This is a genomic window from Salipiger sp. D13 (assembly GCF_003703915.1).
Taxonomy (GTDB): Bacteria; Pseudomonadota; Alphaproteobacteria; order Rhodobacterales; family Rhodobacteraceae; genus Salipiger; species Salipiger profundus.
Window position 1 is genome coordinate 108,880 of sequence record NZ_RAPJ01000011.1, and the last position, 176,395, is coordinate 285,274.

At 68.4% G+C, this 176,395-nt stretch carries 169 protein-coding genes and 1 riboswitch (1 of these 170 cut by a window edge); of the genes, 77 read left to right on the top strand and 92 right to left on the bottom strand.

Annotated features, from left to right (window positions below):
* Both D6860_RS20550 and D6860_RS20555 read left to right on the top strand, forming a co-directional pair.
* A protein-coding gene (locus D6860_RS20550; protein WP_076623232.1) for an ABC transporter permease crosses the window boundary here: on the top strand, positions 1-753 show its 3' portion. Its footprint begins 195 nt before the window's first position; 753 of the gene's 948 nt are visible here — the last part of the coding sequence; its start codon lies beyond the left edge, outside the window; its stop codon occupies positions 751-753.
* On the top strand, positions 753-2,042 hold the full coding sequence (locus D6860_RS20555) for an amidohydrolase family protein (protein ID WP_076623231.1): 1,290 nt from the start codon (positions 753-755) through the stop codon (positions 2,040-2,042). The genes D6860_RS20550 and D6860_RS20555 overlap by 1 nt, the downstream gene beginning before the upstream one ends.
* 361 nt (positions 2,043-2,403) lie before the next feature.
* Here the strand turns inward: D6860_RS20555 and smc are convergent, their stop codons facing one another.
* Complete coding sequence (gene smc / locus D6860_RS20560; RefSeq protein ID WP_076623230.1) at positions 2,404-5,859, bottom strand: chromosome segregation protein SMC; 3,456 nt, start codon at positions 5,857-5,859, stop codon at positions 2,404-2,406.
* Between the two features lie 191 nt (positions 5,860-6,050).
* On the opposite strand from smc, the gene D6860_RS20565 reads away from it, so the two are divergent.
* Entirely contained in the window at positions 6,051-6,509 is a 459-nt protein-coding gene (locus tag D6860_RS20565; protein ID WP_076623229.1) for a GNAT family N-acetyltransferase, read from the top strand.
* Between the two features lie 3 nt (positions 6,510-6,512).
* Here the strand turns inward: D6860_RS20565 and D6860_RS20570 are convergent, their stop codons facing one another.
* The gene (locus D6860_RS20570; RefSeq protein ID WP_164845656.1) at positions 6,513-6,887 is read right to left on the bottom strand and encodes a hypothetical protein; all 375 of its coding nucleotides are present in this window, start codon (positions 6,885-6,887) and stop codon (positions 6,513-6,515) included.
* A 251-nt stretch (positions 6,888-7,138) separates the two neighbouring features.
* Here D6860_RS20570 and D6860_RS20575 point away from each other — a divergent pair, with 251 nt between their 5' ends.
* The gene (locus D6860_RS20575; RefSeq protein WP_076623227.1) at positions 7,139-7,696 is read left to right on the top strand and encodes an HdeD family acid-resistance protein; all 558 of its coding nucleotides are present in this window, start codon (positions 7,139-7,141) and stop codon (positions 7,694-7,696) included.
* Positions 7,697-7,699: 3 nt separating this feature from the next.
* Here the strand turns inward: D6860_RS20575 and D6860_RS20580 are convergent, their stop codons facing one another.
* The 6 genes from D6860_RS20580 to D6860_RS20605 form a co-directional block, all read right to left on the bottom strand.
* A complete protein-coding gene (locus D6860_RS20580) occupies positions 7,700-8,509 on the bottom strand; it encodes a division plane positioning ATPase MipZ (protein WP_017468728.1) in 810 nt (269 codons plus the stop codon).
* A gap of 218 nt (positions 8,510-8,727) precedes the next feature.
* Positions 8,728-9,291 carry a F0F1 ATP synthase subunit B gene (locus tag D6860_RS20585; protein WP_076623226.1) on the bottom strand — a complete coding sequence of 188 codons (564 nt, stop codon included), beginning with the start codon at positions 9,289-9,291 and terminating at the stop codon, positions 8,728-8,730.
* A 4-nt stretch (positions 9,292-9,295) separates the two neighbouring features.
* Positions 9,296-9,847: a F0F1 ATP synthase subunit B' gene (locus D6860_RS20590; protein ID WP_076623225.1), complete on the bottom strand. Its 552-nt coding sequence runs from the start codon at positions 9,845-9,847 to the stop codon at positions 9,296-9,298.
* Positions 9,848-9,934: 87 nt separating this feature from the next.
* Positions 9,935-10,159, bottom strand: a complete 225-nt coding sequence (locus tag D6860_RS20595) for a F0F1 ATP synthase subunit C (protein WP_017469695.1) — start codon at positions 10,157-10,159, stop codon at positions 9,935-9,937.
* Between the two features lie 79 nt (positions 10,160-10,238).
* Entirely contained in the window at positions 10,239-11,021 is a 783-nt protein-coding gene (locus D6860_RS20600; RefSeq protein ID WP_076623224.1) for a F0F1 ATP synthase subunit A, read from the bottom strand.
* The gene (locus tag D6860_RS20605) at positions 11,011-11,361 is read right to left on the bottom strand and encodes an AtpZ/AtpI family protein (RefSeq protein ID WP_076623223.1); all 351 of its coding nucleotides are present in this window, start codon (positions 11,359-11,361) and stop codon (positions 11,011-11,013) included. The genes D6860_RS20600 and D6860_RS20605 overlap by 11 nt, the downstream gene beginning before the upstream one ends.
* A gap of 250 nt (positions 11,362-11,611) precedes the next feature.
* Between D6860_RS20605 and D6860_RS20610 the strand changes: the two genes are divergently transcribed.
* Entirely contained in the window at positions 11,612-11,947 is a 336-nt protein-coding gene (locus D6860_RS20610; RefSeq protein WP_076623222.1) for an ArsR/SmtB family transcription factor, read from the top strand.
* Between the two features lie 10 nt (positions 11,948-11,957).
* Here the strand turns inward: D6860_RS20610 and D6860_RS20615 are convergent, their stop codons facing one another.
* The 3 genes from D6860_RS20615 to D6860_RS20625 all read right to left on the bottom strand — a co-directional run bounded on the left by D6860_RS20615 (position 11,958) and on the right by D6860_RS20625 (position 14,168).
* Positions 11,958-12,806: a DMT family transporter gene (locus D6860_RS20615; protein WP_076625326.1), complete on the bottom strand. Its 849-nt coding sequence runs from the start codon at positions 12,804-12,806 to the stop codon at positions 11,958-11,960.
* Between the two features lie 26 nt (positions 12,807-12,832).
* Entirely contained in the window at positions 12,833-13,714 is an 882-nt protein-coding gene (locus tag D6860_RS20620) for a LysR family transcriptional regulator (protein ID WP_076623221.1), read from the bottom strand.
* Between the two features lie 205 nt (positions 13,715-13,919).
* A complete protein-coding gene (locus tag D6860_RS20625; RefSeq protein WP_076623220.1) occupies positions 13,920-14,168 on the bottom strand; it encodes a hypothetical protein in 249 nt (82 codons plus the stop codon).
* A 456-nt stretch (positions 14,169-14,624) separates the two neighbouring features.
* Here D6860_RS20625 and ffh point away from each other — a divergent pair, with 456 nt between their 5' ends.
* The 15 genes from ffh (at position 14,625) to D6860_RS20700 (ending at position 26,915) form a co-directional block, all read left to right on the top strand.
* A complete protein-coding gene (gene ffh, locus D6860_RS20630; RefSeq protein WP_076623219.1) occupies positions 14,625-16,130 on the top strand; it encodes a signal recognition particle protein in 1,506 nt (501 codons plus the stop codon).
* A gap of 7 nt (positions 16,131-16,137) precedes the next feature.
* Positions 16,138-16,668: a GNAT family N-acetyltransferase gene (locus D6860_RS20635; protein ID WP_076623218.1), complete on the top strand. Its 531-nt coding sequence runs from the start codon at positions 16,138-16,140 to the stop codon at positions 16,666-16,668.
* Positions 16,665-17,195, top strand: a complete 531-nt coding sequence (locus tag D6860_RS20640) for a GNAT family N-acetyltransferase (protein ID WP_076623217.1) — start codon at positions 16,665-16,667, stop codon at positions 17,193-17,195. Before D6860_RS20635 ends, D6860_RS20640 begins: the two co-directional genes overlap by 4 nt.
* Before the next feature lie 70 nt (positions 17,196-17,265).
* Positions 17,266-17,871 (top strand): GNAT family N-acetyltransferase, encoded by a 606-nt coding sequence (locus tag D6860_RS20645; protein WP_076623216.1) that lies wholly within the window; start codon positions 17,266-17,268, stop codon positions 17,869-17,871.
* Positions 17,864-18,169, top strand: coding sequence for a chorismate mutase (locus D6860_RS20650; RefSeq protein WP_076623215.1), 306 nt, complete (start codon positions 17,864-17,866; stop codon positions 18,167-18,169). Before D6860_RS20645 ends, D6860_RS20650 begins: the two co-directional genes overlap by 8 nt.
* A 50-nt stretch (positions 18,170-18,219) precedes the next feature.
* Positions 18,220-18,594, top strand: a complete 375-nt coding sequence (gene rpsP / locus D6860_RS20655) for a 30S ribosomal protein S16 (RefSeq protein ID WP_076623214.1) — start codon at positions 18,220-18,222, stop codon at positions 18,592-18,594.
* Between the two features lie 130 nt (positions 18,595-18,724).
* Positions 18,725-19,525: a MipA/OmpV family protein gene (locus tag D6860_RS20660; RefSeq protein ID WP_017468051.1), complete on the top strand. Its 801-nt coding sequence runs from the start codon at positions 18,725-18,727 to the stop codon at positions 19,523-19,525.
* Between the two features lie 75 nt (positions 19,526-19,600).
* Positions 19,601-20,107, top strand: a complete 507-nt coding sequence (gene rimM, locus D6860_RS20665) for a ribosome maturation factor RimM (protein ID WP_017468050.1) — start codon at positions 19,601-19,603, stop codon at positions 20,105-20,107.
* The gene (locus D6860_RS20670; protein ID WP_076623213.1) at positions 20,104-20,910 is read left to right on the top strand and encodes a hypothetical protein; all 807 of its coding nucleotides are present in this window, start codon (positions 20,104-20,106) and stop codon (positions 20,908-20,910) included. The genes rimM and D6860_RS20670 overlap by 4 nt, the downstream gene beginning before the upstream one ends.
* Before the next feature lie 32 nt (positions 20,911-20,942).
* On the top strand, positions 20,943-21,746 hold the full coding sequence (gene trmD / locus D6860_RS20675) for a tRNA (guanosine(37)-N1)-methyltransferase TrmD (protein ID WP_076623212.1): 804 nt from the start codon (positions 20,943-20,945) through the stop codon (positions 21,744-21,746).
* Positions 21,743-22,201: a GNAT family N-acetyltransferase gene (locus D6860_RS20680; protein ID WP_076623211.1), complete on the top strand. Its 459-nt coding sequence runs from the start codon at positions 21,743-21,745 to the stop codon at positions 22,199-22,201. Before trmD ends, D6860_RS20680 begins: the two co-directional genes overlap by 4 nt.
* Before the next feature lie 282 nt (positions 22,202-22,483).
* Positions 22,484-22,867, top strand: a complete 384-nt coding sequence (gene rplS, locus D6860_RS20685; protein ID WP_076623210.1) for a 50S ribosomal protein L19 — start codon at positions 22,484-22,486, stop codon at positions 22,865-22,867.
* An 11-nt stretch (positions 22,868-22,878) separates the two neighbouring features.
* Positions 22,879-23,100 (top strand): 50S ribosomal protein L31, encoded by a 222-nt coding sequence (rpmE, locus tag D6860_RS20690; RefSeq protein WP_076623209.1) that lies wholly within the window; start codon positions 22,879-22,881, stop codon positions 23,098-23,100.
* A gap of 201 nt (positions 23,101-23,301) precedes the next feature.
* Positions 23,302-24,975, top strand: coding sequence for a bifunctional protein tyrosine phosphatase family protein/NAD(P)/FAD-dependent oxidoreductase (locus D6860_RS20695; RefSeq protein WP_076623208.1), 1,674 nt, complete (start codon positions 23,302-23,304; stop codon positions 24,973-24,975).
* A 182-nt stretch (positions 24,976-25,157) separates the two neighbouring features.
* Complete coding sequence (locus D6860_RS20700) at positions 25,158-26,915, top strand: SulP family inorganic anion transporter (RefSeq protein WP_076623207.1); 1,758 nt, start codon at positions 25,158-25,160, stop codon at positions 26,913-26,915.
* Here the strand turns inward: D6860_RS20700 and D6860_RS20705 are convergent.
* From D6860_RS20705 to D6860_RS20745, 9 genes are all read right to left on the bottom strand, one after another.
* Positions 26,862-27,581 carry a metallophosphoesterase family protein gene (locus D6860_RS20705; RefSeq protein WP_017468093.1) on the bottom strand — a complete coding sequence of 240 codons (720 nt, stop codon included), beginning with the start codon at positions 27,579-27,581 and terminating at the stop codon, positions 26,862-26,864. The two genes, D6860_RS20700 and D6860_RS20705, sit on opposite strands and share 54 nt — an antisense overlap.
* Positions 27,582-27,755: 174 nt before the next feature.
* Positions 27,756-29,351: a phosphoglycerate dehydrogenase gene (gene serA, locus D6860_RS20710; protein WP_076623206.1), complete on the bottom strand. Its 1,596-nt coding sequence runs from the start codon at positions 29,349-29,351 to the stop codon at positions 27,756-27,758.
* Positions 29,352-29,457: 106 nt separating this feature from the next.
* On the bottom strand, positions 29,458-30,612 hold the full coding sequence (locus D6860_RS20715) for a phosphoserine transaminase (protein ID WP_076623205.1): 1,155 nt from the start codon (positions 30,610-30,612) through the stop codon (positions 29,458-29,460).
* Between the two features lie 376 nt (positions 30,613-30,988).
* A complete protein-coding gene (locus D6860_RS20720) occupies positions 30,989-32,296 on the bottom strand; it encodes a TRAP transporter large permease (protein WP_017466893.1) in 1,308 nt (435 codons plus the stop codon).
* 16 nt (positions 32,297-32,312) lie between these two features.
* On the bottom strand, positions 32,313-32,843 hold the full coding sequence (locus D6860_RS20725) for a TRAP transporter small permease (RefSeq protein ID WP_017466894.1): 531 nt from the start codon (positions 32,841-32,843) through the stop codon (positions 32,313-32,315).
* Between the two features lie 22 nt (positions 32,844-32,865).
* Positions 32,866-33,984, bottom strand: a complete 1,119-nt coding sequence (locus D6860_RS20730) for a C4-dicarboxylate TRAP transporter substrate-binding protein (protein ID WP_017466895.1) — start codon at positions 33,982-33,984, stop codon at positions 32,866-32,868.
* Positions 33,985-34,070: 86 nt separating this feature from the next.
* The gene (locus D6860_RS20735) at positions 34,071-35,354 is read right to left on the bottom strand and encodes an NAD(P)/FAD-dependent oxidoreductase (protein ID WP_076623204.1); all 1,284 of its coding nucleotides are present in this window, start codon (positions 35,352-35,354) and stop codon (positions 34,071-34,073) included.
* Positions 35,351-37,024: a hydantoinase B/oxoprolinase family protein gene (locus D6860_RS20740; protein ID WP_076623203.1), complete on the bottom strand. Its 1,674-nt coding sequence runs from the start codon at positions 37,022-37,024 to the stop codon at positions 35,351-35,353. The genes D6860_RS20735 and D6860_RS20740 overlap by 4 nt, the downstream gene beginning before the upstream one ends.
* Entirely contained in the window at positions 37,021-39,042 is a 2,022-nt protein-coding gene (locus tag D6860_RS20745) for a hydantoinase/oxoprolinase family protein (protein ID WP_076623202.1), read from the bottom strand. Before D6860_RS20745 ends, D6860_RS20740 begins: the two co-directional genes overlap by 4 nt.
* Before the next feature lie 170 nt (positions 39,043-39,212).
* Between D6860_RS20745 and D6860_RS20750 the strand changes: the two genes are divergently transcribed.
* Positions 39,213-39,788 carry a helix-turn-helix domain-containing protein gene (locus tag D6860_RS20750; RefSeq protein ID WP_076623201.1) on the top strand — a complete coding sequence of 192 codons (576 nt, stop codon included), beginning with the start codon at positions 39,213-39,215 and terminating at the stop codon, positions 39,786-39,788.
* A 116-nt stretch (positions 39,789-39,904) separates the two neighbouring features.
* On the opposite strand, the gene ggt is transcribed toward D6860_RS20750, so the two are convergent.
* From ggt to D6860_RS20765, 3 genes are all read right to left on the bottom strand, one after another.
* Positions 39,905-41,524, bottom strand: coding sequence for a gamma-glutamyltransferase (gene ggt / locus D6860_RS20755; protein WP_076623200.1), 1,620 nt, complete (start codon positions 41,522-41,524; stop codon positions 39,905-39,907).
* 13 nt (positions 41,525-41,537) lie between these two features.
* Entirely contained in the window at positions 41,538-42,275 is a 738-nt protein-coding gene (locus D6860_RS20760) for an IclR family transcriptional regulator (protein ID WP_076623199.1), read from the bottom strand.
* Positions 42,276-42,741: 466 nt separating this feature from the next.
* The gene (locus tag D6860_RS20765) at positions 42,742-43,032 is read right to left on the bottom strand and encodes a DUF2218 domain-containing protein (RefSeq protein ID WP_017467493.1); all 291 of its coding nucleotides are present in this window, start codon (positions 43,030-43,032) and stop codon (positions 42,742-42,744) included.
* 137 nt (positions 43,033-43,169) lie between these two features.
* On the opposite strand from D6860_RS20765, the gene D6860_RS20770 reads away from it, so the two are divergent.
* From D6860_RS20770 to D6860_RS20785, 4 genes are read left to right on the top strand one after another with little or no spacing between them, the layout of a single operon-like run.
* Positions 43,170-44,081, top strand: coding sequence for a siderophore ABC transporter substrate-binding protein (locus D6860_RS20770; RefSeq protein ID WP_076623198.1), 912 nt, complete (start codon positions 43,170-43,172; stop codon positions 44,079-44,081).
* A complete protein-coding gene (locus D6860_RS20775) occupies positions 44,062-45,027 on the top strand; it encodes an iron chelate uptake ABC transporter family permease subunit (protein ID WP_076623197.1) in 966 nt (321 codons plus the stop codon). The genes D6860_RS20770 and D6860_RS20775 overlap by 20 nt, the downstream gene beginning before the upstream one ends.
* Positions 45,020-45,964, top strand: coding sequence for an iron chelate uptake ABC transporter family permease subunit (locus D6860_RS20780; protein ID WP_076623196.1), 945 nt, complete (start codon positions 45,020-45,022; stop codon positions 45,962-45,964). The genes D6860_RS20775 and D6860_RS20780 overlap by 8 nt, the downstream gene beginning before the upstream one ends.
* Positions 45,961-46,716, top strand: coding sequence for an iron ABC transporter ATP-binding protein (locus D6860_RS20785; RefSeq protein ID WP_076623195.1), 756 nt, complete (start codon positions 45,961-45,963; stop codon positions 46,714-46,716). Before D6860_RS20780 ends, D6860_RS20785 begins: the two co-directional genes overlap by 4 nt.
* Positions 46,717-46,903: 187 nt before the next feature.
* On the opposite strand, the gene hypE is transcribed toward D6860_RS20785, so the two are convergent.
* The 21 genes from hypE to D6860_RS20890 all read right to left on the bottom strand — a co-directional run bounded on the left by hypE (position 46,904) and on the right by D6860_RS20890 (position 68,126).
* Positions 46,904-47,947: a hydrogenase expression/formation protein HypE gene (gene hypE / locus D6860_RS20790; RefSeq protein ID WP_076623194.1), complete on the bottom strand. Its 1,044-nt coding sequence runs from the start codon at positions 47,945-47,947 to the stop codon at positions 46,904-46,906.
* Positions 47,944-49,095, bottom strand: coding sequence for a hydrogenase formation protein HypD (gene hypD, locus D6860_RS20795; protein ID WP_076623193.1), 1,152 nt, complete (start codon positions 49,093-49,095; stop codon positions 47,944-47,946). Before hypD ends, hypE begins: the two co-directional genes overlap by 4 nt.
* The gene (locus tag D6860_RS20800) at positions 49,092-49,382 is read right to left on the bottom strand and encodes a HypC/HybG/HupF family hydrogenase formation chaperone (protein WP_076623192.1); all 291 of its coding nucleotides are present in this window, start codon (positions 49,380-49,382) and stop codon (positions 49,092-49,094) included. Before D6860_RS20800 ends, hypD begins: the two co-directional genes overlap by 4 nt.
* A gap of 3 nt (positions 49,383-49,385) precedes the next feature.
* Complete coding sequence (locus D6860_RS20805; RefSeq protein WP_076625324.1) at positions 49,386-50,864, bottom strand: sigma-54-dependent transcriptional regulator; 1,479 nt, start codon at positions 50,862-50,864, stop codon at positions 49,386-49,388.
* Entirely contained in the window at positions 50,864-51,688 is an 825-nt protein-coding gene (gene hypB, locus D6860_RS20810) for a hydrogenase nickel incorporation protein HypB (protein ID WP_017467768.1), read from the bottom strand. The genes D6860_RS20805 and hypB overlap by 1 nt, the downstream gene beginning before the upstream one ends.
* Positions 51,688-52,029: a hydrogenase maturation nickel metallochaperone HypA gene (hypA, locus tag D6860_RS20815; RefSeq protein WP_017467767.1), complete on the bottom strand. Its 342-nt coding sequence runs from the start codon at positions 52,027-52,029 to the stop codon at positions 51,688-51,690. The genes hypB and hypA overlap by 1 nt, the downstream gene beginning before the upstream one ends.
* A complete protein-coding gene (locus D6860_RS20820) occupies positions 52,022-52,918 on the bottom strand; it encodes a hydrogenase expression/formation protein HupK (RefSeq protein ID WP_076623191.1) in 897 nt (298 codons plus the stop codon). Before D6860_RS20820 ends, hypA begins: the two co-directional genes overlap by 8 nt.
* Positions 52,918-53,718, bottom strand: coding sequence for a [NiFe]-hydrogenase assembly chaperone HybE (hybE, locus tag D6860_RS20825; RefSeq protein ID WP_076623190.1), 801 nt, complete (start codon positions 53,716-53,718; stop codon positions 52,918-52,920). Before hybE ends, D6860_RS20820 begins: the two co-directional genes overlap by 1 nt.
* Positions 53,715-54,539 carry a hydrogenase expression/formation protein gene (locus tag D6860_RS20830; protein ID WP_076623189.1) on the bottom strand — a complete coding sequence of 275 codons (825 nt, stop codon included), beginning with the start codon at positions 54,537-54,539 and terminating at the stop codon, positions 53,715-53,717. The genes hybE and D6860_RS20830 overlap by 4 nt, the downstream gene beginning before the upstream one ends.
* 14 nt (positions 54,540-54,553) lie before the next feature.
* Entirely contained in the window at positions 54,554-54,940 is a 387-nt protein-coding gene (locus D6860_RS20835; protein WP_076623188.1) for a thioredoxin domain-containing protein, read from the bottom strand.
* 11 nt (positions 54,941-54,951) lie between these two features.
* Positions 54,952-55,272, bottom strand: a complete 321-nt coding sequence (locus D6860_RS20840) for a HypC/HybG/HupF family hydrogenase formation chaperone (protein ID WP_076623187.1) — start codon at positions 55,270-55,272, stop codon at positions 54,952-54,954.
* A 1-nt stretch (position 55,273) separates the two neighbouring features.
* Positions 55,274-55,882: a HyaD/HybD family hydrogenase maturation endopeptidase gene (locus D6860_RS20845; protein WP_076623186.1), complete on the bottom strand. Its 609-nt coding sequence runs from the start codon at positions 55,880-55,882 to the stop codon at positions 55,274-55,276.
* Positions 55,883-56,161: 279 nt separating this feature from the next.
* Positions 56,162-56,938, bottom strand: coding sequence for a Ni/Fe-hydrogenase, b-type cytochrome subunit (cybH, locus tag D6860_RS20850; protein WP_076623185.1), 777 nt, complete (start codon positions 56,936-56,938; stop codon positions 56,162-56,164).
* A 4-nt stretch (positions 56,939-56,942) separates the two neighbouring features.
* Positions 56,943-57,524: a HupE/UreJ family protein gene (locus D6860_RS20855; protein ID WP_076623184.1), complete on the bottom strand. Its 582-nt coding sequence runs from the start codon at positions 57,522-57,524 to the stop codon at positions 56,943-56,945.
* A gap of 13 nt (positions 57,525-57,537) precedes the next feature.
* Positions 57,538-59,331: a nickel-dependent hydrogenase large subunit gene (locus D6860_RS20860; protein ID WP_076623183.1), complete on the bottom strand. Its 1,794-nt coding sequence runs from the start codon at positions 59,329-59,331 to the stop codon at positions 57,538-57,540.
* 3 nt (positions 59,332-59,334) lie between these two features.
* Positions 59,335-60,420 carry a hydrogenase small subunit gene (locus D6860_RS20865; protein ID WP_076625323.1) on the bottom strand — a complete coding sequence of 362 codons (1,086 nt, stop codon included), beginning with the start codon at positions 60,418-60,420 and terminating at the stop codon, positions 59,335-59,337.
* A 205-nt stretch (positions 60,421-60,625) separates the two neighbouring features.
* Positions 60,626-62,896, bottom strand: coding sequence for a carbamoyltransferase HypF (hypF, locus tag D6860_RS20870; RefSeq protein WP_371683208.1), 2,271 nt, complete (start codon positions 62,894-62,896; stop codon positions 60,626-60,628).
* Positions 62,897-62,978: 82 nt separating this feature from the next.
* Positions 62,979-64,415 carry a nickel-dependent hydrogenase large subunit gene (locus tag D6860_RS20875; RefSeq protein WP_076623181.1) on the bottom strand — a complete coding sequence of 479 codons (1,437 nt, stop codon included), beginning with the start codon at positions 64,413-64,415 and terminating at the stop codon, positions 62,979-62,981.
* A complete protein-coding gene (locus tag D6860_RS20880) occupies positions 64,412-65,401 on the bottom strand; it encodes an NADH-quinone oxidoreductase subunit B family protein (protein ID WP_076623180.1) in 990 nt (329 codons plus the stop codon). Before D6860_RS20880 ends, D6860_RS20875 begins: the two co-directional genes overlap by 4 nt.
* Positions 65,402-66,733 (bottom strand): sensor histidine kinase, encoded by a 1,332-nt coding sequence (locus tag D6860_RS20885; protein WP_076623179.1) that lies wholly within the window; start codon positions 66,731-66,733, stop codon positions 65,402-65,404.
* A 55-nt stretch (positions 66,734-66,788) separates the two neighbouring features.
* On the bottom strand, positions 66,789-68,126 hold the full coding sequence (locus tag D6860_RS20890; RefSeq protein ID WP_076623178.1) for a formimidoylglutamate deiminase: 1,338 nt from the start codon (positions 68,124-68,126) through the stop codon (positions 66,789-66,791).
* 90 nt (positions 68,127-68,216) lie between these two features.
* Between D6860_RS20890 and hutI the strand changes: the two genes are divergently transcribed.
* Genes hutI through hutU form a run of 4 tightly spaced genes read left to right on the top strand, consistent with a single transcriptional unit; the run spans position 68,217 to position 73,405 of the window.
* Positions 68,217-69,401: an imidazolonepropionase gene (gene hutI, locus D6860_RS20895; RefSeq protein WP_076623177.1), complete on the top strand. Its 1,185-nt coding sequence runs from the start codon at positions 68,217-68,219 to the stop codon at positions 69,399-69,401.
* Positions 69,398-70,918 carry a histidine ammonia-lyase gene (gene hutH, locus D6860_RS20900; protein WP_093412028.1) on the top strand — a complete coding sequence of 507 codons (1,521 nt, stop codon included), beginning with the start codon at positions 69,398-69,400 and terminating at the stop codon, positions 70,916-70,918. The genes hutI and hutH overlap by 4 nt, the downstream gene beginning before the upstream one ends.
* Complete coding sequence (hutG, locus tag D6860_RS20905) at positions 70,918-71,712, top strand: N-formylglutamate deformylase (protein WP_076623175.1); 795 nt, start codon at positions 70,918-70,920, stop codon at positions 71,710-71,712. The genes hutH and hutG overlap by 1 nt, the downstream gene beginning before the upstream one ends.
* A 13-nt stretch (positions 71,713-71,725) precedes the next feature.
* Positions 71,726-73,405 (top strand): urocanate hydratase, encoded by a 1,680-nt coding sequence (gene hutU / locus D6860_RS20910; RefSeq protein WP_076623174.1) that lies wholly within the window; start codon positions 71,726-71,728, stop codon positions 73,403-73,405.
* 90 nt (positions 73,406-73,495) lie between these two features.
* On the opposite strand, the gene D6860_RS20915 is transcribed toward hutU, so the two are convergent.
* The 11 genes from D6860_RS20915 to D6860_RS20965 form a co-directional block, all read right to left on the bottom strand.
* Positions 73,496-74,422 (bottom strand): LysR family transcriptional regulator, encoded by a 927-nt coding sequence (locus D6860_RS20915; protein ID WP_076623173.1) that lies wholly within the window; start codon positions 74,420-74,422, stop codon positions 73,496-73,498.
* Between the two features lie 5 nt (positions 74,423-74,427).
* Complete coding sequence (locus D6860_RS20920; protein ID WP_076623172.1) at positions 74,428-75,159, bottom strand: UTRA domain-containing protein; 732 nt, start codon at positions 75,157-75,159, stop codon at positions 74,428-74,430.
* Between the two features lie 8 nt (positions 75,160-75,167).
* Positions 75,168-75,956: an amino acid ABC transporter ATP-binding protein gene (locus D6860_RS20925; protein ID WP_017469376.1), complete on the bottom strand. Its 789-nt coding sequence runs from the start codon at positions 75,954-75,956 to the stop codon at positions 75,168-75,170.
* A gap of 1 nt (position 75,957) precedes the next feature.
* Complete coding sequence (locus D6860_RS20930) at positions 75,958-76,617, bottom strand: amino acid ABC transporter permease (RefSeq protein ID WP_076623171.1); 660 nt, start codon at positions 76,615-76,617, stop codon at positions 75,958-75,960.
* On the bottom strand, positions 76,614-77,258 hold the full coding sequence (locus tag D6860_RS20935; RefSeq protein WP_017467852.1) for an amino acid ABC transporter permease: 645 nt from the start codon (positions 77,256-77,258) through the stop codon (positions 76,614-76,616). Before D6860_RS20935 ends, D6860_RS20930 begins: the two co-directional genes overlap by 4 nt.
* A 61-nt stretch (positions 77,259-77,319) precedes the next feature.
* Positions 77,320-78,141 (bottom strand): transporter substrate-binding domain-containing protein, encoded by an 822-nt coding sequence (locus D6860_RS20940; RefSeq protein WP_017467851.1) that lies wholly within the window; start codon positions 78,139-78,141, stop codon positions 77,320-77,322.
* 253 nt (positions 78,142-78,394) lie between these two features.
* Positions 78,395-79,759 carry an FAD-binding oxidoreductase gene (locus D6860_RS20945; RefSeq protein ID WP_076623170.1) on the bottom strand — a complete coding sequence of 455 codons (1,365 nt, stop codon included), beginning with the start codon at positions 79,757-79,759 and terminating at the stop codon, positions 78,395-78,397.
* A 119-nt stretch (positions 79,760-79,878) separates the two neighbouring features.
* Positions 79,879-81,234, bottom strand: coding sequence for an LLM class flavin-dependent oxidoreductase (locus D6860_RS20950; protein WP_076623169.1), 1,356 nt, complete (start codon positions 81,232-81,234; stop codon positions 79,879-79,881).
* Between the two features lie 103 nt (positions 81,235-81,337).
* On the bottom strand, positions 81,338-81,868 hold the full coding sequence (locus D6860_RS20955) for a carboxymuconolactone decarboxylase family protein (RefSeq protein WP_076623168.1): 531 nt from the start codon (positions 81,866-81,868) through the stop codon (positions 81,338-81,340).
* 75 nt (positions 81,869-81,943) lie between these two features.
* Positions 81,944-83,401, bottom strand: coding sequence for a sensor histidine kinase (locus tag D6860_RS20960; protein ID WP_179949487.1), 1,458 nt, complete (start codon positions 83,399-83,401; stop codon positions 81,944-81,946).
* Positions 83,401-84,135, bottom strand: coding sequence for a response regulator (locus D6860_RS20965; protein WP_076623167.1), 735 nt, complete (start codon positions 84,133-84,135; stop codon positions 83,401-83,403). The genes D6860_RS20960 and D6860_RS20965 overlap by 1 nt, the downstream gene beginning before the upstream one ends.
* A gap of 223 nt (positions 84,136-84,358) precedes the next feature.
* Between D6860_RS20965 and D6860_RS20970 the strand changes: the two genes are divergently transcribed.
* The 4 genes from D6860_RS20970 to D6860_RS20985 all read left to right on the top strand — a co-directional run bounded on the left by D6860_RS20970 (position 84,359) and on the right by D6860_RS20985 (position 88,541).
* On the top strand, positions 84,359-85,603 hold the full coding sequence (locus D6860_RS20970) for an ABC transporter substrate-binding protein (RefSeq protein ID WP_076623166.1): 1,245 nt from the start codon (positions 84,359-84,361) through the stop codon (positions 85,601-85,603).
* A gap of 71 nt (positions 85,604-85,674) precedes the next feature.
* The gene (locus D6860_RS20975; RefSeq protein ID WP_017468098.1) at positions 85,675-86,547 is read left to right on the top strand and encodes a carbohydrate ABC transporter permease; all 873 of its coding nucleotides are present in this window, start codon (positions 85,675-85,677) and stop codon (positions 86,545-86,547) included.
* Entirely contained in the window at positions 86,540-87,439 is a 900-nt protein-coding gene (locus D6860_RS20980; protein WP_076623165.1) for a carbohydrate ABC transporter permease, read from the top strand. Before D6860_RS20975 ends, D6860_RS20980 begins: the two co-directional genes overlap by 8 nt.
* Positions 87,440-87,443: 4 nt before the next feature.
* Positions 87,444-88,541 (top strand): ABC transporter ATP-binding protein, encoded by a 1,098-nt coding sequence (locus D6860_RS20985; protein WP_076623164.1) that lies wholly within the window; start codon positions 87,444-87,446, stop codon positions 88,539-88,541.
* An 84-nt stretch (positions 88,542-88,625) separates the two neighbouring features.
* Here D6860_RS20985 and D6860_RS20990 read toward each other — a convergent pair whose 3' ends face one another.
* On the bottom strand, positions 88,626-89,717 hold the full coding sequence (locus D6860_RS20990) for an ABC transporter ATP-binding protein (RefSeq protein WP_076623163.1): 1,092 nt from the start codon (positions 89,715-89,717) through the stop codon (positions 88,626-88,628).
* A 118-nt stretch (positions 89,718-89,835) separates the two neighbouring features.
* On the opposite strand from D6860_RS20990, the gene D6860_RS20995 reads away from it, so the two are divergent.
* The 7 genes from D6860_RS20995 to D6860_RS21025 all read left to right on the top strand — a co-directional run bounded on the left by D6860_RS20995 (position 89,836) and on the right by D6860_RS21025 (position 96,409).
* Positions 89,836-90,543: a GntR family transcriptional regulator gene (locus D6860_RS20995; protein ID WP_076623162.1), complete on the top strand. Its 708-nt coding sequence runs from the start codon at positions 89,836-89,838 to the stop codon at positions 90,541-90,543.
* On the top strand, positions 90,540-91,448 hold the full coding sequence (locus tag D6860_RS21000) for an alpha/beta hydrolase (protein WP_076623161.1): 909 nt from the start codon (positions 90,540-90,542) through the stop codon (positions 91,446-91,448). The genes D6860_RS20995 and D6860_RS21000 overlap by 4 nt, the downstream gene beginning before the upstream one ends.
* Positions 91,449-91,476: 28 nt before the next feature.
* Entirely contained in the window at positions 91,477-92,691 is a 1,215-nt protein-coding gene (locus D6860_RS21005; RefSeq protein WP_076623160.1) for an ABC transporter substrate-binding protein, read from the top strand.
* A gap of 65 nt (positions 92,692-92,756) precedes the next feature.
* Entirely contained in the window at positions 92,757-93,680 is a 924-nt protein-coding gene (locus D6860_RS21010; RefSeq protein WP_371683206.1) for a carbohydrate ABC transporter permease, read from the top strand.
* Complete coding sequence (locus D6860_RS21015) at positions 93,680-94,513, top strand: carbohydrate ABC transporter permease (protein ID WP_017467650.1); 834 nt, start codon at positions 93,680-93,682, stop codon at positions 94,511-94,513. The genes D6860_RS21010 and D6860_RS21015 overlap by 1 nt, the downstream gene beginning before the upstream one ends.
* Before the next feature lie 16 nt (positions 94,514-94,529).
* A complete protein-coding gene (locus D6860_RS21020; protein WP_076623159.1) occupies positions 94,530-95,417 on the top strand; it encodes a sugar phosphate isomerase/epimerase family protein in 888 nt (295 codons plus the stop codon).
* Entirely contained in the window at positions 95,414-96,409 is a 996-nt protein-coding gene (locus D6860_RS21025) for a Gfo/Idh/MocA family protein (RefSeq protein ID WP_076623158.1), read from the top strand. The genes D6860_RS21020 and D6860_RS21025 overlap by 4 nt, the downstream gene beginning before the upstream one ends.
* A 229-nt stretch (positions 96,410-96,638) precedes the next feature.
* On the opposite strand, the gene D6860_RS21030 is transcribed toward D6860_RS21025, so the two are convergent.
* Both D6860_RS21030 and D6860_RS21035 read right to left on the bottom strand, forming a co-directional pair.
* Complete coding sequence (locus D6860_RS21030; RefSeq protein WP_076623157.1) at positions 96,639-98,135, bottom strand: UxaA family hydrolase; 1,497 nt, start codon at positions 98,133-98,135, stop codon at positions 96,639-96,641.
* A 1-nt stretch (position 98,136) separates the two neighbouring features.
* Positions 98,137-99,237, bottom strand: coding sequence for a mannitol dehydrogenase family protein (locus D6860_RS21035; RefSeq protein ID WP_076623156.1), 1,101 nt, complete (start codon positions 99,235-99,237; stop codon positions 98,137-98,139).
* 127 nt (positions 99,238-99,364) lie between these two features.
* Between D6860_RS21035 and D6860_RS21040 the strand changes: the two genes are divergently transcribed.
* Positions 99,365-100,255, top strand: coding sequence for a GntR family transcriptional regulator (locus D6860_RS21040; protein ID WP_076623155.1), 891 nt, complete (start codon positions 99,365-99,367; stop codon positions 100,253-100,255).
* Positions 100,256-100,270: 15 nt separating this feature from the next.
* Here the strand turns inward: D6860_RS21040 and D6860_RS21045 are convergent, their stop codons facing one another.
* The 4 genes from D6860_RS21045 to D6860_RS25375 all read right to left on the bottom strand — a co-directional run bounded on the left by D6860_RS21045 (position 100,271) and on the right by D6860_RS25375 (position 104,946).
* Positions 100,271-101,956 carry a hypothetical protein gene (locus D6860_RS21045; RefSeq protein WP_076623154.1) on the bottom strand — a complete coding sequence of 562 codons (1,686 nt, stop codon included), beginning with the start codon at positions 101,954-101,956 and terminating at the stop codon, positions 100,271-100,273.
* Positions 101,943-103,019: a caspase family protein gene (locus D6860_RS21050; RefSeq protein ID WP_076623153.1), complete on the bottom strand. Its 1,077-nt coding sequence runs from the start codon at positions 103,017-103,019 to the stop codon at positions 101,943-101,945. Before D6860_RS21050 ends, D6860_RS21045 begins: the two co-directional genes overlap by 14 nt.
* Positions 103,020-103,029: 10 nt before the next feature.
* Positions 103,030-104,478 (bottom strand): hypothetical protein, encoded by a 1,449-nt coding sequence (locus D6860_RS21055; RefSeq protein ID WP_076623152.1) that lies wholly within the window; start codon positions 104,476-104,478, stop codon positions 103,030-103,032.
* Positions 104,479-104,769: 291 nt separating this feature from the next.
* Positions 104,770-104,946 carry a hypothetical protein gene (locus tag D6860_RS25375; protein WP_164845657.1) on the bottom strand — a complete coding sequence of 59 codons (177 nt, stop codon included), beginning with the start codon at positions 104,944-104,946 and terminating at the stop codon, positions 104,770-104,772.
* 486 nt (positions 104,947-105,432) lie between these two features.
* Between D6860_RS25375 and D6860_RS21060 the strand changes: the two genes are divergently transcribed.
* From D6860_RS21060 to D6860_RS21075, 4 genes are all read left to right on the top strand, one after another.
* A complete protein-coding gene (locus D6860_RS21060) occupies positions 105,433-106,008 on the top strand; it encodes a TetR/AcrR family transcriptional regulator (RefSeq protein ID WP_076623151.1) in 576 nt (191 codons plus the stop codon).
* Positions 106,009-106,167: 159 nt separating this feature from the next.
* On the top strand, positions 106,168-107,028 hold the full coding sequence (locus D6860_RS21065; protein WP_076623150.1) for a putative selenate ABC transporter substrate-binding protein: 861 nt from the start codon (positions 106,168-106,170) through the stop codon (positions 107,026-107,028).
* Positions 107,025-107,687: an ATP-binding cassette domain-containing protein gene (locus D6860_RS21070; protein WP_017469105.1), complete on the top strand. Its 663-nt coding sequence runs from the start codon at positions 107,025-107,027 to the stop codon at positions 107,685-107,687. Before D6860_RS21065 ends, D6860_RS21070 begins: the two co-directional genes overlap by 4 nt.
* The gene (locus D6860_RS21075) at positions 107,677-109,179 is read left to right on the top strand and encodes a PhnE/PtxC family ABC transporter permease (protein ID WP_076623149.1); all 1,503 of its coding nucleotides are present in this window, start codon (positions 107,677-107,679) and stop codon (positions 109,177-109,179) included. Before D6860_RS21070 ends, D6860_RS21075 begins: the two co-directional genes overlap by 11 nt.
* An 18-nt stretch (positions 109,180-109,197) precedes the next feature.
* On the opposite strand, the gene D6860_RS21080 is transcribed toward D6860_RS21075, so the two are convergent.
* Both D6860_RS21080 and eutB read right to left on the bottom strand, forming a co-directional pair.
* On the bottom strand, positions 109,198-110,178 hold the full coding sequence (locus tag D6860_RS21080) for a cyclodeaminase (protein WP_076623148.1): 981 nt from the start codon (positions 110,176-110,178) through the stop codon (positions 109,198-109,200).
* Positions 110,171-111,181: a hydroxyectoine utilization dehydratase EutB gene (gene eutB, locus D6860_RS21085; protein WP_076623147.1), complete on the bottom strand. Its 1,011-nt coding sequence runs from the start codon at positions 111,179-111,181 to the stop codon at positions 110,171-110,173. Before eutB ends, D6860_RS21080 begins: the two co-directional genes overlap by 8 nt.
* A gap of 220 nt (positions 111,182-111,401) precedes the next feature.
* On the opposite strand from eutB, the gene D6860_RS21090 reads away from it, so the two are divergent.
* Positions 111,402-113,291 (top strand): elongation factor G, encoded by a 1,890-nt coding sequence (locus D6860_RS21090; protein ID WP_076623146.1) that lies wholly within the window; start codon positions 111,402-111,404, stop codon positions 113,289-113,291.
* Positions 113,292-113,350: 59 nt separating this feature from the next.
* Positions 113,351-113,527, top strand: a riboswitch (FMN riboswitch).
* A gap of 70 nt (positions 113,528-113,597) precedes the next feature.
* A complete protein-coding gene (locus tag D6860_RS21095) occupies positions 113,598-114,071 on the top strand; it encodes a 6,7-dimethyl-8-ribityllumazine synthase (protein ID WP_076623145.1) in 474 nt (157 codons plus the stop codon).
* A gap of 135 nt (positions 114,072-114,206) precedes the next feature.
* Here the strand turns inward: D6860_RS21095 and tkt are convergent, their stop codons facing one another.
* Positions 114,207-116,213, bottom strand: a complete 2,007-nt coding sequence (gene tkt, locus D6860_RS21100; RefSeq protein WP_076623144.1) for a transketolase — start codon at positions 116,211-116,213, stop codon at positions 114,207-114,209.
* 135 nt (positions 116,214-116,348) lie between these two features.
* Between tkt and D6860_RS21105 the strand changes: the two genes are divergently transcribed.
* From D6860_RS21105 to fba, 4 genes are all read left to right on the top strand, one after another.
* On the top strand, positions 116,349-117,116 hold the full coding sequence (locus D6860_RS21105; protein ID WP_017468002.1) for a triose-phosphate isomerase: 768 nt from the start codon (positions 116,349-116,351) through the stop codon (positions 117,114-117,116).
* 15 nt (positions 117,117-117,131) lie between these two features.
* On the top strand, positions 117,132-117,593 hold the full coding sequence (locus tag D6860_RS21110; RefSeq protein ID WP_017468003.1) for a D-erythrulose-4-phosphate isomerase: 462 nt from the start codon (positions 117,132-117,134) through the stop codon (positions 117,591-117,593).
* Positions 117,594-117,677: 84 nt separating this feature from the next.
* Positions 117,678-118,646: a class 1 fructose-bisphosphatase gene (locus D6860_RS21115; RefSeq protein WP_076623143.1), complete on the top strand. Its 969-nt coding sequence runs from the start codon at positions 117,678-117,680 to the stop codon at positions 118,644-118,646.
* Between the two features lie 5 nt (positions 118,647-118,651).
* Positions 118,652-119,686 carry a class II fructose-bisphosphate aldolase gene (gene fba, locus D6860_RS21120; protein ID WP_017468708.1) on the top strand — a complete coding sequence of 345 codons (1,035 nt, stop codon included), beginning with the start codon at positions 118,652-118,654 and terminating at the stop codon, positions 119,684-119,686.
* Between the two features lie 53 nt (positions 119,687-119,739).
* Here the strand turns inward: fba and D6860_RS21125 are convergent, their stop codons facing one another.
* The 5 genes from D6860_RS21125 to D6860_RS21145 form a co-directional block, all read right to left on the bottom strand.
* Positions 119,740-120,195 carry a GFA family protein gene (locus D6860_RS21125; RefSeq protein ID WP_017468707.1) on the bottom strand — a complete coding sequence of 152 codons (456 nt, stop codon included), beginning with the start codon at positions 120,193-120,195 and terminating at the stop codon, positions 119,740-119,742.
* 144 nt (positions 120,196-120,339) lie between these two features.
* Entirely contained in the window at positions 120,340-121,290 is a 951-nt protein-coding gene (locus D6860_RS21130; RefSeq protein ID WP_076623142.1) for a D-ribose ABC transporter substrate-binding protein, read from the bottom strand.
* Between the two features lie 91 nt (positions 121,291-121,381).
* Positions 121,382-122,416: an ABC transporter permease gene (locus D6860_RS21135; RefSeq protein WP_076623141.1), complete on the bottom strand. Its 1,035-nt coding sequence runs from the start codon at positions 122,414-122,416 to the stop codon at positions 121,382-121,384.
* Between the two features lie 11 nt (positions 122,417-122,427).
* Positions 122,428-123,972: a sugar ABC transporter ATP-binding protein gene (locus D6860_RS21140; RefSeq protein WP_076623140.1), complete on the bottom strand. Its 1,545-nt coding sequence runs from the start codon at positions 123,970-123,972 to the stop codon at positions 122,428-122,430.
* Positions 123,969-124,610 carry a DUF2291 family protein gene (locus D6860_RS21145; protein WP_076623139.1) on the bottom strand — a complete coding sequence of 214 codons (642 nt, stop codon included), beginning with the start codon at positions 124,608-124,610 and terminating at the stop codon, positions 123,969-123,971. The genes D6860_RS21140 and D6860_RS21145 overlap by 4 nt, the downstream gene beginning before the upstream one ends.
* A gap of 527 nt (positions 124,611-125,137) precedes the next feature.
* Between D6860_RS21145 and D6860_RS21150 the strand changes: the two genes are divergently transcribed.
* The 5 genes from D6860_RS21150 (at position 125,138) to D6860_RS21170 (ending at position 131,036) form a co-directional block, all read left to right on the top strand.
* Complete coding sequence (locus tag D6860_RS21150; protein WP_076623138.1) at positions 125,138-126,772, top strand: FGGY-family carbohydrate kinase; 1,635 nt, start codon at positions 125,138-125,140, stop codon at positions 126,770-126,772.
* 1 nt (position 126,773) lies between these two features.
* Entirely contained in the window at positions 126,774-128,282 is a 1,509-nt protein-coding gene (locus D6860_RS21155) for a glycerol-3-phosphate dehydrogenase (protein WP_076623137.1), read from the top strand.
* Entirely contained in the window at positions 128,282-129,214 is a 933-nt protein-coding gene (locus D6860_RS21160; protein WP_076623136.1) for a sugar phosphate isomerase/epimerase family protein, read from the top strand. Before D6860_RS21155 ends, D6860_RS21160 begins: the two co-directional genes overlap by 1 nt.
* A gap of 104 nt (positions 129,215-129,318) precedes the next feature.
* The gene (locus tag D6860_RS21165) at positions 129,319-130,254 is read left to right on the top strand and encodes a sugar-binding transcriptional regulator (protein ID WP_076623135.1); all 936 of its coding nucleotides are present in this window, start codon (positions 129,319-129,321) and stop codon (positions 130,252-130,254) included.
* Positions 130,255-130,274: 20 nt separating this feature from the next.
* Positions 130,275-131,036 carry a DeoR/GlpR family DNA-binding transcription regulator gene (locus tag D6860_RS21170; protein WP_076623134.1) on the top strand — a complete coding sequence of 254 codons (762 nt, stop codon included), beginning with the start codon at positions 130,275-130,277 and terminating at the stop codon, positions 131,034-131,036.
* Between the two features lie 10 nt (positions 131,037-131,046).
* Here D6860_RS21170 and D6860_RS21175 read toward each other — a convergent pair whose 3' ends face one another.
* The gene (locus D6860_RS21175) at positions 131,047-132,051 is read right to left on the bottom strand and encodes an Ldh family oxidoreductase (RefSeq protein ID WP_076623133.1); all 1,005 of its coding nucleotides are present in this window, start codon (positions 132,049-132,051) and stop codon (positions 131,047-131,049) included.
* Positions 132,052-132,216: 165 nt separating this feature from the next.
* On the opposite strand from D6860_RS21175, the gene D6860_RS21180 reads away from it, so the two are divergent.
* Genes D6860_RS21180 through D6860_RS21195 form a run of 4 tightly spaced genes read left to right on the top strand, consistent with a single transcriptional unit; the run spans position 132,217 to position 135,445 of the window.
* On the top strand, positions 132,217-132,924 hold the full coding sequence (locus tag D6860_RS21180) for an ABC transporter permease (RefSeq protein ID WP_017469450.1): 708 nt from the start codon (positions 132,217-132,219) through the stop codon (positions 132,922-132,924).
* Positions 132,917-133,672 carry an ATP-binding cassette domain-containing protein gene (locus D6860_RS21185; protein ID WP_076623132.1) on the top strand — a complete coding sequence of 252 codons (756 nt, stop codon included), beginning with the start codon at positions 132,917-132,919 and terminating at the stop codon, positions 133,670-133,672. The genes D6860_RS21180 and D6860_RS21185 overlap by 8 nt, the downstream gene beginning before the upstream one ends.
* 25 nt (positions 133,673-133,697) lie before the next feature.
* Entirely contained in the window at positions 133,698-134,516 is an 819-nt protein-coding gene (locus D6860_RS21190; RefSeq protein ID WP_076623131.1) for an ABC transporter substrate-binding protein, read from the top strand.
* 50 nt (positions 134,517-134,566) lie between these two features.
* Positions 134,567-135,445, top strand: coding sequence for a helix-turn-helix transcriptional regulator (locus D6860_RS21195; RefSeq protein ID WP_076623130.1), 879 nt, complete (start codon positions 134,567-134,569; stop codon positions 135,443-135,445).
* A gap of 19 nt (positions 135,446-135,464) precedes the next feature.
* Here the strand turns inward: D6860_RS21195 and D6860_RS25380 are convergent, their stop codons facing one another.
* From D6860_RS25380 to D6860_RS21235, 9 genes are all read right to left on the bottom strand, one after another.
* Complete coding sequence (locus tag D6860_RS25380) at positions 135,465-135,602, bottom strand: hypothetical protein (RefSeq protein ID WP_164845655.1); 138 nt, start codon at positions 135,600-135,602, stop codon at positions 135,465-135,467.
* On the bottom strand, positions 135,599-136,900 hold the full coding sequence (locus D6860_RS21200; protein ID WP_076623129.1) for a c-type cytochrome: 1,302 nt from the start codon (positions 136,898-136,900) through the stop codon (positions 135,599-135,601). Before D6860_RS21200 ends, D6860_RS25380 begins: the two co-directional genes overlap by 4 nt.
* Positions 136,897-138,108 carry a formate dehydrogenase subunit gamma gene (locus D6860_RS21205; RefSeq protein WP_076623128.1) on the bottom strand — a complete coding sequence of 404 codons (1,212 nt, stop codon included), beginning with the start codon at positions 138,106-138,108 and terminating at the stop codon, positions 136,897-136,899. The genes D6860_RS21200 and D6860_RS21205 overlap by 4 nt, the downstream gene beginning before the upstream one ends.
* Before the next feature lie 190 nt (positions 138,109-138,298).
* Positions 138,299-138,892 (bottom strand): formate dehydrogenase FDH3 subunit beta, encoded by a 594-nt coding sequence (gene fdh3B / locus D6860_RS21210; protein WP_076623127.1) that lies wholly within the window; start codon positions 138,890-138,892, stop codon positions 138,299-138,301.
* A 10-nt stretch (positions 138,893-138,902) separates the two neighbouring features.
* Entirely contained in the window at positions 138,903-141,890 is a 2,988-nt protein-coding gene (locus D6860_RS21215; RefSeq protein ID WP_076623126.1) for a formate dehydrogenase subunit alpha, read from the bottom strand.
* Between the two features lie 128 nt (positions 141,891-142,018).
* On the bottom strand, positions 142,019-142,210 hold the full coding sequence (locus D6860_RS21220; protein WP_017467037.1) for a twin-arginine translocation signal domain-containing protein: 192 nt from the start codon (positions 142,208-142,210) through the stop codon (positions 142,019-142,021).
* Between the two features lie 52 nt (positions 142,211-142,262).
* Positions 142,263-142,868 carry a TorD/DmsD family molecular chaperone gene (locus D6860_RS21225; protein ID WP_076625320.1) on the bottom strand — a complete coding sequence of 202 codons (606 nt, stop codon included), beginning with the start codon at positions 142,866-142,868 and terminating at the stop codon, positions 142,263-142,265.
* Between the two features lie 18 nt (positions 142,869-142,886).
* Complete coding sequence (locus tag D6860_RS21230; RefSeq protein WP_017467035.1) at positions 142,887-143,507, bottom strand: DUF3306 domain-containing protein; 621 nt, start codon at positions 143,505-143,507, stop codon at positions 142,887-142,889.
* On the bottom strand, positions 143,504-144,037 hold the full coding sequence (locus tag D6860_RS21235) for a DUF3305 domain-containing protein (RefSeq protein WP_076625321.1): 534 nt from the start codon (positions 144,035-144,037) through the stop codon (positions 143,504-143,506). Before D6860_RS21235 ends, D6860_RS21230 begins: the two co-directional genes overlap by 4 nt.
* 377 nt (positions 144,038-144,414) lie before the next feature.
* Here D6860_RS21235 and D6860_RS21240 point away from each other — a divergent pair, with 377 nt between their 5' ends.
* Positions 144,415-146,337, top strand: coding sequence for a 4Fe-4S binding protein (locus D6860_RS21240; RefSeq protein ID WP_083697781.1), 1,923 nt, complete (start codon positions 144,415-144,417; stop codon positions 146,335-146,337).
* Here the strand turns inward: D6860_RS21240 and D6860_RS21245 are convergent.
* Positions 146,331-147,002 carry a hypothetical protein gene (locus tag D6860_RS21245; protein ID WP_017469434.1) on the bottom strand — a complete coding sequence of 224 codons (672 nt, stop codon included), beginning with the start codon at positions 147,000-147,002 and terminating at the stop codon, positions 146,331-146,333. The genes D6860_RS21240 and D6860_RS21245 overlap by 7 nt on opposite strands.
* 130 nt (positions 147,003-147,132) lie before the next feature.
* Here D6860_RS21245 and D6860_RS21250 point away from each other — a divergent pair, with 130 nt between their 5' ends.
* Genes D6860_RS21250 through D6860_RS21270 form a run of 5 tightly spaced genes read left to right on the top strand, consistent with a single transcriptional unit; the run spans position 147,133 to position 149,830 of the window.
* Positions 147,133-147,324, top strand: a complete 192-nt coding sequence (locus D6860_RS21250) for a DUF6494 family protein (protein ID WP_017469433.1) — start codon at positions 147,133-147,135, stop codon at positions 147,322-147,324.
* A 4-nt stretch (positions 147,325-147,328) separates the two neighbouring features.
* The gene (locus D6860_RS21255; RefSeq protein WP_076623124.1) at positions 147,329-148,396 is read left to right on the top strand and encodes an Mrp/NBP35 family ATP-binding protein; all 1,068 of its coding nucleotides are present in this window, start codon (positions 147,329-147,331) and stop codon (positions 148,394-148,396) included.
* On the top strand, positions 148,393-149,100 hold the full coding sequence (locus tag D6860_RS21260) for a biotin/lipoate--protein ligase family protein (RefSeq protein ID WP_076623123.1): 708 nt from the start codon (positions 148,393-148,395) through the stop codon (positions 149,098-149,100). The genes D6860_RS21255 and D6860_RS21260 overlap by 4 nt, the downstream gene beginning before the upstream one ends.
* Positions 149,097-149,582 carry a DUF6505 family protein gene (locus tag D6860_RS21265; RefSeq protein ID WP_076623122.1) on the top strand — a complete coding sequence of 162 codons (486 nt, stop codon included), beginning with the start codon at positions 149,097-149,099 and terminating at the stop codon, positions 149,580-149,582. The genes D6860_RS21260 and D6860_RS21265 overlap by 4 nt, the downstream gene beginning before the upstream one ends.
* A complete protein-coding gene (locus D6860_RS21270) occupies positions 149,579-149,830 on the top strand; it encodes a sulfurtransferase TusA family protein (protein WP_076623121.1) in 252 nt (83 codons plus the stop codon). Before D6860_RS21265 ends, D6860_RS21270 begins: the two co-directional genes overlap by 4 nt.
* A gap of 7 nt (positions 149,831-149,837) precedes the next feature.
* Here the strand turns inward: D6860_RS21270 and glp are convergent, their stop codons facing one another.
* The 4 genes from glp to D6860_RS21290 are packed head-to-tail and all read right to left on the bottom strand — an operon-like array spanning position 149,838 to position 153,965.
* Positions 149,838-151,970, bottom strand: a complete 2,133-nt coding sequence (gene glp / locus D6860_RS21275; RefSeq protein ID WP_076623120.1) for a molybdopterin-binding protein — start codon at positions 151,968-151,970, stop codon at positions 149,838-149,840.
* On the bottom strand, positions 151,967-152,458 hold the full coding sequence (gene mobB, locus D6860_RS21280) for a molybdopterin-guanine dinucleotide biosynthesis protein B (protein ID WP_076623119.1): 492 nt from the start codon (positions 152,456-152,458) through the stop codon (positions 151,967-151,969). Before mobB ends, glp begins: the two co-directional genes overlap by 4 nt.
* The gene (gene mobA / locus D6860_RS21285; protein WP_229743282.1) at positions 152,455-153,099 is read right to left on the bottom strand and encodes a molybdenum cofactor guanylyltransferase MobA; all 645 of its coding nucleotides are present in this window, start codon (positions 153,097-153,099) and stop codon (positions 152,455-152,457) included. The genes mobB and mobA overlap by 4 nt, the downstream gene beginning before the upstream one ends.
* On the bottom strand, positions 153,096-153,965 hold the full coding sequence (locus D6860_RS21290; RefSeq protein WP_076623118.1) for a formate dehydrogenase accessory sulfurtransferase FdhD: 870 nt from the start codon (positions 153,963-153,965) through the stop codon (positions 153,096-153,098). The genes mobA and D6860_RS21290 overlap by 4 nt, the downstream gene beginning before the upstream one ends.
* Before the next feature lie 72 nt (positions 153,966-154,037).
* On the opposite strand from D6860_RS21290, the gene D6860_RS21295 reads away from it, so the two are divergent.
* The 7 genes from D6860_RS21295 (at position 154,038) to D6860_RS21325 (ending at position 162,054) form a co-directional block, all read left to right on the top strand.
* On the top strand, positions 154,038-154,550 hold the full coding sequence (locus tag D6860_RS21295) for a DUF2478 domain-containing protein (protein ID WP_017470128.1): 513 nt from the start codon (positions 154,038-154,040) through the stop codon (positions 154,548-154,550).
* 251 nt (positions 154,551-154,801) lie between these two features.
* On the top strand, positions 154,802-155,902 hold the full coding sequence (gene dctP, locus D6860_RS21300) for a TRAP transporter substrate-binding protein DctP (protein WP_076623117.1): 1,101 nt from the start codon (positions 154,802-154,804) through the stop codon (positions 155,900-155,902).
* Between the two features lie 85 nt (positions 155,903-155,987).
* The gene (locus D6860_RS21305; protein WP_017467731.1) at positions 155,988-157,301 is read left to right on the top strand and encodes a TRAP transporter small permease subunit; all 1,314 of its coding nucleotides are present in this window, start codon (positions 155,988-155,990) and stop codon (positions 157,299-157,301) included.
* Positions 157,302-157,303: 2 nt separating this feature from the next.
* Entirely contained in the window at positions 157,304-158,659 is a 1,356-nt protein-coding gene (locus tag D6860_RS21310) for a TRAP transporter large permease (RefSeq protein ID WP_076623116.1), read from the top strand.
* 480 nt (positions 158,660-159,139) lie between these two features.
* Positions 159,140-160,405: a PQQ-dependent sugar dehydrogenase gene (locus D6860_RS21315; protein WP_076623115.1), complete on the top strand. Its 1,266-nt coding sequence runs from the start codon at positions 159,140-159,142 to the stop codon at positions 160,403-160,405.
* Complete coding sequence (locus tag D6860_RS21320) at positions 160,402-160,980, top strand: c-type cytochrome (RefSeq protein ID WP_017467303.1); 579 nt, start codon at positions 160,402-160,404, stop codon at positions 160,978-160,980. Before D6860_RS21315 ends, D6860_RS21320 begins: the two co-directional genes overlap by 4 nt.
* Positions 160,981-161,085: 105 nt before the next feature.
* Entirely contained in the window at positions 161,086-162,054 is a 969-nt protein-coding gene (locus tag D6860_RS21325) for an MYG1 family protein (protein WP_076623114.1), read from the top strand.
* Positions 162,055-162,069: 15 nt separating this feature from the next.
* Here D6860_RS21325 and D6860_RS21330 read toward each other — a convergent pair whose 3' ends face one another.
* From D6860_RS21330 to betI, 5 genes are all read right to left on the bottom strand, one after another.
* A complete protein-coding gene (locus D6860_RS21330) occupies positions 162,070-163,368 on the bottom strand; it encodes a replication-associated recombination protein A (protein WP_076623113.1) in 1,299 nt (432 codons plus the stop codon).
* 132 nt (positions 163,369-163,500) lie between these two features.
* On the bottom strand, positions 163,501-165,159 hold the full coding sequence (betA, locus tag D6860_RS21335; protein ID WP_076623112.1) for a choline dehydrogenase: 1,659 nt from the start codon (positions 165,157-165,159) through the stop codon (positions 163,501-163,503).
* A complete protein-coding gene (betB, locus tag D6860_RS21340; RefSeq protein WP_076623111.1) occupies positions 165,159-166,616 on the bottom strand; it encodes a betaine-aldehyde dehydrogenase in 1,458 nt (485 codons plus the stop codon). Before betB ends, betA begins: the two co-directional genes overlap by 1 nt.
* A gap of 23 nt (positions 166,617-166,639) precedes the next feature.
* The gene (gene betC / locus D6860_RS21345; protein ID WP_017467662.1) at positions 166,640-168,151 is read right to left on the bottom strand and encodes a choline-sulfatase; all 1,512 of its coding nucleotides are present in this window, start codon (positions 168,149-168,151) and stop codon (positions 166,640-166,642) included.
* Positions 168,148-168,720 (bottom strand): transcriptional regulator BetI, encoded by a 573-nt coding sequence (gene betI / locus D6860_RS21350; protein ID WP_017467663.1) that lies wholly within the window; start codon positions 168,718-168,720, stop codon positions 168,148-168,150. Before betI ends, betC begins: the two co-directional genes overlap by 4 nt.
* A gap of 97 nt (positions 168,721-168,817) precedes the next feature.
* Here betI and choX point away from each other — a divergent pair, with 97 nt between their 5' ends.
* From choX to choV, 3 genes are all read left to right on the top strand, one after another.
* Positions 168,818-169,741 carry a choline ABC transporter substrate-binding protein gene (gene choX, locus D6860_RS21355; protein ID WP_076623110.1) on the top strand — a complete coding sequence of 308 codons (924 nt, stop codon included), beginning with the start codon at positions 168,818-168,820 and terminating at the stop codon, positions 169,739-169,741.
* A gap of 119 nt (positions 169,742-169,860) precedes the next feature.
* Positions 169,861-170,697, top strand: a complete 837-nt coding sequence (choW, locus tag D6860_RS21360) for a choline ABC transporter permease subunit (protein WP_017468861.1) — start codon at positions 169,861-169,863, stop codon at positions 170,695-170,697.
* Complete coding sequence (gene choV, locus D6860_RS21365) at positions 170,694-171,722, top strand: choline ABC transporter ATP-binding protein (protein ID WP_076623109.1); 1,029 nt, start codon at positions 170,694-170,696, stop codon at positions 171,720-171,722. Before choW ends, choV begins: the two co-directional genes overlap by 4 nt.
* Positions 171,723-171,926: 204 nt before the next feature.
* Here choV and D6860_RS21370 read toward each other — a convergent pair whose 3' ends face one another.
* Together D6860_RS21370 and D6860_RS21375 are read right to left on the bottom strand one after the other, a co-directional pair.
* Positions 171,927-174,374: a PAS domain-containing hybrid sensor histidine kinase/response regulator gene (locus D6860_RS21370; protein WP_229743289.1), complete on the bottom strand. Its 2,448-nt coding sequence runs from the start codon at positions 174,372-174,374 to the stop codon at positions 171,927-171,929.
* A 68-nt stretch (positions 174,375-174,442) separates the two neighbouring features.
* Positions 174,443-174,958 (bottom strand): putative pterin-binding protein, encoded by a 516-nt coding sequence (locus D6860_RS21375; RefSeq protein WP_093412034.1) that lies wholly within the window; start codon positions 174,956-174,958, stop codon positions 174,443-174,445.
* 487 nt (positions 174,959-175,445) lie between these two features.
* Between D6860_RS21375 and D6860_RS21380 the strand changes: the two genes are divergently transcribed.
* Positions 175,446-176,060 (top strand): response regulator transcription factor, encoded by a 615-nt coding sequence (locus D6860_RS21380; protein WP_076623107.1) that lies wholly within the window; start codon positions 175,446-175,448, stop codon positions 176,058-176,060.
* Positions 176,061-176,395 lie beyond the last annotated feature (335 nt).

Below are 176,395 nucleotides of genomic sequence, written 5' to 3' on the forward strand. Positions count from 1 at the left end.
TGGCTCGGGGTGGCGGTGGCGATGCTGGCGGGCATGGCCTTCGGCGCGCTGCACGCGCTGCTGACGGTGCCCTTCGGCCTGTCGCAGCACGTGGTGGGGCTGGGGATCACCCTTCTGGCCACGTCCTCAGCCTATTATGCCTATCGCCTCGCGCTCCCGGAGGTCACCAACCCGCCCCGCATCGAGCCCTTCCAGCCGCTGCACATCCCCGGCCTGTCCGATCTGCCGTGGCTCGGCGACGCGCTGTTCTCGCAGACGGCCCTCACATGGGCGGCCTTCGCCTGCGTCGCGCTGGTGGCCTTCGTGCTCTACCGCACCCCGCTGGGGCTGGCGCTGCGCGCCGCGGGCGAGAACCCGCAGGCGGTCGAGGCGCAGGGGCTTTCGGTCGCGGCGATCCGCATGGGCGCGGTGATCGTCGGCTCCGGGCTGATGGCTGTGGGCGGCGCGTTCCTCACCATGTCGGCCTTCTCGAGCTTCTTCTTCGAGATGGTCAACGGGCGGGGCTGGATCTGCATCGCGCTGGTCGTCTTCGGCGCGTGGAAGCCCGGCAAGGCGCTGCTCGGCGCGCTGCTCTTCGCGGGCTTCGACGCGCTGCAGATCCGCCTGCAGCAGACCGGCCTCGGGCAGGTGATCCCCTACCAGGTGTTCCTGATGATCCCCTATGTCCTGTCGATCCTCGCCCTTTTCCTGATGTCGCGCCGGGCCGAGGTGCCCGCGGCGCTGATGACCCCCTTCAACCGCGGAGACCGCTGATGGCCACGTTCGACATTCTCGTCAAAGGCGGCACCCTGCCCGATGGCACCGTCAAGGACATCGGCATCACGGGCGGCCTGATCGCCGCCATGGGAGACCTTTCCGGCAGCGAGGCCGGCGAGGTGATCGACGCCACCGGCGACCTCGTGGCGCCGCCCTTCGTCGATCCGCATTTCCACATGGATGCGACGCTCAGCTACGGCACGCCGCGCATCAACGCCTCCGGCACGCTGCTCGAGGGCATCGCGCTCTGGGGCGAGCTGAAACGGGAAGCCACGGTCGACGAGATGGTCGACCGGGCGCTGGCCTATTGCGACTGGGCGGTGAGCATGGGCCTGCTGGCGGTGCGCAGTCACGTCGACACCTGCGACGACAGTCTAAAGGGCGTCGAGGCACTGCTGCACGTGCGCGAGGCGGTGAAACCCTATCTCGACCTGCAGCTCGTGGCCTTTCCGCAGGATGGCTTCTACCGCGACCCGACCGCGCGGGCGAACACGATCCGCGCGCTCGACATGGGCGTCGACGTGGTGGGTGGCATCCCGCATTTCGAGCGCACCATGGCCGATGGCGCCGACTCGGTCCGCGAGCTTTGCGAGATTGCCGCCGAGCGGGGCCTGCTGGTCGACCTGCATTGCGACGAGACCGACGACCCGATGTCGCGCCACATCGAGGCGCTGGCCTTCGAGACACAGCGGCTGGGGCTGCAGGGGCGCGTTGCGGGCTCGCACCTGACCTCGATGCACTCGATGGACAACTACTACGTCAGCAAGCTGCTGCCGCTGATCGCCGAGGCAAAGATCGCGGCGATCCCCAATCCGCTCATCAACATCACGCTGCAGGGGCGGCACGACAGCTACCCCAAGCGGCGCGGGCTGACGCGGGTGAAGGAGATGCAGGCCCATGGCATCACCGTGGGCTGGGGGCAGGACTGCGTGCGCGATCCGTGGTATTCGCTCGGCACCGCCGACATGCTCGACGTGGCCTTCATGGGGCTGCACGTGGCGCAGATGACCTCGCCGCAGGAGATGGCACGCTGCTTCGCCATGGTGACCGAGGAGAACGCGAAGATCCTGCATCTCGAGGGCTACGGGCTGGCGGAGGGCAACACCGGTTCGCTGGTGGTGCTCGATGCCGGCGACCCGATCGAGGCGCTGCGGCTGCGGCCCGACCGGCTCTGCGTGATCTCGAAGGGCAAGGTGGTGTCGCGGCAGGCCCGCAACGATGCACGGCTTGCCTTGCCGGGGCGTCCGGGCACGGTGCGCCGGCGGCACGCGGTGACGGAGGGGTAACGCCGAAGCCGGGGGCCAGCCCCCGGACCCCCGCGGTATTTTCAAAGAGAAGAAGAGCGGGCCGTGGCGCCCTGCCCCCGGCGTCCCACGGGAGCATCTCGGTGGGCAGGGCCTTGGGGACGGGCCACCGAGCCTTTGCAATTCGGCGCATCGGCGCACGCCGGTTCGCGTAGTGCGTTCGTGCTGGCCAAAGCACGGACAGCGTCTTTCCCGCGAGGCGGACAGCGCGGTGCGCGAGGGCGGCGGTACCGCCACACGTGAGGCGCACGGCCGGGGCCTGCATTCTTTGGCCTGTCCGACAGCCGCAGGGCGCGTGCGGCACGACGAGACCTTCCGGCACCTCGAGCGGCGCCGCGTCGGGTCAGGCGACCATTCTCTCGGCCTTCTTGAGGTCCACAGAGACCAGCTGCGAGACACCCTGTTCCTGCATGGTGACGCCGTAGAGACGGTCCATCCGGGCCATCGTCACCGCGTGGTGGGTGATGATGAGGAAGCGCGTCTCGGTGCGGCGGCACATCTCGTCGAGCAGGTCGCAGAAGCGGGTCACGTTGGCGTCGTCGAGCGGCGCGTCGACCTCGTCGAGCACGCAGATCGGCGCGGGGTTGGCGAGGAACACAGCGAAGATCAGCGCCAGCGCCGTCAGCGTCTGCTCGCCGCCCGAGAGCAGCGACAGCGTCGACAGCTTCTTGCCCGGCGGCTGGCACATGATCTCGAGCCCGGCCTCGAGCGGGTCGTCGCTCTCGACCATGACGAGGTTTGCCTCGCCGCCGTTGAAGAGATGGGTGAAGAGCATCGAGAAGTTGCTGTTCACCTGCTCGAAGGCGGTCAGCAGGCGCTCGCGGCCCTCGCGGTTGAGCGAGGCGATGCCGGAGCGCAGCGTCTTCACCGCCTCTTCGAGGTCCTGCTTCTCGGAGACCAGCAGGTCGTGCTCTTCCCGGACCTCGCGGGCGTCCTCCTCGGCACGCAGGTTGACCGCGCCCAGCGAGTCGCGCTGGCGCTTCAGGCGGTTCACCTCGGACTCGATCTGCTCGGACGCGCCCATGTCCTCGGGCGCGATGTCGAGCCGCTCGAGCAGCTTCGAAGGCGTGGTGTCCTGCTCGTCCGCGATGCGTTCGGCGGCGGCATCCACGGTCTCGCGCGCGGCTTCGAGCCGGGCCTCGGCGCGGGCCCGTGCCTCGCGCGCATCCGAGGCCGCGCGTTCGGCATCGCGCTCGGCGACGATGGTGGCCCGCAGCGCCTCTTCGGCGGCGTGCAAGGCCTCTCCGGCGGCGGCCTTGCGGGTCTCGGCCTCGGCGATGGAGCCGCCCAGCTCCTCGCGGCGGGCGGCGAGGTCTTCGGGCACCGTCCTGGCCTCGGACAGTTCGGCTTCGGCGGCGGCCCTGCGTTCCGACAACTCGCTGCTGCGCTTCTCGGCGGTTTCGAGCCGGTGCCGCCAGCCCGCGAGATCCTTGGTGACCTGCTGGAGGCGCGCCTTGCGGGCGTCGCCCTCGCGGCGCAGCTCGTCATGCGCAGAGCGGCGGGCCATCATCGTCATCCGCGCGGCCTCGACCGTGACCTTGAGGTCCTCTACCTCGGCGCGAGTGGCCTCGAGGTCGTCGAGATCACCCACCGCACGCTCGGCCTCGAGCAGTTGCTGGCGGGCGGTGGTGGCCTCGTCCTCGTGGCGCTTCACGGTCATCGCGAGGCTCTCGAGCCTGCCCTCGGCCATGTCGCGGTCGGCCTCGGCACGGTTCATCGCGCGCACCGCCTCGTTCAGGCGCTGGTCTGCCTCGCGCCGGGCCTCGCGGGCGGCACGGTCGGCCTCGGTCAGTTCGGCGAGACGCGCCACGAGCGCCTCATGCGTCGCGCGCGCCGCGTCGACGCGAGCAGAGACGCCGGACAGCTCCTGCTTCAGGGCCTCGAGCTTGTTGAGTTGCTCCAGCCGCAGCGCCGCAGCCGAGGGCGCATCCTCGGCCCACGCCCGGTAGCCATCCCAGCGCCAGAGATCGCCGTCGCGGCTCACCAGGCGCTGGCCCGGCTTCAGGAGCGGCTGCAGGCGGGAGCCCTCCTCGGAGGTGACAAGGCCGATCTGGCCCATCCGACGCGCGAGCACCCCGGGCACCGAGACATGCGCCGTGAGCGCGCTCACGCCGTCGGGCAGCGGCTGGGGCGTGTCGTAGGGTGGCAGAACCGCCCAGCCGGTCGGACCGTCGGACGCCACTTCAGGCGCGCGCAAGTCGTCGGCAAGCGCCGCGCCGAGCGCCTTTTCGAAGCCATGTTCGACCTGCAGGAGGTCAAGCACCTGGCCACCCTCGGCGGTGTCGCGGTCGAGAAGGCGGGCGAGCGCGGACACTTCGGCGCTGAGCGCGCTCTGTTCGCCCTCTGCCTCGGAGCGCTCGGCCCGGGCCTCGGCTTCCCGAGATTGCGTCTCGGTGCGCGCGGCGTCGGCCCCCGTGAGAAGCTCCTCGGCGCGCTCGGCCATCTCCTGCGCCTCCTCGGCATGATCGCGCGCGCCGGTCACCGCCTCGGTGGTGGTTTCCAGCGTCTGCTTCGCGGCCGTGAGCGCCTCGCGCGCCTTCGCTGCCTCACCGTCGTGGCGGTCGAGCGTGCGACGGGCATCGGACAGGAAGCGATGGGCAGACTGGTGGCGGGCAGCAAGCCGGGCGACATCCTCGGTGCGCTGCGACAGATCCGCCTCGCGCGCCTGTAGCATGGCCGAGGCCTCGCTCGCGGCCTCGGCGGCCTCGGCGAGCCGGTCGTCGTGACCCTCGCCGGCGGTCTCGAGCGCGCGCGCCTCGCTTTCGAGCGCGGCGATGGATTCGCCGGCATCGTGATTGAGCCCGGCTTCGCGTTCCATGTCGCGGCTCATCTGCTCGATCCGGCGGGTGAGCGCGGTGATGGTGTCGGCGGCGCGGACCTCCTGCTCGGCCAGCGCGTCGCGCTGCACCGTGAGACGCTGGAGGATGGCGGCGGCGATGGCCTCTTCCTCGCGCAAAGGCGGCAGCGTTTCCTCCTGCCCGGCGCGCAGTTCGGCAGCGGCCCGCGCGGCGCTTTCCGCCTGCGCAGCAGCACTGACGGTCTCGCGGTGGCCGGTCTCGGCGACAAGACGGGCGGCATCGGCCTCCTGCCAGCGACGGTAGAGCAGCATCCCCTCGGCCCGGCGCAGGTCGGTCCCGATGGCGCGGTAGCGGGCTGCCTGCTTCGCCTGCCGTTCGAGCTGGCCGAGCTGGCCGGCGAGCTGCTCGATCACGTCGTCGACACGCAGCAGGTTGGCCTCAGTGTTGTTGAGCTTCAGCTCGGCCTCGTGGCGGCGCTGGTAGAGTCCCGAGATGCCGGCGGCTTCCTCGAGGATGCGGCGGCGGTTCTTCGGCTTGGCGTTGATCAGTTCGGAGATCTGCCCCTGCCGGACCAGCGCGGGCGAATGCGCCCCGGTCGAGGCATCGGCGAAGAGCATCTGCACGTCGCGGGCGCGCACGTCCTTGCTGTTGGCCTTGTACGCCGAGCCCACGTCACGGGTGATGCGGCGGACGATCTCGAGCTGGTCGCTGTCGTTGAACCCCGAAGGCGCGAGCCTGTTGGAGTTGTCGATGGTCAGGCTGACTTCGGCGAAATTGCGTGCGGGGCGCGAGGTGGTGCCCGCGAAGATCACATCTTCCATGCCGGCGCCGCGCATCGCCTTGGCGCGGGTCTCGCCCATCACCCAGCGCAACGCTTCGAGCAGGTTGGACTTGCCGCAGCCGTTCGGGCCGACGACACCGGTCAGCCCGTCCGAAATGACAAGATCGGTCGGATCGACAAAGCTCTTGAAGCCTGTCAGCCTGAGGCGCGAGAATAGCAAGATGGACTGCCCTGATTCCGGTTTTCCGGGCATTTTGCCGGTGCTGCCGGGGGCTCGTCAAACGCTTTGCTCTGGATATCGCGGAGCCTTGCCTATTATCCACAAGATATTGCGGCACTATAGGCCGAAACGCCATCTTGACGTTTTGCATGTTAGCGCTTTTGATCATCAGGCTTGCGAGGAGCTGCCCCATGCCGCTTGCCATACGTCCCGTGTCGCCCCGCGATCCGCGCGCGACCGCTCTTCTGACCGAGAGCCACGCGCTGATGAACGCGCTGTTTCCGCCTGACGAGAACCATTTTCTCGATATCGACGGCCTCTGCGCCGAGGGGGTGACCCTCTACGGCGCGGAAGAGTGCGGTGAGTTGCTCGGCTGCGCCGCCCTCGCCCGCCGCGATGGCTACGGCGAGGTAAAGTCGATGTTCGTCGCCCCCGAGGCGCGCGGAATCGGGGTCGCAAGGCGGCTGCTTCTGCATCTCGAGCGCACGGCCCGCGAGGAAGGGCTGCCGCTCCTGCGGCTCGAAACCGGCGACCGGCTCGACGCGGCCGTGGCGCTCTACGAACGCCAGGGCTTCACGCGCCGTCCGGCGTTTGGCCCCTACCAGGAAAACGCCTCGAGCCTGTTCTACGAGAAACCGGTCGACGCCTGATCGTCACCACTGCGTGCATTCCACCGCCGCGCTGCCACCGAACCGCTCGCTGTAGACGGCATCGAAGATCTCGCAGCTTATGCTCCGGTTGCGAGGTTCGGGGGGTGCCGGCTCGCCGTTGCAGGACAGGCCCATCACCATCATCGCAGGATCGCCCGTCACCCATTCGGGTTCGCAGCCGGTTTCAAGGTGAACCGCCTTCTGCGCCCGCTCGGAGATCGGGCCGAAGCGCGCCGGAAACTCGAAGCTGGTCCGCGTCACCTCGGCCATGCGGTCCTTGACCCGCAGCAGGAAACGCGAGCCCTCGACCTCGCGCGTCACCGGAGTGACGCCACGAAACCCGGGGCCCGCCATGCTGCAGGCCAAGGGAAAACACATCAGGAAAACCGTTAAAAACCGCATGAGGCCAACCAACCGCAGTTTGGTTAAAGAGGCGTTAAATTCGCTCGTGGGCCAACGAATGCCCGCCGGATTCGTGCCGGCTGTGCGCATTCCGCCCAGCCCGGGCCAAGCCTGCCACTGGACCGGCATTAATCAGTCAGGGCGGCCCGCCACCCTCCAGTCGCGGGAATGCGATGGAACCCGCTGTGACGCAGGCATGTTCTCCCTCCAGTAGAAGGAGACGTCGAATGCCCGAACATCCCCCAGGTCGCGGGCCTGCGCGACGCTCCCCTCCCGGACCCGACTGGCGCTGGATCCTCATTCTTGGCGCCCTGCTGATCGTCGGTGGCCTCATGGCCTTCATCAAACCCTTCGCAGCCTCCCTGACCGCCGTCGCCATCGCGGGAAGCATCCTGACGCTGGGTGGCATCGTGCAGCTCTGGATCGCGTTTCAGGACACCGGCTCACGCGGGGCGCGGCTTGTCTCCGCCATTCTCGGGCTGCTCATCCTGGCCTTCGGGATCTCGCTGCTCGCCAATCCACTGGCCGGTATCGTCTCGCTGACCCTGCTGATCGCGGGATTTTTCCTCGCCATGGGTGTGCTGCGCATCTGGCTGGGCCTGCACCTCCGAGCGCGCCGTGGCTGGGGCTGGATGGTCGCGTCGGGCGTCGTGTCGTTCGGTCTCGGCATCGCCGTTGTGCTTGCCGTTCCGCACGCCGCCGGAGGCCTCCTCGGCCTCTTCCTCGGGGTCGACCTCGTGAGTTCGGGAATCGGCGCGACGGCTCTGGCCCTGAAGCTGCGCTGACCGCTAGAAGCGGATCTCGACGCCGGGCAGGTTGATCGCGCTCATCAGGTCCCGCAATTCCTGCCGCGCCGCCACGTTCGAGATATTGAGCTGCTTGACCCCGATGTCCTTTAGGTCGAGCAGTGTCAGACCGCGCGGGAACAACTCGCGGAAGATGACCCGCTCGGAAAACCCCGGCGCGATACGGAAGCCGATGCGGCGGGACAGCCGCTCGAGCGCCTTTTCCATCTTCATCTTGTTGATCATCTGCTGCGCGCCGAGCCGGTTGCGCAGAACGATCCAGTCGATCGGCTTCAGGCCCGCCTGCGCCCGCAGCTGCCGCGCGTTCCAGACCATCTCGGAATAGACCGACGGCCCGAGAATCTTCTCGCCGTCGTTGTCGATCCGGGCGAGCAGATCGAAGTCGATGAAGCTGTCGTTGAGCGGCGTGATCAGCGTGTCGGCGAGCGAATGCGCGACCTGGCTCAGGCGGGTGTGCGAGCCGGGGCAGTCGATGAGAATGAAGTCGGACTCCGCCTCGAGCGACGAGACGGCCTTGCTCAGCCGATGGTCATAGGCGTTCTCGCCGGGAGCAAGCGAATCCTGCTCGGCGGGTGGCAGCGGAATGTAATGCGGCCCCGGAAGCTCCAGCCCCTCGCTTTCGAGAAAGCGGCGGCGGTTGTCGCAGTAGCGGCCCGTCGTCTGCTGCCGGAGATCGAGATCGAGCGCACCCACGCGGTGCCCCATGCGCGCCAGGGCGGTCGCGACATGCATCGAGACGGTGGACTTGCCTGCCCCGCCCTTCTCGTTTCCGACGACGATGATATGAGCCACGCTGTCCCCTCGTGCTTGTCCACATGTTCCGCTTCGGCGGCATTTCGCCCACCGTATATGGTGGCGAAACCCAAGCAAAGTCTTGCCGATGACCCAAAGACATGCGGCGCGGCAACCGTGTTCGCGATGCCGCATCCCCGGCGCAGCCCAGCGAGCATGAACGAAAAAAGCCCGGTCTCGATGACCGGGCTTTTCGAAAGTTCAGGGCCGTGCCGACCTCAGTGAAGCTTGGTGCCCACTTCCGAGATCGACTCGTCGATCATGCGGTTCTTGTCGGCCGCGCTGGTCTGCTGCGCGATCACGTCGCGCGCGGCGGCAACGGCCACCTCGGCAGCGCGATCCCGCACGTCCTTCACGGCAGAGGCCTGCGCCGAGGCGATCTGCTCTTCGGCAGCGGCAAGGCGGCGCTTGATGCTGGCGTCGAGATCCTCGCGCGCCTTCTCGGCGGCGCTCTCGGCCTCCTGGCGGGCCTGCGCGACGATACGGTCGGCCTGCTCGGTCATCTCCTGCTGCTTGCGCTCGTAGGACGCCAGAACGGTCTGGGCCTCTTCGCGCAGCGCACGAGCCTCGTCGAGCTCGTCACGGATGCCTTCGGAACGCTTGTCGAGCATCTTGCCGAGCAGCCCGGGCACCTTGAAGTAGGCAAGGACCGCGAGGAACAGCAGGAACGCGAGAAGCACGACGAAATTCGTGTTGCGCAGCGAGAAGAACGGGCCGCTCGCGGCGAGTGCCGGGGTCGCGAAGCCGGCTGCGATGATGCTGGATGTGATCAGCTTGCGCATTGGCTTACCCTTTCATCCGCTCGTCGACGGCTGCCGAGACGGCGGCCTGATCGGCCTTGCCGCCCAGCGCTGCCACGATGGCGGCTGCGGCGTCCTTGGCGACGATCTCGATGTTCTCGACCGCGCTGGCACGGATCTCGGCGATGGCCTTTTCGGACTCCGCGGATTTCGCGGCGATCTTCTTGTCGGCTTCGGCCGTGGCCTCGTCGAGCTGCGCCTTGATGTCGTCGCGGGTCTTCTGGGCGATGGCCTGCGCTTCCGCGCGTGCATCGGCCAGGGCCTTTTCATAGGCCTTTTCCGCGTCGCCTGCCTGGCGCTTGAATTCCTCGGCGGCGGCGATGTCGTTCGTGATCGTGCCCTGGCGCTCGGCCAGAACGGACGCGATCCGCGGCAGAGCGATGCGCGACAGCACGAAGAAGATCACCACGAGCGTGATGAGGAGCCAGAAGACCTGGTTGGGAATCCAGTCGGCGCAGAGCTGCGGCATGCCGATGGCGGAGCCATGGGAATCGACGCAGACGCCGGCAATTTCTTCGGCGATGGGTTCTGTCGCCATGTCGTCCTCCGTCGGAACGTTGTCGTTACATCGGGCGGGCCGTCAGGTGACGGCACCGCCCGCGCGTAAGGATGGTCGTTCCGTCGATCAGACGGCGAACATCAGCAGCAGAGCAACGAGGAAGGAGAAGATGCCCAGTGCTTCGGCGAATGCGATGCCGATGAAGAGGGTCGCGGTCTGCGACGCGGCAGCCGAGGGGTTGCGCAGGGCGCCGGACAGGAAGTTGGCAGCGACGTTGCCCACACCGAGAGCGGCGAGACCGGTGCCGAGACCTGCGATGCCTGCGCCGATATGTGCGAGTTGACCTTCCATGATGATATCTCCTTACGTCTGGAAGTGGTCGATAGGGGTGTTCTGCGGGGCAAGGCGGGCAAGGGTGCCCACCCTGCGGTCAGTGGTGCGGATGCAGCGCGTCCTTGAGGTAGACGCAGGTGAGGATCGTGAACACGTAGGCCTGGATGAAGGCCACGAGGATCTCGAGCCCGTACATCGCGGTGATCGCGAGGATCGAGAGCGGCGACACCACGGCCAGCGCGGCGAAGCCCGCGAAGACCTTGATCACGGCGTGACCCGCCATGAGGTTGCCTGCAAGACGGATGGAGTGGCTGACCGGGCGGACGAAGTAGGAAATCACCTCGATCACGGCCAGGATCGGCCGCAGCGCCAGCGGCGCGCTGGAGACCCAGAAGAGGCTCAGGAACGAGGCGCCGTTCTTGATGAAGCCCACGACGGTCACGGTCAGGAAGACCGCCAGCGCGAGAACCACGGTCACCGCGAAGTGCGAGGTCAGCGTGAAGCTCATCGGGATCAGGCCGAGGAAGTTGGCGACCACGATGAACATGAACAGCGTCATGATGTAGGGGAAGTAGACGAGCCCTTCCTTGCCGGTGACGTCCTCGACCATCTTGTGGATGAAGCCATAGGCCATCTCGGCGATCGACTGGCTGCGCGAGGGGATGATCGCGCGGCGCGACGTGCCCCAGACCATGAGACCGGCGATGACGAGGATGGAAATCAGCATCCAGAGCGTCACGTTGGTGATGGTGAACATGCCCACCGCGCCGTCTCCAAAGAGCGGCTTGACGATGAACTGATCCATCGGGTGAAACACGAGACCACCGGCTTCGGCGCCGTGTTCTGCCATTTCTGCACCGTGCGTCGCTTCAGTCGCCATCGCGATCCCTCTTCTCGTCCTCTCCGGCCTTGCCTTGGGCCAGTTGTTTCTCTTGGATCTCGTTGGCGGAACGCATCATCACCCGGATGCCTGCCACGATCCCCAGCAATGTGAACAGCACCATGAGCCAGGGTGTCGTGCCAAGCAGCACGTCCAGTCCGTAGCCGATGCCGAAGCCGATCCCCAGACCGGCCACCATCTCGGTTACCATCCGCCAGGCGAGGTTCGCCTGGGAATAGTGTTCCTCCTGGTGGGCCTTGTCGCTTTCCCGTGCGGCTTTTGCCGCAGCGATCTTCGCCTCCAGCGCGTCGAGTTGCCGCTTTGGATCGGGATCACTCACCGTTTCAGCCCCTGAGGAGTTCCGCGATGTTGCTAGTCGGCCCGGCGCCCCGAGTCAAGAACAGGTGACCGTCTTGGTCGAACGCCTCAGGCAATTGATTTTTCTATATATTTTCAGATGGATTTTCTGGCGACCCAGCGCAGTGGCGGGCGGTTAGCGCCAACCTCGCCGCCCGGGCCATATTCAACTCGGGAGTTGAGTTTGCCCGCAGCCGCTTGACGACCCGCCCCGGGGCACGACTTATGGCGCCATGACCGACACGCTCTCTGCCGTCTTCGCGGCGCTCGCCGACCCCACGCGCCGCCGCATCCTCGCGATGCTGCTCGAGGACGACATGGCCGTGACCGATGTCGCCGAGCCCTTCGAGATGTCGCTTGCCGCGGTGTCGAAGCATCTCGGCATCCTCGCGGCGGCGGGGCTCATCAGCCAGGAGAAGCGGGGGCGGCTCCGGTGGTGCAAGCTCGAGCCCGACGCGCTGCGCGAGGCCTCGGTCTGGATGTTCGGCTTCGGGCTGGTGGAGCCGGTCAACCTCGACGCCTTCGAGCGCTTCCTCGCAGAGGAACTCGGGGCGGCCTCCGAAGACTGAGCGCGCGGCGTCACTCCTGCTTCAACAGCAGCGCGAGCGCGAGCACGGTCAAGGCAACACCAACGAGGATCAGCGCCGCCGGTGCCCCCTGCCCCAGCGAGATCTGCCAGAGAATGACCCATGACGGCGTGAGGTAGGTGTAGGCCATCACCTTGGCCGAAGGCAGGCGCATCGCGGCGAACTGCAACAGCACGAAGGTGGCAGCGGTGGCCGCGACCGCCGTGTAGACGATGGTCAGCCAGACGATGCCCGGTAGCGCCAGCCAGTCCGTCGCCATTATGTCGCGCCAGCCCCAGAGCAGCAGCAGCACCATGCCGGCGAGGTTGGTCCAGAGCGTGAAGACCAGCGCCGGCTCGCCCCGGTTCAGCCGCCGCACCATCGGCGTATACAGCGCATGCGCCGCGCAGCCGACGAAGTAGACGAGTTCGCCCCGACCGATCTCGAGCGCGAGAAGCGCACCGGGGTCACCCCGGAAGATCACCCAGAGCGCGCCCGCAGCCCCGACCGCCAGCGCAAGCGCCATGCGGCCCGTCATCCGCTGCCGCATCAAGAGCCAGCCGAAGCCTGCCGCCATGAGCGGGGTGAGCGTGAATACTGCCGAGAGGCTCACCGGCGGCGCGGTCTTGAGCCCTTCGAACATCAGCACGAAATACGAGATCATCAGCCCACCCAGCACCAGATAGCGCCAAGGCGCCACGAGCGAGGTGCGCGTGACCCGGCCGCTGGCGGTCGCGACGACCGTCAGAAGCGCCCCGGCGAGCACGAAGCGCACGGCATTGAGCGCGGTGGGCGAGATATGCGGCGCGGCGAGCGACCCCAGCGCAAAGGACCCTGCCACCATGGCCGAGAACGCGAGCATCGCGAGATGCCCCTGCGCCGATGGGCTCACGGCGCCTCGCTCGCCGCAGCGTAATCCTTGAGATGCTGCAGGAAAGCCTGAACCTTCGGCGTGCGATGCAGGTCGACATGAGTCACCAGCCAGAGCGGCGAAGACCACTCCTCGCGCGGCGGAAGCACCTGCACGAGGTCGGGATACCGCTTCGCCTGCTGCACCGATATGAAGCCGAGGCCGGCACCGGCGCGCACCGCCTCTTCTTGCACGCGACCATCCTCGGTCCGGAAGGTGACGCGCTCGAAGGGCACGCTCTTGCGCAGCCAGATCGCGAAGGGCGCGCGCGATTCCGGGTCGTCGTAGCCGACGAAGTCATGCTCGGCGAGCGCCGACTCGTCAGCGGGCATGCCATGCTTTTCAAGGTAGCTTTTCGACCCGTAGAGCGCGACGGCCTGCCGCGCGAAGGACTGCACAACGTTGTCGGGTTCCTGCGGCGGCGAGCCGGCCCGGAGGGCGACATGCGCCTCACCGTATTCCAGTCGGAACAGCCGTGCCCCGGTCAGGAAGCGAACTGTCAGGTCCGGATGCGCTTCGCGGAAGGTCGCGAGCGCGCCGACCATCAGCGGCGAGAAGTTGATGAGCGAGGTGACCAGAAGCTCCCCCGAAACGCCCTCGCCCCGCCCCTTGATGCGGCCGGCGAGCTGAAGGAACTGGTCGTCGGTGGTCTGCGCGACGCGGGCAAGGTCCTGCCCCGCCTCGGTCGGCGTGTAGCCGCGGGCATGGCGCTGGAACAGCTTGACCCCGAGCCGCGCCTCGAGCGCATCGATATGGCGGATCACCGTTGCATGGTGCACGCCGAGCACCTCGGCCGCGCCGCTGACCGTGCCCAGCCGGGCGACCTGGTAGGCGGTGCGGATTTCGTCCCAGTTGGTCATGCGTGCCTTCCGTGCGAGACGCCCCGTTCCCCGCAGTTATGCGGCGCGGCATATGCGAATTGCAAGCAGACGCCCGGCCGCACCACGACATCGGCGCGCGCGACGTGCCGGAAGGCAGGCAAAAAAGAACGCGCCCGAGAATACGGGCGCGTTCAAAAATCTTGTGGCGCGAAGCGAAAGCTCCGTCGCTATCCCTGCGGATCGATCAGCGATCGGTTTCCACGGTGCCGGTGGTCGAGCTGGAGCTCGAGTCGCCACCCGAAGCCGCAACCGCGACGAGCACGGCGGTACCTGCGATGGCACCGGCGATCAGGCCGGGGGACATCGAGGGCGCTGCTGCGAGCGCATAGGGATCATCTTCTTCTTCGACGACGACGGGGCTGCCGGCATAAGCGGCCGATGCCGCCAGCATGCTGGCGAGGGCGGCCGAAGTCATAAGAGCTTTCAGTTTCATTGCGTCACCTTCAAATGAACGGTCTGGTTATCACCATTAGCGGCAGATTGCCGAATCAGAAAGCCCGAATCTGCGCCGCGGCGGGGTTTCGCGCACAAACTGCACAGACGTGCCAAATTTGCCTAATCGCGCGCCGCGCCTCCCTTGAGGTGGCACGCCCCTGCCCGCATGCGAGATGCGAGTACCCTGATCCTTACCGCAACGCGGCGGCGCTGGCAACGTTCCGCACGCCGTCACGGGCACCCCACGCTTGACTCGCGGGCACGCGCGCCGTAAGGCCTGCGCAACTCCGGAAGCCGAATTGCGCCTCCGGTCCCTTGGGGTATGCCCGGGATCGCCCTCCGTCAGCGCGTTGCGCCCACGGGGGCCGTTCTGCATTGCCCCGATGGCATCATCGCGCCGTCGCCCCTATCTCCGGGTGGCAAGAAGGACAACAGACGGGAGGCCCGAGGCCCCATGTTCGAAAATCTATCCGAACGCCTAGGCGGCGTCTTCGACCGGCTGACGAAACAGGGCGCCCTGTCCGAGGATGACGTCCGCACCGCCCTGCGCGAGGTGCGCGTCGCCCTGCTCGAGGCCGACGTCTCGCTGCCCGTGGCGCGCCAGTTCATCAAGGCCGTCGAGAAGAAGGCCACCGGCGCGGCGGTCACCAAGTCGGTGACGCCGGGCCAGCAGGTGGTGAAGATCGTCCACGACGAGCTGATCTCGGTGCTCGCCGGCGAGGGCGAACCCGGCAGCCTGCGCATCGACAGCCCGCCCGCGCCGATCCTGATGGTCGGCCTGCAGGGCGGCGGCAAGACGACGACCACCGCCAAGCTGGCGAAACGCCTGAAGGAGCGCGACGGCAAGAAGGTCCTGATGGCCTCGCTCGACGTCAACCGCCCCGCTGCGATGGAGCAGCTGGCCATCCTCGGTCAGCAGATCGGCGTCGACACCCTGCCCATCGTCAAGGGCGAAGACCCCGTTGCCATCGCCAAGCGCGCCAAGACGCAAGCGGGTCTCGGCGGTTACGATGTCTACATGCTCGACACCGCCGGCCGCTTGTCGATCGACGAAGAGCTGATGAGCCAGGTCGAGGCGGTCCGCGACGTGACCACGCCGCGCGAGACGCTGCTGGTGGTCGACGGCCTCACCGGCCAGGACGCCGTGCACACCGCCGAGAACTTCGACACCCGCATCGGCATTTCGGGTGTCGTGCTGACCCGGATGGACGGCGACGGCCGCGGCGGTGCCGCACTGTCGATGCGCGCCGTCACCGGCAAGCCGATCAAGTTCGTCGGCCTCGGCGAGAAGATGGATGCGCTCGAAACCTTCGAGCCGGACCGTGTCGCGGGCCGCATCCTCGGCATGGGCGACATCGTCGCGCTGGTCGAGAAGGCGCAGCAGACGCTCGAGGCCGAGCAGGCCGAGCGCATGATGAAGCGCTTCTCGAAGGGTCAGTTCAACATGAACGACCTCAAGATGCAGCTCGAGCAGATGATCAAGATGGGCGGCATGGGCGCGATGATGCAGATGATGCCCGGCGCCGGGAAGATGGCCAAGCAGATGGACGAGGCCGGTATGGACGATTCCATCCTGCGCCAGCAGATCGCCCTCATCAACTCCATGACCAAGCGCGAGCGCGCCAACCCGCAGATCCTGCAGGCGTCGCGCAAGAAGCGCATCGCCAAGGGCGCAGGCATGGAGGTGTCGGACCTCAACAAGCTGCTGAAGATGCAGCGCCAGATGTCCGACATGATGAAGAAGATGGGCAAGATGGGCAAAGGCGGCATGCTGAAACAGGCCATGAAGGGCATGTTCGGCAAGGGCGGCGCGCCCGAGGGCATGGACCCGTCGCAGATGGACCCCAAGCAGATCGAGGCCGCGGCCAAGGCCATGGGCGGCAAGATGCCCGGTGGCATGGGCGGTATGGGCGGTGGCGGCCTGCCGCCGGGTCTCAGCGGCTTCGGCAAGAAGAAATAAGCGCACAGTGACCGTCTCGCCCGTCATAACCACGCCGCGCCTCGTGCTGCGGACACCGGTGGAAGCCGACTGGCCCGCCGTGTCCGACTACATGCGCTCGTCGCGGACCCGGTTCACGGGCGGCCCCACCGCGAGCGAATTCGACCGCTGGCGCGGGTTCCTCGCCTCCATCGGGCACTGGACGCTCCGCGGCTACGGCTTCTTCATGGTTCTGAAGGGCGACATGCCGGTGGGCCGGGTCGGCCTCATCTATCACAGCATGTGGCGCGAGCCCGAGCTGGGCTGGAACCTCTTCGACGGTCATGAGGGTCAGGGCTATGCCACCGAGGCGGCGCTCGCCGTTCGTGGCTGGGCCTACGAGACGCTCGGCATGGGCGCGCTGATCTCGCAGATCCACCCCGAGAACACCGGCTCGATCCGCGTCGCGGAGCGGCTCGGCGCCACGCGCGAGAGCGAGGGCGAGCTGCTCGGCGAACCCTGCCTGGTCTACCGTCACCCGGCGCCCGACGCCGACGGCAGCCCGGAGGCCTACGCATGAGCCTCGTGACCGCCCCCCGCCTCGAAACCGAGCGGCTGATCCTGCGCGGCCCCGAGCCGCGCGACGCCGAGCCGATGATCGCCTTCCTGCTCGACCGCCCGCGCGCGGACGGTTTCGGCGCCAGCGACCATCGCGGCGACGCCTGGCGCTGGTTCGCGCTGAACGTGGGCCACTGGCACCTGCGCGGCTACGGCTACTTTACCATAGAGCTGAAGGAGACCGGCGCGGCGGCGGGCATCTGCGGCGTCTGGAACCCCGAGGGCTGGCCCGAGCCCGAGCTTGGCTGGGTGGTCTTCGCCGACCACGAGGGCAAGGGCATCGCCCGAGAGGCGGCGCTGCGCGCCCGCCGGTATGCCTACGAGGATCTCGGGCTCACCACGCTGACCTCGAACATCGTGCCCGGCAACAGCCGCTCTATCGCGCTGGCCGAACGGCTCGGCGCGACCTACGAGCGGACCTACCACAACTACGCGATGGGCGAGGACCTGCTCTACCGGCACCCCGGCCCCGACGAGGTGCTCGGATGATCGCCCCCGTCGCACAAAGTATCTCCGCCGGCATCGTCTACGGCTGCCCTCATGCGTGGGGGGCCGCCTGATGGGACACCACGAGATTCCCGTGCTCGAGACGAAGCGGCTGATCCTGCGCGCGCCCGAGCCGCAGGACTACCCCGACTTCAAGGCGACCTTCGCCTCCTACCGCTCGCGCTTCATGGGCGGGCCGCTCAATGCCTACGAGACCTGGATGCTCTATGCGGCCGAGATCGGCCACTGGGAGATCCGCGGCTTCGGCATGTGGATGGTCCACCTGCGCGACACCGACGAAACGGTCGGCATGGCTGGCGGCTGGTTCCCCGCGAAATGGCCCGAGCGCGAGATCGCCTGGATCATCTGGCCCGACAAGGCCGGCCGCGGCTTCGCGCTCGAGGCGACGCACCGGGTGCGCCGCCACTTCTACGACGCGCAGGGCTGGGAAGGCGCGGTGTCCTACATCGACCCGAAGAACCTCGATTCCATCCGGCTGGCCGAACGGCTTGGCGCGAAGAAGGACGCCGCCGCCCCGTCGATCGACGGCAGCGACGCGGTCTACCGTCATCCTGCCCCGGATGCGCTGCGCGGCACGCAGCTCGCCCATGGCATCGACATGGAAATCGCGAATTTCCAGGATCCCCTGTTCAAACCGAAAGGCTGGGCCATTGACTGAGACGCATGATCCCGTTAACCGCGCCGCCGCGCTTCTCAAGGACCACCGCGAGAGCATCGACCGGCTGGACGCGATTCTCGTCTTCACCCTGGCCGAGCGGTTCAAGCACACCCAGGCCGTGGGCGTCCTCAAGGCGCATCACGACCTGCCCCCCTCCGACCCCGCGCGGGAAGAAAAGCAAATCGCGCGGCTCCAGGATCTGGCGGAGAAGGCGGATCTCGATCCGGACTTCGCCAAGAAATTCCTGAATTTCGTCATTCAGGAAGTCATCAAGCACCACGAACGACACCAATCGTGAGGTCGGCCCGGCCGACCGAAACCAACGCCATTCGATAAGGAGAAACTGAAATGGCCCTCAAGATTCGTCTCGCCCGCGGCGGCTCCAAGAAGCGCCCCCACTACTCGATCGTCGTCTCCGACTCGCGCATGCCGCGTGACGGCCGCTTCATCGAGAAGATCGGCACCTACAACCCGCTGCTCGCCAAGGACGACGAGCGCCGCGTGAACATGGACGTCGAGCGCGCCCAGTACTGGATCGGTCACGGCGCCCAGGCCACCGACCGCGTGCAGCGTTTCCTCGAGAACGCCGGCGTTGCCGAGAAGCAGACGCGCAACAACCCGCAGAAAGCCAAGCCGGGCAAGGCCGCGCAGGAGCGCGCCGAAGCCAAGGCCGCAAAGGCAGCCGCTGCGGCGGAATCCACCGAGGAAGCAGGCGCGGAGTAATCCCGCCGGCATCCCGGACCGGAAAGTGGCGCGCGGGAGAGACACCCGCGCGCCATTTCCTTTTTCCGGGTATGCACTACCGTCCAGATCGCTAGATTGGGAATCACCACTCTCACCCCCGGAGTCCGCGATGATCTCTGCCCGCCTGCTCATGCCGCTTGTTCTCTGCGCCGCGCCGCTCGCCGCCGTCGCACAACAGACCGAGACCGTCTCGACCATGTCGTCGGCCTCGAATGCGGACCTGACCTTTTCGCTGCGCGGCGGCGTGTCCTATTCGCCCGAGTATTTCGGCTCGGACGATTACGCGGTGGGCCCCGACGTCGGGTTCAAGTTCCACGGGCTCAACCTGAGCAACGGCCGGAGCTTCGGCAGCGGCGACCCTTGGGCCGATACGCTGGGCTGGGACGTGCACGGCGCCTTCCGCTACATCGGCGAACGCGACGCGTCCGAACATGACGACCTGCGTGGCATGGACGATGTCGATGCCGCCGTCGAGCTTGGCTTCGGCTTCGGCTACACCGCCGAGTACTTCTCTGCCTACACCGACGTGCGTCGCGGTTTCGGCGGCCACGAGGCCTGGGTCGGCGAGGCCGGTCTCGACCTGATCGCCCGCCCCACCGACCGCTGGAAGCTGACCGTGGGCCCGCGCCTGTTCTGGGGCAGCGACGACTACGCCGACACCTATTTCGGCGTCGACACCTCCGAGGCAGCCGCCGGCCGTCCGGCCTACGAGGCCGAAGGCGGCCTGCTGACCTCGGGCGTCGAGGTCGGTGCGCGCTACCAGATCGACGACGACTGGGGCCTCGAGGGCGCGGTGACCTGGGAGAAATACCGGAACGATGCCGCGGACAGCCCGATCGTCGAGAACGGCAGCGACGACCAGTGGTCGGTGCGGCTTGGCGTGACGCGCGTCTTCCGGCTGCGGTTCTGAGCGCCGGGCGATTGCCAAGCCCGCGCGGTCTGGTCTATCCAGTCCTCCGGACTTTCGGAGCATAGCGAGGCCGTCGTGAGCGATACGATCTGCGTTGGAACTGTTTCGGGCGCCTTTGGCGTGCAGGGCGAGGTGCGCCTCAAGAGCTTCACCGCCGACCCCGAGGCCATAGCCGATTACGCCCCCCTGACCACCGAGGACGGCAGCCGCAGCTTCGACATCCAGTTGACCCGCGCCGTCAAGGGAGGCTTTGCCGCCCGCCTGTCCGGTGTGCGCAGCAAGGAGGACGCCGACGCGCTGCGCGGCACCCGCCTGTTCGCCCCGCGCGACCGGCTTCCCGCCCTGCCCGACGACGAGTTCTACCACGCAGACCTGATCGGCCTGTCGGTGCAGGACACCGGCGGCGCCGTGCTGGGCACGGTCAAGGCGGTGCTGAACCATGGCGCCGCCGACCTCCTCGAGGTGCAGGTGCCCGGGGCCTCGACCACGGTGCTGCTGCCCTTCACCCAGGCCGCCGTGCCGACCGTCGATCTTGCCTCGGGGCGCATCGTCGCGGACCCGCCGGACGGGCTCTTCGAATGACGCGGATCGTCATTCATGCCGGTTTTCACAAGACCGGCACGACGACGGTCCAGACCACCCTCCAAGCCAACCGCGCCCTGCTGGAGCCGCACCTGCGGGTGTGTCTCAAGGCCGACTTCGAGCGCCTGACGAAAGCCGCCCGCGCCTATTCGCTCGCCCCCGACGAGGCCGGCCGTGCCGCTGTCGGACGCGAGGCCGCGCGGTTCTTCCGCCGGCTCGACCGCGACGACCCGCGCCCGGTGCTGATGGCCTCCGAGGACCTCTCCGGCCATCTGCCGGGGCGGCGCGGACTGACCCGTTACCACGCCACCGCCGAGATCATGGCGCTGCTCTCCGAGACCGCCGTGGCCCGCCTTGATGCAGCGCCTGTGTTCTTTTTCTCGACGCGAGAGCGGGATGCCTGGCTGCGTTCGACCTGGTGGCAGAACCTGCGCAGCACCCGGCTGACCCTCGATCTCGACCGTTACGCAGAAGAACTTGCCGGGGCCGTAGATCTCGAGGCGATTGTGGCTGAGGTTGCGGTCCGCGTCGGCCCCGCGCAGGTCGCCTCGGAGCCGCTGGAAACCAGCCGCAGCCGCCGCGAAGGCCCGCTCGCGCCGCTGCTCGACCTCGTGGCGCTGCCCCCCGAGCCGCGCGCGGCACTGGAACTGCGCCCGCCCGAGAACGTCCAGCCCGACATCGGGCTCGCCGAGGTGTTCCTCGCGCTGAACCGGAGCGGCCTCGACGACCGCCACCTGCGCGAGGCGAAGAAGACCCTGCGGCGGCTGGCGATAAGGCAGGCGGACGGCGACCGAGCCGCTTGAGCCGCCCCCGGCTTGCGGCTAGAGGAAACGCCATGAGCGATGCACCCAGATCCCACGGCCGCAAGAGCCTCCGCCCCAGCCTGAAGCCGCGCGAGCTGATGGACGCGAGCCCCGCGCTTGCCCGCGCGTGGCGGGCGCAGGTCATCACCCTCTTCCCCGAGGCCTTTCCCGGCACGCTGGGCCTGTCGCTGACCGGCAAGGCGCTGCAGGAGGGCACGTGGCAGCTCGACGCGATCCCGCTGCGCGAGTTCGGCGAGGGCAAGCACCGCAACGTCGATGACACGCCCGCTGGCGGCGGCGCCGGCATGGTGCTGCGCCCCGACGTCATGGGCCGCGCGCTCGACACCGCGCGGCGCGGCATCTCGCCCGCCGCCCCGATCCTCTACCTCAGCCCGCGCGGGCGCCGCTTCGACCAGTCCGTTGCCCGGCAGCTCGCGCAGACCCCCGGCGTCACCCTGATCTGCGGCCGCTTCGAGGGGCTCGACCAGCGGGTGCTCGACCACTACGGCATCGCCGAGGTCTCGATGGGCGACTACGTTCTGACCGGTGGCGAGATTGCCGCGCAGGCGCTGCTCGATGCCACCGTGCGGCTCCTGCCCGGGGTGCTGGGCAATGCCGACTCGATCGAGGAAGAGAGCTTTTCGCACGGGCTGCTGGAGCATCCGCAATACACCCGCCCTGCCGAGTGGGAGGGGCTCGAGATCCCGCCGGTGCTGCTTTCGGGGCATCACGGCGAGATCGACAAGTGGCGCCACGCGCAGGCGGAAGAAATCACCCGCCAGCGCCGCCCCGACCTCTGGGAGGCCTACCGGGCCAAAAAGGAGCGCGGCGAATGAGCGGCATCACCATGCGGCGCGCGACCGAGGTCGACGTGCCCGCCATCGTCGCGATGCTCGCCGACGATCCGCTGGGCGCCACCCGCGAGGCGCTCGGGCCGCCGTTGTCAGAAGCTTACGTCACCGCGTTCCGGGCCATCGATGCCGACCCGAACCAGCTGCTCGCGGTGGCGGATCGCGACGGCGCGGTGGTCGGCACGCTGCAGCTCACCTTCATCGCCGGGCTGTCGCGCAAGGGCGCGCTGCGCGGTCAGATCGAGGCGGTGCGCGTCGCCGCCCCCGCCCGCGGCGAGGGGCTGGGCGGCCGGATGATCGAGTGGGCCATCGGGCAGTGCCGCGACCATGGCTGCGTCATGGTCCAGCTCACCTCGGACGCCAGCCGCGCCGAGGCGCATCGCTTCTACGAACGGCTTGGTTTCTCGGCCAGTCATGTCGGCTTCAAGCGCCCGCTCTGAACGGCATTTCACGCAGTTTTCCCTTGATCGAAAGCGTGGCTGCGCCTATACGCAGCGCGTCCGCAGGCTCTCCCGAGTCGAGCGGACTCGTTCGGTATTGCCTGACCCGTATCTTCGGCGGGGCATGGATGGGCCGGACAAGAAGAACGATACGGAAAACGACGTCGATAGCCTCCTGCGGGCGCACCGGACCCGATCCGGCGCGGACCCGAACGAAGACACGGAGCTCTGGGACGCGAGACACGTCACGGGTCCAACCGTGAGCATATAGGAGAAGGTCAGATGGATCTGATCGCACAGCTCGAGGCGGAACAGATTGCCGCCCTGGGGAAAGAGATCCCCGACTTCAAGCCCGGCGACACCGTGCGCGTCGGCTACAAGGTGACCGAAGGTACCCGCAGCCGGGTGCAGAACTACGAAGGCGTCTGCATCAGCCGCAAGAACGGCAAGGGCATCGCGGGTTCGTTCACCGTTCGCAAGATTTCCTTCGGTGAAGGCGTGGAGCGTGTGTTCCCGCTGTATTCGACCAACATCGAGTCGATCACCGTCGTGCGCCGCGGCAAGGTCCGTCGCGCCAAGCTCTACTACCTGCGCGCGCGCCGCGGCAAGTCGGCCCGTATCGCGGAGAACACCAACTACAAGCCCCTCGCGGGCGCCGACGCATAAGGAGCGACGCCATGAAAAAGGGCATCCATCCCGACTACCACGTCATCGACGTCAAGATGACGGACGGCACCGTGTACCAGACCCGCACCACCTGGGGCAAAGAGGGCGACACGCTGTCGCTCGACGTCGACCCGACGGTGCACCCGGCCTGGACCGGCGGCACCTCGCGCCTCATGGATACCGGCGGCCGCGTGTCGAAGTTCAAGAAGAAGTACGAAGGCCTGGGCTTCTGATCCTGCCCCCTTCCGACGAACGGACGCCGCCCCTCGGGGCGGCGTTTTTCGTTTCCCGCATCGGAAATGTTCCGCCTTCCGGACATCGGCAGGCCAAGTCTCACGCCACGGTGATCGCCTGCGACCCTCCACCACATGACAAATTCCATACAGTGAATATATAACGCATCAGTTCCGATTTCGGCTTGGAGGAGATGCGCCGTGGAATTCAGGAAGATCAACGAGGACATCACCGTCTCGCCGCAGATCACCCGCGATGACGTGGCCGGGATTGCCGCCGCCGGCTATCGCGCGATCATCTGCAACCGCCCCGACGGCGAAGGCGCCGACCAGCAGAGCTTCGAGGAGATCGAGGCCGCCGCGAAGCAGCACGGGCTCGAGGCCCGCTACATGCCGGTGGTCTCGGGCAAGGTCGAGGACAGCAGCGCCGACGAATTCGGCCGTGCCCTGCGCACGCTTCCGGGGCCGGTCTTCGCCTACTGCCGCACCGGCACCCGCTCGGCGACGCTCTGGTCTCTCTCGCAGGCAAAGACCATGCAGCCCGCCGAGATCCTCATGGCCGCGAGAAACGCCGGCTACGACATGGCCGGCGTGGTGCGCCGCATCGTCAACGGCGGCAAGACCCCGACCGACACCGGCGACGCGCGTTTCGACGTCGTGGTGGTGGGCGGCGGCGCGGCGGGCATCGCCGTCTCGGCAAGCCTCAAGGCACGCAAGCCGGACCTGTCGATCGCGGTGCTCGATCCGTCGGACGTGCATTACTACCAGCCCGGCTGGACCATGGTCGGCGGCGGCATCTTCGAGGCCGGGACCACCGCCCGCACCATGGGCAGCCTGATCCCGAAAGGCGTACACTGGATCAAGTCCGCCGTCGCGGCCTTCGAGCCGCAGAACAACGCGGTCATTCTCGACGGCTGCCGGGTGGTGAAATACGACCGGCTGATCGTCTGCCCGGGGCTCAAGCTCGACTGGACCCGCGTCAAGGGGCTCGTCGACACGCTGGGCAAGAACGGCGTGACCTCGAACTACCGCTACGACCTCGCCCCCTACACCTGGGAGCTGGTGAAGGGGCTCAAGGGTGGCCGCGCGCTGTTCACCCAGCCGCCGATGCCGATCAAATGCGCCGGAGCGCCGCAAAAGGCGATGTATCTGTCGGGCGACCACTGGTTCCGTACCGGCATCCTGCCGCGCATCGACATCCAGTTCATGAACGCCGGCGGCGTGCTCTTCGGCGTGAAGGATTACGTGCCGGCGCTCGAGGACTACGTGAAGAAATACGACGCGACGCTCAACTTCTTCCACAACCTCGTGGCGGTGGACGGCCCCGCGCGCAAGGCGACCTTCGCGGTGAACAAGCCCGACACCGAGCCCACGACGGTCGAGGTCGATTTCGACATGCTGCATGTCTGCCCGCCGCAATGCGCGCCGGACTTCATCCGGGTCTCGCCGCTTGCCGACGAGGCCGGCTGGGTCGACGTCGACCCGGCAACGTTGCGCCACAAGACCTACGAGAACATCTGGAGCCTGGGCGACGTGATGAACGCGCCCAACGCGAAGACCGCCGCGGCGGCGCGGATGCAGGCCCCTATCGTGGCCGAGAACGTGGCCGCCGACATCGACGGGCTTTCGCCGCACGCACTCTACAACGGGTATGGCTCCTGCCCGCTCACCGTCGAGCGCGGCAAGATCGTGCTGGCCGAGTTCGGCTATGGCGGCACCCTGCTGCCGAGCTTCCCGAAATGGCTGATCGACGGCACCAAACCCACCCGTGCCGCATGGCTCCTGAAAGAGCAGATCCTGCCGCCGGTCTACTGGAAGGCGATGCTGCGCGGCCATGAGTGGATGGCCCGCCCCGAGAAGGTCTCGGCCAGCTGATCCCCACGGGGCCCCGGCGAACGGCCGGGGCCCTCCGTTGCGCGGCTCCGGGCTGACGTCGTCACGAAAGCTTTCTTGTTTCGCCCCTATCAAATTCTATGTATTGAATGTATCTAGCGGGAAACGACGGGCGACTCGCAGATCGCGCCGCCCTTCCCGCACCAAACGACCGGACGCTGCTCATGCCCCTCCCCCGCCTCTCCCGTTACCTGCCGATCCTGTCCTGGGCGCGCACCTACGACCGGGATACCGCGACCTCGGACCTCGTCGCGGCGGTGATCGTGACGATCATGCTGATCCCGCAGTCGCTGGCCTATGCGCTGCTCGCGGGACTGCCCGCCGAGATGGGTCTCTACGCGTCGATCCTGCCGCTGGTGGCCTATGCGCTCTTCGGCACCTCGCGGGCGCTCGCGGTGGGGCCGGTGGCGGTGGTGTCGCTGATGACGGCGACGGCGATCGGCCAACTCGGCCTGTCGGAGCCGGCGGACATCGCGCTGGCGGCTGTCACGCTGGCCTTCATATCCGGCGTGTTCCTCGCGCTTCTGGGCGTGCTGAAACTGGGGTTCCTCGCGAACTTCCTGTCGCACCCGGTGATCGCCGGCTTCATCACCGCCTCGGGCGTGCTGATCGCCGCGTCGCAGCTCAAGCACATCCTCGGCATCGATGCGGGCGGGCACACGCTGGTCGAACTGGTGATCTCGATCGGCGAGCACATCGGCGAGACCAACCTCATCACGCTGGTCATCGGCATCGGCGCCACCGCCTTTCTGTTCTGGGTGCGCAAGGGGCTGAAGCCGCTGCTGCTCAAGGCCGGACTGAACCGGCGCCTCGCCGATGTCCTTGCCAAGGCAGGCCCCGTCGCCGCCGTGGTGGTCACCACGCTGCTGGCCTGGGGCTTCGGGCTCGACGAGCGCGGCGTGAAGCTGGTGGGCGAGGTGCCGACCGGCCTGCCGCCGCTCTCGGCGCCGTCGTTCGACCTGTCGATGTGGCAGACGCTTCTGCTGCCGGCGATCCTGATCTCGGTGATCGGCTTCGTCGAGTCGGTCTCGGTGGCACAGACACTCGCTGCCAAGCGCCGCCAGCGCATCGACCCCGACCAGGAACTGATCGGCCTTGGCGCCTCGAACGTCGCCTCGGCGGTCTCGGGCGGCTTCCCGGTGACGGGCGGCTTCTCGCGCTCGGTGGTGAACTTCGACGCCGGCGCCGAGACCCCGGCCGCGGGCGCCTTTACCGCCGTGGGCATCGGCCTCGCGACGCTGGTGCTGACGCCGCTGCTGTTCTTCCTGCCCAAGGCGACGCTGGCCGCGACGATCATCGTCGCCGTGCTCAGCCTCGTGGATTTCTCGATCCTCAAGAAAACCTGGGTCTACTCCAAGGTCGACTTCACCGCCGTCACCGCGACCATCGTGCTGACGCTGCTTGTGGGCGTCGAGATCGGCGTCTCGGCGGGCGTGCTGCTGTCGATATTCCTGCACCTCTACAAGACCTCGAAGCCGCATGTGGCCGAGGTCGGGCTGGTACCGGGCACCCACCATTTCCGCAACATCAACCGCCATGACGTGGAGACGCTCGACGGCGTGCTGACGCTGCGCGTGGACGAGAGCCTCTACTTCGTGAACGCCCGCTTCCTCGAGGATCTCGTGCTCGAGCGCGTGGCGAAATGCGAACGGCTCGAGCACGTCGTGCTGATGTTCCCGGCGGTGAACGAGGTCGACATGAGCGCGCTGGAAACGCTCGAAGAGCTGAACCGCCGGCTGGCCGAGCAGGACATCACCCTCCACCTGACCGAGGTGAAGGGGCCGGTGATGGACCGCCTGAAGCGGTCGCATTTCCTGCAGGATCTCTCGGGCGAGGTCTTCCTGTCGCAATACGACGCGTGGTGCGCCCTAAAGCCCGGCGCGGCCGAAGGGTCCGAGCGCGAACGCGTCGCGGCCCAATAGCAGCACCGGAACCAGCGGCCGCCCGTAGCCCGCGCCGCCGTCGAGGTTCATACGGTTCGGGTAGAGCTGCGGCGTCTGCAGCGCGGTGTGACCGTGGACCACCAGCCGGCCGTAGTCCCGCTCGTCGCTCAGGAAAGGCTCGCGGATCCAGACGAGATCGTCCTCGACCTGCTCGTCGAGCGGCACCCCGGGGCGCAGCCCGGCGTGGACGAAGATGTGCGCGTCGGTCTCGTGGAGGCGCGGCAGCCCGGCGATCCAGTCCCGGTGCGCCTGTGGCACCGCCTTGAGCGCCTCGGCGTGGATGTCCTCGGGCCAGCGGCGCGGATCGGTGTCCACGCCGTAGGACGCGAGCGTCTGGTCGCCCCCGATCGGCGGGTCGGTGTAGTAGAGCGGCCGGCTGGTCAGTGGGTCCTGGTAGCTCGGGTCCTCGAGATAGCGCAGCAGGTAACGGTCGTGGTTGCCCATCAGGCAGGTCCAGGGCTTGCCCTCTGCCTGCCCCTGCATGAGCAGCTCGATCACCTCGCGGCTCTGCGGGCCACGGTCCACGAAGTCACCGGTGAAGACGACGGGCGCCTCGGCGTCCGGATCCCTGGCGATGTGGTCGAGTGCCTTGTGCAGCTCGTCGAGCTGCCCGTGGATATCCCCCACGGCGAAAATCGGTTGCATGATCAATGTCCTTTCCTGCCACCCTTAGTTGACCTTGCCGCACTGCGGAACAAGGGGAGCCGGTGGAAAATGTCAGGCCGCATGGCGGATTGCCCGGGGCACACCTCCGGCGAGCGGCAACGAAAAAGGGCGCCCACGCGGGGCGCCCTTTCCGATCTTTCCTCAAACGGTGGCTCAGGCCACGTCGAAGTGCAGCGGCTTCACCTGACGGAACAGGCCGGTGTCCTTCAGCGCCTTCACCGCGCTCTCCTTCATCGGCTCGTCGAGGTAGGAGATGGCGATGGCCTCGCCGCCCTGCGTCGAGCGGCCGAGCGTGAAGTTCGCGAGGTTCACCTTGTGCTCACCCAGCATGGTCCCGAGGATACCGATGATGCCCGGGATGTCCTCGTTGGTGGTGTAGAGCATGTGCTCGCCGACCTCGGCATCGATGTTGATGCCCTTGATCTGGATGAAGCGCGGCTTGCCGTCGCTGAACACCGTGCCCGCGATGGAGCGCTCGCGCGTCGGCGTCGCGATGGTCACCTTGATGTAACCTTCGAACACGCCCGACTGCGCCTGGTTGGTGGTGGCGATCTGGATGCCGCGATCCTTCGCGATCACCGGCGCCGAAACCATGTTCACCTCGGGGTTGATCGACTTCATGATCCCCGCGATCAGCGCGCAGTTCAGAGCCTCGAGGTTCATGGTCGCCGCTTCGCCGTCATACAGGATGTTGATGGCGTTGATCGGCTCGTCGGTCATCTGGCCGATGAAGCCGCCGAGGTGACCGGCAACCTTGATCCACGGGCCCATGACCTTGGCTTCCTCGGCGGTCACCGACGGCATGTTGAGCGCGTTGGTCACCGCGCCGGTCAGCAGGTAGTCCGACATCTGCTCGGCGACCTGAAGGGCCACGTTCTCCTGCGCCTCGGTGGTCGACGCGCCGAGGTGCGGCGTGCAGACCACGTTCGGCAGACCGAAGAGCGGGTTCTCGGTCGCGGGCTCTTCCTTGAACACGTCGAAGGCGGCGCCGGCCACGTGGCCCGACTTGATGAGCTCGGCCAGCGCTTCCTCGTCCACGAGACCGCCGCGCGCGCAGTTGATGATCCGCACGCCCTTCTTGGTCTTGGCGAGGTTCTCCCTGGACAGGATGTTGCGGGTGCTGTCGGTCAGCGGCACGTGCAGCGTGATGAAGTCGGCACGGCCCAGCAGCTCGTCGAGCTCGACCTTCTCGACGCCCATCTTGGCCGCGTGCTCTTCCGACAGGAAGGGATCATAGGCCACGACCTTCATCTTCAGGCCGCGCGCACGGTCGCAGACGATGCCGCCGATGTTGCCGGCGCCGATCACGCCAAGCGTCTTGGCGGTCAGCTCGGTGCCCATGAACTTCGACTTCTCCCACTTGCCGGCCTGCGTCGAGGCGTCGGCGGCGGGGATCTGGCGGGCCACGGAGAACATCAGCGCAATGGCGTGCTCGGCGGTGGTGATCATGTTGCCGAAGGGCGTGTTCATCACGATCACGCCGTGCTTCGAGGCGGCATCCTTGTCGACGTTGTCGGTGCCGATGCCGGCCCGGCCGACGACCTTCAGCTTGGTGGCCTTCTCGAGGATGGTCGGCGTCACCTTGGTCGCCGAGCGGATGGCGAGGCCGTCGTAGTCACCGATGATCTCGGCGAGCTTCTCCTTGTCCTTGCCCACTTCGGGCATGAAGTCGACCTCGATGCCGCGATCGCGGAAGATCTGGACGGCGGTTTCGGAAAGCTTGTCGGAAACGAGAACTTTGGGAGCCATGTGCTTGGTCCTTTGGATATACGGGGAGGGATGACGGGCAAACCTGCCCGCCTTTCTCATGCGTTGTTCGGATGGGTAGGGTGGGCGATCCGCCCACCCGTCACGCTCACGCGGTCGCGGCCTGCTCTTCGAGCACGGTCTCGAAGGCCCACTTGAGCCAGAGGGTCAGCGCCTCGACGTCCGCGCTTTCGACCGTCGCGCCGCACCAGACCCGCAGGCCCGCCGGGGCGTCGCGGTAGGCGCCCACGTCATAGGCCGCGTTGTAGTCTTCCAGCTTCTTGGCGACGGCCTTGGCAAAGGCGCCGCCATCCTGGATGCGGTCGTCGGTGAACTTCAGGCAGACGCTGGTGTTCGACCGGGTGGCCGGATCCTCGGCGAGGTTCGCAAGCCAGTCGTTGCGGTCGCAGAAGTCCCACAGCACCTTGGCGTTGGTGTCGGCACGCTTCATCAGCTCGGGCAGGCCGCCGATCTTGCGGGCCCAGTCGAGCGCGACGAGGTAGTCCTCGACCGCCAGCATCGAAGGCGTGTTGATCGTGGCGCCGGTGAAGATGCCGTCGATCAGCTTGCCGCCCTTGGTCAGGCGGAAGATCTTCGGCAGCGGCCACGCCGGGGTGTAGCTTTCCAGGCGCTCGACGGCGCGGGGCGACAGGATCAGCATCCCGTGGGCCGCTTCGCCGCCCATCACCTTCTGCCAGGAGAAGGTGGTCACGTCGAGCTTGTCCCACGGCAGGTCCTGCGCGAAGGCGGCGCTGGTCGCGTCGCAGATCGTCAGGCCCTCGCGGTCGGCGGGGATCTTGTCGCCGTTCGGCACGCGCACACCCGAGGTGGTGCCGTTCCAGGTGAAGACGACGTCGGTGTCGAAGTCGATCTCGGCGAAGTCGACGATCTCGCCATAGTCGGCGGTCTTCACCTCGGCGTCGATCTTGAGCTGCTTGACCACGTCGGTCACCCAGCCGGAGCCGAAGCTTTCCCAGGCCACCATGGTCGCCTTGCGGGCGCCGAGCATGGACCACATCGCCATTTCCACGGCGCCGGTGTCCGACGCGGGCACGATGCCGATCTTGTAGTCAGCGGGAATCCCGAGAACCTCGCGCGTGCCCTCGATGGCCGCCTTCAGCTTGTCCTTGCCGACCTTGGCACGGTGCGAGCGGCCGAGCGGAGCATCGGCGAGCATCTCGAGTTCGAAATGGGGGATCTTGGCACAGGGGCCGGAAGAAAAACGCGGGTTGGCCGGCCGCGTTGCCGGGTGCTTGGTAGCCATATCTGCCTAACCTTCCAGATAGATGCCCCTCGTTGGGGAGGGGTGTCCCGCCGCCGGACATACGCCCGGTCTGCGGACAAAGCAAGCGCCGTGTTTCGTGAGGCCGCGGCGAGCCGGTCGACGAGGGCGAACCATCCGCTCTGGCGATACGCCCCGGACCGCTGCGCTCGGAACGCTGCGATTGGAGGTTATTGTATATTGAAGTCAGATAGTTGAACCATACCCCAAGACATCCAAGAGAGGCACGGGGAAGCCCGCCCGCAAGACGTCACGAGCAAGGCCCGGCCACGCCGTATACGGCGCAGAGGATCGGTGATCGAAGGCGCCAGTTCCTCGTGATCCGGACGGCCGGAAAACCTGGCGAGAGGGCCCGCGCCTACTCCATCATCCCCGGCAGCCAGAGAGTGATTCCCGGCAGGAACACCAGCGCCAGAAGCACCAGCAGATCGACCGCCACAAACCAGCCCACGCCCCGGAAGATCGTCGTCAGCGAGACCCGGTCGCCCAGAGCGCCCTTGATGATGTAGACGTTCAGCCCGACGGGCGGGGTCAGCAGCCCGACCTCAAGAAGCTTCACGAGGATGATTCCGAACCAGATCAGGTCCAGCCCCGCCTCGTGCGCCATCGGCAGGATGATCGGCATGGTCAGCAGCAGAATCCCGATGCTGTCGAGGAAACAGCCGAGCAGCAGGTAGAGCAGCGACACCGCGAGGATCACCATCAGCGGCGAACTCCCCCACGCGATGAAGGCATCCGCGACGAAGCCCGGCACCCCCGACAGCGCCATGAAGCGCCCCAGAAGCGAGGTCCCGATCACCACCATGAAGATGCTCGCCGTGCTGACGAGCGTCTGGCGGAAGCCCCGCGCCAGAACCGCCCACGTCAGGCTCCGCTTCAGCGCCGCGACCACGATGGCAAGCGCGGCCCCCACGGCGCCGGCCTCGGTGGGGGTGAAGACCGCAAGGAAGATCCCGGCCAGAACGCCGAGGATGATCACCGGCAGCGCCCAGGTCTCCTTGATCGCGTCCAGCAGTTCCGCCCGCGTAAAAGAGGTCTCTACCTTGGGCGCAAGGGACGGTTTGCGGATCACCCGCAGCACGATCATCGTCGTGAAGACCAGTGCGGTCAGGATTCCCGGCATGACCCCCGCGGCGAAAAGCTTCGCCACCGAGACCTCCGCGAGGTATCCGTAGAGCACCATCAGGATCGACGGCGGGATGAGCGAGCCCAGGGTGCCCGCCGCCGCGATCACGCCGGTGGCAAGCCCCGGATCGTAGCGGTAGCGCAGCATCTCCGGCGTGGCGATGCGGGCGAAGGCCGAGGAGGTCGCCACCGACGAACCCGAAGCCGCCGCGAGCACCGCGCTCGCCCCCACGCTGGCCACGGCGAGCCCGCCGGGAAGCCAGCTCAGCAGCATGCGCATGGTGCGGAACAGTCCCGACGAGAGCCCCGCCTCGGAAGCGATGAACCCCATCAGCAGGAACATCGGGATGGCGGTCAGATTCCAGTCGCCCACGAAGTTGAACGGGATCGCGGTGATGATCCCCCAGGCGGCGCGCATGTTGAGCAGCACCGCGATGCCGATGAAGCTCACGAGGCCCAGCGCGACGCCGATCTGCACTCTGAGCAACAGCAGCAGGATGCCGGCCCCGAGGCCGATGAATCCGATGGTGACGTTTTCCAATTTTCCGGCTCCCGTCTCAGATATGGCCTTCGGCGGGGTCCGCCGGCTCTGGCGAAAACGCCGGGTCGATCGCCGCGTGAACGGCGTGTCGCAACGAGATCAGGCAGATCCCGGCGAAGCCGATGGGCAGCACGAATTTCGCGGGCCAGATCAGCACGTAGACGTTGCCCATCATCATCTCGTTCTTCGCGAATGCATTCATGGCGTCGAACCACGTCCGCCACACGAGGATCGCGAAGAAGGCCGAGCTCACCGCGTAGCCCAGCACCAGCACCGCGCGCTGCAACCAGCCCGGCATGATCCGCCAGAGCAGGTCCACCTGGATGTTCTCATGCTGCCACTCGACGAACGCGAGCGGCATGAACACCACCAGAACCATGTGATAGACCGAGATCACCTCGAGGTTTCCCGGTATCGGATGGTTCCAGAAGTTGTCGGCGACGACGTCGGCCACGGTCTGGATCATCATCAGTGCCAGCCCTGCCCCCGCAATCAGAATGAGCACGCGGGAGAGCCACAAGAGTCCCCTGTCGATCCCTGCCATCATCGTCGCCTCCTTGGTTGTCGGATCAGAGCCCGTAGTTCGTCACGTCCAGCTTGTCGTAGACCTCGGTCCGGAGCAGCTCGGCGATCGCGTCGAGATCGTCGGCCGGGACGTCGGCCATCAGGCCTTCCCACTTGGCGTATGTTTCCTTGAACCGCTCGGCGAGCCCCGCCGGGTCTTCGGCCCCCAGCCGCTCACCGGTCTCGACGGCAAGACCGTCGACCTCGGTCGCGTTGAACTCGTCGAGGCTGGCGATCAGCTCTTCCGAGGGCTCGTCGATGGTCACGCCGTGATCCGGGGCCTCGGCCAGCGCCTCGTCAACGGTGCCCATGTAGCTCTCGGTCAGGTTGACGATGTTGGCCGGCATCGCGTCGATCAGCGTCTGGCGACCTGTCTCGGAGAGATCCCCCCATGCGCCGCGGTCCATGCCATACATCCAACCCGCGAAATAAGGCCCGAAGTTCAGCAGGGTCGTATACTTGGCCACGTCCCAGAGCGACCGCGACTTGAGGTCGTTGGCCGCGTTGATGGCGCAGTCGAGCTGGCCCTTCTCGAGCCCCGAGAACATCTCGGACGACGGGACGCTGACCGGCACCGCACCGACGCTCTCCGCCCATGCGGCGTGAACCGGCGACGGGGTCCGCAGCTTCTTGCCCTCGACCTGGTCCAGCGTCGTGATCTCGGACGAGCACATCATGACGTACTGAGGCGAGGCATAGGACCCGAGGAAGGTGATGCCGAGACGGTCGAACATGCCCTGCATCTGCTCGTCGTTGATGTAGAAATCAGCGACCGCCATCGCCGCGGTCATGCTGTCGGGCAGTCCGATGGCCAGCGCCGCGATGGTGTTGTCCTCGGGCAGGTCCGACGGCGTGTAGGTGCCCGCGTGATAGGTCATCTGGACGATGCCATCCGTCAGCCCCGACAGGTGCGCCACCGGCGGCAGCAGCGAGGTCCCGGTGTAGAGCTGCATGGTCAGCTCGCCGCCCGAGGTTTCCTCGATGGTGTCCTTCAGCGCCATGTATCCGTCGCGTGTCAGGGGGTGGGTTTCCGGAAACCAGATCGAAGCGGTGATCTCTTCCGCCGCGACTGGAGCCGCGGCGCAGAGCGTCGAGGCGAGAAGCAGTGCCTTGGTCTTCTTCATGGTCGTCTCCCTGTTGCTGCCGGTCTTTGCCGGCGTCTGATGTGGCCCGCCCCCGACATCGGGGAAAAGCCAAGGCCCGCTTCCGGTCAGGAGGCGAAACCCAGTTTGTCCTTCATCCAGTAGTAGCGGACGCCCACGTCCATCACGGGCCGGCGCAGGGCATGCCACGCGATGGGGCGGATCCCGGTCTCGGGCAGTGGCAGAGGCGTGCCCTCGGCGATGCGCGCGGCCAGCGCGGCACCCATGCCGGTGGCCATGGCCACACCGCGCCCGTTGTAGGCCGCGACCGCCCACAGGCCCGGCTCGGGCTCGTGCAGGTGCGGCAGGTGGTCCATGGTCAGCGCGAGGTGACCCGACCATGCCTTCTCGATCTGCACGTCGCCGAGTTGCGGGAAGGTCCGCCGCATCCCGCCTTCCAGTGCCGCCTGAAGCCCCATGCTGTGCTCCGGGCCGGTGGCGCCGCGCCCGCCGATGGCGAAGCGGCCGTCCGGGGTCATCCGGTAGTAGAAGGCAAGCTTGCGGACCTCCGAAGCGCAGGCCCCCTGCGGCAGGATCGAGCGTGCCACGTTACCGCTCAGCGGCACGGTGGCGATGACGGTGGACTGCACCGGCAGGATCGACCGCGCCAGCTTCGGCATCAGTGTCGCGTCATAGGCATTGGTCGCGAGCACGACGGTCTCGCCCCGGAGCGTCTCTCCGCCGAGATCCAGTTTCCAGCCGGCCCCATCGCGGGTGACGGCGGTCACGCGCTTGCCGGTGACGACCGAAACGCCGAGCGATCTGGCGGCCCGGGCCAGCCCCCGCGCGTAGGCAAGCGGGTTGAGCATCCCGGCCCGCATGTCGCGCCAGCCTCCGGTGTAGCCGACCGCGCCGGTGGCAGAGGCCATGGCCTGCGCGTCGTAGACCTCGACCGGGGCGCCCTCGGCCTCCCACTCGCGGGCCCGGGCATGCACCGCCTTCAGTGCCAGCATAGAATGCGCGCCCTGGATCCAGCCATTGCGCGAGGCCCCGCAGGCAATGCCATAGCGTCCGACCAGATCGAACACCCGGTCCGCCACGCCTCCGGCGAAATCCACGAGCCGCCCGCCCGCCTCGGAGCCCCAGCGGGCACGCATCTCGGCGGGATCGACCTTCAGACCCGGGATCACCTGCCCGCCGTTGCGCCCCGATGCGCCGTAGCCGATCTTCTCCGCCTCGATCAGCGTCACCCTGACACCACGCTCGGCAAGGTGCAGCGCTGTCGAAAGGCCGGTAAAGCCCCCGCCCACCACCAGCACCCTTGCGTCAGCCGGCGCGTCGGAGCCCGGATCGGGCTCTTCCGCCGTCGCGTACCACAGCGACTTGTCCCAGAGATCCGCCGAGCGTGTCACGCAAGCGCCTCCATCTGCGCGGGATAGGTGGTGCGGGCCGTTTCCTCGCTGATGAGCCCGTTGCGCAGGTCGTCCGCGACCAGTTCCGCGGGACGGTCCGCCGCCGGGCCGTAGCCCGCGCCGCCGCCCAGCCGGAAGACCACGAGGTCGCCCGCCTTGAGATCGGCCATGTCCTTCGAGGTCAGCCGGATCACCTCGTCGCCGCGGTGGATCTCGCAGGCCCCCATTGTGCCCGCCTCGCCGCCGAAGAGCGGCTGCGGCGCGGTGGTGAAGCGGTCGGCGTAAAGCGCCACCGTCGCCCCGTCGCGCAGGATGCGGAAGGTCTTCACGAAGCCGGTGCCGCCGCGCATGGTGCCGTGGCCGAAGCTGTCGGGGGTGAGCGCGTATTCCTCGACCCGGAAGAACTCGTAGTCCTGGTCGATGGCCTCGACCGGGGTGTTGGCGCAGTTCGACATCGGGCCGTCGATGGCGTCGCAGCCGTCCTCGGCGACCGAGGCCCCGTAGCCGCCCCCGAAGATCTCGAGATAGACCGAGTAGGCGCCGTCGTTGAGCCAGCTCAGGCAGGCCACGGTGGTGCAGTCGAAACCGTTGGCGATCACCTTCTCGGGCACCGCCTGCGACAGCGCGTTCATGGTGGCGTTGAAGGCGCGGTAGCAGCTCTCCATCCGCGCCCGGACCGGCGCCGGGTAACGCGGGTTGAGGATGCTGCCCTCCGGCACGATCACGTCGATGGAGCGGGTGAGCCCCGCGTTGAACGGGATGTCGGGCGAGGTCAGCGCCGATTTCACGCAGGACATCGTGGCCGAGATCGCCGCCGCCAGCGGTGCGTTGAGGTTGGTCGAGACCTGCGGGTCGGTGCCGGTGTAGTCGACTGTCAGCCGGTCGCCCTCGATGGTCACCTTCGACTTGATCCTGACCGGGGTCGTGCCGACGCCGTCGTCGTCGATCACCGCCTCGCCGAGGTAGACGCCGTCGGGCGCCTCGGCGATGGCGGCACGGACCCGGCGCTCGGTGTAGCTCTGGAACTCGGCCATGACCTCTTCGACGGTCTCGGCACCATAGCGCTCGCACATCTCGCCGATGCGCTGCGCGCCGATGCGGTTCGCGGCGATCTGCGCGTTGAAGTCGCCCATGGTCTGCAGCGGCGCGCGGACGTTGGCGCGCAGGATGCGTTCCAGCATCCCGCCGTTCCAGTCGCGCGACATCGAGAACTTGGTGGGCGGGATGATGATGCCCTCGGAGTGCACGTCGCGGGCGTGGACCGACAGACCGGGCGAGCCGCCGCCGATGTCGAGATGGTGCGCCACCGAGGCCGCGAACCCGACGCGGCGGTCACCGGCGAAGATCGGGTGAAAGAAGAACACGTCCTGCAGGTGCTGGCCGCCGGAATAGCTGTCGTTGATGACGAAGAAATCGTCGGGGCCGACCTCGTCGAGATCGTATTCCCGCGCACAGGCCTGGAAGACCGCGCCGATGGTGCCGAGCTGCATGGGGATCAGTTCGGCCTGTGCGACGGTGTTGCCGTCACGGTCGAGGATCGCCGCCGAGCCGTCGCGCGCCTCGCGCAGGATGGTGGAATAGGCCGACCGGATGAGCTTGGCCCCCATCTCGCGCGCGGCGGCGAGAATGGCTTGGCTCAGAACGGCGTAGTCGATGGCGGAAACGGTCATTGCACGGCCCTCGTCATGATCAGGTTGTCTTCGGCGTCACGGGAGACCGCCCATGCCGGGGGCACGTAGGTGGTCGAGGAATAGCCCTCGATCAGCGCGGGTCCGGTGACCGGCTCGCCGACCTTCAGGCTCGACGCGGCGTGAACGGCGGCGGTGCCGGGTGTGCCGTCGGGGAGGACCACGGGGCTGGTCTTCGGTGCCTCGGCGTCGCTGGCGCGCTCGCGGAAGGCGGGCAGCTCCTCGATGGCGCGCGTCACCGTCATGCGGAATCCCACGACCTCGATCTTCTGGCCCTTGGAGCCTCCGTGCAGGAAGATCCGATGGTGCGCGGCCTGGAACAGGTCCTCGAGCTTCGTCGCATCGAGGTGGCACAGGGTTTCCGGCGTCAGCTCGACCGGCACCTCGAAGGCCTGCCCGACGAACCGCATGTCGGCCACGAACTCGAAGCTCAGCCCGTCCTTCAGCCCGTAGCTCTCGAAATCGGCGCGGGCGGCGGCCTCCATCTCGGCATGGGCGGCCCGCACCTGCCCGGGCGCGTCGGCATCCACCACGAAGCGGCGGGTGACCGCGGTGATCTTGGAGAAGTCCGAGGCGATCAGACCATAGGCAGACAGCACACCGGGGTTCGGCGGCACCACGACACGATCGAGCTGCATCTCTTCCGCGATCTCGGCGGCCAGCAGCGGCCCGGCCCCGCCGTAGGGCACCAGCGCGTAGTCGCGCGGGTCGTTGCCCTTCTCGGTCGAGACCAGCTGGATGGCACGCACGATGTTGGCCACCGAAAGACGCAGCGCGGCGGTCGCGGCCTCGGCCACGCTCAGGCCCAGCGCCTGCGCGACCGGTTCAAAGGCGCGCTCGGCGGCGGCGCGGTCGATCTTCATGGTGCCGCCGAGGAACGCCTCGGGGCGTATCGTGCCGCGGATGACGTGGGCGTCGGTGATCGTGGGCTTCGTGCCGCCCTTCCCGTAGCAGGCCGGCCCCGGCTCGGCGCCCGCGCTGCGGGGGCCCACCCGCAGCATGCCGCCGTCGTCCATCCAGACCAGCGAGCCGCCGCCCGCACCCACCGTCGCGATGTCGATGACCGGCGTGCGCACCGGCAGACCGTCCAGCTCGGTATCCGGCGAGATGCCGGGCCGGCCGTCGGTCACGAGGCAGACATCGGTCGAGGTCCCGCCCATGTCGAAGGTGATGACATTGTCCGTCCCGGCCCTCTCGGCCTGCCGGACGGCACCGACGACACCGGCCGCGGGGCCCGAGAACAGCGCCGAGATGGCGTTGCGGCGCATGGCCGTCGCGGGGATGCGGCCGCCGTTCGACTGCATGATCGAGAAGCGCGCGTCGAACCCGCGGGCGCCGAGCTCGGTCTCGAGCCGCGACAGGTAGCTGTCGATCACCGGCTGGACGTAGGCGGCCAGCGTCGCGGTCGAGGCACGCTCGAACTCGCGGAACTCGCGGGTGACATCCGCCGAGGCGGTTACCAGCATTTCCGGCAGCGCCGCGTTCAGGGCCGAGCGCAGCGCCTCTTCATGTGCGGGATTGGCATAGGACGAGAGCAGGCAGACGGCGACCGACTTGTAGCCTCCCGCGCGCAGCATCGGCACCAGCCGGGCAACCTCTGCGCTCACGTCGAGCTTCGACACGATGGCACCCGAGGCGTCCACCCGCTCGGCCACCTCGAAGCAATCGGCGCGGTCCACCACCGGACGCGGACGCTTGTAGCGCAGGTCGTAGATGTTGCGACGGTCGTGGCGCTGCAGGAAGAGGATGTCACGGAAGCCGCTTGTGACCACGAAGGCGACCCTCGCGCCCTTCCGCTCGAGCAGCGCGTTGGTCGCGACCGTCGACCCATGCACGAGGTCGGTCACCCCGGAGAGCGCCACCTCGGCCTGGTCCAGCGCGTTCAGCACGCCCACATCGGGGTTCGACGACGTGGACGGCACCTTGCGGAGCTGGATCTCTCCGCCATCGACCGCCACGAGGTCCGTAAAGGTTCCCCCGACTTCCACACCGACTCGCATCTGCTTCTCCCAAAGATGAAAACTTTATATAAAAAATTCACTTTACTGATTTTTAAGCAAGCGATTTTTCATATTTTCGTGGAAAATTTCATTTTTTGGCTAAACTTGCGCAAGTTTTGATGTTCTGAGACAAGACGCTCGGCTCTCGGCCGGCGCACGAGGATGACGGCATGAAAGATCAGGAAAGCAATTGCGCGACGCTCGGCCAGCGACTGCGGGCGATGCGCAAGAGTCACGGGCTGTCGCTGATGGAGCTTTCGGGCAAGGCGGATCTCTCGGTCGGCGCGCTCAGCCAGATCGAGCGCGACCTGTCCTCGCCCTCGGTGCGGACGCTGAACAAGCTTGCCACGAGCTTCAACGTGCCCCTGTCCTACTTCTTCGCGGACCCGGTCGCGGAGGAGGTCGACGGCATCGTCATCCGCCGCGACACCGGCCACGAGATGGACGTCAACGCACAGGGTATCCGCAAGCACCTGCTCACGCCCAAGGGGCTCGACGGGCTTCAGCTGATGATGGTGCGCATGACCCCCGACAGCAGCTCCGGTCCCGAGGCCTATGGCCACGAGGGGCTCGACGCGGGCTACGTGCTCAGCGGCGCCCTGCGGCTCGAGGTCGAGGGCGGGATCTACCTGCTCACCGAAGGTGACAGCTTCGGCTTCGACTCCACCCGCCCGCACCGCTTCGAATGCGTGGGAACGCAGCCCGCCGAGATCCTCTGGATCAACACCCAGTCGGGAAAATCCTGACGCGGCCTGGAGCATCGCGGCGCGCGCACGGCGCCCACTCCGACCGGCGGCGGATCGTGTCGCACCCATGCCGCCCGGCAGCCCCCCGTCGCACCGGCGCTGGTACGTCTCCGCGCCTAGCATGACAGCGCCATGCCGTCGGTCGCCGGATCCGCACCGCCTTCGGGGCCGGTTTCGGTCAGCCGGATCCCGTGAACCCAGGCGATGCCGTAGCTCTGCGGGCTGCGCACGACACCGTAGCCCTGCTCTTCCAGCGCGCGCGTCACCGACCACGGGATCCGGTTCGTGACGTCGATCAGGTTGGAGGTCGCCGAGAACCGCGGCCAGCTCACCGCGTCGGACATGGACGCACCGAAATCCAACACGTTGAGCGTCGCCTGAAGCACGCCCATGGCGATCTGCGTGGCGCCCGGCGCGCCGATCACCAGCACCGGCGCGCCGTCCCTGAAGATGATCGAGGGGCAGACGGAGCTGAACCGCGCCTTGCCCGGCGCGATCGAGCCCGCATGACCGGGGCGCGGATCGAAGACCCCCATGCAGCCGTTGTACATGAACCCGAGCCCCGGCGTGACGACGCCCGAGGGCATCCCCAGCGAATGGGTCATCGACACGCAGTTGCCCTCCCGGTCGGTGACGCAGATCTGCGTGGTGTCCTTGCTCGGCCCGTCCGCCGAGAACCGCGGCACGTCCGCCTTCTCGCCGCGCCGGATGCGCCCGGCGACCTCGGCAGCGTAGCTCTTGGACAGCAGCATCTCGACCGGGACAGCCACGAAATCCGGATCGCCGACATGGGCATCCTTGTCGATGGTCGCCTGTTTCATCGCCTCGCAGACCACGCGCAGGTACTCGGCGCTGTTGTGGCCCATCGCCGCGAGGTCGAAGTTCTCGAGGATGTTCAGCATCTCCGCCAGCATCACCCCGCCACCCGGCGGCTGGTTGGTGGTGACGCGGTAGCCGCGATAGTCGGTCTCGACTGGCTTGCGGATCTTCGCCCGGTAGGCGGCAAGATCCTCGGCCGAGAGCAGTGCGTCGTTCGCCTTCATGTCGGCGGCGATCACGCTTGCGATGCTTCCGGTGTAGAAACTGTCGGCCCCCTCGCTTGCGATGGTTCGCAGGGTCTCGGCAAGGTCAGGGTTCACCACCCAGTCCCCCACCTGCTTGGGGCTGCCATCGTCGCGGCAGTAGAGCGCGCGGCCCGCGTCGGAATAGGCGATGCGCTCGTAGTTCGCGACACGCCCCATCTCCGAGGGCTGCGACCACCAGCCATGCACATGCGGACGCACGACCCAGCCATCTCGCGCCCAGCGGATCGCGTGGGTCAGCAGGTCCGCCCAGGGCAGCCGCCCGTGGCGCTCGTGCGCGGCGGCATAGGCCCTGAGCGAGGCCGGCACGCAGATCGAGCGATAGCCGAGATCGTTGACGTGACCCCTGAGCGTGAAGCCGAAGCCGTCGCGGGCCTCGCCTTCGATCAGGTCCTCCCACATGTCGGGGGTCGACGCAGCCGGCGCCGGCGCATGGAAATCGACGTATTCATGCGCCCCGTCCGTGGCCCGCCAGACCGCCATGCTGCCGAAGCCCGCGATGCCGCACATCAGGGGGTCCACGACGCCCTGCACGAAGGCCGCCGCGATGGCGGCATCGACCGCGTTTCCGCCCGCGCGCAGCACCTCGATACCGCATTCCGTCGCTTCGGGCTGGGGGGCCACCACCATGGCCCGAGTGAAATTCTCTGCCATCAGGCCGCCTCCGTCAGTATTTCGCGATCGTTTCCGTGAGAATGCGACCGACCTCCTGCACCCGCTCCGGGGTGTATCGCTGGATGATGTTGCCGACGCTCACCGCGCCGGCGAGCTTGCCATCGTTGTCGAAGATCGGCGCCCCGACCGCGACCACGTAGTCGAACAGGTCTTCGTCGCCGACCGAGAACCCCGCCTCACGCACCGAGGCCAGCCGGGCGCGGATCGCGTCGGGATCGGTCATGGTCCGCTCCGTCCGCTTGAGCAACGGCTGCGAAAGATAGGCGTCCACGTCTTCTTCCGGCGCATATGCCAGCAGGGCAAGCGGCGCCCCGCCGCAGTGAAGCGGCAGCTCCATCCCCACTTCCGAGGCGAAGATCCGCACCGGGGCGGACCCTTCGACCCGCTGCATCACCAGCGCGGTGCCGGCGCTGCGGATCATGTAGAGCGCGGTATCCTGCGTCTGGTTCACGATATCCCGCATGATCAGCTCGACACGGCTCAGGACCGGGTTCTGCGCCAATGCCTTCTGGACATGGTGCAGCAGGGCCGGGTTCACCGAGTAGAGCCCTGTCTGGCCGCCACGCTCGATGAACTCGTAGTGCTCGAGCGTCGCGATCATGCGGACCGTGACGGTTCGCGGATAGCCCACCTCGGCGGCGATTTCAGCCACCGAACACGGGCGCCCAATCGCGCAGATCGCCCGGAAGACGACGATGGCCTTTCCCGCTGAGAGGCTGATGTCAGGCAAAATGATTATCCGATTATCGGTTACATAGTCCGTTATTTGATCGTCACCCGGACATACTGCATCTGTCAAGCGCCACGACGGCGGCCCGCCCTCGCCGCCGCGGGACGATCAGCCGGTGCCGGAAAACGATGCAGTTGCCTGTTCGACACGAAACCGCGCCCCTCATGGCCAGGGCGCGTGGGGCATAATCCAGTGCGATGAAGGCAAACGGCGACGCCGGCGGGACTCGATCAGCCCACCTGTGTCCACATGGAGGAGCCGCGCAGGCGTAGGCGCTTAGGCGCTTAGGCGCCCGCAGGCCGCGCCTCCCGCGCTGCGCGCAAGGGGCGCGGGTCCGAGGGGGCAACGTCACGACCCCGGCCACAGGACATGTCGAAAAAAGCCGCCGCCCCGCTGGAGACGACGGCGAGACCGGGCGCTCCGGCGTCACTCGGGCCACTTGGCCGCGCCCCGAGGCAGAAAGGCGTCAGGCGCTCACCCACTCCATGCCCGCGAAATCCTCGCGGAAGGCGAAGCGCGCGAGGTGGTCGTCGATGATGTGACGGGCGGTCTTCATGCCCTCGTCGCTCTCGGCGCTGATCTCGACCCGCAACGCATCCGCTTCGGCGGTCAGCACGGCCGGACCGGGAGGAAGCTGCGCCTTGCCGCGCGTCTCGTCGTATTCGACGTCGACCTTGTGGGCGAAATGCTTGCAGAGTTGCTGAAGGTATTTCGAGGCGTTGGGGGTGGTGAAGGTTCCGATTTCGCGCATCGACATGGCGGCGCTCCAAAAGTTGATAATTTATGTCAGACTAAGCATTGCAGCCTCGAAGAACAATCCGGTATCAGGCGAATACACCTGCGAAGCCGGCCCTCGCCATGCCACGCACCCACATTCCGACCGGGAGCCCGTTCATGCGTCCACTGCTTCTTGCAGGGCTTTTTGCCTGCGCCACCGCCGTCGCCGCCACTGCCCAGACCGTCACCGTCGATACCGCCGCGGGGTCCTCAGAGGTTCCCGCCGCGCCGCAAAGCGTGGTCGTCTTCGATCCGGCCGCAGTCGACACGATCTCGGCCCTGGGTCAGCCCATCGCCGGCCTGCCCGCGCCGCTCTACCTTGAGGGCGCAGACGAGCTCATGGAAAGCGCAGAGACCGTCGGCACGCTGTTCGAGCCCGATTTCGAGGCGCTGGCGGTGATGCAGCCCGACCTGATCGTCGTCGGCGGACGTTCTTCGGCACAGGCCGAACCGCTGGCCTCCATCGCGCCGACCATCGACATGACCATCCCGGCAGGTGACACCGTCGAGGCCGCACGGGCCAACATCGCCGTCTTCGGCAGGATCTTCGACAAGGAAGACGCCGCCGCCGAGCTGACCGAAACCATCGACGCCAAAATCGAGACGGCCCGCACGGCGGTCGAGGGCAAGGGCGACGCGCTCATCATCCTGACCAACGGCGGCAAGATCTCGGCCTACGGCAGCGGCAGCCGCTTCGGCTGGCTGCACGACGCGCTCGGCCTGCCCGAGGCACACCCGGGCCTTACCGCCGAGAAGCACGGGCAGGCGATCTCCTTCGAGTTCCTCGCCGAGACCGACCCGGACTGGCTGATCGTGATCGACCGCGGCGCGGCGATCCATGCCGACAGCGAGGCCGCGCAGGCGACGCTCGACAACCCCATCGTGGCGCGCACCAGCGCTGCCCGGAATGACCGGATCGTCTATCTCGACGCCGCACCGATGTATATCTCGGGCGGTGGCGCGCGCTCCATGATCCACACGCTCGACGAGATGACCGCCGCCTTCGGCGATGCGGCCAGCGACAGCTGAGCCCGACGTGCGCCGCGCCTGGATCATCACCCTTTCCGTGCTGGCCGCGCTCGTCGTGGCCAGCCTGCTGATCGGCGCGGCGAGCTTCGGAGACGACGCCGGCTGGCTGCTGATGGTCAGCCGCCTGCCCCGCACCGCCGCCGCGCTGCTGGCCGGTGCCGGGCTGGCGCTGGCGGGGGTGGTTGTTCAGCAGGTGGTGCAGAACCGGCTGGTCGAACCCTCGCTCACCGGCGCGCCGGAGGCCTCGATGCTGGGGCTCCTGGGGGTCACGCTGATCGCCCCGGGCCTTGCCGTGGCGGGCAAGATGCTGATCGCCGCCGCCGCCGCGCTCGCGGGGATGGCCGGCTACCTCGCGCTTGCCACGCGGCTGCCGCGCGAAGACCCGATGCTGCTGCCGATCGTCGGCATGGTCTACGGCGGCATCCTCGGCGCGGTCGGCGTCTACATCGCCTGGACCGCCGATCTCATGCAGTTCCTCGGCGCGTGGCGGCTGGGCGAGTTCTCGGGCGTCATGCAGGGCCGCTACGAGTGGCTCTGGGCCATCGCCGCGCTGGCGGTGCTGCTCTACGTGGTCGCCGACCGCATCACCATCCTCGGGCTGGGCGAAACACAGGCGAAGAGCCTCGGGCTCGACTACCGCCAGACCCGGGCACTGGGGCTCGTGGTAGTCTCGGTCATCACCGCGCTGGTGCTGGTGACCGTCGGCGCCTTTCCCTTCGTCGGGCTGGTCGCACCGAACCTCGTGGCGCGCTGGCGCGGCGACAACCTGCGGGCCAACCTGCCGCTGATCGCGGTCGGCGGCGGCATCCTGCTGCTCGGCGCCGATGTCATCGGCCGCCTGCTGCGCTATCCCTTCGAGATCCCAGCCGCCACGGTCGTCGCCGTCTTCGGCGCGGGCGTCTTCCTCTGGCTGCTGCACGCGGCCCCGGGGCGGCGACATGGCTGAGCGGCGCGTCCTCTGGCTCGGGCTCGCCCTGCTGGCGCTCTGCGGCGCTTTCCTCGCGTGGCAGCTGCGGGCGCCCTTCGGCTTCATCCTCGGGCTGCGCGCCGCGAAGCTCGGCGCGCTGGTCTGCGTCGGCGCCGCCAGCGGAGCCGCAACGATCCTGTTCCAGACCGTCTCGGGCAACCGGCTCCTGACGCCGGGGCTCGTGGGGTTCGACGCGCTCTTCGTGCTGATGCAAACGCTGCTCGTGCTCTTCCTCGGCGGGGTCGGGCTGGCCGGCATTCCCGGCACGATCCGCTTCCTGCTCGAGGTGGCGGCGCTCGCCGTGGCCTCTGCGGCGCTCTTCGGGCTGCTGCTGCGGCGCGATGCGCGCGACGTGACCCGGATGATCCTCACGGGCATCATCCTCGGCGTGCTGCTGCGCGGGCTCTCGGAGATGGTGCAGCGGCTCATGGACCCCTCCGATTTCGCCGTGGTCCAGCAGGCGATGTTCGCAAGCTTCGGACGGGTGGAGCCGTCACAGCTTGCCATGGCGGCCGTTGTGCTGCTCGCGGCACTGGCCGCTGCGCTGCGCATGGCACCGGCGCTCGACGTGGCGGGACTCGGTCGCGACACCGCGCGTGGCCTCGGGCTCGACCACGACCGCGTGGTGATGGGCGCGCTGCTGCTGATGGCGGCGATGGTTTCGGTCTCGACCGCGCTGGTGGGGCCGATCACCTTCCTCGGGCTGCTGACCGCGAGCCTCGCACGGCAGCTGACCGTCAGCCACCGTCACGCCATCCTGCTGCCCGCCGCGGCGCTTCTCGGGGCGCTGATCCTCGTCGCAGGGCAATTCGTCTTCGAGCGCCTGCTCGGCAGCCAGTCGGCGCTGGCGGTGATCGTCGAATTCTTCGGCGGGTTGCTCTTCCTTCTCCTCGTGCTGAAACGGAAACGCAGATGATCGAGATCGAGTCCCTCAGCTACCACGCCGGCGGCACGCAGATCCTTCGGGATGTCTCGACCCGGCTCGCGCGCGGCGGCATCACCGCGCTGATCGGGCCGAACGGCGCCGGCAAATCGACGCTGCTGCACTGCATCTCGGGGCTCGAGCATCCCTCGGCCGGCAGCGTGCGGATCGACGGCATCGACCCCTTCGCCGTGCCGGACCGGCAGCGCGCCCGGACGGTCGCCCTGCTGCAGCAGTCCCCGGCGCTGGTCAGCCGCCTGCGGGTGCGCGAACTGGTGGGCTTCGGGCGCTGGCCCCATCACCAGGGGCGCCCGGGCCGCGAGGACTCCGAGATGGTCGACCGCGCACTGACCGCCTTTGCGCTCACCGAGCTTGCCGAAAGGACCATCGACACGCTGTCGGGCGGCCAGAGGCAGCGCGCCTTCATCGCCATGACCTATGCGCAGGACACCCCGTGGATGCTGCTGGACGAGCCGCTCAACGCGCTCGATCCGCGCCATGCGCGTGACCTGATGGCCCGGCTGCACGCCCTGTCGCGGGACGAGACCCGCAGCATCGTCATCGTGCTGCACGACATCAACGCTGCCGCCGGCTGGGCCGACCATATCGTCGCGATGAAGGACGGCCGCATCGCCGCGCAGGACGCGAGCGCCGCCCTGCTGACCGAGGACACGCTGCGCGATGTCTTCGACACGCCCTTCGAGTTGCTGGAACATCGCGGGCGCAAGGTGGTGGTGGCACGCTGAGCGAACGCACGGACCCGCGCGGAATCAAGGCGAAGCCGCCGCGCATCGCCGGCCCGTCCCCCGGGCTGGCGATTGGCTGACATCGGCGCGACGTGACGAGGTCTTCCGGGTCTGGCCGGGATAAATCAAGAGGCTCCACAAGCAGGAGCGCCACCCCACGGGCCGGCGATGCGCGGCTATCGCAGCCTCAGCAGATCCTCGGCAGCTGCTCGCCCACCAGCATGTCGACGATCCGCGTGCCGCCGAAGGCCGAACGCATGGTGACCGGCACCGCGCCCTTGTCCACGGCACGCCCCACGACCGCCGCCCCCTGCCCGGCGGTGTCCGAGCGCATCGCGGCAAGTGCCGCCTCTGCCTCCTCCTCCGGCACGAAGAGCACCAGCGCCCCCTCGTTGGCGAGGTAGAGCGGATCGAGCCCGAGGATCTCGCACATCCCCTTGACCTCCGGGCGCAGCGGCAGCGCGGCCTCGTCGAGTTCCACCGACACGCCCGCCGCCTCGGCCATCTCGTTGAGCGCGGACGCCAGCCCGCCGCGCGTCGCATCCCGTGCCGCGCGCAGCGACGGGCAGGCTCCGGCCACCGCCTGCATCAGGTGCCCCAGCGCCCGGCAGTCGGACTCGAGCGGCGCCGACAGCGCCAGATCGCCCCGCGCCGCGAGGATCGTCGCGCCGTGATCGCCGAGCACGCCGTTGACGATGGCGACATCGCCGGGACGGATGTTCTCGGCGTGCAGGTCGCAGCCCGGCGGGATCACCCCCACGCCCGACGTGGTGATGAAGACCGTGTCGCAAGACCCTTTCTCGACCACCTTGGTGTCGCCGGTGACGATCCGAACGCCCGCCGCCTCGGCCTCGCGCGCCATGCTGGCCACGAGACGGCGCAGAAGGGCGATCTCGCAGCCTTCCTCGATGATGAAGGACGCCGAGAGCCAGAGCGGCACCGCGCCACCCACGGCAAGGTCGTTGACCGTGCCGCAGACCGCGATCTTGCCGATGTCGCCGCCGGGGAACTCCACCGGCGTCACGACGTAGCTGTCGGTGGTGAAGGCCAGCCGCGCCCCCGGCACCTGCAGCGCCGAGGTCATCAGCCGCGCCTGGTCCTCGCCGCTGTCGGGCTTGAAGACGGCGGTGAAGACCTCTTCGATCAGGTCGCGCATGGCGCGCCCACCGCCACCATGCGCCAGCGTCACGCGGTCTCCGCGCAGGCGGCAGGGTTTGCTTGCCATGTTCATTCCGCCGGCTCCACCTGAGCAGAGACCCGTGCCCCGCCATAGGTCCAGTAGGCCGCGCAGGCGCCTTCGGAGCTGACCATCAGCGCCCCCAAAGGCGTGTCGGGCGTGCAGCCGCGCCCGAACTGCGGGCAGGCGGTCGGCTTGATGCGCCCCGTCATGACCGCCCCGCACGCGCAACCCTCGGGCTCCTGCACCGAGGGCCGCCCGACCGCGTAGCCGATGCCGAACTTCTCTTCCGCGTCGAAGGCTCGATAGCCCTCGCGGATGCGCAGTCCGCTGGCGTCGATCTCGCCCAGCCCGCGCCATTCGAAGCTGGGGCGTTCCTCGTAGACCTCGGCGATGGCATTCAGGGACACCGGGTTGCCGTGCTCGGGCACCACGCGGGCATATTGGTTTTCCACCTGCGCCCGCCCGTCACGGATCTGCTCCAGCACCATCAGCACCGATTGCAGCAGGTCGAGCGGTTCGAACCCCGCGACCACGATCGGCTTGCCATACTCCTGCGGGATGAAATCGTAGGGGTGGATGCCGATCACCATGCTCACGTGCCCCGGCCCGACGAAGCCGTCGAGCTTCATGTGCGGGTCGTCCAGCAGCGCCTTGATGGGCGGCGGCACGGTGATGTGGTTGCAAAAGACGCTGAAGTTCGCGATCCCCTCGCGCTTCGCCTGCATCAGCGTCAGCGCGGTCGAGGGTGTCGTGGTCTCGAACCCGAGGCCGAAGAACACCACCTCGCGCGCCGGATTGCGCCGCGCCAGTTCGAGCGCGTCGAGAGGCGAATAGACCATGCGGATGTCGGCGCCGTCGGCCTTGGCCTGAAGCAGCGACTTGCGCGATCCCGGCACCCGCATCGCGTCGCCGAATGTGGTGAAGATCACGCCCGGCCGCTCGGCGATCTCGACGCATTCATCGACACGGCTCATCGGCAGCACGCAGACCGGGCAGCCGGGACCGTGGATGAACTCGATGCCGTCATGCACCAGCTTGTCCAGACCGTAGCGGAAGATCGCATGGGTGTGGCCGCCGCAGATCTCCATGACCCGCACCGGATTTTCGGCGGTGCAGCCGATCTCGTCCGCGACGCGGGCAATGGCGGCAAGAACCCCCTTCGCGGCCTTGGGGTCGCGGAATTCCTCGACGTATCTCATGCCGGTTGCTCCAGAGATTTCGCACCCTCGGCCATCGCCTCGAGCGCCTCCTGCGCCTCGCCGAGACCGCGCAGCGCCTCCAGCGTCTCCGCCGCCTCGTGTTCGTCGATCACCGCCATGGCGAAGCCGACGTGGATCAGCACCCACTCGCCGACCAGCGCGGCCAGCGGACGATCCGCCACCGGCGCCAGCGACACCTCGCGCCGCACGCCCGACACCGAGGCCATCGCCATCTGGCGGCCCTCGTCGGTGATCTCCACGATCTGTCCGGGAATACCTAGACACATGGCTTACTCCTCCTCCGCAACGGACGCGTGCGGCTCGATGCCGTAGCGGTCCAGCTTTGCCCGAAGGCCGACGCGCGAGAGGCCGAGCTCTGCCGCCGCCTTCGACTTGTTCCATTTCAAACGGGTCAGGGTCTCGCCGAGGATGCGCATCTCCATCAGCTCGACCCGGTCCTTCAGCGTGCCCTCGAGGGTGCAGAGGTCGGTGCCGATCACCGCGCCCTCGCAACGGTCGGAGTGGCCGGCCTGAAGAATGTGCCGCGAGATCAGCTCCGGCCCGAGTACCATGTCCTGCGCGAGGATCAGCATCCGCGTCACCTCGTTGCGCAGCTCGGGCAGGTTGCCCGGCCAGTCGTGCGCGACAAGGAAGTCCAGCGCCGGTTTCGACAGGCCCCGCACCGGCTTGCCATGCGCCTCGGCGGCTTCGTGCAGCAGCCGCTCGGCCAGCATCGGCAGGTCGGCGGCCCGCCCACGCAGCGGCGGCACGGAGAGCTCGGTCACGGCCATCTCGAAGAACAGGTCGCTGCGGAACTGCCCCGCCGCCACGAGGCCGCGCAGGTCGCGATGCGCGCCGAACAGCAGCCGGGCCGAGGTGGTCAGCGTCTCGTTGCCGCCGAGCGGCTGAAAGCTGCCCTCGGTCATCACGTGCAGCAGTTGCAGCTGCATCGCCGGGCTGAGCGCGTCGACGCCGTTGAGCAGCAGCGTGCCCCGGTCGGCCTTCTGTAGCAGACCCGCCCTTGCCTGCACCGCGCCGGGCACCGCCCCGCGCTTGGCGCCGAACAGCTCGACCGCCAGCAGATCGTCGGACATGCCAGCGCAGTTGACCTGGTAGAACGGCCGGTCGCTGCGCAACGAGCCGTAGTGCATTGCCCGCGCGATGTCGGTCTTGCCGGTGCCCGCCTCGCCGGTGATCAGCACCGGCACCTCGAAGCTGGCGAACTGCCGCGCCAGCGCGATGGTCGGGTTCAGCGGGCTGTCGACGCCGCGCAGCACCTTGTCGAAGCCTCCGGCCTCCTGCGCCTGCGCACGGCGGGCCTGCAGCTTCTGCGCCGCGGTCGAGCCGAGGTAGCGCATCTCCAGCGACATGCGCTCGTGATCGCGGCTCAGCTCGAAGAGCCGGGCCGCGTTGCGCACCGCCATCAGGAACTGCTCGGGATGCCATGGCTTGGTGATGAACTGGTAGATGCCCGCCGCGTTGATCGCCTCGATCATGTCGCTGCTTTCGGTGTAGCCGGTGACGATGATGCGCACCGTCTCGGGCCAGCGACCGCGCACGTCCGACAGCAGCTCGACCCCGGTCCGACCCGGCATCCGCTGGTCCGAGACCACAACCTGCACCCAGTTCTCCTCCAGCAGCCGCCACGCCTCGTCGGCGGAGGTCGCCTCGAGCACGTGGAAATCGTCCTCGAGCGCCATCCGCATAGAGGCGACCGAGAACGGCTCGTCATCGACGACGAGCACGGTGGGGAGACTGGGGGCCGCCATCACTCCGCGGCCCTCGGGGCCGTCTTCGCGGCAGCCTCCGAGCGCAGCCAGGAGGTCCACGCGTCGAGCCCCTCGCCGGTGCGGGCCGAGACGCGGATGATCTCGATGGTCGGGTTCACCCGTCGCAGGTTCGCTTCGTAAAGGTCGAGGTCCACGTCGCAATGCGGCGCGAGATCGACCTTGTTCAGAAGCGCGATCTTCGCGGCGGTGAACATGTCGGGGTATTTCAGCGGCTTGTCCTCGCCCTCGGTGACCGAGAGGATCGCCACCTTCGCATCCTCGCCCAGATCGAAGGACGCCGGGCAGACGAGGTTGCCGACGTTCTCGATGAACAGCGTGCCGCCGGCGTGCAGGTGCAGGTGGTCGAGCGCGTGGCCGACCATGTGCCCGTCGAGATGGCAGCCCTTGCCGGTGTTGACCTGGATCGCAGGGGCGCCGGTCTCGCGGATGCGGTCGGCGTCGTTGGTGGTCTGCTGGTCGCCCTCGATCACCGCGCAGCCGCCGCCCATGGCGCGGATGGTGGCACAAAGCAGCGTCGTCTTGCCCGAGCCGGGCGAGCTGACGAGGTTCAGCGCGTAGACCCCCATCGCGGTGAGCTGCTGCCGGTTGGCCTGCGCGTAGCGGTCGTTCTCCGACAGGATGCCGGTCTCGATCTCGATCAGCCGCTCCTGGCTCATGTTGCCGACCGCGACCCCGGCGGCGCCATGGCCGAAGTGAAGATCGCCATGCCCTCCGTGGTGATGATGGTGATGGCCATGCGCATGGGGATGATGGTGATCATGCCCCTCGATCTTGCCGTCTCCGCAGCCGCAAACCGTGCACATCAGATGACCTCCATGTCCTTGATCCTCATTTCGTCGCCCCCGTCGGGCATCAGCTTGCCGCCGCCGCAGCGTGGGCAGGGGTCGAGCCTGTGATCGATCTCGACCGTCTCCATGCAGTCGTAGCACAGGGCGCGGCCCGGCAAATCGATCATGTCGAGCGCGGCGCCCTCGGCCTTGGACCCGCGCATGACGATCTCCCATGCGAATTCCAGCGCCGGCTTCTCGACGCCGGCGAACCGCCCGATTTCGAGCCGCACGCGGGTCACCCGGGCGATCTCCTCCGACGCGGCGGCCTGCTCGACCACCCGGCGGATGCCTTCGCAAAGCGACATCTCATGCATCTTCCGTTTCCTCCAGCTGCACCGGGGCGCATGGATCGAGGATATCGAGAAGCAGCGGGGCAAGCACGGATTTCTGCGGCGGAAGCGTCGCGAGGCTGTCGTCGAGAATGCCGCCCGGCGCCAGCAGCGCATCCGTCGGCGTGACCCGTTCGAACGCCGTCACCCGGCCCTCGCCCGAGACCGAGAGCCGCATGGCATAGGTGCCGCGGGTAGCGGGCACCATCGCCCATCCCGCCCCGCGCGTCACGGCGGGAAGCCGCCCCTTCGAGACCGCCTCTATGTCGTAGAGCCGCGCCGAGGCGCGCCACAGCGGGCCGCGCCCGTGGCGCGCCTCGATCGACCGCATCACCGGGTGACCGGCATGGCGGGCCGCGACCGAGTTCTCGAGCGCGCCCTGCGCCCAGATGGTCTCGGGCGTCACCTCGGGCAGCAGCCCCGAGACCGCCTCACCCGGGGCGAACCGGTCGGCGATCATTGCCAGCACCTGGGCCAGCGGATTGTCCCTGTGGCAAAGGAAGGCCGCGAATGCATCCGGCGTCGCGGGCGGCGCGGCGGATGGGCCGAAGAGCCAGGACAGCAGCGACAGGCCGCCCTGCTTCCATTTCGTCGGCAAAGTCTGCGGCGCGATGCCGAGCAGGCTCGGCCAGGTCGCATGAAACTTCAGCAGGTGATCGCGCAAGACGTCGGCGCGGCTCTCCGCGACCGACGCATGTCCCCCCAGCGCCGCCGAAAAGGCCGCCTTCTGGGCTCCGCTGCAAAGATTGAAGAGCCGGGGCAGCAGCGCCTCGACCTCGCCGACCGGGCGCCCCACCACCAGCGCCGCCACCGGCAGTGCCGGCACCGGGCGCGCTACGAGGCGCGGCAGGGGGCGCACCGGCACGGCAAGCATCAGCCGGCCTCCGCCGGATGCGACAGGCCCCCGGTGATGACCGCCCGGCGGCTGGGCTCCGCGTCCGTCTCTGCCTCGGCGTCGGCGCGCACGGCCTCTTCCGCCGCGGCCAGTGCCTCCTCGCGCGAGGCCCGGATGTCTGCGGCCCGGTCGGTGTCCGCGCGGTGCTCTTCCTGGAACAGCGCCTGCATGACCGCGCGGGCGACGTCGGTCGCATCCTTCTGGCGGGTGAACTCGTGCATCGGCGAGAACAGCGAACACGCCTTGTAGCCGCCGGTGAGCTCGCGGGTGTTGTGGATGAACTCGTAGTCGCCGGAGGGGAAGGAAATCACCTCCTTGTCGCCGGCGACGAGGCCGGACCAGTCCTGACCCGCGTCGGGCAGCAGGACGAGGTTCATGAACCAAGGGCTTACCAGCACCCCGAGCAGGTGGTCGCCGTGCCGGGTGAAGCCCACCGCCTCGACCTGCAGCGTCTTGTTGACGATGGGCACGTCGCGCATCTTGGCGTGGTAGACCTCGCGGAAGTCGGCCACCAGCCGCGCGGTGACGGCGGCGATCCGGTTTGCCTCGAGCAGGTCCGCCGCGCCCGGGTCCTCGAGCACCATGAACTGCTCCTTCGGGGCCGAGCAGTTGGGACAGGACCAGTCCTCGGGCAGGGCCGCGAAGGGCGTGCCGGGCTCGACCTGCCGGGTATCGTCGCCCTCGGCCGGCTCGTAGGGAGTCCAGCAGATCTTGCACTCCATGATCGCCTGCTCCGAGATCCGGTCGTTCGCGCCGAGATAGCTGCCCTCGAAACTCATGCGATGGCCTCCAGCACTTCGCGCAGCCGTTCGGCGCTGTCCATCAGGTCCTCGGCGGCGGCGAGCGCGACCTCGGGCATTTCGGTGACCTCGAAGGTATCGAGAATGAGCTGGTCCATCGAGTTGTAGAACTGCACTCGCCAGACATGCGGCGTGGCCGTGGCCGTGACCCGGCAGTTGCCGTAGCCGCGCGACAGGATGTCGGTCGAGCCCACGCCGAGCCGCGCATCGAGCCATGCGAGGTCGGCCTCGGTGTGCGGCAGCAGGCTGAGGTTCACCACGTGCAGCTCCCGCGTCTGCGGGAAGGAGGCCGACTTGTCGCGAAGCTCGACGAGCAGCGGCGGCGCGTTGACGACACCGGCACCAGGAGCATCGGCGTTGCCCGGGCGGAACGGCTCGAACGCACGGGTGCGGGCGTCCTGCGGAGCGCTTGCCACCTCGATCACGTCGCGCCCGGCCCCGTGCAGCATCCAGATCCCGGCGAACACCGATTCCTGCGCGTGCAGCGACGGCAGGCCACGGATCTTCATGGCAACCTCGCCCTCGCCCATGGTCTCTGCGACGAGCCGGCGATTGGCCGGGTCCAGCCCGAAGAGATCGAACTGCTCGGGCGCCCCGCCCAGCGCGACACGGTCGGCGGCCTTGGCCACTTGCGTCATCAGCGCCATCGCCGGAGCGAGCGCATCCGTGTCGTCGACTTCGGGAATCCGTGGCGAGAAGGTGCGCATGTCCTGCGGCAACGACATGTATTGCAGGTCGTCGTCCTCGGGCTGCGATCCCGGGCCGTAGCCCGTGGGCGGAAGGTGGAAGTTGCTGACCATCCGTCGTGTCTCCGTCAGGCCGCCGGGGCGGGGATTGCGTTGAGGATCTGCGGGACGCGGGCCATGTAGTCGTCCCAGTCGCGCACCTTGGGAATGCCGCCGAGGCAGACGCCGTCGCGGAAGAAGATCAGCGACGGTGTCTTGAGCACGCCGGTGCGCTCGCGCAGCGCGGCCTCGATGGCATCATCGACCAGCGCGCAGTCAAAGGCGCGCTGAAAGGCCATGTGCAGTTCCGGCAGGATCACCGCGACGTCGGCGCTCTCGAGATTGCGCTTCGGGTCGCCCGGCACGAACAGGCAATGCGCGCCCGGCGCCTCGGTGAAGGCCGCGACGTCGGCCATGGTGGCAAGCCGGGGCCAGCCGAAGTCGGTCACGAGCCGGTCGATCAGGGGGTGTGCCATTGGCGGTCTCCTCAGGCGGTTTTGCGGCCGGCGCGCCGGGCCGCTTCGAGATGCGGCGGCAGAGCCGGCTCGCGGTTGTCCAGGTCGGCAAAGGCGTCGCCGGCGCTGCCGCCCTGCATCACTGCCCGAAGGCCGCGCAGGGCCTCGGAGATGAGCAGCGCCTCGGGCGCCGAGATCAACGAGCGGGCATGGCCGAGATGGGTCAGCACCCAGTCGCCCACGCGCGCCTCGGGGGTCAGCGACAGGTCGATCAATGCGGTGCCCTCGTCGCCCGTTGCCCGTGCGGCGATGCCGTCGATCAAGACGATCTTCATCGGGATGCCCAGGCACATCTCAGGCCGCTCCCGGGAAGAACCGGGCGTCGCCGGTGCGGCAGGCCTCGTCCTCGGAAGGGCGACCGTCCTCGTAGGCGCGCTGGCGGATCGAGGCATCGGCGAGCGCGTCGGTCTGCGTCCGCCCTTCGGTCGCATGGATGCCGCGCGCGGCCAGCCACTCCCGGCCGATGCGCACCGCCTCGGGAATGCGGGCGGCGATCTGCGGCCGCAAGCCGCCGCCGTAATCCTCGAGCTCCTCGGGCTGGCAGCCGACCAGAAGCAGCTCACCGGGGCAGTAACCCATGAGCTGCGCGGTCGCGATCACGTCCTGGAAGCCGGTCTGGTGCAGCGACATCTTCTTCGCGCCCATGAAGCGCGGCACCGCGTCGCCCTCGACCACCTTCATCGTGCCCGGGGCGAGCCCGTAGTCGACCGCGTCGAAGACGACCATCACGTCGGCGGCCTCGAGGAAGGGCAGCAGGTAGAGCCCCTGCGTGCCGCCATCGAGAACGGTCACGTCGGCGCCGTAGGAAAGGGTTTCGGCAAGATGCTCGACGCAGCGCACGCCAAAGCCCTCGTCTGCCCAGAGCACGTTTCCGATGCCGAGAATGAGTGCCTGTCGTGTCATGCGATCCTCCCCTGCTTGCCCGGCGGCCTCCTGACCTCCGCCTGCTGGCCCGTCCGAGACTAGAGACTTCCGCCGGCAGGATCAGCGATTCCGCATGAGAGATGCATCTTTCATCAAGACCCTGATATGGAATGATATTTTCGAGAAACAGCATCCTTCCCGTGGTGGGGTGGCGTAATACCCCTTTCCATTTCAGGGTAATATCGGAAACCTTCCTGCCACAAAGAAAAACGGGCCCCTGCAAGGGCCCGTTCCATGTTGGCGCCGGGAGCGGTCAGCTCATTCCGGCAGGTCGTCCTTGAAGGTGCGATGCCCGGAGATCATCGTCGAGACCATCGACTGCCGCGACATGATATCCTCGCGGATGGCGGCGTAGATGTGGATCATCATGAAGATCACGATGAACCACATGCCAAGGTGGTGGATCGAATGCAGCACCTGAGTGTTGCCCACCAGTGCGATCAGCCATCCCATCGCGAGATCGGGCAGCGAGCCCTGCCCCGCGCCTTCCGCGTAAAGCGCCCATCCGGTCAGCAGCATGAAGGTGATCCCGACCGTCATGAAGAAGAACATGGCGACCTGCGCAAGCGGGTTGTGGCCCACGTATTTCTTCGGCACGTCCTCGAGGAAGGCATACCAGCGCAGTTCGTGGAAGACCTCCTTCCACCAGGCCTTTTTCCAGACCGGCACGTAGAACAGCTGCTTGGCGTGGTGGTTGCCCACGAACGCCCAGTAGATCCGCGCCGCGAAGGCCACGGTCAGAAGCTGGCCGGCGGCGAAGTGGATGAAGCGGTTGTAGCCCATCACGAACTGGAACGTCGCCTCGGCGAAATTCATCGTCGGCAGCGGCGAGGCGATGAGCCAGCCGGTGCCGATCAGCGTCATGATCAGAGCCGCGTTCACCCAGTGCCAGAGGCGCACGGGCCATTCGTAGACGAAGACCGAGGTGCGGCGGCGGATCGACTCGATGTCCTCCGCCGTCGCGTCGCCGGTGAGCCGCGCGCTCGGCAGCGGCTCGACGCCCGGGGTCGGGGTGTGGATGGTCTGGTCGCGCATCGTCCTACCCCGCAAGCAGGGCGAGGCCGCCCAGCGAAACGGCGGCCCCCATCCCGCCCTGGATGAGACGCGCGAAGCGGCCCGTGGCGACGGAGCGCGCCAGGGCGACGCCCACGAGGTGCAGCGCGGCGGTCGCGGCGAGGAAGCCGCCGAGGTAGGCTGCGGCGTTGCCCGCCGCCTCGGTGGCATGGGCGTGGCCGTGGAAGGCGCCGAAGCCCGCGATGGCCGCCAGCGTCAGCCCCGATGCCAGCCGGGACTGGCCGGGATGGGCAAAGACGGTCAGCAGGCCGAAGGCCAGCACCGAGAGGGTGATGAAGCCCTCGACCATCGGCAGGTGAACCCCGCCCCAGGACAGGGCCGCGCCCACGGTCATCGCCCCGAGGAAGGCCGTCGCCCCCGACCATGCGCGGTTCGGCAGGGCGAAGCCCGACCACAGGCCGACGGCGACCATCGCCATCAGGTGATCCGCCCCGAGGATCGGGTGCGTCAGGCCCGCCACGAGCCCCGAGGTCGCGCCGTGGCCGGTGTGGGCCAGCGCGGGTGCGGCGACGAGGGTGAGTGCGGTGGAAAGTGCGATCTTTTTCATTGGTCTGTGCTCCCTAGCGGACCTTGACGTTGGCAAGTTCATCGCCGTCAGGTGACATCACGTGGGTGGAACAGGCAAGGCAGGGGTCGAAACTGTGCAGCGTGCGCAGGATCTCGACGGGCTCTTCCGGGCGTTCCACCTTCGTATTCATCAAGGATGCCTCGAATGCGCCTATATTTCCGGCAGTATCGCGAGGCGATCCGTTCCACGTGGTCGGCACGACGCACTGGTAATTGTCGATCCGGCCGTTCTCGATCTTGATCCAGTGGCCGAGCGCACCGCGCGGCGCCTCGGTCATGCCGACGCCCTTGGCCTCTGCGGGCCAGGTCGACGGATCCCACTTCTCGACGTTGGCGGTCGACTCGTCGCCGTTGCGGATATTGGTCACCATCTTGTCGAAGAAGTGCCGGGTCAGGCGCCCGCAGTATTCCGATTCCAGCGCCCGCGCCGCGGTGCGGCCCAGCGTCGAGAACACCGCCTCGAGCGGCAGGTCCATGTCGCGCAGCAGCCCGTCGACCTGGTCCTTGATGTCCTCGTGACCGTTGGCATAGCCGACGATGTAGCGTGCCAGTGGCCCGACCTCCATCGCGTGCCCCTTCCAGCGAGGCGCCTTGATCCACGAGTATTTCGCCGCCTCGTCCAGTTCCTTGATGTCGGTGCGCGTGCCCTTGGCATTGGGGCCAAGCTCGTATTTCGGCTCGGTCACGCCATCCCAGGGATGCAGGCCGCGACCGGCCTCGCCGTAGGTATACCAGGAATGATCGACGAATTCCTGAACCTGCTCGGGATCGCGCGGATCGACGTCATGCACCTGCGTCAGGTCGCCGTTGATGATCGCGCCGCGCGGCAGGTGCAGCTGTTCGGCCGAGAAATCGTTCGGATGCTCGGGGATGTCGCCGTAGGCAAGGCACGCCTGCGACGACAGCCCGCCGCCGTAGAGCCAGTTGCGGTAGAACCCGCCGATCGCCTTCACGTCGGGGATGTAGACGTTCTTGTTGAACTGGTCGCACAGGTCGATGATGGAGCTGACCAGGTTCAGCCGCTCCATGTTGATCGCGCCGACCGCGCCCACCGAATGCACGTTGATCGGACACGGCACACCGCCCACCAGCCAGTTCGGGTGCGGGTTCTTGCCGCCGAAGATCGTGTGGATCTTCACGATCTCCTTCTGAAGATCCAGCGCCTCGAGGTAATGCGTCGTCGCCATCAGGTCCGCCTCGGGCGGCAGCAGATAGGCGGGGTTGTCCCAGTAGCCGTTCTTGAACAGGCCGAGCTGGCCCGATTCCACGAATTTCTTCAGACGGTTTTGCACGTCGCGGAAATAGCCCGGGCTCGACAGCGGATGTGACGGGCTCACCGACTGCTGCAGCTCAGAGGTCGCCTTGGGGTCCGCCTTGAGCGCGTTCACCGGGTTCACCCAGTCGAGCGCGTGCAGGTGGTAGAAATGCACGATGTGGTCATGCATCTGCAGCGCCAGCTGCATCATGTTGCGGATCGAGTTGGCGTTGTCCGGGATGGTGATGCCAAGCGCATCCTCCACCGCGCGCACGCTCGTCAGCGCGTGGGTGCCGGTGCAGACGCCGCAGATGCGCTCGGTAAAGGCCCATGCATCGCGCGGATCGCGTCCCTTGAGAATGACCTCGAGCCCGCGCCACATGGTCCCGGTGCTCACCGCGTTGGTGATCATGTTGTTGTCGTCGACGTTCACCTCGCAGCGCATGTGGCCTTCGATCCGGGTGACCGGGTCGACCACCACGCGCTTGCCGGAATTGTCGAGCGTGAAGCCGTTGGGGGTTTGCACGACCATGGCTTACACCTCCTCTTTCGACTGGGTCTTCTTCTGGGCCGACTTCAGCGCCGACACCGCCGCGTGAAGCGCGATGCCTCCGCCGACGACGCCCGCCGCCGTGAGGCCCACCTTGTCGGCATTCGCCTCGACGCCGAACTGGGTGAGGTCGGTCACGCGGTTGTAGAAGCTGCCCTGATCCCAGAAGCCGTCTTCCGAGCAGCCGATGCAGCCGTGGCCCGACTGGATCGGGAAGGAAACGCCCTCGTTCCAGCGCACCGTCGAGCAGGCGTTGTAGGTGGTCGGGCCCTTGCAGCCCATCTTGTAGAGGCAGTAGCCCTTCCGCGCGTTCTCGTCGTCCCAGTGCTCGACGAACTGGCCCGCATCGAAATGCGGCCGCCGGTAGCACTTGTCGTGGATCCGCTGGGAGTAGAACATCGCCGGCCGGCCCTGCCGGTCGAGCTCGGGCAGCCGGTCGAAGGTCAGCATGTAGGTGATGACGCCGGTCATGACCTCGGCGATGGGCGGGCAGCCCGGAACCTTGATGATCGGCTTGTCGGTGATGACCTTGTGCACCGGCGTCGCCCGCGTCGGGTTCGGCTTGGCCGCCTGCACGCAGCCGTAGGAGGCGCAGGCCCCCCACGAGATGATCGCCTTGGCGTGCTCGGCCGCGTGGCGCAGCTGATCGACGAAGGGCCTGCCCCCGACGATGCAGTACATGCCGTCCTCATTCAGCGGCGGGTTGCCCTCGACCGCGAGGATGTAGTTCCCCTTGTACTTGTCGATGGTGTCCTGAAGCGCGGCCTCGGCCTGGTGCCCGGCGGCAGCCATCAGCGTGTCGTCGTAGTCCAGCGAGATCATCGACAGCACGACATCCTTGGCCAACGGGTGGGCGCTGCGGATGAAGCTCTCGGAGCAGCAGGTGCACTCCAGCCCGTGCACCCAGATGACGGGGGTGCGCGGCTTGGTCTCCATCGCGTGCGCGATCTTCGGCACGAAGGCGGGGCCGAGGCCCAGCGCGGCGGCGGTCAGCGAGCAGTACTTCATGAAACTGCGCCGGGTGATGCCCTGGCTCCGCATGACCTCGTAGAAGGTTTCGATCTGGCTCAAGCTGGCGCCCTCCTCCATGTAGCTGTCCCGCGCAGGACGGCCCAGGGCCGCCCGCGGTTGATACAGCATCATGGTATGCCGCCGTGTGCGGAAGCCTTTCGCCCGAATTGCAGGCAACAGGAAAACGCATTTCCGAACAATGACTTGAGTGCCGCGCAGCCCCGTATCGCCGGTCATTTCCCTGCCGGAGCACCCCTGCCTCCGGTCAGTCGCTTTCCATACGCGCCAGTGCCACGAGCGCCTGCCCCAGCGCCAGCCCGCCATCATTGGCCGGTGTCTTGCGGTGGAACAGCACGGGCACGCCGTCGAGCGCCCGCAGCGCCTCATCGAGAAGCAGGGCGTTCTGGAAACACCCGCCCGTGAGCGCGACGGCCTTGGCCTCGCCGGTCTCGACCAGCGCCCGGGCAGGCGCGGCCAAGGCCCGCGCGAGGCCCGCATGGAAGCGCCGGGCAATCGTCCCGGGCGCGCAGCCCGCACCGAGTTCCTCGCAGAGCTGCCGTATCATGGGCGACGGATCGATCCTCAGCCCCGCGCCGGCGTCACCGATGCCGAAGTCATGGCCAGGGTGGCCGGCCTCCGGTGCAGCCGCCGCCAGCGCCTCCAGCCGCATCGCCGCCTCGCCCTCGTAGCTCTGCCCTTCCGCGCAGATCCCGAGACAAGCCGCCACGGCGTCGAAGAGACGACCTGCCGAAGAGGACAACGGCGCGTTCACCCCCCGCTGCGCCGCCATCCGCGCCATCGCCAGCGGCTTGTCGGCAAACATCTCATCCGCCCAATCGGACAGCCCCGCCTGATCAAGCCGCACCAGCGCATTCCTCCAAGGCTCCCGCGCCGCCATATCGCCGCCGATCAAGGGCGCAGGCGTCAACCACGCCCGCCGCTCGAACCCGCGATAGTCGCCAAGCAGAACCTCTCCGCCCCACAGCGTGCCGTCGCTACCAAGCCCGGTCCCGTCGAGGATGATCCCCGCCACCTTCCCGCCATCCAAGGGCCAGCCATTCTCCGCCAGACAGGACGCCAGATGCGCGTGATGGTGCTGCACCTCTTCCAGCCGCAGCCCCTCGCGATCCGCCCGCGCCCGCCCGTGCTGCGTCGCCCGATACTCCGGATGCAAATCGACCGCGACCACCTCGGGCCGGTGGTCGAAGAGCGCGGCATAATCACGGTCGGCCTGCAGGAAGGCCTCCCAGGTCAGCGCCTCGTCCAGTTCGCCGAGATGATGGCCAAGCAGCGCCTGCCCGTTCTTCACGAGACAGATCGCCGCCTTCATCTGACCGCCATGGGCCACCACCTGCGGCGCGCCCCCGAACCCTTCCGGCAACGGCAGCGTCCCCGGCACGCGCCCCCGCGCCCGGCGCAGCACCATCGGCCCCTCCGGCGTGATCCGCTCGACGCTGTCGTCGAGCCGCCGCGCGATGTCGCGGTCATGCATCACGAAGCCGTCGGCAAAGGCCGCGAGCATCTCGCGCGCCTCGCCGTTGCCGATCGCCTGCGGCGCACCGGAGAGGTTGCCGCTGGTCATTACCAGCGGCCGGTCAACCGCAGCGCACAGCAGGTGGTGCAGAGGCGTGTAGGGCAGCATCCATCCGAGCGCGTCCTGCCCCGGCGCAAGCCCCTCGGGCAGCGCGAGCCCCGCCTTCTGCAAAAGCACGATCGGCGCGGCAGGGTCCGCCAGCAAAGTCGCCTCCGCCGCCGAGACCCGGGTATGGGCCTGCACTACCCCAAAAGGCGCCATCAGCGCGAAGGGCTTCGCCGGTCGCCGCTTGCGTTCCCGCAGCAACGCCACCGCCATTGGATCGGTCGCGTCGCAGGCAAGGTGGAATCCGCCCAAGCCCTTCACCGCGACGATTCCGCCACGCGCCAGCACCTCCGCCGCCAGCGCCACCGCGTCGCCCGGGACCTCGCGCCCCTCCCGCTCGAACCAGACCCGAGGCCCGCAGGCCGGGCAGGCGATCGGCTGCGCGTGAAACCTGCGGTCCGCGGGGTCGTCGTATTCCGCACCGCAGGCGGCACACATCGCGAAGCCGGCCATCGTGGTCTGCGCCCGGTCGTAAGGCAGCCCGCGCAGGATGCTGTAGCGGGGTCCGCAATGGGTGCAGTTGGTAAAGGCATAGCCCGCGCGCCGCCCGCCCCTGAACACCTCTGCCACGCAGTCCGCGCAGCTCGCCGCGTCCGGCGTCACCCGCGTCTCTGCTCCCGGCCCGCCCGAGGCGACGATCCGGAAGCCCGCGCCCGCGACCTCCGCCGCGACGCTCTCGACACCGTCGACCCGCGCCAGCGGCGGCGCCTCTTCCCTCAGGGCCCGCTCGAAGGCGTCGAGCCCCGGCCCCGCGGCCAGCACCAGAACCCCCTCGGCGTCGTTCGACACCTCGCCCGACAGGCCTAAGCGCCGCGCAAGCTGCCAGACGAAAGGCCGGAAGCCCACGCCCTGCACCTGTCCGCGCACGCGGATTTTCCGTCCCGTCACCACGCCCAGCCCTTCTCCGGTTTCCAAATACCCTCGGGGGAGTCCGCGCGCCCCGCGCGGACGGGGGCAGAGCCCCCTGCCGCCCGCGCCGTCAGTGCACCGTGCAGACCATGCATGGATCGAAACTCCGCACCACGTGCTGCACCGCCACCGGCGTTCTCTCCTCCGCCCCCACCGGCGTGCCCACCAGCGCCGCCTCGACCGGCCCCGGCACGCCCGCCGCGTCGCGCGGCGAGAAATTCCACGTGGTCGGCGCGACGATCTGGTAGCCCGCGACCCGACCGGCCTCGACCCGCAGCCAATGCCCGAGCGTGCCCCGCGCCGCCTCGACCAACCCGACACCGCTGCCCGCACGCGGCTCGGGGATCGGGTCCGCCATGAACCTCTCGGACGGATCGAGCGCCGCCGCCCAGTCCTGCAGCCAGAGTACCGTCCGCGCAATCTCGAGCAGCCGCCCGCCGATGCGCGCGCGCACCCCGCCCTCGGCGGCGAGCGCCACCGCCAGCGAGTGCCCGTCCACCGCCTGCCGCGCCAGCGCCCCGACCTCGACCGTGCGCCCGGCGAGCCGCGGCGCCTTGCACCAGGAATACCCGGGCGCCGACATCTCCTCGTCCGGCAGGGTGACACCCTGTGCCGGATGCGCCGCCGCGCCGAGCATCCAGGCGTGGCTGACGTCCTCGACGATGGCGTCGGGGTCGAACGCGGTGACCGCCCCCGCCTCCCAGACGCCGGCCCTGGTCATGCGTCCGCCGGCCAGCGGATAGGCCCCGCAGGAGAGGTAGCGTTTCGGCCCCGCACCCAGCGCGCCGAGCCCGAGGTCCGCCGAGATGGTGTTGAACAGCCCGACGTCTCCGGCATCCCAAGCCTCGAGCCCCGCGATGCTTTCGAGCTTGGTGAAATCCTCCAGCGAGGCACCGCCGAAGAGCTCCGCCTCGAGCACCCGCCGCGCCGCGCGCAGGGTGGTCTGGATGCGGATGCGGTCGCGCGCGTCGGGCGCACGGGTCACGCCGCCTGGCTGGATCGCCAGCGTGTGCGGCCACTTGCCGCCCAGCAGACCGACGATATGAAAAAGCTGCGCCCGCGCATCGAGCAGGCTGCGCGCGGCCGAGCCTTGCTGCGCGGTGAACCGCGCCACCGCCCGGTCGTGCCACGCGCGCCCGGCATAGACCGGCCGGGCGAAGTCCGGCATGAAGAACAGCGCGAAGTGGCTGATGTGATCGCAGAGGTTCTCGACCCCGTGCAGCAGCGCCGCCGCCAGCGCGCCTTGCGGCGGCATCGAGGCGCCCGAGACATCGGCCAGCGCCAGCGCCGCCGCCGTCGACTGGCTGATCGAGCAGATGCCGCAGATCCGGGGCGTGACGGTCAGCGCGTCGCGCGGGTCCTTGCCCTGCATCATCATCTCGAAGCCGCGGAACAGCGGCGAGTTCACCTGCGCCGAACGCACCACCCCGTCTGCGATGTCGAGCCGCACCTCGAGGTCGCCCTCGACGCGGTTGAACGGTCCGACCAGAAGCTGCCGCCCGCTCATTTGCGCCCCTTGAGGTTCGGCACCACGCGGATGCGGTCGGAATGCGCGTTCACGTCGATCCGCTTCGGCGTCGCCGCCTTGGACAGCGAGGCCAGCGCCATGAACCACGCCTTCGGCATGTCCGAGGGCAGCCCCACGGGGATGCCGGCGATGGTCGGCGTCTCGGTGAAAGGGTGGCCCGGCTCCTCGAACTCGGGCGAGGTGCAGGCGATGCAGGGATAGTTGCCGCGCGTGCAGGAGCCCTCGCCGTTCCACGGGCGGATGTTGCAGTCGCCCACCGCCTGCGTGCCGACGCAGCCGAGATGCTCCATCATGCAGCCGATCTCGCAGAGCTGCCGGGCCGAGGCCTTGTACTCGTAGTATTCGTTCTTGGTACAGCCATGGTGCACGAGGTGGTCGGCGTAGAACCGAGGCCGTCCGAAGGCATCGAGATCCCCCGCCCCGAGCGCCCCGCCCGCCAGCATCAGCAGCGTCTCGGTCACCCAGGCCGGATGGGTCGGACAGCCCGCGACGTTGATCACCGGCAGCCCCGAGCGCGATGTGAACGCCTCCGACAGCGCGCCGCCCCGCGCGCGCCCGTCGTATTGCAGCCCCATCGCGCCCGCCGGGTTGCCGCCTGCGGCAGTGATCCCGCCGTAGGCGGCGCAGGTGCCGACCGCGACGACGTGCTCCGCCCGTGGCGCCAGTGCCCGCAGCCAGTCGAGCATCGCCCGCCCGGTGCCGGCGAGCATGTGGTAGCGTCCGGTGCCGCGCGGCCCGGTGGCCACCGAGCCCTCGAAGCAGAGCACGTCGAGCGGGATCTCGCCGCGTTCGACCGCAGACAGCAGCGCCACGACCTCGGCGCCAGTCTCGATGGAAAGCGACGGATGCCAGAGGAACTCGATCCCGCCGTCACCCAGCGTGTCGAGCACGTTCGGGTTTTCGGCGCAGAGCAGCGACATGGTGCAGCCGCCGCAGCCCGCCGATTGCAGCCAGAGGACGTTCATTCAGCTTTCTCCCGGTTCGTGGGCAAGGGGCAGCTCCAGCAGGAACACCGCGCCCGGCCCCGGCAGCAGCGACAGCTGCCCGCCATGTTCATCCGCGATCTTGGCACTGATGGAAAGCCCCAGCCCGGTGCCCTTGCCCACCGGCTTGGTGGTGAAGAACGGGTCGAAAACCGCCGCGCGCTGCGCCTCGGGAATGCCCGGTCCGTTGTCCGAGACCGTCAGCCGCGCCATGCCCGCCGCCCGGTCGAGGTCGATGCGCACCGCCGGATCGGGCACCCCGTCCACCGCGTCGATGGCGTTCTGCACGAGGTTCATCACGATCTGCTGCACGTGCCCCGGCACCCCGCAGACCCGCAGCGCCTCTTCGCCGGAAAAGGTCACCGCGACGCCGGTCTTCGAGCCCCGCTCGACCCAGCGCGCGCCCACCCGCGCGGTCTCGGCAAGGTCGAAGGCGACGCGCTCGCCGCTGCCCTCGGACGACAGCCTCCGCAGGTCGGCGACGATGTCGCGCACCCGCTCCGCGCCCTCGCGGGCGCCGTGGATGGCGGTCGACAGGTTGCCCAGCGCGCGCTCGAGCTTCAGGTCGTTGCGCAACCGGACCAGATCTTCGCGCGGGGCGCCGGACTGCACCTGCTGGAAGTAGGTCTCGAACTGGCCGACGTATTTCTCGAGCGCGTGGACGCTGGCGTAGACGAAGCTGATCGGGTTGTTCAGCTCGTGCGCAACGCCCGCCAGCAGCCGTCCCAGCGAGGCGAGCTTCTCGTTCCGGACGATCTGGCTCTGCGCCTGCTTGAGCTGCTCGTGCGACAGCTCGAGCTCGGCGTAGGCGCGGCGCAGCTCGCCCAGTGGGCGACCGCTGAGCACCGCCCCGGCGAAGCGGTCGCGCGCGTCGATGCGCGGCGACAGCGCGATGTCGAAGGGCTGCGCGCCCGTCTCGGTGGGGATGCTTGCCTCGAAGTGGGTCACCGCGTGATGCAGCCGCAGCCGCCCGAGCGCGGCGGCCAGCAGTTCGGCCCCGGCGGTGTCGAAGACACCCGTGGCCGGTTGGCCGATCACCGCCCCGGCCTCGCCACCGACCAGCCCGCGCAGCGAGGCACTGGCCTCGGCCACGGTGCCGTCGCGATCGATCACGATGAGGATGTCGCTGACCGAGGCCATCACCGACTCGATCAGCCGCTTCGCCGCGCTCAGCTCGGCGTTCTGGTCTTCCAGCCGCTCCTGGTGGGCGACGAGCTCGGAATAGGTCTGATCGACGGCGCGCAACACCGACTGCCAGGCCTCGTCCGTCATCGCGGTCTGATCGCCGGGGCTGTCGGTCGCAAGGGGGTCCATCCGGCGATACTATGCGCGCCGCCCCGGCCCATGCAATCGCCGCGACGCGCGACGGTCAGCCGTCGTGCAGAACCTGCCGCACGGTCCTCGCGAAGCGGTCGGCGATCCGGTCGCGCGCCACGTGTCGGCCCTCGCGGACCTGGCGGCGCCCGGCAACCCAGACGTCGCCGACCGCGATATCCGGACCGAAGAGCCAGCGGTCGACGGTCTGCGCCCCGTCCGAGCCAAGCTCCAGCGGATCGCGCAGCGCCACGAGGTCCGCCGGCGCGCCGGGAACCAGCCCGCCGTCCGGGGCCCCGAGCGCCCGTGCGCCCCCCTCCTGCGCCCGACGCAGCAGCTGGGTGCCGGTCGAGCCCGGCGCGGTCGCCAGCGCGTTGCGCTCATGCGCGGTGAGACGCTGGCCATACTCGAGGCAGCGCAGCTCGTCGGCGAGCCCGATCCGCACGTTGCTGTCGGTACCGACGCCGAACCGCCCGCCCTGCGCCAGAAACGTCTGAGCCGGGAAGATGCCGTCGCCGAGGTTCGCCTCGGTCACCGGGCAAAGCCCCACCGTGGCCCCCGAGCCGGCGATCTGCGTCACTTCTTCGTCCAGCAGATGGGTGGCGTGGATGAGGCACCAGTCCGGGCCGACCTCGGCCACATCGAACAACCGCTGCACCGGGCGCCGACCGCAGAAGGCAAGGCAATCGTCGACCTCGGGAATCTGCTCCGCCACGTGGATGTGCACCTTGCGGCCCGGCAGCGCCTCGGCCAGCGCGGCGAGATCGGCGGCATCGGCAGCGCGCAGCGAATGCGGCGCGTAGCCCACCACGTCGCCGGGCCGGGCCATCGCGTCGCAGCGCGCGACCAGCGCAAGGAACGCGTCGCGGTCGTGCAGGAAACGGCGCTGGCCGTCGCTCGCCGGAGCCGGGCCAAAGCCGCCGTGGGCGTAGAACACCGGCAGGTGCGTGAGCGCGATCCCGGCCGCTTCGGCCGCCGCGAAGATCCGCGCCGACATCTCCGCAGGATCGTCGTAGGCCCGCCCGTCGGGCGCGTGGTGCAGGTAATGGAACTCGCCCACGCGGGTGAAGCCCGCCTCCAGCATCTCGACATAGGCCATCTCGGCGATGGCCTGCGCGCCGTCGGGGTCGAGTTGCAGGGCGAAGCGATACATCATCTCGCGCCACGTCCAGAAGCTGTCACGCCCCGGCCCGCGCGCCTCGGTCAGCCCGGCGAAACCGCGCTGGAAGGCGTGGCTGTGCAGGTTGCAGGTGCCGGGAATCAGAACGTCGAGCGTTTCGCCCCGTGGCGCGGCGCCGGGGCGGACCGCGCCGATGGCACCGCCCTCGACCTCAAGCGCCACGTTCTCTGCCCAACCATCGGGCAGAAGCGCCCATTTCGCGTGAAGCTGCATCGGCTCTCTCCGGCGTCTCGCACTTTCGGGCTTCCTTGGCCCGCCTCAATATGTATATACTTATTCAATCCCCGAGGAAAGAGGCCACCGATGCGAAAGCTCTGGACGAATGCACGTGTGATCACCGATGCGGCAGACCTGGCACCCGAACCGCTCGAGGTGCTGACCGAGGCGGGCCGGATCGTCGCGGTGGGGACCGCGCTCGACCGCGATGGCGCCGAGGTCGTGGATTGCGGCGGCGCGCTGATGACGCCGGGGCTGATCGACTGCCACACCCACATCGTCTACGGCGGCGACCGCGCGCGCGAGTTCGAGCTGCGGCTCGAGGGCGCCAGCTACGAGCAGATCTCGCGCGAGGGCGGCGGCATCGCCGCGACCATGAACGCCACTCGCGCGCTATCGGTCGATGCGCTGGTCGAAACCGCCCTGCCCCGGCTCGACCACCTGCTCGCCGAGGGGGTGAGCACGGTCGAGGTCAAATCGGGCTACGGGCTGTCCATCGCGGCCGAACTCGACATGCTCCGCGCCGCCCGCAAGCTCGCCGAGCTGCGCCCGGTGCGCATCGTGACGAGCTGGCTGGCCGCCCACGCACTGCCGCCGGAATACCGCGACCGGCCCGACGCCTACATCCGCGAAGTCGCCATCGCCGGGCTGGACGCCGCCCACGCCGAGGGGCTGGTCGACGCGGTGGATGCCTTCTGCGAGGGCATCGCCTTTTCGCCCGAGGAACTCGAGCCGCTCTTCACCCATGCGACTGCGCTCGGCCTCCCGGTGAAACTGCACGCCGAGCAGCTCAGCCGCATCGGCGGCGTGCAACTCGCTGCCCGTCACAACGCGCTGTCGGCGGATCACGTCGAATACGCCACCGAGGCGGACGCGCGGGCGATGGCCGAAGCCGGCACCGTCGCGGTGCTGCTGCCCGGCGCCTTCTACACCCTGCGCGAAACGCAGGCGCCGCCGGTCGCGGCGTTCCGCGCGCATGGCGTGCCGATGGCGCTTGCGACCGACTGCAACCCCGGGACCTCGCCAATGACCTCACTGCTGCTGACCATGAACATGGGCGCGACCTTCTTCCGCATGACCGTGCCCGAGTGCCTTGCCGGCGTCACCACCCATGCCGCCACCGCGCTTGGGCTTGCCGCCGAGACCGGCCGGATCGCCCCGGGCCTTTCCGCCGATTTCGCCCTGTGGGAGGCCGACAGCGCCGCCGTCCTCGTCAACCGCATCGGCTTCAACCCGCTGAAATGGCGCGTCTTCGGGGGAGAGGTCGCATGATCACGCTCACCCCCGGCGCCGTCACGCTCGCCACCCTGCGCAGCCTCTACTGGCAGCAGACGCCGGCGCGGCTCGACCCTGCCGCGATGCCGGGCATCGAAAACGCCTGCGCCCGGGTGGCCGAGGTCGCCGCCGGCGACGCGGCGGTCTACGGGATCAACACCGGCTTCGGCAAGCTCGCCTCGATCCGCATCGCTCCGGGCGACGTTGCGACGCTGCAGCGCAACCTGATCCTGTCGCATTGCTGCGGCGTGGGCGACCCGCTCGCCCCCGAGATCGTCCGGCTCATCATGACGCTGAAGCTCATGTCGCTGGGCCGCGGCGCATCGGGCGTGCGGCCGGAGCTGGTGGCGCTGCTCGAGGCGATGCTGGACCGTGGCGTGATGCCGGTGATCCCCGAGAAGGGTTCGGTCGGGGCGTCGGGTGACCTCGCCCCGTTGGCGCATATGGCCGCCGTGATGATCGGCGCGGGCGAGGCGTGGATCGGCCCCGACCGCCTGCCCGGCGCCGAGGCGCTGGCCCGCGTCGGCCTGTCCCCGGTCGAACTGGTGGCCAAGGAGGGGCTCGCGCTCATCAACGGCACGCAGGTCTCGACCGCGCTGGCGCTGGCAGGGCTGTTCCGGGCCGAGCGCGCGTTGCAGGCCAGCATCGTGACCGGCGCGCTCTCGACCGACGCCGCGATGGGCTCGACCGCGCCCTTCGCCGCCGAGATCCACGCCCTGCGTGGCCACGCCGGGCAAGTGGAGATCGCCGCCAGCCTGCGCGCGCTGCTCGACGGCAGCCAGATCCGCGACAGCCATGTCGACGGCGACGAGCGCGTGCAGGACCCCTATTGCATCCGCTGCCATCCGCAGGTGGGCGGGGCCTGCCTCGACCTGCTGCGGCAGGCCGCCCGCACGCTCGAGATCGAGGCCAACGCCGCCACCGACAACCCGCTGGTGCTGTCCGACGGCAGCATCGTCTCGGGCGGCAACTTCCACGCCGAGCCGGTGGCCTTTGCCGCCGACCAGATCGCGCTGGCCGTGGCCGAGATCGGCGCCATCGCCCAGCGCCGCATCGCGCTGCTCGTGGACCCGGCGCTGAACTACGGGCTGCCGGGGTTCCTGACGCCGAAACCGGGGCTGAACTCGGGCCTGATGATTGCCGAGGTCACGACCGCCGCGCTGATGAGTGAGAACAAGCAGCTGGCCCACCCCGCCTCGGTCGACAGCACGCCGACCTCGGCCAACCAGGAGGATCACGTCAGCATGGCCTGCCACGGCGCCCGGCGGCTGCTGGCAATGACGCAGAACCTGTTCTGGATCATCGGCGTCGAGGCCATGACCGGCGCGCAGGGTATCGCGCTGCGCCGCCCGCTCGAAACCTCGCCCGCGCTCGCAGGCGTCATAGCCACCCTGCGCGGAAGCGTCCCCGAGCTTGGCCCCGACCGCTACCTCGCCCCCGACATGGAGAGCGCCGGCGCGCTCGTCGCCTCGGGCGCGCTGACCGCCTCCCTCGACCTGCCGGAGCTTGCCTGATGCATCCCGTGACCGTGACCCGCGGCGACAGCCCGCTCGTTCTTGCCTTTCCGCACACCGGCACCCATGTGCCCGACCCGATCCGTGACCGGCTCAACGACGAAGGCCGCCTGCTGCGCGACACCGACTGGCACATCGACGCGCTCTACCGCGACCTGCTGCCCGGCGTCACGGCGGTGAAGGCCAATTTCCACCGCTACGTGATCGACGCCAACCGCGATCCGGCGGGGGTGTCGCTCTATCCCGGGCAGACCACCACCGGGCTGGTGCCCGAGACGACCTTCGACAACGCGCCGATCTGGCGCGAGGGCTGCGCCCCCGACGAGGACGACATCGCGAGACGTCTCGCGGAGTGGCACGCGCCCTATCATGCCGCCCTGAGCGCCGAGATGGAGCGGGTCCGCGCGATCCACGGCGTGGCGATCCTCTACGACTGCCACTCGATCCGCTCGGTGATCCCGTGGCTCTTCGACGGCACGCTGCCCGACTTCAACGTCGGCACCAACGGCGGCAAGACCTGCGCCCCCGCGATCGAGGCCGCCGTGGTCGAGCGCTGCGCCGCCTCGGGCCGGAGCAACGTGCTGAACGGCCGCTTCCGGGGCGGCTGGACCACCCGTCACTACGGCAGGCCCGCCGAGGGGATGCACGCCATCCAGATGGAGCTGGCGCAATCCAGCCATCTTGCCTCCGAAGAACCGCCCTTCGGGCTCGACCCCGAGACGGCCGCAGACCTGCGCGCCACGCTCGCCCCCGTTCTCCAGTCCCTCGTCGACCTCGCGCCGACGCTCGCGTGAAAGGACCAATGCCGTGACCGATCCCCGCCACAACCTCCGCGACATCTTTCCGCCCACCGGCCCAGAGCTGACGGCAAAGAGCTGGCAGACCGAGGCGCCGCTGCGGATGCTGATGAACAACCTGCACCCCGACGTGGCCGAGAACCCGCATGAGCTGGTGGTCTACGGCGGCATCGGCCGCGCCGCCCGCACGTGGGACGATTTCGACGCGATCTGCGACGGGCTGCGCGACCTCGAGGCCGACGAGACGCTGGTGGTGCAGTCCGGCAAGCCCATCGCCATCATCCGCACCCATGCAGACGCGCCGCGCGTGCTGATCGCGAACTCGAACCTCGTGCCGGAATGGGCCACGTGGGAGCATTTCAACGAGCTCGATAAGAAGGGCCTGATGATGTACGGCCAGATGACCGCCGGATCGTGGATCTACATCGGCGCGCAGGGCATCGTTCAGGGCACCTACGAGACCTTCGCAGAGGCGGGGCGTCAGCATTACGACGGCGACCTCACCGGTCGCTGGATCCTCACCGGCGGTCTTGGCGGCATGGGCGGCGCGCAGCCGCTGGCCGCGGTGATGGCCGGCGCCTGCTGCCTTGCGGTGGAATGCGACGAGAGCCGCGCCGACTTCCGCATCCGCACCCGCTATTGCGACGAGAAGACCCATTCGCTGGACGAGGCGCTGGCGATGATCGACCGCTGGACCAAGGCCGGCGAGGCCAAGTCCGTTGCGCTCATCGGCAATGCCGCCGACATCTTCCCCGAGCTCCTGACCCGCATGAAGGACGGCGGGCCCCGGCCCGATATCGTGACCGACCAGACCTCGGCGCATGACCCGTTCCACGGCTACCTGCCCAAGGGCTGGTCTGTGGCCCAATGGCGCGAGACGCAGGAAAGCGACCCGGACGCGGTGAACCGCGCCGCGCGAGCCTCGATGAAGGATCACGTGGCCGCCATGGTCGGCTTCTGGAACGAGGGCGTGCCGGTGCTCGATTACGGCAACAACATCCGCCAGATGGCCAAGGAAGAGGGGCTGGAAAACGCCTTTGCCTTCCCGGGCTTCGTGCCTGCCTACATCCGGCCGCTTTTCTGCAAGGGCATCGGACCGTTCCGCTGGGCGGCGCTTTCGGGTGATCCCGAGGACATCTACAAGACCGACCAGGCCATGAAGGAGCTCTTCCCCGAGAACGAGGGCCTGCACCGCTGGCTCGACATGGCACGCGAGCGGATCTCCTTCCAGGGACTGCCGGCGCGGATCTGCTGGATCGGGCTGGGCGACCGTCACCGCGCCGGGCTGAAGTTCAACGAGATGGTGGCCAGCGGCGAGCTGAAGGCGCCGGTGGTGATCGGCCGCGATCACCTCGATTCCGGCTCGGTGGCGAGCCCCAACCGCGAGACCGAGGCGATGCGCGATGGCTCCGACGCGGTATCGGACTGGCCGCTGCTGAACGCGCTTGTGAACACCGCCTCGGGCGCGACATGGGTGTCGCTGCACCACGGCGGTGGCGTCGGCATGGGCTTCTCGCAGCACGCGGGCGTGGTGATCTGCGCGGACGGCACGCCGGAGGCGGCCAAGCGCCTCGAGCGGGTGCTGTGGAACGACCCGGCCTCCGGCGTCTGGCGTCATGCGGATGCGGGCTACCCCGAGGCCATCGACTGCGCCAGGGAGCACGGCCTGCGCCTGCCGCGCATCCTTTAGGCCGCGCAAGCCTGCACCAGGCCGCATCCGGTAGGGTGGGCACTATTGCCCTCCCTACGCAGTCAACCGGCAGCGCAAGTGCGGCCCGGCTCAGCCGTCTTTCCGGAGGCGCGCGGCCTCCTGCCGACCGCGCGCGAGCAACCAGTCGCGCAGGCCGGCGCCGCCGGGTTTCTCCAGCGCCGCGCGCGACCAGCGCAGGGCATAGGGTTCGGACAGCGGCAGCGGCAGGTCCAGCGGCACCACGAGCCGCCCGGTCAGGAGCTCCTCCTGCATCATCGCCCGCTGGCCCAGCACCACGCCCTGCCCTGCAACCGCCGCGTCGATGGCCGAGGCTGTGAGCGCGAAGCTCATCGCCGGAGCGCCCGGCGGCAGCACCAGCCCGTGCCGCCCGGCCCAGGCCTCCCAGCTCGGCGGCTCGAAGCGGTCGTAGCGCGCGCTCCAGCCGATGCGCAGCCGGGGCAATACAAGCAGATCCTCCGGCGTCGAGATCGGCCGCCCCTCCAGCAGTGATGGCGCGCAGGCGGGCACGGCGACGTCGGTAAACAGCTCGGCCCCCGGCCCGTCGGCGGGCGGTGGACCGAAGTCCATCCGAAAATCCCACGCCTCGCCACTGCCTGCCGCGTCGGCCTCTTCCGAGACCAGCCGCACCGGCACATCGGGCACCTCGCGCGCCCGGTCGTAGAGCGCCCGCCCGAGCCATTTCGCGGCCACGGTCGGCAGGCCGCTCACCACCAGAGGGGCACCACCAAGGGCCGCCCGCAGGGGCCGCTCTGCCGCGAGAAGCTGCGCGAATGCGCCCTCGATTTCCGCATGATAGAGCCGCCCCCAGCGCGTCAGCTCGAGATGCCGCCCACGCCGTTCAAGCAGGGTGACCCCGAGATGCGCCTCGAGCCGGCGGACCTGCTGGCTCACCGCGCCGGGCGAGACCCCAAGCTCTCCTGCCGCCGCGCTGACCGAACCGAGGCGTGCCACCGCCTCGAAGCTCTCCATCGCGCGCAGGTGCGGGAGCCGGGCCATGGCGGTCAGCTCTGCGAGGGCGTGAAACGCGCCTTCATCGTGTGCCCGCCACCGGGATAGAAGAACCGCGCCTGCGTGACCGGCTCGCCGTTCTTCCACGTCCGCCGGGTCATCGTCAGCAGCGGCGCGCCCGCCGCCAGCCCGAGCCGCGCGGCGACGTCGGTGTCGGCGGCTTCGGCACCGATCTCGTTCTCGGCCTCGCTCCAGGGCACATGCGCCAGCAGCCAAGCACCCGGCGCCTGCGCGTCAAAGGTGGCCTCCGCCGCCTCGGGCACCGCGTCGAGGAAGATCACCCGCCGTTCAAGGCAGAACGGCGCATCGTCCTTGCGGTGCAGGCAGGCCACGTCGAGCACCGGCACACCGGGCGCGGCACCGGCGACGGCCTCCTCGGCCCTGAGCGGGCGCTCGCGCCGACCGAGGATCTCGTGGCCATACCAGCCGCCGGCGGCAAGCACCTCTTCCTTGACGTCGTGGATCTCGAGCACCGCGTTCTGCGACCGCTGCGGCAGCACGACCGACCCGGCGCGGCGGCGGCGCAGAACCAGCCCCGCCTGCGCAAGCTGGGTCATCACCTTGTTCACGGTCATCCGCGAGCAGCCGTATTGCTCGGCCAGCTCCAGCTCGGAGGGCACGCGGTGACCTGGCGCCCAGTCGCCCGACAATATATTGCGTTCGAGATCCGTCAGGATCGTCTCGTGCAGCGACTTCGTCGTCTCGGTATCGCGGTCCGCGCTCATGACCCCGTCTACTTCAGCATGGCGGCGCCACGGTCAAGGTAGGTGTCGAGGAACTGCTCGAGCCGCGGCTCGCGCGGCGCGGCAAAGACCGTCTCGGGCGTGTCGTGGAACAGCAGCCGGCCATGGTCGAGAAACGCCACCTTGCTGCCGACCGAGGCCGCGAACCCAATCTCGTGGGTGACGACGACCATGGTCATGCCCTCCGAGGCCAGCTGCCGCATGACGTTCAGCACCTCGCCGGTCAGCTCCGGGTCGAGCGCCGAGGTCGGCTCGTCGAAGAGCATGATCGTCGGATCGAGCGCCAGTGCCCGGGCGATGGCGACGCGCTGCTGCTGGCCACCCGAGAGCTGCGCGGGGTAGTGATGCGCCCGCTCCTTCAGGCCGACCTTGTCGAGCTGGCGCATCGCGCGGTCCTCGGCCTCGGCCTTGGGCAGCTTGCGCACCCGCCGCAGCGCCGCCGAGACGTTGCCGAGCGCGGTCATGTGCGGCCACAGGTTGAACTGCTGGAACACCATGCCGACCTTCGAGCGCACCCGCCGCAGCTCGGCCGGGGTCTGGCGGCGGCGGCCGCCGGCACCCTCGACGAAGCCCAGCGGGTCGCCCTCGATCTCGATCGCTCCCGACGTCGCCTCTTCGAGGAAGGCCATGCAGCGCAGCAGGGTCGACTTGCCCGAGCCGGACGGCCCGATCAGGCAGGTGACCTCGCCCCGGGGAACCTCGAGAGAGATGTCGCGCAGCACCTCGGTCTCGCCGAACTGCTTGGAGACGTGTTTCACGGCGATGGCGGGATCGGACATGTCAGGCACTCAGTTTCGAGAGTTTGCGTTCGGCGATCCGGCCCAGCCAGTTCGCCAGCTCGACCAGCGCCCAGTAGACCAGCGCGAGGATCACCAGCGACTCGACGAAGGCGTATTGCTGCGAGCCGATGGCGCTGACGGTCATGGTCATCTCGGGCACGGTGATGAGCGACAGCAGCGCGGTTTCCTTGAGCAGGATGATCGCCATGTTGATCGACGGCGGCAGCACCAGCAGCGCCATCTCGGGAAGCAGGATGCGCAGGATGATCTGCCCGCGCGCGAAGCCCACGCATTCGGCGGCTTCGACGTGGCCCACCGGCACCGAGCGATAGCCGGCCCGGAAGATCTCGGCGTAGTAGGCGGCGCCGTAGACCGAGATGCCCAGCAGGCCCGCGACCCACGGCTCGAGCCGGAGCCCGATGTAGGGGCCGCCGAAGTAGAGCAGGAAGATCTGCACGAGGAACGGCGTGCCGCGGATGATCTCGACGGGCACCTGCAGGCCGAGGTCCACGAGCCGGCCGCCGAAGCGGCGCGCGGTGGCGATGAGGAACCCCAGCGCGGCGGCGAAGAGCGTGCCCGCGACCCAGATCAGGATCGTGACCCCGAGCCCCATGAGGATCTGCGGCGCCTTGGCGAGGATGACGGCGAAATCGAAGCTCATTTCGAGGGAAGCCCCGGCAGCGCGTTCTCGGCCCGGTTCCCGACGAAGGCCACGACCAGGTTGATGACAAGGTAGATGAGCCCGGCGGAGGCGAAGATCGGCAGCGGCATGTAGGTCGAGGCGGCGAGGTTCTGCGCCATCTTGGTCAGCTCGATCAGCCCGACGACCGACACCAGCGAAGACGCCTTGAGAATGAGGATCGCCTCGTTCACCAGCGCGGGAAAGGTCATGCGCAGGGCGATGGGCGTGCGGATGTGGACGAAGGTCTGCAGCCGCGAGAACCCGGCCATCTCGGCGGATTCGACAAGCCCCGGCGGAACCCCCTCGAAGCCGCCGCGCAGGTTCTCGGCCTGGTAGGCGGCGGTGCAGAGCGACAGGCCGATGATCGCGGTGGCGAGGCTCGGCAGGGTGATGCCCACGGCGGGCAGGAAATTGTAGATCAGCAGCAGCTGCACCAGCAGCGGAACGCCACGGAAGAACGAGATGAACAGGCCCGCGCCCCGGAACAGCGCGCGGTTGCCCGACATGCGCATCCCCGAGAGCACGATGGCGAAGGCCAGGCCCAGCAGGATCGACAGGGCGCTGACGAAGATCGTCATCAGCGACGCTTCGAGCAGCAGCGAGAAGAGCTTCCAGGTCATGCGGCCTCGGGCAGCGGCGTCCGTCGGCGGCGCGGAAGGGACACCGCGCCGCCTCAGGTCGTCAGATGTTGGGGTCGGTCACGTAGTCGGGCATGTCGAAGGTGGTTCCGAACCACTTCTCCTGCAGCTCCGCCATGCGGCCATCCTCCTTCATCGCGAGCAGGATCTCGTCGATCTTGTCCATCAGAGAGGCGTATTCGGGCTCGATCCGGCCGGGGTAGCCGAAGTAGGTCGGCGTGCCGAAGGCCGGCTTCACCACCTTGAAGACCTCGGGCCGCTCGGAAGCGACGAAGGCAATGTTCGGCAGCGAGTTGGCGACGGCCTCGATCCGGCCGGCGGCAAGGTCGGCGTAGCTCTCGTTGAACGAAACGTATTCCTTGATGTCCGAAGGCGGCGTGTCGAGCGTCTCGGCAAACTGCTGAAGCTGCGCAAGCTGCGCGGTGCCGGTGCCGGAGCCGACCGGCTTGCCGGCGATGTCCTCGGGCGCCTCGATATCGCAGGACGCGCAGGCCAGAAGGGCCACCGTCGCCTCGGCCACGGGCGAGGAGAAGCGGTAACGCTCCATCCGCTCGCTGGTGATCGTGGCAGGGCCGGCGACCACGTCGAAGCGGCCGGCCTCGAGGCCCGGCAGCACGCCGGTCCAGTCGAGCGTGATCCACTCGATATCGACACCCATCTCCTTGCCGATCTCCGCGAAGACATCGACGTTCAGGCCGGTGTGCTCACCGGCGTCGATGTAGTCGAAGGGGGCAAAGGCGGTTTCGGTGCCGACCCGCAGGACGCCTGCGTCCATCACGTCCTCGAGCGCGTCGGCCTGCGCGGTGACGGTCGACCCGAGGGTCAGGGCCGCCCCGGCGAGGGCGGCAAGGAATGGCTTGCGCATGGTATTCTCCCTGTGCGGCCCGCTCCGGGGCCTTGTCTGTTGTCTGTTCGCTTGCGGACCCGACCGGTTGTCCGATCATGTCCGCATTTGTGTATACAAATGAAGCGTCCGTCAATTCACAGCGGAAAGATGCGGCGGCGCTGCGGAAACCGGAAACCCGTTGCCGCCAACGCCGCCGGTTGCACAGGATTTGGGCACATCGGGAGCCTCGCGCGCCGCATGACGACCGGCGCGCCCGCGAATCCCTGGCCGTTCAGAGATCGAATATCTTGCCGGGATTGAGAATGTTCTTCGGGTCGACCGCCTGCTTGATCCGCTTCATCAGGCCAAGCGCCGGACCGTGCTCGGCCTCCATGAAGATCTTCTTGCCCAGTCCCACGCCATGCTCGCCGGTGGCGGTGCCGCCATGTGCCAGCGCCATCTCGACAAGCCGGTGGTTCAGGCGGCGGACCTTGTCCTGCTCGTCCGCGTCGTCGGGGTCGAACAGCATCACGAGGTGAAAGTTGCCGTCGCCGACGTGGCCATGCAGCGGCGCGATCACGCCTTCGGCGGCGATCTCGGACTGGATCCCGGCGATGATGGCGGGCAGCTCGGTGACCGGAACGCAGACGTCGGTCGACAGGCTCTTGCAGCCCGGCCGCAGCCCGCGCGCCGCGTAGAGCGCCGAGTGCCGCAGCGCCCAGAGCGCGTTGTAGGCCTCGGGCGTGGCGCAGGGCGAAACCGTGGCGCCATGTCCGGCGGCGAGCTCGCCCAGCGTGTCGAGATCCTCGGCCACCTGCGCCTCGCTGCCGGCGAGGTCGACCATCAGCGTCGCGGTCTCGGGGTGGTCGGTGCCGTTCCACGCGTTGATGGCCCGCATCTGCAGCGCGTCCAGAAGCTCGATCCGGTTGAGGCAGAGGCCGCATTGCAGGGCCTCGATCACGCATTCGGTCGCCTCGGCGATGTCGGCGAAGGCGTAGAGCCCGGCCCGCGCCGCCTCGGGGATGCCGGCGAGCCTCAGCGTCACCTCGGTGATGATTCCGAGCGTGCCCTCGGCGCCGACAAAGAGCCCGGTCAGATCGTAGCCCGCCGAGGACTTCCGCGCGCGGCCGCCCGTCTCGATCACCTCGCCGTCTGGCAGCACCACGGTCAGCCCCATGACCCGGTCGCGCATGGTGCCGTGCCGCACGGTCATCGTGCCAGACGCCCGGGTCGAGGCCAGCCCGCCCATGGTCGCGTGGGTCCCCACGTCGATCGGCAGGAACAGCCCGGTGTCGCGCAGGTGTTCGTTCAGCGCCTGCCGCGTCACCCCGGCCTCGACGGTGCAGTCCATGTCACCGGCCGAGACCCGCAGGATGCGCGTCATCCGCGACAGGTCGAGACACAGGCCTCCGCGCACCGCCTGCACCTGTCCCTCGATCGACGAGCCGTGCCCGAAGCCCACGACCGGCACCCCCTGCGCGTGGCAGATCGCCAGCGCGTCCGAAACCTCCTGAGTCGTCTCGGCGAAGAGCACCGCGTCAGGCGGCGCCGCCGGATGCCAGCTGTCGCCCGCGCCATGCTGGTCACGCAGGCTTTCGCCGGTCTCGATGCGCGCGCCGAAGCGGGCGCGCAGGGCGTCCATCGCCTGTTGGTCCATGCCGAAGCTCCTGTGCTTGCGTCCCGACCTCCCTGCCGTGACCGCGCGGCAGACGCAACGGCCCGGGGCCGAGCGCGCCGCGCAAGCCCTCAGCTTGCCGGGAAAGCGGGCGCCGCGCCCTACTCCGCCGCGCGGCGGGCCTTGGCGTGGCGCGTCTCGGGCCACGACAACCCGAGGTGCTCGCGCAGGGTGTTGCCCTCGTACTCGGTGCGGAACAACCCGCGGCGCTGCAGCTCCGGCACCACCAGCCGGGTGAAATCCTCGAGCGAGGCGGGCAGCGTCGGGCACATCAGGATGAAGCCGTCGGCGGCCTCCTCCTCGAACCACTCCTGCATGAAGTCGGCGACCTCGAGGTAGGAGCCGGTCAGCCCGTTGCCGGTATGGCGTCGCGCGTAGTGGGTGATGAGCTCGCGAAGGGGCAGCCCCTGCTCGACGAACTCCTTGACCTCGGCGAACATCGCCTCGGAGCCCTTGGCCTTTTCCGGCATCCGGTCCATCGGGAAGGGCGCGTCGAGATCGGCGCCGTGCAGGTCGGTCTCGAGAAACTCCTGCAGCATCAGCAGACCGACCTCGGGGTGCATGTGGTCGACCATCTCCTGCGCCCGGACCTCGGCCTCCTCGCGGGTTTCGCCCACGTTGATGACGATGCCCGGCATGATCTTCAGGTCGCTCGGCGCACGGCCGTATTTCGCCATCCGGGACTTCACGTCGGCATAGAACGCCTTGTTCTTCTCGATGTTCGAGGCCAGCGAAAAGGCGATCTCGGCGGTGCGCGCCGCAAGCTCGCGGCCACGCTCGGAGCCGCCCGCCTGCGCGATCACCGGCCGCCCCTGCGGCGTGCGCGCGATGTTGAGCGGGCCACGCACCTGGAAATGGTCGCCGACGTGGTCGAGCTGATGCAGCTTGTCCTTGTCGTGGTAGAGTCCGTTCTCACGGTCGAGCAGCAGCGCGTCGTCTTCCCACGAGTCCCACAGCCCGAACACCACGTCGAGGAACTCCTCGCCGCGCGCGTAGCGGTCCGCGTGCGGGTCGAGCCCCTCGCGGTTGTAGTTGTAGCCGGTCTCGTCATGGTCCGAGGTCACCACGTTCCAGCACATCCGCCCGCCAGAGATATGGTCGGCCGAGGCGTAGAGCCGGGCGATGTTGTAGGGCTCGTAGTAGGAGGTCGAGGCGGTGGCCACGAAGCCGAGCTTCTCGGTCACCATCGAGAGCGCGGTAATCGCGGTGATCGGCTCGAAGCGGTTCATCTTGGTGGGCTGTCGAGCCAGCGCCTCGGGGTGGCCGACGGCGGCGGCGGGGCTGTCTGCGAAGAACATGAAGTCGAGCTTCGCCGCCTCCGAGATCTTCGCCACCTTCGCCAGGTGCGAGATGTCGTTCGCGCCCTTCACGTCCGACCCCGGGTGCAGCCAGGCGGCGGGGTGAAAGCCGAAGGTGTAGACGAAGGTTCCGAGCTTGAGCGTGTCGTCGCGTGCCATCGTGCGGGCTCCCTGTTCTGCGCTGCGATGCAGTATGCCGCGCGCCGGGCGCTCTCGTAAGATCAGCCCGACTGCGTTCTGCTTCAGCGCAGCTAAAACGGGATCAGAGCGGTGCCTCGGCCATCTCCTCGGCGATGCGGTCGTCGATGGGGGTGTCGTAGCTCATCAGGATGTAGCCCAGCACCGAGTAGAAGCCGACCGTGGCGATCAGGTCGAAGACCGCCTCGCGGCCCAGAGCCTCGGCCAGCGCGGCATTGAGCTCGGGCGGCAGGCGGCGCTCGTCGACCAGCGCGTCGACGGCGCGGGCAATCAGCCCGTCCTCGCCATCGGGCATCTCGCGCAGCGCCGCGATGCGCTCGTCGGAAAAGCCGAGCGCCCGCGCCCGCGAGACGTGATGCGCCCATTCGTAGGCCGAGCCGAAGCGGAAGGCCGTGCGCAGGATCACCACTTCGCTGCGCTCGAGCCCGAGCGAGGTGTCGCGCACGATATGCTGGCGCAGCGGCGCCCATGCCCTGAGCAGTGCCGGGTGATGCGCCATGACCCGGTAGACGTTGAGCTTGCCGGCAAACCCCTCGCGGAGGTCGGCCACCGCGTCGGGCCAGTCGTCGTCGCTGAGAGGCTGGGGGCTGGTCATCGGTCTGTCCTCCGGGGTCTGCCGCGTGTTGCCCCGACTGGATAGCCCCGGCCCCGCCCCCGGCACAAGCGCGGCCTAGCTGCGCAGGATCTCGAGGCACGCGCGCAGGCCGTGCGCGCCTTCCTCGAAGTAGAGCCGTCCGCCGTGCTGCTGCGCGACGGTGTCGACGATGGTAAGCCCGAGGCCGAAGCCGTTGACGCGCCCGTGGTTGGCGCCACGCCGGAACGGGGCGATCACGCTCTCGATCTCGGCAATCGACATCTCCGAACCCTCGTCCTCGACCGTAATGCGCGCGTGGGTCATGTCGGCCTCGATCCCGACCGTCGCCCGGCGCCCGTATTTCAGGGCGTTCTCGACAAGGTTCGAAACCGCCCGCTGCAACGAGACGGGCCGCCCCGTGACGCGGATGTCATGCGGCGCAGGCCGTGCGCCGTGCCCCCGCTGCGACGAGAACAGCGACGCCCCGCCAAGCACCACGCTGGGGGCGCCGGGGCGCAGCTCGACCGGCTTGCCGACGTCGCGATAGTCATCGACCAGCGCCTCCACCAGCGCGCTCAGCGACAGCTGGCGCGGCGCTTCGGCGTTCAGCTCGGAACGGGTAAGTGTCAGCACGCTCTCGATCATGCCGGTCATCCTGTCGATGTCGGCGTCCAGCTTCTCGCGCAGCTCGCGGTCGGGGATCAGCGCGGTGCGCAGCCGCAGCCGGGTGGCGGGCGTGCCGAGATCGTGGCTGATGCCAGACAGCACCACCGCGCGCTTCGAGAGCTGCTCGCGCTCGGCATCGAGGTAGACGTTCACGGCGGCGACGATCTCGCGCAGTTCGGCGGGGCCCTCGACGGCGTAGGCGTCCGGCCCGCCGAGCCTGCGCCGGTCCCGCAGCGCCCGGGCGAAGCGGTCGAAATGGGCCGAGGTGTCGGACACCAGCGTCACCAGCACCACGAAGGCGGCGAGCGACAGCAGCACCGCCGCGAGCCGCAGGTCGCGTGGCGCCGCCCCGCAGCCCCAGACAGCCGTGCCGTCGATCCGCATCCACGGGCCGTCGGCATGGCGGGCGAAGAGCACCGGTTCGCTGCAGTAGGCCGCGAGCAGCCGCGTGACGCTGCCGAGCTTCTGGGCGGCGGCATGCGCGTCGGCCAAGGCGATCTCGGCCACCGGATACTGCAGCGTGCCCGAGACGATCCCCAGCGACAGCACGGTGCCCGACAGCAGGTCGGGGCCGGGGTCGATCAGAGAGACGTTGGTCACGAAGGCGGGTGACGGCAGCTCTGGCATCTGCACGAACTCGCCCCGGTCGGCCAGCGCCGCCTGCGCGGGCGACAGCGGCGTGACGACGACCCCTTCGGGCGGCGGCAGGTCGTAGCGCAGGGTCTCGTAGAGCCCGACGCCGGTGGCATAGGCACGGCTCAGGTAACGCTCCCAGCCCTGCACCGAGGCGAACCACAGCCAGGCGGCCGCGACCCCGGCGGCAAACCCTGCGAGCATGCCCAGCAGTCCGAGGGTCCGCAGCCGCAACGCCACGCGGCGGCCCGGCATCAGCCCGCCTCGATCTCGACGTCCGTCGCGAGGACGTAGCCGACCCCGCGCTCGGTGCGCAGAAGCTGTGGCTCACGCGGGTTGCGTTCGATCTTGCCGCGCAGACGCCCGACCAGCACGTCGATGGCGCGGCCCGGCGTCTCGTGACCGGCGTTGTCCTCGGCACCGTCGAGCGCTGCCGCGATCTCGTCTCGGGTCAGCGGGATGCGCGGGTTCGCCAGCAGCACCTTCAGCAGCGCCGTCTCGCGGCGCGACAGCGGGATCTGCACCCCGTCCGGGGCGCGGACCTCGTCGCGGCGCGCGTCGTAGACCCAGCCCCGGAAGCGGTAGGTCGAGGTCTGCCGGCGGTAGATCAGCGATGCCGACCGCCGCGCCCGCGCCAGCACCGCCTTGACCCGCGCGAGCAGCAGGTCGGGGTTGAATGGCTTGGCGATGTAGTCGTCGGCGCCGACCTCGTATCCCGCCATGCGCTGGTGATCGGCCGAAAGCGCCGACACGAGGATGATCGGCACGTCCTGCTCCTGCCGCAGCCGGGCGCAGATCTCGACGCCGTTCTCGTCGCCGAGCATCACGTCGAGCAGGATCAGGTCGACCCGCCCGGCGGAGAGATGCGCGCGGATGCTCCGCTCGCCCTCGCAGGGCAGCGCGATGAAGCCGTGCTGTTGCAGGAAGGCGGTCATCATCGCCCGCATTTCGGTGTCGTCGTCGACCACGAGAAGCCGCGGAATCGTCATCGCCTCGTCCTCCTGCCCCGGCGGAGGCGTTGGTTGCGCCCTCCGCTCCACCCCGGACATGCGCCGCCTCCGGCACGACGTGTAACAACGTGTAACAAGGGGCGCAATTTTCTGATCCACCGCGACGTCACGGGGCACCGCGAGCATTGCGGGAACGCCCCGAAAGCGCAAGAATATGTGATGCATGGCCGCTGGAGGGCGGCCGTTCTTGGGAGGAACAATCATGCAAAAACTCGCTATGGCGGCCAGCTCGGCCGCCCTCATCGCTCTTGCCGGTCCGCTTCTTGCCGAGCCGCAGGCCGAGGTGCTCCACTGGTGGACCGCCGGCGGCGAAGCCAAGGCCGTCGGTGTCCTGCAAGAGGAATTCGCCGAACAGGGCGGCACCTGGACCGACATGCCGGTCGCAGGCGGTGGCGGCGATGCGGCGATGACCGCGCTGCGCGCCCGCGTGCTGTCGGGCAACGCGCCGACCGCTGTGCAGCTCAAGGGCCCGGCCATCCAGGAATGGTATGAAGAAGGCGTGCTCGCCGACATTTCCGACGTCGCCGAGGCCGAGGGCTGGGCCGACGTGCTGCCCGCCTCGATCGCCGGCCACATGAAGTGCGACGGCCAGTGGTGCGCCGCGCCGGTCAACGTCCACCGCGTCGACTGGATCTGGGCCAACGCCGACGTGCTCGACGCCAACGGCATCGAGATGCCGACCACCTGGGACGAATTCAACGCCGCCGCCGAGAAGCTGCAGGAAGCGGGCGTGATCCCGCTCGCACACGGTGGCCAGGCCTGGCAGGACGCCACCATCTTCGAGGTCGTGGCACTTGGCATGCTCGGGCCCGACGGCTTCGAGAAGGCCTTTGTCGAGCTCGACCCCGACACGCTGACCTCGCCCGAGATGGTGGCGGTCTTCGACCAGATGGCGAAGATGCGCGGCTACGTCGACGAGAACGCGCCGGGCCGCGACTGGAACCTCGCCACCGCGATGGTGATGAACGGCGAAGCCGCCTTCCAGATCATGGGCGACTGGGCCAAGGGTGAATTCCTTGCCGCCGGCAAGGTGCCGGGCGAGGACTTCCTGTGCGAATCCGCTCCCGGTGAGGGCTACCTCTACAACGTCGACAGCTTCGCCATGTTCGAGGTCGACGGCGAGGACAAGAAGGCCGGGCAGGAGCTGCTCGCCAAGCTGATCGTCGGCCCGAACTTCCAGAAGGTGTTCAACCTCAACAAGGGCTCGATCCCGGTCCGCACCGACGTGCCGCTCGACGAGTTCGACAGCTGCGCCAATAAGTCCTCCGAGGACATGGCCGCTGCCTCCGACAACGGCGCGCTGCTGCCCTCCTACGCGCACGGCATGGCCCTGCGCGGTGCGCAGGCCGGCGCCATCACCGACGTGGTGACCGCGCACTTCAACTCGGACATGTCGTCCGACGAAGCCGTGCAGATGCTCGCCGACGCTGTCGCGAACTCGATGTAAGACGACCGACCCCGCGCCCCGACCCACCGGTCCGGGCGCGGGCCTCCGTTGTCTGACAAAGGACAAATCCGATGACTGCCTGGCTGGAACGCTACCTGCCCCGGATGGTGCTGGCGCCGTCCTTCATCGCCGTGCTGATCTTCGTCTACGGGTTCATCGGCTGGACCGCCTGGGTCTCGCTGACCCGCTCGCGGCTCATGCCGCGCTACGAGATCGACGGCATCATTCAATACGAACGGCTCTTCGCCTCGCCGCGCTGGGACACCGCGATGAACAACCTGTTCATCTTCGGTGCGCTCTTCATCGGCATCTCGATGGTGCTGGGCCTGCTGCTGGCGATCATGCTCGACCAGCGCATCCGCGTCGAAGGCGCGCTGCGGACGATCTACCTCTACCCCATGGCGCTGTCGATGATCGTCACCGGCACCGCGTGGAAATGGATCATGAACCCCGGTCTCGGCATCCAGCACATGGTGCGCGGCTGGGGCTACGAGAATTTCAGCTTCGACTGGATCGTGAACCCCGATTTCGCCATCTACGCGGTGGTGATCGCCGGCGTCTGGCAGAGCTCGGGCTTCGTGATGGCGCTGTTCCTCGCCGGCCTGCGGTCGGTCGACGGCGAGATCATCAAGGCCGCGCAGGTCGACGGCATCCCGACGTGGCGGATCTATACCGCGATCATCATTCCCTCGATGGCGCCGATCTTCCTGTCGGCCTTCATCGTGCTCGCGCACCTCGCCATCAAGGCCTTCGACCTCGTCATCGCGCTGACCGGAGGCGGCCCCGGCTACGCCACCGACCTGCCCGCCACCTACATGTACGCGATGGCCTTCTCGCGCGGCGACCTCGGCCAGGCGGCAAGCTCGGCCATGGTGATGATGGCCGTCGTCTTCGCCATCGTCGTTCCCTATCTCTACTCCGAACTGAGGGCGAAACATGACTGACACAACGCTCTCTCCGACCTCCGTGCGCAGCGAGCGCACCTGGGGCCGGACCGCCCTGCGCTTCGGGCTCTTCGTGCTGCTCGGCCTGTTCGCGCTGTTCTACCTGATGCCGCTCTTCGTGATGCTCACGACCTCGCTCAAGAGCCTCGAGGAAATCCGCACCGGAAGCCTCATCGCGCTCCCGCGCGAGGTGACCTTCGAGCCGTGGAAGACCGCCTGGTCGGGCGCCTGCACCGGCATCCAGTGCGAGGGCCTGCGGCCGTTCTTCTGGAACTCGGTCATGCTGGCGGTGCCCTCGGTGCTGATCTCGACGCTGCTCGGCGCGATGAACGGCTACGTGATCGCCCAGTGGAAGTTCCGCGGCGCGAACCTCGTGTTCTCGCTGATGCTCTTCGGCTGCTTCATCCCCTACCAGGTGGTGCTGCTGCCGATGGCGCGGATGCTGGGGCTCATGGGCATCGCCGGCACCATCCCGGGCCTGATGTTCGTGCACGTGATCTACGGGCTGGGCTTCACCACGCTGTTCTTCCGCAACTACTACGTCACCATCCCGGAAGAGCTGGTGAAGGCTGCCAAGGTCGACGGCGCGGGGTTCTTCCGGATCTTCTGGTCGATCTTCCTGCCGCTGTCGCTGCCGATCGTCGTGGTCACGGTCATCTGGCAGTTCACGCAGATCTGGAACGACTTCCTGTTCGGCGTGTCCTTCAGCCAGGCCGGCACCCAGCCGATCACCGTGGCGCTCAACAACATCGTCAACTCCACCACCGGCGTGAAGGAATACAACGTCGACATGGCCGCCGCGATCATCGCCGCGCTGCCGACGCTCCTCGTCTACGTCGTCGCCGGGAAATACTTCATCCGCGGTCTCACGGCCGGTTCCGTAAAGGGCTGAACCCATGGCGCCTATCCTCAACATCAAGAACCTCGACAAGGCCTACGGTCCGGTCGAGATCCTGAAAGACATCAACGTGGCGATCGAGCCGGGCGACTTCCTCGTGCTCGTGGGGCCCTCGGGCTGCGGCAAGTCCACGCTGCTCAACTGCATCGCCGGGCTCGAGCCGATCACCGGCGGCAGCATTGAGATCGGGGGCCGCGACATGACCAACGTCAGCCCCAAGGACCGCGACATCGCCATGGTGTTCCAGTCCTACGCGCTCTACCCGACGATGTCGGTCGCCAAGAACATCACCTTCGGCATGAAGGTGCGCGGCGTCGACCAGGCCACGCAGGAGCAGAAGCTTCACGAGGTCGCGCAGCAGCTGCAGATCGAGCAATACCTGAACCGCCGCCCCAGCCAGCTTTCGGGCGGGCAGCGGCAGCGGGTGGCGATCGGCCGGGCGCTGGTGCGCGATCCCAAGCTCTTTCTCTTCGACGAGCCGCTGTCGAACCTCGACGCCAAGCTGCGCGTCGAGATGCGCTCGGAGATCAAGAAGCTGCACCACAAGCTCGGCGCGACGATGGTCTACGTCACCCACGACCAGATCGAGGCGATGACCCTCGCCACCAAGATCGTCGTGCTGAAGGGCGGCGTGGTGCAGCAGATCGGCTCGCCCTCCGAGATCTACAACCGGCCCGCGAACCTCTTCGTGGCCGATTTCATGGGCAGCCCGGCGATGAACCTCATCCCGGCCAAGGCCCGGCGCAACGGCAGCGGCACGCGCATCGAGATCGACCGCGAGGGCGGTGCGCCGGTGGTGCTGCACGACACCCACGCCGGCGACCTGCCCGAGGACATCATCCTCGGCCTGCGCCCCGAGGACATCGCCGAGGCGGGCTTCCGCGCCGGCGAGGACGTGCAGGAGGCCGAGTGCCTCATCGACATGGTCGAGCCCGCGGGCGCCGACACCTATGTCGTCTCGCGGCTCGGGGGGACCTCGATGACCGCGCGACTTCATGCCGAAACCAGCGCCCATCCCGGGGAATCGATGACGCTGGCTTTCGATCTGGGAAAAGTGAGCTACTTCTCCCCCGAGAGCGGTCAGAGATTGAACTGATCCGCCGGAACACCACTCACGCGACACGGGAACGCCCCGGCCATGACAGGCCGGGGCGTTCTTCCTTTCACGAAGGCCGATGGATCAGGCCGCTTCCAGCACCCGCACCGACAGCCGACCGCCGCTTTCGCCGTCGAAGTAGTGCAGGTTCGCCGGATCGTAGCTCAGCGCGATCTGCTGGCCTGCCGAGAGCGGCGCACGCGGATCGAGCCGCGCCGTGACTTCCTGCTCGCCCAGCCGGCAGATCGCCATCGTGTCCGAGCCCAGCGGCTCGATCACGTCGACCACCGGCCGCACCATCCCCTGCCCGTCCGGCGCACGATCGAGATGCTCGGGGCGGATACCGACATCGAGCTTGGCGCCGTCGCGGGCCTCGACCTCGCCCAGCGGCAAGGAGACCTCGCCACTGCGCAGGACCGGGGTGCCACCCGAACGGTCGAGCGTGCCCGAAAAGATGTTCATCTGCGGCGAGCCGATGAACTCGCCCACGAAGCGCGAATTGGGCCGGTCGTAAAGCTCCATCGGCGGGCCCTCCTGCACGATGTGGCCGCCGCGCAGGACCACGACCTTGTCGGCAAGCGTCATCGCCTCGGTCTGGTCGTGGGTGACGTAGATCGTCGTGGTGCCCAGCATCGCGTGCAGCCGCTTGATCTGGGTCCGCATCTCGACGCGCAGCTTGGCATCGAGGTTGGACAGCGGTTCGTCGAACAGGAACACCGAGGGTTCGCGCACGATGGCGCGCCCCATCGCGACACGCTGGCGCTGGCCGCCCGAAAGCTGCCCCGGCTTGCGGTCGAGGTAGTCGCCGATCTGCAGGATGCCTGCCGCCTCCTCGACGCGGGGCGCGATGTCCGAGGCCGGGAAGCCGCGCATCTTCAGCCCGAAGCCGATGTTCTCGCGGATCGTCATGTGCGGATAGAGCGCGTAATCCTGGAAGACCATCGCCACGTCGCGGCCCTTGGGCTCGACGTCGTTCACGACGCGCCCGCCGATGTCGAGCGTGCCGCCGGTGATCTCCTCGAGCCCCGCGATCATCCGCAGCATGGTCGACTTTCCGCAGCCCGACGGCCCGACGAAGGCCACGAACTCCCCGTCGTTCACGTGCAGATCCACCCCGTGGATCGCGCGCACCGCGCCGTAGTCCTTCACGATTCCGTTCAGCCGGATCTCAGCCATGCGTTCCTCCCTGGTCCGCCGCGCCGAAAACGGCGCTTGCATTATCGATATTGTTGATGTTATCGATATTGATAATACGAGACAAGCCTAAAGGCGACACGAGGAGGACCGGCACAGGATGGCCGTGGAAAGTTTCAGCACCAGCAGCATCCCGTTTGGCGACGTGACGCCGCGCCGGACCAGCCGGCGCAGCCACGCGCTGTTCGAGGCGCTGCAGAAAGAGATCGTGCTGGGCTCGCTCCATCCCGAGCAGGCGCTGACCGAGATGGACCTCGCGCAGCGCTTCGCATGCAGCCAGGGCACGGTGCGCGAAGCGCTGATGCGGCTTGCCGAAGAGGGGCTGGTGAACCGCCAACCCAACCGCGGCACACGGGTCGCGCCCTGCCAGGCCGACGATGCGCGCGCCCTGCTGCACATCCGGCGCGAGGTGGAATGCGGCTTTCTCGACCGGGTGGTCGCCAACGCGGACGCGTCGCTCGAACGCGACCTGCACGACCGCCTCAATGCCATGCGCAACGCCGCGCGCGACGGCGACGAATACGCGCTCTCGGTGTTCGACCGGGCCTTTCACGGCCGGCTGTTCGAAGCCGCCGACCTGCCGCTGGTCGCGCCGATCCTGACCCGCTGCCTGATCCACAACCACCGCTACAAGATCCTCAACGCGCAGCCCAACCGCGAGCTCGAGGCCACCGCCGAACGCCACGTCCCGATCCTCGACGCGCTGGCGACCCGCGACGTGGCCGGGCTGCAGGAGCTGCTGTCGCATCACATCGCGACCATCGTGGATTTCGGCCCCGACCTCACCGACACGGAGACGCCGGAATGAGCCGGCCGAGCGACAGCATGCGCACGGTGCTCGACCGGCTGGCGCAGGAGGATGCCGGGCTCGCCGATCCGACACTGATGCCGCCGCAGCACGCCCGCGCCCTTTCCGAGATGACCAACCACCGCTGGAACCTCGACCTGCCCGAGATGGCCGAGGCGCGCACCGTCATCCATGCCGGGATGCCCGCCCGCTGGGTGGTGCCGAAAAACGATCGCGGCACCGACGCCATCCTGCACGTGCACGGCGGCGGCTGGGCGCTCTGCTCGGCGATGACCCACGAGGGCGCCGCGCGCCGCATGGCCGAGGCCTGCGCCTGCCCGGTCCTGACCTTCGACTATCGGCTCGCGCCCGACCACCCTTTTCCCGCCGGCCTCTCCGACGTGCTGTCGGCGTGGCGTGCCCGCGACCCCGCGCGGCGCTGGAGCATCGGCGGTGACAGCGCGGGGGCCAACCTCTCGCTCGCCGCGATGCTGGCCCTGATCGAGGCCGGAGACCCCCTGCCCGCGGCGGGCCTGCTGTTCTACGGCGTCTACGGCGCGGACTTCGACAGCGACAGCTACATCCGCAACGCCGACGGCCCCGGCCTGAGCCGGGCGAAGATGATGCGCTACTGGGACTGGTATGCGCCCGAGACCAAGCGCGGCAACCCGCTGGTCGCCCCGCTCGCCGCCGAGGATGCGGCGCTCGCGGCGCTGCCGCCCCTCTACCTGAACGCGGCCGAGCTCGATCCGCTGCTTTCGGACACCGAACGCCTTGTCGCGCGGCTGCGCGCGCTTGGCCGCAACGATGCCTACGACCTCGTGCCGGGTGTCGTTCACGGCTTCATGCAGATGGGCCTCGCCCTGCCGGAGGCGCGCGACGCCTTCGCCAGATCCGGCGAGGTCTTTCGACAGATCACCGCCTGAGGAGGGCGGGAACCAAGGGAGGACCGACATGAACTTCAAGACCCTGACCGGGCTCGCCTCAGCGCTGGCCCTGACGGCCGGCATGGCCAGCGCCGAAAGCACCGTGCGTTTCTGGTATCACTTCGACAACGCCGACAACCCGATGGACGAGCTTGTCGCCTCGTTCGAGGAGGCCAACCCGGACATCACCGTCGAGGCCGAGAACATCCCGTGGAACAGCTACTACGACCAACTCTACACCGCGATCATCGGCGGCAACGCGCCGGATGCGGCGATGGTCAAGATGTTCGCCCAGCCCCGCCTTGTCGAGATGGGCGCACTTCAGCCGATCGACGACTGGCTCGCGGAATGGGACGGCGCCGACGGGCTGCAGGACAACCTCGTCAACCTGACCACCGGCCCGGACGGCAAGCAATATTACCTTCCGGTGCAATACGTTGTGCTCTACCTCTACTATCGCACCGACATGTTCGACGAGCTCGGGCTCGAGGTGCCGAAGACCTGCGACGACTTCCGCGAGGTGGCGAAGGCGCTCACCCGTGACACCGACGGCGACGGCCAGACCGATGTCTACGGCTTCGGCTTCCGGGGCGCCAAGGGCGGCCACGACCACTGGGCGACCTTCACGCTCGGCGCCGAGGGCGTGTCGCTGACCGACGGGCTGACCTCCGAGGCGGGCGTCGCGGGCACGCAGTTCGTCGCCGACCTCTTCCAGGAGGACGGGGTCTTCCCGCCCTCGGCCCCCAACGACGGCTTCCAGGAGATCATCGGCGCCTTCAAGGCCGGCAAGACCGCGATGACCATTCACCACATCGGCTCGGCCAACGGCATGGTCGAGGCGCTCGGCGACAAGGTTTCGGCGGCGCCGGTGCCCGAGTGCGGCGGCGGTCACTGGACCGCCTTCGGCGACGAGAGCACCGCCGTCATGTCCGGCGCCGAGGACCCCGAGGCGGCGTGGAAGTGGATCAGCTTCCTCTCCTCCGAGGGCAAAAACACGATGTTCAACGAGGCGACCGGCCAACTGCCGGTGGTCAAGGCAGACAGCGAAAGCTGGTCGCTGCACCCGCAGCGCTTCGTGAAGGCGACGGTCGACAGCCTGCCCTTTGCACAGATGCTGCCCAACAGCTCGGCCACCGCGGATTTCGTCAACACCGCCTGGCCGACCAACATGCAGCGCGTGCTGACCGGTGACATCGCTCCCGCGGAGATGAACCAGAAGATCGAAGAACTCTTCGCCGAGTGATCTCCGCCCCGGGCGCCGCCCGCCGGCGCCCGGCCCCTCTCTCCTGACCCGAAAGTCCCGTGCCCATGACGGACGCGACCATGACACATGTGCCCACGCGCCGCGACCGGCGCGCCTCTCTCGGCCGCCACGTGCTGCCCTACGCGATGCTCACGCCGGCGGTGCTCGTCACGCTCGCCATCGTGTTCTTCCCGATGGTCCAGACCGCGTGGATGAGCCTGCACGACTACGTGCTGTTCCGCCCCAACGACTTCGACTGGGTCGGCCTCGACAACTTCAAGGCGGCACTCCAGGACGAGGTGTTCTGGATCTCGCTCAAGCACACCATCATCTGGATGTGCACCACGATCCCGGCGCAGCTTCTGCTGGGGCTGGTCACGGCACTGCTGCTGAACCAGGAGTTCCCGTGGCGCCCGCTGGCCCGCGCGCTCATCATCATTCCCTGGGCGCTGCCCTCGGTGGTGATCGCGCTGATGTGGGTCTGGATCTACGACAGCAACTACGGCATCGCCAACGAGTTCCTGCTGCGCATGGGGCTCATCCAGCAGGCGGTTCCGTGGCTCGCCGACCCCGACACCGCGCTTGCCTCGATCATCCTCACGCTCACGTGGCAGGGCTTCCCGTTCTTCGCGGTGATGATCCTCGCCGGCCTCCAGTCGATCCCGCGCAGCTACTACGAGGCCGCCTCGATCGACGGCGCAAGCACGTGGCGGCAGTTCTGGCACATCACCCTGCCCGGCATCTCCGGCGTGATGATGACCGCCGTGCTGCTGCGGATGATCTGGGTCGCCAACAGCTTCGACGTGATCTTCGTGATGACCGGCGGCGGCCCCGGCTACGCCACCCACACGCTTCCGCTCTACGCCTTCATCAAGGCACGCACCAACCTCGACTTCGGCTACGGCTCGGCGATCGCGGTCCTGTTCACCCTGCTGCTGATGGTGGTCGTGGTGTTCTACCTGCGTCGCACCGGAAAGGCGGTGTCCTGATGGCCCTGCACAAGATCTCGACCGGCAAGCGCATCCTCACGGTCGACCTGCCGATGCTGGCGATCCTCGTCTTCACGCTCGGCCCCTACCTGTGGATGTTCATCACCTCGGTGAGCGACGAGTCGACGCTCTTCACCGAGGGGCCGTCGCTGCTCAACGCCACGATCGACAACTACACGCGGCTGTTCCGCACCGTGGGCTTCGCCGACAACCTGCTCGACAGCTTCATCGTCGCCGGCGGCACGGTGATCGTGGGCCTGTCGCTGAGCGTGACGGCGGCCTACTCCTTCTCGCGGTTCAACTTCCGCGGGAAGCGGATCCTGATGCTGCAGTTCCTGCTCATCAACATGTTCCCACTGGTGCTGCTCATCCTGCCGCTGTTCGTGGTGATGCGCGTGCTGGGTCTGCTCGACACCCACATCGCGCTGATCATCGCCAATTCGACCGTGGCGATCCCCTTCTCGATCTGGATGATGGTCAGCTACATCAACGGCATCCCGCGCTCGCTCGACGAGGCGGCGATGACCGACGGCTGCTCCCGCATGCAGGCGCTGCGCCGCGTGGTGCTGCCGCTCTGCCTGCCCGGCATCATCGCCACCGGCATCTACATCTTCATCACCTCCTGGAACGAGTATCTTTACGCCCTCACCCTCGGCGGACGCGAGGTCCGCACGATCACCGTCGCCGTGCAGACGCTGATCGGCGAATACGAGGTGCAATGGGGCCTGCTCACCGCCGGCGGCATCGTCGGCGCGCTCCCCGCGACCGTGCTCTTCCTCCTGGTGCAGAAACGCCTGATCTCCGGCCTGACGCAAGGCGCGGTCAAGGGCTGACGAAAGGACCCTCCTGTTGAAAAATCCCATCGGCATCATCTCAATGCAGTTCACCCGGCCCTTCACGGGCAAGGACCTGCACTACTTCCAGAAGGCGGCGGACCTCGGCTTCGACTTCGTCGAGCTGCTGGTGCCCGAACCCGAGGACGACCTCTCCATTGCCGACGTGAAGGCTGCCGCCGACGACGCGGGCATCTTCACGGTGCTGGCGGCGCGGGTGAATCCGCAGCGCTCGATCGCCTCGGAGGATGCGGCGAACCGTCAGGGCGGGCTCGACTATCTCAAGCTGTGCATCGACGTGGCGGCCGAGCTCGGCGGCGGCGTCGTGGGCGGGCCGCTCTACGGCGAACCCATGGTCTTTGCCGGCCGGCCGCCGGTGCCGCGCAGCGACGACGAGATCGCCGCCCGTGCAGAGCGCACCATCTCTGGCTTCGCCGAGGTCGCACCGCTGGCGCAATCCGCCGGGGTGACCTTTGCCGTCGAGGCGCTGAACCGCTTCGAGACCGACATCCTCAATACCACCCGGCAGGCCTGCGAGGTGGTCGACGCCGTCGACAGCCCCGCCTTCAAGCTGATGCTCGACACCTTCCACATGAACATGGAGGATCGGTCGATCCCCGACGCCATCCGCATGGCCGGCGACCGGATCGTGCATTTCCAGGCCAACGAGAACCATCGCGGCCACCCCGGCACCGGCCATGTCAACTGGCCCGCGGTCTGCCGCGCTCTGGCGCAGGTGGGCTACACCGGGCCGATCTCGCTCGAGCCCTTCCGCCGGGCCGACGACCGCGTGGCGCTGCCGGTCGCGCAATGGCGCGCCCCGCGCGAGGACGAAAGCGAGAAGCTCATGGCGGGCCTGGGCGTGATCCGAAACGCGCTGGCGCTTGCGGAGGTGGACCAATGATCAACTTCGGCTGGATCGGCTGCGGCCGTCACGCGCGCCAGATGCTCCTGCCGCAGCTGGGGCGCAACGACATCCGCATCGCGGCGCTCTGCGACCGCGACGGCGAAGCGCTGAAGAAGACCGCCACCGAGTATGGCGTCGAGCGGCTCACCGACGATTTCCGCGACCTGATCGCCACGCCGGGGCTCGACGCCATCGGCATGGCGGTCGGCCCCGAGCTGCACCGCGCCGCCAGCATCGCGGCGCTCGAGGCCGGGCTGCCGGTCTTCATGGAGAAGCCCCCGGCGGCCACGGCGGCCGGCGCGCTCGAGGTGGCGCAGGCCGCCGAAAAGGCGGGCAAGCCGGTCATGGTCGGCTTCATGAAGCGCTACTCGACCGGCAACCGCATCGCGATGAACACCCTGAAGGGCGGCGATTTCGGCGACGTGCTCGGCATCACCGGCGCCTACATGACGGCGCCCGGCTACTTCGAGGGCGAGCCCGACTACACCGGCTTCTACCTGCACCACTGTGTGCACTACATGGACCTCATCCCGTGGTTCGCGGGCGAGGATTTCGGCGACATGCAGGTGCGCTCGATCTCGCCGCAGCCGGGCAAGCTGCTGCTGCACCTCAACTTCACCACCGAGGCCGGCAAGGTCGGCAACATCGTGATGGGGACGGTGCAGTCGCGCGGCACGCCGATGGAAGAGATCCGCATCATGGGCGACCATGCCCGCATTCATGTCGACAACATCATCAATGTGGCGCTCTACCGCGATCCGCCGTTCAAGGCGGACGACCCCGGCGCGCTGCTCGATCCGGCCTGCGACACGCTGAGCTGGACGCCGAACTTCACCGCGGCGGCGAACGAGGACCACAAGGGCTACGCGGCGCTGCTGTCGGACGTGGCGGCGGTGCTGCGCGGCGAGGATCGTGACGTGCCCGACATCGGTGATGGCGTCCGCGCGATGGAGCGACTGGAACGGATGATCGGCCAGATCGGCCTGTAAGCCGGCGGACTGACGAAAAGGGCCCGCGCTTCCGGCGCGGGCCTTTCTGCTTGCCTGTCGCGAATGTCCAGGCGCCCCCGCGTCCGATGCGGGCCGCGCCGTGCGGCCTTTGCGAAGACGCCGCATCCGCCTATCGACCATCCCGACCACGCCGACATGCTCTGCAACGTCTTCGTGCCCACTTCGGGCAGGAGAGAGGCACCGCGTCCGCCTTACAAGACCCCGCCCCTCACAGCACCGCACCGATCTTCCACGGCACGAACTCGTTGTCACCGTAGCCGAATTCCTCTGACGTGGTCTTCTTGCCCGAGGCCACGTCGAGCAGCAGGTCGTAGATGCGCTGGCCCATCTCTGCGAGGCTCACCCCCGCCTCGACCACGCCGCCACAGTCGATGTCGATGTCCTCGGGCATCGATCGCGCGAGATCGGAATTCGACGCCAGCTTGATCGACGGGGCGGGCTTGGCACCGAAGCACGAACCCCGCCCCGTGGTGAAGGCGATGAGGTTGGCGCCCGAGGCCACCTGCCCCGTTGCCGCCACCGGGTCGTAGCCCGGGCTGTCCATGTAGACGAAACCGTGCCGGTCGATCCGCTCGGCATAGGCATAGGCCCCGGCGACCGGCGCGAGCCCGCCCTTGGCGACCGCGCCCAGCGATTTCTCGAGGATCGTCGTCAGCCCGCCCTTCTTGTTTCCCGGGCTCGGGTTGTTGTCGAGCGAGGCCCCGTTGCGCTCGGCATAGTCGCGCCACCACGCGATCATCTCGCGCAGCCGGGCCCCGGTTTCCTCGCCCGCCCGCGCGATCAGCAGATGCTCGGCGCCATAGATCTCGGGCGTCTCCGACAGGATCGAGGTGCCGCCCGCCGCGACCAGCAGGTCCGAGGCGACGCCCAGCGCCGGGTTCGCGGTGATGCCCGAGAACCCGTCCGAGCCACCGCATTGCATCCCCAGCGTCAGCTCTGACACCGGCTGCGCGCTGCGCCGGTCGGTGCCGGCCTGCGCGGCGATGGGCTCGAGCAACTCCAGCGCGCGGCGCACCGCCGAGCGCGATCCGCCGACCTCCTGGATGTTGAAGGTCTGGAAGCGCTCGCGCGTCCAGTCGGTCGGCTTGTAGAGGGTGAGCTGGTTGACCTCGCACCCCAGCCCCACGATCAGCACGCCGCCGAAGTTCGGATGGTCGCGATAGCCCTTGAGCGTGCGCACCAGCGCGTCGAAGCCTTCGCCCCGGTTGGCCATGCCGCAGCCCTGATCGTGCACGATGGGCGCGAAGCCGTCGATGCCGGGGTACTTCGGCAGCAGGGTCCGGTTGGCCTCGGCAGCGATGGCGTCGCAGACCGTGGTCGAGCAGTTCACCGAGGCGAGGATGCCGATGTAGTTGCGCGTGCCGACGCGACCGTCGGGCCGCGCATACCCCTCGAAGGTTGTCCGCGCGGGTGGATCGGGCAGCCGGCCGGCGACCGCGCTCGTCCCCGCGCCGCCCTCGGGCAGCGCGCAGTTGTGAACGTGGACGTGCTCGCCCACCGCGATGTCGCGGCTGGCGACGGCCATGACCTGCCCGTATTTCAGCACCGGAGATCCGGCGGCCATGGCGCTGCGGGCGATTTTGTGGCCGCGCGGGATGGCGGCCCGGGCGGTCAGGCCCTCGCGGATCTCGCCCTCGGCCATGTCGGTCAACACGACGGCGACGGTGTCGGAGGGATCGAGGATCATCAGGGTCGGCGCGGTCATGTCAGGCGATCTCCGTCGCGCAGAGGGCATCGAGCACCGGCGCCTCGAAGTCTGGCGCGACCGCGCGCACCCAGCGCAGGAATGCCCCGATGCGGCGGTCGAGCTTCTGCGCATGGTTCTGCGCGATGTCGGCGATGCGATGATCGAGGAAAGGGTTCGCGAAGCGCTCGAGCGTCTCGTCGAGATAGGCACGGGCGGCCTCCTCCATGCCGCGCAACGCGAAACCGGGAAGCACCTCGGCCTGCATCACCTGCCGCATCCGCGCGCCTACATCGCCCGCGAGCAGTTCGCGCACCACCGCGTCCGGCGCTCCGCCTGTTTCCTTCCAGAAAGCCACCATCGCGGTGTGCCCGAGGTTGAGGATGTGCAGCTTCAGCCGTTCGATTTCCTCGAGGTCCGGAACGACCCGCACCGAGGGATGCTCGACCGGCACGCGCAGGCCGTCCTGCGCCTCGATCGCCCAGAGCGCATAGGGCTCGGCCACCGCGCCCACCGGCTCGATGGGCGCGGAGACGATCCGGTCGACAAGGCTGTTGGCCCAGAGGCATTGCCCGAGCCACTCGGTCAGCCCGGCCCCGGCGCCCTGCGCCGCGGCGATCTCCAGCACCCGCGCCTTCAGCACATCGCCGTTGTTCGGGATGAGCTCCATCGGGAAGAGCGTCAGCGGTGGCGCCCCGGCGGCGTGGCGCGCGGCAAGCAAGTGGTAGAGCTTCGCGGGAAAGCTCATCGCCTGGTCGGGCGTGGCTGCCCCGTCGGCAGGGCGCGGATCGTAGCCCGCATCGCCGGTGTTCGACAGGATCGCCTCGGCCTCCTCGGTGACCACCCGAGACAGCGCCTCCCAGTCGGTCGCCGTGGAAAGCGTGCGCGTCACCGAAGTCACCCGGCGCTCTTCGTCGATGACGCGCCCGGCCTGCCGGCCCCGGATGCGCACCGGGAAACCGCCCTCGGCCGCCAACGCGCCCAGCCGCGCGGCGCGGGCCGGGTCGCCCGAGCTTTGCACCACGGTCAGCGCGCGCGGTGGCGTGCCTTCCGAGAAGAACAGGTCGGCATGGGCCTGAAGGAAGCGCGACGTGCCGAACTGCACGATGGGGGTGGCGGTCATGGAATCCTCCCTTGGCGCAGGGCGGATGGATGGAGTCGCCGCTGGCCTTTACGGTTTTTTATAAATAAAATACATTTCTCTCAAGCGGCAATTCCGCGAACCAGCGCGAAGCAGAACGAGGCGGGCCATGTCGCGACAGAACCAGACCTTCAAGGCCGCGACGAACCGGGCGCTCGACGGGCTGGAAAAGGCCACGCCCGGCGATGCGCTGGAGTCGGAGGCGCGGCTCGCCGAACGGCTCGAGATCAGCCGCACCACGGCGCGAGGCGTACTGGCGCGGCTCTCCGAGCTTGGCGTCATCGACTGGGACGGGCGGCGGAAGATACTCCTGCGCAGCCCCCTCCCCGGCGACCGCTTCCCCGAGGAAGACACCGCCCCGCCCGCGGCGCGCGCCGAGGCACGGTTTCTCGAATGGATCCTGCGCAGCGATCCCGCGCCGGGCGCGCAGATCCACGAGAGCGATCTCGCGCGGCAGCTCGACATCCCCGTGGCGCTGGTGCGCGAGCTGCTGCAGCAGTTCCGGCCGGGCGGGCTGATCGAGAAGAACCCGAATCGGCACTGGACCTTCAAGGGCTTCACCCGGGCCTATGCCACCGAGATGTGCGACATGCGCGAGATGATCGAACGCGCGGCGCTGCAGGCGCTTCTGGCCCATCGTCGCCCGGAGACGCTGGCCGAGATGCAGGCGCTTGCCCGCCGGCACCGCGCCCTGCTCGATGCCGACGCCAACCGCATGGGCGACTTCCCGGCGCTCGACGCGCGCTTTCACCGGGTGCTCGTCGAGGCGGCAGGCAACCGCTTCTTCGATGCCTTCACCCAGCGCATCTCGATCATCGTGCACTACCACTACCAGTGGCACAAACGCGACGAGGCGACCCGCAACCGCGCCGCCATTGCCGAGCACCTCGCGGTGATCGAGGCAATTCTGGAGGACCGCCGGGACGAGGCCGTCGCGCGGTTCGACGCGCATCTCGCCGCCGCGCGCGACACCCTGCTGGCTTCGGTCAACTGGCAGTGACCCGGCACTGGCGGCCTATTCGACCGCGCGGCGCACCGTGGAGAGCGGCACGTTGGCCATGCGGGCGACCGCGACCGGGTCGAAATCAGCGCCCTCGGCGTCCTGCCGCTCGCGCACCAGCGTCACCAGCCACTCGGGCAGGCTGTCGTCGGGGATCATCGCCGGGGCCGGGGCTGCAGTTCCGACCGTTACGCTGAGCGGGGCCTCTTCCCGCAGACGTTGCACCAGGTCGCGCACCCTGTCGGGCGCCGAGACCTCGGGCATCGGCGGCAGCTGCACCTCGGGCATGTCCCGGGCGACACGACCGAGGATGCCCGGCATCCGCGCCGACGGGTCGTCGAGCAGATCGCCCAGCCGGTCGTCGGCGATGATCGTGCGGGCGGCGCGCGGGCTCTCGCGGGCGATGGCGCGCTTGATCGCCGGGTAGAGCTTCTGCGGCGTCGGCCGGACGACCACCACCGGCGGAACATCGGCGAAGAGACCCGGCAGCAGGCCCGGCTGCTCCCATGTCGACCACGGCCCCTCGGCGCTCGAGGCATTCGCCGCCGCCTCGAGCCACGAGCCGGGCGCGATCAGCTCCGGCAGCCTGAGGCTCGCCCGCACGAGGGCATCGAGCCCGCCGCGCAGCAGCGGCGGAAAGCGCAGCGGCAGGCGCGCGTCAAGCGTCTCGCCGAATGCCGCCTCGGCACGGGCGTTGAGCTCATCCAAGGTGGCGGGCATGCCCTCCGGCTCGCGTTCGTCGGCCATGAGCAGCAGGGCGACCACATCCGGCGCCCCCTCGAGCAGGCGCCAGAGGTTGTGCAGCACCGCCCGTTCGAGCCGCTCCTGCCGCCGCGGTCCGAGAAAATGCGCATGCGCGCCGATCAGCCCGAGCAGCGGGTGCTCGAACTTGCCGTAGATCGCGCTCAGACGCAGGTCCTCCGGCAGCAGGTCGAGCCGCATCCCCAGCCCCTGGATCGCCGCGTCGATCTGCTGGGCGAGCAGGTCGCCGGGGTCGTACCCCTGCCCGCGCGGGCACATGTCGATGCTTGCCGCCGACAGCCGCGCGCCGCGCTCATGCGGCACGAACACCATCGTGTCCCAGCGCTTGCGGGTCAGCAGCAGCGGCAGCGCCATCGCCCGCCCCCCGCGGAAATGGCCGAGCAGGTAGTTCCCCGGCGGCAGATGGGCCGAGAAGGCGACCCAGCCCTCGGCCGCGTTGCGCGCGGTGCGGTCGGGCTCGAACCGGGTCACCACGGAGCCGGTGTCGTCCAGGATCGCCAGCCCCTCGGCCGGGTCGACGTCCGAATGGTCGCCGTCGCCGGTCGCCCGCACCAGCACCATGAGCAGCGGCGCATCGCCGGGCGCATCCGGGTTCTCCCAGCTCGGCGCGCGGCTGAAATGCGTCGAGGCCGCCTGCAGGAACTCATGCGTGTGGGCGCTGTCGAGGGATGGCATCGCCGAGTGCCGGCGTGGCGCCGGAAGCGTCAGCTCCTGCGCCCGCTCGTGCAGGATCGTCTGGTCGGGGCCGATCTCGCCCAGACGCTCCGGGCGCACGGTATAGATCCCGCGCGGCAGCGAAAGCGTGAGGGGCGCATCGCCCCCGCCGACCCGTCCGCCGTGCCCGTCGAAGAGCGTGAGCCGCGTGTTCCAATCGGTCGCGCCGGTGTAGTCGTTCACCACGGTCAGCCGCAGCGCGTGGGTCGGGTCAGAAGTTGTCATGCCGCCCCTCCATCGCCGGAAGGAACACGAAGCTGCGCATCGTCCCGTCGCCGTCGTCGACCAGCATGTAGGTGCGGTTCGGCACCAGCCGCACGGTCCAGGGGCCGCTGTCGGGCATGCCTTCGCGCACCGGGGTCGCATCCGCGTCGAGCAGGCGGACCGGTCCCACCCGGTCGCCGGTGAAGCGGATCTCGAAATTCGGCACGTCCGGCGCCTCGGGCGCGGCGACCTTCGCCGCCCCGAAGACCACGTCGTCGGAGAACAGCAGCGGCGCGCGGCGCGGCACCTGCCGGCGACCCCGCGCGTCGGCGAGCATCGGCAGGCGGTAGTCGAGGTGCTTCCACAGCGCCTCGGCCCCGATACCGCCGCCGGGCCGGTCCGAGCCCGCCTCGAGCCCCTCGAGCAGTGCCGTGGTGAAGAACCCGTGTACCTCGGGCTCGGCGTCGTCGTCCTCGGCGGCGAAATCGCCCTCGAAGGCGCGGCGCATCGGCTCGGCGGCGAAAAAGGCCATTCGGTTCACCAGGTCGAACCCGTCGAGCGGCTGGCTGCAACCGACCGAGCTGTCGAAGGCCCGCACCTTGACCGAGGGCACCCGGCAGCAGTCCACGAACATCGCCACTTCCTCGAAGGGCATGCAGGTCTTGACCACGTCGGCGTAGCTGTCGGCGTTGATAGCGGCATGCGGCATGGTCCGCGACCAGTGCGGCAGGCAGAGCGACTGCGCGTAGGTCACCGCGTCGGCCCCTGCCACGAGTTGCCCGTGCCCGGAGAAGAAGAAGTAGAACCGCCGACCGCCATCATCCGAGGCGCGCGCCCGCGTCCAGAGATCGTCGAGCGCGACATCCACGCTTGCCTGCGTCAGACCCAAGGGGTTGCCGGCCGAGGTCATGAGCCGGCAGTTGTCGGGATCGAGCCCGCCGCCGGTCTGGGAATCCGTCAGCCAATCGTAGAAACGCCCCGCGTCGCGGACCGCGCCCTTGAGGTTGCGGCCCTGGCTGCCGTATCGCGGGTAGTCGTCGATCCCGACGACAAGGGCGTAATCGCGCGGCTGCGGGTTCGCCATCGCCCCGCCCCTAGGTCACCGCCTGCGACACGAGATGCGTCAGGGACGCGAGCGTCGCGGGATCGTTGTCGAAATCGCCATGCTTCTGCGATGCGCTGGTCAGGCCGCCGGTCGCGCCGTCCGCCGTGACCGACAGCACCGCGCGATCCTCGCCCGCCGCGCCGAGCCACGCGACCGTCTCGGTCAGCGCCGGATCGTCGAAGAGCGCAGGCTCGCTCCAGAACCGCTCCATCCCGGCGATGGGCACGTCGGGCGAGTCTTCCAGAACGCCCGAGATGAAGTAGAGCAGCGACCGGGTGTAGAGCCCGCGCACAAGCTGGTCCTTCTGCTCGTAGGCATCGCTCATGGTGAACATGCGGAACCGCTCGAACCGCTCGGGGTGCGCGACGATCTCGCGGTGCATCAGGCTGGTCAGACAGGCCGGCGCGAGAAAGACGATATTGCGCACCGGCGGCCGGCGGCCCGCCACCTCGGCGGCGCGCAGCATCTCGCAGATCGCGATGGAGCCCGCGCTGTGCCCGATCAGGTCGAGCGTGAAGCCCGGACGGCTGGCCATATGCGCCGCCAGCTTGTCGAGGAAATAGGCGCCGGGATGGGCGTTCTCATCGATCACCGGGCCGTTCGGCAGCCACATCTCGGCGGCGATGTCCTTCATCCGGCCCCAGGTCCAGGCGCCGAAATCGGCAAGGTAGAACTCCCGCAGGATCTCTTCGATCACGGTGGGATAGAGCCCGTGGTCGCGCTTGCGGATGTAGCGCTTCAGCACCCGGTAGGTCACGCGGGCAAGGTATTTCGCCACCTGGAAGAGCGACACGCCACGGCCATCGACATCGGTCATCGCCTCGCGCAGCGTGGGCTCGAGCGGGGCATCCCCGGCCAGCTCGGCGAAATCGCCCTCGGCCAGCTCGGGATCGTCCTGCAGCTCGAGCAGGAATTCCGTCTCCATCTCGGCCTCGATGAACTCGAGCTCGGCCTCGTCGAGTGTCTCGGCACCGCTGCGGGCGGTCGCCTCGAACCCTTCGAACTTCTCGATCCGCGACAGCTCGGCCTCGATCTCGGCCATGGTCATCGGCTCGCCCGGTCCCCGCTCCGAGAGGTCGGCCCCGAGCCGCTTGGTCAGCTGCCGGAAGACGTAGCGCACCAGCTTCTGGAACAGCCTGGTCTCGTCGATGCGCCGGAGGTTGCGCGTGAGCGTCTCGATCAGGCCGGTTTCCCAGATGAAGGTCACCGCATGGGCGCCGCCGGCCTCGTAGACCGGCTGCATGGCGCGGGCGATGGCTTCGCCGTGGCCCTCTTTCACCAGCCCGCCGTGAAAATGCAGGCTGAGTTTTCGGGCGTCGCTGTCAGCCAGCGCCCGGAACAGCGCGTCGATGTCTTCGGGCGTGGTGTGCAGGGCGCCGCTTCGGCGAAAGGTGCCATGCGGCCCCACGTTCACGTAGTTCAGCTTGGAAAAGGGCATGTCGAAAGCCGCGATCTGGAAAATGGACCTGAAAAATCGTCTTCAGGTAGCATACCAGAGCGACAGCTTGCGCCAAAGAGGTTTCCTTCCGCCGCGTCATCCGACTGACAATGGGGCGCGCGGGGCCTCTCTGCATGGGGGGCCACGGGAAACGAAAACGCCCGGTCTCGAGGCCGGGCGCGTGTCCGGCCTATCGCCGGGGTCATGTCTTCGCGCGGGGCGCGCCAAGGCTGGCACGGCGGGCGCGGGCCATGCGGCGCAACTGCAGGGCAGACGCGCCGCGCGGCAAGCTTACTTCCTGGCGCCGCGCGCCTTCATGGCGTCAACACCAGCGCCGGTCTGATCGGCCTGGGTTTCGGCCTCGGTGCCGGATTCGTCACCGACACGCGGGGAAAACACGGAGATCGCGCCCCCGGCCGAGGTGGCAAAGGCGGCATGAAAACTCTGGGGAGCGTTATTCTTGGTCATGTCCGTATCCTTATTCATTCTGTTGTCAGATCCCGGGCCGGCAAATGCAGCCGGTTCCCGGCGGTCTCCGGCACGGCCGGACACCGACAGGCGACCCTGCGAGAACGAGAGGTCGCGAAAGACCCGCACGAAGCGCGCGGGCAGGTGTCGTCACGAAGACGCATCGGGAGGCGTTTGAAAGCCGGAGGCGTCGATACCGATGCACGAAGCGGTTTCGGCAGCGCCAGTCGGCGGTGCGGGCGGAACATGATCGTCACGTCCTTCACCGGCATCACCGCTGAGGCGCTATATATCACGATCCCCCGGATTTTCAAGAACGCCGGCTGACCGACTGAGGCGGAACGGACCGGCTGCAGCGCATCCGGCCAGTCCCGTCCCAAACTCGTCACGAACACCAACGGCAAGCCAATTCGGATACCGTTGAGTATCCAGATACTCACAGGTATGACGAAAACAAGCCCGGACGACCGCACGTTTTCGAGAGCCATGACCACGAAATTGACCCGCAAGGAAACTGCCCGTCGGACCCGGGAGCGTCTGCTCGAGACGGCGGCAACGCTGTTTGCCGCGCAGGGCTATGCCGCCACCTCTCTCGAGGCCATCGCCGCCGGGGCCGGTCACACCAAGGGTGCAGTCTACGCCAATTTCACCTGCAAAGAGGCGCTCTTTCTCGAGGTCTTCGAGGCGGTGGGCCGGCGCGATGTCGACCGGCTGATCGCCGCCATAGAGGCGGCCCCCGACCGGCCGGCCATCGAGGCGCTGCTGATCGACTGGGCCGACGAGCGCGCCCGCAGCGGAAGCTGGCCCCTCACGCTGCTGGAATTCGCACGTCAGAAGAAGGACGACGCCGAGGTGCTCGGGCCGCTGCGCGAGATCCTCGACCGGCACTGGCGACTGCTGGGCGAGGCCGTCGCCAAGCGGCTGGCCCTCGACACGCCGCCGCTCGTGCTGGGATGCAGCCTGCACGAGATCGCCTATGCCCCGGCGATGTCGGTCGCCGAGACACCCAGCGGGCGCGACCTGATGGCCCTGTTCCTGAAGGGGCTGAACCCCACGCGCTGATCGTAGCCGCACCGGGGGCGCGACCGACCCGAAGCGCCCGGTTCAGGGTGATCGCCCCATTGCCCTTCGCTGCGAAATGGCCCAATGCAGCGGCGAAGGCCCGAGCCAAGGCCGTGGCCACGATCTTGACGTATCGACATTATCGAAGGTGACAGCTTGATGAAACTTCGCACGCTCCCCCTGACCCTCGCGCTGCTGGTTGGCTCGGCGCTCGGCGCTTCCGCCCAGACGCTCTATTTCTCCGCCATCCCCGACGAGGACGAGACCCGCCTGGTCGAGCGCTTCTCGGCCGTGGCCGACTATCTCGAGGGCGAGCTCGGCGTCGATGTGCAGTTCGTCCCCGTGAAGAGCTACGCCGCCAGCGTCACCGCCTTCCGCAACAACCAGATCCAGCTTGCCTGGTTCGGCGGCCTCACCGGCGTGCAGGCCCGGCTGGCCGTGCCCGACGCCCGCGCCATCGCGCAGGGCAAGGAAGACCCGATCTTCGTGAGCTACTTCATCGCCAACACCGAAACCGGGCTGGAGCCCTCGGGCGACTTCCCCGAAGAGGCGCGCGGCATGTCGTTCACCTTCGGTGCCAAGACCTCGACCAGCGGCCGGCTGATGCCCGAGTATCACATCCGCAAGGAGACCGGCGAAGCCCCCGAGGAGTTCTTCGGTCGCGTCGGCTTTTCCGGCGACCACAGCCAGACCCTGCGGCTCGTCGCCTCGGGCGCATGGCAGGTCGGCGCGCTGAACTTCGCAGTCTACGACAAGGCGCTCGAGGAAGGCGCTCCCGAGGTCAAAACCGCCAAGGTGATCTGGGAAACCCCGCCCTACCCCGACTACAACTGGACGATCCGCGGCGACGTCGACGCGACCTTCGGCGAGGGCTTCGCCGACAAGGTGCAGGACGCGCTGATCGGCATGGACGATCCGGAGCTGCTGAACGCCTTCCCGCGCGAGGCCTTCATCCCGGCCCAGAACGCCGATTTCGAGCCGATCGCGGAGACCGCCAAGGAGCTCGGCCTGATCGAATGACCCTGGCGGTCCTGCAGAGGGAAACGCTCGGCTACGGGCGCACCGCCGTTCTGCCCGAGGTGAGCTTTGCGCTCGCCCCCGGCGAGCGGGTGGTGCTGCTCGGCCGCAGCGGCGCGGGCAAGTCCACGCTGCTGAACGCGGTGCACGACCGGCTGGCCGTGTCGCACCGCGTGGCGCTCGTTCCGCAGGATCACGCGCTGGTGCCGCAGCTTTCGGTGCTGCGCAACGTGCTGATGGGGCGGCTCGACGACCACGGGGCGTTCTACAACCTGAGCAACCTGCTGCGGGTCCGCGCCGCCGACCGTTCCGGTGTCGCCGAGGTGCTGGCCGAGGTCGGGCTGACCGACGAGATCGACCGCCCGGTGCATGCGCTCTCGGGCGGGCAGAAACAGCGGGTTGCGCTCGCCCGAGCCTGGTGGCGCGGCGGTGCGGTGCTGATCGGCGACGAGCCGGTCTCGGCGGTCGACGAGACCCAGGCGGCGGCGCTTCTCGACCAGGCCCGCGCGCGCTTCGAGACCGCGCTGCTGGCGCTGCACGATGTCGGTCTCGCCCGTCGCATCGCGACACGGCTGGTCGGACTGCGGCGAGGCGGCATCCTGTTCGATGCGCCGGCCGACACCGTGGGCGATGCCGAGATCGCCGCGCTCTATGCCCGCTGAAACGACCTGGACCCGGCCGCGCGTCGTCACGCTGTTCCTTGCGCTGGCGCTGCTGGCGCTGCCGTTTGCCGACCTGAGCCTTGGCAATCACGACGCGGGCGCGGCGCTGGCGCGGATGCTCTCGGGCTTCCTTCGTCCCGACTTCAGCGCCGTCGAGGAGATCGGCCGCGCGATCTGGCTGACCATTGCCTTCGCGGTGGCAGGTGTCGCCGCCGGCGCCTCGGCGGGGCTGGTGCTGGCGCCCTTCTACCACCTGCGCGCCGTGCGCTGGCTCTGCATCGCGCTGCGGTCGGTGCACGAGCTGTTCTGGGCGCTGGTGCTGATGCAGATCCTAGGCATTGCGCCGATCACCGGGGTGCTCGCCATCGCGCTGCCCTATGCCGGCATCTTCGCCAAGGTGTTCTCGGAGCAGCTCGACGAGGCCGACCCGCGCCCGGCGCAGGTGCTGCCGCCGCGCACCGATGCACTGTCGCGGTTCCTTTATGCCCGCGCCCCGCTGGCGCTGTCGGCGATGAAATACTACACGCTCTACCGGCTCGAATGCGGGATGCGCGCCAGCGCGGTGCTCGGCTTCGTGGGCCTGCCGACGCTGGGCTTCCAACTCGACAGCTTCTTCCGGATGGGCGACTACGGCGCGGCCTCGGCCATCATGGTGTGCTACGTCGTGCTGATCGCCTCGGTGCGGCTGTGGATGCGGCCGGTGCTCGCGCCGCTCTGGGTGCTGGCCTCGGCCATCTCGCTGTCGCTGATCCAGAGCCCGCCGATGGGCTCGGGCGCGCTGATGCGCTTTCTCACGCAGGACATCGTGCCCGCCCCGCTGCGCGACGGCTGGGACGGTGCCGCGCTGCTCGACTGGCTGTGGCCGCTCGCCTCCGACGAGATGCTGCCCGGCCTGATCGCCACCGTGCTGGTGGCACAGATCGCGCTGGCGCTGACCGGTGCGCTGGCCTTCGCGGGCTTCGGGCTGATCGTGCCCCGCGTGACCTCGCGGGTGGGCCGCGCGGCGGGGCACCTGCTGCTCGTGGTGCTGCGCAGCTTCCCGGAATACATGCTGGCCTACCTGTTCCTGCAGGTCTTCGGCCCCTCGATGCTGCCCGCGATCCTCGCGCTGGCGCTGCACAACGGAGCCATCATCGCGCATCTGCTGGGCCGCGAGGGCGAAACACTGGTGCCCACCCTGCGCCGTGATGCGCCGAGGGGGCTCACGCTCTGGGGGTGGGAACTGGCGCCCCGGCTCTCGGGGCCGTTCATCGCGCTCTGCCTCTACCGCTGGGAGATCATCCTGCGCGAGACCGCCGTCATGGGGCTGCTCGGAATCGCCACGCTCGGCTTCTACATCGACAGCGCCATGGCCGAGCTGCGGCTCGACCGGGCGATGGTGCTGCTGGTGGCGACGGGGCTGCTGACCGCGGCCGTGGACCGCGTGTCGCGCAGCCTGCGCCGCCGCACCAATCTCGGCGAGAAGCGGCGGATGCGCGACGACTGCTGCTGACCGCCCCGCTCGGGCGCTTCAGGCGTGGATCACCGTCCCCGCCTCGCCGAGCCGTGCCGCCACATGCGAGGCAATCGCGGTATCCTGCACCCCGGTGCCGGTCAGGTCGCAGATGGTGACCTGCCGCGGGTCGCTGCGCCCCGGGGCCTGCCCCGCGATGACGGCCCCCAGCTCGGGCGGGTCCCCGGCCATGAGCCCTGCCGCGCGCGCCCCGCGCAGCTCGCCCATCAGCGCGCATTGGCTCACCCGGTCGCAGACGTAGAGGTCTGCCGCCGCCAACGCCTCGGGGGCGATCTCGGTCTTTCCGCCCTGGTCCGAGCCCATCGCCGTGATGTGCAACCCGCCGTGCAGCATGTCGGCGGTGATCAGCGGCTCGGTCGCGGGCGTGGTCGTCACGACAAGCTGGCTCTGCTTCACCAGCGGCGCGATCTCGGTCATCACCTCGGCCGAGGCGCCGGTCGCGGCGGCGATGTCGGCGGCACAGGCCGCCGCGCGCTGCGGGTCGCGCCCCCAGACGAGGCAGCGGTCGAAGGGCCGTTCGAGATGCAGCGCCTGCATCTGGAGCCGCGCCTGCACCCCGGTGCCGAGCACGCCGGCAACTGCCAGGTCCTCGGGGGCGAGGTGCCGCGCGGCCACGGCGCCCGCTGCCGCCGTGCGGATGTCGGTAAGGTAGCCGTTGTCGAGGAACACCGCCTGCACCAGCCCGGTCGTCGCCGACAGCAGGATCATCAGGCCGTTCAGCGACGGCAGCCCGATCTTCGGATTGTCGAAGAAGCCCGGCGAGACCTTGAGCGCAAAGCCGTCGAAGCCCGGCACGTAGGCGGTCTTGACGTCGACCTCGCCATGCGCCTCCTCGATCGCCATCGACAGTACCGGCGGCATCACCACGCCACCGCCGGCAAGCGCGCGGAAGCCGTTCTCGATCACGTCGACCGTCTCGCGGTCGAGCGCCACGACGTCGCGCAGCTGGGCTTCGGTGAGGATGCGGATATCAGGCATGATGGCCTCCCTTGACGGTCACGTCACCCAGGGTGACGTCCTGCCCGGTGACGACCCGGGTGAATTGCTCCATGTCGACATTGCGACCGGTGACGACGGTGCCCATGCGGGCCGAGGGTGCCAGCCTGCCCGACTGCAGCGCCGCGATGGCCACGACCGAGGCGCCCTCGGCCACCATCCGGTCGGCGCGATAAAAGGACTGCATGGCGCGGTAGATCTCGTCTTCGCTGACCAGCACGATCTCGTCGATGAGATCCCGGCAGAGCGCGAAGGTGTGGCGGTTCTCGAGCCCGATGCCACCGCCGAGACTGTCGGCGAGCGAGGGCATCTCCTCGACCTCGACGGGCTGACCGGCAAGGATCGACGCCTGCATCGCCGCGCCCCGGTCCATGGTGATCCCGACGATGCGCAGGTCGGGCTTGATCGCCTTGGCGGCCAGCGCCATGCCCGCAGCGAGACCACCGCCCGACAGAGGGATCAGCAGGGTGTCGAGCTCCGGCTTCGCCGCCAGCATCTCGAGCGCGATGGTCCCCTGCCCGGCAATGACATGCGCATCGTCGAAGGGTGGGATATCCACGAGCCCCTCCTCGGCCACGAGCCGCGACGCCTCGCGCTGCGCCTCGTCCTGCGAGCGGCCGCGGATGTGGACCTCCGCCCCCAGCGCGCGGATGCCGTCGACCTTGGCCTGCGGCACCAGCTCGGACATGCAGACCACCGCCCGCACGCCCTTGCGCGCGGCGGCGTAGGCGACGCCCCGGCCATGGTTGCCTGTGGAGCAGCAGGTGACGCCCGCCGCCCCCTCGGGCAGCCGCGCGATGGCGTTCGCAGCGCCACGCAGCTTGAACGCGCCGATGGGCTGGGCGATCTCGAGCTTCAGCCAGAGCTCTCCGCCAAGCTCGGGGCCGAGCATCGAGGGCACCAGCGGCGTTGTCTCGACCACGTCGCGGATGGTGCACGAGGCGGCAAGGACGTCGGCGAGGGTCAGGGCAGTCCGGTCGGTCATGAAGCCACTGTCGACGCCACCGCCGGGGACTTCAACCGCCTTGCCGAAAGAGACCGCTCGCGGGTGCCGACATTCACGACAGAAACAACCATTCGCTGAAGATTGCCGCCTCGAACGTCGCTCCGCCGGGTCTGGCCATCGACCCCACGGGACAATTCGCCCAGTTGACGCACGGTCCGGGAAGGCAGACCATGGCTGACACGCACAGGGAGGCAGTCACATGCGCGCTCTCACGGTCGTCGGACCATCCAACTCCGGAAAATCAACGCTGATCGCGGCGCTCTCCACACTCGACGGGGGGCAGGGAACGACCCTCGCGACCACCGGCGGCACGAGTGTCACCACCTTTTCCTTCATGGGCGATGACTGGGCGCTCTTCGACGTGCCCGGTGGCCCCGAGACCGCGCCGCAGATCGGGCCCGCACTGGCGGCGAGCGACGCGGCGCTTCTCTGCCTGCCGGCCGAGGCCGATGCCGCGGTGCTCTGCGCGCCCTACCTGCAGATCCTCGAGGCCTCGGGCGTGCCGAGCTTCGTCTTCGTCAACGGCATGGACCAGGCCAGCGACCGGGTGAGCGACATCATCGCCGCGCTGCAGCCCTACTGCGCCCATGGCATCGTGCTCCGGCAGGTGCCGCTACGCGACGGCGAGACGATCACAGGCGCGGTCGACCTGATCTCGGAACGGGCGTGGCAATACCGCGAGGGCGAACGCTCGAAGCTGGTGGAACTGCCGCCCGCGATGCAGGCGCGCGAGACGGCGGCCCGCACAGAGCTTCTGGAATCGCTGGCCGATTTCGACGACCACCTGCTCGAGGAAATCATCGAGGACCAGCGCCCGCCGACCGACGAGCTCTACGACGTGGCGACCCGCGCGGTGCAGCACCACGACCTGCTGCCGGTGCTGCTTGGCTCGGCGAAGCACGGCAACGGGCTCACCCGGCTGATGAAGACGCTGCGCCACGAGGTGCCGCAGGTCGATGCGCTGCGTGCCCGGCTCGGGCTTGGCGACGACGTGGTCGCGGCGGGCTGCCTCGCGGACACGCTCAAGCATATCGGCAAGGCGGTGCTGGTGCGCGCGCTCTCCGACGGCGTGGCACCGGGCAACCGGCTGGCCGGGGACGGGATCGGCGGGCTGGTCGGCCTCGACGCACGAACGCAGCTCGCCGGGCTCGCCCCCGGACAGGTCGGCCTCGCGATCAAGAGCGACCACCTCGCGCTTGGCACGCTGATGGGCGCCGAGGACGCAGAGCCCCTGCCCGACTGGGCCGCGCCGCATCCGCCGGCGCTGAAACGCGTCGTGACGCCGGTGAACGAGCGCGACGAGAACAAGCTGCCGGGTGCGCTGGCGCGGCTGGCCGAGACCGACCCCGGGCTGACCGTCTCGCAGACCGCAGGCAGCGGCAACCTCGTGATCGGCGTCCACGGCCCGCAGCACGAGCGCCGGATCGTGGGCGCCCTGGCCGACACCTTCGGGATCGCGGTCACCTGCAACGCGGCACCGCCGTCCCTGCGCGAGACGATCCGGCGCTCCGTCGAGATCCACCACCGCCACCGCAAGCAGTCGGGCGGTGCCGGCCAGTTCGCCGATGTCGTGCTGGAGCTTTCGCCTGCCGCACCCGGCGAGGGCTTTGCCTTTGCCGAGACCGTGAAGGGCGGCGCGGTGCCCCGCAACTACATCCCGGCGGTCGAGGCCGGCGTCCGCGAGGCTCTGGCGGAGGGGCCTGCCGGGCACCCGGTTGTCGATGTCCGCGCGGTGCTGAAGGACGGCAAGGCGCATTCCGTCGACAGCTCGGACTTCGCATTTCGCACCGCCGGGCGGAACGCCGCCCGCGAGGCACTGCAGGAAGCCGGCACCCACGTGCTGCAGCCGATCCTGCGGGTGCAGATCCATGCGCCGGGCTGTTTCTCGGGCGATGTCGTGCAGATCGTGAGCGGCCTGAAGGGGCAGCTGCAGGGCATCGAGAATCACCCGGAGCTGACCGGCTGGGACGTGGTGAACGCGCTTCTGCCGATGGGCGCCGAAGAGCCGCTGACGCAGGCGCTCGGCAGCAGCGCGCGCGGCACGGCATGGGTGGGCTCTGCGCTCGACCATTACGAACCGGTGCGCTGACGCACAGCAGCTCGCCGCATCGCGCCTCTTGCGCCGCCGGGCGGTTTCGGTAATGGTGCCGGCGTTCTCAGGGCGGGGTGAAATTCCCCACCGGCGGTGACAGCCCGCGAGCGCCCTTCGCGCACGCAGGTCCGGACGGGGCAACCCGGCGCGGGCCCGCGTGGCAGAGGAAGGGGTCAAGCAGATCCGGTGGAATTCCGGGGCCGACGGTGAAAGTCCGGATGGAAGAGACGTATCGTGCTGGCGCCTGCGCGCCCGTGCGGGCGAAAGCTCTGGGACCTTTTGTGATCAACGGAGGGTTCCGCAATGACCGACTTCAACCAGACCCGTATCGCCTTCATCAAGGCGCGCTGGCACGCCGACATCGTCGACCGCGCGCACGAGGGCTTCCTTGCCGAGGCCGCCCGCGTGCTGCCCGGCGCCACCGTCGATGCCTACGACGTGCCCGGTGCCTTCGAGATGCCGCTGCTTGCCAAGAAGCTCGCCGCCTCGGGCCGCTACGACGCCGTCATCGCCGCCGCCTTCGTCGTGGACGGCGGCATCTACCGGCACGATTTCGTCTCCGACGCCGTGGTGAAGGGCCTCATGGAGGCACAGATGACCACCGAGGTTCCGGTGTTTTCGGTCTCGCTCACGCCGCACAACTACCAGGAAACCGAGGCGCACAACGCCTTCTTCCGCGAGCACTTCGTCGGCAAGGGGGCCGAGGCGGCCAACGCCGTGCGCGGCGTGTTCGACATCGAGATGCCCGGCGCCGAGCTGTCCGTGGTGAACGGCTGAGCCGTCTCGCCGTCCAAGGGTGGGTTTTAAAACCCACCCTACGGCGACAGCGCGCCGTGCCATCCCGCGCGCGAGGATGAGAAAAGGGCCCCCGGATGTTCCGGAGGCCCTTTCGCGTTGCCGTGGCCGGCGATCTCAGTCCGCGATCATCACGCGGGCCTTGGTGACGATGGCATCGCGGGTGATGCCCAGCTCGTCGTAGAGGCGTTCGGCCGGGGCCGAGGCGCCGAAGTCGCGCAGGCCGATCACGTCGTCCTCGGTGGCCACGTAGCGGGTCCAGCCGAAGGGCGAGGCCGCCTCGACCGCGATGCGCGGCGCATCGCCCAGGACCTCGGCCTTGTAGGCCTCGGGCTGGGCATCGAAGAGCTCCCAGCAGGGCATCGACACCACCGCCACGCCCACGCCGTCGGCGTGCAGGGCCTCGGCAGCCTCGACCGCCAGCGACACCTCGGTGCCGGTGGCCAGAAGCGTCACGTCGCGCCGGTCGCCGTAGCTGCGGATGACGTAGCCACCACGGGCGGTGAGGTTCTCGTCGCCGGCCTCGCGCAGCTGCGGAACGCCCTGCCGCGACAGCGCCATCAGCGCCGGCGTGCCCGGCGTGCGCAGCGCGAGATCCCAGGCCTCGAGCGTCTCGACCGCGTCCGCGGGACGGAAGACGTTGAGGTTCGGGATGGCCCGGAGCGAGGCAAGGTGCTCGATCGGCTGGTGCGTCGGCCCGTCCTCGCCGAGACCGATGGAATCATGTGTCATCACGTAGGTGACACCCAGACCCATCAGCGCCGAAAGGCGGATGGCGTTGCGGGCGTAGTCCGAGAACACCAGGAAGGTGCCGCCGTAGGGCCGCAGACCGCCGTGCAGCGCCAGCCCGTTCATCGCTGCCGCCATGCCGAACTCGCGCACGCCGTAGCCGATGTAACGGCCCGGCGTCTCGGCGGTGAAGGTGGTGTCGACCGCCGGGACGCGCGTCAGGTTCGAGCCGGTCAGGTCGGCGCTGCCGCCGATCATCGCGGGCACCGCCGCCGTCAGGCTCTCCAGCGCGATCTGCGAGGCCTTGCGGGTGGCGACCTTCTGCGGCGCGTCGAACAGCGCCTTGCGGGCCTCGGTGACGGCGGCCTCGTAGCCCTCGGGCAGCTCGCCGGCGATGCGGCTGCGGAAGGTGTCGGCATGGTTGGAGGCGGCGAGCGCGTCCTCCCACTCGGCGCGGGCCTGCGCGCCACGGGCGCCGATGGCCTTCCATGCGTCGGCCAGATCCGCCGGGATATCGAAGGGGGCGGCATCCCAGCCGAGCGCGGCCTTGGCAAGCGCGCCCTCTTCCTCGCCCAGCGGTGAGCCGTGCGCCTTGGCGGTGCCGGCGCGGTTGGGCGCGCCGAAACCGATCACCGTCTTCATGGCGATGAGCGTGGGGCGCGAGGTCTCGGCCTTGGCCTCGGTCATCGCCTTGTCGAGCGCCGCGGCGTCGTGGCCGTCGCAGCGGATCACGTGCCAGCCACAGGCCTCGAGCCGCGCCGGCACGTTCTCGGAGAAGCTGACCGAGGTCGGCCCGTCGATGGTGATGTCGTTGTCGTCGTAGAGAACGTTGAGCTTGCCGAGGCCGAGGTGCCCGGCGAGCGAGATCGCCTCCTGCCCGATGCCTTCCTGCAGGCAGCCGTCGCCCAGCATCACCCATGTCCGGTGATCGACGAGGCCGGGAAATTCACCGGCCATCGCGCGTTCGGCGAGCGCCATGCCCACGGCGGTGGCAATGCCCTGCCCGAGCGGGCCGGTGGTGGTCTCGATTCCCTTGGCATGGCCCCACTCCGGATGGCCGGCGGTGATCGCGCCCCACTGGCGGAAGTTGCGGATCTGCTCGATGGTCATGTCCTCGTAACCGGTGAGGTGCAGAAGACCGTAGAGCAGCATCGAGGCATGGCCGTTCGACAGCACGAAGCGGTCGCGGTCGGGCCAGTCGGGGGCCGAGGCATCGAATTTCAGGTGCTTGCTGAAAAGCACGGTGGCCGCGTCGGCCATGCCCATGGGCGCGCCGGGGTGGCCGGAGTTCGCGGCGTTCACCGCGTCGATTGCCAGCGCCCGCAGGCAGTTCGCAAGCGCGAAGTTGTCGGGGTCGATGGCGGCTTTCTGGGAAACGAATGTCTGGTCGAGCATGATGTCCTCCTGTTGCCGGCACGCTAACTCGCCTCCCAAAACTTAACAAGATAAAATCACATTATCACATTTTTTGTGTTGAATCATGGTTTGGAGATGTTAAGTGTACTGTCGAGAAATCAGGGAGACTCACCGATGCCCAAGGCCTGGATCGGCACCAGCTGGAAGATGAACAAGACGCTCGCCGAGGCGATGACCTGGGCCGACGGGCTGGCGCAGGCCACGCTCGACGACAACATCCAGAGCTTCGTGATCCCGCCCTTCACCGCCGTGCGCGAGGTGAAGGCGGCGCTGGACGGGCGTCCCGTCAAGGTCGGCGCGCAGAACATGCACTGGGCCGATGCCGGCGCCTGGACCGGCGAGGTCTCGGCCCCGATGCTCACCGATTGCGGCCTCGATGTCGTCGAGCTCGGCCACTCCGAGCGCCGCGAGCATTTCGGCGAGACCGACGAGACCGTCGGGCTCAAGACCGAGGCCGCCGTGCGCCACGGGCTGATCCCGCTGATCTGCATCGGCGAAACGCTCGAGGACCGCGAGGGCGGCCGCGCCGCCGAGGTGCTCGAACGCGAGGTGCGCGGCGCGCTCTCGAAGCTCTCGGACGACCAGAAAGGCGCCGAGATCTGGCTTGCCTACGAACCGGTCTGGGCCATCGGCGAGAACGGCATCCCGGCCACGTCCGACTATGCGGACGCGCGCCAGGCCGAGATCATCGCCGTCGCCGAAGACGTGCTGGGGCGGCGCATTCCCTGCCTTTACGGCGGGTCGGTCAACCCGGGCAATTGCGCCGAGCTGATCGCCTGCCCACATATCGACGGGCTGTTCATCGGGCGCTCTGCCTGGGACGTGTCCGGCTACCTCGACATTCTCGCGCGCTGCGGTGCAGTGCTCGGGGCACAAGACTGATTGGAGGATTCCACGATGAAGATTGCAGTAGCAGGTGACAGCGCGGGCGAACCGCTGGTGAAGGTCCTGGCCGAGTATCTCGCCCAGAACCCCGACTACGAGGTGTCGGACGTGTCGCTGTCGGCAGACGGCCCCGATGCGTTCTACGCCAACATGTCCGACCGCGTTGCCTCGGCCGTGATGGACGGCACCTACGACAAGGCGATCCTGTGCTGCGGCACCGGCATCGGCGTGTGCATGTCGGCGAACAAGATCCCCGGCATCCGTGCGGCGCAGACCCACGACACCTATTCCGCCGGCAAGGCCGCCACGTCCAACAACGCGCATATCATCACCATGGGTGCGCGCGTGATCGGGCCCGAACTGGCCAAGGACATCGCGGATGCCTTCCTGAGCGCGTCGTTCGATCCGAACGGCAAGTCGGCAGGCAACGTGAACGCCATCAACGAGGTCGACGCCAAGTACAACAAGGCGTAACCGGTCCGGCCCGGCGTCTTCCGGCGCCGGGCCTTCCTCCTGCCCTCTCCCGGGCGACCCATCTGCCCCCGAGGTATCCCCCACATGCTGACCCTGCCCAATGACCGCCTGTCCACGGCGGCCATCCTGCCGGCCTGCCTGCCCGAAGACGGCGTCGGCCGCATCATCGGCGCGCTTGCGCACGCCCTGCCCGCCATCGCCGCCCGGCTTGCCGCCGGCAAGCTGCCGGGGGACCCCGCCGCGCTCGTGGGCAACAACGAGAGCGGCGACGCGCAGAAGGCGCTCGACGTGGGGGCGCATGACCACATCCTTGCCGAGATGCACGGCTGCGGCGTGCGGCACATGCTCTCGGAAGAAGCCGAGGCGGTCGAGACCATCGACCCGAACGGCGCCTGGGACATCGCCATCGACCCGATCGACGGCTCCGGCTCCATCGGCATCGGCGCACCGCTGGGCATGCTCTTCGTGATCTACCCCACGGGCCCCGCCGATTTCGCCCGCAAGGGCTCCGAGGCGGTGGCGGCAGGCTACGCCTCCTTCGGCCATTCGCTGGATTTCGGCTACACCACCGGCGAGGGCGTGCAGATCGCCACCTTCGACGGGCAGGATTTCCGCATGGCCGCCCGCGACGTGACGCTGAAGCCCACCACCTCGAGCATCGCCTACAACGCCTCGAACGAGCGCCACTGGTCGCCCGGCCTGCAGGCCTGGGCGCGCGACCTGCGCGCCGGCAAGGACGGCCCGCGCGGACGCGACTTCAACATGCGCTGGCTCGCCGCCGCCGTGGGCGAGCTGCACCGCATCCTGCTCAAGGGCGGCGCCTTCCTCTACCCCGCCGACCGGCGCCCCGGCTACGAGGGTGGCCGGCTGCGGCTCGCCTACGAGGCGGTGCCGATCGCCCTGCTCATCGAAGCCGCCGGCGGCCGCGCCACCGACGGCACCCGCCGCATCCTCGATCTTGTCCCCGCCACCCCGCACGAGAACGTCGCGCTGGTTTTCGGCGCCACGGACGAGGTGGACACCATCGCCCGCTACATCGCGCAGGAGACCTGACCCCAATGGCCCGCATCACCCTTCGCCAGCTTCTCGACCATGCCGCCGAGCATGGCTACGCCGTGCCCGCCTTCAACATCTCGAACATGGAGATGGGGCTTGCCATCATGTCCGCCGCCCGCGAGGCCAACGCTCCGGTGATCCTCGCCGCGTCGCGCGGGGCCCGCAGCTACGCCGGTGACAAGCTGCTCGCGCGGCTCATCGACGGGTTGGTCGAGACCTTCCCCGAGGTCCCGGTCTGCATGCATCTCGACCACGGCAACGATCTGGCCACTTGCGCCACGGCGATCCAGCACGGCTTTACCAGCGTGATGATGGACGGCTCCCTGCTGGCTGACGGCAAGACGCCCGCCGACTACGCCTACAACATGGACATCACCCGGCGCGTGACCGAGATGGCCCACGCCTGCGGCGTCTCGGTCGAGGGCGAACTCGGCGTGCTGGGCTCGCTGGAAACCGGCATGGGCGACCAGGAGGACGGCCACGGCGCGACCGAGAAGCTCTCGGAAGAGCAGCTTCTGACCGATCCGGCCGAGGCCGAGCAGTTCGTGAAGGACACCGGCGTCGATGCGCTGGCCGTCGCGATGGGCACCAGCCACGGCGCCTACAAGTTCACCCGGCAGCCCGATGGCGACATCCTCGCCATGAGCGTGATCGAGGAGATCAACCGTCGCCTGCCCGACACGCACCTCGTGATGCACGGGTCGAGCTCGGTGCCCGAGGACCTGCAGCAGATCATCAACAGCTACGGCGGCGACATCCGCCCGACCTGGGGTGTTCCGGTGGAAGAGATCCAGCGCGGCATCCGCTCGGGCGTGCGCAAGGTGAACATCGACACCGACAACCGCATGGCGATGACCGCCGGCGTCCGCCGGGTGCTCTCGGAAACGCCCGACGAGTTCGACCCGCGCAAGTATCTGAAAGAGGGCAAGGCGCTGATGCAGGAGCTCTGCAAGGCCCGCTTCGAGGCCTTCGGCACCGCCGGTCATGCCTCGGGGATCACGCCGCTGCCGCTCGAGGCGATGGCCGGGCGCTACTGACCCCCGCTGCGACCGCAATCGAAAGGCGCGTCCCACCCGGGCGCGCCTTTTTCTCAGCCACGGCTCTGCGCGTATTCCGCCATCAGCTCGCCGAAACGCTCCATCGGCGGAAACGCCTCGAAACTGTGCGCGGCCCCGGTCTGCGCCCACGGCAGTTTCGTCTTCGTGCAGGTCTCGATGAAGGGCGCGAACCACGAGAGGTCGTCGAACATCGTCGGCCGGACATTCACCATCCCGTGTTCAGGCACACGCGTGAAGATCCACGTCAGGCACTCGGGGCAGAAGTTGTGCTGCAGGTCCGGGTCGCGAAGGCCGCCGAGCACAGGCGCCCCTTCCAGGACCTCGAACCCGTCGGCCTGAACCATCGCGGTCAGCGAAAACGCACTCGACGCCATGCGCTGGCACCCGGTGCAGTGGCAGGCCGCCGTCATCATCGGCGCCGTCGTGATCCGGAACCGGGTGGAGCCGCAGCGGCATGTGCCGTCGAGCGGAAATGCGATCTTGTCCATGTTCTCTGGTCTCCCCGCGCCCCGTCTCGGGTCGCCGGCAGCCTGCCCCGGCCCGGGCCCTTCCTCAATCCGTTTTACGCCTGCCCCAACACAAAAAAGGGGGCCCTAAGGCCCCCTTTTCCCCGTCACGCGAGGGAGGAGAGATCAGGAGGATTGATCCAGCGTGAACGGGCCGGTGTAGTTGTCGACGTTGCTTTCGTCGATCAGCAGGCAGTCGAAGAGCTGCTTTTCTTCGGCAACCTTGAGTTCACCGGTGTTGATGAAGTGGTCGGCCTGGCGGACGGCCTCTTCCGCGAAGATCGCGACCGGCTGCAGCACGGTGTAGGTCAGTTCACCGGCCTTGACCGCGTCCACGGCGTCGGGCGAGCCGTCGAAGCCGCCGACGATCATGCCGTCAAGCTTGCCGGCTTCCTTCAGCGCGGCGATCGCGCCAAGGGCCATCTCGTCGTTGCCCGAGATCACGCCCGAGATGTCGGGGTTGGCCTGCAGCATCGACTGCATCTTCGAGTAACCCTGGGTGCGGTCCCAGTTGGCGACTTCCTGCGCCTTCTTCTCGAGGTCGGGATACTGGGTCAGCACCGTCTCGAAGCCGTTCGAGCGGGTCTGCGCGTTGTTGTCCGACGGTGCACCGAAGAGCTCGACGTAGGAGCCTTCACCACCGATGGCCTCGACCCATGCCATTGCGCCGAGCGCGGCACCCTGGGCGTTGTTCGAGACGAGCTGCGCCTTGGCGAGACCCGACTGGTTGATCTCGGCGTTGACGATGAAGACCGGGATGCCCGCGTCGACGGCCTTCTTGACCGCGCCCACCGAACCGTCGGCGTTCGCCGGGTCGAGGATGATCGCCTTGGCCTGGTTGGTGATGGCGGTGTCGACGAGGTTGCTCTCGGTGTTGGTGTCGCCCTTGTGCGCCGCGACGTTGGCGTCGTAGCCCAGCTCTTCCGCGGTGGCCTTGGCGACTTCGCCCTCGGTGAACCAGTAGGGGTTCGACGGGTCGTTGACGATGATCGAGATGAGGCCGTCGGCCATCGCGGCCTGCGCCATGAGCGGCAGGGCGGCGACGGATGCGAGGATCAGGCGGCGAGTGAGTTTCATGGTGGGGTTCCTCCCGTTGGGTTTGAAATCTGCCGGACCATCCGGCGGGGTGTTCGGGCGCGGGGCCTCCCTGCCCCGCGTCCTCGAATTCTCAGCGACCGGAGCGGCCGTATTGCAGGCTGTTGAGCAGCACGGCGAGCACGATCACGGCGCCGGTGAAGACCGTCTGCCAGTAGGCCGAGACGCCGATGATCACGAGACCGTCGCTCAGGAAGCCGATGACGAAGGCGCCGAGCATGGTGCCGCGCACGTTGCCGCGTCCGCCGGTCAGGGCCGCACCGCCGATCACCACCGCCGCGATGGCGGTCAGTTCGTAGGTGGTGCCCGCGGTCGGGCCGGCCGAGGTCAGCTGCGAGCTGAGCACGAGCCCCGCGATGGCGGCGCAGATGCCGGACAGCACGTAGACCGAGACCTTGACGCTGCGGGTCGGCACGCCCGACAGCTCGGCGGCGCGTTCGTTGCCGCCCGAGGCGTAGAGCCAGCGACCGAAGGCGGTGCGGGCCAGCACGAGCCCGACGGTCAGCGCCACCAGCGCCAGCACGATCACCCCGATCGGCACGCCGGCGATGCGGTTGAAGCCGAGCCAGTCGAAGCCGGTGTTGCCCAGCGCCTCGGAGCCGCCGAGGTTGTTGTAGGTCAGACCGTTGGTCATCAGCAGCGCGACACCACGGGCCACGTAGAGCATGCCCAGGGTGGCGACGAAGGCCGGCACCTTGAAGAAGGCGATGAGCACACCGTTGATCGCGCCCACGAAGGCCCCGAGGCAGATGGTCAGCACGACCACGGCCCAGACCGGCGGGTAGAGGATGACGCCGGCGGCCGGGATCTCGACCCCCTGCATCAGGTAGCCGGCGATGACGCCGGACAGGCCCAGCGTCGAGCCCACCGACAAGTCGATGCCGCCGTTCAGGATCACCAGCAGCATGCCGATGGCCAGCAGGCCGAAGATCGCCACGTGGCTCGACATGATGAGGAAGTTGCCGACGCTGAAGTAGACCGGCGACAGGATGGAAAAGACGATGATGATCGCCACGAGCGCGAAGAAGGCGCGGCCTTCGAGAAGGATCTTGCCGATATTCATGTTCATGCCACCGCCTGCGGGTTTCGTTGTGGATGTATCCGCCATGACGGCCTCCCTTAATGCACGGCTTCGCCAGAGGCGGCCATGATCTGTTCCTTGGTTGCGGTATGGTCGAATTCGGCCGAGATCCTGCCCCGGCGCATCACGATGATCCGGTGCGCCACGCTCAGGCATTCGCCGACTTCCGAGGTCGAGTAGAGCACCGCCAGCCCGCGATCCTTCGCGGTATGCGCGAGCAGCTTGAAGACCTCGGCCTTGGCGCCGATGTCGATGCCGCGCGACGGCTCGTCGAGCAGGATGACCTCGGGCTTCGTGGCCAGCATCTTGCCGATGACGACCTTCTGCTGGTTGCCGCCCGACAGCGAGCCGATCATCGCGGCCCCGCCGTCGGTCTTGACGGTGACCTCGCGGATCGAGTCCTCGACCACCTTGCGCTCGTCCTTGCGGCTGGTGAACAGGCCCCGGGTGAAGGCGCCGATCGACGCCAGCGACAGGTTCTGCCCGACCGACATCGTCTGCACCAGCCCGTCGCGCTGGCGGTCCTCGGGGACCAGCACCAGCCCCGCGGCGATGCGCTCGGAGATCGACAGGTGCGAGATGTCGTGCCCCTGCAGCTTCACCGCGCCGCTTTCCGCCTTGAGACGTCCGGCGGCGCATTCCATCATCTCGGTGCGCCCGGCCCCCATCAGGCCGTAGACGCAGACGATCTCGCCCGCCTTGACCTGGAGATCCATGCCGTCGACGACGTATCCGTGACCGGACGGGTCAGGCACCTTGAGCCCCTCGATCGACAGCGCCGGGGCGCCCATGTCACTTGCCGGCGGCTGACCGAGGTCGAAGTTCTCGCCCACCATGTTGCGCACGATCCACTCGAGGTCGATCTCGGCGCGCGGCGCGTAGGCGGTCATCTCTCCGTCCCGCAGCACGACCGCGTGGTCGGTGATCTCGAGCGCTTCCTCGAGGTGGTGCGAGATGTAGACGATGCTCACGCCCTTGGCGGTCAGGTCGTTGATGACCTTGAACAGCACCTCGACCTCCGAGGCGGACAGCGCCGAGGTCGGCTCGTCCATGATGAGAATGCGGCTCTTGGCCTGCAGCGCGCGGGCGATCTCGACGATCTGCTGCTGGCCGAGGCGCAGCTCCTCGAGCGGGGTCAGCGGGTCGATGTCCTCTTCGAGCTCGGCCATCAGCTCGCGGGTGACGCGCTCTTCCTCGGCGAAATCGACGCCGCGTGCGGAGCGGATCTCGCGCCCCATGAAGATGTTGTCGCGCACGTTCAGGTTCGGCGCCAGCGCCAGCTCCTGGTGGATGATCGAGATGCCCGAGGCCAGCGCGGCGTTGGCGCTGTGGAAGGTCACCGGCGTGCCGTCGAGAATGATCTCTCCGGTGGTCGGCGTGACGATCCCCGCAAGGATCTTCATCAGCGTCGACTTGCCGGCACCGTTCTCGCCGAAGAGCGTGGTGACCTGGCCGCGGTGGATGTCGAAGTTCACGCCCTTGAGCGCCTTGACCGCACCGTAGTGCTTGGCGACGTGGCGGGCCGACATCACGACCTCGCCGGTCGCGGGGCCCTCGGGACGGATGGACTGATGCGCGGTCATTGCACCGACACCTCGACCGGCGTCACCAGCCACATCTTCGGGTTGATGAGCTTGAAGGCGCCCGTGACCGAGATCGTCTTGCCGGTCAGGTCGGAATTGTCGATGCCCTCGAGCACCTCGGCCTTCATGGCGCGGTTGATGCCGGCACCGGCGTCCTGGTACTCGATCTGGTTCTTGAACTGGCCGAAGGCGATGTCGCCGGGCGCGTCGCGCAGGTCGGTGCCGTTGATGGCGGGGCCGGTCTGGACGCGGATGCGGACCTCCTCGGCGCCGTCGACCGCGACGTCGTAGATGCCGCCCTTGCCCTCTCCGACGGTGCCGGTGAACGAAACCGGGATGGTCGGCATCGCGCCGCCCGAGCCGTATTTCTCGGCGGCGGCGCTCTTGTCGGCGGCCAGTTCCGAGGCGAGCGTCGCGGCGTCGACCGCGTTCTCGGTTATGTAGTCGCGGATGCGGGGGAATTCCTCGGCACCATAGGCGTCGGGCGCGAAGCCGGCGACCCGGGTGTCCTGCTCGGACCCGACGGTGACGACGGTGGTGTCGAGGGCGATCGCCGCAACGACGCAGATCGCCAGCGCGCCGATGATCATGCCTCGGCGCCCCACGCGCGGCTTCATGGTGAAATCGGTGGCACTCATGCCTCTCGCTCCTCCCTCTGGCCACGCTGCGCGGCCGGTTTCTCATGTCGCTTGGATGAACCTCGGCCCGGGCATCGCGTGATGCCCCTGACCCCGATACTCCGCTGGCCTTACCGCATCGGGACACGGGACGAAAACGCCCCGCCCGACGGCGGCAACTGCTTCGGAGATCGCGCCGGCCCGCGGCGTCCGCAGGCCTTCATCCTCCCGTTTCCCGGAACGGCTCCGACTCCCGCCGGATCGTCCGCTACGAACCCAACCCCTTGAAGATGCCGCCATTTCCTCCGCCGGCGTCTTCGGGCTGCTTGGTCCGTTTCCAGCACCATAACTGAAATTTTTTTCAATGGAAGTAAAAAAATGCACTCGACAAAACGGGCCGCTTCCATATGCTCATCGTCACCGGAAGGCCCTTGGCCCGCCGGTTTCATGCCCGGCGGCTGGAGGAGCCGCAGGCCGGAAGACAGGGAGGAGACGCATGGTCACAGCGCCTTGCGCATCAGGCCATACGCCCCTCGAAAGGGCGCATCATGTCTGAACGCGACATCATCATCGGAATCGACGCGGGCACCTCGGTCATCAAGGCGGTCGCCTTCACCCTGACCGGCACGCAGCTTGGCGCGTCGGCGGTTCCGAACCGTTACACGACCGCCCCCGACGGCGCCGCCACGCAGGACATGGACCGCACCTGGGCCGACTGCGCAGAGGCGCTGCGCGGACTCGGCGACAGCATCGACCATCTCGCGGACCGCACCGCCGCCCTTGCCGTGACGGCGCAGGGCGACGGCACCTGGCTCGTGGGCGCCGACAACCGGCCCGTGGACGACGCCTGGCTCTGGCTCGACGCCCGCGCCGCGCGCACCACGCAGGCACTGGCGCAGGCCCCCGGCAACGCCGCGCGCTTCCATGCCACCGGCACCGCGCTCAACACCTGCCAGCAGGGCGCGCAGATGGCCCACATGGACCGCCACTGCCCGGCGCTGCTCGATCGCGCCGAGGTGGCGCTGCACTGCAAGGACTGGCTCTACCTGAACCTCACCGGCGTCCGCGCGACGGACCCGTCAGAGGCAAGCTTCACCTTCGGCGACTTCCGCACCCGCCAGTATTCCGACACCGCCATCGAGGCGCTCGGCCTGCGCCATCGCGCGCAGCTCCTGCCACAGATCGTCGACGGCAGCCGCGACACCCACCCGCTGAGCGAGGCCGCGGCCCGGGTCACCGGCCTGCGCGCCGGAACGCCGGTCAGCCTCGGCTACGTCGACATGGTGATGACCGCGCTCGGCGCGGGCGTCCACACCGGCACCCCGGGTGCGGCCTGCTCGACCATCGGTTCGACCGGCGTGCACATGCGCGCGGTGCGCGACGACGCGGTGCAGCTGCAGGGCGATTCCGGCTACGTCATCTGCCTGCCCGCCGAGCGCATGGTGACGCAGGTGCAGACCAACATGGCGGCGACGCTGAATCTCGACTGGGCGCTGCGCATGGCCGCCGACCTGATGAGCGAGACCGGCCACCCGCACGAATACGCCAACCTCGTGGCCCATATCGACGGCTGGATGGAGCGGTCGCAGCCGGGCACGCTGCTCTACCAACCCTACGTTTCCGAGGCCGGCGAGCGCGGCCCCATGGTCAACCCGAACGCCCGCGCGGGTTTCATTGGCCTGGCGGCGCATCACCGGTTCCCGGACATGATCCGCGCGGTGATCGAGGGGCTGGGGATGGCCGCCCGCGACTGCTACGGCGCGATGGGCACCCTGCCCTCGGAGCTTCGCCTGACCGGCGGCGCCGCGCGCAGCACCGCGCTGCGAGCGATCCTCGCTGCCAGCGTCGAGGCGCCGGTGCGCGTCTCGGCCCGCGAAGAAGCCGGCGCCGCCGGCTGCGCGATGATGGCCGCCGTGGCGATCGGCGCCTACCCCGACATGGAGGCCTGCGTGGCCGAGTGGGTGACCCCGCTTCTCGGCCAAGCCGAGGCCCCCGACCCCGAGCTGAGCCGCATCTACGGCTCGCTCTACCCTGCCTATGCCCAGGCCCGCGAGGCGCTGGAACCCGTCTGGGACCGGCTCGCGGAGCATCGCGCCGCAAGCGGCCCGACCGCGGCAGCGGCAGACCAACCGGAAATCGCGCCCGGAGCAGAGCTCGAACGGGCGGCGCAAGGAGGATCCTGAGATGACCACGCAAGAGGTGGACCTGTTCGTCATCGGCGGCGGCATCAACGGCGCGGGCATCGCGCGCGACGCCGCCGGCCGTGGCCTGAAAGTGGCGCTCTGCGAGAAGGACGACCTTGCCGAGGGCACGTCGTCGCGCTCGGGCAAGCTGGTCCATGGCGGCCTGCGCTACCTTGAATACTACGAGTTCCGGCTGGTGCGCGAGGCGCTGATCGAGCGCGAGGTGCTGATGAACGCCGCGCCGCACATCATCTGGCCGCTGCGCTTCGTGCTGCCGCATTCGCCGCAGGACCGGCCGGCGTGGCTGGTGCGGCTGGGGCTGTTCCTCTACGACCACCTCGGTGGCCGGAAGAAGCTGCCCGGCACCCGCACGCTCGATCTCAAGCGCGACCCCGAGGGCGCGCCGATCCTCGACAAGTATACCCGCGGCTTCGAATACTCCGACTGCTGGGTCGACGACGCCCGGCTCGTGATCCTCAACGCGATGGACGCGGCGCAGCGCGGCGCCGTCGTGCTGACCCGCGCGCCCGCCGTCTCGGCCCGCCGCGAGGACGGCAAGTGGCGCGTCGTCACGCAGAACACGATCACCGGCGAAACCCGCGAATTCCTCGCGAAATGCCTCGTGAACGCCGCCGGCCCCTGGGTAACCGACGTTCTCACCCGTGTCGCCGGCGCCAACTCGTCGCGCAACGTGCGCCTCGTGAAGGGCAGCCACATCATCGTTCCGAAATTCTGGGAGGGGCCGCACAGCTACCTCGTGCAGAATCACGACAAGCGGGTGATCTTCATCAACGCCTACGAGGGCGACAAGGCGCTGATCGGCACCACCGACATCGCCCATGACGGCCGCGCCGAGGACGTCAAGATCGACGACACCGAGATCGACTACCTGCTCGACTGCGTGAACCGCTACTTCAAGGAAAAGCTGCGCCGCGAGGACATCCTCGAGACCTTCTCGGGCGTCCGGCCGCTGTTCGACGACGGCCAGGGCAACCCCTCGGCGGTGACGCGCGACTACGTCTTCGACCTCGACGAGACCGGCGGCGCGCCGCTGCTCAACGTCTTCGGCGGCAAGATCACCACCTTCCGCGAGCTCGCGGAGCGTGGCCTGCAGAAGATCCGTCACGTGTTCCCGCAGATGGGCGGGGACTGGACCGAAACCGCGCCGCTGCCCGGTGGCGACATGCCCGGCGCCGACTACGACAGCTTCCGCGAGACGCTCAAGGCGGAATACCCGTGGATGCCGCGCGAGCTGCGCGAATACTACGGCCGCCGCTACGGCACGCTGACCCGCAAGATCGTCGGCCGGGCATCCTCGCTCGAAGGGCTGGGCCGTCACTTCGGCGCGCATCTCTACGAGGCCGAGGTCACATGGCTGGTGATGAACGAATGGGCGATGACCGCCGAGGACATCATCTGGCGCCGCACCAAGAACCGCATCGACATGACCGACGCCGAGATCGCCGCCTTCACCGAGTGGTTCGACACCCACAAGGCCGAGGCCGCCTGATGGGACTGACGCTTTCGCTCAACACCAACCCGCTGGTGAACCGCTTCGCCGATCCCGACGACCTGATCGACACGGTGGCCCGCGATCTGAAGATCCGCGACCTGCAGCTCACGCATGAGTTCATCAACCCGTCGTGGCCAGCTCCGGTGATCCGGCGGCTGACCCGGCAAATGGGCGCGGCGCTGGGGCGGACCGGCGTGCGCGTGACCTCGGGCATGACCGGGCCCTACGGCCGGCTCAACCACTTCGGCCACCCCGACCGTGACGTGCGGCGCCACTACGTCGACTGGTTCAAGACCTTCGCCGACATCACCGCCGACCTCGGCGGCACCTCGGTGGGCACACAGTTCGCGATCCTCGCCTTTCGCGAGCAGGACGACCCGGCCAAGCGCGCCGAGATGATCGACATCGCCATCGACTGCTGGGCCGAGGTCGCCGAGCACGGCAAGGCCGCAGGGCTCGATTACGTCTTCTGGGAGCCGATGAGCGTCGCCCGCGAATTCGGCGAGACCATCGCCGAATGCATGGCGCTGCAGGATCGGCTGACCGCGGCGAACATGGCGATCCCGATGTGGATGATGGCCGACATCGACCACGGCGACGTGACCTCCGACAATCCCGACGACTTCGACCCCTACGCCTGGGCGCGGGCGGTGCCGAAGGTCTCGCCGATCATCCACATCAAGCAGAGCCTCATGGACAAGGGCGGCCACCGCCCCTTCACCGCCGAGTTCAATGCCCGTGGTCGCATCCAGCCCGAGCCGCTGCTCGCGGCCTTCGCCGAGGGCGGCGCCACGGACAACGAGATCTGTCTCGAGCTGTCCTTCAAGGAACGCGAGCCCAACGACCGCGAGGTGATCCCGCAGATCGCCGAAAGTGTCGCCTTCTGGGCACCGCATATCGACACCGGGGCGGCTTCGCTCAATATCTGAGGCCGGTCCCGGCGCGGGGGCTTCCCGGAGCGCGGGCCGGCCTCTATCAGGATGCATCGACACCAAGGGGGCCCGCTTCCAGGGACCGACAGGCAAAGACGGCCATGAACGACACCGATCAGAACCTCGCGATCCGGGCTGCCTGGATGCACTACGTGGGCGGGCTCACCCAGGCCAAGGTGGCCAAGCGGCTGGGGCTGCCGTCGGTCAAGGCGCACCGGCTGATTGCCCGCGCGGTGGCCGAGGGGCACGTGAAGGTCTCGATCGAGGGCGACATCGTCGAATGCGTGCAGCTCGAGGCGCAGCTCTACGAGACCTACGGCCTCAAGCTCTGCGAGGTCGCCCCCGACATCGGCGAGGTGGGCCTGCCGGTGCGGGCGCTGGCGCTGGCCGGCGCCGCCTACCTGAAGCGCCAGTTCGAGGCCGGGCAGCATTCGATCATCGGCCTCGGCCATGGCCGGACGCTGGCCGAGGTCACGCGCCAGTTGCCCCGCGTCGAGGCGCGCGGGCTGCATTTCGTCTCGCTGCTGGGCGGGCTCACCCGGAATTTCGCCGCCAACCCGCATGACGTGATGCACCGCATCGCCGAGAAGACTGGCGCGCGCGCCTACGTCATGCCGGTGCCCTTCTTCGCCAACTCGGTCGAGGACCGCGAGGTGCTGCTCGCGCAGCGCGGCGTCGACGAGGTGTTCCGCCTCGCGCAGTCGGCCACGCTGAAGGTGGTCGGCATCGGCACCGCGACCGCCGACGCGCAGCTCGTGTCCTCGGGGATGATCGAACCCTGCGAGATCGACGAGATCGCCGCCGCCGGCGCGCGCGGCGAGATGCTCGGCGACTTCTTCGACGAGACCGGGGCTGTCGTGGAAACCACGCTTTCGGCACGAACCCTCGCGGTGGGCTACGATTCCGAACGCGAAGAGGATATCGTCGCCATCGCCGGCGGCCCCGACAAGGTCGCCGCGATCCGGGCGGTGCTGCGCTCGGGCCGGGTGGCAGGGCTGATCACCGACGAGACAACCGCGCGCGCCCTGCTCGACTGACGCGGGCGAAGGGAACACAGATGAAGAGAGACGACCGCCGGCAGCGGATCCTCGATGCGCTGGTGCGCGATGGCGCCGTGCAGCTCGACGCGCTGGCCGAGACCTTCGGCGTGTCGAAGATGACCATCCACCGGGATCTCGACGACCTCGAGGCCGAGGGACTGCTGCGCAAGATCCGCGGCGGCGCGACCATCGAGCCCGGCACCCAGTTCGAAAGCGACTTCCGCTTCCGCCAGTTGCAGGGCCACGACGTGAAGCAGCGCATGGCACGCGCCGCGCTGGCGCTTGTCGAGCCCGGCATGACGGTGATCGTCAACGACGGCTCGACCGCCACCGTGCTCGGCGCGGCGCTGTCGGAGAAACGCCCGCTCACGGTCATCACCAACAACGACGCGGTGATGGACGCGCTCAAGACCGAGCCCGGCATCACCGTCATCGCGCTCGGCGGGCGCTACTCGGCGAAATACAACGCCTGGATCGGTCGCGTCACCGAAGAGGCGCTGACCGGCTTGCGTGCCGACCTTGCCTTCATCTCGACGCCCGCCGCCGGGGGCGGCTCGGTCTTTCACATGGATGACGACATCACCCGCGTGAAGCGCGGAATGATGGATTCGGCCCAGCGGTCGGTGCTGATGATCAATCACCTGCGCTTCGACCGCACCGCGCTGCACCTGCTCGCGCCGTTCTCGGAGTTCGAGGCGGTCATCACCGACGCGCCGCCCTCCGAGACGGCGCGCGCCGAGATCGAGGCCGCCGGCACCACGCTCACGGTGGCCGACTGAGCCCGCGGGCTCAGAGGTATTCGGCGAGCATGTCGAGGTCGGCCTGCGTGAGCGCGACGCCCTTCTCGAGCGCCTCCGCCCGCACCCGGTGACGACGGTCGCCCGGCAGACGCTCCTGCCCCGCCGCGCGCACGGTGTCCGACAACGCCGCGACCCGCGCGCCGAAGCCGGTGGCGCCGCCGTAGGCCGGGTCAGCCACCAGAAGGAACTGTCCGGTGAGCGGGATCTTGGCGCCGGGATGGTCGCTCCAGTCGACCTCGGTCGAGAATGCCCCGCCGGTGAAGGCAGCGGCGAGGATCTCGATGGTCATGGCGATCGAGGCCCCCTTGTAGCCCCCGAAGGGCAGTAGCGCGCCGCCGTTCAGCACCACCTCGGGATCGGTCGTCGGCTGCCCCTCGGCATCGACACCGCATCCGGGCTCGAGCGCGCGCCCCTCGCGCGCCGCGATCTGCACGTCGCCATGCGCCAGCGCGCTCGATGCCTGGTCCCAGACGTAGGGCGCCTGTCCCTCGCGCGGGCAGGCAAAGGCCATCGGGTTGGTGCCGAACACCGGCGTCTTGCCGCCCGGCGGCACGACCACGGCCATCGAGTTCACCACGCTCAGCGCCATCAGCCCTTCTTCGGCGAAGGGCTCGACGTCGGGCCAGATCGCGCTGAAATGCTGCGAGTTGCGGATCGCCAGCGCCGCGACGCCCTGCGTCCGCACCCGCTCGCGCAGGAGCGGCATCGCCTCTTCGAGCGCGACCTGCGCGAAGCCGCCATGCGCGTCGACACGGATCAGCGCGCCCTCGCCCGGGTCGATCTCGGGCAGCGCGGCCGGGCTGCCCCAGCCGCTCTGTAGCGTCGAGACATAGGCGGGAATACGGAATACCCCGTGGCTCAACGCCCCGTCGCGCTGACAGGTGGCGCAATTCGTCGCCAGCACCGAGGCCACCCGTCCGGGCAGCCCCTGCTTGACGAAAATGGCGGAGAGACGCTCCACCAGCTCGGAAAACGGCAGTCTGATCTCGGTCACGTGGCCTCCGTCTGTGCGCGCGGGGCGCGGACCCGCCCCGCGCCTGTCTCCTTCGTGCTAAGCCCGATGCCCGCGCCTGTCCACCGAAGCGAACGCCATGCTTGACCTGCGCGCCATGCCGGGCATATTCCGGAGATGCGCAAAATTTCCGGGGAGGCGTAAATTTTGCAGGATATCGGTGAAGCCCTCGCGCTGGCCCTGCGGCTCGTCCTGTCCGGCGACGCCGGTCTCTACGAGATCGTCCTGCTGTCGCTGAGGGTCAGCCTGAGCGCCACCCTGCTCGCCTGCCTCATCGGACTGCCAATCGGCGCGCTCGTGGCGATCAGCCGCTTCCGTGGCCGCTCGGCCGTGCTCATCGCGATCAACGCGCTGATGGGGCTGCCGCCGGTGGTGGTCGGGCTGCTGGTCTACATCCACTTTTCGCGCTCGGGGCCGCTCGGGTTTCTCGGGCTGCTCTACACGCCGACCGCGATGATCGTGGCGCAGACCATCCTGATCGTGCCCATCGTCGCCGCGCTGTCCCGGCAGACGCTCGAGGACCTGCACGCCGAGTATGCCGAGCAGTTCCGGTCGCTCTGCCTCGGCCCCATGCAGACCGTCGCCGCGCTGCTCTGGGACGGGCGCTACGCGCTGCTCACCGTGGGGCTCGCGGGCTTCGGCCGCGCCGTGGCCGAGGTCGGTGCCGTCATCATCGTCGGCGGCAACATCGACCACCTGACCCGCGTGATGACCACCGCCATCGCGCTCGAAACCTCCAAGGGCGACCTGCCGCTCGCGCTGGCGCTGGGGATCGTGCTGCTGGTCATCGCGCTCGGGGTGAACGCGGCGGTGCAGACGGTGCGCATGACCGCCGCGAGGATGGCCCATGTCTGACGCCACGATGGACTTCACCCCCGCCGGCGTGGCCGAGGCCACCCTGCCCCCGCTGCTGCCGCTCGCCGTGCGCGGCCTGTCGCTAAGCTTCGCGGGGGCGACGGTGCTCGACGGGCTCGACCTCGACCTGCGGCCGGGCGGTTGCACCGTGATCCTCGGCCCCAACGGCGCCGGCAAGAGCCTGCTTCTGAAACTGCTGCACGGGCTCATGGCCCCGAGCGGCGGCACGGTCTCGTGGAACGGCACAGGGGCCGCACAGGCCACCGGCCGGCAGGCGCTGGTGTTCCAGAAGCCGGTGCTGCTGCGCCGCTCGGTCGCCGCCAACCTCGATTTCGTGCTCAAGGCACGCGGCCGGCCCCGCCACCTGCGCGACGGGCTGCTCGATCACGTCGGGCTCGCGCACAAGGCGCGCCAGCCCGCACGGCTGCTCTCGGGCGGCGAGGCACAGCGGCTGGCGCTGGCCCGCGCGCTTGCCACCGATCCCGAAGTGCTGCTGCTCGACGAGCCGACGGCCAGCCTCGACCCGGCCTCGGTGCTGGTGATCGAACGCATCGTGACCGAGGCCCGCGACCGGGGCGTGCGCATCGTCTTCGTGACCCACGATCTCGGCCAGGCCAAGCGCATGGCCGACGACGTGGTGTTCCTGCATCGCGGCCGGGTGGTCGAACACGCCGCCGCCGATGCCTTCTTCTCCGGTCCGCGCGACGCGGCGGCCCGGGACTACCTTGGCGGCAGGATTGTCGTCTGAACGCGACGAGGAAAAGGGAGACCTCATGTTCATCCAGAAACTCACCGGCGCACTCGTGGCGGCCACGGCGCTTGCGGGCGCGGCCTCGGCCGAGGAGGCGATCATCGTGCAATCGACGACCTCGACCGCCAACTCCGGGCTCTACGACTACATCCTGCCGAAGTTCCAGGAGGAAACCGGCATCACCGTGAACGTGGTCGCGGTCGGCACCGGGCAGGCCATCAAGAACGCACAGAACTGCGACGGCGACGTGCTGCTCGTGCACGCCAAACCCGCCGAGGAGAAATTCGTCGAGTCGGGCTACGGCACCACGCGCACCGACCTGATGTACAACGACTTCGTCATCGTCGGCCCCGAGGGCGATCCGGCCGGCGTTTCCGGCATGTCCGATGCAGAGGCGGCGCTGACCAAGATCGCCGAGGCCGGCGCGCTCTTCGCCTCGCGCGGGGACGACTCGGGCACCAACAAGAAGGAAATCGCGCTCTGGAAGGCCGCCGGGGTGGACCCGCAGCAGGGCTCGGGCGACTGGTATCGCGAGACCGGCTCTGGCATGGGCGCGACGCTCAACGCGGGCATCGGCATGGGCGCCTACGTGATGACCGACCGCGCCACGTGGATCAGCTTCAAGAACAAGCAGGATTACACCATCGAGGTCGAGGGCGACGAGGATCTCTTCAACCAGTACGGCGTCATCCCGGTGAACCCCGAGATGTGCCCCGAGGTGAAGATCGAGGCTGCACAGACCTTTGCCGACTGGCTTCTGTCGCCCGAGGGGCAGGAGATCATCGGCAGCTACGAGGTCGACGGCCAGCAGCTGTTCTTCCCCAACGCACCGGAAAGCTGATAGGCTTCGCGGGGCGGCGCCCTTCCGTGCCGCCCCGATCCCGAGAGCCCATGACCGACACCCTGTCCCACGAATTCCTCACCGTCGGCGAGCTGGCCGAGCTGCTGCGCATCAAGGAGCGCAAGGTCTACGATCTTGCGGCCTCGGGCGAGGTGCCCTGTTCCAAGGCCACCGGCAAGCTGCTGTTCCCGGCGCGCGAGATCCGGGCGTGGGTTGCGGGGGCCCGCGTCGACAGCGCCCCCGGTCCGGCGCGGCCCGGCGTGTTCCTCGGCAGCCACGACCCGCTGCTCGACTGGGCCATCCGGCAGTCGCGCTGCGGCCTCGCCACCTATTTCGACGGCTCGCTCGACGGGCTCGACCGCTTCACCCGCGGCGAGGGCGTGGCGGCGGGCCTGCATGTCTTCGATGCCGCGAGCGGGGTCTGGAACCTCGATGCGGCGTCGCGGTCGGCAGAGGGCATGAACGCGGTGCTGATCCGGTTCGCGACCCGGGCGCGCGGGCTGGTGCTGCGCGCCGACGGCCCCGCGCCCGGGGGCATGGCGGGCCTCAAGGGGCTGCGCATCGCGCCGCGCCAGCCAGAGTCGGGCACCGCGCGGCTGTTCGACGAACTCGCGGAGGCGGCCGGGCTCGCCCCCGCCGACGTGATCCTCGCCCCGGTCGAGCGCACCGAGGACGAGGCCGTGCAGAGCGTCCGCCGCGGCGACGCCGACGTCACGCTGGGGCTTGAATCCGTGGCCCGGTCCTACGGGCTGCGCTTCGTGCCGCTGGTGCAGGAGCGCTTCGACCTGCTGGTCGACCGCAAGGCATATTTCGACCCGGCGATGCAGGATCTGCTCGCCTTCTGCCACGACCCGGCCTTTCGCCAGCGTGCCGAGAGCCTTGGCGGCTATGACCTCGCCGACTTCGGGCGGGTGGTCTGGAACGGCTGAGCCAGCGCGCTCGCCCGGGTCAGTCGGGCGCGGCGTTCGGGCTCTGGTAGACCTGTTTCGACGACATCGGCACGACATCGTTCAGCACGAAATAGGCCCCCACCCCGATGACGACGATGGCAACAAACCCCGTGAACATGGCTTTCATCTTGGTCACTCTCCCGTCGTGGCCTGCCTGAGGAAGGCGATGAGGTCGGCCCGGTCGGCCGCCCCTGCGATCACCTGCATCGGCATCTTCGACCCCGGTATGTAGTGCTCGGGGCCCTGGTCGAAAAGCGCGTCGATGGTCGTGTCGTCCCAGACGATGCCGGATCCATCGAGCGTGTCTGAATAGCTGTAGCCCGGCACCGTGCCGGCGCGGCGTCCGAAGACACCGTGCAGCGTCGGACCCGCCTTGCGCGAGGGGCCGGGCTCGAGTGCGTGGCAGATCGAGCATTTGCGCATGAACTGCCGCTCGCCGTTGGGCATCGTGTCGGCGTCACGCAGGAAGCTGCGGCGACCGTCGATGGCCGGATCGAAACTGTCGAGCATCTCGACGGGCCAAGCGTAGAGCACATCGTCGAGCCCGCCGGCATGAATCACCTGCCCGTCCGGCGAGAAGGCCAGCGCCCAGACCGGGCCTTCGCGGGTGGCTCGGAAATCGCGGGTGATCTGCCAGTCGGTCGTGTCGAGGATCATGATGTAGCCGTGGCCGTCTCCCACGGCAAGCTGATGCGTGGGCTCGTGGTAGGACATGGCAAGGATCGGGCGGCGCTCGAGCGTGAGATCGGCGATGGCCGCGCCGGTGGCGGTGTCGATCACGCGGGTGCCGCCGTCGACCGCGCCGTAGGCGATCCAGCCGGGCCCGACCACCAGCTCGTTGATCCCGAAGCCGTGCTGCACGAGCGGCACCGGCGCGGCGTCGCTGCCCAGCTCGTAGCGCAACAGCGCCCCGTTCGTTGTGCCGGCGTAAAGGGCACCGCCGTCGCGGGAAAACGCCACGGCGTTGACGCCCGAGCCCGGCGCCGGCAGCGCCCGCGCGTCGCCCTCCCCGTCGTCAAGCGGCCAGAGGCGGATCGAGCCGTCCCAGCTGCCGCTCGCGACGGTGCCGCCGTCAGGCGAAACTGCAAGCGAGGTCACCTTGCCCTCGTGCAGGCCGAGCACGCGCGGCGTCTCGCCCCAGGCGCGCACCGCGAAATCGTCTCCGCCGCTGAACAGCGTCTCCTCCGGCCCCCAGGCGACGGCGGTGACGGCGGCCGCGTGGCCCTCGAGCCAGTCCGGCGTGCCGTCCTGCCAGAGCCCGACCGAGTTGTCGAAGCTTGCCGTGGCCAGCTGCCCCGAGGGCGAGACCGCGACTCCCATGATCGGGCCGCCGTGCCCCTTCAGCGTCGAGAACTCCTGCGCCGCGCCCGGCAGGCCGGCGGCCGCGAGGACCAGCCCCGCGACCGCGCCGCGTATGTTGCGAAGGGGCGTCATTCGGCCGGCGTGGCCTGGTCCGTGTCCGTCTCGCCGCGCCGCTCGAGCTTTTCGTACCAGATCGAGTGGTGCTGGTAGGCCCAGTTCTCGTCGACCTCGCCGCTGCCCATGGCGTCGAAGGCACCCTCCATCCCGATCGTGCCGATGTAGATGTGCCCGATGATGACCGCCATCATGCCGAAGCCGACGATGGCGTGCCACAGCTGGGTGTATTGCATCTCTTCCTGCGGGGTCAGCTCTGCCGGGAAGGCATCGAGACCGAACCACCGGGCCGCGCCGATGTCGTGCAGGAACGAGAACGTCTTGCCCATGAGCGGCATGTCGAAGGGGAAGAGCAGCGACAGGCCCGACAGCGAGATCGACCCGCCGAGCAGGATCACCGACCAGAAGATGATCTTCTGACCACCGTTGAACTTCTTGGCGGGCGGGTGGCTGTCACCGACGAGGCCGCCGGCCTCCTTGAACCACTGGATGTCGGTCTTGTCCGGGATGTTGTGCCAGACCCACATCACGAAGACCATCAGCAGCCCCAGCATGAAGGCCCAGGAGATGTTGTTGTGGATGAGCTTCGAGACCTCGAGCAGCGTCGCGTTGATCTCCTTGCCCAGGAGCGGCGCGATGAACGCGCGTCCGAAGAGCGTCAGCAGGCCGGTCACCGCGAGCAGCAGGAACGAGCCCGCAAGCAGCCAGTGGGCAAAGCGCTCGATCCACTCGAAGCGGGTGACGGTGTGGCCGGTCTTGCCGCCCTGGATACGGACTCGACCACGCCAGAAGTAGAAGACGGCCAGAACGCCGATCACACCCAGCAGCAGCAGGCCGCCGTAGGTGCGCAACGGCCCGGCGCGGAAGTCGAGCCACCACATGCCGTTGTCCTGGATCAGCACGCGGCCGACCTTGTCGTAGGTGGTGACGGTGGGGTCTTCCATCTTGTCGAAACGCATCGCGCGCCACAGATCGGCATCCGACGAGCCGCCGAGCGGCCCCATGCCGAGCACGTTCTCGGCGTTGCCCGCGACGTCGCGTTGACGATAGGCATTGTCGACTTCCTGCCCGTTCTGGCGGCGCAGAATGTCCTCGAGCGTCGTGGCACCACCGGTTGCGGTGCGGTTGATGGCGAGGGCGGCATCCGTCGCCGGATCCGGCCGGGTGATCACGATGAGCGCGACGAAGAGCCCGATCAGGATGAGAAAGGCCAGCAGGTGGCGCATGGGTGTCTCCTTGGCGACCAGTCTCTCCTCCTCCGGTGGCGGAGAGATGATGTTTGATGGGGAACGCAGCCCCGAACGCCTGCGGCCCCCTCGAAAGAGGCCGCAGCGCGGGCGCTTCGCCCGCCGGGTGACAACGGCCCGGCGCGGCGCGAGCCGGTGAACGGGGGCATGCCCCGTTCACCAGGTGGGCTCAGTTGCCCTTCTGCTCGTAGGCGGTGCCCCAGCCCCAGGCGCCCGAGCCGAAGCCGCGGGCCACGACGCGCTCGCGGTAGATGCCCGACACGACGTCGCCATCGCCCGCCAGCAGGGCCTTGGTGGAGCACATTTCCGCGCAGATCGGCAGCTTGCCCTCGGCGATCCGGTTGCGCCCGTACTTCGAGAACTCAGCCTGGCTGTTGTTCTCCTCGGGGCCACCGGCGCAGAAGGTGCACTTGTCCATCTTGCCACGGGACCCGAAATTGCCCGCCTGCGGATACTGCGGCGCGCCGAAGGGGCACGCGTAGAAGCAGTAGCCGCAGCCGATGCACAGGTCCTTGGAGTGCAGGACGATGCCGTCTTCGGTCTGGTAGAAGCAGTCCACCGGACAGACCGCCATGCAGGGCGCGTCGGAACAGTGCATGCAGGCGACCGAGATCGACCGCTCGCCCGGCTCGCCGTCCTGGATCGTCACCACGCGACGGCGGTTGATCCCCCAGGGCACCTCATGCTCGTTCTTGCAGGCGGTGACGCAGGCGTTGCACTCGATGCAGCGTTCGGCATCGCAGAGAAATTTTGCTCGTGCCATGTCTGTCTCCTTACGCCGGCATGATCTTGCAGAGGGTGGCCTTGGTCTCCTGCATCTGCGTCACGGAGTCGTAGCCATAGGTCTGCGCGGTGTTGGTGGATTCGCCCAGCACGATCGGATCGGCCCCGTCCGGATACTTGGACCGGAGATCCTCGCCCTGGTAGTGACCGCCGAAGTGGAAGGGCATGAAGGCGACGCCCTCGCCCACCCGCGGGGTGACCATGGCCATGACCTTGATCTTGCCGCCCTCGGGACCTTCGACCCAGACATCCGAACCGTCCCGCACACCGAGGTTGTTGGCGTCGCGCGGGTTGATCTCGATGAACATGTCCTGCTGAAGCTCGGCCAGCCACGGGTTCGACCGCGTCTCGTCGCCGCCGCCCTCGTACTCGACCAGTCGGCCCGAGGTGAGGATGATCGGGAACTCCTTCGAGAAGTCGTTCTTCTGGATCGAGGCGTACATGGTCGGCACGCGCCAGAAGTGCTTGTCCTCGTAGGTCGGGTAGTCCTCGACCAGGTCGCGACGGTTGGTGTAGAGCGGCTCGCGGTGGATCGGCACCGGGTCCGGGAAGGTCCAGACGACCGCCCGCGCCTTGGCGTTGCCGAAGGGCGCGCAGCCATGGTCGATGGCAACCCGCTGGATGCCGCCCGAGATGTCGGTCTTCCAGTTCACGCTGCCGACCTGTCCGGCGTAATCCGACGGACGCTCCCCCTGCTGCGAGGTCTCTCCGACGGCCTGATCCCCCTGATCCGAGGACTCGGCCGGCGCCTCGTAGCCTGCCACGCGCTCGATGGTCGCGCGCTCGTCGTCGGTGAGATCGCCGTCCCATCCGAGGTCGATGAGCATCTGCATGGTGAATTCCGGGTATCCGTCCTGGATCTCGGAGCCCACCGAGTAGACGCCGTCCGCCAGCAGGTTCTCACCGTTGCGCTCCACGCCGAAGCGGGCCCGGAAGGTGAGACCACCGTCCTTCACCGGAAGCGACATGTCGTAGAGGTTGGCGGTGCCCGGGTGGTTCATCTCGGGCGTTCCCCAGCAGGGCCAGGGCATGCCGTAGAAGTCGCCGTCACAGGGGCCGCCCACCGCCCGCAGGCTGGTACGGTCGAACGTGTGCTGGTTCTCCATGTGCAGTTTCATCCGCTCGGGCGACTGGCCGGTGTAGCCGATCGTCCACATGCCGCGGTTGAACTCGCGGGTGAGGTCCTCGATCAGGGGCTCCTCGCCGTTCACCTCGATGTTGCGGAACATGCGGTCCGCGAAACCGAACTTGGTGGCGAACTTGTGCATGATGACATGGTCGGGCAGCGACTCGAAGATCGGGTCGACGATCTTCTGGCGCCACTGCAGCGACCGGTTCGACGCGGTGACCGAGCCCGAGGTCTCGAACTGCGTGGCCGCCGGCAGCAGGTAGACGCCGTCGGTGCGGTCGTGCAGCACCGCCGAGACCGTCGGATACGGGTCCACCACGACCAGCAGGTCGAGCTTCTCCATCGCCGTCTTCATCTCGGGCAGGCGTGTCTGCGAGTTCGGCGCGTGGCCCCAGAACACCATGGCCCGCGTGTTGTCGGGCTGCTCGATGTTCTCCTTGGCCTCGAGAACGCCGTCGAACCAGCGGCTCACCGGGATGCCGGTGAGGTTCATCATCGCCTTGTCCTTGCCGTCCTTGCCCTTGAGCGTGTCGAAACGCCCCTTGAGCCAGTCGAGGTCTTCTTCCCAGACGCGCGCCCAGTGGGCCCAGGAGCCCGCCGAGAGACCGTAGTAGCCCGGCAGCGTGTCGGCCAGAACCCCGAGGTCCGTGGCGCCCTGCACGTTGTCATGGCCGCGGAAGATGTTGGTGCCGCCGCCGGCCTGGCCCATGTTGCCCAGCGCGAGCTGCAGGATGCAGTAGGCGCGGGTGTTGTTGTTGCCGTTGGTGTGCTGGGTGCCGCCCATGCACCAGATCACGGTGCCCGGACGGTTGTTGGCCAGCGTCCGCGCCACGCGCTCGAGCTGGCTGCCCGGCACGCCGGTGACGCGCTCGACCTCGTCGGGCGTCCAGTTGGCGACCTCGCTGCGGATCTCGTCCATCCCCCAGACACGCGTGCGGATGAACTCGCGGTCCTCCCAGCCGTTCTCGAAGATGTGCCACAGCAGGCCCCAGACCAGCGCCACGTCCGAGCCCGGACGAAACCGCACGTATTCGTCCGCGTGTGCGGCGGTGCGGGTGAAGCGCGGATCGCAGACGATCAGCGGCGCGTTGTTCTGTTCCTTCGCACGCAGCACGTGCTGGAGCGAGACCGGGTGCGCCTCGGCGGGGTTGCCGCCGATGATGAAGATCGCACGGGACTTGTGGATGTCGTTGTAGGAGTTGGTCATGGCGCCGTAGCCCCATGTGTTCGCAACCCCGGCCACGGTGGTCGAGTGGCAGATGCGGGCCTGGTGGTCCACGTTGTTCGTGCCCCAGTAGGCGGCGAACTTGCGGAACAGGTAGGCCTGCTCGTTCGAGTGCTTCGCCGAACCCAGCCAGTAGACGCTGTCAGGGCCGCTGGTCTCGCGGATGTCGAGCATCTTGTCGCCGATCTCGTCGATCGCCTGCTCCCACGAGATACGGACCCATTCGCCGTTCTGCTTCTTCATGGGATACTTGAGGCGCCGCTCGCCGTGCGTGTGCTCGCGGACCGAGGCCCCCTTGGCGCAATGCGCACCGAGGTTGAAGGGGCTGTCCCAGCCGGGCTCCTGCCCGATCCAGACGCCGTCCGACACCTCGGCCATCACGGTGCAGCCCACCGAACAGTGGGTGCAGACGGATTTCTTGATGTCGACCTTTCCGGTCGCGGCCGTGGCGGCATTCGCCCTCGTCACGGTTCCGCCTGTTGCGGCCACCGCGGCAAGACCGCCGATGGCCAGACCCGACCCGCGCAGGAACGTGCGCCGGTCCACCGAAGCCTTGCCGGCCTCGGAAAGGATACTTGTCCGCTGGGGGCGTCGCGCTACCCCGTTGGTCTTTTTCCTCAACATGTTTCCACCTCCCGTGCTCGCTCGGCCCCCGAATGGTGCCTCGCTCGCTTGGTAAACGTATAATGGCTCGGGTCAGTCGGGCGTCACGCAACCAGTCGTCCCATGCCTGTTCGGGTGCTGCGTCCGGTTCAGAACCGGGCGGCGGCGTAGTAGGCGCGCGTGTGCGCTGTGTCCTGCATGCGATCCGAGCTGGGATCGGGTTCGGCGGCTTCCGCCTCCGTGCCGGCCGTTGCCGCGGCCACCGCCGCTGCCGGCGCGGCCGATCCCGCCAGCTTCAGGAAATCGCGGCGGCTCGAGGCCTTGTCCGCTTTCTCTGTCATCCGTTGGTACTCCTTCCAGTTGCTTGGCGGTCCCCCGCCGGTCAGGCGCGGCTTAGCCCGCGCTCATTCGGAACGCCTCGGCCTCGATCTCCATGAACACCTGGCCGAGACGGCCGACGGGTGCATAGAAGACCGAGTTCTTGGCGGCTTCCAGATCCGTGTAGAAATGCCCGGCCCAGGGGCCGATATGCCTGTTGAAGAAATCCTTCTGCTGGCCCAGCGACGCGGGCGCGCCGAAGCGGCCGACGATCATCGCGCCCATCATCTCCATGAGGCTGGCGATGTTGTCCTCTGGCTCGAAGACGGTGTCGGCCCGGGCGAGCCCGCGCGCCGTCATGTCCTGCCGCAAAAGCGCCAGCGGCTTCTCGTTGAGGAAGCCGGTCAGGTAGTAGCTCGCGTAGGGCAGCAGCTCGCCGCGCCCCAGCCCGATGAAGAGCCGGTTGTATTCGCTTTCGACCGTGGCGGGCTTGGTCAGCTTCGCGACCCGGGCCAGCGTCGAGACGGCCTGCCCGACATCGCTCGTGTCGCCGGTCAGCGCCGCCGTCTGGTCGAGCAGCCCGCGATCGGGCGGGCGGGCCAGCAGCACGCCGAGGAAATTGTAGAGGTCCGCGCGAAGGCGGTCTTCTTCGGGGATACGGGTCTCTGCGGCTGCGGTCATGGTCTTCTCGTTCATGGGTCAGCTTGCCTCGAAGCGGAAGCGCATCCGGCGCGACGACGCGGGCCGCGCGGCCGGCTCGGCGTCTGGCTCGTACGCGCGCTCTGAGCCATTGGCCAGCGCGATGTCGCGCGGCGCTTCGGGGGCGGCATTGTCGGGGGTGTCTTCGGGGTCGGCGGGTACGTCATCGGCCAGCGCATCGTCGTCGGCCAGCGCGACGGGCGTCGGCTCCGGCGCGGCCTCGGTGGTGGTCTTGGCGATATGCTCGATATGCGCGAGCAGCCCCTTGCCCACCTGGTAGGTGGTCTGGAGGTTCGGCACGCAGGTCGCCGCGTCGGTGAAATCGTCGTCGTAATCGACCAGCCCGTCGAGATTGGCGAGCACCGGATTGGTCTTCCACAGCTGGCGCAGAGCGCGGTTCTTGAGCCGCTGCGGCAGCGCAGACTTCAGGTAGCGCTGGACCATCTCGCCGTTGGTGATCTCTTCGGGCAGCGGCAGGTCGAGCTCGGCGAGCAGATCCTCGTCGGACCGCTCGGCAAGCTTCGCTTCTTCCTCGGCGCGCAGCGCGGCCTCGGTCGCCTGCTGCTCGGCGCGGGCCTCTGCCTCGACGGCGGCCTTGCGGCGTGACCAGAAGTCCCTCATTGCAGCCGCCTCCGCTTGAGCGCGGGCGAGGCGTAGACATCCGAGGCCGTCTCGATCCGCGGGTCGCCGATGCCGTCCTGCACGCCGCCCGTCTTGGCGCGGTCGCGGCGACGCTTGACGAATTCCTCTTCGACGTGGTGGCGCGCCACGAAATCCCCGACCCACGCCAGCAGACCCGGCGGCATCGGGATCTTCTCGACGATGTCCTCGCCATTGTCGCCGTAGTCCTGCGCCTCGTAGGGCGAGGCGGTGATGGTCACGATCTCGAAGGGATGCTCGCCAGAAACCTCGCGCATGACGACCCAGACGCTGGGCTGCTGCGCGGTGATGCCGTGCAGGTAAGCTTCGGTCTCGGCGCGGTAGAGCTCCAGCGTCGGCGTTCCTGCATGATACTCCACGGCGTCACCGTCACGGCGCAGCTCGCGCCAGTCGGCAGGCCCCGCGCCGGGCAGCACGGCGACCGCACGCCACGCCCATTTCGCCCAGCGCGTCGCACCGGGCGTGCGCCGCAAGACGACGCCCACCGGCATGTACTGATCGTTGCTGGGATTGGCCGTCACGTTCTCCTCCCCTTGTCGGACGACTTTGAACCACGACGGGCTCCGCGGGAAGGGGGATTCTGCGCTTCTTCTTATTTCCGTTAGGAAAAATACGGCACCTCATCCCGCAGGTTGTCGCACCATTCCGAGCTGGCGCGGCGCACCAGCCTGTCAACCCGAGTGAACACCGAGTCTCGTGCGAAAGGCGAATCACAATTTCGTCCCGACGCCGCCATCTGGCAGGAAAGCGGTTGTTGCGCGCCGGATTCGGCTCTAGCTTTCCTGCCACCGCAACGGCCCGGGACAGGGCGCCGACAGGCGGCGAAGGGGAGGACCGTTTGGTCAAGACACTCGTAACATGCGACTGCATGGGCTCGCAGACCATCGACGCCGAGGCGCTCGCAAACGCCACCGGGCTCGAGGTGCCGAAGCCCTGCACGGCGCTCTGCACGCGGCAGGTGGAAACCGCCGCAAAGGCCATCGCGACGGAAGACGCCATTCTCTGCTGCACGCAGGAATCCCGCACCTTCGAGGCGCTGGCCGAGGAACTGGACCTGCCTGCGCCGGCGCTGCTCGACATCCGCGACCGGGCCGGCTGGAGCGACGATCCCGCGCCGAAGTCGCCGAAGATGGCCGCGCTGGTGGCCGAGGCGCTGCTGCCCGCCGCGCCGGAAAAGGCGATGGACGTCGTGTCGGAAGGGCTCTGCCTGATCCTCGGCGAAGGCGAGAGCGCACTTGCCGCCGCCGAGCAGCTCGCCCCGCATCTCGGCGTGACGGTGCTGCTCGACGAGGGCACCGAGCTGCCCGACACCCGCGCCTTCGACATCATCACCGGCCGGCTGCGCCGCGCCGCCGGTGCGCTTGGCCAGTTCGAGGTGACCATCGACGCGCTGCGCCAGGTCGAACCTGGCGGGCGCGGCGACTTCACCCTGACCGAGCCGCGCGACGGCGCGTTCTCGGCCTGCGACGTGATCCTAGACCTGCGCCGGGGCGCGCGGCCGCTGTTCCCCGCACACGAGAAGCGCGAGGGCTACCTGCGGGCCGATCCCGGCAGCCAACCGGCGGTGGCCGCCGCGATCCTTGCCGCCTCGCATCTCGTCGGCACCTTCGAGAAGCCGCTGCACGTACGCACCGAGCCGCTGCTCTGCGCCCATTCGCGGGCCGGGCAGACCGGCTGCACCCGCTGCCTCGACCTCTGCCCTACCGGGGCCATCTTGCCCGATGGCGACCACGTTACCGTCGACCCGATGGTCTGCGCCGGCTGCGGTGCCTGCTCGGCGGCCTGCCCGTCCGGCGCGATCTCCTACGACGCGCCGCCGGTCGACCTTGTGTTCCACCGCGTGCAGACGCTGGCGCGCAGCTTCCTCGATGCCGGCGGCCGCGCGCCGCGCCTGCTGGTACATGATGCGCATGGCGCCGAGATGATCCGGCTGTCGGCCCGCCACGGGCGCGGCCTGCCCGCCGACGTGATCCCGATGGAACTTCCGGCGATCGGGGCCTTCGGCCATGCCGAGATGGTGGCCGCCCTTGGCGCGGGCTTCGCCTCGGTCACGCTGCTGCCGGGGCCCGGGGCCGACCGCGAGGCGCTGGTCGCACAGCTCACGCTGGCCCGCGCCATCGGCGGTGAGGACAAGCTCGCCCTGCTCGACACGCCCGACCCCGACGCGGTGTCGGATGCGCTCTACGACGAAACCGCGCCCGCCCCGGTCGCGGCGCCGGTCCGCCCGATGGGCACCCGTCGCCAGATCACCCGGCAGGCCGCCCGCGCGCTGCATCCCGATGCCGAGACGCTGCCGCTGCCCGAGGGTGCGCCCTACGGCGCCGTTCTGGTCGATACCGACGCCTGCACGCTCTGCCTGGCCTGCGTGTCGCTCTGCCCGTCCGGGGCGCTCGGCGACAACCCCGACCTGCCGCAGCTGCGCTTCCAGGAGGACGCCTGCCTGCAGTGCGGGCTCTGCGCGAATGTCTGCCCCGAGGACGCCATCGCCTACGAGCCCCGGCTCGACCTCAGCGACGCGGCGCTGTCACAGCAGGTGCTGAACGAGGAAGAGCCCTTTGCCTGCATCGAATGCGGCGCGCTCTTCGGCGTGAAGTCGACCATCGAGCGGATCACCGAGAAGCTCGAAGGGCATTCGATGTTCGCGGGCGGCGACAAGCTGCGGATGATCCAGATGTGCGACGACTGCCGCGTCAACGCGCAGTATCATTCGCAGAACAACCCCTTCGAGGCCGGCGAGCGGCCGCGCGTGCGCACCACCGACGACTATCTCAGCAAGCGGCGCGATCACTGATGCTGGAGCGGCGCGCCCAGGTCGGCGGCCTTCATCGTCGCGACATAGGCCCGCACCGCCTCGACCTCGTCGAGGGTCATCTCGATGGGCACGATGGGCGACGGGCGGTTCTCGGGAAAGGGCTCGGACACGCCTTCGACCTGGGTGAACGCCGGGTGCGGGTTCAGCGCGTAGAAGGCATCGAAGCGGTCGGCCCAGTCGGGCAGGCTGCGCAGCACGGCAAAGCTCGGCGTCGAGGAGATGCCAGCGAACCCGGTGCCCGCCTCGACCGAGTGACACCGCGTGCACTTCGTCCGCGATACCTCGAGCCCGAGCACGGCATCGCCATCGATGCTGACCTTGGCGGCAGCGGTTTCGCGGGCCGGCGGCGGACCGAAGAGCGGCGTGCCCTCGGGCGCGTAGCTCTGCACCGTGTTGCGCCCGACCTCGGACATCAGCCAGTCGGCAAGGCGTTTCGCGTCGGCGTTGTCGGGGTGGCGCAGGTCCATCTGCCAGACGCGCTCGCCGGGGCCGCTGAAGACCGCCGGCCCGGTGTCGCCAAGCGCGATGTCGGCCTCGCCCTCGGCAGAGGGTTTGACCCGGACCTGCGTTTTCAGCGAAAACCGCGGCAGGATGTGGTCGATGAGCCCCGTCTCGCGCAGCGCGTCGGGGGCATGCAGCCGCACCGGGGCGTCCTGCGCCAGAGCGGCGACGGGCAGCAGAGCGGCCCACAGAAGAATTAGAAACCCGCGTCCTCCCATGCCCCGACAGTAGGCTTCGGGGGCGCGGCCCGTCAATCTCGAGGAAGGAAAGACCATGAGCGACGATTTCAACATGTCGATGCGCAAGTTCCTGAAGCAGGTCGGCGTGACCTCGCAGCAGGCCATCGAGGAAGCCATGCGCGAGCATGACACCGCCGGCAAGACCTATGCCGTCAAGGCCGTGGTCACCATCGAGGAGCTCGACCTCAGCCACGAGGTCACGGGCGAGATCAAGGGGCAGGAGTAACCGCATGGCCGCGAGCCGCGACGCGGTCATCGCCGCGCTGAAGACCGTGGCCGACCCGGCCTCGGGGAACGACATCATGGAAAGCGGCGTGGTGCGCGCCCTCAACGTCGACGAAACCACCGGCGCGGTGCGCTTCGTGCTGGAAATCCCGCCCAAGGCCGCCGACGCCTACACCGTCGTCAAGGACAAGGCCGAGGCAGCGCTCAAGGCGATCGACGGGGTCGGCGCGGTCTCGATCGTGATGACCGGCCACACCGAGAAGGCGCCGCCGGATCTCGGGGGCGCGAAGCCGAAACCGCAGGGGCCGGAGAAGGTCCCCGGCGTGGCGCATATCGTCGCCATCGCCAGCGGCAAGGGCGGCGTCGGCAAGTCGACCGTTGCGGCGAACCTCGCCTGCGCGCTGGCGCAGCAGGGGCGCCGCGTCGGGCTGCTCGACGCCGACGTCTACGGGCCGTCGCAGCCGCGCATGCTCGGGGTGTCGGGCCGTCCGGCCAGCCCCGACGGCAAGACCATCCTGCCGCTGCGCAACCACGGCGTCACGATGATGTCGATCGGGCTGATGACCAACGAGGACCAGGCGGTGGTCTGGCGTGGCCCGATGCTCATGGGGGCACTGCAGCAGATGCTGACTCAAGTGCAATGGGGCGCGCTCGACGTGCTGCTCGTCGACCTGCCGCCGGGCACCGGTGACGTGCAGATGACACTGAGCCAGAAGGCGCAGGTCGATGGCGCCATCGTCGTCAGCACGCCGCAGGACGTGGCGCTTCTGGATGCGCGCAAGGGCATCGACATGTTCCGCCAGATGAACGTGCCGCTGCTCGGCATGATCGAGAACATGTCGACCCACATCTGCTCGAGCTGCGGCCACGAGGAACATGTCTTCGGGCATGGCGGCGTCGCCGCCGAGGCCGCGAAGCTCGGCGTGCCGCTGCTGGCCGAGGTTCCGCTTGACCTGCAGATCCGTCTGGGCGGCGACGGCGGTGCGCCCATCGTGGTAAGCGAGCCCGACGGCACGCGGGCAAAGGCCTTCCACGATGTCGCGAGCGCCCTTGTGGCGCAGGGCGTCGCATGAGCACCACCGAGCTGAGCTTCCCGCCGCTGCTCTGGGGCGAAGAGGTCACGACCGACGCGCTCGAGCACGCCTGCATGCGGGCAGCCGCGGGCTGCGACGCCGGGCTGGTGGCCTGGCGTGCTGCCCCCGACGTGGTGCAGGGCGCGCTGGTCTTCGCCCCCGAGGTGCCGCTGCAACAGGCCATGGCGATGCTGCCGGTCTGCGGCGTGGGCTTCCAGAATGCGCTTGGCGTGCTGGCCCCGCCCGAGGTCTCGGTGCATCTCGACTGGTCCGGCGGCATTCTCGTGAACGGCGCGGCCTGCGGGCGGTTCCGGGTCTTCGCCTCGGACCACGACCCGCAGGCGGTGCCGGCGTGGCTGGTGGTGGGCTTCACCCTGCCGCTGCTGCCGGCGAGCGACCGGCCCGGCGACACCCCCGACCAGACCGCGCTTTACGCCGAGGGGTGCGCAGACGTGCAGCCGCCCGCGCTGGTCGAGGCATGGGCCCGGCACACCCTCAACTGGATCAACCGCTGGGAAGACGAGGGCGGCCGCCCGCTGCACGCCGAATGGCGCGGGCTCGCGCATGGCATCGGCGAGGATGTCGTGCAGGACGGCCGGAGCGGCACCTTCCTCGGCGTCGACGAGGCGTTCGGAATGCTCCTGCGCACCGAGGACGGCACCGACGTCATCCCGCTGACCACGCTTCTGGAGGAGGCCCCATGAAACTGGCCCGCGCGACCCATTTCGACGAAAGCGACATGCGCGTCTACGCCAGCCCGGCGCGCACCGGCGAGTGGTGCATCTCGGGCGGCTTCGAGTTCTCGAACTGGACCCGGAGCGACCTCGAGGGCAAGGCCCGGCAGGCCTTTGCCAACGGCTGGTTCGGGATCGAGACCGGCGGCCGCGTCACCTTCGTCGCGGTAACCGAGATCCAGCCCGCCGAGATGACCGCGCTGACCGACCTGCTCGCCGAGCATTTCGTGCAGTGGTATGGCGCGCCCTCGGTCGAGGTGGCCCGCCCCGTCGCCGCCGAGGAGCTGGCCCAGATGGCCGACCTCTGCGACGAGCACGCGCCCAACACGCTGCTCACCGTTGCCCGTGAGCTGACCGATGCCGGCGTCCGCGAGGCCTACCGCGTGATCGAGGCGCCCGAAGCGGCGCTCGACCAGTTCGCTGTGCATGGCTCGGTGGAGGATTCGGAATGACCGGGACCAGCGCCGACGACATCACATGGCAGCAGGAGCTCGACGCGCGCGGATTGCTCTGCCCCCTGCCCGTCCTGAAGGCCCGCAAGCGGCTGCAGGCGCTCGGGTCCGGCGAGGTGCTGCGCGTGCTGGCCGACGACCCGGCGGCGGTGATCGACGTGCCGCATTTCTGCGCCGAGGCCGGGCACGCGCTGCTCGCCACTGCCGAGGAAGACGGCGCGCAGGTCTACCTGATCCGCAAGGGCTGAGCCACGCTCAGACCAGCCCGAAGGAGGCGTAGGGAATGTAGCGCACCGGGGTGCCGGGCGTGACCTCGACCGCGCCATCGGGCAGTTCGACCAGCCCGTCGGCCCAGCTCAGCCCGCTGATCCGGCCCGAGCCCTCGGACCGGAAGACCTCGGCCGCGCCCTGCGCGTCGAGACGGGCCCGGAGGTATTCGCGGCGGCCCGGTTTCTTGCGCTTGGAGAAAGCAGCCGGCACGGTGAAGCCGCAGGGCTCCTGCCAGCCCGCCCCCGCCATCAGCGAAAACGCAGGGCGCGCGAAGACCAGCGCGCAGACCAGCGCCGCGACCGGGTTGCCCGGCAGGCCGAAGACCGGCGTGCCGTCCCACATGGCAAGCGCCAGGGGCCGCCCCGGCTTCAACGCGATGCGCCAGCTGGTGAGCGTGCCGCGTGATCGCAGCAGCGCCGAGACGTGATCCTCGTCGCCCGCCGAGGCGCCGCCCGAGGTCAGGATGACATCCGCGTCGCGCGCGCCCTGCGACAGCCGCGCCGCGATCTCGTCCGGGTCGTCCGGCGCGTGACCGAGATCGACGGGCTGATAATGCCAGCCCTCGGCCAGCGACAGCAGCATCGGGCGGTTCGCGTCGTAGATCTGGTGCGGTGCGGCGGGACTGTCGGGCGCCGGCACGATCTCGTCGCCGGTCGACAGCACCCCCACCCGCAGCGGGCGGTGCACCGAGACCCCGGCCACGCCCAGCGCCGAGAGCAGCGCGAGATCGGGTGCCCGCAGGCGATGGCCGGCGGTCAGCGCGGTGGTGCCTTCCGAGACATCCTCGCCCGCCTCGCGGGTGTTGGCGCGCGGCTTCACCGGACCGTCGAAGGCGACGGTGGCGCCGTCGGTGGCGGTGTCCTCTTCCAGCACGACAGTATCGACGCCCTCGGGCAGGATCGCGCCGGTCAGGATTCGGATCGCCGAGCCTGCCTGCACGGCGGCGTCATGCGGCTGCCCGGCGGCGGCGCGCCCGGCGACCAGTGGCAGGCGGTTCACCCCCTCGCGCGTGGCGGCATGGGCGAAACCGTAGCCGTCGACGGCGGAATTCGGACGCGGCGGGTTCGAGCGCCGCGCCACAGCGTCCTGCGCCAGCACCCGGCCGGCGGCCCTTGCCGGCGGCAGCGTCTCGATCCCCGTCACCGGGTGCAGCGCCGCGCGAAGCCGCGACAGCGCCTCGTCCACCGGCACCCAGGACACGCCCTGCGGCATGGCGAAACAATCGTCTCGCAGGCGCGGCGGGACCAACTCTTCCGGGGCCTGCGCCTCACGCGCGGCGGCCTCGAGCGCCGCCTCGTGACCGAGGCCGAAGATCCAGCCCTCTTCCGGGTCGCCTTCGCGGGCCATGGTATCGAGCTGCGCCGGGTCCAGCGCCCTGAGCGCGCCGGCGAGCACCCGCACCTGCGCCCGGTCGCGGATCTCGTCGGGCTCGGCCAGCGCCGCGACGCTTCCGGCGATGAGCGAGGGAAAGAGTTCGACCAGCGTGATGGCCGCGTCATGCGTCTCGAAGGGGCGCACCGCGATCGAGCGCCCGAAACGGGCGCGCAGCGACTGCAGCCGCGGAATGCCGAGCAACGCCTGCGAGCCGACCGAGCCCGCGCCCGCGAGCTTCCAGACCGGCTGCGCCCCGGGGACACCGTCGCAGGCGCGCCGCTCGGCAAAGCCGTTGGCGTAGCCCTGCTTGTTGCGCGGCAGGTCGGCGATCTCGCGCGCCAGCCCGTTGCCCCAGAACGGACCGTTGCCCGGAAACAGGCGGTTCAGCGCGGCCGCCGCGTCGAGCCGGTTGTTGGCATTGTCGGGCGCGTCCTCGATACGCGCCGCGATGGCCTCCCACAGCGCCAGCGGATCGTCCGAGCCGCAGACCGCGCGGGCAAAGCCCCGGGGATAGGCGAAGGGGAAGTCGAAGCCCGCGATGACCTGCCGCCCGGCGGCGGTCTCGGCCTCGAAGAGCGCGGCCAGCGCGTCGGTCGCGGCGTGTCGGGTGCGGTGATACTGCGTCTCGACCTCCTGCGCGCCAGCGCCGGCGATGCCGATCCAGATGGCGTCTTTCGACGGGCGCGCGGGCGTAGGCGACGCCGCGCCGGACCAGTCCACGACGACGAAGGTGTCGAAGCTCATGCGCCCACCTCGCGCAGGATGAAATCGGCGATGGCGGCGGTATCGTCGAGATCGAAGCAGGGCAGCGTCGTCTCGACCGCGCTGTCGGCGGCCACCGCGCGGATCGTATCGTTGCGCGTGGCAAGCAGCGGCTTGCCGGTCTCCTGGCGGTGCGCCTCGATCTTCGGATGCGGCGCGCCCTTGTAGCCCTCGACCAGCACCAGGTCGACCGGCGAGAGCCGCTGCAGCAGCTCCGCCAGCGGCGGCTCGTCCGCGCCGCGCAGCTCGTGCATCAGCGCCCAGCGGTGCGGCGTGGCCAGCATGACCTCGCGGGCGCCCGCCTCGCGGTGGCGGTGACTGTCGCGGCCCGGCTGGTCGATGTCGGTGTCGTGGTGGGCGTGCTTGACGGTCGAGACCCTGAGCCCGCGCGCCGAGATCTCGGAGACAAGCCGCTCCATCAGGCCGGTCTTGCCGGCGTTCTTCCAGCCGGTGACGCCGTAGAGCCTCATGCGATCAGCGCCTCGGCCCGGGCGAGGTCCTCGGGCGTGTTGACGTTGAAGAACGGGTCGAAGCCGATCACCGGGAAGACCGCCTCTCCGGCGTCGTGCCGATCGGTCCAGAGCACCACCTTGCGCAGCCCCTCGTCCAGCGCGGCGCGCAGGTCGTCGCGCAGAGCGACCGGCCAGAGGCCGAAGGTCGGGTGCCGGTTCAGCCTGCCGCCCGATTTCAGCTCGCTGCCGTCGCGCGGCGTGGCGGCGAGCGCCAGCAGGTGCGGGCGCCCCTCGGCGGCGAGCAGCAGGTGCGAGACCAGGTCGCAGGGAAAGAACGGCGTGTCGGCGGCCACGGTGACGATGCTGTCGGCCCCCTGCTCCGCCGCCCAGTCGAGCCCGGCGAGCACCCCCGCGAGCGGACCGGGATAGTCGGGCAGGCTGTCGGGCAGCACCGGCAGTCCGAACTCGGCGAAGCGCCCGGCATCGCCGTTGGCGTTGAGCGCGAGCCCCGCCACCTGCGGCGCGAACCGTTCGATCACCCGCGACAGCAGGCGCTGGCCGCCCACCTCGAGCAGCCCCTTGTCGCCCCCGCCCATGCGGGTGGCGCGGCCGCCGGCAAGGATCACGCCGAGCGGCTGTTGCAGCGGCGCCGCGCTCATGCCGAGGCCTTCCGGCGCGCCTTGCGATCCTCGTCCGGGACACTTGCGGGGTCGACGTCGCGCAGCAGCCGATCCTCGCCCGAGAGACAGACGAAGCGCTGCCCGCGCATCCGGCCGATGCAGGTCAGCCCGACCTGCCGCGCGATCTCGACGCCCCAGGCGGTGAAGCCCGAGCGCGAGGCGAGCACCGGAATGCCCATGAGCGCGGTCTTGATGACCATCTCCGAGGTCAGCCGCCCGGTGGTATAGAGGATCTTGTCGTCCGCCGGGATGTCGTGACGGAAGAGCACGCCGGCGATCTTGTCCACCGCGTTGTGGCGGCCGACGTCCTCCATGTAGACCAGCGGGCGGTCCTGCTGGCAGAGCACGGTGCCGTGGATGGCCCCGGCCTCGAGGTAGAGCGAGGGCGTGGTGTTGATCTCGCGCGCCAGCTTGTAGAGCCAGCTTGACCGCACCTGCGTCTGCGGCAGCACGAGCCCCTCGAGCCCCTCCATCATGTCGCCGAAGACGGTGCCCACGGCACAGCCGCTGGTGCGGGTCTTCTTCTGCACCTTCTCCTCGTATGAGGTCTCGCGCTCGGTGCGCACCACGACGGTCTCGATCTCGTCGTCGTAGTCGACGGCGGTCACCACGTCGTCGGGGCGCAGCATCCCCTGGTTCCGCAGGAAGCCCAGCGCGAGATACTCGGGATAGTCCCCGATGGTCATCGCGGTGACGATCTCCTGACGGTTGAGATAGATGGTCAGGGGGCGTTCCTCGACCACCGAAAGCTCGGTCTCGGCGCCGGTCTGGTCGGTGCCGGTGACACGCCGCGTGAGGCGCGGGTCGGACGGATCGGGGAGCAGGGGAAACTCGGGTGCGATCACGAAGCGATACCTCCTCTGGCCTGCGCGGGGGGCATCTTGTAGGCTGCCCGGACGAGTTGCAAGGGGTTGAGGATGCTGGGTTACGTGGTGCCGCAGGGCCGTGGGGCGAGCGATGTCCTGATCCGCGAGGTGGCCGCGCGGCTGCGCGATGGCGGGGTCAGGCTGGCGGGCGCGGTGCAGATCAACGTCGAGACCGGCCCGGACACCAAGTGCATGATGGACCTGCATGTTCTCAGCGGTTTCGACGTGGTGCGCATCAGCCAGAACCTCGGGGCGCTGTCGCGCGGCTGCCGGCTCGATCCGGACGGACTCGAGCGGGCGGTGGGGCTGGTGAGTGCCAGCCTGCGCGACGGGGCCGCTCTTCTGATCGTGAACAAGTTCGGCAAGCAGGAGGCCGATGGCCGCGGCTTCCGCCCGGTGATCGGCGAAGCACTGGCCGCGGGTATCCCTGTGCTGACGGCGGTCGGCCCGAGCAACGTCGAGGCCTTCCTCTCCTTTGCCGAGGGCCTGGCCGAAGAGCTGCCCGAAGACGCCTCCGCCATCGAGACCTGGTGCCGCGCACAGATCGCCGAGCACGCGAGCTGAGCACGGGCCCTTTCCCCTTACGAATCCGACCTGCCATGCTCACGTCACCCCCGGTGCCGTGCCGGTTTGCCCCTGTCTTGAGCGCCTGCACGGCCAAGAACACCGACCAAAGGATCGGTTCCGGCGGACATATTCAAAACCGGCAAAATTTTATTACCAATTTTACATATTCACGTTAAGCTACCTTCCATCGGGTCGGGGGCACCGGCAACGACCAGCGCCCGCGGTCCGGTCATAAAGGGAGGAGATACATGACCAACCAAAGGACCACGCGGCGCCATGCGCTCCGCGCGATCGCTGGCGCGGGTGCCGCAACCCTCGCGGCGCCGCACATTGCCTCGGCGCAGGCAGCAGGCACCACATGGAAGATCCAGACAAGCTGGCCCGGCGGCGCCGGCCTGCAGATCTTCAAGGACTGGTGCGCGACGATTGTTGAAAAGACGGGAGGGGAGCTCGCCTTTACACCATTCGGTGCCAACGACGTCGTCGGTGACTTCCAGCTGTATGACGCGGTGAAGAACGGCGTGCTCGACGCGGTGAACCCGTTCACCATCTACGCGCAGGGCATCATCCCTGCGGCGACGTTCCTGACGTCGATCCCGCTCGGCCTGCGCCAGCCCTCCGAGTTCGACACGTTCTACTACGGGCTTGGCGGCATCGACATCGCGCGCGAGCTCTACAAGGCGCAGGGCATGCACTTCGTGGGCCCAGTGCACCACGACGCGAACATCATCCACTCGAAGGTGCCGATCCGCTCGATCGACGACTTCGCGGGCCGCAAGATGCGGCTGCCCGGCGGCATGGTGGCCGAGGTCTTCAACGCCATCGGCGCCGAGACCACGGTTCTTCCGGGCTCGGAGATCTTCCCGGCGCTCGAGAAGGGCACGATCGACGTGGCGGACTACGTGGGCCCGGCGGTCAACTACGCGCTCGGGTTCAGCCAGGTGACCAGCTACATCGTCATGGGCCCGCCGGGTTTCATGTCGCTCTACCAGCCGGTCGACATCATGGACATCACCGTGGGCCAGTCCGCCTGGGACGCGCTGTCGCCGCAGATGAAGCAGTTCGTCGAGATGGAGACGCATGTCTACTCCGACATGCATTACGCCGCGATCCAGAAGGCCGACCAGGAGGCCTGGTCGAAGTTCGAGGAAGACGGCACCGAGGTGACCCGGCTCAGCCAGGACGACGTGGACCTGATGACCGAGGTCGCCGTGCCGATCTGGTTCGACTACGCGAACCGCGATCCGAACGCGGCCCGGGTCTTCAAGATCCAGCTCGACTACATGATGTCCGGCTCGCTGGGCTACGTCGATCCCGCACTCACAGAGGGGCTCGAACTGAAGCTCTGAGCTTCGCTCGACATCCAGCCCCCGATCCGCTGCCCGGCCTGCGCGCCGGGCGGCTCTCATGCAATGCCAATCAACGAGGACCGCAATGCCGGGTCTCAGCTTCACGCTGCCGCATTGGCTGTACTGGGTCGGACTGATCGTCTTCCCGGTCATCGCGATGGTGCTCTCGCGCCGTCCGCAGCCGAAAGAGAAACGCTACACGCTGCCGCTCGCCTACATGATCGCCGTCACCGGCGGCATCCTCGGCCTGCACCGCTTCTACCTCAAGAGCCTGTGGGGGCTCATCTACCTGCCGATCTTCCTGTTCATCCTCTTCGCGAACAACCAGACGCATGACGCCCGGACGGTGCTCTCGACCTACGCCAACCAGATCCGGGTCGCCGAGCGCACGCTTGATCGCGAGGAAGAGCGGGTGACCGAGGCGCAGGCCAGCCTGGCCGACCTCGAGGCCGCGGTCGACGAGGCCGAGGCGGGCTCGTTCGCGCTCAAGAGCGCCGAGCGGCGCCTGCAACGGGCGCAGGACACGATCTCCAAGGGCGAAACCCGCGTCACCGACGCGCGCGCCACGGTGGAGGAGATCACCCCGCTGCGCGACGAGGCCGCTGCCACGCGCGCCTTCTGGGACAACGCGGCGGGCTACGCGCTCTACCTGCTGCTTGCGCTGCTGCTGATCGACATGATCCTGCTGCCGATGCTGGTGCGACGGGCCAATGCCGCCCTGCCGCTGCACGAAGAGGTGTCGGAGGCCGAGCGCGCCCTGCGCGAGGCCGAGGACGAGGAAGGCCCCAAGCACGACAGCGAATACGCCGAGAACTGGATCGACCGGCTGTCGCTGTTCTGCGGCGAGTTCGTCGCCTACTGGGCGGTGATCGCGGTCTTCGTCTACTACTACGAGGTGATCGCGCGCTACGTCTTCGGCTCGCCCACCAACTGGGCGCACGAGGCGATGTATCTCATGTTCGGGATGCAGTACCTGATCGCCGGGGCCTACGCGATGCTCACCGAGAGCCACGTCCGGGTCGACATCTTCTACGCACCGATGTCGCGGCCGAACAAGGCATGGGTCGACCTGCTCACCTCGATCTTCTTCTTCATCTTCGCGGGCACCCTCCTGGTGACCTCTTGGATCTTCGCCATGGACGCCATCGCGGTGCCCTCGGGCAATGCCGTGGTCTCGGACTGGGCACGCGGACAGATCTCGTTCGGCGAGATGGTCGGCGGCTGGGGCCTGAACCAGTGGACCGATCCGAACATCCGCTGGGGCGAGATCAGCTTCAACGAATGGGAGGTGCCGCTCTGGCCGATGAAATGGGTCATGGTGATCGGCGGCCTGCTGCTCGTGCTGCAGGGCATCTCGAAACTGTCGAAAGACATCCGTGAAATCGCGCGGGGGAACTGAGCATGGGTATCGACATCGGAATCGAGTGGCTGACGCTCATCATGTTCGGCTCGCTGCTGGCGCTGCTGATGGCGGGCCTGCCGCTCGCTTTCGTCACCGGCGGTCTTGCCTGCGTGTTCCTCTTCGTGCTGGGCGACGCCCGCGCGCTCAACATCGTGCCCAGCCGGATCTTTCCGCTGATGACGAACTACCAGCTCTCGGCCATCCCGCTGTTCATCTTCATGGCGGCGATGCTCGAGAGGGCGGGGATCATCAACGACATGTTCGACGTGATCTACAAGGTCCTCGGCGGGGTGAAGGGCGGGCTGGCCTCGGCCACGATCATCGCCTCGACGATCCTTGCCGCGATGGTCGGCGTCATCGGCGCGGCGGTGGTGACGATGGGCATCATCGCGCTGCCGGCGATGCTGAAGCGGCATTATGACCCCAAGATCGCGATGGGCTCGATCATGGCCGGTGGCACGCTCGGGATCCTGATCCCGCCGTCGATCCTTGCCATCATCTACGCGGTGGTGGCCGAGCAATCGGTGGGCGAGCTGTTCATCGGCGCGGTCATCCCGGGCCTGCTGCTGTCGGGGATGTACATCCTCTACGTGACCATGCGCTGCTACATCAACCCGTCGCTTGGGCCGGCGATCCCGGTCGAGGAGCGGATTTCGCATCGCGAGAAACTGCAGCTCGTCGGCAAGATGGCCGCCCCGATCACGCTGGTCGTGGTGGTACTGGGCATCATCTTCTCCGGTGTCGCGACGCCGGTGGAGGCCGCCGGCATCGGCACCTTCGGCGCCTTCATAGTGGCCGCCATTCACCGCAAGCTCGACTGGCCGACGGTCCGCGAGGCCTGCACCACGACGCTCAAGGCCTCGGCCATGGTCATCTGGATCATGTTCGGCGCCACGATCTTCGTCGGTCTCTACGTGCTAGAGGGCGGGCAGCAGTTCGTGCAGGACGCACTGGCGGCGACCGGGCTCGGACCGTGGGGCATCCTGATCCTGATGCAGATCCTGCTGGTGATCCTGGGCATGTTCCTCGACTGGGTGGGCATCCTGCTGCTCTGCGTGCCGATCTTCGTGCCGATCATCAAGGCGCTGGGGGCTGCGGCCTTCGGACTGTCGAGTCCCGAGGATCTCGTGCTGTGGTTCGGGGTGCTCTACCTCGTGAACATGCAGATGAGCTTCCTGTCGCCACCCTTCGGCTACGCGCTCTTCTACCTGCGGGGGGTGGCGCCGCCGGAGATCCCGATGACCGACATCTTCAAGTCGGCCCTGCCGTTCCTCGCGCTGCAGATCGTGGGCCTCGTGCTCTGCATGGTCTTTCCCGAGATCATCACCTGGCTGCCGCGGCTGATCTACGGCTGAAACGTGAAACGGGCCCCCGCTCCGGCGGGGGCCTGCGCCATCCGCATCCCGTCGCAAACCCGGAAAAGCGCACGGATCAGCGGAAATATTTCGGCCCTTAATTCTCGGGCCTCATATCCACCGAAATCGCCCTCTATTACAGGAGAGGCGCCGATTTTATTCTGCGCCGAATTCCTGAATTTCCGCCGCGATAATTCTCAAGTTAATTTCCGATCGCGCCGACACGGCTACCGGACAAATCGCTCCAGACTCACATCAAAAACTTGATAAGCAGAGTAAATCCCGCACCTCAAACTGGGTTTCAAGCGTTTCCTCGCGCATCCCCGACCCGCTTCGGCATATAGAAGAAATACCGATACATCCCAATGTATGCATATCGAATCAATTGACACGACACACGCGGTCTTGAACTCTCCGCATATGGCCGCCGGACAATGCGACAACAATACGCAGGCCGGGACCTATTAGGGAGGAGAGATGATGAAGACCCGAAAGCTGATTGCGAGCCTGATGCTCGGAACGATCTGCGCGACGCCGGTGCTCGCGCAGGACAACATGGACAAGCTGTCCAACATGCAGCGCACCGACGCGACCTTCACCAACATCGACCAGGAGGGCGAGCGCGCCGAGTCGCTGAAGGCGATCCTCGAGCACATCAACGTCCCCGACGGCTTCGAGGTCAGCCTCTACGCCGTGGTGCCCGACGCGCGCTCGATGGCGGTGGCACCGCAGGGCACCGTGACCTTCGTCGGCACCCGCAAGGACAAGGTCTGGTCGGTGGTCGACCGTGACCGCGACCGCGTCGCCGACGAGGTCTTCGACTTCGCACCCTCGATCACCTTCGACGTGCCCAACGGCCCCTGCTTCTCGCCTGACGGCTTCCTCTACATCGCCGAGCGCAACCGCGTGTTGACCTTCCCGGCGGCCGAGTTCTTCTTCGAGGGACCGGACCCGGCGGTCGGCGTGGTGGTGCCCAAGGGCGAGTTGATCCCGGCCGAGGAAGAGAGCTTCAACCACACCGCGCGGGTCTGCCGTATCGGGCCCGACGGCAAGCTCTACGTCTCGCTCGGCCAGCCGCACAACGTGCAGCCCAAGGACAAGGTCGAGATGTACGACAAGACCGGCATTGGCGGCATCATCCGGATGAACACCGACGGCACCGGTCGCGAGGTCTACACACGCGGCATCCGCAACTCGGTCGGGCATGACTTCAACCCGGCGAACGGCGACCTGTGGTTCACCGACAACCAGGTCGACGGCATGGGCGACGACATCCCGCCGGGCGAGCTGAACCGCCAGACCGAGGCCGGGCAGCACTTCGGCTTCCCGTGGACCAACGGCCGGGTGGAGATCCCCGACTACAAGAACGTGCCGCGCCCCGAGGGCGTGTCGTTCACCGAACCGCAGGTCGAGATGCAGGCACATGCCGCCGATCTCGGAATGCGCTTCTACGAGGGCTCGTCCTTCCCCGAGAAGTACCAGGGCGGGATCTTCTCGGCGCAGCACGGCTCGTGGAACCGCACTACGCCGATCGGCGCGCGGGTGATGTTCACCGCGCTCGACGAAGAGGGCAACGCCGCCGGGACCGAGGTCTTCGCCGACGGCTGGCTCAACGAGGAGACCGGCGAATACCGGGGCCGGCCGATGGACATCGCCTTCCTCAAGGACGGCTCCATGCTGGTGTCCGACGACTTCGCAGGGGCGATCTGGCGGATCGCCTACAACCCGGCGCCCGCGTCCGAATGAGGCGCGCGGCACTCACCATCCTCGGCGGGCTGATGCTCGCCGGGGCCACCCCGGCGGCGGCGGACGACCCCGCCGCCGGGCGCAAGGTCGCCAACATGTGCCGCACCTGCCACGGGCTCGACGGGATCGCGCAGATCCCCATCGCGCCCAACATCGGCGGCGAGCCCGAGGCGTATCTCGAGGCGCAGCTGATGGCCTTCAAGAGCGGTGCGCGCGAGCACGAGATGATGTCGGTCGTGGCCGCCGGCCTGACCGCGCAGCAGATCTCGGATGTCGCCGCGTGGTACGCGGCACATACGGCATCGGCCACGCTGCCCGAAGGCGTCAACGAAAGCGACGCGCCCGAGGCCTGCGTCTCCTGCCACGGCGCCACGGGCATCTCGCAGGCGCTCGACGCTCCGAACCTCGCGGGCGAGGTCAACATCTACATCGACACCCAGCTCAAGGCGTTCAGAAGCGGCAAGCGCAAGCATCCGATCATGACCGAGATCGCCGCCGAGATGACCGACGAGGCGATCCGCGCCGTGGCCGACTGGTATGCGGCCGTCACCCTCGAGGTCGAAGGGCCCGAGTGATCCACGACGCCGGGAGGCGCGCGTCCCGAGAGGCGCGCCCCCTTGATCCCCCCTGCCCCGGCAGCCTAGGAGGTGCGAAATTCTCCCAGGAAACGGCGCATCTCCATGTCTCCCAGCTATCTCGTCACGCATTCCGGCGGCTTCCACGCCGATGAAGTCCTCTCGACGGTCATCCTCACCCGCCTCTTCCCCGAGGCCGAGGTCGTGCGCACCCGCGCGCCCGAGTGGCTCGCGCCGGCCGAGGACCGCGTCATCTACGACGTCGGCGGCACCTACGACCCCGAGGCGCACGTCTACGACCACCACCAGCGCGAAGCGCCGCAGCGCGAGGACGGCACGCCCTACAGCTCGTTCGGTCTGGTCTGGCTGCACTTCGGCCACGACTACCTGCGTGCCAGCGGCGTGCCCGAAGAGCATCTCGACAAGCTGCACGCCTCCTTCGAGAAGACCTTCGTGCTGCCGGTTGACCAGGTCGACAACGGCACCGTGAGCCTGTCCGAGGCGGGCCCGCTGTCGGCGCTGACGCTGCCGGGGCTGATCGAGACGCTCAAGCCGGTGTTCGACGACGACGACCCCGAGGGCGAGATCCGCGCCTTCCGCGCCGCGGTCGAGATCGCCCGCCAGTTCGTCGATGCGCGCGTTGCCCGCAGCGCCGCCAAGCGCCGGGCCGAGGGGCTTGTCGCGCAGGCCATCGCCGATGCCGGAGAGGGCCGCATCCTCGAGCTGCCGCGCGGAATGCCGTTCCGATCGGGCATCGACAAGGCCGAGGCCGACCACCTGCTTTTCGTCGTCACCCCGCGTGGCGGCGACGACTGGACGCTGGGCGGCATCCGCCTGTCCGACGAGGGCTACGAGCAGCGCGCCGACCTTCCCGCCGAATGGGGCGGGCTGTCGGGCGAGGCGCTCGAGGAGGCCTCGGGCGTGCCCGGCGCGAAGTTCTGCCACAAGGGCCTGTTCATCGCCGCCGCGAACAGCCGCGAGGCGATCATGCGCATGGCCGAGCTTGCCGTCGAGAACGCGCTGCGCCAGCAGGCCGAAGCGGCCTCTGCCGAGGACACTCCGGGCGCGGCCTGACGTCCTGCCGCCGCGTCAGAACCGGCGCGGCGGCATCCGCCCCGTGACGCGCGCCCAGTGCTCGTCGGCGCGCTTCTCGAAGGTCGGCGCCTCGCGGGCGTCGCTCTGGTAGAACTGCCCCCGCACGATGCCGGTGGCATATTCCTGATCGACCCAGCCGCGCGGATCGTTGTGCGGCAGCCGGTAGCCCTTGTGCCCGAGCTTCGCGGCGCCGGCGTAATGCGCATCGCGCAGGTGCAGCGGCACGCTCATCTGCGGCGCGCTCTGCACGTAGGAGAGCGCCGCACCGATCCCGGCGCAGGCCGAGGTCGACTTGGGCGCGCGGGCGACGTGCAGCGCTGCGTGGGAAAGGATGATCTGCGCCTCCGGGTAGCCGATCATCTCGACCGCCTGCGCCGCCGCGACCGCCGTCTGCAGCGCGGTGTTGTCTGCAAGGCCCACGTCCTCGGAGGCGTGGATCATGATGCGGCGCGCGATGTAGCGCGGGTCTTCACCGGCATGGATGAGCACCGCCAGCCAGTGCAGCGTGGCGTCCGGATCCGAGCCGCGCATGGATTTCACGAAGGCCGAGGTGACATCGTAGTGCTGGTCCCCGGTGCGGTCGAAATTCACGGGGGCGGCCGCGTAGACTTCCTCGATCATCGCCTCGGTGATCTCGACCGGCCCGTCACCATGCCCGACCGCAAGGCTTTCCAGCGTCGTCAGGGCGCGCCGCGCGTCGCCGCCCGACCGGCCGGCGATGAGCCGCAGCTGCTCGGGCGCAAGCGTCACCTCGATGCCGTTCGCGGCAAGATGCGCGAGCCCGCGGCGGATCACCTCTTCCATGTCGTCGATCGAGAGGGGCTCGAGCTTGAGCACCTGCGAACGCGAGATCAGCGCCTTGGGAATGGCATGATAGGGGTTCTCGGTGGTGGCGCCGATGAAGTCGGTGGTGCCGTCCTCGCAGATGGTCAGCAGGTCGTCGGCCTGCGTGGCGGACAGCCGGTGCACCTCGTCCACGAACATCAGCACCGGGCGGATGCGCGCCTCGTCGGCGATCTTGCGGATGTCCGAGACCCGAACGCCCGCCGCGTGCAGCACCCGGAACTCCTTGCCCAGCATGTTGCCCACGGCGCGCGCGATCGAGGTCTTGCCGATCCCCGGCGGGCCGTAGAGCAACAGGCTGCCCAGCGCATCCGCCGCGATGCGACGGCGCAGCAGCGAGTTCGGGGCCACGAGCGCCCCCTGCCCGATCACGTCGTCAAGCGTTTCCGGGCGCAGCACGTCGGCGAGCGGGCGGCGGCGGCCCGAGGAAGAGGCGTCGAAAAGATCCATGCGGCGGGCTCCTTGGGATGGGCGCCCCCAGTCCATAACGCGGCGCGCCCGAAGCTGCCAGCGGGGCACCGGACACGAAAACGCCGGGGCGCTGCGGCCCCGGCGTGTTCCGGTCTCGTGATGCAGGAACAGTCAGCGCTGCGAGATCTCCCAGTCGGGGTTGATCCAGGGCGCCACGTTGCTCGGCGGCAGCGGCGCCTTGCCGAGGATGTGGTCCGACGCCTTCTCGCCCACCATGATCGACGGTGCGTTGAGGTTGCCGTTTGTGATGCGCGGAAAGATCGAGCTGTCGGCAAGCCGCAGCCCCTCGACCCCGATCACCCGGGTCTCGGGGTCGACCACGGCCATCGGGTCGTCGGCCCGGCCCATGCGGGCGGTGCCGCAGGGATGATAGGCGCTCTCCACGTGCTGGCGGATGAAGTCGTCGAGCTCGTCGTCGCTCTGGCAGTCGGCGCCCGGCTGGATCTCGTGCTTGTAGTAGGGGCGGAACGCCTCCTGCGCGAAGATCTCGCGGGTGAGCCGGATGCACTTGCGGAAATCCGACCAGTCCTTCTCGTGCGCCATGTAGTTGAACAGGATGCGCGGCGCGTCCTTCGGATCGGACGACCGCAGCGTGACCTCGCCGCGCGAGGGGCTGCGCATCGGCCCGACGTGGGCCTGGAAGCCATGGCCCTCGGCCGCGACCTGCCCGTCGTAGCGCACCGCGATCGGCAGGAAGTGATACTGGATGTCCGGGTAGTCGACGCCCGCCTCCGAACGGATGAAGCCCGCGCTCTCGAACTGGTTCGACGCGCCCGGCCCCGACTTCGTGAACAGCCAGCGCGCCCCGACATAGGCCTTGCCCAGCAGGTTCCAGTACTTGAAGAGGCTCACCGGCCGGCTTGCCGCCGCCTGGATGTAGAGCTCGAGGTGATCCTGCAGGTTCTGGCCCACGCCCGGCCGGTCGGCGACGACCTCGATGCCGTGCTCGGCGAGATGCGCCGCCGGGCCGATGCCCGACAGCATCAGCAGCTTGGGCGAGTTCAGCGACGAGGCGGCGAGGATCACCTCGGCCTCGGCGCGGATCACCTCGACCTTGCCGCCGCGCTCGATCTCGACGCCCACGGCGCGGCCGTCCTCGATCACCACGCGACGCGCCAGCGCCCGCACGAGGTCGCAGTTCTCGCGCTTCAGGGCCGGGCGCAGATAGGCCCGGGCCGCCGACCAGCGCTCGCCCTTCCAGACGGTCATGTCGTAGGGACCGAAGCCTTCCTGCTGGTGGCCGTTGTAATCGTCGGTCACCGGGTAGCCGGCCTGCCGGCCGGCCTCGACGAAGGCCTGCGTGAGCGGGTTCGCGCGGGCCCCGCGGCTGACGTGCAGCGGCCCGTCGGTGCCGCGCAGGTCCGGATCGCCGCCATGGCCGCCGTCGTGCCAGTTCTCCTGACGCTGGAAGTAGGGCGCCACGTCGGCGTAGCCCCAGCCGGTCGCGCCCTGGTCACGCCAGTGGTCGAAGTCGCGGGCGTGGCCGCGCACGTAGATCATGCCGTTGATCGAGGACGACCCGCCCAGCACCTTGCCGCGCGGGGTCGCCAGCTGGCGCCCGCCGAGATGCGGCTCGGGCTCGGAGACATAGCCCCAGTCGTAGCGCTTCATGTTCATCGGGTAGCTGAGCGCCCCGGGCATCTGGATCAGCGGGCCGGCATCGCTGCCGCCGTGCTCGATCACCAGCACGCGCTTGCCCGCCTCGGCCAGCCGCCAGGCCATGGCACAGCCGGCGCTGCCCGCCCCGACGATGACGTATTCGGCTTGCATCAGAAGGGTGCCTCCACATCGCCCATGCGGACGTAGACGGATTTCATCTGGCTCCAGTGCTCGATCGCGGCCTTGGAGTTCTCGCGGCCGACGCCCGACATCTTCACCCCTCCGAACGGTGCCTCGACCGGCGCGTCGTTGTAGGAGTTGATGAAGCAGCTTCCGGCGCGCAGCTTGCCGATCACCCGGTGCCCGCGTGCGAGGTCCTTCGTGAACACGCCGGCGGACAGCCCGTATTCGGTGGCGTTGGCGCGGGCGATCCCCTCTTCCTCGGTGTCGAAGTCGAGCACGCTCATCACCGGGCCGAAGATCTCCTCGCGCGCGATGGTCATGTCGTCGGTGACATCGGCAAAGACCGTCGGCTCGAGATACCAGCCGTCGCGGTCGATGCGCTTGCCGCCTGTGACGAGGCGCGCGCCCTCGGCTATGCCCTTCTCGATGAAGCCCTGCACGATGGTCATCTGCGTCTCGGAGACCATCGGGCCGAAGCTGGTAGTCTCGTCCAGCGGGTCGCCGATCACCGCGCCCTTCAGGCGCTCGGCCAACCGCGCGAGGAAGGCTTCCTTGATGCCTTTCTGCACGAAGACGCGGGTGCCGTTCGAGCAGATCTGCCCGCTGGAGTAGAAGTTGCCGAGGATCGCGCCGCCGACGGCGTTCTCGATGTCGGCATCGTCGAACACCAGCATCGGGGACTTGCCGCCGAGCTCCATGGTGACGTGCTTCATGCCGTCGGCCGCCGCCGCATAGACCTTGCGGCCGGTAGGCACCGAGCCGGTGAGCGAGACCTTGGCCACGCGCGGATCGGTCACCAGCGAAGCGCCGACCTCGCCCATGCCCTGGACCACGTTGAAGAGCCCGGCGGGCGCGCCGGCCTCGGTCAGGATCTCGGCCACCTTCAGCGCACAGAGCGGCGTGGTCTCGGAGGGCTTGAACACCATCGCGTTGCCGCAGGCGAGCGCCGGGGCCGCCTTCCAGCAGGCGATCTGGGTGGGATAGTTCCATGCGCCGATGCCGACGCAGACGCCGAGCGGCTCGCGGATGGTATAGACCCAGTCCTCGCCCAGCGGGATGTGCTCGCCGGTGAGCCCGGCAGCGATGCCACCGAAATACTCGAGCGCGTCCGAACCCGAGGTGGCGTCGGCCACCAGCGTCTCCTGCAGCGGCTTGCCGGTGTCGTAGGTCTCGAGCACCGACAGGTCGTGGTTGCGCTCGCGCATGATCTGGGCGGCACGGGTCAGCACGCGGCCACGCTCGCGCGGGCTCCACGTGGCCCATTCCGCCTGCGCCGTCTCGGCGGCGGCAAGGGCGCGCTCCACGATGGCCGGGGTCGCGGCGTGCAGGGTCGCGACGCGCTCGCCGGTGGCAGCGTAGATCACCGGGATCTCGGCACCCGCGGCATCGTCGATGTATTCGCCGGCCACGTAGTGGCTGGCGCGCGGTTGAATGTCATAAGCCATGTCGTGTTCCTTGTCCGGTCCGGTCACTCGCCGCGCGGGTAGCGGGCGTTTTCCTCGACCTCGTTCAGATCCATGTGGTTGCGCATGAAACGGTCGCTGGCCTTCTGCAGCGGCTGGTAGTCCCACGGGTAGTAGGAGCCGTTGCGCAGCGCCTCGTAGACCACCCAGCGCCGCGCCTGGCTCTTGCGCACGTCGGCGTCGAAGCGGTCGAGATCCCAGCGCTCATCAGCCATCGCCCGCAGGCGCTCGAGCGTCTCGGCGTGGGCAGGATCGGCCGCGAGGTTGGTCAGCTCGTGCGGGTCGCTCTCCAGGTCGAAGAGCTGGTCGGGATCGAGCGCGCAGCGGTTGTATTTCCAGCGGCCATCGCGAAGGCTGACGAGCGGCGCATAGGACGCCTCGGCGGCGTATTCCATCGCCACCGGCCCGCGCGCGGCACCACCCGCGACCGGCACCAGCGTTTCGCCGGCGGTCCAGGGCTGCACCTCGTCCATGCTGACGCCGGCCAGGTCGCAGACCGTCGGGCAGACGTCGATGTTGCTCACCGGGGTCTCGCAGAGACCGGGCTCGAGCCCCGGCGCCGAGATCATCATCGGCACTCGCGACGAGCCTTCGAAGAAGGACATCTTGAACCAAAGGCCGCGCTCGCCAAGCATGTCGCCGTGATCCGAGACGAAGAGAATGATCGTGTCCTCATCCTGCCGGGTGCCCTCGAGCGCCTCGAGGATGTCGCCGATCTTGTCGTCGAGATAGGAGATATTGGCGAAATAGGCCCGGCGCGAGCGGCGGACGTCTTCCTCGGTGATGTTGAAGCTGCGCCAGTCGTTCGCGTCGAAGATGCGCTTCGAGTGCTTGTCGTGGTTCTCGTAGCCGAGGTCGCCCACCTCGGGCAGCAGGTGCTCGCAGTCCTCGTAGAGATCCCAGTATTTCTTGCGCGCGACATAGGGGTCGTGCGGGTGGGTGAAGCTGACCGTCAGGCACCACGGGCGGTCGTCCTTGCGGCGCCCGAGGTCATAGACCTTGCGGGTCGCGTTGTAGGCGACCTCGTCGTCGTATTCCATCTGGTTGGAAATCTCGGCGACGCCCGAGCCGGTGACCGAGCCCATGTTGTGATACCACCAGTCGATGCGCTCGCCGGGCTTGCGGTAGTCCGGGGTCCAGCCGAAGTCGGCGGGATAGATGTCGGTGGTCAGGCGTTCCTCGAAACCGTGAAGCTGGTCGGGCCCGACGAAATGCATCTTGCCCGACAGGCAAGTGTGATACCCTGCCCGGCGAAGATGATGCGCATAGGTCGGCAGATCGGACGGAAACTCGGCGGCGTTGTCGTAGACGCCGGTGACCGAGGGAAGCTCGCCCGACATGAAGCTCGCCCGCCCCGGTGCGCAGAGCGGCGATGCGGTGTAGCAGTTGCGGAACCGCACCGAGCGCTCGGCCAGCCGGCGCAGGTTCGGCGTGTGCAGCCAGTCGGCGGGGCCGTCCGGAAACAGCGTCCCGTTCAGCTGGTCCACCATCAGGATAAGGATGTTCGGTCGCGTCATGCCAATGCTCTCAGTTCGTTTTCCAGTGCAGCCAGCACGTGGGCCGAGGCGTTCTGCTCGGGCTCGTCGGAGGGGAAATGGGCGAATCGCAGGTAGATGCCGTCGATGAGCGCCGCGAGGCGTCGCGCGACGCCCGGGGCCTTGGCCCCGACCAGCGGGCGCAGCTCGTGCACGAGGTTCGAATGCAGCCGCCGGTGGTAGATCACCAGCAGCCGTTGCGCCTCGGTCGAGCGATGCGCCAGCACGTAGAAGTTCAGCCACGTCGCGATCACGTCGCGCCGGAAGTTCGTCTCGCTGAAACTGGCGCGGATCAGGGTCTCGAGCCGCTCACGCGGGTCCTGCGACTGTGCAAGACCCCGGCGGACCTCGTCACCGTAGACCGCAAGGATGTGCCGCATCGCGGCCAGGAACAGGCGGTCCTTGTCCCCGAAGTAGTGGAAGGCCAGTGCCGCCGACACCCCGGCCCGCTTGGCGATCTGGCCCACCGTGACCGCAAGCGTACCGGTGGCACCGATTTCGTGAATCGTTGCCTCGATCAGTTGCGTTCTGCGTTGGGTCTGCGCGTTCATCCGGTCTTTCCCGAGAAAAGGGTTGCAATGCAGAGATAATCAGTCATTGTTTGACTGGTCAATCAATAAATCGACTTCCAAGGATCAGGGAGCATCCATGAAACTGAAACATGCCATTTCCGCCCTCGCCCTCACGGCCGCCGCTGGCGCCGCCCACGCGCAGGCACAATGCGACAGTGTCATCATGTCCGATGTGGGCTGGACCGACATCACCACCACCACCGCGACCGCGAAGCACGTACTCGAAGGCCTCGGCTACGACGTGGACGTGAAGGTCCTGTCGGTGCCGGTGACCTTCGCATCGCTGGAAAGCGATGACGTCGACGTCTTCCTCGGCAACTGGATGCCGGCGCAGACCAGCGCGATCACGCCCTACCTCGACAGCGGCGAGATCGAGCAGATCAACGTCAACCTCGAAGGCACCAAGTACACGCTTGCCACGCCGACCTACGCCTACGAGGCCGGCCTGCAGAGCTATGCCGACATCGCCAAGTTCGAGGACGAGCTCGACGGCAAGATCTACGGCATCGAGCCGGGCAACGAGGGCAACGCCTACCTCGTGAGCCTCACCGAAGAGGACAAGTTCGGGCTGGGTGACTTCGATGTCGTCGAAAGCTCCGAGCAGGGGATGCTGGCGCAGGTCTCGCGCTTCTACAAGAACGAGGAGCCGGTCGTGTTCCTTGGCTGGGAACCGCACCCGATGAACGCCAACTTCGACCTGAAGTACCTGCCCGGCGGCGAGGACTTCTTCGGCGGCGAGGGCGTGGTCCACACCGTGACGCGCCAGGGCTTCTCGGAAGAGTGCCCGAACCTCGGCAAGCTGTTCTCGAACATGGACTTCACGCTGGACATGGAGAACAAGATCATGGGCCAGATCCTCGACGACGGTGCCGACCCGGCCGACGCGACCGAGGCATGGCTCAAGGAAAACCCGCAGGTGCTCGACGCATGGCTTGACGGCGTGACCACCGTCGACGGCGGTGACGCGATGGCCGCGGTGAAGGACAGCCTGGGGATGTGATCCCCGCAGCACCGCCCGCCTTCCGAGGCGGGCGGTGCGCTTTTCGGCCCCGCGACCCGCGCGGGCCATGACGACCCGAGACTCATTCCAAAAGAAAAAATCAAGGGGGACACGGCGCCGTGGACTGGCTGACCGAATACAAGATACCTGTGGGCGATGCGGCAAGCGCCGTCTTCGACTGGGTGCGGGACAACGGGGACATCGTCCTGACCGTCCTCTCCGACCTCATGGAAGCGATGATCGACGCGATCCTCTGGATCCTGCAGGAGCCACCCGAGCTCATCGTGATCCTGGGCTTCGTTGCCATCACCTATGCCCTGCAACGCAACTGGAAGACCGCGCTCTTCGTGCTGCTGGGCTTTCTCTTCATCCTCAACCAGGACTACTGGGAGGAAACGACCGAGAGCCTCACACTGGTGCTGTCGGCCTGCATGGTCTGCATGGCGATCGGCGTGCCCATCGGGATCTACGCCGCGCACCGGCCGCGGGTCTACACCTACCTGCGCCCGATCCTCGACCTGATGCAGACGCTGCCGACCTTCGTCTATCTCATTCCGGCCATCGTGTTCTTCGGCATCGGCATGGTGCCGGGCCTGATCGCGACGGTGATCTTCGTGCTGCCGGCGCCGATCCGGCTGACCTACCTCGGCATCTCCTCGACGCCCAAGCCGCTGCTCGAGGCCGCCACCGCCTTTGGCGCCACCGGGCGCCAGACGCTGTTCAAGGTCGAACTGCCCTATGCCGTGCCGCAGATCATGGCCGGGCTGAACCAGACGATCATGCTGTCGCTGTCGATGGTCGTGGTGGCCGCACTCGTCGGTGCCGACGGGCTTGGCGTCCCGGTCGTCCGCGCGCTGAACCAGGTGAACACGGCTCTCGGCTTCGAGTCGGGCTTCGTGATCGTGGTGGTCGCGATCATGCTCGACCGCATCCTCAACATGGGGGAACGCAAATGACGACAGCGGTCAACATCGACAACGTCTCCATCGTCTTCGGCGACCATCCCGAGCGCGCCCTGCCCCTCATGGACGAGGGAAAGGACCGCGGCGAGATCCAGGCGGCGACCGACCAGGTGCTCGGCGTGCACGACTGCAACCTGACCGTGGAAGAGGGCAACATCCACGTGCTCATGGGCCTGTCGGGCTCGGGCAAGTCGACGCTGCTGCGCGCCGTCAACGGGTTGAACCCCGTGGCACGCGGCAAGGTCGAGGTGAACGACGGCTCGCAGATGGTCGACGTGACCAACGGCGACGCCGCCACCCTGCGCCGCATCCGGATGCACCATGTCGCCATGGTCTTCCAGCAGTTCGGACTGCTGCCCTGGCGCACCGTGCGTGAAAACGTCGGCCTCGGCCTCGAGCTGGCCGGCCTGAAGGGCAAGGAAGCGCGCGAGCGCGTCGACGAGCAGCTGGCGCTGGTGAGCCTCTCGGACTGGGGCGATAACAAGGTGAGCGAGCTTTCGGGCGGCATGCAGCAGCGTGTGGGCCTCGCCCGTGCCTTTGCCACGCAGGCGCCGATCCTGCTCATGGACGAGCCCTTTTCGGCGCTCGACCCGCTGATCCGGACCAAGCTGCAGGACGAACTTCTCGAGCTGCAGCAACGTCTGAAGCGCACGATCCTCTTCGTGAGCCACGACCTCGACGAGGCGTTCAAGCTGGGCAACCACATCTCGATCATGGAAGGCGGGCGGATCGTCCAGAGCGGCGCGCCGCAGGACATCTTCACCGATCCGCGCAACGACTACGTGGCCGAGTTCGTGCAACACATGAACCCGCTCGGCGTGCTGCGCGCACGTGACCTGATGAAGCCGCTGACCAGCGAGCCCGCGGAGACCATCGACGCCGACAGTCTTGTCCGCGACGGCTTCGACACGCTGCTCGCCAGCGACCGGCCCATCGGCGTAACCGAACATGGCGCGCTGATCGGCCAGCTCGGCAAGGACGACGTCCTGCGCGGCCTGAGCGCGACCGACCACGGCTGAGCGTCGGCCTGAAGAGATCCCCCGAAGGGCCGCCCCGGCAGACACCGGGGCGGCCCTTTTCGCGTGAAGCCCCCCCTGCGTGCTGCAAGAGATCACCGGCGTGGAAGCCCAGCGGCGAGCGATAAGGGAACGCGACTGTTCAGCCGACGACGGTCGCCCCTCCTCAAACCGGTGCGACCGGTTCGGACGCGACCCGCCGCAGCGTCAGACCAGCGAAGGCTCCGGTGCGCTCTGCCACGCGGCGCGTGCTTCGGCAATCGCCTCGACCAGAGCGACACGATCCCCGGACCCTTCGGCCACCAGCTCGAGCGCAATCAGCGCCTCGCGGACCTCGGATTGCCCGAAGGCGGCTGCGCTGCCTGCGACCTTGTGGGCGCGTTCGGCGATCTCGGTCAGGTCCTCGGGCATCGTCGCCAGCCAGTCGAACAGGGCCTGCGCCTCGGCACGATGACGCTCGCTCAGCCTGTCGAGCCCGATGTCCGCCGCCTCCGGGTCCTTGGGTGGCTCCACCGCAGACGGCTTGTTGCAATACCGAGCGATCACCTTCCCAAGCGCATCCTGCGTCAACGGCTTGGGCAGGAAATCCGACATTCCGGCCTCGAGGAAGCGGTCCCGGGCCTCGGGCAGCACGTTGGCCGAAAGCGCCACGATCGGGACGTCGCGGTTCGGCCCGCTGCCCTCGCGGATCGCCGTGGTCGCTTCGAGACCGCCAAGCACCGGCATCCGGATGTCCATCAGGATGAGATCGAACCGATGCGTCAGCGCCGCGCTGATCGCCTCCTGTCCGTTGCGGGCCTCGGTGACCACATGCCCCTGCCGTGTCAGCATCTCGCGCGCCAGTTCGAGATTGATCTCGTTGTCCTCGACCAGAAGGATGTCTCGCCCGTTCTGGTCGGTCATGTCGTAGCCCGAGGGCGTTTCCTCGATCGGCGTGTCGACGCATTCGAGCGGTAGCCGGAGCCAGAACACGCTGCCCTCGCCGGGCTCGCTCTCCACGCCGATCTCGCCGCCCATCGCCTCGACGAACCGCCGTGCGATGCCAAGCCCCAACCCGGTGCCCGACTGGCTGCCGCTGCGCGGCACGTCGACCATGTGGAAATCGTCGAACACCCGCGCTTGGTCGGCTTCCGAGATGCCGACACCGGTGTCGATCACCCGGATCTCGACCTCGCATCCCGTGCGCTTTCCGTTCTGCTCGGCCTCCAGCCGGATACGCCCGTCCGAGGTGAACTTGATCGCATTGCTCACGAGGTTCAGCAGCACCTGCCGCAGGCGCGAAAAGTCCACGCGGACCCAGTCAACCGGCTCGCCGATCCACTCCCATCCGATATCGTTGCCATTCGCCTCGGCAGCGCTGGCCTGCGAATCCACGATGTCCTGCAGCACCCGGCCCATGTGCACCACGTCGGATCTCGAGACCATGGCGCCCGACTCGAACCGCGCCACGTCGAGGACCGAGTCCACGTGGTGCATGAGCACCTCGCCCGAGATGCCCATGTTGTGAATGTAGCGGGACTGGTCGTAGCCGAGCTTCGTCTTCTCGAGCAGCGACAGGTTGCCGAGGATCCCGTTGAGCGGCGTGCGGATCTCGTGCGTCATCATGGCGAGGAATTCGGCCTTGGCCTTTTCCCCCGCGAGCGCACGGTCGCGCGCCTGCACGAGCTCCGTCTCGGCGGCGACCCGATGGGAGATGTCGCGCAGGAAGGCCACGATGATCTCTTCCTCGCCGGTCTGCGCATGCTCGAGCGCCAGCTCGACCGGGAAGACTTCACCGCTGCGGCGCTGCGCTTCGAGCCTGATCCGACCCTGGCCGAGGATCTTGCGCTCGCCGGTGTCGCGCATCCGCTTCATCCCGGCACGATGCGCCTCGCGGTAGGATTCAGGCACGATGATGTCACCGATGGGCCGGTCGAGAACCTCGGCCTGGTCATACCCGAAGGTGCGCTCGGCCGCGGTGTTGAAGGTAAGGATGCGGCCATCGAGGTCGGTCACCACGACCGCGTCAAGCGAGGTCTCGAGGATGGTGTTGAGCCGCGCATAGGCATCGGCCAGCTCGATGCCGCGACGTTCGATCTGGTTGCTCACGCGTCGGGTGTGCACCAGCACGACCAGCAGCGTGAGCTTCAGCGCCACCGCCAGCAGGAAAAGCCACAGCAGCGTCCTCGACACCGAGTCGCGGCTGTCGTCCGAGTTTTCGGCGAAGAACTGCAGCCCCGTGGTCGCCATTTCGCGCAGAAGCGGCCGCATCTCGGTCGCCTCGTCGGCCAGCACGTCTAGGTTCGCCGCGAGCGCGTCGCGCGGCCCATCGATGAGCGGCACCATCGCGATCAGCCCGTCCCAGATATCACTGACCGGCTGTCCGAATTCCTCGTGGACGCGGATATCGCTGTAGAGCGATCCGCGCGCCAGCGTCATCATCCTGCTGTAGAAGACGTCGTATTCGACCACGAGCCGTTCGAGGGCATCGTCCAGCGCGTCGCCTTCTTCCGCGCGGGCGACCTCGATCGCGTTCCGGAACTCGAGAAACTCGACCTCGGCCTGCGACAGGAACCAGTGCACGTTGTCGGAACTGGCAGAGTTGAGAGAGCGGAACTCGTCCACAACCTCGGCGACAAGCACGATCACAGCCGCAACGATGGCGGCCGCAGCCACGCCGAGCAAGACGCGGCCCTGTCGCCACGGCGGAAGAGCGCGCTCCCGCCGTGAGGGCGCGACAAACGTCATTCGATCATCAGGCGGTCGAGTTGCCATATACTCCGTGAGTAGATCACTTCGGTCCGATAGTCACTTGAGGTTGAGAAGGGATAGATAATCCAAAGCGGCCCCTTGTCACGCCGGGACATCCGCTTGCCATCCATTTCGTAGGCAACGATGGGTCCGCCAGCGGTCGCATCGGAGACCGGAATTTCGACGCTGTAGTCGTTGATCGCCGTGGCATCTATGGTCTCGCCGGTTGCGCCGACCGCCTCCAGCAAGGTCTCCAGCCGCACGCCGGTGAAGACGATGGTGCCGGGGGTCCAGATCGTCTCGGTGGTGATTTCGCTTTCCCCGAGCTCGCGGAGCATGTCGATATCGAACTCCGCGACACCGTCCCCGTTGGTGTTCTCGATCTCGCCGCTCACGGTCAGCACGACCGGCCCGGTGGGCGTCGGCAGGGTTTGGGCCACGACCGGAGACGCACCCATTGCGATGGCAACGGCGAGCAGGGAGGCAAGCATTGTCTGGGCGCAGGTCATGTGCGTATCCTCTTTCAGGTTGACGAAATATTAGCTAGTTTTTGCCGTGAGAGGCAGCGGTGTATCGGGATCACGCACCTATCCGTTCGGATAGGTGCCCGTTCACGGGACAACCGGAGCATCCGTGACTGCAGTCGTTCCTGACCGATCTCACGACTTATGCGGGAACCAGGGCGACAAGACGACCGGGGCTGCGCCAAGCCTGTGGGAGGATATCTCATATCCAACAGATCCGCCCAAGCGGTTTCCCGACAGGCCGTCACGGCTTCGACCGGTCGGGACGCGAGCCCGATGGCGGCCTCCCGCTCCGCGAACAGGATTTTCTCCTCGGCTCAAGATGGTTGCGGGAAATCAACGCCTCTTGCCTCACCTATCCAAAAGGATATGTTCCGCGCACAAAATACCCGCTAAAGTTGGTATGGATCACAGGGCCGCCACGCCGGAAATCACATTCCACCCGCACGGGGGCCAGGAGGAACGAGCAGCGATGAGAATCCTTATTGCGGACGACCATGACCTACTACGCGATACGTTGATCGCGTTTCTCGGTGCCGAGGGCGGCATCGAGGTCGGCAGCGCCGCAAGCTTCGACGAAGCCCGCGAGCGCATCGAATCAGACGACGCCTACAACCTCGTTCTGCTCGACTACAAGATGCCCGGCATGAACGGCCTCGAAAGTCTTACCGAAGCGATGCAGATGAAAGGTGGCCAGCGGGTCGCGCTGATCTCGGGGCAGGCGACACGCGAGATCGCCGAGCAGGCACTCAGTCTCGGTGCGGCTGGCTTCGTGCCCAAGACGCTGCCGGCGAAGTCCCTCGTCAATGCCGTGCGTTTCATGGCCATGGGAGAGCAATATGCCCCCATCGACTTCATGACCGCGCAGGAAGAAGTCGAGCAGCACCCCCTTGCCCAGCGGCTCACCAAGCGCGAACTCGAGGTCCTGAAGGGGCTGAGCGACGGAAAGTCCAACAAGGAGATCGCACGCGATCTCGACCTGACGGAGCCGACCGTGAAGCTTCACATGAAGACCCTGTATCGCAAGCTCGAGGTCAACAATCGGACGCAGGCCGCCATCGTTGCACGCGACGCCGGATTGTTCTGAGACCCGTTCCGCAATGCGGCGCGGTCCCACCGTCCAGAAAAGAACCTGAAGTGACCATGTGCGGCAGCCGTGCTTTCCTGCCGCCTTCGACAGATCGCCCGCCTTGGTTCTCGGGACCGGGCCCGTCGCGCGCAATGCTGTTCTGAAGTCTTCGGCCCATCGGAGCCGGAACCAGGGGGCCTGTCCTGGCCTGTCTTTCGGGCTGGGCCGGAAATGTCTTCGCGTGGTCGGCGGTGCGAAAATGCTGTCGGCGCCCCCTGCGGGACCCGGCGGCGCCCCGCAGGGGGCGCTTGGCCTTTTGTCTCAGATCGCCATGCTGAACTTGCTGAGGACCC

Coding starts and splice junctions, on each gene's coding strand:
- D6860_RS20555 (WP_076623231.1), top strand. CDS start 753: ATGGCCACGTTCGACATTCTCGTCAAAGGCGGCACCCTGCCCGATGGC.
- D6860_RS20565 (WP_076623229.1), top strand. CDS start 6,051: ATGCCGCTTGCCATACGTCCCGTGTCGCCCCGCGATCCGCGCGCGACC.
- D6860_RS20570 (WP_164845656.1), bottom strand. CDS start 6,887: ATGTGTTTTCCCTTGGCCTGCAGCATGGCGGGCCCCGGGTTTCGTGGC.
- D6860_RS20575 (WP_076623227.1), top strand. CDS start 7,139: ATGCCCGAACATCCCCCAGGTCGCGGGCCTGCGCGACGCTCCCCTCCC.
- D6860_RS20585 (WP_076623226.1), bottom strand. CDS start 9,291: ATGCGCAAGCTGATCACATCCAGCATCATCGCAGCCGGCTTCGCGACC.
- D6860_RS20590 (WP_076623225.1), bottom strand. CDS start 9,847: ATGGCGACAGAACCCATCGCCGAAGAAATTGCCGGCGTCTGCGTCGAT.
- D6860_RS20595 (WP_017469695.1), bottom strand. CDS start 10,159: ATGGAAGGTCAACTCGCACATATCGGCGCAGGCATCGCAGGTCTCGGC.
- D6860_RS20600 (WP_076623224.1), bottom strand. CDS start 11,021: ATGGCGACTGAAGCGACGCACGGTGCAGAAATGGCAGAACACGGCGCC.
- D6860_RS20610 (WP_076623222.1), top strand. CDS start 11,612: ATGACCGACACGCTCTCTGCCGTCTTCGCGGCGCTCGCCGACCCCACG.
- D6860_RS20615 (WP_076625326.1), bottom strand. CDS start 12,806: ATGCTCGCGTTCTCGGCCATGGTGGCAGGGTCCTTTGCGCTGGGGTCG.
- D6860_RS20620 (WP_076623221.1), bottom strand. CDS start 13,714: ATGACCAACTGGGACGAAATCCGCACCGCCTACCAGGTCGCCCGGCTG.
- D6860_RS20625 (WP_076623220.1), bottom strand. CDS start 14,168: ATGAAACTGAAAGCTCTTATGACTTCGGCCGCCCTCGCCAGCATGCTG.
- ffh (WP_076623219.1), top strand. CDS start 14,625: ATGTTCGAAAATCTATCCGAACGCCTAGGCGGCGTCTTCGACCGGCTG.
- D6860_RS20640 (WP_076623217.1), top strand. CDS start 16,665: ATGAGCCTCGTGACCGCCCCCCGCCTCGAAACCGAGCGGCTGATCCTG.
- D6860_RS20645 (WP_076623216.1), top strand. CDS start 17,266: ATGGGACACCACGAGATTCCCGTGCTCGAGACGAAGCGGCTGATCCTG.
- rpsP (WP_076623214.1), top strand. CDS start 18,220: ATGGCCCTCAAGATTCGTCTCGCCCGCGGCGGCTCCAAGAAGCGCCCC.
- D6860_RS20660 (WP_017468051.1), top strand. CDS start 18,725: ATGATCTCTGCCCGCCTGCTCATGCCGCTTGTTCTCTGCGCCGCGCCG.
- D6860_RS20670 (WP_076623213.1), top strand. CDS start 20,104: ATGACGCGGATCGTCATTCATGCCGGTTTTCACAAGACCGGCACGACG.
- trmD (WP_076623212.1), top strand. CDS start 20,943: ATGAGCGATGCACCCAGATCCCACGGCCGCAAGAGCCTCCGCCCCAGC.
- D6860_RS20680 (WP_076623211.1), top strand. CDS start 21,743: ATGAGCGGCATCACCATGCGGCGCGCGACCGAGGTCGACGTGCCCGCC.
- rplS (WP_076623210.1), top strand. CDS start 22,484: ATGGATCTGATCGCACAGCTCGAGGCGGAACAGATTGCCGCCCTGGGG.
- rpmE (WP_076623209.1), top strand. CDS start 22,879: ATGAAAAAGGGCATCCATCCCGACTACCACGTCATCGACGTCAAGATG.
- D6860_RS20700 (WP_076623207.1), top strand. CDS start 25,158: ATGCCCCTCCCCCGCCTCTCCCGTTACCTGCCGATCCTGTCCTGGGCG.
- D6860_RS20705 (WP_017468093.1), bottom strand. CDS start 27,581: ATGCAACCGATTTTCGCCGTGGGGGATATCCACGGGCAGCTCGACGAG.
- serA (WP_076623206.1), bottom strand. CDS start 29,351: ATGGCTCCCAAAGTTCTCGTTTCCGACAAGCTTTCCGAAACCGCCGTC.
- D6860_RS20715 (WP_076623205.1), bottom strand. CDS start 30,612: ATGGCTACCAAGCACCCGGCAACGCGGCCGGCCAACCCGCGTTTTTCT.
- D6860_RS20725 (WP_017466894.1), bottom strand. CDS start 32,843: ATGATGGCAGGGATCGACAGGGGACTCTTGTGGCTCTCCCGCGTGCTC.
- D6860_RS20730 (WP_017466895.1), bottom strand. CDS start 33,984: ATGAAGAAGACCAAGGCACTGCTTCTCGCCTCGACGCTCTGCGCCGCG.
- D6860_RS20740 (WP_076623203.1), bottom strand. CDS start 37,024: ATGACCGTTTCCGCCATCGACTACGCCGTTCTGAGCCAAGCCATTCTC.
- D6860_RS20745 (WP_076623202.1), bottom strand. CDS start 39,042: ATGCGAGTCGGTGTGGAAGTCGGGGGAACCTTTACGGACCTCGTGGCG.
- D6860_RS20750 (WP_076623201.1), top strand. CDS start 39,213: ATGAAAGATCAGGAAAGCAATTGCGCGACGCTCGGCCAGCGACTGCGG.
- ggt (WP_076623200.1), bottom strand. CDS start 41,524: ATGGCAGAGAATTTCACTCGGGCCATGGTGGTGGCCCCCCAGCCCGAA.
- D6860_RS20765 (WP_017467493.1), bottom strand. CDS start 43,032: ATGTCGATGCGCGAAATCGGAACCTTCACCACCCCCAACGCCTCGAAA.
- D6860_RS20770 (WP_076623198.1), top strand. CDS start 43,170: ATGCGTCCACTGCTTCTTGCAGGGCTTTTTGCCTGCGCCACCGCCGTC.
- D6860_RS20775 (WP_076623197.1), top strand. CDS start 44,062: ATGCGGCCAGCGACAGCTGAGCCCGACGTGCGCCGCGCCTGGATCATC.
- D6860_RS20780 (WP_076623196.1), top strand. CDS start 45,020: ATGGCTGAGCGGCGCGTCCTCTGGCTCGGGCTCGCCCTGCTGGCGCTC.
- D6860_RS20785 (WP_076623195.1), top strand. CDS start 45,961: ATGATCGAGATCGAGTCCCTCAGCTACCACGCCGGCGGCACGCAGATC.
- hypE (WP_076623194.1), bottom strand. CDS start 47,947: ATGAACATGGCAAGCAAACCCTGCCGCCTGCGCGGAGACCGCGTGACG.
- hypD (WP_076623193.1), bottom strand. CDS start 49,095: ATGAGATACGTCGAGGAATTCCGCGACCCCAAGGCCGCGAAGGGGGTT.
- D6860_RS20800 (WP_076623192.1), bottom strand. CDS start 49,382: ATGTGTCTAGGTATTCCCGGACAGATCGTGGAGATCACCGACGAGGGC.
- D6860_RS20805 (WP_076625324.1), bottom strand. CDS start 50,864: ATGGCGGCCCCCAGTCTCCCCACCGTGCTCGTCGTCGATGACGAGCCG.
- hypB (WP_017467768.1), bottom strand. CDS start 51,688: ATGTGCACGGTTTGCGGCTGCGGAGACGGCAAGATCGAGGGGCATGAT.
- hypA (WP_017467767.1), bottom strand. CDS start 52,029: ATGCATGAGATGTCGCTTTGCGAAGGCATCCGCCGGGTGGTCGAGCAG.
- D6860_RS20820 (WP_076623191.1), bottom strand. CDS start 52,918: ATGCTTGCCGTGCCGGTGCGCCCCCTGCCGCGCCTCGTAGCGCGCCCG.
- hybE (WP_076623190.1), bottom strand. CDS start 53,718: ATGAGTTTCGAGGGCAGCTATCTCGGCGCGAACGACCGGATCTCGGAG.
- D6860_RS20830 (WP_076623189.1), bottom strand. CDS start 54,539: ATGGTCAGCAACTTCCACCTTCCGCCCACGGGCTACGGCCCGGGATCG.
- D6860_RS20835 (WP_076623188.1), bottom strand. CDS start 54,940: ATGGCACACCCCCTGATCGACCGGCTCGTGACCGACTTCGGCTGGCCC.
- D6860_RS20840 (WP_076623187.1), bottom strand. CDS start 55,272: ATGTGCCTGGGCATCCCGATGAAGATCGTCTTGATCGACGGCATCGCC.
- D6860_RS20845 (WP_076623186.1), bottom strand. CDS start 55,882: ATGACACGACAGGCACTCATTCTCGGCATCGGAAACGTGCTCTGGGCA.
- cybH (WP_076623185.1), bottom strand. CDS start 56,938: ATGCGCGACCAGACCATCCACACCCCGACCCCGGGCGTCGAGCCGCTG.
- D6860_RS20855 (WP_076623184.1), bottom strand. CDS start 57,524: ATGAAAAAGATCGCACTTTCCACCGCACTCACCCTCGTCGCCGCACCC.
- D6860_RS20860 (WP_076623183.1), bottom strand. CDS start 59,331: ATGGTCGTGCAAACCCCCAACGGCTTCACGCTCGACAATTCCGGCAAG.
- D6860_RS20875 (WP_076623181.1), bottom strand. CDS start 64,415: ATGAGCGGGCGGCAGCTTCTGGTCGGACCGTTCAACCGCGTCGAGGGC.
- D6860_RS20880 (WP_076623180.1), bottom strand. CDS start 65,401: ATGAACGTCCTCTGGCTGCAATCGGCGGGCTGCGGCGGCTGCACCATG.
- D6860_RS20885 (WP_076623179.1), bottom strand. CDS start 66,733: ATGGACCCCCTTGCGACCGACAGCCCCGGCGATCAGACCGCGATGACG.
- D6860_RS20890 (WP_076623178.1), bottom strand. CDS start 68,126: ATGCAGCTTCACGCGAAATGGGCGCTTCTGCCCGATGGTTGGGCAGAG.
- hutI (WP_076623177.1), top strand. CDS start 68,217: ATGCGAAAGCTCTGGACGAATGCACGTGTGATCACCGATGCGGCAGAC.
- hutH (WP_093412028.1), top strand. CDS start 69,398: ATGATCACGCTCACCCCCGGCGCCGTCACGCTCGCCACCCTGCGCAGC.
- hutG (WP_076623175.1), top strand. CDS start 70,918: ATGCATCCCGTGACCGTGACCCGCGGCGACAGCCCGCTCGTTCTTGCC.
- D6860_RS20915 (WP_076623173.1), bottom strand. CDS start 74,422: ATGGCCCGGCTCCCGCACCTGCGCGCGATGGAGAGCTTCGAGGCGGTG.
- D6860_RS20920 (WP_076623172.1), bottom strand. CDS start 75,159: ATGAGCGCGGACCGCGATACCGAGACGACGAAGTCGCTGCACGAGACG.
- D6860_RS20925 (WP_017469376.1), bottom strand. CDS start 75,956: ATGTCCGATCCCGCCATCGCCGTGAAACACGTCTCCAAGCAGTTCGGC.
- D6860_RS20930 (WP_076623171.1), bottom strand. CDS start 76,617: ATGAGCTTCGATTTCGCCGTCATCCTCGCCAAGGCGCCGCAGATCCTC.
- D6860_RS20935 (WP_017467852.1), bottom strand. CDS start 77,258: ATGACCTGGAAGCTCTTCTCGCTGCTGCTCGAAGCGTCGCTGATGACG.
- D6860_RS20940 (WP_017467851.1), bottom strand. CDS start 78,141: ATGCGCAAGCCATTCCTTGCCGCCCTCGCCGGGGCGGCCCTGACCCTC.
- D6860_RS20945 (WP_076623170.1), bottom strand. CDS start 79,759: ATGGACCAACAGGCGATGGACGCCCTGCGCGCCCGCTTCGGCGCGCGC.
- D6860_RS20950 (WP_076623169.1), bottom strand. CDS start 81,234: ATGGCACGCGACGACACGCTCAAGCTCGGAACCTTCGTCTACACCTTC.
- D6860_RS20955 (WP_076623168.1), bottom strand. CDS start 81,868: ATGACCAGCCCCCAGCCTCTCAGCGACGACGACTGGCCCGACGCGGTG.
- D6860_RS20960 (WP_179949487.1), bottom strand. CDS start 83,401: ATGCCGGGCCGCCGCGTGGCGTTGCGGCTGCGGACCCTCGGACTGCTG.
- D6860_RS20965 (WP_076623167.1), bottom strand. CDS start 84,135: ATGACGATTCCGCGGCTTCTCGTGGTCGACGACGACACCGAAATGCGG.
- D6860_RS20970 (WP_076623166.1), top strand. CDS start 84,359: ATGCAAAAACTCGCTATGGCGGCCAGCTCGGCCGCCCTCATCGCTCTT.
- D6860_RS20975 (WP_017468098.1), top strand. CDS start 85,675: ATGACTGCCTGGCTGGAACGCTACCTGCCCCGGATGGTGCTGGCGCCG.
- D6860_RS20980 (WP_076623165.1), top strand. CDS start 86,540: ATGACTGACACAACGCTCTCTCCGACCTCCGTGCGCAGCGAGCGCACC.
- D6860_RS20985 (WP_076623164.1), top strand. CDS start 87,444: ATGGCGCCTATCCTCAACATCAAGAACCTCGACAAGGCCTACGGTCCG.
- D6860_RS20990 (WP_076623163.1), bottom strand. CDS start 89,717: ATGGCTGAGATCCGGCTGAACGGAATCGTGAAGGACTACGGCGCGGTG.
- D6860_RS20995 (WP_076623162.1), top strand. CDS start 89,836: ATGGCCGTGGAAAGTTTCAGCACCAGCAGCATCCCGTTTGGCGACGTG.
- D6860_RS21000 (WP_076623161.1), top strand. CDS start 90,540: ATGAGCCGGCCGAGCGACAGCATGCGCACGGTGCTCGACCGGCTGGCG.
- D6860_RS21005 (WP_076623160.1), top strand. CDS start 91,477: ATGAACTTCAAGACCCTGACCGGGCTCGCCTCAGCGCTGGCCCTGACG.
- D6860_RS21010 (WP_371683206.1), top strand. CDS start 92,757: ATGACGGACGCGACCATGACACATGTGCCCACGCGCCGCGACCGGCGC.
- D6860_RS21015 (WP_017467650.1), top strand. CDS start 93,680: ATGGCCCTGCACAAGATCTCGACCGGCAAGCGCATCCTCACGGTCGAC.
- D6860_RS21025 (WP_076623158.1), top strand. CDS start 95,414: ATGATCAACTTCGGCTGGATCGGCTGCGGCCGTCACGCGCGCCAGATG.
- D6860_RS21030 (WP_076623157.1), bottom strand. CDS start 98,135: ATGACCGCGCCGACCCTGATGATCCTCGATCCCTCCGACACCGTCGCC.
- D6860_RS21035 (WP_076623156.1), bottom strand. CDS start 99,237: ATGACCGCCACCCCCATCGTGCAGTTCGGCACGTCGCGCTTCCTTCAG.
- D6860_RS21040 (WP_076623155.1), top strand. CDS start 99,365: ATGTCGCGACAGAACCAGACCTTCAAGGCCGCGACGAACCGGGCGCTC.
- D6860_RS21045 (WP_076623154.1), bottom strand. CDS start 101,956: ATGACAACTTCTGACCCGACCCACGCGCTGCGGCTGACCGTGGTGAAC.
- D6860_RS21050 (WP_076623153.1), bottom strand. CDS start 103,019: ATGGCGAACCCGCAGCCGCGCGATTACGCCCTTGTCGTCGGGATCGAC.
- D6860_RS21055 (WP_076623152.1), bottom strand. CDS start 104,478: ATGCCCTTTTCCAAGCTGAACTACGTGAACGTGGGGCCGCATGGCACC.
- D6860_RS25375 (WP_164845657.1), bottom strand. CDS start 104,946: ATGACCAAGAATAACGCTCCCCAGAGTTTTCATGCCGCCTTTGCCACC.
- D6860_RS21060 (WP_076623151.1), top strand. CDS start 105,433: ATGACCACGAAATTGACCCGCAAGGAAACTGCCCGTCGGACCCGGGAG.
- D6860_RS21065 (WP_076623150.1), top strand. CDS start 106,168: ATGAAACTTCGCACGCTCCCCCTGACCCTCGCGCTGCTGGTTGGCTCG.
- D6860_RS21070 (WP_017469105.1), top strand. CDS start 107,025: ATGACCCTGGCGGTCCTGCAGAGGGAAACGCTCGGCTACGGGCGCACC.
- D6860_RS21075 (WP_076623149.1), top strand. CDS start 107,677: ATGCCCGCTGAAACGACCTGGACCCGGCCGCGCGTCGTCACGCTGTTC.
- D6860_RS21080 (WP_076623148.1), bottom strand. CDS start 110,178: ATGCCTGATATCCGCATCCTCACCGAAGCCCAGCTGCGCGACGTCGTG.
- eutB (WP_076623147.1), bottom strand. CDS start 111,181: ATGACCGACCGGACTGCCCTGACCCTCGCCGACGTCCTTGCCGCCTCG.
- D6860_RS21090 (WP_076623146.1), top strand. CDS start 111,402: ATGCGCGCTCTCACGGTCGTCGGACCATCCAACTCCGGAAAATCAACG.
- D6860_RS21095 (WP_076623145.1), top strand. CDS start 113,598: ATGACCGACTTCAACCAGACCCGTATCGCCTTCATCAAGGCGCGCTGG.
- tkt (WP_076623144.1), bottom strand. CDS start 116,213: ATGCTCGACCAGACATTCGTTTCCCAGAAAGCCGCCATCGACCCCGAC.
- D6860_RS21105 (WP_017468002.1), top strand. CDS start 116,349: ATGCCCAAGGCCTGGATCGGCACCAGCTGGAAGATGAACAAGACGCTC.
- D6860_RS21110 (WP_017468003.1), top strand. CDS start 117,132: ATGAAGATTGCAGTAGCAGGTGACAGCGCGGGCGAACCGCTGGTGAAG.
- D6860_RS21115 (WP_076623143.1), top strand. CDS start 117,678: ATGCTGACCCTGCCCAATGACCGCCTGTCCACGGCGGCCATCCTGCCG.
- fba (WP_017468708.1), top strand. CDS start 118,652: ATGGCCCGCATCACCCTTCGCCAGCTTCTCGACCATGCCGCCGAGCAT.
- D6860_RS21125 (WP_017468707.1), bottom strand. CDS start 120,195: ATGGACAAGATCGCATTTCCGCTCGACGGCACATGCCGCTGCGGCTCC.
- D6860_RS21130 (WP_076623142.1), bottom strand. CDS start 121,290: ATGAAACTCACTCGCCGCCTGATCCTCGCATCCGTCGCCGCCCTGCCG.
- D6860_RS21135 (WP_076623141.1), bottom strand. CDS start 122,416: ATGGCGGATACATCCACAACGAAACCCGCAGGCGGTGGCATGAACATG.
- D6860_RS21140 (WP_076623140.1), bottom strand. CDS start 123,972: ATGACCGCGCATCAGTCCATCCGTCCCGAGGGCCCCGCGACCGGCGAG.
- D6860_RS21145 (WP_076623139.1), bottom strand. CDS start 124,610: ATGAGTGCCACCGATTTCACCATGAAGCCGCGCGTGGGGCGCCGAGGC.
- D6860_RS21150 (WP_076623138.1), top strand. CDS start 125,138: ATGTCTGAACGCGACATCATCATCGGAATCGACGCGGGCACCTCGGTC.
- D6860_RS21155 (WP_076623137.1), top strand. CDS start 126,774: ATGACCACGCAAGAGGTGGACCTGTTCGTCATCGGCGGCGGCATCAAC.
- D6860_RS21160 (WP_076623136.1), top strand. CDS start 128,282: ATGGGACTGACGCTTTCGCTCAACACCAACCCGCTGGTGAACCGCTTC.
- D6860_RS21165 (WP_076623135.1), top strand. CDS start 129,319: ATGAACGACACCGATCAGAACCTCGCGATCCGGGCTGCCTGGATGCAC.
- D6860_RS21170 (WP_076623134.1), top strand. CDS start 130,275: ATGAAGAGAGACGACCGCCGGCAGCGGATCCTCGATGCGCTGGTGCGC.
- D6860_RS21185 (WP_076623132.1), top strand. CDS start 132,917: ATGTCTGACGCCACGATGGACTTCACCCCCGCCGGCGTGGCCGAGGCC.
- D6860_RS21190 (WP_076623131.1), top strand. CDS start 133,698: ATGTTCATCCAGAAACTCACCGGCGCACTCGTGGCGGCCACGGCGCTT.
- D6860_RS21195 (WP_076623130.1), top strand. CDS start 134,567: ATGACCGACACCCTGTCCCACGAATTCCTCACCGTCGGCGAGCTGGCC.
- D6860_RS21200 (WP_076623129.1), bottom strand. CDS start 136,900: ATGACGCCCCTTCGCAACATACGCGGCGCGGTCGCGGGGCTGGTCCTC.
- D6860_RS21205 (WP_076623128.1), bottom strand. CDS start 138,108: ATGCGCCACCTGCTGGCCTTTCTCATCCTGATCGGGCTCTTCGTCGCG.
- fdh3B (WP_076623127.1), bottom strand. CDS start 138,892: ATGGCACGAGCAAAATTTCTCTGCGATGCCGAACGCTGCATCGAGTGC.
- D6860_RS21215 (WP_076623126.1), bottom strand. CDS start 141,890: ATGTTGAGGAAAAAGACCAACGGGGTAGCGCGACGCCCCCAGCGGACA.
- D6860_RS21220 (WP_017467037.1), bottom strand. CDS start 142,210: ATGACAGAGAAAGCGGACAAGGCCTCGAGCCGCCGCGATTTCCTGAAG.
- D6860_RS21225 (WP_076625320.1), bottom strand. CDS start 142,868: ATGACCGCAGCCGCAGAGACCCGTATCCCCGAAGAAGACCGCCTTCGC.
- D6860_RS21230 (WP_017467035.1), bottom strand. CDS start 143,507: ATGAGGGACTTCTGGTCACGCCGCAAGGCCGCCGTCGAGGCAGAGGCC.
- D6860_RS21235 (WP_076625321.1), bottom strand. CDS start 144,037: ATGCCGGTGGGCGTCGTCTTGCGGCGCACGCCCGGTGCGACGCGCTGG.
- D6860_RS21240 (WP_083697781.1), top strand. CDS start 144,415: ATGGGCTCGCAGACCATCGACGCCGAGGCGCTCGCAAACGCCACCGGG.
- D6860_RS21250 (WP_017469433.1), top strand. CDS start 147,133: ATGAGCGACGATTTCAACATGTCGATGCGCAAGTTCCTGAAGCAGGTC.
- D6860_RS21255 (WP_076623124.1), top strand. CDS start 147,329: ATGGCCGCGAGCCGCGACGCGGTCATCGCCGCGCTGAAGACCGTGGCC.
- D6860_RS21260 (WP_076623123.1), top strand. CDS start 148,393: ATGAGCACCACCGAGCTGAGCTTCCCGCCGCTGCTCTGGGGCGAAGAG.
- D6860_RS21265 (WP_076623122.1), top strand. CDS start 149,097: ATGAAACTGGCCCGCGCGACCCATTTCGACGAAAGCGACATGCGCGTC.
- D6860_RS21270 (WP_076623121.1), top strand. CDS start 149,579: ATGACCGGGACCAGCGCCGACGACATCACATGGCAGCAGGAGCTCGAC.
- glp (WP_076623120.1), bottom strand. CDS start 151,970: ATGAGCTTCGACACCTTCGTCGTCGTGGACTGGTCCGGCGCGGCGTCG.
- mobB (WP_076623119.1), bottom strand. CDS start 152,458: ATGAGGCTCTACGGCGTCACCGGCTGGAAGAACGCCGGCAAGACCGGC.
- mobA (WP_229743282.1), bottom strand. CDS start 153,099: ATGAGCGCGGCGCCGCTGCAACAGCCGCTCGGCGTGATCCTTGCCGGC.
- D6860_RS21295 (WP_017470128.1), top strand. CDS start 154,038: ATGCTGGGTTACGTGGTGCCGCAGGGCCGTGGGGCGAGCGATGTCCTG.
- dctP (WP_076623117.1), top strand. CDS start 154,802: ATGACCAACCAAAGGACCACGCGGCGCCATGCGCTCCGCGCGATCGCT.
- D6860_RS21305 (WP_017467731.1), top strand. CDS start 155,988: ATGCCGGGTCTCAGCTTCACGCTGCCGCATTGGCTGTACTGGGTCGGA.
- D6860_RS21310 (WP_076623116.1), top strand. CDS start 157,304: ATGGGTATCGACATCGGAATCGAGTGGCTGACGCTCATCATGTTCGGC.
- D6860_RS21315 (WP_076623115.1), top strand. CDS start 159,140: ATGAAGACCCGAAAGCTGATTGCGAGCCTGATGCTCGGAACGATCTGC.
- D6860_RS21320 (WP_017467303.1), top strand. CDS start 160,402: ATGAGGCGCGCGGCACTCACCATCCTCGGCGGGCTGATGCTCGCCGGG.
- D6860_RS21325 (WP_076623114.1), top strand. CDS start 161,086: ATGTCTCCCAGCTATCTCGTCACGCATTCCGGCGGCTTCCACGCCGAT.
- D6860_RS21330 (WP_076623113.1), bottom strand. CDS start 163,368: ATGGATCTTTTCGACGCCTCTTCCTCGGGCCGCCGCCGCCCGCTCGCC.
- betA (WP_076623112.1), bottom strand. CDS start 165,159: ATGCAAGCCGAATACGTCATCGTCGGGGCGGGCAGCGCCGGCTGTGCC.
- betB (WP_076623111.1), bottom strand. CDS start 166,616: ATGGCTTATGACATTCAACCGCGCGCCAGCCACTACGTGGCCGGCGAA.
- betC (WP_017467662.1), bottom strand. CDS start 168,151: ATGACGCGACCGAACATCCTTATCCTGATGGTGGACCAGCTGAACGGG.
- betI (WP_017467663.1), bottom strand. CDS start 168,720: ATGAACGCGCAGACCCAACGCAGAACGCAACTGATCGAGGCAACGATT.
- choX (WP_076623110.1), top strand. CDS start 168,818: ATGAAACTGAAACATGCCATTTCCGCCCTCGCCCTCACGGCCGCCGCT.
- choV (WP_076623109.1), top strand. CDS start 170,694: ATGACGACAGCGGTCAACATCGACAACGTCTCCATCGTCTTCGGCGAC.
- D6860_RS21375 (WP_093412034.1), bottom strand. CDS start 174,958: ATGACCTGCGCCCAGACAATGCTTGCCTCCCTGCTCGCCGTTGCCATC.
- D6860_RS21380 (WP_076623107.1), top strand. CDS start 175,446: ATGAGAATCCTTATTGCGGACGACCATGACCTACTACGCGATACGTTG.